Origin of the sequence: Brevundimonas huaxiensis, assembly GCF_014218725.1 — a bacterium.
Lineage (GTDB): Bacteria > Pseudomonadota > Alphaproteobacteria > Caulobacterales > Caulobacteraceae > Brevundimonas > Brevundimonas huaxiensis.
Genome location: NZ_JABBJE010000004.1, coordinates 1 through 223,596 on the forward strand (window position 1 = coordinate 1; position 223,596 = coordinate 223,596).

At 65.7% G+C, this 223,596-nt stretch carries 214 protein-coding genes and 1 pseudogene (1 of these 215 only partly in view); 85 read left to right on the forward strand and 130 right to left on the reverse strand.

The annotated features are described in order from the left end of the window. Positions 1-190: 190 nt before the first annotated feature. The 4 genes from HF680_RS09070 to HF680_RS09085 all read right to left on the reverse strand — a co-directional run bounded on the left by HF680_RS09070 (position 191) and on the right by HF680_RS09085 (position 2,507). The gene (locus HF680_RS09070; protein WP_185224842.1) at positions 191-391 is read right to left on the reverse strand and encodes a hypothetical protein; all 201 of its coding nucleotides are present in this window, start codon (positions 389-391) and stop codon (positions 191-193) included. Positions 392-445: 54 nt separating this feature from the next. Continuing rightward, a complete protein-coding gene (locus HF680_RS09075; protein ID WP_185224843.1) occupies positions 446-736 on the reverse strand; it encodes a DUF167 domain-containing protein in 291 nt (96 codons plus the stop codon). A gap of 75 nt (positions 737-811) precedes the next feature. After that, complete coding sequence (locus HF680_RS09080) at positions 812-1,741, reverse strand: electron transfer flavoprotein subunit alpha/FixB family protein (RefSeq protein ID WP_185224844.1); 930 nt, start codon at positions 1,739-1,741, stop codon at positions 812-814. Between the two features lies 1 nt (position 1,742). Beyond that, positions 1,743-2,507 (reverse strand): electron transfer flavoprotein subunit beta/FixA family protein, encoded by a 765-nt coding sequence (locus HF680_RS09085; protein WP_185224845.1) that lies wholly within the window; start codon positions 2,505-2,507, stop codon positions 1,743-1,745. Between the two features lie 116 nt (positions 2,508-2,623). Here HF680_RS09085 and HF680_RS09090 point away from each other — a divergent pair, with 116 nt between their 5' ends. Next, a complete protein-coding gene (locus HF680_RS09090; RefSeq protein ID WP_017505432.1) occupies positions 2,624-2,968 on the forward strand; it encodes a hypothetical protein in 345 nt (114 codons plus the stop codon). Between the two features lie 10 nt (positions 2,969-2,978). On the opposite strand, the gene HF680_RS09095 is transcribed toward HF680_RS09090, so the two are convergent. Both HF680_RS09095 and HF680_RS09100 read right to left on the reverse strand, forming a co-directional pair. Beyond that, the gene (locus HF680_RS09095) at positions 2,979-3,551 is read right to left on the reverse strand and encodes a cob(I)yrinic acid a,c-diamide adenosyltransferase (RefSeq protein WP_045810927.1); all 573 of its coding nucleotides are present in this window, start codon (positions 3,549-3,551) and stop codon (positions 2,979-2,981) included. A gap of 2 nt (positions 3,552-3,553) precedes the next feature. After that, positions 3,554-3,757 (reverse strand): twin transmembrane helix small protein, encoded by a 204-nt coding sequence (locus HF680_RS09100; RefSeq protein ID WP_137720424.1) that lies wholly within the window; start codon positions 3,755-3,757, stop codon positions 3,554-3,556. A gap of 159 nt (positions 3,758-3,916) precedes the next feature. Between HF680_RS09100 and HF680_RS09105 the strand changes: the two genes are divergently transcribed. Then, positions 3,917-5,071 (forward strand): hypothetical protein, encoded by a 1,155-nt coding sequence (locus tag HF680_RS09105; RefSeq protein ID WP_185224846.1) that lies wholly within the window; start codon positions 3,917-3,919, stop codon positions 5,069-5,071. A gap of 38 nt (positions 5,072-5,109) precedes the next feature. On the opposite strand, the gene HF680_RS09110 is transcribed toward HF680_RS09105, so the two are convergent. The 6 genes from HF680_RS09110 to HF680_RS09135 form a co-directional block, all read right to left on the reverse strand. After that, positions 5,110-6,060 (reverse strand): hypothetical protein, encoded by a 951-nt coding sequence (locus HF680_RS09110; protein WP_185224847.1) that lies wholly within the window; start codon positions 6,058-6,060, stop codon positions 5,110-5,112. A gap of 82 nt (positions 6,061-6,142) precedes the next feature. Continuing rightward, entirely contained in the window at positions 6,143-9,055 is a 2,913-nt protein-coding gene (gene polA / locus HF680_RS09115; RefSeq protein WP_185224848.1) for a DNA polymerase I, read from the reverse strand. A gap of 37 nt (positions 9,056-9,092) precedes the next feature. Further along, entirely contained in the window at positions 9,093-9,710 is a 618-nt protein-coding gene (locus HF680_RS09120) for a DUF6655 family protein (protein WP_017505427.1), read from the reverse strand. After that, positions 9,710-10,150 (reverse strand): VOC family protein, encoded by a 441-nt coding sequence (locus tag HF680_RS09125; protein WP_185224849.1) that lies wholly within the window; start codon positions 10,148-10,150, stop codon positions 9,710-9,712. Before HF680_RS09125 ends, HF680_RS09120 begins: the two co-directional genes overlap by 1 nt. Before the next feature lie 81 nt (positions 10,151-10,231). Further along, complete coding sequence (locus tag HF680_RS09130) at positions 10,232-10,471, reverse strand: zinc-finger domain-containing protein (protein ID WP_017505425.1); 240 nt, start codon at positions 10,469-10,471, stop codon at positions 10,232-10,234. 56 nt (positions 10,472-10,527) lie between these two features. Then, a complete protein-coding gene (locus HF680_RS09135) occupies positions 10,528-10,821 on the reverse strand; it encodes a hypothetical protein (protein ID WP_235968925.1) in 294 nt (97 codons plus the stop codon). A gap of 185 nt (positions 10,822-11,006) precedes the next feature. On the opposite strand from HF680_RS09135, the gene HF680_RS09140 reads away from it, so the two are divergent. After that, positions 11,007-11,981, forward strand: coding sequence for an ABC transporter ATP-binding protein (locus HF680_RS09140; RefSeq protein ID WP_185224850.1), 975 nt, complete (start codon positions 11,007-11,009; stop codon positions 11,979-11,981). Here the strand turns inward: HF680_RS09140 and HF680_RS09145 are convergent. From HF680_RS09145 to HF680_RS09155, 3 genes are all read right to left on the reverse strand, one after another. Further along, entirely contained in the window at positions 11,978-12,859 is an 882-nt protein-coding gene (locus HF680_RS09145; RefSeq protein ID WP_045810933.1) for an alpha/beta fold hydrolase, read from the reverse strand. The two genes, HF680_RS09140 and HF680_RS09145, sit on opposite strands and share 4 nt — an antisense overlap. Positions 12,860-12,921: 62 nt before the next feature. Continuing rightward, a complete protein-coding gene (locus HF680_RS09150; protein WP_045810934.1) occupies positions 12,922-13,431 on the reverse strand; it encodes a D-glycero-alpha-D-manno-heptose-1,7-bisphosphate 7-phosphatase in 510 nt (169 codons plus the stop codon). Next, positions 13,428-14,504: an AGE family epimerase/isomerase gene (locus HF680_RS09155; protein ID WP_045810935.1), complete on the reverse strand. Its 1,077-nt coding sequence runs from the start codon at positions 14,502-14,504 to the stop codon at positions 13,428-13,430. The genes HF680_RS09150 and HF680_RS09155 overlap by 4 nt, the downstream gene beginning before the upstream one ends. 175 nt (positions 14,505-14,679) lie before the next feature. Between HF680_RS09155 and HF680_RS09160 the strand changes: the two genes are divergently transcribed. The 4 genes from HF680_RS09160 to HF680_RS09175 all read left to right on the forward strand — a co-directional run bounded on the left by HF680_RS09160 (position 14,680) and on the right by HF680_RS09175 (position 18,346). Continuing rightward, positions 14,680-15,843 (forward strand): DegT/DnrJ/EryC1/StrS family aminotransferase, encoded by a 1,164-nt coding sequence (locus HF680_RS09160; protein WP_045810936.1) that lies wholly within the window; start codon positions 14,680-14,682, stop codon positions 15,841-15,843. 4 nt (positions 15,844-15,847) lie between these two features. Next, positions 15,848-16,780 (forward strand): Gfo/Idh/MocA family protein, encoded by a 933-nt coding sequence (locus tag HF680_RS09165; protein WP_045810937.1) that lies wholly within the window; start codon positions 15,848-15,850, stop codon positions 16,778-16,780. A 47-nt stretch (positions 16,781-16,827) separates the two neighbouring features. Next, positions 16,828-17,331 carry a hypothetical protein gene (locus HF680_RS09170; RefSeq protein WP_045810938.1) on the forward strand — a complete coding sequence of 168 codons (504 nt, stop codon included), beginning with the start codon at positions 16,828-16,830 and terminating at the stop codon, positions 17,329-17,331. Positions 17,332-17,548: 217 nt separating this feature from the next. Then, positions 17,549-18,346 carry an exodeoxyribonuclease III gene (locus HF680_RS09175; protein ID WP_185224851.1) on the forward strand — a complete coding sequence of 266 codons (798 nt, stop codon included), beginning with the start codon at positions 17,549-17,551 and terminating at the stop codon, positions 18,344-18,346. A 3-nt stretch (positions 18,347-18,349) separates the two neighbouring features. On the opposite strand, the gene yczR is transcribed toward HF680_RS09175, so the two are convergent. After that, positions 18,350-19,798, reverse strand: a complete 1,449-nt coding sequence (gene yczR, locus HF680_RS09180) for a MocR-like transcription factor YczR (protein WP_045810940.1) — start codon at positions 19,796-19,798, stop codon at positions 18,350-18,352. Positions 19,799-19,860: 62 nt separating this feature from the next. Between yczR and yczE the strand changes: the two genes are divergently transcribed. Then, complete coding sequence (gene yczE, locus HF680_RS09185; RefSeq protein ID WP_045810941.1) at positions 19,861-20,448, forward strand: membrane protein YczE; 588 nt, start codon at positions 19,861-19,863, stop codon at positions 20,446-20,448. A gap of 48 nt (positions 20,449-20,496) precedes the next feature. On the opposite strand, the gene HF680_RS09190 is transcribed toward yczE, so the two are convergent. From HF680_RS09190 to HF680_RS09200, 3 genes are all read right to left on the reverse strand, one after another. Next, complete coding sequence (locus tag HF680_RS09190) at positions 20,497-21,801, reverse strand: S41 family peptidase (protein WP_185224852.1); 1,305 nt, start codon at positions 21,799-21,801, stop codon at positions 20,497-20,499. Between the two features lie 41 nt (positions 21,802-21,842). Beyond that, positions 21,843-22,529: a response regulator transcription factor gene (locus tag HF680_RS09195; protein WP_039246636.1), complete on the reverse strand. Its 687-nt coding sequence runs from the start codon at positions 22,527-22,529 to the stop codon at positions 21,843-21,845. A 65-nt stretch (positions 22,530-22,594) separates the two neighbouring features. Beyond that, entirely contained in the window at positions 22,595-23,311 is a 717-nt protein-coding gene (locus HF680_RS09200) for a YggS family pyridoxal phosphate-dependent enzyme (RefSeq protein ID WP_185224853.1), read from the reverse strand. On the opposite strand from HF680_RS09200, the gene HF680_RS09205 reads away from it, so the two are divergent. After that, complete coding sequence (locus HF680_RS09205; RefSeq protein WP_205196192.1) at positions 23,310-23,954, forward strand: thiamine phosphate synthase; 645 nt, start codon at positions 23,310-23,312, stop codon at positions 23,952-23,954. The two genes, HF680_RS09200 and HF680_RS09205, sit on opposite strands and share 2 nt — an antisense overlap. A gap of 10 nt (positions 23,955-23,964) precedes the next feature. Here HF680_RS09205 and HF680_RS09210 read toward each other — a convergent pair whose 3' ends face one another. Beyond that, positions 23,965-24,345, reverse strand: a complete 381-nt coding sequence (locus tag HF680_RS09210; RefSeq protein WP_185225043.1) for an NtrZ family periplasmic regulatory protein — start codon at positions 24,343-24,345, stop codon at positions 23,965-23,967. Between the two features lie 363 nt (positions 24,346-24,708). Here HF680_RS09210 and HF680_RS09215 point away from each other — a divergent pair, with 363 nt between their 5' ends. From HF680_RS09215 to holA, 4 genes are all read left to right on the forward strand, one after another. Then, a complete protein-coding gene (locus HF680_RS09215; protein ID WP_017505409.1) occupies positions 24,709-25,173 on the forward strand; it encodes a DUF3576 domain-containing protein in 465 nt (154 codons plus the stop codon). Positions 25,174-25,347: 174 nt separating this feature from the next. Further along, positions 25,348-27,927: a leucine--tRNA ligase gene (leuS, locus tag HF680_RS09220; protein WP_185224855.1), complete on the forward strand. Its 2,580-nt coding sequence runs from the start codon at positions 25,348-25,350 to the stop codon at positions 27,925-27,927. Next, positions 27,927-28,406, forward strand: coding sequence for an LPS assembly lipoprotein LptE (gene lptE / locus HF680_RS09225; protein WP_185224856.1), 480 nt, complete (start codon positions 27,927-27,929; stop codon positions 28,404-28,406). Before leuS ends, lptE begins: the two co-directional genes overlap by 1 nt. Further along, positions 28,403-29,455, forward strand: a complete 1,053-nt coding sequence (gene holA / locus HF680_RS09230) for a DNA polymerase III subunit delta (protein ID WP_185224857.1) — start codon at positions 28,403-28,405, stop codon at positions 29,453-29,455. Before lptE ends, holA begins: the two co-directional genes overlap by 4 nt. 2 nt (positions 29,456-29,457) lie before the next feature. Here the strand turns inward: holA and HF680_RS09235 are convergent, their stop codons facing one another. From HF680_RS09235 to hemE, 11 genes are all read right to left on the reverse strand, one after another. Next, the gene (locus HF680_RS09235) at positions 29,458-29,640 is read right to left on the reverse strand and encodes a hypothetical protein (protein ID WP_185224858.1); all 183 of its coding nucleotides are present in this window, start codon (positions 29,638-29,640) and stop codon (positions 29,458-29,460) included. Between the two features lie 26 nt (positions 29,641-29,666). Further along, positions 29,667-30,557, reverse strand: coding sequence for a ParB/RepB/Spo0J family partition protein (locus HF680_RS09240; RefSeq protein ID WP_185224859.1), 891 nt, complete (start codon positions 30,555-30,557; stop codon positions 29,667-29,669). A gap of 25 nt (positions 30,558-30,582) precedes the next feature. Next, on the reverse strand, positions 30,583-31,401 hold the full coding sequence (locus HF680_RS09245) for a ParA family protein (RefSeq protein WP_039246649.1): 819 nt from the start codon (positions 31,399-31,401) through the stop codon (positions 30,583-30,585). Further along, positions 31,382-32,014 carry a 16S rRNA (guanine(527)-N(7))-methyltransferase RsmG gene (gene rsmG / locus HF680_RS09250; RefSeq protein ID WP_185225044.1) on the reverse strand — a complete coding sequence of 211 codons (633 nt, stop codon included), beginning with the start codon at positions 32,012-32,014 and terminating at the stop codon, positions 31,382-31,384. The genes HF680_RS09245 and rsmG overlap by 20 nt, the downstream gene beginning before the upstream one ends. Next, positions 32,014-33,894 carry a tRNA uridine-5-carboxymethylaminomethyl(34) synthesis enzyme MnmG gene (gene mnmG / locus HF680_RS09255; protein ID WP_185224860.1) on the reverse strand — a complete coding sequence of 627 codons (1,881 nt, stop codon included), beginning with the start codon at positions 33,892-33,894 and terminating at the stop codon, positions 32,014-32,016. Before mnmG ends, rsmG begins: the two co-directional genes overlap by 1 nt. A 102-nt stretch (positions 33,895-33,996) precedes the next feature. Continuing rightward, positions 33,997-35,304, reverse strand: a complete 1,308-nt coding sequence (gene mnmE, locus HF680_RS09260; RefSeq protein ID WP_045810953.1) for a tRNA uridine-5-carboxymethylaminomethyl(34) synthesis GTPase MnmE — start codon at positions 35,302-35,304, stop codon at positions 33,997-33,999. A 36-nt stretch (positions 35,305-35,340) separates the two neighbouring features. Then, a complete protein-coding gene (locus HF680_RS09265) occupies positions 35,341-35,565 on the reverse strand; it encodes a DUF6489 family protein (RefSeq protein WP_045810954.1) in 225 nt (74 codons plus the stop codon). Positions 35,566-35,648: 83 nt separating this feature from the next. Further along, positions 35,649-37,082 (reverse strand): transcription termination factor Rho, encoded by a 1,434-nt coding sequence (gene rho / locus HF680_RS09270; protein ID WP_185224861.1) that lies wholly within the window; start codon positions 37,080-37,082, stop codon positions 35,649-35,651. Between the two features lie 207 nt (positions 37,083-37,289). Beyond that, a complete protein-coding gene (locus tag HF680_RS09275) occupies positions 37,290-37,757 on the reverse strand; it encodes a CopD family protein (protein WP_185224862.1) in 468 nt (155 codons plus the stop codon). Next, positions 37,754-38,815, reverse strand: coding sequence for a ferrochelatase (gene hemH, locus HF680_RS09280; RefSeq protein ID WP_185224863.1), 1,062 nt, complete (start codon positions 38,813-38,815; stop codon positions 37,754-37,756). Before hemH ends, HF680_RS09275 begins: the two co-directional genes overlap by 4 nt. Then, the gene (hemE, locus tag HF680_RS09285) at positions 38,812-39,870 is read right to left on the reverse strand and encodes a uroporphyrinogen decarboxylase (RefSeq protein ID WP_185224864.1); all 1,059 of its coding nucleotides are present in this window, start codon (positions 39,868-39,870) and stop codon (positions 38,812-38,814) included. Before hemE ends, hemH begins: the two co-directional genes overlap by 4 nt. A 450-nt stretch (positions 39,871-40,320) precedes the next feature. On the opposite strand from hemE, the gene HF680_RS09290 reads away from it, so the two are divergent. Genes HF680_RS09290 through dnaQ form a run of 5 tightly spaced genes read left to right on the forward strand, consistent with a single transcriptional unit; the run spans position 40,321 to position 44,025 of the window. Beyond that, a complete protein-coding gene (locus HF680_RS09290; RefSeq protein ID WP_045810959.1) occupies positions 40,321-41,190 on the forward strand; it encodes a pyruvate, water dikinase regulatory protein in 870 nt (289 codons plus the stop codon). Continuing rightward, complete coding sequence (locus tag HF680_RS09295) at positions 41,187-41,822, forward strand: Maf family protein (RefSeq protein ID WP_317134036.1); 636 nt, start codon at positions 41,187-41,189, stop codon at positions 41,820-41,822. The genes HF680_RS09290 and HF680_RS09295 overlap by 4 nt, the downstream gene beginning before the upstream one ends. Further along, on the forward strand, positions 41,819-42,649 hold the full coding sequence (locus HF680_RS09300) for a shikimate dehydrogenase family protein (RefSeq protein WP_185224865.1): 831 nt from the start codon (positions 41,819-41,821) through the stop codon (positions 42,647-42,649). The genes HF680_RS09295 and HF680_RS09300 overlap by 4 nt, the downstream gene beginning before the upstream one ends. Further along, positions 42,646-43,278 (forward strand): dephospho-CoA kinase, encoded by a 633-nt coding sequence (gene coaE, locus HF680_RS09305; protein ID WP_045810961.1) that lies wholly within the window; start codon positions 42,646-42,648, stop codon positions 43,276-43,278. The genes HF680_RS09300 and coaE overlap by 4 nt, the downstream gene beginning before the upstream one ends. Before the next feature lie 24 nt (positions 43,279-43,302). Then, entirely contained in the window at positions 43,303-44,025 is a 723-nt protein-coding gene (gene dnaQ / locus HF680_RS09310) for a DNA polymerase III subunit epsilon (protein WP_045810962.1), read from the forward strand. A gap of 67 nt (positions 44,026-44,092) precedes the next feature. On the opposite strand, the gene dapB is transcribed toward dnaQ, so the two are convergent. The 3 genes from dapB to dnaK all read right to left on the reverse strand — a co-directional run bounded on the left by dapB (position 44,093) and on the right by dnaK (position 48,157). Beyond that, on the reverse strand, positions 44,093-44,842 hold the full coding sequence (gene dapB, locus HF680_RS09315; protein WP_045810963.1) for a 4-hydroxy-tetrahydrodipicolinate reductase: 750 nt from the start codon (positions 44,840-44,842) through the stop codon (positions 44,093-44,095). Beyond that, entirely contained in the window at positions 44,839-46,041 is a 1,203-nt protein-coding gene (dnaJ, locus tag HF680_RS09320; RefSeq protein WP_045810964.1) for a molecular chaperone DnaJ, read from the reverse strand. Before dnaJ ends, dapB begins: the two co-directional genes overlap by 4 nt. 175 nt (positions 46,042-46,216) lie before the next feature. Next, a complete protein-coding gene (gene dnaK / locus HF680_RS09325; protein ID WP_255353582.1) occupies positions 46,217-48,157 on the reverse strand; it encodes a molecular chaperone DnaK in 1,941 nt (646 codons plus the stop codon). 257 nt (positions 48,158-48,414) lie between these two features. Here dnaK and HF680_RS09330 point away from each other — a divergent pair, with 257 nt between their 5' ends. The 3 genes from HF680_RS09330 to HF680_RS09340 are packed head-to-tail and all read left to right on the forward strand — an operon-like array spanning position 48,415 to position 50,186. Beyond that, positions 48,415-48,783 (forward strand): hypothetical protein, encoded by a 369-nt coding sequence (locus tag HF680_RS09330; protein WP_045810965.1) that lies wholly within the window; start codon positions 48,415-48,417, stop codon positions 48,781-48,783. After that, positions 48,746-49,384, forward strand: a complete 639-nt coding sequence (locus HF680_RS09335; RefSeq protein ID WP_045810966.1) for an alpha-ketoglutarate-dependent dioxygenase AlkB — start codon at positions 48,746-48,748, stop codon at positions 49,382-49,384. Before HF680_RS09330 ends, HF680_RS09335 begins: the two co-directional genes overlap by 38 nt. A 43-nt stretch (positions 49,385-49,427) precedes the next feature. After that, positions 49,428-50,186, forward strand: coding sequence for a dienelactone hydrolase family protein (locus HF680_RS09340; protein ID WP_235968926.1), 759 nt, complete (start codon positions 49,428-49,430; stop codon positions 50,184-50,186). A gap of 5 nt (positions 50,187-50,191) precedes the next feature. On the opposite strand, the gene HF680_RS09345 is transcribed toward HF680_RS09340, so the two are convergent. The 5 genes from HF680_RS09345 to typA all read right to left on the reverse strand — a co-directional run bounded on the left by HF680_RS09345 (position 50,192) and on the right by typA (position 58,046). After that, a complete protein-coding gene (locus HF680_RS09345; protein ID WP_045810967.1) occupies positions 50,192-50,656 on the reverse strand; it encodes an OsmC family protein in 465 nt (154 codons plus the stop codon). Then, complete coding sequence (gene trpS, locus HF680_RS09350) at positions 50,656-51,699, reverse strand: tryptophan--tRNA ligase (protein ID WP_045810968.1); 1,044 nt, start codon at positions 51,697-51,699, stop codon at positions 50,656-50,658. Before trpS ends, HF680_RS09345 begins: the two co-directional genes overlap by 1 nt. Before the next feature lie 125 nt (positions 51,700-51,824). Next, positions 51,825-53,420, reverse strand: coding sequence for a murein biosynthesis integral membrane protein MurJ (gene murJ, locus HF680_RS09355; protein WP_045810969.1), 1,596 nt, complete (start codon positions 53,418-53,420; stop codon positions 51,825-51,827). A 36-nt stretch (positions 53,421-53,456) separates the two neighbouring features. Further along, positions 53,457-56,162, reverse strand: a complete 2,706-nt coding sequence (glnD, locus tag HF680_RS09360) for a [protein-PII] uridylyltransferase (protein WP_185224867.1) — start codon at positions 56,160-56,162, stop codon at positions 53,457-53,459. 51 nt (positions 56,163-56,213) lie between these two features. After that, positions 56,214-58,046: a translational GTPase TypA gene (gene typA, locus HF680_RS09365; RefSeq protein WP_039246805.1), complete on the reverse strand. Its 1,833-nt coding sequence runs from the start codon at positions 58,044-58,046 to the stop codon at positions 56,214-56,216. 233 nt (positions 58,047-58,279) lie between these two features. Here typA and HF680_RS09370 point away from each other — a divergent pair, with 233 nt between their 5' ends. Further along, positions 58,280-58,585, forward strand: a complete 306-nt coding sequence (locus HF680_RS09370; RefSeq protein WP_185224868.1) for a UrcA family protein — start codon at positions 58,280-58,282, stop codon at positions 58,583-58,585. On the opposite strand, the gene HF680_RS09375 is transcribed toward HF680_RS09370, so the two are convergent. The 5 genes from HF680_RS09375 to HF680_RS09395 all read right to left on the reverse strand — a co-directional run bounded on the left by HF680_RS09375 (position 58,582) and on the right by HF680_RS09395 (position 61,479). Next, on the reverse strand, positions 58,582-59,079 hold the full coding sequence (locus HF680_RS09375; RefSeq protein WP_045810972.1) for a GNAT family N-acetyltransferase: 498 nt from the start codon (positions 59,077-59,079) through the stop codon (positions 58,582-58,584). The two genes, HF680_RS09370 and HF680_RS09375, sit on opposite strands and share 4 nt — an antisense overlap. Next, entirely contained in the window at positions 59,079-59,513 is a 435-nt protein-coding gene (locus tag HF680_RS09380; RefSeq protein WP_185224869.1) for a DUF1178 family protein, read from the reverse strand. Before HF680_RS09380 ends, HF680_RS09375 begins: the two co-directional genes overlap by 1 nt. Before the next feature lie 6 nt (positions 59,514-59,519). Further along, on the reverse strand, positions 59,520-60,359 hold the full coding sequence (locus HF680_RS09385; protein ID WP_185224870.1) for a carbon-nitrogen hydrolase family protein: 840 nt from the start codon (positions 60,357-60,359) through the stop codon (positions 59,520-59,522). Between the two features lie 3 nt (positions 60,360-60,362). Then, entirely contained in the window at positions 60,363-60,620 is a 258-nt protein-coding gene (grxC, locus tag HF680_RS09390; protein ID WP_039246689.1) for a glutaredoxin 3, read from the reverse strand. Between the two features lie 64 nt (positions 60,621-60,684). Beyond that, the gene (locus tag HF680_RS09395) at positions 60,685-61,479 is read right to left on the reverse strand and encodes a ComF family protein (protein WP_185224871.1); all 795 of its coding nucleotides are present in this window, start codon (positions 61,477-61,479) and stop codon (positions 60,685-60,687) included. On the opposite strand from HF680_RS09395, the gene HF680_RS09400 reads away from it, so the two are divergent. After that, on the forward strand, positions 61,478-62,380 hold the full coding sequence (locus HF680_RS09400) for a class I SAM-dependent methyltransferase (RefSeq protein ID WP_185224872.1): 903 nt from the start codon (positions 61,478-61,480) through the stop codon (positions 62,378-62,380). The genes HF680_RS09395 and HF680_RS09400 overlap by 2 nt on opposite strands. Here the strand turns inward: HF680_RS09400 and HF680_RS09405 are convergent. From HF680_RS09405 to HF680_RS09420, 4 genes are read right to left on the reverse strand one after another with little or no spacing between them, the layout of a single operon-like run. After that, complete coding sequence (locus tag HF680_RS09405) at positions 62,377-62,565, reverse strand: Flp family type IVb pilin (protein WP_039246696.1); 189 nt, start codon at positions 62,563-62,565, stop codon at positions 62,377-62,379. The two genes, HF680_RS09400 and HF680_RS09405, sit on opposite strands and share 4 nt — an antisense overlap. A 25-nt stretch (positions 62,566-62,590) precedes the next feature. Beyond that, on the reverse strand, positions 62,591-63,004 hold the full coding sequence (locus HF680_RS09410; RefSeq protein WP_091751939.1) for a (deoxy)nucleoside triphosphate pyrophosphohydrolase: 414 nt from the start codon (positions 63,002-63,004) through the stop codon (positions 62,591-62,593). Continuing rightward, complete coding sequence (argJ, locus tag HF680_RS09415) at positions 63,001-64,392, reverse strand: bifunctional glutamate N-acetyltransferase/amino-acid acetyltransferase ArgJ (RefSeq protein WP_185224873.1); 1,392 nt, start codon at positions 64,390-64,392, stop codon at positions 63,001-63,003. Before argJ ends, HF680_RS09410 begins: the two co-directional genes overlap by 4 nt. 1 nt (position 64,393) lies before the next feature. Beyond that, on the reverse strand, positions 64,394-65,290 hold the full coding sequence (locus HF680_RS09420; protein ID WP_394353528.1) for a peptidylprolyl isomerase: 897 nt from the start codon (positions 65,288-65,290) through the stop codon (positions 64,394-64,396). A 244-nt stretch (positions 65,291-65,534) separates the two neighbouring features. On the opposite strand from HF680_RS09420, the gene secA reads away from it, so the two are divergent. Genes secA through HF680_RS09440 form a run of 4 tightly spaced genes read left to right on the forward strand, consistent with a single transcriptional unit; the run spans position 65,535 to position 70,185 of the window. Further along, positions 65,535-68,384: a preprotein translocase subunit SecA gene (gene secA, locus HF680_RS09425; RefSeq protein WP_185224874.1), complete on the forward strand. Its 2,850-nt coding sequence runs from the start codon at positions 65,535-65,537 to the stop codon at positions 68,382-68,384. 57 nt (positions 68,385-68,441) lie between these two features. Beyond that, complete coding sequence (locus HF680_RS09430) at positions 68,442-68,723, forward strand: ribbon-helix-helix domain-containing protein (protein WP_039246711.1); 282 nt, start codon at positions 68,442-68,444, stop codon at positions 68,721-68,723. After that, on the forward strand, positions 68,720-69,019 hold the full coding sequence (locus HF680_RS09435) for a type II toxin-antitoxin system RelE/ParE family toxin (RefSeq protein WP_185224875.1): 300 nt from the start codon (positions 68,720-68,722) through the stop codon (positions 69,017-69,019). Before HF680_RS09430 ends, HF680_RS09435 begins: the two co-directional genes overlap by 4 nt. Continuing rightward, positions 69,016-70,185, forward strand: a complete 1,170-nt coding sequence (locus HF680_RS09440) for an aminotransferase class V-fold PLP-dependent enzyme (protein WP_185224876.1) — start codon at positions 69,016-69,018, stop codon at positions 70,183-70,185. Before HF680_RS09435 ends, HF680_RS09440 begins: the two co-directional genes overlap by 4 nt. A 17-nt stretch (positions 70,186-70,202) precedes the next feature. Here the strand turns inward: HF680_RS09440 and HF680_RS09445 are convergent, their stop codons facing one another. Then, positions 70,203-71,099, reverse strand: a complete 897-nt coding sequence (locus HF680_RS09445; protein ID WP_185224877.1) for a hypothetical protein — start codon at positions 71,097-71,099, stop codon at positions 70,203-70,205. Positions 71,100-71,547: 448 nt separating this feature from the next. On the opposite strand from HF680_RS09445, the gene HF680_RS09450 reads away from it, so the two are divergent. Then, positions 71,548-76,404 (forward strand): NAD-glutamate dehydrogenase, encoded by a 4,857-nt coding sequence (locus HF680_RS09450; protein WP_185224878.1) that lies wholly within the window; start codon positions 71,548-71,550, stop codon positions 76,402-76,404. A 99-nt stretch (positions 76,405-76,503) separates the two neighbouring features. After that, positions 76,504-76,971: a universal stress protein gene (locus HF680_RS09455; RefSeq protein WP_055809688.1), complete on the forward strand. Its 468-nt coding sequence runs from the start codon at positions 76,504-76,506 to the stop codon at positions 76,969-76,971. 12 nt (positions 76,972-76,983) lie between these two features. On the opposite strand, the gene HF680_RS09460 is transcribed toward HF680_RS09455, so the two are convergent. Both HF680_RS09460 and timA read right to left on the reverse strand, forming a co-directional pair. Continuing rightward, complete coding sequence (locus tag HF680_RS09460) at positions 76,984-78,099, reverse strand: MltA domain-containing protein (RefSeq protein ID WP_185224879.1); 1,116 nt, start codon at positions 78,097-78,099, stop codon at positions 76,984-76,986. Next, complete coding sequence (gene timA / locus HF680_RS09465) at positions 78,099-78,737, reverse strand: TIM44-related membrane protein TimA (protein ID WP_137722523.1); 639 nt, start codon at positions 78,735-78,737, stop codon at positions 78,099-78,101. The genes HF680_RS09460 and timA overlap by 1 nt, the downstream gene beginning before the upstream one ends. Before the next feature lie 198 nt (positions 78,738-78,935). On the opposite strand from timA, the gene secB reads away from it, so the two are divergent. From secB to HF680_RS15790, 3 genes are read left to right on the forward strand one after another with little or no spacing between them, the layout of a single operon-like run. Further along, positions 78,936-79,448: a protein-export chaperone SecB gene (gene secB, locus HF680_RS09470; protein WP_017505358.1), complete on the forward strand. Its 513-nt coding sequence runs from the start codon at positions 78,936-78,938 to the stop codon at positions 79,446-79,448. Positions 79,449-79,457: 9 nt separating this feature from the next. Beyond that, positions 79,458-79,907 carry a DMT family transporter gene (locus HF680_RS15785; protein ID WP_205196194.1) on the forward strand — a complete coding sequence of 150 codons (450 nt, stop codon included), beginning with the start codon at positions 79,458-79,460 and terminating at the stop codon, positions 79,905-79,907. Then, positions 79,904-80,404: a DMT family transporter gene (locus HF680_RS15790; RefSeq protein ID WP_205196195.1), complete on the forward strand. Its 501-nt coding sequence runs from the start codon at positions 79,904-79,906 to the stop codon at positions 80,402-80,404. The genes HF680_RS15785 and HF680_RS15790 overlap by 4 nt, the downstream gene beginning before the upstream one ends. 4 nt (positions 80,405-80,408) lie before the next feature. On the opposite strand, the gene dut is transcribed toward HF680_RS15790, so the two are convergent. Continuing rightward, a complete protein-coding gene (gene dut, locus HF680_RS09480) occupies positions 80,409-80,864 on the reverse strand; it encodes a dUTP diphosphatase (RefSeq protein ID WP_185224880.1) in 456 nt (151 codons plus the stop codon). Continuing rightward, positions 80,861-82,090 carry a bifunctional phosphopantothenoylcysteine decarboxylase/phosphopantothenate--cysteine ligase CoaBC gene (gene coaBC / locus HF680_RS09485; protein ID WP_185224881.1) on the reverse strand — a complete coding sequence of 410 codons (1,230 nt, stop codon included), beginning with the start codon at positions 82,088-82,090 and terminating at the stop codon, positions 80,861-80,863. The genes dut and coaBC overlap by 4 nt, the downstream gene beginning before the upstream one ends. Positions 82,091-82,192: 102 nt before the next feature. On the opposite strand from coaBC, the gene HF680_RS09490 reads away from it, so the two are divergent. Beyond that, a complete protein-coding gene (locus tag HF680_RS09490; protein WP_185224882.1) occupies positions 82,193-82,705 on the forward strand; it encodes an S-type pyocin family protein in 513 nt (170 codons plus the stop codon). Between the two features lie 35 nt (positions 82,706-82,740). After that, positions 82,741-83,610 carry an HAD family hydrolase gene (locus HF680_RS09495; RefSeq protein WP_185224883.1) on the forward strand — a complete coding sequence of 290 codons (870 nt, stop codon included), beginning with the start codon at positions 82,741-82,743 and terminating at the stop codon, positions 83,608-83,610. A 9-nt stretch (positions 83,611-83,619) separates the two neighbouring features. On the opposite strand, the gene HF680_RS09500 is transcribed toward HF680_RS09495, so the two are convergent. The 8 genes from HF680_RS09500 to sdhC form a co-directional block, all read right to left on the reverse strand. After that, positions 83,620-83,982: a PilZ domain-containing protein gene (locus HF680_RS09500; RefSeq protein ID WP_317134039.1), complete on the reverse strand. Its 363-nt coding sequence runs from the start codon at positions 83,980-83,982 to the stop codon at positions 83,620-83,622. A gap of 9 nt (positions 83,983-83,991) precedes the next feature. After that, positions 83,992-84,420 (reverse strand): hypothetical protein, encoded by a 429-nt coding sequence (locus tag HF680_RS16030; protein ID WP_235968927.1) that lies wholly within the window; start codon positions 84,418-84,420, stop codon positions 83,992-83,994. Positions 84,421-84,482: 62 nt separating this feature from the next. Further along, positions 84,483-84,806, reverse strand: a complete 324-nt coding sequence (locus tag HF680_RS16035) for a hypothetical protein (protein WP_235968928.1) — start codon at positions 84,804-84,806, stop codon at positions 84,483-84,485. Position 84,807: 1 nt separating this feature from the next. Beyond that, on the reverse strand, positions 84,808-85,128 hold the full coding sequence (locus HF680_RS09510; RefSeq protein ID WP_066627263.1) for a 2Fe-2S iron-sulfur cluster-binding protein: 321 nt from the start codon (positions 85,126-85,128) through the stop codon (positions 84,808-84,810). 53 nt (positions 85,129-85,181) lie between these two features. Continuing rightward, entirely contained in the window at positions 85,182-85,976 is a 795-nt protein-coding gene (locus HF680_RS09515) for a succinate dehydrogenase iron-sulfur subunit (protein WP_045810997.1), read from the reverse strand. A gap of 1 nt (position 85,977) precedes the next feature. After that, a complete protein-coding gene (gene sdhA, locus HF680_RS09520; protein WP_039246736.1) occupies positions 85,978-87,762 on the reverse strand; it encodes a succinate dehydrogenase flavoprotein subunit in 1,785 nt (594 codons plus the stop codon). A gap of 7 nt (positions 87,763-87,769) precedes the next feature. Beyond that, positions 87,770-88,174, reverse strand: coding sequence for a succinate dehydrogenase, hydrophobic membrane anchor protein (sdhD, locus tag HF680_RS09525; protein ID WP_045810999.1), 405 nt, complete (start codon positions 88,172-88,174; stop codon positions 87,770-87,772). Continuing rightward, positions 88,171-88,635, reverse strand: coding sequence for a succinate dehydrogenase, cytochrome b556 subunit (sdhC, locus tag HF680_RS09530; protein WP_185224885.1), 465 nt, complete (start codon positions 88,633-88,635; stop codon positions 88,171-88,173). Before sdhC ends, sdhD begins: the two co-directional genes overlap by 4 nt. A 206-nt stretch (positions 88,636-88,841) precedes the next feature. Between sdhC and HF680_RS09535 the strand changes: the two genes are divergently transcribed. The 3 genes from HF680_RS09535 (at position 88,842) to alaS (ending at position 93,274) form a co-directional block, all read left to right on the forward strand. After that, on the forward strand, positions 88,842-89,435 hold the full coding sequence (locus HF680_RS09535; protein ID WP_185224886.1) for a hypothetical protein: 594 nt from the start codon (positions 88,842-88,844) through the stop codon (positions 89,433-89,435). 52 nt (positions 89,436-89,487) lie between these two features. After that, positions 89,488-90,348 carry a pirin family protein gene (locus HF680_RS09540; RefSeq protein WP_185224887.1) on the forward strand — a complete coding sequence of 287 codons (861 nt, stop codon included), beginning with the start codon at positions 89,488-89,490 and terminating at the stop codon, positions 90,346-90,348. Between the two features lie 265 nt (positions 90,349-90,613). Continuing rightward, positions 90,614-93,274 (forward strand): alanine--tRNA ligase, encoded by a 2,661-nt coding sequence (gene alaS / locus HF680_RS09545; RefSeq protein WP_185224888.1) that lies wholly within the window; start codon positions 90,614-90,616, stop codon positions 93,272-93,274. 422 nt (positions 93,275-93,696) lie between these two features. Here the strand turns inward: alaS and HF680_RS09550 are convergent, their stop codons facing one another. The 3 genes from HF680_RS09550 to HF680_RS09560 form a co-directional block, all read right to left on the reverse strand. Then, a complete protein-coding gene (locus HF680_RS09550; protein ID WP_185224889.1) occupies positions 93,697-94,251 on the reverse strand; it encodes a DUF2939 domain-containing protein in 555 nt (184 codons plus the stop codon). Positions 94,252-94,301: 50 nt separating this feature from the next. Continuing rightward, the gene (locus HF680_RS09555; protein WP_317134040.1) at positions 94,302-94,874 is read right to left on the reverse strand and encodes a DUF2939 domain-containing protein; all 573 of its coding nucleotides are present in this window, start codon (positions 94,872-94,874) and stop codon (positions 94,302-94,304) included. A gap of 208 nt (positions 94,875-95,082) precedes the next feature. Further along, positions 95,083-96,303: an NADP-dependent isocitrate dehydrogenase gene (locus HF680_RS09560; RefSeq protein ID WP_088582598.1), complete on the reverse strand. Its 1,221-nt coding sequence runs from the start codon at positions 96,301-96,303 to the stop codon at positions 95,083-95,085. A 177-nt stretch (positions 96,304-96,480) separates the two neighbouring features. Between HF680_RS09560 and HF680_RS09565 the strand changes: the two genes are divergently transcribed. From HF680_RS09565 to HF680_RS09580, 4 genes are read left to right on the forward strand one after another with little or no spacing between them, the layout of a single operon-like run. Beyond that, positions 96,481-96,648 carry a hypothetical protein gene (locus HF680_RS09565; protein ID WP_185224891.1) on the forward strand — a complete coding sequence of 56 codons (168 nt, stop codon included), beginning with the start codon at positions 96,481-96,483 and terminating at the stop codon, positions 96,646-96,648. After that, entirely contained in the window at positions 96,612-96,824 is a 213-nt protein-coding gene (locus HF680_RS09570) for a hypervirulence associated TUDOR domain-containing protein (protein ID WP_017506660.1), read from the forward strand. Before HF680_RS09565 ends, HF680_RS09570 begins: the two co-directional genes overlap by 37 nt. Continuing rightward, positions 96,821-97,969: a DUF1176 domain-containing protein gene (locus HF680_RS09575; protein ID WP_185224892.1), complete on the forward strand. Its 1,149-nt coding sequence runs from the start codon at positions 96,821-96,823 to the stop codon at positions 97,967-97,969. The genes HF680_RS09570 and HF680_RS09575 overlap by 4 nt, the downstream gene beginning before the upstream one ends. Further along, a complete protein-coding gene (locus tag HF680_RS09580) occupies positions 97,966-98,874 on the forward strand; it encodes an NAD(P)/FAD-dependent oxidoreductase (RefSeq protein WP_317134043.1) in 909 nt (302 codons plus the stop codon). The genes HF680_RS09575 and HF680_RS09580 overlap by 4 nt, the downstream gene beginning before the upstream one ends. Here HF680_RS09580 and HF680_RS09585 read toward each other — a convergent pair. The 11 genes and pseudogenes from HF680_RS09585 to HF680_RS09630 all read right to left on the reverse strand — a co-directional run bounded on the left by HF680_RS09585 (position 98,871) and on the right by HF680_RS09630 (position 111,748). Next, a complete protein-coding gene (locus HF680_RS09585) occupies positions 98,871-100,691 on the reverse strand; it encodes a DUF885 domain-containing protein (RefSeq protein WP_185224894.1) in 1,821 nt (606 codons plus the stop codon). The two genes, HF680_RS09580 and HF680_RS09585, sit on opposite strands and share 4 nt — an antisense overlap. Positions 100,692-100,768: 77 nt before the next feature. Then, positions 100,769-102,601 (reverse strand): DUF885 domain-containing protein, encoded by a 1,833-nt coding sequence (locus HF680_RS09590; protein WP_185224895.1) that lies wholly within the window; start codon positions 102,599-102,601, stop codon positions 100,769-100,771. Between the two features lie 148 nt (positions 102,602-102,749). Beyond that, complete coding sequence (gene pnp / locus HF680_RS09595; protein WP_185224896.1) at positions 102,750-104,981, reverse strand: polyribonucleotide nucleotidyltransferase; 2,232 nt, start codon at positions 104,979-104,981, stop codon at positions 102,750-102,752. A 243-nt stretch (positions 104,982-105,224) separates the two neighbouring features. After that, positions 105,225-105,494 (reverse strand): 30S ribosomal protein S15, encoded by a 270-nt coding sequence (gene rpsO / locus HF680_RS09600; protein WP_017506665.1) that lies wholly within the window; start codon positions 105,492-105,494, stop codon positions 105,225-105,227. A 73-nt stretch (positions 105,495-105,567) separates the two neighbouring features. After that, positions 105,568-106,500: a tRNA pseudouridine(55) synthase TruB gene (gene truB, locus HF680_RS09605; RefSeq protein WP_039246759.1), complete on the reverse strand. Its 933-nt coding sequence runs from the start codon at positions 106,498-106,500 to the stop codon at positions 105,568-105,570. 145 nt (positions 106,501-106,645) lie between these two features. Beyond that, positions 106,646-107,098: a 30S ribosome-binding factor RbfA gene (rbfA, locus tag HF680_RS09610; RefSeq protein ID WP_185224897.1), complete on the reverse strand. Its 453-nt coding sequence runs from the start codon at positions 107,096-107,098 to the stop codon at positions 106,646-106,648. 65 nt (positions 107,099-107,163) lie between these two features. Beyond that, positions 107,164-107,601 (reverse strand): annotated as a pseudogene (locus tag HF680_RS16040) (DUF2459 domain-containing protein); the annotation flags it as partial. A gap of 12 nt (positions 107,602-107,613) precedes the next feature. Beyond that, positions 107,614-107,847: a DUF2459 domain-containing protein gene (locus tag HF680_RS16045; protein ID WP_235968930.1), complete on the reverse strand. Its 234-nt coding sequence runs from the start codon at positions 107,845-107,847 to the stop codon at positions 107,614-107,616. Further along, a complete protein-coding gene (locus HF680_RS09620) occupies positions 107,844-108,395 on the reverse strand; it encodes a hypothetical protein (RefSeq protein ID WP_185224898.1) in 552 nt (183 codons plus the stop codon). Before HF680_RS09620 ends, HF680_RS16045 begins: the two co-directional genes overlap by 4 nt. Positions 108,396-108,465: 70 nt before the next feature. Continuing rightward, entirely contained in the window at positions 108,466-109,149 is a 684-nt protein-coding gene (locus tag HF680_RS09625) for a LolA family protein (protein ID WP_185224899.1), read from the reverse strand. 187 nt (positions 109,150-109,336) lie between these two features. Further along, a complete protein-coding gene (locus HF680_RS09630; protein WP_185224900.1) occupies positions 109,337-111,748 on the reverse strand; it encodes an FtsK/SpoIIIE family DNA translocase in 2,412 nt (803 codons plus the stop codon). A 139-nt stretch (positions 111,749-111,887) separates the two neighbouring features. Here HF680_RS09630 and HF680_RS09635 point away from each other — a divergent pair, with 139 nt between their 5' ends. Continuing rightward, a complete protein-coding gene (locus tag HF680_RS09635) occupies positions 111,888-113,144 on the forward strand; it encodes a UbiH/UbiF/VisC/COQ6 family ubiquinone biosynthesis hydroxylase (protein ID WP_185224901.1) in 1,257 nt (418 codons plus the stop codon). On the opposite strand, the gene HF680_RS09640 is transcribed toward HF680_RS09635, so the two are convergent. The 5 genes from HF680_RS09640 to dapF all read right to left on the reverse strand — a co-directional run bounded on the left by HF680_RS09640 (position 113,141) and on the right by dapF (position 118,539). Beyond that, a complete protein-coding gene (locus HF680_RS09640) occupies positions 113,141-113,956 on the reverse strand; it encodes a SirB1 family protein (protein WP_039246771.1) in 816 nt (271 codons plus the stop codon). The two genes, HF680_RS09635 and HF680_RS09640, sit on opposite strands and share 4 nt — an antisense overlap. A gap of 12 nt (positions 113,957-113,968) precedes the next feature. Then, positions 113,969-114,370 (reverse strand): YraN family protein, encoded by a 402-nt coding sequence (locus HF680_RS09645; protein ID WP_205196211.1) that lies wholly within the window; start codon positions 114,368-114,370, stop codon positions 113,969-113,971. A gap of 5 nt (positions 114,371-114,375) precedes the next feature. Then, positions 114,376-115,248 carry a 16S rRNA (cytidine(1402)-2'-O)-methyltransferase gene (rsmI, locus tag HF680_RS09650; protein WP_185224903.1) on the reverse strand — a complete coding sequence of 291 codons (873 nt, stop codon included), beginning with the start codon at positions 115,246-115,248 and terminating at the stop codon, positions 114,376-114,378. Beyond that, complete coding sequence (locus HF680_RS09655; RefSeq protein ID WP_137720507.1) at positions 115,245-117,575, reverse strand: NADP-dependent malic enzyme; 2,331 nt, start codon at positions 117,573-117,575, stop codon at positions 115,245-115,247. The genes rsmI and HF680_RS09655 overlap by 4 nt, the downstream gene beginning before the upstream one ends. Before the next feature lie 133 nt (positions 117,576-117,708). Then, entirely contained in the window at positions 117,709-118,539 is an 831-nt protein-coding gene (gene dapF / locus HF680_RS09660) for a diaminopimelate epimerase (protein WP_039246815.1), read from the reverse strand. 40 nt (positions 118,540-118,579) lie between these two features. On the opposite strand from dapF, the gene HF680_RS09665 reads away from it, so the two are divergent. The 4 genes from HF680_RS09665 to HF680_RS09680 all read left to right on the forward strand — a co-directional run bounded on the left by HF680_RS09665 (position 118,580) and on the right by HF680_RS09680 (position 124,882). Beyond that, positions 118,580-119,374, forward strand: coding sequence for a potassium channel family protein (locus HF680_RS09665; protein WP_185224904.1), 795 nt, complete (start codon positions 118,580-118,582; stop codon positions 119,372-119,374). A gap of 100 nt (positions 119,375-119,474) precedes the next feature. Next, positions 119,475-121,649 carry a prolyl oligopeptidase family serine peptidase gene (locus tag HF680_RS09670; protein WP_185224905.1) on the forward strand — a complete coding sequence of 725 codons (2,175 nt, stop codon included), beginning with the start codon at positions 119,475-119,477 and terminating at the stop codon, positions 121,647-121,649. Between the two features lie 164 nt (positions 121,650-121,813). Continuing rightward, positions 121,814-124,024, forward strand: coding sequence for a prolyl oligopeptidase family serine peptidase (locus HF680_RS09675; RefSeq protein WP_185224906.1), 2,211 nt, complete (start codon positions 121,814-121,816; stop codon positions 124,022-124,024). A 102-nt stretch (positions 124,025-124,126) separates the two neighbouring features. Further along, on the forward strand, positions 124,127-124,882 hold the full coding sequence (locus HF680_RS09680; RefSeq protein ID WP_185224907.1) for a DUF1223 domain-containing protein: 756 nt from the start codon (positions 124,127-124,129) through the stop codon (positions 124,880-124,882). Here HF680_RS09680 and HF680_RS09685 read toward each other — a convergent pair. Together HF680_RS09685 and glpK are read right to left on the reverse strand one after the other, a co-directional pair. Further along, positions 124,879-125,955 (reverse strand): phosphotransferase family protein, encoded by a 1,077-nt coding sequence (locus HF680_RS09685; protein WP_185224908.1) that lies wholly within the window; start codon positions 125,953-125,955, stop codon positions 124,879-124,881. The genes HF680_RS09680 and HF680_RS09685 overlap by 4 nt on opposite strands. A gap of 37 nt (positions 125,956-125,992) precedes the next feature. Then, positions 125,993-127,522 (reverse strand): glycerol kinase GlpK, encoded by a 1,530-nt coding sequence (gene glpK / locus HF680_RS09690; RefSeq protein ID WP_185224909.1) that lies wholly within the window; start codon positions 127,520-127,522, stop codon positions 125,993-125,995. 38 nt (positions 127,523-127,560) lie between these two features. On the opposite strand from glpK, the gene HF680_RS09695 reads away from it, so the two are divergent. The 3 genes from HF680_RS09695 (at position 127,561) to HF680_RS09705 (ending at position 130,468) form a co-directional block, all read left to right on the forward strand. Further along, complete coding sequence (locus tag HF680_RS09695) at positions 127,561-128,541, forward strand: threonine ammonia-lyase (RefSeq protein WP_185224910.1); 981 nt, start codon at positions 127,561-127,563, stop codon at positions 128,539-128,541. A 62-nt stretch (positions 128,542-128,603) separates the two neighbouring features. Next, positions 128,604-129,071, forward strand: a complete 468-nt coding sequence (locus tag HF680_RS09700) for a MaoC family dehydratase (RefSeq protein ID WP_185224911.1) — start codon at positions 128,604-128,606, stop codon at positions 129,069-129,071. Between the two features lie 239 nt (positions 129,072-129,310). Beyond that, positions 129,311-130,468, forward strand: a complete 1,158-nt coding sequence (locus HF680_RS09705; protein ID WP_185225047.1) for an OmpA family protein — start codon at positions 129,311-129,313, stop codon at positions 130,466-130,468. Positions 130,469-130,659: 191 nt separating this feature from the next. On the opposite strand, the gene HF680_RS09710 is transcribed toward HF680_RS09705, so the two are convergent. Then, complete coding sequence (locus HF680_RS09710; RefSeq protein ID WP_045811096.1) at positions 130,660-131,334, reverse strand: OmpA family protein; 675 nt, start codon at positions 131,332-131,334, stop codon at positions 130,660-130,662. A gap of 226 nt (positions 131,335-131,560) precedes the next feature. Between HF680_RS09710 and HF680_RS09715 the strand changes: the two genes are divergently transcribed. Next, a complete protein-coding gene (locus HF680_RS09715) occupies positions 131,561-132,472 on the forward strand; it encodes an isopenicillin N synthase family dioxygenase (RefSeq protein WP_185225048.1) in 912 nt (303 codons plus the stop codon). A gap of 4 nt (positions 132,473-132,476) precedes the next feature. Here HF680_RS09715 and HF680_RS09720 read toward each other — a convergent pair whose 3' ends face one another. The 6 genes from HF680_RS09720 to HF680_RS09745 form a co-directional block, all read right to left on the reverse strand. After that, positions 132,477-134,387 carry a TadE/TadG family type IV pilus assembly protein gene (locus tag HF680_RS09720; RefSeq protein WP_185224912.1) on the reverse strand — a complete coding sequence of 637 codons (1,911 nt, stop codon included), beginning with the start codon at positions 134,385-134,387 and terminating at the stop codon, positions 132,477-132,479. A gap of 96 nt (positions 134,388-134,483) precedes the next feature. After that, positions 134,484-136,379, reverse strand: coding sequence for a M2 family metallopeptidase (locus HF680_RS09725; protein ID WP_185224913.1), 1,896 nt, complete (start codon positions 136,377-136,379; stop codon positions 134,484-134,486). Positions 136,380-136,443: 64 nt separating this feature from the next. Further along, complete coding sequence (gene mtgA, locus HF680_RS09730) at positions 136,444-137,136, reverse strand: monofunctional biosynthetic peptidoglycan transglycosylase (RefSeq protein ID WP_185224914.1); 693 nt, start codon at positions 137,134-137,136, stop codon at positions 136,444-136,446. Continuing rightward, positions 137,136-138,101, reverse strand: coding sequence for a WD40 repeat domain-containing protein (locus tag HF680_RS09735; protein WP_184280026.1), 966 nt, complete (start codon positions 138,099-138,101; stop codon positions 137,136-137,138). Before HF680_RS09735 ends, mtgA begins: the two co-directional genes overlap by 1 nt. A gap of 49 nt (positions 138,102-138,150) precedes the next feature. After that, positions 138,151-139,089, reverse strand: coding sequence for a pirin family protein (locus HF680_RS09740; protein ID WP_185224915.1), 939 nt, complete (start codon positions 139,087-139,089; stop codon positions 138,151-138,153). A gap of 39 nt (positions 139,090-139,128) precedes the next feature. Next, a complete protein-coding gene (locus tag HF680_RS09745; protein WP_055754211.1) occupies positions 139,129-139,617 on the reverse strand; it encodes an Lrp/AsnC family transcriptional regulator in 489 nt (162 codons plus the stop codon). A gap of 161 nt (positions 139,618-139,778) precedes the next feature. Here HF680_RS09745 and HF680_RS09750 point away from each other — a divergent pair, with 161 nt between their 5' ends. The 5 genes from HF680_RS09750 (at position 139,779) to lpdA (ending at position 145,781) form a co-directional block, all read left to right on the forward strand. Continuing rightward, the gene (locus HF680_RS09750) at positions 139,779-141,014 is read left to right on the forward strand and encodes a thiamine pyrophosphate-dependent enzyme (RefSeq protein ID WP_205196197.1); all 1,236 of its coding nucleotides are present in this window, start codon (positions 139,779-139,781) and stop codon (positions 141,012-141,014) included. Positions 141,015-141,016: 2 nt separating this feature from the next. After that, complete coding sequence (locus HF680_RS09755) at positions 141,017-142,141, forward strand: alpha-ketoacid dehydrogenase subunit beta (RefSeq protein WP_185224917.1); 1,125 nt, start codon at positions 141,017-141,019, stop codon at positions 142,139-142,141. 1 nt (position 142,142) lies between these two features. Then, positions 142,143-143,798 carry a 2-oxo acid dehydrogenase subunit E2 gene (locus HF680_RS09760; protein WP_185224918.1) on the forward strand — a complete coding sequence of 552 codons (1,656 nt, stop codon included), beginning with the start codon at positions 142,143-142,145 and terminating at the stop codon, positions 143,796-143,798. A 67-nt stretch (positions 143,799-143,865) separates the two neighbouring features. Next, entirely contained in the window at positions 143,866-144,387 is a 522-nt protein-coding gene (locus HF680_RS09765; protein ID WP_185224919.1) for a hypothetical protein, read from the forward strand. Further along, positions 144,384-145,781, forward strand: a complete 1,398-nt coding sequence (lpdA, locus tag HF680_RS09770; RefSeq protein ID WP_185224920.1) for a dihydrolipoyl dehydrogenase — start codon at positions 144,384-144,386, stop codon at positions 145,779-145,781. Before HF680_RS09765 ends, lpdA begins: the two co-directional genes overlap by 4 nt. On the opposite strand, the gene HF680_RS09775 is transcribed toward lpdA, so the two are convergent. Then, a complete protein-coding gene (locus HF680_RS09775; RefSeq protein ID WP_185224921.1) occupies positions 145,782-146,579 on the reverse strand; it encodes an SDR family NAD(P)-dependent oxidoreductase in 798 nt (265 codons plus the stop codon). Between the two features lie 7 nt (positions 146,580-146,586). Further along, on the reverse strand, positions 146,587-147,057 hold the full coding sequence (locus tag HF680_RS09780) for an Rrf2 family transcriptional regulator (RefSeq protein ID WP_185224922.1): 471 nt from the start codon (positions 147,055-147,057) through the stop codon (positions 146,587-146,589). Positions 147,058-147,225: 168 nt separating this feature from the next. On the opposite strand from HF680_RS09780, the gene HF680_RS09785 reads away from it, so the two are divergent. The 7 genes from HF680_RS09785 (at position 147,226) to HF680_RS09815 (ending at position 158,286) form a co-directional block, all read left to right on the forward strand. After that, the gene (locus tag HF680_RS09785) at positions 147,226-149,202 is read left to right on the forward strand and encodes a potassium transporter Kup (protein WP_161639767.1); all 1,977 of its coding nucleotides are present in this window, start codon (positions 147,226-147,228) and stop codon (positions 149,200-149,202) included. After that, positions 149,199-150,587 carry an RsmB/NOP family class I SAM-dependent RNA methyltransferase gene (locus tag HF680_RS09790; RefSeq protein WP_394353529.1) on the forward strand — a complete coding sequence of 463 codons (1,389 nt, stop codon included), beginning with the start codon at positions 149,199-149,201 and terminating at the stop codon, positions 150,585-150,587. Before HF680_RS09785 ends, HF680_RS09790 begins: the two co-directional genes overlap by 4 nt. A gap of 47 nt (positions 150,588-150,634) precedes the next feature. Continuing rightward, positions 150,635-151,300 (forward strand): ribulose-phosphate 3-epimerase, encoded by a 666-nt coding sequence (gene rpe, locus HF680_RS09795; protein ID WP_185224923.1) that lies wholly within the window; start codon positions 150,635-150,637, stop codon positions 151,298-151,300. Continuing rightward, entirely contained in the window at positions 151,297-153,144 is a 1,848-nt protein-coding gene (locus tag HF680_RS09800; RefSeq protein ID WP_185224924.1) for a heparinase II/III family protein, read from the forward strand. The genes rpe and HF680_RS09800 overlap by 4 nt, the downstream gene beginning before the upstream one ends. A gap of 145 nt (positions 153,145-153,289) precedes the next feature. After that, the gene (gene purH / locus HF680_RS09805) at positions 153,290-154,894 is read left to right on the forward strand and encodes a bifunctional phosphoribosylaminoimidazolecarboxamide formyltransferase/IMP cyclohydrolase (protein WP_185224925.1); all 1,605 of its coding nucleotides are present in this window, start codon (positions 153,290-153,292) and stop codon (positions 154,892-154,894) included. 146 nt (positions 154,895-155,040) lie between these two features. Then, a complete protein-coding gene (locus HF680_RS09810; protein WP_185224926.1) occupies positions 155,041-155,940 on the forward strand; it encodes a dienelactone hydrolase family protein in 900 nt (299 codons plus the stop codon). 288 nt (positions 155,941-156,228) lie between these two features. Further along, a complete protein-coding gene (locus tag HF680_RS09815; protein ID WP_235968931.1) occupies positions 156,229-158,286 on the forward strand; it encodes a S8 family peptidase in 2,058 nt (685 codons plus the stop codon). Positions 158,287-158,296: 10 nt separating this feature from the next. Here HF680_RS09815 and grpE read toward each other — a convergent pair whose 3' ends face one another. After that, positions 158,297-158,884: a nucleotide exchange factor GrpE gene (grpE, locus tag HF680_RS09820; RefSeq protein WP_235968941.1), complete on the reverse strand. Its 588-nt coding sequence runs from the start codon at positions 158,882-158,884 to the stop codon at positions 158,297-158,299. A 44-nt stretch (positions 158,885-158,928) separates the two neighbouring features. After that, on the reverse strand, positions 158,929-159,987 hold the full coding sequence (gene hrcA / locus HF680_RS09825) for a heat-inducible transcriptional repressor HrcA (RefSeq protein ID WP_185225050.1): 1,059 nt from the start codon (positions 159,985-159,987) through the stop codon (positions 158,929-158,931). 114 nt (positions 159,988-160,101) lie between these two features. On the opposite strand from hrcA, the gene rph reads away from it, so the two are divergent. Both rph and HF680_RS09835 read left to right on the forward strand, forming a co-directional pair. Next, complete coding sequence (gene rph, locus HF680_RS09830; RefSeq protein ID WP_185224928.1) at positions 160,102-160,827, forward strand: ribonuclease PH; 726 nt, start codon at positions 160,102-160,104, stop codon at positions 160,825-160,827. Between the two features lie 64 nt (positions 160,828-160,891). Continuing rightward, a complete protein-coding gene (locus HF680_RS09835) occupies positions 160,892-161,353 on the forward strand; it encodes a hypothetical protein (protein WP_185224929.1) in 462 nt (153 codons plus the stop codon). Here HF680_RS09835 and glmM read toward each other — a convergent pair. Next, positions 161,350-162,696: a phosphoglucosamine mutase gene (gene glmM, locus HF680_RS09840; protein WP_185224930.1), complete on the reverse strand. Its 1,347-nt coding sequence runs from the start codon at positions 162,694-162,696 to the stop codon at positions 161,350-161,352. The two genes, HF680_RS09835 and glmM, sit on opposite strands and share 4 nt — an antisense overlap. Positions 162,697-162,857: 161 nt before the next feature. Between glmM and glmS the strand changes: the two genes are divergently transcribed. Next, the gene (glmS, locus tag HF680_RS09845; RefSeq protein WP_185224931.1) at positions 162,858-164,672 is read left to right on the forward strand and encodes a glutamine--fructose-6-phosphate transaminase (isomerizing); all 1,815 of its coding nucleotides are present in this window, start codon (positions 162,858-162,860) and stop codon (positions 164,670-164,672) included. Here the strand turns inward: glmS and HF680_RS09850 are convergent. The 11 genes from HF680_RS09850 to HF680_RS09900 form a co-directional block, all read right to left on the reverse strand. Then, a complete protein-coding gene (locus tag HF680_RS09850) occupies positions 164,633-165,301 on the reverse strand; it encodes a Crp/Fnr family transcriptional regulator (protein WP_185224932.1) in 669 nt (222 codons plus the stop codon). The two genes, glmS and HF680_RS09850, sit on opposite strands and share 40 nt — an antisense overlap. Before the next feature lie 52 nt (positions 165,302-165,353). Then, complete coding sequence (locus HF680_RS09855) at positions 165,354-166,097, reverse strand: Crp/Fnr family transcriptional regulator (RefSeq protein ID WP_185224933.1); 744 nt, start codon at positions 166,095-166,097, stop codon at positions 165,354-165,356. Then, a complete protein-coding gene (locus tag HF680_RS09860; RefSeq protein ID WP_161639777.1) occupies positions 166,097-166,357 on the reverse strand; it encodes a DUF6894 family protein in 261 nt (86 codons plus the stop codon). The genes HF680_RS09855 and HF680_RS09860 overlap by 1 nt, the downstream gene beginning before the upstream one ends. 85 nt (positions 166,358-166,442) lie before the next feature. After that, positions 166,443-167,336 (reverse strand): glucose-1-phosphate thymidylyltransferase RfbA, encoded by an 894-nt coding sequence (rfbA, locus tag HF680_RS09865; RefSeq protein WP_185224934.1) that lies wholly within the window; start codon positions 167,334-167,336, stop codon positions 166,443-166,445. Then, entirely contained in the window at positions 167,333-168,235 is a 903-nt protein-coding gene (rfbD, locus tag HF680_RS09870) for a dTDP-4-dehydrorhamnose reductase (RefSeq protein ID WP_185224935.1), read from the reverse strand. The genes rfbA and rfbD overlap by 4 nt, the downstream gene beginning before the upstream one ends. After that, a complete protein-coding gene (gene rfbB, locus HF680_RS09875) occupies positions 168,228-169,283 on the reverse strand; it encodes a dTDP-glucose 4,6-dehydratase (protein WP_185224936.1) in 1,056 nt (351 codons plus the stop codon). The genes rfbD and rfbB overlap by 8 nt, the downstream gene beginning before the upstream one ends. A gap of 25 nt (positions 169,284-169,308) precedes the next feature. Beyond that, positions 169,309-169,878 carry a dTDP-4-dehydrorhamnose 3,5-epimerase gene (rfbC, locus tag HF680_RS09880; protein WP_185224937.1) on the reverse strand — a complete coding sequence of 190 codons (570 nt, stop codon included), beginning with the start codon at positions 169,876-169,878 and terminating at the stop codon, positions 169,309-169,311. Between the two features lie 64 nt (positions 169,879-169,942). Further along, complete coding sequence (locus HF680_RS09885) at positions 169,943-171,442, reverse strand: phosphomannomutase/phosphoglucomutase (RefSeq protein ID WP_185224938.1); 1,500 nt, start codon at positions 171,440-171,442, stop codon at positions 169,943-169,945. Positions 171,443-171,477: 35 nt separating this feature from the next. Continuing rightward, positions 171,478-172,563, reverse strand: coding sequence for a glycosyltransferase family 4 protein (locus HF680_RS09890; RefSeq protein WP_185224939.1), 1,086 nt, complete (start codon positions 172,561-172,563; stop codon positions 171,478-171,480). A gap of 120 nt (positions 172,564-172,683) precedes the next feature. Continuing rightward, complete coding sequence (locus HF680_RS09895) at positions 172,684-174,903, reverse strand: AGE family epimerase/isomerase (protein WP_235968932.1); 2,220 nt, start codon at positions 174,901-174,903, stop codon at positions 172,684-172,686. Between the two features lie 134 nt (positions 174,904-175,037). Then, complete coding sequence (locus HF680_RS09900) at positions 175,038-175,499, reverse strand: Lrp/AsnC ligand binding domain-containing protein (RefSeq protein ID WP_153924433.1); 462 nt, start codon at positions 175,497-175,499, stop codon at positions 175,038-175,040. A gap of 109 nt (positions 175,500-175,608) precedes the next feature. On the opposite strand from HF680_RS09900, the gene putA reads away from it, so the two are divergent. From putA to HF680_RS09930, 6 genes are all read left to right on the forward strand, one after another. Next, the gene (gene putA, locus HF680_RS09905) at positions 175,609-178,740 is read left to right on the forward strand and encodes a bifunctional proline dehydrogenase/L-glutamate gamma-semialdehyde dehydrogenase PutA (protein ID WP_185224940.1); all 3,132 of its coding nucleotides are present in this window, start codon (positions 175,609-175,611) and stop codon (positions 178,738-178,740) included. Positions 178,741-178,801: 61 nt separating this feature from the next. Next, positions 178,802-180,115, forward strand: coding sequence for a glycosyltransferase family 4 protein (locus HF680_RS09910; protein WP_185224941.1), 1,314 nt, complete (start codon positions 178,802-178,804; stop codon positions 180,113-180,115). Between the two features lie 96 nt (positions 180,116-180,211). Continuing rightward, on the forward strand, positions 180,212-180,988 hold the full coding sequence (locus HF680_RS09915) for an ABC transporter permease (protein ID WP_185224942.1): 777 nt from the start codon (positions 180,212-180,214) through the stop codon (positions 180,986-180,988). 18 nt (positions 180,989-181,006) lie between these two features. After that, positions 181,007-182,173: a chain-length determining protein gene (locus tag HF680_RS09920; RefSeq protein ID WP_185224943.1), complete on the forward strand. Its 1,167-nt coding sequence runs from the start codon at positions 181,007-181,009 to the stop codon at positions 182,171-182,173. Continuing rightward, entirely contained in the window at positions 182,170-182,847 is a 678-nt protein-coding gene (locus tag HF680_RS09925) for an ABC transporter ATP-binding protein (RefSeq protein ID WP_185224944.1), read from the forward strand. Before HF680_RS09920 ends, HF680_RS09925 begins: the two co-directional genes overlap by 4 nt. A gap of 234 nt (positions 182,848-183,081) precedes the next feature. Continuing rightward, the gene (locus tag HF680_RS09930) at positions 183,082-183,501 is read left to right on the forward strand and encodes a hypothetical protein (protein ID WP_185224945.1); all 420 of its coding nucleotides are present in this window, start codon (positions 183,082-183,084) and stop codon (positions 183,499-183,501) included. A gap of 2 nt (positions 183,502-183,503) precedes the next feature. On the opposite strand, the gene HF680_RS09935 is transcribed toward HF680_RS09930, so the two are convergent. After that, a complete protein-coding gene (locus HF680_RS09935; RefSeq protein WP_185224946.1) occupies positions 183,504-184,463 on the reverse strand; it encodes a cell wall hydrolase in 960 nt (319 codons plus the stop codon). A gap of 105 nt (positions 184,464-184,568) precedes the next feature. Between HF680_RS09935 and HF680_RS09940 the strand changes: the two genes are divergently transcribed. From HF680_RS09940 to HF680_RS09950, 3 genes are read left to right on the forward strand one after another with little or no spacing between them, the layout of a single operon-like run. Beyond that, on the forward strand, positions 184,569-185,192 hold the full coding sequence (locus HF680_RS09940) for a prepilin-type N-terminal cleavage/methylation domain-containing protein (RefSeq protein ID WP_185224947.1): 624 nt from the start codon (positions 184,569-184,571) through the stop codon (positions 185,190-185,192). Then, positions 185,179-186,207, forward strand: coding sequence for a type II secretion system minor pseudopilin (locus tag HF680_RS09945; RefSeq protein ID WP_185224948.1), 1,029 nt, complete (start codon positions 185,179-185,181; stop codon positions 186,205-186,207). Before HF680_RS09940 ends, HF680_RS09945 begins: the two co-directional genes overlap by 14 nt. After that, on the forward strand, positions 186,176-187,252 hold the full coding sequence (locus HF680_RS09950; RefSeq protein WP_185224949.1) for a hypothetical protein: 1,077 nt from the start codon (positions 186,176-186,178) through the stop codon (positions 187,250-187,252). The genes HF680_RS09945 and HF680_RS09950 overlap by 32 nt, the downstream gene beginning before the upstream one ends. Here HF680_RS09950 and HF680_RS09955 read toward each other — a convergent pair. After that, the gene (locus tag HF680_RS09955; RefSeq protein WP_185224950.1) at positions 187,200-187,706 is read right to left on the reverse strand and encodes a pilus assembly FimT family protein; all 507 of its coding nucleotides are present in this window, start codon (positions 187,704-187,706) and stop codon (positions 187,200-187,202) included. The genes HF680_RS09950 and HF680_RS09955 overlap by 53 nt on opposite strands. Beyond that, positions 187,678-188,181, reverse strand: a complete 504-nt coding sequence (gene gspG, locus HF680_RS09960; RefSeq protein WP_235968933.1) for a type II secretion system major pseudopilin GspG — start codon at positions 188,179-188,181, stop codon at positions 187,678-187,680. The genes HF680_RS09955 and gspG overlap by 29 nt, the downstream gene beginning before the upstream one ends. 115 nt (positions 188,182-188,296) lie before the next feature. On the opposite strand from gspG, the gene HF680_RS09965 reads away from it, so the two are divergent. Both HF680_RS09965 and HF680_RS09970 read left to right on the forward strand, forming a co-directional pair. Beyond that, positions 188,297-188,983 (forward strand): hypothetical protein, encoded by a 687-nt coding sequence (locus HF680_RS09965; RefSeq protein WP_185224951.1) that lies wholly within the window; start codon positions 188,297-188,299, stop codon positions 188,981-188,983. 500 nt (positions 188,984-189,483) lie between these two features. Continuing rightward, entirely contained in the window at positions 189,484-191,841 is a 2,358-nt protein-coding gene (locus tag HF680_RS09970) for a secretin N-terminal domain-containing protein (protein ID WP_185224952.1), read from the forward strand. Here HF680_RS09970 and HF680_RS09975 read toward each other — a convergent pair. From HF680_RS09975 to HF680_RS10000, 6 genes are all read right to left on the reverse strand, one after another. Next, positions 191,838-192,260 (reverse strand): type IV pilus modification PilV family protein, encoded by a 423-nt coding sequence (locus tag HF680_RS09975; RefSeq protein ID WP_185224953.1) that lies wholly within the window; start codon positions 192,258-192,260, stop codon positions 191,838-191,840. The two genes, HF680_RS09970 and HF680_RS09975, sit on opposite strands and share 4 nt — an antisense overlap. Then, positions 192,257-193,462, reverse strand: a complete 1,206-nt coding sequence (locus tag HF680_RS09980) for a type II secretion system F family protein (RefSeq protein WP_185224954.1) — start codon at positions 193,460-193,462, stop codon at positions 192,257-192,259. Before HF680_RS09980 ends, HF680_RS09975 begins: the two co-directional genes overlap by 4 nt. A 2-nt stretch (positions 193,463-193,464) precedes the next feature. After that, the gene (locus HF680_RS09985; RefSeq protein WP_185224955.1) at positions 193,465-195,219 is read right to left on the reverse strand and encodes a GspE/PulE family protein; all 1,755 of its coding nucleotides are present in this window, start codon (positions 195,217-195,219) and stop codon (positions 193,465-193,467) included. 70 nt (positions 195,220-195,289) lie between these two features. After that, positions 195,290-196,204: a glycosyltransferase family 2 protein gene (locus HF680_RS09990; protein WP_185224956.1), complete on the reverse strand. Its 915-nt coding sequence runs from the start codon at positions 196,202-196,204 to the stop codon at positions 195,290-195,292. Then, positions 196,201-196,893: a sulfotransferase family protein gene (locus HF680_RS09995; RefSeq protein WP_185224957.1), complete on the reverse strand. Its 693-nt coding sequence runs from the start codon at positions 196,891-196,893 to the stop codon at positions 196,201-196,203. Before HF680_RS09995 ends, HF680_RS09990 begins: the two co-directional genes overlap by 4 nt. Before the next feature lie 98 nt (positions 196,894-196,991). Then, positions 196,992-198,482: a hypothetical protein gene (locus tag HF680_RS10000; RefSeq protein WP_185224958.1), complete on the reverse strand. Its 1,491-nt coding sequence runs from the start codon at positions 198,480-198,482 to the stop codon at positions 196,992-196,994. 413 nt (positions 198,483-198,895) lie between these two features. Between HF680_RS10000 and HF680_RS10005 the strand changes: the two genes are divergently transcribed. Further along, positions 198,896-199,552, forward strand: coding sequence for a class I SAM-dependent methyltransferase (locus HF680_RS10005; protein WP_185224959.1), 657 nt, complete (start codon positions 198,896-198,898; stop codon positions 199,550-199,552). Between the two features lie 2 nt (positions 199,553-199,554). Here HF680_RS10005 and HF680_RS10010 read toward each other — a convergent pair whose 3' ends face one another. The 5 genes from HF680_RS10010 to HF680_RS10030 form a co-directional block, all read right to left on the reverse strand. Beyond that, positions 199,555-200,520: a hypothetical protein gene (locus tag HF680_RS10010; protein WP_185224960.1), complete on the reverse strand. Its 966-nt coding sequence runs from the start codon at positions 200,518-200,520 to the stop codon at positions 199,555-199,557. 296 nt (positions 200,521-200,816) lie between these two features. After that, a complete protein-coding gene (locus HF680_RS10015) occupies positions 200,817-201,638 on the reverse strand; it encodes a tetratricopeptide repeat protein (RefSeq protein WP_185224961.1) in 822 nt (273 codons plus the stop codon). Beyond that, entirely contained in the window at positions 201,635-202,552 is a 918-nt protein-coding gene (locus HF680_RS10020; protein WP_185224962.1) for a hypothetical protein, read from the reverse strand. Before HF680_RS10020 ends, HF680_RS10015 begins: the two co-directional genes overlap by 4 nt. Further along, positions 202,552-204,756 carry a glycosyltransferase family 4 protein gene (locus tag HF680_RS10025; RefSeq protein ID WP_185224963.1) on the reverse strand — a complete coding sequence of 735 codons (2,205 nt, stop codon included), beginning with the start codon at positions 204,754-204,756 and terminating at the stop codon, positions 202,552-202,554. Before HF680_RS10025 ends, HF680_RS10020 begins: the two co-directional genes overlap by 1 nt. Further along, the gene (locus tag HF680_RS10030) at positions 204,753-207,302 is read right to left on the reverse strand and encodes a glycosyltransferase family 2 protein (RefSeq protein ID WP_205196200.1); all 2,550 of its coding nucleotides are present in this window, start codon (positions 207,300-207,302) and stop codon (positions 204,753-204,755) included. The genes HF680_RS10025 and HF680_RS10030 overlap by 4 nt, the downstream gene beginning before the upstream one ends. A 145-nt stretch (positions 207,303-207,447) precedes the next feature. Here HF680_RS10030 and HF680_RS10035 point away from each other — a divergent pair, with 145 nt between their 5' ends. From HF680_RS10035 to dapD, 5 genes are all read left to right on the forward strand, one after another. Further along, a complete protein-coding gene (locus HF680_RS10035) occupies positions 207,448-208,188 on the forward strand; it encodes a sulfotransferase family protein (RefSeq protein ID WP_185224965.1) in 741 nt (246 codons plus the stop codon). Between the two features lie 138 nt (positions 208,189-208,326). Next, positions 208,327-210,051 (forward strand): glycosyltransferase, encoded by a 1,725-nt coding sequence (locus tag HF680_RS10040; protein WP_185224966.1) that lies wholly within the window; start codon positions 208,327-208,329, stop codon positions 210,049-210,051. A 63-nt stretch (positions 210,052-210,114) separates the two neighbouring features. Beyond that, positions 210,115-211,044 (forward strand): acetylglutamate kinase, encoded by a 930-nt coding sequence (argB, locus tag HF680_RS10045; RefSeq protein WP_185224967.1) that lies wholly within the window; start codon positions 210,115-210,117, stop codon positions 211,042-211,044. A gap of 29 nt (positions 211,045-211,073) precedes the next feature. Continuing rightward, positions 211,074-211,715, forward strand: a complete 642-nt coding sequence (locus HF680_RS10050) for a pyrimidine 5'-nucleotidase (RefSeq protein WP_317134051.1) — start codon at positions 211,074-211,076, stop codon at positions 211,713-211,715. Beyond that, positions 211,712-212,581: a 2,3,4,5-tetrahydropyridine-2,6-dicarboxylate N-succinyltransferase gene (dapD, locus tag HF680_RS10055; RefSeq protein ID WP_185224968.1), complete on the forward strand. Its 870-nt coding sequence runs from the start codon at positions 211,712-211,714 to the stop codon at positions 212,579-212,581. The genes HF680_RS10050 and dapD overlap by 4 nt, the downstream gene beginning before the upstream one ends. Here the strand turns inward: dapD and HF680_RS10060 are convergent, their stop codons facing one another. Continuing rightward, complete coding sequence (locus tag HF680_RS10060; RefSeq protein WP_185224969.1) at positions 212,582-213,268, reverse strand: sensor histidine kinase; 687 nt, start codon at positions 213,266-213,268, stop codon at positions 212,582-212,584. Between HF680_RS10060 and HF680_RS10065 the strand changes: the two genes are divergently transcribed. Beyond that, positions 213,267-213,761 carry a hypothetical protein gene (locus HF680_RS10065; protein ID WP_185224970.1) on the forward strand — a complete coding sequence of 165 codons (495 nt, stop codon included), beginning with the start codon at positions 213,267-213,269 and terminating at the stop codon, positions 213,759-213,761. The two genes, HF680_RS10060 and HF680_RS10065, sit on opposite strands and share 2 nt — an antisense overlap. Before the next feature lie 246 nt (positions 213,762-214,007). On the opposite strand, the gene HF680_RS10070 is transcribed toward HF680_RS10065, so the two are convergent. From HF680_RS10070 to HF680_RS10095, 6 genes are all read right to left on the reverse strand, one after another. Then, positions 214,008-215,198 (reverse strand): tetratricopeptide repeat protein, encoded by a 1,191-nt coding sequence (locus tag HF680_RS10070; protein WP_185224971.1) that lies wholly within the window; start codon positions 215,196-215,198, stop codon positions 214,008-214,010. 43 nt (positions 215,199-215,241) lie between these two features. Continuing rightward, positions 215,242-217,170, reverse strand: a complete 1,929-nt coding sequence (gene thrS / locus HF680_RS10075) for a threonine--tRNA ligase (RefSeq protein WP_185224972.1) — start codon at positions 217,168-217,170, stop codon at positions 215,242-215,244. Positions 217,171-217,173: 3 nt separating this feature from the next. Beyond that, positions 217,174-217,404 carry a membrane protein insertion efficiency factor YidD gene (gene yidD, locus HF680_RS10080; protein WP_185225054.1) on the reverse strand — a complete coding sequence of 77 codons (231 nt, stop codon included), beginning with the start codon at positions 217,402-217,404 and terminating at the stop codon, positions 217,174-217,176. Between the two features lie 78 nt (positions 217,405-217,482). Further along, on the reverse strand, positions 217,483-217,938 hold the full coding sequence (locus HF680_RS10085; RefSeq protein WP_185224973.1) for an iron-sulfur cluster assembly scaffold protein: 456 nt from the start codon (positions 217,936-217,938) through the stop codon (positions 217,483-217,485). A gap of 56 nt (positions 217,939-217,994) precedes the next feature. Next, positions 217,995-218,669: an HAD-IA family hydrolase gene (locus HF680_RS10090; protein ID WP_185224974.1), complete on the reverse strand. Its 675-nt coding sequence runs from the start codon at positions 218,667-218,669 to the stop codon at positions 217,995-217,997. Positions 218,670-218,696: 27 nt separating this feature from the next. Beyond that, complete coding sequence (locus tag HF680_RS10095; protein ID WP_185224975.1) at positions 218,697-219,533, reverse strand: tetratricopeptide repeat protein; 837 nt, start codon at positions 219,531-219,533, stop codon at positions 218,697-218,699. An 86-nt stretch (positions 219,534-219,619) separates the two neighbouring features. Here HF680_RS10095 and HF680_RS10100 point away from each other — a divergent pair, with 86 nt between their 5' ends. Further along, positions 219,620-221,005 carry a leucyl aminopeptidase family protein gene (locus tag HF680_RS10100; protein ID WP_185224976.1) on the forward strand — a complete coding sequence of 462 codons (1,386 nt, stop codon included), beginning with the start codon at positions 219,620-219,622 and terminating at the stop codon, positions 221,003-221,005. Here HF680_RS10100 and HF680_RS10105 read toward each other — a convergent pair whose 3' ends face one another. Beyond that, a complete protein-coding gene (locus HF680_RS10105; RefSeq protein WP_185224977.1) occupies positions 221,006-221,479 on the reverse strand; it encodes a hypothetical protein in 474 nt (157 codons plus the stop codon). Between the two features lie 179 nt (positions 221,480-221,658). Here HF680_RS10105 and HF680_RS10110 point away from each other — a divergent pair, with 179 nt between their 5' ends. After that, entirely contained in the window at positions 221,659-222,441 is a 783-nt protein-coding gene (locus HF680_RS10110) for a C40 family peptidase (protein WP_185224978.1), read from the forward strand. On the opposite strand, the gene mmcB is transcribed toward HF680_RS10110, so the two are convergent. The 3 genes in view from mmcB to HF680_RS10125 are tightly spaced (at most 45 nt apart) and all read right to left on the reverse strand, a layout consistent with a single transcriptional unit that may run on beyond the window. Beyond that, a complete protein-coding gene (mmcB, locus tag HF680_RS10115) occupies positions 222,438-222,881 on the reverse strand; it encodes a DNA repair putative endonuclease MmcB (protein WP_185224979.1) in 444 nt (147 codons plus the stop codon). The two genes, HF680_RS10110 and mmcB, sit on opposite strands and share 4 nt — an antisense overlap. A gap of 45 nt (positions 222,882-222,926) precedes the next feature. Continuing rightward, a complete protein-coding gene (locus tag HF680_RS10120; RefSeq protein ID WP_235968934.1) occupies positions 222,927-223,538 on the reverse strand; it encodes a lipocalin family protein in 612 nt (203 codons plus the stop codon). Next, positions 223,505-223,596: the 3' portion of a GNAT family N-acetyltransferase gene (locus HF680_RS10125; RefSeq protein ID WP_185224980.1), read on the reverse strand. The gene runs 493 nt beyond the window's last position; the window shows 92 of its 585 coding nt (coding positions 494-585); its start codon lies off the right edge, out of view — the gene reads right to left on this strand; its stop codon occupies positions 223,505-223,507. The genes HF680_RS10120 and HF680_RS10125 overlap by 34 nt, the downstream gene beginning before the upstream one ends.

A 223,596-nucleotide genomic window follows, 5' to 3' on the forward strand; every position in this document is an offset into this window, starting at 1 on the left:
GACCTTCACCCCCCCGCGGCCCCGCCGGCCAGCCCGTTTCCGAGCGAGGCGGCTCTATACGGAGAGGCTGATTTGTCAGCAAGCGGATTCTGACAGGAGAAGGGAAGTTTCTCGCAGACTCATGATCGTCGATCAGGAATCGTAATCCTCGAGCTTATCCGAAGCCCGTAGATACAGGCGTTTCGCCTGCTCAGGCCCCGCCGAGACGCGACATCAGTTCTGGATCCTGCTCTGAGGCTGCGACCTCATGATCGAAGGCGCGTTGGGCGTCCGCCTCTTCCGCATAGGTCGCCGGCTCGGACAGCCGCAGGCTTGAGACCGCGTAGATATCGCCCTTCTGCTCGAGCGTGACGCCGCTGCGGGCGTGGAGGATGCGGGCGTCCATCGTCATTGGGCTGGGCTCCTGTTCCGATGCAGAACGCACCAATCGGCCGGATGGCTCTCCTCAATCGCCAGAAAGACCGTCGACGAGGCGCAAGCGCAGCTCTTCGTCATCCAGGCCCTGCACGACGATCATCTTAGAGCGCGACTGTCCGCCGCGTCCCAGGCTGACCGCCGACTTGGGGACGCCAAGGCTTTTGGCCAGGAGCCGGATCAGGGCGTCGTTGGCCTCTCCCTTGATCGGGCGGGCGCGGACGCGCACCTTGAGCAAGGGGCGACCTTCGGCGTCGCTCGTCCACCCGTCGATGCGTTCGGCCGCAGCGCCGGGCTGCAGCCTTACAGGCAAGTTCGCCATGTGGTCCTCTGCGGGCAAGAAAAAGGCGCGGCTCCGATCGGCGCCGCGCCCTCTTCAAATCGATTCGACCTGGGCCTAGCCCAGGGCGGCCATCAGTTCCGGCACGACCGTCTTGTAGTCGCCGACCAGACCATAGTCCGCGACCTGGAAGATCGGGGCGTCCGCGTCCTTGTTGATGGCGACTATGGTCTTGGAGTCCTTCATCCCGGCCAGGTGCTGAATCGCGCCCGAGATGCCGATGGCGATGTAGAGCGCCGGGGCGACCACCTTGCCGGTCTGACCGACCTGATAGTCGTTGGGCGCATAGCCGGCGTCGACCGCTGCGCGCGAGGCGCCGATGGCGGCGCCCAGCTTGTCGGCGAGCGGCTCCATCACGGCATGGAATTCGTCCGCCGAGCCCAGGGCGCGACCGCCCGAGACGATGATCTTGGCGGCGCCCAGTTCGGGCCGGTCCGACTTGACCATCTCCTCGGACACGAAGGCCGTCTTGGGTGCATCGGCGCCGGCGACGCTCTCGACCGGGGCCGAACCGCCCTCAGCCGCGGCGGCGAAGGCGGTCGGTCGCACCGTGATCACCTTCTTGGCGTCCGACGACTGGATCGTCTCCAGCGCATTGCCAGCATAGATGGGGCGCACGAAGGTATCGGCCGACACCACCTCGATGATGTCCGAGATCGGCGCGACATCCAGCTTGGCGGCCAGACGCGGGGCGAAGTTCTTTCCGTCCGTGGTCGCCGACGTCAGGATGGCGTCGTAGCCCCCGGCCAGCGGCAGGACGGTCGCCTCGACCGCTTCGGCGAGCATCTTGCCCAGACCGGCGCTCTCGGCCAGCAGCACCTTGCGGACGCCCGCGATCTTGGCGGCGCTGTCGGCGGCGGCCTGCGCTCCCTGCCCGAGGACCAGGACGTCCACATCGGACGACAGGCCCAGCGCGGCGGTCACGGTTTTATGCGTGGTATCGCGAACGGTCGAACCGTCGTGATCGGCGATGACGAGGACAGCCATTTTACAGCGCTCCCGCAGACTTGAGCTTGGAAACCAGTTCGGCCGCATCAGCCACCTTGACGCCGGCCGACCGCTTGGGCGGCTCGGTGACCTTGATGACCTTCAGACGGTCGGCGACATCGACGCCGTAGTCGGCGACCGCCTTCATGGCGATCTCCTTCTTCTTGGCCTTCATGATGTTCGGCAAGGAGGCGTAGCGCGGCGTGTTCAGCCGCAGGTCCACCGTCACCACCGCCGGCAGTTCGGCGGCGATGGTCTGCAGGCCGCCGTCGACCTCGCGCGTCACAGCGGCCTTGCCGGCGTCGATCACCAGCTTGCCGGCGAAGGTCGCCTGGGGCCAGTCCAGTAGGGCGGCCAGCATCTGGCCCACCGCATTGTTGTCGCCGTCGATCGACTGTTTGCCCATCAGGACCAGGTCGGGCTTTTCTTCCTCGACCACCGCCTTGAGCAGCTTGGCGACCGCCAGCGGCTCAAGATCCGTATCCGATTGGATCAGCAGCCCCCGATCCGCGCCCATGGCCAGCGCCGTGCGGATGGTTTCCTGCGCCTGGGTGACGCCGATGGAGACCACGACGATTTCCGTCGCGGTGCCGGCGGCATGATGTTCCTTGCCTTCCTTCAGACGAACCGCCTCTTCGACGGCGATCTCGTCGAAGGGGTTCATGCTCATCTTGACGTTGGCCAGATCGACGCCCGACTGATCCGCCTTGACGCGGGCCTTGACGTTATAGTCGATCACCCGTTTGACGGGGACGAGTACCTTCATGGGTCTATCCGTGAAATCGCCTGAATGTGTGGGCAGGACATGGAGTGGTCGCGAAGGCCTGTCAACGTAACGCGGGGTCAAGCTGTGGCTTCGATCCCTATCCAACGGACCACGAGATGAAGCGTTTCCTGACCTTTCCCCGCCTGGCGATGATCTTCTTCGGCCTGTTCGGCATCACGGTCGTCGGGATTTTCGCCCTGCAGGACTACTGGGTCGCGCCCGGCAAACGGTGCGAGGCGGCAGGCAAATGGTACGATATGGAAAGCCGCATCTGCGCCCAGCCCATCTCCATCGCCCAGATCACCGGCCGCCCAAACGGCGTGTCGCGCGCCGAGGCTTCGGCCGAGAAGAATCGCGAGCTGGTTCGCATCGAACAGGACCTCGCCGCCCAGGGCCGCGCCCGCGCCGCAGAGGCCGAGCGTCAGAAAGCCGCACTGGCGGCGGCGCGTCCCGCCGCCTGACCGGCTTCGCCTAGCGGGTCGCGCCGGGCTTCCATTTGATGTCGCTGGCGCCGTTGGCGTTGGCGCGTCGCGCGGCGACGAAAAGATGGTCGGACAGGCGGTTCAGATATTTGACCGCCTCGACATTCACGGCCTCGCCGTTTTCGATCAGACGCACCGCCTCCCGTTCGGCCCGTCGGCAGACGGTGCGCGCGACGTGCAGATGGGCCGACAAGGGCGCGCCGCCCGGCAGGATGAAGCTGTCGAGCGCCTTCAGGCTCTCGTTCATCCAGTCGATTTCCTGCTCCAGCCGCGCAACCTGACCCTCGACGATGCGCAGGGCCTCCCACGCAGGCGGAGGGTCCAGGGGCGTAGCCAGATCGGCGCCCAGGTCGAACAGCTCATTCTGGATCCGGCCCAGCATGGCGTCGATCCGGTCGTTCTGGCCGCTGTTCAGCCGGGCGACCCCGATCACCGCGTTCAGCTCATCCACCGCGCCATAGGCCTCGACCCGGGCATCGCTCTTGGACACCGGCGCGCCGGACGCCAGCCGCGTGCGACCGTCATCGCCCGTGCGGGTGTAGATCTTGTTCAGCGTCACCATGATCAGGCCCCCTGCGTCGCCTTCCACAACATGCCGACGACCAGCAGGATGACGGCGACCGCCTGAAGCCCGACGCGCAGCCGCATCAGCTTGTTGGAATGGCTGCGCGCATACTCTCCGCCCCGGAACAGCGAATAGAGGCCGAAGCCCAGGGTGATGGTCACGGCCAGGATCGCGAGGATGATCAGAATGTCGAAAATCTGCATGCCGCCCTTCTAGACCCGGATCGCTGTCACGCGCCAGCGCGGCGCGTCAGAGCCTGGAAGCAGGTTGCAGGCGCCGACTGAGTCAAATTCGGCGACCAAGGATATTTTCAACGGCGAAGCTAAGCCATTGGTGACAATTGTTGGCGTAGCGTCATCGCCATGACTGATCGCGCCGTCCGCAACCTGGAGCACCTCAAGAGCTCGGCTTCCACCGCCCGTGTGCTGAATCTGCTGCGCGTGTGGGAGGAGAACGGCGACAGCGCACCCGACGGCGCCGTGCGCAATCCCGACTGGGCGGCGCGTCCGATCTTCCGTACGGCGGCGCTGAACCGCGCCCTGATCATCAAGCATCGTCTGCGACGCAACGAGACCGATCTGTTCACCGGCCGGCGTCAGGTCGCGACCAAGGTGGTCATCCCCATCGACGATGCCGACCTGAAGACCGGCGGCCGATACGTCTTCGTCAATCAGATCGGCTTCGAGCGGATGATGATGGAGGCGTTCGGCGTGGCGCCCAACCATCCCGACATCGAAACCCTGCGCCTGATCGACAGACTGCCGTCGCTGGATCCCTTCCTGCTGCGTGAACAGCTGCGTCGCGGCGGCCTGGACCCCTCGCCCTGCTACTTCTCGATCAGCGACAGCGACCTTCAGCGCATGCTGGCCTTCGTCCGCAGCGAGATCGAGCCGCTGGTGACGCTGAGCCTGGGCGCGGATACCGTGGCCGTGAATTCGGATTCCGCCGGGCGGATGGCGTCCAAGATTCTGTCGAACACGCCCGGTGATCAGTTGGACGCCTTGCGACTGACCCTGCGCCTGGCGCCTGAGCAGTACCAGGAGGGTGTCTTCTGCTGGAAAGGCTTCCTCTATTACAAATGGACGCTCGCCGCCCTGCTGGGCGAGGTCGCCGGCGTCGCCGAGGCGGTGCGCACGATCAAGCCCGTCGGCAAGGTCGATCGTGCCGCCAAGGAATATCTGGCGCGCAGCCGCGATGTCCTGCGCGGTCGCATCATCAAGACCTGCGACGAGGTCAGCAGAACCTTGCGGGTCTATGACGACGCCTATGCCAAACTGACCCAGGAAGGCCGTCCCATCGCCTTCCGCGACTTCCTGCTCGACGCCCCCTCGATGTTCGCCAAGCTGGGCGACCAGCTGGGCGCCGTTCAGCACATCGTCAGCTACTGGCGCTTCCGCTTCGGCTCCTCCGCCTCTCCGGTGAACGTCGAGGAGCTGATGGACATCTTCATGGACTTCGAAACCGGCCTGCTCGGCCGCGGCGAACTCCCCGACGACATCGGCATGATCGCGGCGTAGCTTACGTTACAACGAAGGGCTACCGCGAGTTCATACCTTTAGTCGTCTATGGCCGCTCTATCAGAAGCAGCTTTCATAGCTCGTGCGGAAGACGCCAATGCCGACGCTTGGTTACCGATTTGGATGCGGGTCAGGTCGGATTGGTAAAGTCCGTCCAGATAAGCCCTGTCCCAACTCGTCAAACCCGATGGCGCACCTTCGGGATTTGAAAACAGATTGAGGATTGTTGCAAAACCTCGGGTTTGTCCTGCCGGGTCGATTTGAGCAAAAGCCACCATAGACAGATAGTCGCTCAGTTGACCGACGGAGGCGCTTTGCACCTGATCAACATCTAGAATAATGAGTATGTGGTAAAGAAAATCAGATATTGATGAACGTAGGCGCGTGGGGCTTGTTATGCGAACACTTGGTGCATAGGCCAAAACGTCATTACCATCCAATCCCATTGCAAGTGTGTTATAGTATCCAGGCAACCTAACGGCGAGTTCGCCTGTTTCAGCATTACCTGGATAACTGACCTGCCACCAACGCACAGGACGGTCAGTGTTGATAAAAGCATCAAGCCTTGCCCGGCCTTGATCAGTGCCGCTGCCGCCTGTGTGGAACGCCCTGAACGACTGCGACACGAGCGCTCCAGCCAGTGTCGATGGCTGATCTGATGCTATAATCTTGATATTTGGACGACAGCCCGGCGCCCCAACCTGAAGGCCCAAGCCGCGAGCCGTGTCGCCCAGACGATCGGCAATTTCCTGAGCCACATCGGCGCGCAGATTGATGACCCCAATACAGACGCCATCCCGCCAACGCGCCAAACCTCGTGCGCCAGCAGGGTCGGCTACGGCGCCAACGTATTGTTCGGCTGCATCCTCGAATCTCTTGGCGTTGACGATGACGTCTTCAACTTGAACCGAGCCACTCGCATTCGAAGGCTGTGTCGCCTGACCTCCGCCAGCCAGTAAAACCGTTGCGAATAAAAGCCCAACAGACATTTCTCAGCTCCGCAGACCACGAACCTAAGATTGCTCTTAATTTAACCTGAAGGCGTTTGCAATTTCACTGGTCATGTAACCATCAGTGCGCCGCGTCCCAGTTGGACGCCGCGCGGGCGTCCACCACCAGCGGAACTGTCAGGGCCACGGCCGGGTCTGCAGCCTTCTCCATCACGCGTTTGATGACGGCAATCGCGCGCTCGGCCTCGGCTTCCGGCGCCTCGAACACCAGTTCGTCGTGGACCTGAAGCAGCATGCGCGTGCTGAGGCCGGCTTCGGTCAGGGCGGCGGGCATGCGGATCATGGCGCGGCGAATGATGTCGGCGGCCGCGCCCTGGATCGGGGCATTGATGGCGGCTCGCTCGCCGAACTGGCGCTCGGCGCCGGACTTGGAATGGATGGCCGGGATGTGGATTCGGCGGCCGAAGACGGTCGAGACGAAGCCGGTCTGGCGTACCTCGGCCTTGATCTTGTCCATATAGGTGCGGATGCCGGGGAACCGTTCGAAATAGGTCTTGATATAGGCCCCCGCCTCGCCCTGATCGATGCCCAGCTGGTTGGCGAGGCCGAAGGCCGAAATGCCGTAGACGATGCCGAAGTTGATCGCCTTGGCGCGCCGGCGGGTCTCGGACGGCATGCCCTCGACCGGGACGCCGAACATCTCGGACGCCGTCGCGGCGTGAATATCCAGTCCCGCCTTGAAGGCGCGCTTCAGCTCGGGGATGTCGCCGATATGGGCCAAGAGGCGCAGCTCGATCTGGCTGTAGTCGGCGCTGATCAGGACATTGCCGGGCGCGGCGATGAAGGCCTGGCGGATCTCGCGACCCGTCTCGGTGCGGATCGGGATGTTCTGCAGGTTGGGATCGCTGGACGCCAGACGGCCCGTGGTGGCGGCGGCCAGCTGATAGCTGGTGTGCACCCGGTCGGTCTTGGGATCGGCGGCCGCGGTCAGGGCGTCGGTATAGGTGCCCTTCAGCTTGGACAGCTGGCGCCAGTCCAGGATCGCACGCGGCAGATCGTGGCTGAGCGCCAACTCCTCCAGCACGCTGGCGTCGGTGCCCCACTGGCCCGAGGCGGTCTTCTTGCCGCCCGGCAGGTTCAGTTCGCCGAACAGGATCTCGCCGATCTGGCGCGGCGAGCCGATGTTGAAGGGGCGCCCGGCGATCTCATGAGCCTGGGCCTCCAGCTCGGCCATGCGCAGGCCGAACTCGCTGGACAGCCGCTTCAGCCGGTCGGGGTCGATGCGAACCCCGTTCAGCTCCATGTCCGCCAGCACCGTCGGCATGCCGCGCTCGAGCGTCTCATAAACGGTGGACAGGCCCTTACGCGCCAGCCGGGGTTTCAGGATCCGCCATAGCCGCAGGGTCACATCCGCATCCTCGGCGGCATATTCCGAGGCCGGCTTCAGCGCGACGTGCTTGAAGGATTTCTGGCTCTTGCCGGTCCCCGCCACGCTCTTGAACGGAATCGGCTCGTGGCCCAGGTGCAGGCGCGCCAGCTCGTCCATGCCGTGCCCGTGCAGCCCGCCCTCCAGCACATAGGAGATCAGCATCGTGTCGTCATAGGGCGCAACGCGGATGCCCCGGCGCGCCATGACGGCGATGTCGTATTTGGCGTTCTGAAGCACCTTCAGGACCGACGGGTCTTCCAGCAACGTCTTCAGCTTGGCCAGGGTCGTGGGCTTGTCCAGCTGATGGATCGGCTCAGGCGCCTCGCCCGCTTCGCCGAAGAGACCGCCCTCGCCGGCCTGCGGTTCGTGCTCGTGCGTCAGGGGGATGTAGCAGGCCTCATTCGGCCCCACCGCCAGCGACACGCCGCACAGGCCCGCATGGGTCGCCGACAGCGTATCGGTCTCGGTATCGAAGCCGACAACGCCGACCTCCGTCGCGCGCGCGATCCAGCGATCCAGCGCCTCTTCGGTCTGGACGCATTCGTAAGCCGCGTGATCGAAGGTCTGGACCTCGGCGGGGCCTTCGACGACCTGGCCGTAGCGAGGGGTCGCGACCGGCGCGTTCAGGTTCGGCGCACGCTTGGGCGCAAAGGCGGAAACGTCGCTGGGCCCGGCCTTGCCGTCGCCGACGCGGCGCTGCAGCGAGCGGAACTCCATCGTCTCCAAAAAGGCCGACAGGATCGCCGGATCGGGATCGCGCACGGCGAAATCCTCGATCGCCTCGGGCGCCGGCGCATCGCAGGTCAGGCGCACCAGCTCGCGCGACAGACGGATCTGGTCGGCGAAGTCGATCAGCGTCTGGCGACGCTTGGGCTGTTTGATCTCGCCGGCGTTGGCCAGCAGGGTGTCCAGATCGCCGTACTCGTCCAGCAGCTGCGCCGCCGTCTTCGGTCCGATGCCTGGCGCGCCGGGGACGTTGTCGACGCTGTCGCCGATCAGGGCCTGCAGATCGACCATCTTCTCGGGGCCGACGCCAAACTTTTCGAAAACCTCAGGCTCGGCCAGACGCCGGTCCTTCATCGGATCCCACATCACGACGCCGCCGCCGATCAGTTGCATTAAGTCCTTGTCCGACGAGACGATCACCGCCTCCCCGCCCGCATCGCGCGCCTTGCAAGCGTAGGTGGCGATCAGGTCGTCGGCCTCATAGCCGGGCAGTTCAACGCAATGCACGCCGAACGCCGCCGTCGCCTCGCGCACCAGCGGAAACTGCGGGACCAGGTCCTCGGGCGGCGGCGGGCGATGGGCCTTGTACTGATCATACAGGGTGTTGCGGAACGTCTTTTCCGAATGGTCGAAGATGGCCACCAGGTGCGTTGGGCCATCGGCTCCCTTCATGTCCTTCAGCAGCTTCCACAACATGTTGCAGTAGCCCTGGACCGCGCCGACCGGCAAGCCGTCAGACTTGCGCGTCAGGGGCGGCAGGGCGTGATAGGCGCGAAAGATGTAGGCCGAGGCGTCGATCATCCAAAGCCGCAGCGCAGGGCCGTCCTGCGTCATCGGGCGTTCGGTCTCTGGATTTTCGGGCGCAGTCGTCTCGGTCATGGCGGGAACATAGGGCTCCTACGCCCCCGCGTCAGCGTCAGAATTCGGTCCAGCTCGATCCCGGATCACGTTGACCCGGCTGGGCCTGCTGCTGGCCCCAGGACACGACCATGAAGGCCTTGTGGCTGCGGATACGATACGTGCCGATCATCGGCACGACGGCGCCCAGCGGCGCACCGGTCTTGGCTTCGTAGAGGAAGCCGGAAAACTCGGCGACCCCGACCCGGTCGCGGTGGCTGTAGACCGACAGTTCCGGCAGGGAGACGACGTTGAAGGTCTCGTTGATCGGGATCCGCATCTCGGGAATACCGAAGACGCGCCGCATCTGCTCCAGCGACAGAGCGCCGGCGCGGATTTCGAACACGGCGTTCGCCTCGTCCTTGTTGCGGGCCAGACTGAAACCGGCGTCCGAGATCGCGCCGCGGATCGCGCTGACGGCGTAGCGGGTGCCCTCGCCCTGGAAATAGGCGTCGTCGATGAAGACCGAAGCGCCCGTCGGCAGCGGCAGGACCAACCCCTCGACCGCCCGGTCCGAGGCGCGCGCCAAGAGCAGCTGCTCCGTCGCCGTACGGCCGGTGTTGCTCTCGGTGGTCGAGGCGCAGGCCGACAGCACGACCGCCGCAACCGTCAGCAGAGCCGCCGTCCGCGCCGTCATCACCAGGCGCCGACGTTCGGCATGGAGGCCCAGGGCTCGGCCGGCGCCAGCGGCGCGCCTTCCTGAAGCAGTTCGATGGAGATGCCGTCGGGCGAGCGGACGAAGGCCATGTTGCCGTCGCGCGGCGGACGGCTGATCGTCACCCCGCCGTCCATCAACTTCTGGCAGGCGGCGTAGATGTCATCGACCTTATAGGCCAAGTGACCGAAGTTGCGGCCGCCCTGATACTCTTCCGGATCCCAGTTGAACGTCAGCTCGACCTCGGGGCAGCGTTCCGCCGCCGACTGTTCCAGATTCTTGGGCGCGGCGAGAAACACAAGCGTGAACCGGCCCGCCTCGTTCTCGGTGCGGCGCACCTCCTGCAGACCCAGAAGGTCGCAATAGAAGTGCAGCGAGGCGTCGATGTCCTTTACCCGGACCATGGTGTGCAGATAGCGCAAGGCTCGTCTCCGTCCGAACAGCGTGTCAGCCGTCTATAGACCCAACCGCCGCGACACCGCGACTGAACTGAGGTTACGGCCTCAGTGGGCCTCGGGCGCGCGGGCCGCCGGGCTCAAATATTCGTTTTCGTCGTGGGCCTGGGCTGACAGAACGAAACGCCGGTCGCAATAGCCGCACTCGATGAAGTCGTCCTCGCCCATGTCCATATAGACCAGCGGATGACCCAGGGCTCCGCCGCCGCCGTCGCAGGCCACGCGTTTGGTCGAGACGACGATCTCTTCGGGCGGCGGGATGATGGCGTCGGAATGGCGGGGAGGCATGGTCCGGTCCGGGTCTGAAAGGCTTGCGGGCTTCCTAGGCGGACCGGCCCCGAAGGTCAAACCTCGCTGGGCGCCGCCGGGCGACGGCCCAGAAGACGGTTCAGCATCGCCTTGCGCTTCTTGAACAGGGTCAGGCCCAGACAGGCCGCGCCGACCCACAGACCGATCTCGCCGATCAGCAGCAGGGCGGCGCCGGCGATGGCGGCATGCGTCATCTCGATCTGATCGGTCTTGCCCGCCAGCAGCGCCAGTCCTCCACCGATGTAGCCAATGGCGCAGACCGCCATGGCGACGAAGCCTAGCAGGCGGGTGCGGGTCAGAGGCGTCTTGGCTTTTTGAACGGGGGTCATGGCGGTCTCCATCAAGTTCAGTTGTCTTTATGACAAGCAGGCTAGACACGCAAAACGTGCAAGTCAAGCACCATTGACACATGGACAGGCCTGCTTGTCTAATACTGTCGGTTAGACAGGTTGGCGAATGCGGTCCCTCGCCCTACCTATGCCGCTCGCCGTCCCGCCCGAGTGAATAGCTGACCATGTCTGAGACCCCCGCCCTGCCCGACAACGCCATCGAGGTGCGGGGACTGAAGAAGACCTATGCCGGGTCCAAGAAGGCTGCGCCCAAGACGGCCCTGCGCGGCGTCGACCTGGTCATTTCGCGCGGCTCGGTCTTCGGCCTGCTGGGCCCGAACGGCGCCGGCAAGTCGACCCTGATCAACATCCTGGCCGGGGTGGTGAAGAAGTCCGAAGGCTCTGTGACCATCTGGGGCCGGGACATCGACAAGGAGCCGCGCGACGCCGCCGCCGCCCTGGGCGTCGTGCCGCAGGAGATCGTCGCCGACGTCTTCTTCACCCCGCGCGAATCGCTGGAGGTGCAGGCGGGCTTTTACGGCGTGCCCAAGGATGAGCGCCGGTCCGACGAACTGCTGGCCGCGCTGGGCCTGTCGGACAAGGCTAACGCCTATGTCCGCGCCCTGTCCGGCGGCATGAAGCGCCGCCTGATGGTGGCCAAGGCCCTGGTCCACAATCCGCCCATCCTGATCCTGGACGAGCCGACGGCCGGCGTGGATGTCGAACTGCGTCGCCAGCTGTGGGCCTATGTCCGCCGCATCAACGAAGAGGGGGTGACCATCGTCCTGACCACCCACTATCTCGAAGAGGCGCAGGAGCTTTGCGACACCATCGCCATCGTCAACCGGGGCGAGGTTGTGGCCTGCGAACCGACGCCGCAGCTATTGCGCCGTCTGGACAGTCGCAATGTGGTCGTGACCCCGGAAACGCCCCAGGCGACGCCGCCGGTGCTGGCTGGCTTCGAGGTCACGCCCCGTCCGGGCGGCGCCTTCGCGGTCGCCTACAAGAAGGGGCAGTCGTCGGTCGAACAGGTCATCAACGCCGTGCGCGCCGCCGGCGTCACCATCGCTGACATCACCACCGAAGATCCGGACCTGGAGGACGTCTTCCTGGCCCTGACCTACGGCGATACGTCACGGGTCGATCCGACCAGGGACTAATCGACCTCGGCCAGGAATTCGAAGATCGCCGCCTTGGCCTCGGCCTCGTCCAACATGGGCGCGTGGCCGATGCCGGGAACCTCGACATAGGCCATGGTCGGGGCCGCCTTCTTCATGCGCGCGGCGATGTCGGCGCTCAGCAAGTCGGAGTTGGCTCCCCGCACCAGCAGCGTCGGCCTCTTCTTCGCCAGCCGCCCGAACATGGGCCACAGATTGGGGACCAACGCCTTGGCCCCCGCCGCGCGGATCGGCACGGCGATGTCGGGATCGTAGTCCAGCGCGATCTCGCCGTCGGGCTGCTGGCGGAAAATGCGTCGCGCGAAGGCGTCCCAGTCCGCATCCGTATAGAGCGGGAAGGCCACCGAATTGATCCGCTTCGTATAGGCCGCTGCATCGGCCCAGGAGCCGATCTCGACCGGCTGACCGCTGTAGGCAGCGATCCGCGCCAGACCTTCCGGCGCCACCTCCGGCCCGATGTCGTTCAGGATCGCCGCGACCACCGCCTTGGGCCGGATCGCCGTCAGCGCCATGGTGATGAGCCCGCCCATGGAGGTGCCGACGAAGACCGCTCGATCGATTCCAGCCTGCTCCATCAGGGCCAGAACGTCGCGCGCATAGACGTCGGGCATGTAGGTCATGGGGTCGGGCGCACGGTCCGACAGGCCGCGCCCGCGCACATCCACCGCCAGCACCCGCCGCCCGCTTTGGGCCAGAAGCGGCGCTATGGCTTCGAAATCGGCGCTGTTGCGGGTCAGGCCGTGAATGGCGATCACCGGCGGCCGCGCCACGCCGGGACCGGGCGCATAATCCCGCGCAAAGAGAGAGAGGCCGTCCGGCGAAGTCCAACGGCGTTCAGCGAATGGATAGGGCGCGCTCATTGGCGATCTCCTCCGATTTGGCTCAGAGTAATTCACCAGCCAAGGAAATGCGACGTCCGGTCCTAGAGACCGACCACATCGCGCACGAAAGCGTCCAGATCGCCGCCTTCAAAAAGATAGCCCGCCACCCCGGCCCGCTCACCGGCCTGCAGATCGCGCTTCTGATCGCCGATGATGAAGGACTGCGTCGGGTCCAGATCGTGCTCTTCGATGGCGCGCAGCAACATGCCCGGATTGGGTTTGCGATCAGGGTGGTCGGGATGGCGATAGCGCGCCTCGATCGCCTCGGGATGGAAGGGCGCGGAATAGACGGCGTCGATAATCGCCCCCTCTTCGGCCAGTCGCGCGACCAGCAGATCGTTGAAGGCGTTCATCGTCTCTTCGCTGAACAGGCCCCGCGCCACGCCCGACTGGTTCGTCACGATCACGGTGCGATAACCGGCCTGGTTCATCCGCCGCACCGCCGCCGCCGCACCGGGGATCAGCTTCAGATGCTCAGGCCGATGCGGATAACCGCTGTCCTCGATCAGCACCCCGTCCCGATCCAGAAAGGCGGCGGGCCGGCCGGTCATACGTCGCTCCGAAGCAGTTCCGAAAAGGCGGTCATCAGGTGGTAGAGGCTGGAGGCGGGCGCCGCCGCATCGTGTGAGCGGCCTTCGGCGTCGTAGCTGTCCACCCATAGGCCCGGCACAGCGGTGGCCAGATGCGTGTCGAACACGGCGGCGATCAACCGTGGAAGGCCCGCGTCGCCAAAACTCAACCCCGTGCGAATGGCCTCGGTCTGGGCCCACAGGCGCCGTCCGCCATCCAGCACCTCTCCCGCCGGGCCGATCTCGCGGATCGCGAATCCGTCGCGATAACCCTGCGCCGCCGCCCGACGATGTAGCGCCGCGGCAAGATCTGAGTCGTCCCCGTCCTGTTTCAGCAGCCAGGCCCATTCTTCAAGGTGGCCCGGCTCGATCACATGACCCGTCGCCGGCTCGGCGGACCAGTTCTCAGTGAAATATTCGCGGATCGCGCCGTTGATCAGGAAGCGGTGTTTGCACAGGTCCAGCGACGCCCGCGCCGCCGCCTCGAACGCCGGATCGGGCGCGATCGCCTGCCAGGCCAGCATGGCCTCCAGCATATGCATGTGGGGATTTTGACGACGCGGCAGGCGTGGCGGCAGAGCCTCCTCCCATCCTCCCCGCGAAGACGCCATCAACCGATCGATCGCAGCCAGCGTCTCAAGCGCCAGAGGCCGCGCTCGCGCATCATCCAGGACGCGGTGCGCCGCCGCGAGCGCGAACAGAACGAAGGCCAGGTCGTAAAGATCAGGCGTCTCATCGACGACCACGCCGTCGTCATCGGTCGCCGCGACCCAAAGGCCGTCGTCACGTCGGCGGTCGGCTATCAGTTGATCCAGCCCGGCCTTGGCCACCGCACGGCCCTGCGCCCATCCCAAGGCCGCCGCTTCGCAGAAAACATAGATCTGACGCGCCTGAACACGTGTGCGGCGACGAAGACCGATCACCGGCCGGCCGTCGAAATCCAGCTGCTCGAAGAAACGCCCCTGCGCGTCCACGCCCCGCTCGGCCCACAGCGGCAGGGCATGGTCGAACAGCCAGTTCGAGACCCTGGTCCGGGCGGCGGAAAGCGTCGTCATGGCGCTGGCTTAGGACGCCAGCCGACGGGCGCCAAGGCCTGTGTGCGGTAGCAAAGGGCAACGCGATGTGACGCCGCGCGATTTGGCCCGCGCGCCCGATCTTGCTAGGACGACCCGACATTCGCGGCCCGCCTGTCCGGCCGCCGCACCCGATCCCCCGTGGAGAGCGTCCCCCATGATCCCCTTCATCGACCTTCAGGCCCAGCGCCAGCGCCTCGGCGGCAAGATCGAGGCCGCCGTTCAGGAAGCCGTCGTCGGCGGCGCCTGGGTCATGGGTCCGCAGGTCCGTCAGTTCGAGGCAGACCTCGCCGCCTTCGGCCAGGCCAAATACGCCTTGGGTTGCGGCAACGGCACCGACGCCCTGATCCTGCCGTTAATCGCTTGGGGCGTCCGCACCGGCGACGCCGTCTTCTGCCCCAGCTTCACCTTCACGGCCACGGCCGAGGTCGTGCCGTGGCTGGGCGCCTCGCCCGTGTTCGTGGACGTCGACGACCACACCTACAATATGGACCCGGCCAGGCTCGAGGCGGCCATTGAAGCGGTCAAGGCCGAGGGTCGCCTGACGCCCAAGGTGGTCATCGCCGTCGATCTGTTCGGCCAGCCCGCCGACTATCCCGCCATCCGCGCCGTCTGCGACCGCCACGGGCTGAAGCTGATCTCGGATTCGGCGCAAGGTTTCGGCTGCACCCTGAACGGCAATCATCCGCTGAAGTGGGCCGACGTCACCACGACCAGCTTCTTCCCGGCCAAGCCCCTGGGCTGCTACGGCGACGGCGGTGCGGTGCTGACCGACGACGACGATCTGGCGCAGGAAATGGATTCCCTTCGCGTGCACGGCAAGGTCGTCGCCAAGGACCTGGAGGCCGGCGCCGCCGCCTTCGCCCACGACCCCAAATATCTGGCCATGCGCATCGGCATGAACAGCCGGCTGGACACCATCCAGGCCGCCATCCTGATCGAGAAGCTGAAAGTCTTCGGTCAGGAGATCGAATGGCGCAACCGGATCGCCGCCCGCTACAACGAACGCCTCGCGCCCCATGTCTCGGCCGTGCCTCACGTCATCGACGGCGGCGTCTCTATCTGGGCGCAATACACGATCGAACATGAGGATCGCGACGGTCTGGCCGCGCACCTGAAGGATCAGGGCGTGCCCACCGCCGTCTATTATCCGGTGCCGATGCACATCCAGCCGGCCTATCAGCGCTTCCCGCAGGGTGCGGGCGGCTTGCCGATCACCGAACGGCTGAGGGACCGGGTCCTCAGCCTGCCGATGCACGCCGATCTGGACGAGGCGACCCAGGACAAGATCGTCGCCGCCGTCGCCAGCTACAAGGGCTAAGCCGATGCCGAACACCCCCGCCCTCAAGATCGGCGTCGCCGGCGTCGGCGTCATGGGCCGCAACCATGCACGCGTCGCCTCCGAAATGCGCGAGTTCGACCTGACCACCGTCTTCGATCCCGATGCGGTGACGGCCGAGGGCGTCGCCGCCGCCTATGGCGCATCGCCCGTCACGACGGCCCAGGCCTTCGTCGACGCCGGTCTGGACGCCGCCATCGTCGCCACCCCCAACCGATTCCACGCCGAGATCGGCGTCGCCCTGCTGGAAAAGGGCGTCCATGTCCTGGTGGAAAAGCCGATCGCCGCCAGCGTCGCCGACGCCCAGCGCATGATCGATGCGGCCAAGGCCAATGACCGGGTCCTGATGGTCGGTCAGGTCGAGCGCTTCAATCCGGCGGTCGAAACCGTCAAGCGCGCCGTCGCCGATGACGACATCATCTCGATCCAGATCACGCGGGTCGGTCCCTTCCCGCCCCGCATGGGCGAGGTCGGCGTGGTCATCGACCTGGCCGTGCACGACATCGACATCATCCGCCACCTGACGGGCTCCGAGATCGTCGAGGTCCAGCCGCAACTGGCCCGCACGCGCGCGGACCGCGAGGACACGGCCCTGCTCCAGTTCCGCCTGGACAGCGGGGTGATCGCCCACATCACCACAAACTGGGTCACCCCCTACAAGACCCGCACGCTGCAGGTCGCGACCAAGACCAAATTCATCGTCGCCGATCTGATCACGCGCCAGGTCACAGAATACTTCGGCCAGCAGCCGGACGGCTCCTACTCGACCCGGATGCTGAACAGCTGGCCGGCCGAACCGCTGAAAAAGGAGCTGGAGGCCTTCGCTCGCGCCATCACGACCGGCGAAACACCGGCCGTCACCGGCGAAGATGGCCTGCGCAATCTCGAGGTCGCGCTGCGCTGCCTCGGCGAGCACTGATCGAATCAGGCCCCGTTCTCGCCGCAAAACCTGAGGAAGAGAGACGTATGCGCCGTATCACCGCCACCGCTCTCGCCTTGATCGCCGTTGGTTCGGCGGCGGCGCCCGCCCATGCGGACACCCGCTACCTGGCCTATAATGCGTCGGACAGGATCACCCAGGCGCTGACCAAGGGCGTCACCTTGCAGGTGCGGCGCGGTCTGTTCGGCGCGGTGCAGGTGGAACGTCTGTTCTCCACCACCGCGCGCGGCACGGCCGGTTTCACGCGCGGCGGACCGGACGCCGCGCGACGCGTCCTGCCGCAGGGCGCAGAGGAAAACGACATCTACGCCATCGATCAGGACGGCGACGGCCGTGGCCTGTCGCGCGCCCTATGTCCCGGCGCCGACGAGGTGTGGCTGATCATGGGTCGCGTCCGTGCGCCGCGGCCTCTGACTATGCAGGCCGTGGGCCGGTGGTCGGACGGCGCCTATCGGCACTGCGTGACGCTCAGCTACGACTGGCGCGGTGAGTGGGCGACGGCCCCGCAGGCGCAAACGCCGCGAGACTGATCCGCGTCCTGACTGTTTCATAATCAGCACGCGCAAGCTGACAATTGTGACGATTTGACTTTTATAATCGTCAGTGACATTTTGCGCACATGAGCGGCGGCGGCCGTTCTACCGCCCTGGAATATCCCCCTCCCCGGCGGCGAGAGAGACGAACCTCCCAGAGCCCGGCCCGTCGCGGCCGGGCTTTTTTTACGCCGTGCGCCTGCTAGACGGGGGCATGACCCTTCGCCTCGCCACCTGGAACATCAACTCCGTCCGCCTGCGCATCGACCAGGTCGCCCGCTTCGTCGCCGAACGCGCGCCCGATGTCCTGATGCTGCAGGAGATCAAATGCACGACAGACCAGTTTCCGCGCGGCGCCTTCGAGGACATGGGCCTGTCCCACCTTCGCGTGGCGGGCCAGAAGGGCTGGCACGGCGTCGCCATCGCAAGCCGTCTGCAGCTTGAGGACAGCGATACCTTCCAGGTCTGCAAACTGGGTCATGCGCGCTGCGTCTCGGCCCGCGTGTCCGGCATCGACGTGCAGAACTTCTACATCCCGGCCGGCGGTGACGTTCCCGACCGGACGCTGAACCCCAAGTTCGATCACAAGATGGACTTCTATGAACAGCTGACCGCCATCGTGGCCAAGCAGGACAAGTCTCGTCCCCTGGTCATGGCCGGCGATTTCAATATCGCCCCCGGCGAAGGCGATGTCTGGAACCACCGCTATATGTCCAAGATCGTCAGCCACACGCCGATCGAGGTCGAGACCCTGAACCGCCTTCAGGAGACCGGTGGTTTCGCAGACGTGTTGCGCGACCGTTTCCCCGAGCCCCAGAAACTGGCCAGCTGGTGGAGCTACCGCGCCGCCGACTTCCGCAAATCGAATCGCGGCCTGCGCCTGGACCACATCTGGACGTCGCCCGGCTTGACTCCCGCCGTGGTCAAGGACACCGCCCGCATCCACGACGACGTCCGCGAGTGGGATCGTCCCAGCGACCACGCGCCGGTCACGGTTGATCTGGATATCTGATCCTTAATAAACGGCGACCGGCTTGACCGACGCCGGCGCCTTTCGCCCCCGGCCGACCTTCCTGGCGGCGCGCCCCAGCCGAACCACCGCCTCGTCCAGCTGATCTTCCGGCAAGGTGTAGGGCAGGCGCAGCCGGCGTTCGAAGGCGCCGTCGACGCCGAATCGCGGACCGGCGGCGAGGCGCAGGCCTTCGGCCTCGGCCGCGATCGTCAAAGCGGAACTGATCGGCCCCGGCAGCCGCGCCCACAGGGACAATCCCCCAGCCGGGCGCGGACAGACCCACTCAGGCAGTTTTTCGGCGAGCCGCGCGCGCAGATGATCCCGCCGGGCGCGCAAGAGGGGCCGACGCGCCGCCAGGGCCTTTCCGCCGTCGTTCAGCAGTTCGACCGCCGCCAGCTGCTCCAGAATCGGAACGCCCAGATCGAAGCTGGCGCGGCTCTGGGCCAGACGCTGGATCACCGCCCGGTCGGCGCGGATCCAGCCGATCCTCAGCCCGCCCCAAACGCTCTTGGACATCGATCCCAATCTGACGATCCGCGGCGCATCGACGGCCGAGGCGCTGAGCGCTGGCGGTCCGCTCAAGGTCAGCTCGACCAGGGTCTCGTCCAGCACGAGCAGAGTCTCCGATCCCTTCAGGCCTGCCAGCAAGCGCGTCCGGTCCGACGCTCGCATCATCCGGCCGGTCGGGTTGTTATGGTCCAGCACTAAATAGGCCATGGCCGCGTTGCTGCTTCGGCAGGCCGCAATCAGACCCTCGACATCCCAACCCTCCTCGCCCTCGCCGTCCGGCAAGGCGACGGGCACGGCGCGACCGCCCGCCGCCAGGATGGCGTCGATCGCCTGCGGATAGGTGGGATGGTCGAACACCACCGGGGCGCCGGGGCGCGTCGTCAGGCGCAGAAGATGCACCAGTCCGTTGTGCGCGCCGTGCGTGATCAGAATCTGCCCCGACGAGGTCGCCAGGCCGCGCCGCCGATAGCCGGCCGCCACCGCTTCACGCAGCGCCTCCAGCCCCACCGTCTCGTACCCGTGACCCGGCAGGTTCGCCGGCAACCGCTCCAGCGCCCGCACATAGGCCGCGTGCACATTGGGATCGGCCGGCAGAACGGCGGCGGTCAGGTCGATCAGGCCGGCCTTGTCCGTTGGCGTCGCCTCATGACGCGGCGCCGGTCCGGTCGGCAGGCTGGTGCGCGCGGCGGCGCCCTGCCCGCCCGTCAGGAACCCGTCGTCCCGCAAGCGCCCGTAGGCGGCCGAGACGGTCGTGCGGCTCAAGCCCAGCGCCTGAGCCAGTTCCCGTTCGCCGGGCAACCGCGCCGCCAAGGGCAGTCGGCCATCCAGAATCAGCAGTCGTACCGCCCCCGCCAGCTGCCGGTAGGCTGCGCCAGCACCCGGCGACCGCCAGGCGCCGAGATGGCGTGTCAGGGAAACAAGACCGATCGACCGCGACGACATGAGGCCAGAATGGCATAACTGGCTCTGTTTTCGATAGCCAGTTTGGCGCATCTGGTGGGTTTATGACCCGTCGCCTGATCCAACTGTTTATCGGCCTCGTCCTCTACGGCCTCTCCATCGCCCTGATCGTTCGTGCCGATCTCGGTCTGGATCCGTGGGACGTGCTGAACCAAGGGGTGTTCGAGCGGTTCGCGAAACCCAGCAGAGTCAGCTTCGGTCTGGTGGTCAATCTGATCGGTATGGCTGTGCTGCTGCTATGGATTCCCCTTCGCCAGAAGCCGGGGATCGGGACCGTGGCCAATGTGCTGGTCATCGGCACCGTCGCCAACTTGGGCCTGGACTGGATTCCGTCCGACCTGGGCCTACCGCTCCGGGCCGGCCTGCTGATCGCCGGCATCGTCCTGAACGGCGTGGCCAGCGGGGCCTATATCGGCGCGGGCCTTAGCCCCGGTCCCCGCGACGGCCTGATGACGGGCATCGTCGCGCGCACCAGCTGGCCGGTGAAATGGGTGCGGACGGCCATCGAAATGACCGTTATCGCCGTCGGCTGGCTATTGGGCGGCTCGGTCGGCTTGGGCACGGTGCTCTACGCCCTGACCATCGGCCCGTTGGTCCACGTCTTCCTGCCGCTGTTCACGATCCGTCGGTAGACTCCGTCAGTCTTGCTGCCGTCCGCCGGTTGATCGAGGCGAAGCGGCCTAATGCGAAAGTCGTCGCATCAAGGCCTTCACGGCCTTGGCGTGACCATGGTCCAGATCGCCCTCGGGATAGAGATCGATGCGGACCTGCGGCGTCAGCCCGCGTCCTTCAAGCGGATGGCCTTGCGGATCGACGTAAAGCTCCATCGGCATGGCGAAGCGCCAACCATTGGCGAGAACGACAGGGCTCTGATCGGAAAACGCGCCTCTCGTCCGGGTCCCGGCGTGCGTGATATTGGGCAATACCGTCATCATCTGGCTGAATGTCTCGCCGGCGCTGACGGTGATGTCGCTGGTCAGAAGCCAGACCGGGCCGTGATAGCCCGTTCGATTCGAAGGTCGCACCTCCACGACCTGCGGAGCGACGCCCGATCCCCAGCCCCTCTTGGTGTAGGCGACGCGCGGCTGGTCGGCGAAACGCGACGCGATCAACCGGCTGACAGAGTCATAACCGCCGCGATTGTTCGAGACATCCACGATGACCGCTCGCGCCCCGTGGAAAGCGATCATCGCCTCGTCGAGGGCGGCTTCCAGCAGCTCTGTGGAAGCGGCGTCCTCGGCGTCGAACCCTCCCATGGTCACGATCGGCAGATAGCCTACGCCGTCGTTCACCCCCCAGAAGACCCGGTTATTGGCGACGGCGTGACCTTCACCGTCAAGGATGGTCTGAAGGACGCCTTCGCGCCACGCGCCCAGCCACGCCCTCTCGGCCCTTGGCTCGGAGCGTGCGTTGACCGCGTCCAGGGTTCGTCCGCTCGACACCTGAAGGTCTTGCGCGCGGCCTTCGATTTCTGCGCTCAATTCGATATGTGCGTCATCCAGTCCTGATAGAAGGTCGGCGGCGGCGGCGAACGCCTGGCTGGGGGATGGTGTCTGTGAAAGACGCCCAAGCACCTCGCTGCGACGGGCTTGGAAATCGATCTTTCGAGCCTCGAAACCAGGATAGTAGGCCTGCATCAAATCCGAGATGGCCAGGACGGCGGCACGGTCGCTCGTATCTGGATGTTCGCAGGCCGGGGGCAGAGCCGGCAGCCCGTCGAACACATAGATGCTCGCCTGATCGTCGTGCGCTTCGGTCAAGCCTATGCCGTCAGCCACGGGGACGGCGGCGGCGAAGCTGTCTTTCAGATCTTCCCCATCGGGATCCGGCCAGCAGGCCCCGCCGGCCTCGTGATAGACCCGGATGTCTTGCCCGGCGCGGACGATCACCAGACCATAGCCGCGCGATCGGAACACGCCGTCCGGCGCCACGGACGGCATCGGTGATTGCTGGAGCAGGGCGGCGAGGGCGAAGGCGGCGATCATGCCGTTTCATCGCCTGCGCGAACGCTGTCGTCCAGACGGTTCTAGGGTTGAAGCCGATATCCGCCCGCATCGGTCAGCAGAAGACGCGCATGGCCCGGCTCGGGCTCGATCTTCTGACGCAGACGATAAATGTGGGTTTCCAGCGTATGGGTCGTGACCCCGGCGTTGTAGCCCCAGACCTCGGTCAGCAACTCTTCGCGCGACACCGGTTTGGCCCCGGCGCGATAGAGGTATTTCAGGATGTTGGTTTCCTTCTCGGTCAACCGCACCTTCTTGCCCTTTGAGTCCATCAGCACCTTGGCGGCGGGCCGGAACTCGTAGGGGCCGATGGTGAAGACGGCGTCTTCCGACTGTTCATGGCTGCGCAGATGGGCGCGGATGCGCGCCAGCAGTACGGCGAACCGGAAGGGCTTGGTAACATAGTCGTTGGCCCCGGCGTCCAGACCCAGGATGGCGTCGGCGTCCGCCGATTGCGCCGTCAGCATGATGACCGGGGTTGACACCCCGTCCTTGCGTAACAGGCGACAGGCCTCGCGACCGTCCATATCGGGCAGATCGACGTCCAGCAGGATCAGGTCGGCGCGGATCTCGCGCCCCATCCGCACCCCGTCCGTGGCGGTCGACGCCTGCTGGGTCCGAAACTCCTCATGCAGGTTCAGCTGCTCGGCCAGAGCCTCGCGCAGGTCGTCGTCGTCGTCGATGATCAGAATGGTCTTGGGCGTAGGCATGGGACAGACAATGGCGAGGCTTGGCCCCCGCGCCAAGGCTTGGGGGTGCGAATATTCACATCGGGTTACGAGCTAGAGGGCGCTTCGGGTCGATTTCGTTCCCCGAACAAGGCCGTTCCGACCCTGACGTGCGTCGCACCGCACCGGATAGCGGTTTCATAATCGCCGCTCATGCCCATCGACACGACCGACAAACCGTGGCGTTCGGCCATGGCCCGCAACATCTGAAAATGCGGCTCTGCGTCCTGATCCGCCGGGGGAATGCACATCAATCCCTCGACCGTCAGCCCATAGGTGTCGCGGGCCGCTGCGATCAGGGTGTCGGCGGCGTCGGGCAGGACCCCGGCCTTCTGGGGCTCCGCGCCCGTGTTCACCTGAACCAGGACGCGCGGCGATCGGCCGCGCTTTTCACCCGCCTGCGCCAAGGCTCGTGCAAGCTTTTCGCGGTCCAGGGTTTCGATCACGTCGAACAGGGCGACCGCATCCTCAGCCTTGTTGGTCTGCAAGGGGCCGATCAGCCGCAGCTCCAGGCCCGGCACGACCCCGCGACGGTCGGCCCAACGACCTTGCGCCTCTTGCACCCGGTTCTCGCCGAAGATCCGCTGACCCGTCGCCAGGATGGCGTCGATGGCCTCGGGGGCTTGCGTCTTGGAAACGGCGGTCAGGGTCACGTCCGCTGGATCCCGATCGGCCGCATGGCAGGCGGCGTCGATGCGCGCCCGCACCTCGGCGACCCTTTCGGCGATGGACGGGGCGGGAAAAGCGGAGGAAGAAGAGGTCATGATCCTGCCGGCCGGTTACAGCGACGATGCGCGCGCGCTCTGGAACGCCGCGACCGCTCTAAACCGCGCCGCCGCCGCTGTCAGCCCGGCCGCCGCAGCCTTGCCGGCGATGCTGTTCTTCACCGACCCCGATCGCACGCCCCGACCGTGGAAGACGGCGGCGCGCCTGCCTGCCGGTTCGGCCGTGGTCTATCGCGCCTTCGGCGCCTCCGATGCCGTCGAGACGGGACATCGACTTCGGGAAGCGACGGCCGGTCGGGACGTGAAATTGCTGGTCGGACTGGACCCCGATCTGGCCGAGGCGATCGACGCCGACGGGCTGCACCTGCCCGAACGTGCGGCGGACCAAGCGGCGCGCATTCGATCGGACCGACCCGGCTGGATTTTGACGGCGGCCTGGCATGGCCTATCCCCGCCGCCTAAAAACCTGGACGCCCTGATCCTGTCGCCGGTGTTTCGGGCGGGCGGCGTGTCCGCCGGCAAATCCGCATTGGGCGTCACTGCATTCGAACAGCATGTGAAATCTGTACGCCTACCGGTCTATGCGCTGGGCGGCGTCACGCCAGAGAACTCCGCAACGCTCGCACGCACAGGCGCATGCGGCCTGGCGGCGGTGAATGCGATCCAGTCAGCGTTTCGCTGACCGGTCGAAATCAGAACTTGAAGATGGTTTCCAGACGGACGCGGGGCTGGGCCCGGCCGTTGGTTTCGGGCGCGCGGGCCGGATCGGCTTCCGGCGTGCTGACGGCGGCGGCGGCGCCGACGCGCAGACGGTCGTTCAGGCGGTAGTAGGCGCCGGCCTCGACATCACCCCAGTCGGTCTCGCGACCCACGGGCTGGTTCAGGTTGAAATCCAGACCCCAGCGCCCACGGTCGTTCAGGCGAAGGCCGCGACGTTGCGGCGCCGGCGCATTGCGCTGCGTCGCCTGGGCTTCCGAGAGGGAAACGGCGGACGTGCTTTGGGCGAGCGCCGACGTCGACGCGGCCATCGCCGTCGTCGCCATCATCACAGCCAGGAAACCACCAAACCGCATACCAAATCCTTCGAACCCCGCCATGAGGCGACGTTTCAACCCTGAACCGACCTTATATGGTCGTGAGCCCCGCGATTAGACACCGGGTGTCTGCGCGGTCAACGCAATGAGCCGGCGATAACAAGGTTCCCGCGCATTGTTGTCGGCGTATGTGTCTCAAGCGTCACGGGATTCAGGCGGATTCCGGCGGAATCTCGCATGCCCTTCACAAAACACCGCGACGCGCGATGCGACGGGAACCGACTTCGCCTTGTCATCGCCCCTTTTCGCCGTGTTATAGAGCCTGGCAGTCGGCATTCCTCATGCCGTGCGCGCGTGCGGGCGAGGGCTCTCACGTCCCTGAGTTTACGGAGACTTCTCTTGATGAGCCTCAACAAGGCCCTGGTTCGGAACGTCGCGGTCGTGCTGGTCTCGGGCGTGGCCCTGGGCGCGTCCCTGTCGGCCTGCTCGAGCATTCCCTTCGTCGGCGGCAAGAAGTCTGCGCCCAAGACGAACGTGCAACAGGGCATCGGCGTCAACGCCTTCCTGTGGCGCGCCTCGCTGGACACCCTCAGCTTCATGCCGCTGCTGACCGCCGATCCGTGGGGCGGCGTCATCAACTATGACTGGTACATCAACCCCCAGACGCCGAACGAGCGCTTCAAGGCGACCGTCTTCATCCTGGACACCCGTCTGCGCGCCGACGCGCTGAACGTCACGGTGACCAAGGAAGTGAAGGGCGCCGATGGTCAGTGGACCGCCGCCCCGGTCGCCGCCCAGACCGAGGCCGATCTGGAAAACGCCATCCTGACCAAGGCTCGCCAGCTGAACCTGTCGAACGCCGGCTAAAGCCGGAGCTCGCATTATTTTGGCGCTACCGCCTTTCGGCTGCTTGAGCGCCGACTGGTTTAGTTTCGTCGGACCTGCTGGGAACGCCGAAACGGATTACTTCTTGGGCGCTGTCGTCCTTCAGGCTAGTTGAGCCGGGAGGGCGTCAGCGCCCTTTCGACTTTCAGGACGACCGTGGCCCGTTACGAACCCAAGACCGCCGAACCCCGCCAGCAGGCCCGATGGGCCGAGGCTTCCGCCTTCGTCACCAAGGACACCGGTCGGCCGAAGTATTACGTGCTGGAGATGTTCCCCTATCCGTCGGGCAACATCCACATGGGTCACGCCCGCAACTATGTGATGGGCGACGTGGTGGCGCGGTCCAAGCGCGCGCAAGGGTATGACGTTCTGCACCCGATGGGCTGGGACGCTTTCGGCATGCCGGCCGAAAACGCGGCCATGGAGCGCGGCATCCACCCGAAAGGCTGGACCTATTCCAACATCGCCAATATGCGCGAACAGCTGAAGCTGCTGGGCCTGTCGCTGGACTGGTCGCGTGAGTTCGCCACCTGCGACCCGGAATACTATGGCAAGCAGCAGGCGTGGTTCCTGGAGCTGTATCGGCGTGGTCTGGTCTATCGCAAGGATGCGGTGGTCAACTGGGATCCGGTCGACAACACCGTCCTGGCCAACGAACAGGTGATCGACGGACGCGGCTGGCGCTCGGGCGCCCTGGTCGAGAAGCGCAAGCTGAACCAGTGGTTCCTGCGCATCACCGACTATGCCGACGACCTGATCGACGGTCTGAAGACCCTTGACCGCTGGCCCGAAAAGGTCCGGCTGATGCAGGAGAACTGGATCGGCAAGTCCAAGGGCGCGACCCTGTGGTGGGACATTGCCGAGGCGCCGGCCTTCCTGCCCGCCTCCCCCGAGGGCGAACCCAACCACGCCCGCGATCCGATCGAGGTCTACACCACCCGCCCCGACACCCTGTTCGGCGCCAGCTTCCTGGCCCTGGCGCCCGACCATCCCCTGACCAAGGCCATCGCCGAACATCGGCCGGACGTGGCGGACTTCATCAAGGCCTGTGCTCAGACCGGCACCAGCGAAGCCGAGATCGAAAAGGCCGAGAAGCTGGGCGTGGATCTGGGTGTTCGCGTCCGCCACCCCTTCGATCCGGACAAGACGCTGCCGGTCTGGGCCGCCAACTTCGTGCTGTCGACCTATGGTTCGGGCGCCATCTTCGGCTGCCCGGCCCACGACCAGCGGGACCTGGACTTCGCCCGCAAATACGATCTGCCGGTGACGCCGGTGGTCAAACCCGACGACGCCGAGACGGTAGAGATCGGAACCGAGGCCTATGTCGGCCCCGGCCGCGTCTTCAACTCCGACTTCCTGAACGGCATGGACGTCGAGGCCGCCAAGGCCGCCGCGATCGCCAAGGTCGAGGCCGCCGGCCAGGGCCGCGCCGAGACCATCTATCGCCTGCGCGACTGGGGCGTTTCGCGCCAGCGCTATTGGGGTTGCCCGATCCCGATCATCCACTGCCCGTCCTGCGGCGTGGTCGAGGTGCCCACCGACCAGTTGCCCGTCGTCCTGCCTGACGATGTGACCTTTGACGTGCCCGGCAACCCGTTGGCGCGTCATGCGACCTGGAAGCACGTCAAATGCCCGTCGTGCGGCGCGGATGCGACGCGCGAGACCGACACGCTCGACACCTTCGTCGATTCTAGCTGGTATTTCGCCCGCTTCACCGATCCGACGGCCGAGGCGCCGATCGACAAGGCCGCCGCCGACCGCTGGCTGGCCGTCGATCAATACATCGGCGGGGTCGAGCACGCGGTCCTGCACCTGCTGTACGCCCGCTTCATCACCCGCGCCCTGTCTGACGCCGGCATGCTGTCGGTGAAGGAGCCGTTCGCCGGACTGTTCACCCAAGGCATGGTCGTCCACGAGACCTATCGCCGCGCCGACGGCGCCTGGGTCGAGCCGACCGACGTGGAGCTCAAGAACGACAACGGCGCCCGCTCCGCCCGCCAGCTGTCGACCGGCGAGACCCTGGTCATCGGCGACATCGAGAAGATGTCCAAGTCCAAGAAGAACGTCGTGGCCCCGGCCGAAATCCTGGAAAGCCATGGCGTGGACGCCGGTCGCCTGTTCGTCCTGTCCGATAGCCCGCCTGAACGTGACGTGCAATGGACCCCCGGCGGCGTCGAAGGCGCCAGCCGCTTCGTCCAGCGCGCCTGGACCCTGTTCGACACCTACGACGCCGGTTTTGCGGGCGAGGACAAGGCCAACGCCGAGCTGCTGCGCGAGACGCACAAGGCCATCAAGGCCGTCTCCGAAGGGGTCGAAGGCTTCCGCTTCAACTCGGCCATCGCCAAGCTCTACGCCTTCGTCGCCACCATCCGCGACAATGCCCAGGCCGGCGGCGACGCCAAGCGTCAGGCCCTGTCGGCGCTGGCCCGCCTGATCGCCCCCTTCACCCCGCACCTGGCCGAAGAAGCCTGGACGCGGCTCGGGGAAGACGGGATGATTCTGGACGCGCCGTGGCCCGTGTGGGACGCTGCGCTCGCGGCCGACGACGAGGTGGTCCTGCCCATCCAGATCAACGGCAAGCGTCGCGCGGAAATCCGCGTGCCGCGCGGCATGGAGCCGTCCGAGGTCGAAGCGCTGGTCCTGGCCGACGAAACGGTCAAGGCGCGGCTGGAGGGTCTGAGCGTGAAGAAGATCGTCGTGGTCAAGGACCGCATCGTAAATCTGGTGGCCGGCTGATGCGTGTCGCGGCGGCTCTCGCGGTTCTCGCGTCTCTGGCGGTGTCCGCCTGCGGCTTCACGCCCATGTACGCCGAGCCGGCCGTGGGGTCGTCCCTGCGCCGGATCGCCGTCACGACCCAGGACGACCGCCTGGGCTATCGCCTGCGCGAGCAGCTGGAAGACGTCCTGGCCTGGGATCGCGGCGCGACGCCGCTGTATCGCCTGACGACCGAGGTCCAGCAGAACCGCCGCTCGCTGGGTCGCCGTATCGACGACACCGCCACCCGCTATGAACTCACGGTCAAGGCGACCTGGACCCTGACCCCGGCTGCCGGCGGAATGCCTGTCAGCGGCACGGAAACGGTCACCACGACCTACGCTGCCGCCGACCAGCCCTATGCCGCCATCGCCGCCCAGCAGGATGGCGAGGAGCGCGCCGCCGCCGAACTGGCTCGCCTGATCCGACTGGATCTGATGCAGGCGCTGTCGAACCCGTGATCCTGGCCAAACGCCCCGAGATCGATCGCTTTCTGAAGGCGCCCGATCCAGCGATCCGGGCAGCGGTGATCCACGGCAAGGACCGATCGGGCGTCGCCGAGCGGGCCGAGGTGCTGTGCAAAACGGTCACGCCCGATCTGAATGACCCCTTCAACGTCACCGTCCTGACCGACAGCGACATCGATGCCGATGAAACGAAGCTGGAAGAGGCCCTGACGGCCATGTCCCTGATGGGCGGCCGTCGTCTGGTGCGCATCCGTCTGTCGGCGCTGAAGCCCGGCGTGGACAAGGCGGTCGCCGCCGCGCTAAAGATCCACGCCGAGGGCGGCTACAATCCCGACGCCATGATGGTGGTCGAGGCCGACCAGCTGGGTCGCGAATCGGCGCTCAGAAAGGCGGCCGAGAAGGAAAACGGCGCGGTCGGCATCGTCTGTTACGAGGACGAGACCGGCGATGTCGCCCGAATGGTCCGCGAAGCCCTGGCCGCCGACAAGGTCGGCCTGACCTCCGACGCCCTGGACCGCTTCGTCGCACGCCTGCCGCGCGAGCGCGGCCTGATGCGACAAGAGATCGAGCGCCTGGCCCTCTTCATCGGCCCCGGCTCCGGCAAGACGCTGGATATGGATGCGCTGGAGCATCATCTCGGCGTCGAGCCGGACGCCTCCCTGTCGGATGCGGCGCTTCAGGCCTTCGGCGCGCGGCCGGGTCCAGCGCAGGCTGGGCTCAGGCGCGCCTTCGCCGAAGGCGAATCGTCCGTACTCGCCGTTCGTTCTGCGGCGATCCATCTCGGAAAGCTACGCCGGATCAATATCCTGCAGGCCAACGGCACAAACGCCAAGGAGGCCGCAAAGGCCGCCGGCGTCTTCTGGAAGCAGGAGGCCGAAATGCTGCGTCAGGCGCGATCTTGGCGGCTCGAAGCCCTGGACGAGGTCTTGGACAGCATCAACACGGCCGATGTCGCGACCAAGACGACCGGAATGCCGGACCAACTGATCGCCGAACGCCTGCTGCTGGAAATCGCAGGTCGCGCCAGACGGTTGGGGCTGTAGCCCTAACCGCGCTTGGAGGCCTTACGGAAGGCGGGCTGGGCCATGGCGACGTTTCGCGCCGACACAGCCTTCTCTTCGGCCTTGGCGCTGTGTTGCGCGTTGAACCCATGACTCGCCTTGGCCTTCTTGGCGGCAAGCGCCTGTTTCAGCTTGTCGGCTGCGGTGGGTGTCGTGTCTTCAGTCATATCGACACCCTAGCACAGTCCGCCGCTCAGCCGCGCATCAAACGGCGGCACAGGTCGTCCAGCTGCTCTAGCGAGCCGTAGCCGATCGTCAGCTCGCCCTTTCCGCCCTTGTCCGACAACTGCACCTTCAGGCCCAGTGCATCGGCCAGATCCTGCTGCAGGGCGGCGACATCGGCCGCCCCCTCCCCGCCTGCGGCCGCCGACGCTGGCTTGACCTTCGTCGGCTTCGGCCCCTCCACCGCACGGCGCGCCAGGGCCTCGGTCTCACGGACGCTCAGACCATCCACGAAGGCGATGTCCGCCAACTGGCCCGGATCGGGCGTATTGATCAGCGCCCGGGCGTGACCCGCCGACAGCTTGCCTTCGCGCACATAGAACAGCACCCGCTCGGGCAGTTGCAGCAGGCGCATGGTGTTGGCCACATGGCTGCGGCTCTTGCCGACCACGCCCGCAACGGCATCCTGCGTCCGCCCGAAGCGCTCCATCAAAACGCGATAGGCCTCGGCTTCTTCCAGCGGATTCAGGTCGGCGCGCTGGACGTTTTCGACGATGGCGACTTCGAACACCTCGACGTCGTCCATCTCGTGGATGACGATCGGCACCTCGGTCAGGCGCGCCGCCTGCGACGCGCGCCAGCGGCGTTCGCCGGCGATGATCTGCCAGACGCCGTCCTCGCCCGGTTGGGTCCGCACCAAGATCGGCTGCAGCACGCCCTTGTCGCGGATCGAGGCGGTCAGTTCCTCCAAATCCTCCTGGCGGAAGGTCTTGCGCGGCTGGTCCGGATTGGGCTTCAGGCTTTCGATCGGCACGCGTTGCACACCGGCGGGCACGGGCGCATCAGATGCGACCGGCGCTTCGGCGTCCTGTCCCATCAGCGCCGACAGGCCGCGGCCCAGACCTCTTTGTCGTTCAGCCAAGATACTGTTCCGTTTCTAAATAAACTCAGGCGGCCAGCTTCAGGCGCTGGCGTTCGCGCTTCACCACTTCCTTGGCCAGTCGCAAATAGGCCTGGCTGCCGGCGCACTTCAGATCATAGATCAGTGCGGGCTTGCCGAAAGACGGCGCCTCGGCGACGCGGACGTTACGTGGGATGACGCTCTCATAGACCTTGTCGCCAAAGTGAGCGCGCACGTCGTTGGCCACCTGGCCCGACAGGGCGCTGCGACGGTCGAACATTGTCAGGACCAGGCCCTGGATTTCCAGCGATGGGTTGAGGCTGTGCTTGACCATGTCGATGGTGCGCATCAGCTGACTCAGGCCTTCCAGGGCAAAGAACTCGCATTGCAGCGGCACCAGCACCGCGTCCGCCGCCGCCATAGCATTCAGCGTCAAAAGGTTCAGCGACGGGGGGCAGTCGATCAGCACATAGTCATACGCGGTAGGTCCGTCGTCGTGGGCGCGCAGGGCATCGCGCAGCCGATAGGACCGCCGGTCCGCCTGGCTCAGTTCGATCTCGACGCCCGACATGTCGGCGTCGGCGGGCACGATCCACAGACCCGGCACCGTCGTCTGCACTGAGGCATCGGCGATGGAGCGCTGATCCACGACAACATCGTAGATGGTGACGCGCCGTGTTTCACGTGGAACACCCAACCCCGTCGAGGCATTGCCCTGCGGGTCCATATCCACGATCAGCACCCGCTCGCCGATGGCGGCCAGCGCAGTGCCGAGGTTGATCGCCGTCGTCGTCTTGCCCACCCCGCCCTTCTGGTTGGACACGGCGAGGACGCGGGCGGGCTTTCTAGCGCGTTGAGCGGGCACGTCGGAGGCTCCGGATTGTCACGATGCGGCCGCGCACGTCGCTTTGCGACGGGGCCAGTTCAGCCTCGAAATGCCAGGATTTACGCGCTTCGATCAACTCGGATTCGGCACGTTCCCCCTTCAGGAACAGACCTTGTGCACCTCTTTGGAAGTAGGGCTGTGCATAACCCAACAGTTTGTCCATCGGGGCCACGGCGCGGGCGGTGACGATGTCACACGTCACGGACTGCGCTTCAGCCCGACCGACGATGACCGTTGCCGGCAAGGACAGCGCATCCACCACTTCCTGAAGAAATCGACAGCGCTTCGCCAAGCTATCGATCAGCCAGACATGCGCCCCTTCCCGCCCCTTCAGCATGATGGAAAGGACCAGTCCGGGAAAGCCGGCCCCTGCCCCCATATCCGCCCAAGTCTTCGCGTCCGGCGCTAGATCCAGCAGTTGCGCACTATCCCAGACATGGCGGTTCCAGAAGTCCGGCAGACTGTCCGGGCCGACCAGATTCATCACCGCATTGGCCTCGACCAACCGCAGTCGAAAGGCCTCGAGGTCGGCGATCTGTTCCGCAGATGCATTGGCGCGTACGCGGAACGCCTCTTGTTCTGCCTCCAACATCAAGCGGCGACCGACGCCTTGGGCGCGCGCTTCACATAGGCCAAGAGCGCCGTCAAAGCGCCAGGCGTCATGCCCTCGATCCGGCCAGCCTGGCCCAAGGTGCGCGGTTGGACGCGCGCCAGCTTTTCCTTCACCTCATTCGACAAGCCGCCAACGGCGCCATAGTCGAGATCGGTCGGAAGCGTCAGTCCCTCCTCCGCCTTCAGCGCATCCGCATCCTGCGACTGTCGATCCAGATAGTTGGCGTAGCCAGCGTCGATTTGAATCTGCTCGCGAACATCATCGGTCCAGTCGCCGATGACGGGCACGGCCGAAACGAACTGATCCAAAGTCACATCGGGGAAGGCGAGCAGTTCGCGCATCGACCGTCGCCGACCGTCAGCATTGACCGAAATGCCGAGCGCGCCAGCCTCGTTGGGCGTGAACAGTGTTTCACGTGAAACAGCACTCGCTGCCGCAAGCGCCGAGGCCTTGGCGTCAAACCGAATGCGCCGCTCATTGCCGACGATGCCCAGCTCGATCGCAAAGGGTGTGAGCCGAAGGTCGGCATTGTCCGCTCGCAGGGTCAGCCGGTATTCCGCTCGGCTTGTGAACATCCGATACGGTTCGGTGACGCCGCGCGTCACCAGATCGTCGATCATGACGCCGATATAGGCCTGATCACGCCCCAGGATCACCGGCTCCTGCCCGGCCGCTGACCGCGCGGCGTTCAGCCCCGCCATCAGACCCTGAGCCGCCGCTTCCTCATAGCCGGTCGTGCCGTTGATCTGTCCGGCAAGATACAGCCCGGGACGCTTCTTGACCTCCAGCGCCGCTGTCAGCTCGCGCGGATCGACGTAGTCGTATTCGATGGCGTAGCCGTATCGGAAAACCTCAACCGCTTCCAGGCCGGGAATGGTGCGTAGGAAGGCGAGTTGCGTCGGCTCCGATACCGAGGTCGAAATTCCATTCGGATACACCGTCGGATCGTCCAAGCCTTCCGGCTCTAGGAAAATCTGATGGCTGGTCTTGTCGGCGAACCGAACAACCTTGTCCTCGATCGACGGACAATACCGCGGCCCCCGTCCCGACAGCTTGCCGCCATAGACAGCGCTCTCGCCCAGATTCTCCGCGATGATCCGGTGAGTCTCTTCGGTCGTGTGGGTCACGCCGCAGGCGATCTGGGGCACGTCGATCCGGTCGGTCAGGAAGGAAAAGGCTGACGGCGTATTGTCCGCTTCCTGCATTTCCAGCCGGTCCCAGGCGATCGTCCGACCGTCCAGGCGTGCGGGCGTGCCTGTCTTCAGACGTCCCATCATCAGGTCGGCGGCATGAAGATCGGCGGCCAGACCCGTCGAGGGCTCCTCACCATGCCGCCCCGCCGGCGTTCGCTCGTCGCCGCGATGGATGACCCCGTTCAGGAAGGTGCCGGTCGTCAGGACGACTGCCGCAGCCCGAACCGTCTCTCCGTCGCCGGTCACGACGCCGACGACCCGATTACCTTCAAGAATAAGCCGCTCGGCCGTCCCCGCCATCAGAGTCAGGTTGGGCGTGCCCTTCAGTTCGGCCTGCATGGCCTCGCGGTAGAGGCGGCGGTCGATCTGGCTGCGCGGGCCCCGAACGGCGGCGCCTTTGGATCGGTTAAGCAGGCGGAATTGGATGCCGGACACATCGGCCAGCCGTCCCATGACGCCGTCCATGGCGTCGATCTCGCGAACCAGATGGCCCTTCCCCAGCCCTCCGATGGCCGGGTTGCACGACATCTCGCCAATCGTCTCCAGCTTCTGGGTCAACAGAACCGTGTTGGCGTCGGCGCGCGCAGAAGCCGCCGCCGCTTCACAGCCGGCATGGCCGCCGCCGATAACGACGACGTCGAACACGAGATCAGAGGAAGAATTCATGGCCGCCACATAAGCCAAAACGCGTATGATCGCCAGAGGTGGGCTAATCAGATCGGCTCGCGACCCGCCTCTGTTTCACGTGAAACGCTGGTATGGCTGGACCTACTTTCCGATACAAAAGGTCGAGAAGACTTCGCCCAGAATGTCCTCGACGCCGATCGCACCGGTGACGCGGGCCAGAGCGTCGGCAGCCCGTCTCAGATCATCGCCAGCCATTTCCGGCGCGACATTGATCGCAACGCGCGCGGCGTCGACGCTTTCCAGCGCCTCAAGCAAACGCAGCCGATGCCGTTCCTGGGTCACAGCTGGGAAGTCAGCGCCTGACAGATCTTGCGCAAGACGGGCAGCAATCCAGTCCCGAAGCTCGGCCAAGCCATCGCCAGTGGTGGTGCTGACCGCCAGAGTCTCATGGACGCCGCGTGCTAAACTGAGGCCAAGGTCGGACTTGGTCGCCACGATCAGATCGTCATCCTTGACGTAACCTGCAGCCACCCCTTCAGGGTCGCCAGGCGCACGGATCCAAAGACGCAAGTCGGCTTGTTCGGCGCGCATCCGGGCGCGGCGCACACCCTCTGCCTCGACCGGGTCATCGCTGTCTCTCAAGCCAGCCGTATCCGACAAGGTCACGGCATAGCCGCCGATCACCAGATCGGCGTCCAGCACATCACGCGTGGTGCCGGCGATCGGCGTCACGATGGCCGCTTCACGCGCAACCAGCGCATTGAACAGCGACGACTTGCCGGCGTTCGTCTCTCCGATCAGGACGATGCGATAGCCTTCCCTCACCCGTTCGCCACGCCGCCCCGTATCGACCGCGCGTCGCAGGTCGGCGCCGAGTCGGTCCAGCACTGGCCCCGCCGTACGGGCCAGATTGTCCGGCACCTCTTCATCGGGAAAATCGATCTCCGCCTCGACCAAGGCCAAGGCTTGAAGAAGGTCACGACGGAAACCGGCATAGGTCTCGCTCAGTTTTCCGTCCAACTGCCCCAAGGCTTGTTTGGCCTGGGCGCTGGTTTCTGCATCGATCAGATCGGCGACCGCCTCGGCCTGCGCCAGATCCATGCGGCCGTTCTGGAAGGCGCGGCGCGTAAACTCGCCGGGGTCGGCCGGGCGCAAGCCCAGCGCGATCAAGGCGCGGCTGGCGGACTCGACAATCGCCCGACCGCCGTGAAGATGCAGCTCGGCGGCATCCTCACCCGTATAGCTGTTGGGCGCGACGAAACGCAGCACCAGCGCTTGGTCGATGTGATCGCCGGCATGGCTGAGATCGCGCACGGACGCCATGCGCGGTTTCACGCGGGTTGCGCCCAGCGCCGTCAACGCGGTCTCGACGCCGGGGCCCGACAGACGGATCACCGCAATGGCCCCTTGGCCGGACGGCGTCGCCAAGGCGAAGATGGTGTTGATCATCAACTCAGACCGAGCGGCTCCGAAGCGAGCGCGTGCTCACTTCACCGCCGCTTCCATCAGCCGACGGAACTGGTCATGGGCCTGGAGGCCGAAGCTGGTCCAGGTTTTCATCAGTTCGTCAGGCTGCATAGCGGCGACATTGGCCTCCATCCGCTTCTGCATCTCCGCGACCATGGCGTCGTTCAGCGGCGTCACGTCCGGCAGACCGAGGAATGCGCGCGCCTCCGCCGGTGTGCACTCGACTTCCACATTGACCTTCATTGCGCGATTTCCTGTTTCACGTGAAACGCTTCTTCCATCCTGACGCCGCACGCGCGGCACGCGGCTACCTCAGGAAAAACGGATCAGGTGTTCATCGACTGGAAGAAGTCCGAGTTGTTCTTCGACTGACGAAGCTTGTCGAGTAGGAACTCGATCGCGTCCTGCGGACCCATGGGGTTCAGGATGCGGCGCAGGACATAGGTCTTGGCCAGCTGATCCTTCGGCGTGATCAGGTCCTCCTTGCGGGTGCCGGACTTCAACACGTCGATGGCGGGGAAGATGCGCTTGTCGGCGACCTTGCGATCCAGCACGATTTCCGAGTTGCCGGTGCCCTTGAACTCTTCGAAGATCACTTCGTCCATGCGGCTGCCGGTGTCGATCAGGGCCGTGGCGATGATGGTCAGCGAACCGCCCTGCTCCACATTGCGGGCCGCGCCGAAGAAGCGCTTGGGCCGTTGTAGGGCGTTGGCGTCCACACCGCCCGTCAGCACCTTGCCCGACGAGGGGACGGTGGCGTTGTAGGCCCGGCCCAGACGCGTGATGGAGTCGAGCAGGATCACCACGTCCTTCTTGTGCTCGACCAGACGCTTGGCCTTTTCGATCACCATTTCGGCGACCGCGACGTGGCGGGTGGCCGGCTCGTCGAAGGTGGAGGCGACAACCTCGCCCTTCACCGTGCGCTGCATGTCCGTCACTTCTTCGGGACGTTCGTCGATCAGCAGGACGATCAGCAAGACTTCCGGGTGGTTCCGCTCGATCGACTTGGCGATGTTCTGCAACATCACCGTCTTACCCACGCGCGGCGGCGCCACGATCAGGCAGCGTTGGCCCTTGCCCAGAGGCGCGACGATATCGATGACCCGGCCGGAGCGATCCTTCAGCGTCGGATCCTGGATTTCCATGTGCAGCCGCTCTTCGGGATAGAGGGGCGTCAGGTTGTCAAACAGGACTTTGGTCTTGACCGCTTCGGGGTCTTCCAGATTGATCGTGTCGACCTTGAGCAAGGCGAAGTAGCGTTCGCCTTCGCGCGGCGCGCGGACGGCCCCGTGGACGGTGTCGCCCGAACGCAGGCCGAAGCGGCGGATCTGCGACGGCGAGACATAGACGTCGTCCGGCCCCGGCAGATAGTTGGCGTCCGAGCTGCGCAGAAAGCCGAAGCCGTCCGGCAGGATTTCCAGCACGCCGTCGGCGATGATCTCGACTTCTTCGTCGGCCAGGGCCTTCAGTATGGCGAACAGCAGATCCTGTTTGCGCAGGTTCGAGGCGTTCTCGACCTCCAGCTGTTCAGCGAAGGCGACCAGGTCAGCCGGCGTCTTCTCGTTCAGTTCGGCCAGCGTAATGCGGCCGTTGGCGACGACGGGCTCGCCGTCCTCTTCGTCGTCCGCCGTCGTGTCCACGCCGGAATCGGCGCCCGCCGCCTCGCCGGCTTCGTGCGCGGCCCCGTGATGGGTGGGGGTTTCAACCTCCACGCCTTCGGTCTCGGGAGTGTCGGGATTAGCGTCGCGGACGTCGGTCATGATGCAGGCTCGCGGGCGCACGCGGCCAGACGGCTGCGGCGCGGGTCTCTGAAAATGTCTGGCCGGAAGGCCGAAGGGAGGTGCGACGGGCTCCCGCTGGCTACAAGGCCTGCAGGCGTCACGAAAGAGAGGGACCGCCTGCGCAGGACGCCGAACGGTTCGCCGCCAGCGGAACCACAGGCGGCGGGTAAGGTCAAGCGGAGCCGCTTAACGGAACGTCCACTCCGTCGTCACTGACAGCACCATTAGGATGGCCAGAACAAACGGAACCTCGTTGGTCATGCGCCAGAACTTGCCTGAATATTTCGACGTGCCGGCCGCGATCTTCTTCCTTTGCGCCGCCAGGAAGCCATGCCAGCCGCTGAGCAGGAAGACGCCCGCCAGCTTGGCGACCATCCACGGCTCGGCCAGGAAGGCGGCGCCGCGCGCCGAGACGTCGATGTGGATCAGCCACAGGCCGAAGACCCACGCCAGGATCATCGCCGGGTTCAGGATGATGCGCAGCAGCCGCGTCTGCCACAGGCGCAACAGCGTCTGCATCTCGCTTTTCAGCGGTTCGGGTTTGGCGTTCTGCTCGGCGTCATAGGCGTAGAGCCGAGGCAGGAACAGCAAACCCGCCATCCAGGCGATCACCGCCAGAATGTGCAGCCCGCGTGCGAGATCATAGGTGTTCATGCCGCCTGCCTTGCCTTGCGATGCGGACAGGCCTTCCAGTCCGCCTTGCACCCCTGGCCGAACGGCGCGACGCCTCTGTGGGACAGTGCGCCCACCGCCGCATCGGCCAAGGCGTCGATGAACAGCGGCGCGATCCCCACCGCCGGCGCCCGCAAATAGGGACTGGCCCCTTTTTCGTGGGCCAGTTCGCCGTATTCGATATCCAGCTCGACCAGGGTCTCGATATGCTCTGAGACGAAGGCGATGGGCGTGACGACCACGCCGACGCCGTCTTTGGCCGCGGTTTCAATGGCTTCGGGCGTTGACGGGCCCAGCCATTTCATCGGCCCGACCCGGCTTTGGTAGCATATGGCGTGGTCGATCGGCCCGCGCTGCGCCTCGATGGCGGCGACGACGGCGGCGACCGTCGTCTCGATCTGCTCCTGGTAGGGATCGCCCTTGCCGGTCACCAGCTTCTCGGGGATGCCGTGGGCTGAGAACAGCACCCGCACCGGCTGGCCCACCGCCTCGTCCAGCTTCTCGCCGATCGCCTGGGCCTGGGCCTCGACCCAGCCTGTGGCGGCCGGATAGCAGCAGACGGCGCGGCTGACGCCCGGCCCGGCATAGGCGGCGTTCCAGGCCTTCAACGAGGATTCCGTCGTCGTGGTCGAAAACTGCGGATAGAGCGGCAGCAGGACGACCTCGTCGGGTCCGAACGCGGCGACCTCGGCGGCCGTCTCCTCGGTCAGCGGATGCCAGTAGCGCATGGCGATGAAGACCTTGACCTCATCGCCGCCCAGCCGCGCGCCAAGCACCGCCTGCAAAGCCTCGGCCTGACGACGGGTTTCGGGCAGCAGCGGAGATCCTCCGCCCATCAGGGCGTAGTTGGCCTGGGCGCTGGTTTCGCGCCGGCTGGAGATCAACCTAGCCAGAGGCGTGCGCAAGATCCCCGGAAGGCCGATGATGGCCGGATCGTTGAACAGGTTGAACAGGAACGGCTTGATTGAAGCCTGATCGTCCGGCCCGCCGAGATTGAACAGCACCACCGCAATGCGGCGGCCGGGGGTCGCTTCGCTCATTGGGCGCCGATCCGTCTCAGAACCTGCTCGACATGGTCGATCGGCACGTCCGGCAGGATGCCGTGGCCCAGGTTGAACAGCCAGGGCCCCTGCCCCCAGGCCTCCATCAGCTGGTCAACGCGTCGATCTAGCAGATCGCCGCCGGCGCGCAGCAACAGCGGGTCGAGCGCCCCCTGGATCGGCTTGATCCGCTGCACGCGTTTACCGACCTCGAGCGGGCAGGCGGTGTCCAGGGCGACGGCGTCGACCTCAACCGCCTCGGCATACCGCTCTGCGAGCGCCGCAGAGCCCCGTGGGAAGCCGATGAGGGGTACGGTGACCCCCAGCTCCCGCGTGCGCTTCACCAGCGCCTGGTGGGGCTTCAGGACCAGTCTTTCGAACAGGTCGTCCGGCAAGCCCTCGGCCCAGCTCTCGAAGATCTTCAGAACCTGGGCGCCGGCGTCGGCCTGCATCTTCAGATATCGGGCCGTGGCCTCGACCAGAACCTCCAGCGTCTCGTCGACACGCTCGGGATCGGCATAGGCGTAGGTGCGGGCCTGGGCGCGCTCGCCCTTGCCGATGGTGCGCGCCTGGCCGTCCAGCATATAGGTCGCCACGGTCCAGGGGGCGCCGGCGAAGCCGATCAGAGCCCGTTCCGGCTCCAGGGCCGCGCGCACGATGGACAGGGTCTCGCCCACCGCCGACAGATGCTCGCCCGCCGCCGGGGCCAGTTCGGCCATCCGACCCGGGATCGGCATTTCTCCCAAGCGCGGCCCCTCCCCCGTCTCGAACCAGACGTCCTGGCCCAGGGCGCGCGGGATCAGCAGGATGTCGGCGAAGACGATCGCCGCATCGAAGCCGAACCGGCGCATCGGTTGAAGCGTCGCCTCGGCGGCCATTTCGGGGTTCAGACAGAAGGCGATGAAGTCGGGCGCCTCGGCCCTCAGCTTGCGATACTCCGGCAGATACCGACCGGCCTGGCGCATGAACCACACCGGCGGACGCTCCAACGTCTCCCCGCGGAGAGTCCGAAGCACCAGGGGTGTCGGATCGGCAGTCTGGGTCTGATCGGTCATGCCGGAGGATTAAGGTCACAGCCCCCCGCTCTCAATCCCTAATCAGATTAAGAATTAAAAGATTCGAAGTGGCAGGTAGGGCGGTGGAATGGCGGGGATGACTCGATCGGCGGCGGCGGAACAAAAGCGGATATCCACGCCTGGCGTATCGTTAACGGGGATGTCGAAACGACTGATCCCGCCGGTGGACAATCCCTAACGAAACCTTAACGGGCAAGGGTTTGCGGGGGCTTGCGGCTGTGAACGCGGTTAAGCGTCGTTAACCTTTCATTAGGATTTTCCACAGCGGTTGGAAATTCGGTTTTCCGCCTTGGGATGATCCAGCGGCGGACGACCAATGCGATCCACCATCATCCCCGCTCGCGGGCGGATCGATCAGCGGCTAAGAAAAACGGCGCCCCGACGGTCCAACGCCGTCCCCCAACTTTCAACAGGGAGACAGACAGTCTCATGAGCCCTGCGAGACCCTCGGGACCAGCCCGTCTGGCCACCTATTTCCACGTTCACCTGGTGTCGGACTCCACCGGCGAGACCTTGAACGCCATGGCCAAGGCGGTGACCGCGCGTTTCGACGGCGTCATTCCGATCGAGCACATCTATTCTCTGGTGCGATCGTCAAAGCAGATGGAGCGGGTGCTGCAGGAAGTGGAGTCCGCGCCAGGCGTCGTTCTCCACACCCTGGTCGACCGCGATCTGCGCGAACAGCTGGAAGAGGGCTGCCGTCGCCTGGACATGCCCCAGATCGGCGCGCTGGATCCCTTGGTCGGCGCCATGTCGCGCTATCTCGGCGCGGCCCTGTCCACCCGCGTCGGCGCCCAGCACGCGCTGGACCACGACTATTTCAACCGTATCGCGGCGCTGGACTTCGCCATGGCCTACGATGACGGCCAGGGCTCGCTGGATCAGCTGGAGGGCGCCGACGTCGTTCTGTGCGGGGTCAGCCGGACGTCCAAGACCCCGACCTGCATCTATCTGGCCCACCGGGGCATTCGGGCGGCCAACGTGCCCCTGGTGCCGGGTCAGGAGGACGGCGAGCGGCTGACCAAGCTGAAGAATCCCCTGGTGATCGGCTTGACCGTGTCGCCGGATCGGCTGGTTCAGATCCGCCGCAACCGCATTGACAATCTGAACGCCAGCCAGTCGTCGAACTATACCGATCAGGACGCCGTGCGCGACGAGACGATCAAGGCCCGGCGGGCCTTCGAGCGGCGCGGCTGGCCCACGATCGACGTGACCCGCCGCTCGGTGGAGGAGACGGCGGCGGCGATCACCAATCTGCTGAGCGAGCATCGCAACCACAAGATCGGGACGACCTGGTGAAAAGCATTCCTGCTGCGCTATCGCCCTCCGGGCTGCTTGAGCGCGGAACTCTCATCCTGGCGTCCAAGAGCGCGGCTCGCCGCGCCATGCTGGAAAACGCCGGCGTCGCCTTCGAGGTGCGCGTCGCCGATGTGGACGAGGATGCCATCAAGGCCGTCTCGACCGATCTGGACGCCGCCGCCCTCGCCGTTCGTCTCGCGGAAGCCAAGGCCCTGGCCGTTTCGCGCGACGACGAGACCGCCTGGGTGCTGGGCTCGGATCAGACCCTGGCCTTTGACGGCGGCCTGGTCTCCAAGGCCAAGTCTCTGGACGCGGCCCGCGAGCGGCTGAAGGCCATGCGCGGCAAGTCTCACCAACTGCATTCCGGCGCAGCGCTGGCGATGAAGGGCCAGATCGTCTGGTCCGGCGTCGATACGGTTCAGATGCGGATGCGCGATTTCTCGGACGCCTTCCTCGACGCCTATCTGGCGGCCGAGGGCGAGGCCCTGCTGTCCTGCGTCGGCTCCTACCGGCTCGAGGGGCTGGGCTCGCAGCTGTTCGAAGCGGTGGACGGCGACTATTTCACAGTGCTGGGCCTGCCGCTCTGGCCGGTGTTGAAAGAGCTGCGTCGCGCGGGGGTGATCGCGGCATGAGCACGCACCGCATAACCGGGGCCGCCATGGTCGCCGGGATCGCCGGAAATCCGGTCGCCCATTCGCTCAGCCCGGTCATCCACAACGCCTGGCTGACGGCCGGCGGGATCGACGGCGCCTATGTCCCCTTCGCCCCTGCCGATGCGGCCGGGTTCGAGGCGCTGGTCGCGGCGGGACGCGCCGGTCTGATCATGGGACTGAACGTCACCGCCCCGTTCAAGGAACAGGCCTTCGCCTTGGCGGATCAGGCGACGGCGGCGGCGCGGCTGACGTCCTCGGCCAACATCCTGCAGTTCGAAAACGGCCGGGTGCTGGCCGACAGTTCCGACGGGATCGGCCTGATGCGCGGCCTGAGGGAACAGGCGCCGGACCTGGGCGTGGCCGGGCGGCCGGTGGTGGTGCTGGGCGCCGGTGGCGCGGCCCGAGCAGGGTCAGGCGCCCTGGTCGAGGCCGGCGCCGAGGTGCGCATCGTCAACCGTTCGCCCGAACGCGCCGAGGCTTTGGCCGTCGATCTTGGACCATCGGTTCGGGTCATGGCGGCCGATGACGCTTTTGACGGCGCAGCCTTGGTCATCAATGCGCTCAGCGTTGCGCCCAGCATCGACTTCGACCGGATCGCGCCCGGCACGGTGGTGATGGACATGACCTACAAGCCGCTGGCCACGCCGTTTCTGACGGCGGCGCGCGAACGCGGCCTGCCTACGGTGGATGGATTGGCCATGTTGATCGGCCAGGCGGCGCCGTCGTTTGAAGCCCTGTTCCGTCGCCCGCCGCCGCCTCTCGATCTTCGCGCCCTGTTGATGACCCATCTGGGCGAGACGGCATGATCCTGCTCGGCCTCACCGGCTCCATCGGCATGGGCAAGTCGACGACGACGGCCATGTTCGCCGACCTGGGCGCGGTCGTCTGGAACGCCGACGATGCAGTTCACCGCCTCTATGCGCCAGGCGGTGCGGCGGTCGGTCCGGTAGGCGAAGCCTTTCCCGGGGTCGTCGTGGACGGCGCGGTCGATCGCACGCGTCTGGCCGAGGCGCTTGGGAAAGACGAGACCGCCTTTCGACATCTGGAAACCATCGTCCACCCCCTGGTCGCCCAGGGGCGCGCGGCCGATCTGGAGGCGGCGCGCACGGCCGGTGTGAAACTGGCGGTTCTGGACATCCCCCTGCTGTTCGAGACGGGTGGGGACAGGGCTGTCGACGCCGTGGTTGTGGTCACCGCCGATCCGGCGATCCAGGCGGAGCGTGTTCTGGCCCGTCCCGGCATGACCCGCGAACGGTTCGACGCCATCCTGGCGCGCCAGATGCCGGACGCCGAAAAGCGCGCCCGCGCCGATTTCGTCATCAACACCGGCCGGGGTTTGGAGGCTGCTCGGGCCGAGGTCGAGGCGATCGTCGCCGCCGTTCTCGACCCGTCGTGGATATCTCCCCGGCGCGGCGCGGCGAGCCTTTCGCGCTGAGGCGAATGCCGCCATTAAGGGTGAATGGCGCGCGAGATCGTTCTGGATACCGAAACCACCGGCTTCGACCCCAAGACGGGCGACCGGCTGATCGAGGTCGGCTGTATCGAGATTCAGGATCTGCTGCCGACGGGGCGGACCTTCCATCGGTTCGTCAATCCCGAGAGGCTGATCCCGCCCGACGCCATCCGGGTTCACGGCATCACCGACGAAAAGGTCAAGGATGCGCCCAAGTTCGCCGAGATTGCCGACGAGCTGATCGAATTTATCGGCGATGCGCAGATGATCGCCCACAACGCCGCCTTCGACCGCAACTTCATCGACTTCGAATATGCGCGGTGCGGCCGGCCGATCACCGGCGAGGCGCGCTGGATCGATACGCTGAAACTGGCCCAGACGCGGTTTCCGGGCATGCCCAACTCGCTGGACGCCCTGTGCAAACGCTACAAGGTGTCGCTGGTCGAGCGGACGCTGCACGGCGCCCTGATCGACGCCCGTCTGCTGGCCGAGGTCTATCTGGAGCTTCGCGGCGGCAAGGAGCGGGTGCTGGACCTGTCGTCCGCGCCGGTCGGTCGTGGTCCCGGCGGCGCCATCGAAACCGCCGCCTACGGCCAGCGTCCCCGCCCTCTGGCGCCACGCTCCACGCCCGAGGAACAGGCCGCCCACGTCGCCTTCCTCGCCAAGGCGCTGAAGGATCGCTCGCTGTGGGAAGCCTACGGCCTGCCTGTTCAGGAAGACGCGGCTTAATCTCTTTTAGCGCTCAAGTCGTGAGCGACCGCGTCGCGACCATAGCGCGGCGCGCAGCGCCCCAGGCTTAAGCCTGCCGAAAGCCAAGCACGTCCTGCATGTCATAGAGACCGGGGCCGCGCGTCCGCACCCAGGCGGCGGCGGCGACCGCGCCCTTGGCGAACAGCGACCGATCGATCGCCGAATGGCTCAGGGTCAGCACCTCGTCTTCCGATGCGAACAGCACCGTATGCTCACCGATGATGCCGCCGGCGCGGATGGAGGAGAAGCCGATCTTGCCGCTCTCACGCTCGCCCTGGACCCCGTCGTAGGGTTTGGAGCGCAGGTCATCCAGATCCGCGAACCGCCCCTCGGCGGCGGCTTCGCCCAACATCAGGGCCGTGCCCGAGGGTGAATCGACCTTGCGGCGGTGGTGGGCCTCGGTGATCTCGATGTCCCAGTCCTGGGCGTCCAGACGCTGGGCCGCGTGCTGGACCAGGCCGATCAGGATGTTCACGCCCAGAGAGAAGTTGCCGCTCTTGACGATGGCGACCTTCTCGGCGGCCTTCATCAGGTCGGCCTCCTGCTCGTCCGTGAAGCCGGTCGAACCGATCACCAGGGCCGGGCCGCCCCGCTCGGCTGCGCCCTGGGCCAAGGCCACCGAGGCGGCCGGGGTCGAGAAGTCGATGATTACGTCGCACAGCGACAGGTCGGCGGTTTCGCCCCAATCGAAGCGGGCGGCGACCACCACGTCCTCGCGGGCGTCCAGAACCTGAGAGACCGCACGCCCCATCCGGCCGCGATAGCCGGAAATGCCGGCGTGGAAGATTGCGCTCAAACCGCGTTCTCTTTCGACCCGTCCGCGTCCTGATTGCCCAGGATGTCGGCCCAGAAACGCTTCGCCTTTCCGGCAAAGCTGGAATTCCTGGGGTTCTGCCCCTCCCCGAACGACAGGGCAAGCTCTTCCAGCAACTCACGCTGGCGCGCGGTCAGATCGGTGGGCGTCTCGACGAACAGCTCGACAACCAGATCGCCGCGGTTGCGGCCGTTCAGATGAGGCATGCCCTTGCCCTTGATGCGCACGGTCTTGCCGGTCTGGGCGCCGGCCGGCACGGCGACCGAGGCCTTGCACTTGCCGTCGCAGGCCGTGGAGACCAGGCAGGGCGCGTCGATTTCGCCGCCCAGGGCCGCCACCGTCATCGGCACGGGCACGGTGACCAGCAGGTCCAGGTTGTCGCGCTCGAACAGGTCGTGCGGCGTGACCGAGATGAAGACGTACAGATCGCCGCGCGGTCCGCCGCGCTGGCCCGCATCCCCCTCGCCCGACAGACGGATGCGCGAACCGTCGTCCACGCCGGCCGGGATTTTCAGGTTCAGGGTGCGGGTTTTGCGAACCTGGCCATGCCCGTGGCAGGTGGTGCAGGGATCGGCGATCATCTGGCCCTGGCCGTGGCAGCGGGGGCAGGTGCGTTCGACCTGGAAGAAGCCGTTGGCCTGGCGCACGCGACCGGCGCCCTGGCAGGTGGTGCAGGTGACGGGCTTGGTGCCCGGCTTGGCGCCCGACCCCTCGCAGGTGTCGCAGGTCATGGTCGAGGGGATGTCGATCTCGACGTCTTCGCCCTTGTAGGCCTGCTCCAGGGTGATCTCCAGATCGTAGCGCAGGTCCGAGCCCCGGCGCGGTCCGCCCTGCTGGCCCCGGCCCTGGCGTCCGCCGAAGGCGTCGCCGAACGCATCGCCGAAGACCTGGGAGAAGATGTCGTTGATGTCCGAAAAGCCCTGGCCGCCCTGGCCGAAGGGATTGCCGCCCCCGCCGCCGTTCACGCCCGCATGGCCGTAACGATCATAGGCCGCGCGCTTGTTGTCGTCCGACAGCACCGTATAGGCCTCGGACAGTTCCTTGAACTTGGCCATCGATTCTTCCGAGCCGCCGTTGCGGTCGGGGTGGTGAACCATGGCCAGCTTGCGGTAGGCGGCTTTCAGGCCGGGGGCGTCGATCGTGCGTTCGACACCCAGAACTTCGTAATAATCACGCGCCATCGGGCGTTCGTCCTCATACTTCCCCGTTCGCTTTCGCCTCGCCTCTTATCGAGCGTTGGTCGAAATCGATGTCCCGGCTGACATGGGGTCCGGGACCAATGATGCAAGTTTCATGAAAAGGCCCCGCCTATCGCAAGACAAGCGGGGCCGTATCATTTCAGCGACCTGTGACGGATCAGGCGCTCTTCTTGTCGTCGCCGTCCGTGTCCGACACTTCCTCGAACTCGGCGTCGACCACGCCGTCGTCGGCCGGCTGGCCTTCGGCGGCGGCGTCGCCCTGCTGCTGGGCGTACATGGCTTCACCCAGCTTCATCGAGGCCTGGACCAGGGTGTTGGTCTTGGCGCGGATGTCTTCCGGGTCGGTGCCTTCGCGCGCAGTCTTCAGCTCGGCCAGGCCGGTCTCGATGGCCGTCTTCTCGTCCGCGCCCACCTTGTCGCCGTGCTCGGCCAGGGCCTTTTCGGTCGAATGGATCAGGCTGTCGGCGGCGTTCTGCGCCTCGACCAGATCCTTCTTGGCCTTGTCGGTGGCGGCGTTGGCCTCGGCTTCCTTGACCATCTTGTCGATGTCGGCGTCCGACAGGCCGCCGTTCGCCTGGATGCGGATCGACTGCTCCTTGTTGGTCGCCTTGTCCTTGGCCGAGACGTTGACGATGCCGTTGGCGTCGATGTCGAAGGCGACCTCGATCTGCGGCATGCCGCGCGGCGCCGGCGGAATGCCCATCAGGTCGAACTGACCCAGCATCTTGTTGTCCGACGCCATCGGACGCTCGCCCTGGAAGACCCGGATCGTCACGGCCGACTGGTTGTCGTCGGCGGTCGAGAAGGTCTGGCTCTTCTTGGTCGGGATCGTCGTGTTGCGCTCGATCAGAGGCGTGAACACGCCGCCCAGGGTTTCGATGCCCAGGGTCAGCGGCGTCACGTCCAACAGCAGCACGTCCTTGACGTCGCCTTGCAGAACGCCGGCCTGAACGGCGGCGCCCAGGGCCACGACTTCGTCAGGGTTCACGCCCTTGTGCGGCTCCTTGCCGAAGAAGGCCTTCACGGCTTCCACGACCTTGGGCATGCGGGTCATGCCGCCGACCAGCACCACTTCGTCGATGTCCGAGGCCTTCAGGCCGGCGTCGGCCAGGGCCTTCTTGCACGGCTCGATCGTGCGCTGGACCAGATCCTCGACCAGGCTTTCCAGCTTGGCGCGCGTCAGCTTGATGTTCAGGTGCAGCGGACCCGAGGCGTTCATGGTGATGAACGGCAGATTGACCTCGTACTGGGTCGTGGTCGACAGCTCCTTCTTGGCCTTTTCGGCCTCTTCCTTCAGGCGCTGCAGGGCCAGCTTGTCCTGCCGCAGGTCGACCGACTGCTCCTTCTTGAACTCGTCGGCCAGGTAGTCGACCAGACGCAGGTCGAAGTCTTCGCCGCCCAGGAAGGTGTCGCCGTTGGTCGACTTCACCTCGAACACGCCGTCGCCGATCTCCAGGATCGAGACGTCGAAGGTGCCGCCGCCCAGGTCGTAGACGGCGATCTTCTGGCCGTCGTTCTTTTCCAGACCATAGGCCAGGGCCGCCGCGGTCGGCTCGTTGATGATGCGCAGCACTTCCAGGCCGGCGATTTTGCCGGCGTCCTTGGTCGCCTGACGCTGGCTGTCGTTGAAGTAGGCCGGCACGGTGATCACGGCCTGGGTGACCTTGTCGCCCAGATAGGCCTCGGCCGCTTCCTTCATCTTGGTCAGGGTGAAGGCCGAAATCTGCTGCGGAGAATAGTCCTTGCCGAAGGCGCGCACCCAGGCGTCGCCGTTCGGGCCCTTGACGATCTCATAGGGCACCATGCCCTTGTCCTTGGCGACGACGGGATCATCGAAATTGCGGCCGATCAGGCGCTTGATCGCGAAGAAGGTGTTGGACGGGTTGGTGACGGCCTGGCGCTTGGCGGGTTGGCCCACCAGCACTTCCGCGCCGTCCTGGATCGCCACGACCGACGGGGTCGTGCGGTTGCCCTCGGCGTTTTCGATCACCTTCGGCGTCTTGCCGTCCATGACGGCGACGCACGAGTTGGTGGTGCCCAGGTCGATGCCGATAATCTTGGCCATGTGTTCTTCAGTCTCTCTGGTTCGGCGGGCGATGCGGCGGCCTTCGACGAAGCGCCGCGCGTGACCGCCCCCGGTTGGGTTGGCGTGGATCAGGCTGGATAGCCCCAAGTTTCGCGGGGTTTCTCCGAAGCTGGCCCCGATATGGGAAAATCCCCCCCGCACGCAAGGGCGTTATGCGATTCAACGCTTTCGAAGAACGGTGAAATTCGAAGATGCGCAGATTGCGATCATCAGGCATAAGATTTGCCATCGCGCTCTGGGGACCGCGATGAAGGAAGGGAGAGGAAACAATGATCAAGACCATGCTCAAGGCGGCCGTCGCCGCGGCCGTTCTGATCGGCTCTGCGGCCGCCGCCGCGCCGCCTGCTGGGGCGCCGGTCATCCAGTCGCGTGACGGCTATGATCGGCACGTCACCATCAAGAACCGCACCGGCTGGACCATGCTGCGCTTCTACGCGTCGGATTCACGCAGCGACGACTGGGAAGAGGACATCCTGGGCTCGGACGTTCTGGAAAGCGGGCAGGATGTGCGCATCAACATCGATGACGGCTCGGGCGCCTGCATCTATGACTTCAAGGCCGAGTTCACCAACGGTCAGGAGCTGACGCGGTCGCGCATCAATGTCTGTGAGGTCAGCGAATACACCTACACCCGTTGAGGTGAAGACCGCCGTCGAGGGCTTCCGGCTCTGGCCGGGGGCGCTCGATGCCGCGGCGCAGGCTGATCTGGTCGCCGAGGTGTTCGCCCGGCTTGATGACGCGCCGCTGTATCGGCCGACCACGCCGGGCGGGCGGCCTTTTTCGGTTCAGATGACCAACTTCGGTCCGCTGGGCTGGGTCTCCGACCGGGGCGGCTATCGCTATCAGTCGACCCATCCCGAGACCGGGCGACCCTGGCCGGCGATCCCGACTGTGCTGCTCGATCTGTGGCACGCCACGGTCGGCTGGCCCACGCCGCCGGACGCCTGTCTGGTCAATCTGTATCGCGATGCGGCGAAGATGGGCCTGCACCAGGACAAGGATGAGGCCGATCTCGGCGCGCCCGTCCTGTCGGTGTCGCTAGGGGACACGGCGACGTTCCGCATCGGCGCGGCGGAGGGCGGACGCACCACGACGTTGAGGCTGGACAGCGGCGACGTCTGCGCCCTGACCGGACCCGCCCGCCTTGCCCGTCATGGCGTCGACCGCGTTCTGGCCGGATCGTCGCGCCTGATCCCCGGCGGCGGCCGGCTGAACCTGACGCTGCGCTGCGCCGGTTGAGCACCGGATTTTTGGACTGGCTTTCGCCGGCAAGCTGCGGCGTATGTCGAAGATGGATGATCTGAAGCGCCGTTGGGCCCGGCTTGAGCCCCATGTCACCGTCGTGGGCTCGGACGACGATCGGCCCCGTCCTGCCGTGCTGATGTTCCATGGCTGCGGGGGTCTGCGTGATCATCTGCCCCGCTATGCCGAGGTCGCCAAGGCGGCGGGCTGGCGCGCCTTCATCGTCGATTCCTATGGCCCTCGCGGATGGGGCCGGGTCTTCACCTTGGCGGCGGTCTGCACGGGTCTGTCGTTCCGGGGCTATGAGCGGGTGGGCGACGTGCTGGCGGCGATCCAGGGCGTTTCGGCCCGCCCCGATGTCGATGCGACGAAGCTGGCCCTGGCCGGCTGGAGCCACGGCGGCTGGTCGATCATGGAGATGATGAGCGGCGCGCCGACGCCCGGCGCCTTTGGCGTGACCGATCCCGCCGAGGCCGATCTGTCCGGTGTCAAGGCGGTGTGGCTGGCCTATCCCTACATCGGACCGTTCGCCTTCAACCGGCTGAAGCCCTGGCGGCATTGCCCGCGCGTCCTGGCCGTCACCTGCAAGCGCGACCACCTGACGACCGTTCGCAACGCCGAGCAGGTCAACGCCATGATCCGCAACTGCGGCTCCCAGGTCGAAAGCTGGATCGCCGGGGGAACCCACGCCTTCGACGAACCGACCAACAACGGCCCCATGCGCCACGATCCGGAACTGACGACCGAAGCCCTGCGCCGTTTCGGCGCCTTCCTGACCGACGCCGTCCCACACGGCTGAGCCGCCTAGCCGACCGTCGCCTCGACCGTGATCGTCGCGCGGACCGAATGGGCCATTTCGCAATGGTCGTGCGCCTGGTGATGCAGGGCGTCGATCTCGGCCTGATCGGGCTCGCGGCCGGTGAAGCTGGTGAAGGGGCGCAGCGTTACCTCGGCGAGGTAACGTTTGCCGTTTGGGTCCTTGTCCATCTTCCCTGAGGCCTCGTCGACATAGGTGTCAACCACCAGACCGGCGTTGGCGGCGAAGGCCAGGAACCACAGCATGTGACAGCTGGACAGGGAGGCGATCATCGCCTCCTCCGGATCGACGCCGGCCGGATCGGACATCGGCATAGGCACGCTGGAGGGCGCCGAAGACCCCGGCACCACCGCCCCGCCATCGAAGCTCCAGGAATGGGCGCGGCTGTAGCCTTTGTCCAAAAAGGGCTGGTCGCCGCGGGTCCAGACGACCTTGGCCTCGTAGACGCCCATTACACCCTCCAGAAGCCGACGATCTTCTTGACCTCGTCCACCACAGGATCGGCGACCTCGGCGGCGCGCTCGGCCCCGCCCTTCAGCACGCGGTCGATTTCGGCCGGGTCGTCCATCAGGCGGCGCATCTCGGCCGTCACGGGCGCCAGGGACGACACCGCCAGGTCCGCCAGCGCCGGCTTGAAGGCGCCGAAACCCTGACCGCCGAACTGCGCGATCACCTGTTCGCGGGTCAGGCCCGCCAGCGCCGCATAGATGGCGACCAGATTCTTGGCCTCGGGCCGTTCGTTCAGGCCGTCCAGGGTTTCCGGCAAAGGCTCGGGGTCGGTCTTGGCCTTCTTGATCTTGGAGGCGATCGTGTCGGCGTCGTCGGTCAGATTGATGCGGCTGTTGTCGGACGGGTCCGACTTGGACATCTTGGCCGCTCCGTCCCGCAGGGACATGACGCGGGTCGCCGGCCCCTGGATGATCGGCTCGGGCACGGGGAAGAAGCCGGAAACGCCGAAGTCGTTGTTGAACTTCGCGGCGATGTCGCGGGTCAGCTCCAGATGCTGCTTCTGGTCCTCGCCCACCGGCACTTCGGTGGCCTTGTACAGCAGGATGTCGGCCGCCTGGAGCACGGGATAGGTGTAGAGACCGACCGAGGAGCGTTCCTTGTGCTTGCCCGACTTCTCCTTGAACTGGGTCATCCGGTCGAGCCAGCCGAGGCGGGCGACGCAGTTGAAAATCCAGGCCAGTTCCGCATGGGCGCGCACGGCCGACTGCGGGAAGATGATCGCCTTTTCCGGATCCAGGCCCGAGGCCAGATAGGCGGCGGCGATCTCGCGCGTCTGGGCCGTCAGTTTGGCCGGATCCTGCCACACGGTGATGGCGTGCATGTCGGCGACGAAGACATAGACCGGCGCGCCCTGGTCCTGCAGCTCCACGAACCGCTTCAGGGCGCCGAGGTAGTTGCCCAGGTGCAGCGCGCCTGAGGCCTGGATGCCGGACAGGATGCGGCGCGGGCCGTCATAAGTCGCAACGGCGGGGGTCTGGTCGGTCATGGGATCGGGTCTCGGAAGGTCGAAAGGCAGGCGTGGCGGGGCAGGCGGCGGTTCAGCCGCGCCATCGCAGGTCATGGATCAGGCCCGAGGTCGTCATGGTCTCGCGCTTATCGGTTCGCCGCCTGTCAGTCCAGACCAGAGACCGCGCCGCCGCCGGGCTCGCGCTTCAGCGTGGCCTTCAGTTCCGAGAGCGTGACGGCCCGGAACGCCAGCAGGCAGAAGCCGTAAAGCCCGGCCCCGGCGCCGCTGACCACCAGGACAGCGATTTCCTTGGCCAAAAACAGTCGGCTAAGCTGCGGATAGAAGACGTCGGCGGCGAACAGCAGGGCGGCCATCATGGCGCTGGCGGCGATCACGCGGGCGATGCGCGACAGGAAGGCCGGCGACGGCCGCCAGCTGTTCTCGCGGATCAGGACGCCGCCCAACAGAGCCACATTGACCCAGGCCGAGGTGCTGGTGGCGATGGCCAGGCCCAGCACCCCGTCCCAGCCCTGACGGCGGAACCAAAAGAACAGGGCCGAGCCCAGGATGACGGTGATGACCACGCTGGTGACGGCGAAGATCATCGGACGGCGCGTGTCCTGGCGCGCGAAAAAGGGCGGGGTCAGAACCTTGGCCAGGACGAAGGCCGGCACGCCCCAGGCGAACTGACGCAAAACGTCGGCGGTGCGGGCGGCGTCGGCCGAGGTGAAGGCGCCGCGCGTCACGGTCGCGTCGATGATGAAGAAGGGAATGACGAACAGGGCAACCGCCGCCGGCAGGGTGAAGGCCATAGCCAGGTTGATGCCGTCGTCGAGCGTCTTCTGCCCGCCCTCGTGATCGCCATCGACGAAGGCCTTGGTCAGGCGCGGCACCAGGGCCAGGCCGATGGCGACCCCCACCAGGCCCAGCGGCAGTTGATAAAGGCGATCGGCGTTATACAGCACCGAACGCGCGCCCTCGTCCGACCCGGTCAGGAACTGCGACACCAGCGAGTTGATCTGCAGCGCCCCGCCCGCCAGGGCGCCGGGCACGGCGAGCGCCAGGGTGTGACGCACGTTCGGCGTGATGCGCGGCAGGCCGATCTTCAGCCGAACGCCCAGACGCCGCACGCCCCACCACAAGAGACCGGCCTGGATCAGGCCCGACATCGTCACCGCCGCCGTCACCATCAGCAGCACCGTCTCCTGCGGGATCGGAAGGATCAGCGGCGGCATCAGGGCGGCCAGGGTGCACAGGTTCAGAAACACCGGAACCGCCGCCGACAGGGCGAACCGACCACCCGTGTTAAGCACGCCCGACAGCAGCGAGGCCACGGTCATACAGGCCAGATAGGGCATGGCCAGCTGGGTCGCGATCACGGCCGCGCGCAGCACCATCGGCTGGTCGCGATAGGCCGACAGCAGCCAAGGCATGATCCAGGGCATCACGACCTGCAGCAGGATGCAGAAGCCGGCGACGACCGCGAGCATGAAGCTGAGCGCCTCGGACGCCGTGACGGCGGCGGCTTCCTCGCCCTCGCGCGCCCGAACTCCGCCATAGACCGGCACGAAGGCCTGGGCGAAGGCGCCCTCGGCGAACAGGCGGCGGAACATGTTGGGCAGCATCAACGCCGTGGTGAAGGCGTCCATCATCGGTCCCTGGCCGAAGCGCGCCGCCAGCGCCATGTCGCGCACGAAGCCGAGAATTCGACTGCCCAGCGTCAGGGTCGACTGCACCAGGGTGTTTCGGGCGAGGCTCATGCGGACATTCGACAGGGCGCGGAGGAAGGTTGTCGCTTAGCGCGCTTGTTCGCCGGGCGATACGGGCTTTGCGCGCGGGCTGCGGCGGCCCAGGTCGGAGACGTCGCGCGCACTGGCGCGAGCCGAGGCGACCTTGCGTCCGGCGGGCGCGGGCGCGCGACTGTCCAGCACGGCCTCGAGCGCAGTGCGCAGTTCGGTGATCCGCTGTTCCGAGGTGATCTTTCGTCCCTTGCGATCCACGACGTAGAAACTGTCCACTGCCCGCTCGCCATAGCTGGCGACGTGGGCGGAGCGGATGCTCAGGCCTTCGTCGTTGAACACACGCGACAGGTCCGCCAGCAGCCCCGGTCGGTCGGCGCAGGACACCTCGACCACGGTGGCGACCTCGCTGGCGTGATGATCGACCATGACCACGGGCCGGACCTCGAAGGCCGCCTTGCGCGCATTGCCGGCCGGATCGGGCGCCTGGCCGATGCGGCCCTCGCCCCGCGCAGCCTTTTCCAGCGCTTCGACCAGGGCCTTCAGTCGGCGCGGTTCGGCCTGGCCGTAGGGCAGGCCCGCACCGTCCTGAACGCGAAACACGTCCAGGACGACGCCGTCCTCGGTCGCTACCCGCGCGTCGGTCACGTCGGCCCCTAGCGCGGCCATCGTCTGGGCTAGGTCGGCGAACAGACCCGGTCGGTCGGCGGCGGCGATGGAGATTTCGGTGGTCTGGACCGTCAGCCCCTGCACCGGCGCGGTGGGAGCGCTCTCGGCGGCCGCGCCTGTTTCGCGCGCCCGCTGGACCAGGGCCGGATGCGCCGCCAGCGGATCCTCGCGCGCCACGTCCTCGCCGCGGAACAGGGCGGCGACCTGGTTGTAGAGGGTGCGCATCAGCTGACCCTTCCAGCCGTTCCACACCCCCGGCCCCACGGCCCGGATATCGGCGACGGTCAGGACCAGCAGCATCCGCAGCCGCTCGGGATCGCCGACCAGTTCGGCGAAGGCGCGGATCGTCGCCGGGTCCGACAAGTCGCGCTTCTGGGCATAGTCCGACAGCGCCAGATGGCTGCGCACCAGCCAGACGACCAGTTCGATCCGGCGCGGATCGACGCCCAGCCGCTCGCAGGCCCGACGCGCGGCGATGGCCCCGTCCTCCAGCTGCCCCCGCTCGCCGCCCTTGCCCACGTCATGCAACAGCATGCCCAGCATCAGGGCTTCCATGTCCGAGATCAGATGCACGATCTCGCTGGCCATCGGGTGGTCGGTCTTCAGCTTGCCACGCGCGATGTCGTTGATGATCCCGATGGCCTGAAGCGTGTGCTCGTCGACCGTATAGGCGTGGTACATGTTGAACTGGGTCTGGCCGACGATGCGCCCCCATTCGGGCAGGAACCGGCCCAGCAGGCCCGTCTCGTTCATGATGGTCAGGACGCGATAGGGCCGCTGCCCATGCGCCAGAATGTCCAGAAACGCCCGCGTCGCCGCCGGATCGCGCCTCAGCCGGGGCGTCACCAGCGACAGCGACCGCGTCACCGCCGAAAAGGCGTCCGGGTGCAGGTCCAGGTCATGTTTGTCGGCGCAGACGAACAGGGTCAGCAGCTTGACCGGATCGGCGGCGAACACCTCCGGCCCCTCGACCGACAGACGGCCCTGATCGATCCAGAACCCCTCGACCTCCAGCTTGCGGCGGGGGGCGGGCCGAAACGGCGCCATCAGACGCGACAGGCCGTGCGCCGTCTTCTGGTGCCGCGCCTCCAGCTTGGCCGACATGGCGCGGGTCAGGGCGCCGACGTCGCGGGCCACCAGAAAGTATCGCCGCATGAACCGCTCGACCGCCGGTTCGTCGCCACGCCCGCGCCAGCCCATGCGCCGGGCCACCTCGGGCTGCATGTCGAACGTCAGCTTCTCTTCGGCCCGGCCCGCGATCAGATGCAGATGGATGCGGACCCGCCACAGGAAGTCGAACGCCTCGTCCGACGTCCGTCGCTCGCGCGGGGTGAACAGTTCGTCCATCACCGTGGCGCCCAGCCGGCTTTCGGGCGCCAGGGATCGGGCGATCCAGTACAGGGTGTTCAGGTCGCGCAAGCCCCCCTTGCCGTCCTTGACGTTGGGTTCGACCTTGTAGCGGGTCGAGCCGGCCTTCTCGTGCCGCGCGGCCCGCTCCTCCAGCTTGGCGGCGATGAAGGGGCGCGGATCGGATTTCGACACCATGTCGCGAAACCGGCCGATCATCAGCTGGGCCAGCGCCTCGTCCCCCGCCAGCGGACGCGCCTCCAGCAGGGTCGTCCGCACCGTCATGTCGGTGCGCGACAGGCTCAGACACTCCTCGACCGAGCGCACCGCCGATCCGACCTTGGCCCCCAGGTCCCACAGCACATAGAGGACGAACTGGATCACCTGCTCGCCGCGCGGCGTCGCCTTGGACGATCTCAAAAACAGCAGGTCCAGATCGGAATGGGGCGCCAGCACGCCCCGGCCGTACCCCCCGACCGCGACCAGGGCCAGCCGTTCGGCCTCGACCGGCGATGTCGGCCACAGCGTCTGGGTCGCCACCCGCCACAGGCCGGCCAGCATCTCGTCGGCGGCGGCGGCGTACAGACGCGCCACGTCGCGGCCCTTCATGCCGCCATCCAGCTTGCGCTCGGCCCGCGCGCGGGCGGCGTCATAGGTCTCGCGCAAAACGACAGAGACCGCCGCGCGCGGGTCTTCCGCGCGGGCGGCCTCGTCAAGGCGATCATCCAGACTGGGCGAGGCGTTCATGTCAGCCGTCTATAGGCCCCATCCCACCCCGCGTCAGTCAGGGATTGCGGACTACTCCGGGCGAACGCGCTTCTTGCGGAACGACGGGTTCAGCACCTGCTTGCGCAGGCGGATGGACTTGGGCGTCACCTCGACCAGCTCGTCGTCGTCGATATAGGCGATGGCCTGTTCCAGCGACATTTGGCGCGGCGGGGTCAGGCGCACGGCCTCATCTTTGCCGGCGGCGCGGACGTTGGTCAGCTGCTTGCCCTTGATCGGGTTGACGTCCAGGTCGTCCCAGCGCGCGTTCTCGCCGATGATCATGCCCTGATAGGTCTTTTCGCCCGCGCCGACGAACATGACGCCGCGGTCTTCCAGGTTCCACAGGGCGAAGGCGGCGGTTTCACCGTCGGAATTCGAGATCAGAACGCCCTTCAGACGACCGGCGATGGCGCCCTTGTGCGGCTCATAGTGGCTGAACACGCGGTTCAGCACGCCCGAACCGCGCGTGTCGGTCAGGAACTCGCCCTGATAGCCGATCAGGGCGCGCGACGGCGCCTTCAGGCTGATGCGGGTCTTGCCGGCGCCCGACGGGCCCATGTCGGCCAGCTCGGCCTTGCGGGCCGACAGCTTTTCGATGACCACGCCGGTGAACTCGTCGTCCACGTCGATCATGACGTCTTCGATCGGCTCCAGCTTCTCGCCGTTCTCGCCTTCCTTGAACACGACGCGCGGACGCGAGATCGAAACCTCGAAGCCTTCGCGACGCATGTTCTCGATCAGAACGCCCAGCTGCAGTTCGCCGCGGCCGGCGACCTCATAGGCGTCGCCGCCTTCGGTCGTCGTCACGCGGATGGCGACGTTGGCCTCGGCTTCCTTCAGCAGGCGGTCGCGGATGACACGCGACTGGACCTTGTCGCCTTCACGGCCGGCCAGGGGGCTGTCGTTGACCGAGACGGTCATGGAGATGGTCGGCGGATCGATCGGCTGGGCGTCCAGCGGCTCGGTCACTTCCATGGCGCACAGGGTGTCGGCCACGGTCGCCTTGGACATGCCGGCGATGGCGACGATGTCGCCCGCTTCCGAACCCTCGTCCAGCGGCTGGCGCTTCAGGCCGCGGAAGGCCAGCACCTTGGTGATGCGGCCGCGTTCGATTTCCTTGCCTTCACGGTCCAGGGCGTGGATCGCCATGCCGGGCACGGCCTTGCCGCTCTCGATCCGGCCGGTCAGCAGGCGGCCCAGGAAGGGATCGCTTTCGATCAGCACGTCCAGCATGCGGAACGGCTTGTCCTTGTTGGCCTGAACAGCGGGCGGCGGGACGTGATCGACGATCAGGTCGAACAGCGGGGCCAGATTATCGTTGGGCTGGTTCAGGTCCAGCGTCGCCCAGCCGTTGCGGCCCGAGGCGTAGATGTGCGGGAAGTCCAGCTGCTCGTCCGTCGCGCCGATGGCGGCGAACAGGTCGAAGGTCTCGTTGTGGACGCGGTCCGGATCGGCGTGGGCGCGGTCGACCTTGTTGATGCACAGGATCGGGCGCAGGCCCATCTTCAGCGCCTTGGTCAGCACGAACTTGGTCTGGGGCATGACGCCCTCTTCGGCGTCGACCAGGATGACGCAGCCGTCCACCATGCCCAGGATGCGCTCGACCTCGCCGCCGAAGTCGGCGTGGCCGGGGGTGTCGATGATGTTGATGCGGGTTTCGCCCGCCTTGCCGTTCCAGAGCACGGACGTGCACTTGGCCAGGATGGTGATGCCGCGCTCTTTTTCCTGGTCGTTGGAGTCCATGGCGCGCTCGGTCGTCGCCTCATTGGCTCGGAACACGCCGGATTGGGCGAGCAGTTGGTCAACCAGGGTCGTTTTGCCGTGGTCAACGTGGGCGATGATGGCGACGTTGCGCAGGTTCATTTGAGTATCGCGAAAAGGCGCGGCCGGCATACGGGCGGCCGCTGGTCATGAAAAGGCATGCGGGAGGCGCGCGCCTCTTACAGGCATGTGGACAGAAAGACCAGAGCGGGCGTTCGTCGCGCCGATCGCCGCCTTACCGATATTTCATCCCCGACGCCGCATCCGACGCCGCCGACGGACGCCTCTTTCCCACGACGGGCCTGGCGCAGGCCCATTCCGAAGGGTAGATGAATATGGGTTTGATGATCGCAGCCGCGCTTGCCGCCGCCCTTGCCGCGGGCCAAGCGCCGGACATGCATGTGAACGCCGAGGGGTTGAACATGGCCCGACCCGGCGAGGCGATGATCCTGGCCGGCCGCATTCGCGCCGCCAGCCATGACTGGTGCGCCGTCCATCGCGCGGTCCTGACGCCTGACAGTCTTGGCGACCCCAGCGTCTGCGAGCGTGAAATGCGACGCCGGGCCTATGTCGCCCTGCCGCGTCCTCAACGCATCCATTTCGTGCGCGCGGGCGGCCAGACCGCGCTCAATCGCCGCTAGAGCAGCCGCAGCATATAGCGGGCGTCGGCGCCGTAGCTGGCCAGCTTGGCCGCCATGGTCTCGGCGGGCTGCTCGACGAAACCGTGTCGCGACCAGAAGCCGACGGCGTCATTGACGGCGACCAGGGCGATGGCGGGCCAACCGTCCTCCGTCGCCTGTTCGGCCAGTCGCTCGACGATGACGCCGGTCACGCCCCCGCCTCGCGCCTCGGGGTGCAGGGCCAGATCGTGCAGATAGATCAGGTCCGGCTGGGCCGGCAGGCCCTCGATCACCGTGTTCAGGGGCGGCGCGCTCTCGGTCTTCCACGGATAGGCGATCAAATAGCCCCGCGCGGCGCCCTCGTCCTCCGCCAGCACGAAACAGCCGCGTGGATAAAGCGCCAGCCGGTTCTGGAAACAGGCCCGATCCTCGAAATGGTCGGGAAACGACAGCCGCGCCACCTCCACCACCGCATCGATGTCCGTCGGCCGCATGGGTCGCCATTGCCGGGTCATCAGTTCACCTTTGTCGGATCGACGGGCGCAGCCGGCAGGGCCGAGACCGGCACCCCGTCGTCCTTCAGTTTCCGGACCTCGGCGGGCGTGGCCTCGCCATAGATTTCGCGCTTCTCGGACCGGCCCTCGTGGATGTCGCGCGCCTCGCGGGCGAAGGCGTCGCCGACATAGTCGAAGTTGGCCTCGACATGGGCGCGGACCTCGCGGGCGGCGGCCATCATCATCGTCTGCATCTTGGCGGCGACGTCAGAGGCCGGATCGGCCTTGCGGGCGCCGCTGACCGCCGGGGCCATGATCGCCTTTTCGACCGCGTGCGAACCACAGAACGGGCATTCCACCAGCCCCCGCGCCGCCTGATCGTCATAGTCGGTCGAGGAGCCGAACCAGGCTTCGAAGGCGTGGGCCTGGTCGCATTTCAGGGCGTAGCGGATCATGGGGCGTCAGGTGGCGGGCAGGAAATCGCGATCGTGGGTCAGGCTGGGCACGGCGGCGCGCGCCCTGGCCACGGCTTCCATGTCCAGTTTCGCACGCACGATGCAAGGTTCGTCATGATCCGCCTTGGCGATGATCTCGCCCCAAGGGCCGACGACGGTGGATCGCCCCCAGGTGCGACGGCCGTCCTCGTGCAATCCGCCCTGCGCCGGGGCCAGGACGAAGGCGCCCGTCTCGATAGCGCGGGCGCGTAGCAGGGTTTCCCAATGCGCCTCTCCGGTCGGGGCGGTGAAGGCGGCCGGCACGGTGATCATCGACGCCCCGGCCTTGGCCAGCTGGCGATGCAGGTGGGGAAAGCGGATGTCGTAGCAGATGGTCAGGCCCAGGCGACCCCAAGGCGTATCCGCCACCACCGCCCCGTCGCCGGGCCTCACCGTCGCGCTTTCGCGATAGGTCTCGCCATTGGGCAGGCTCACGTCGAAGACATGCAGCTTGTCGTATCGGGCCACGATCCCGCCCGACGCATCGATCAGCAGCGACCGATTGGCGGCGCGGCCGTCTCCCACCCGGCCAGACCGGACGATGGCCGAACCGAGCAGCAGCCAGACGCCCAGCTCCGCCGCCAGACGACACAGGCCCAGCACGGCGACATCCTCGTCCTCGGTCGAGATCGCCGCCTCACGCCGGTCGCGGCGTTGCTCCAGGACATTGGTCCCCTCGGGCGTCAGGACGAACTTCGCCCCGCCCGACGCCGCCTCGCGGATCAGGGGCTCGACATGGGCCAGCGCCGCTCGCACCGTCGCCGGCGTGCGCGTCTGGATCAGGGCGATGTCGAGCCCGCTGCTCATGGATCAGGCGGCCAGAAGTCCGTCCAGCTTGCCGTCGCGATCCAGCGCGTGGATGTCGTCGGAACCGCCGACGTGCTGGCCGCCGATGAAGATCTGCGGGAAGGTCATCCGGCCGCCCGACTTCTCGACCATCTCGGCCTTCTTGTCGGGATCGTTGGAGGCGACGATCTCCGTATAGTCCACGCCCTTCTTCTTCAGCAGCGACATGGCGCTGAAGCAGTAGGGGCAGCCAGGCTTGGTATAGATGACGACGTCGGCCAAAATCAGATCTCCAGAAGTGAGGGCGCCCTAAAGCAGCGAACCGCCGCGCGGCGAGCGCTAGGGCCTACATAATAAGTTCACGGGCGTTTCGCACCCGCGCGATGACGGCGAGATCCACGGCGCGCGCTCCGGCGTCGATCAGGGCGCGCGCGCAGGCCTCTCCCGTCGCGCCCGTGGTCAACACATCGTCGATCAGAAGGATGCGTCGTCCCCGGATCCGACGCCGCCCCGCCTCGGTCACGGCGAAGGCCTTCTTGACGTTCAGCCGCCGCCCCCGCCGGCTCTTGCCCCCCTGGCTGGTCGTGTGGCTCGTGCGGACCAGCGCGTCGGGCAAATAGTCGCGGCCGGCGTGCCGGGCCAGCGGCCGGGCGATTTCGGCCGCCTGATTGAACCGCCGCGACAACAGGCGAAACCGATGCAGCGGCACGGGCACAATCACGTCCGCGTCTTCGACCAGATCGGCCGCAGCGCGCCCGATCCAGCGCGCGAACAGGGGCGCGAACTGTTGCTGGTCCCCGTGCTTGAACCTCAGGATCAGGCCACGCGACGCCTCATCATACAGGCAGGCCGCCCGCGCCCTCTCGAAGGCGTAGGGCTTGGCGATACAGGCGGCGCAGCGATCCTCGGCGAAGGCGCCGCCGTCAAAGTCGAAGGCCGCTCCGCAACCGTCGCAGACCGGCGCTTCCAGGAATCTGATCCGGCTCCAGGCGTCGGGCGTCAGGCCGGCCGCAGCCGTCGCCTCTCGGCTGTCATGCGCCATCGGCGGCAGGATCAGGTCGGCCAGTCCCCGCCCCGCTCCGCGCAAGTGACGCCCCGCCCCTTCCCAGGCGCGTCGCCAGCCCCCATCCTGTGCGTCCATGACCGCCCCCCAATCCCCTTCCGACGGCCCCCCGTGCATCTTCGACGCCGTGCGACGTCAGGCGCGGCTGGCGCGGTCCGCCGCCCGGTTCCCCCAGGCCGACTTCCTGCATGCCCGCGCTGCCGCCAACGCCACCGAGAGCCTGGAAGCCATATTGCGCGATTTTCCCGTTGCGGTCGATCTGTCCGCCCATCCAGGCGTGTTCGATGCGGCGGTCCGGTCCAGCGACGCTGCGGAACGGGTCGGTCCCGTCCAGACGCCCGTCTCCCTGGCCCAGCGCGCAGCGCCGGGGGCGGACGCGCTGCCGCTGGCCGACGCCTCGACCGATCTGATCGTCTCTCTTTTGACCCTTCACTGGGCCAACGACCTGCCCGGCGCCCTGGCCCAGATCCGGCGCGCGTTGAAACCGGACGGCCTGTTCATCGGCACGCTGTTCGGCGCGGGCACGCTGAAAGAGCTTCGCGCCGTCCTGACCGAGGTCGAGCTAGAGGAGCGCGGCGGCGCCCAGGCGCGGGTTTCGCCCTTCGCTGACGGCTATGACGGAGCGGCCCTGCTGCAGCGCGCCGGGTTCGCCCTGCCGGTATCGGACGTGGACCGCTTCACTGTCCGCTACGCCGACCTGTTCGCCCTGATCCGCGACCTGCGCGCCATGGGGGAGACCAATGTGCTGCACGGACCCGTTCGGCCGTTGAGCCGCCGCATCGTGGCGCGCGCCGCCGCCCTCTATGCCGAGCGCTACGGTCTCGACGACGGCCGCATCCCGGCGACGTTCGAGATCATCCATCTGGCCGGATGGAAACCCCACGACAGCCAGCAGAAGCCCCTGCCGCGCGGCTCGGCCAAGACGCGGCTGGCCGATGCCCTGGGCGTCAAGGAAATGACGGGCGAAGAGCCGGACTAGCTGATCGCAGCCTGTATGGCGGCGCTCAACTTGTTCACCGTGGCGGCCAGGCCGCCGTTCTGGCTGTTCGCCAAGGCGCTGATCGAGGTCACGATCGCCAGGAAGATCAGGGCGCAGAGCAGGCCGTATTCAATGGCTGTGGCCCCGCTCTCATTGCGCAGGAACCGGCCGATAAGACGTCGCATGGCCGGCCTCCCTGGTCGGCGGTGGTCAGAGCAGGTCGCGCAACCAGGCGACCAGAGGTTCGTCCGCCGGCGGCATGGGATAGTCCGAAAGCTTGCTCGGCTTAACCCAGGCCAGGCCGTCGTGTTCACGCGCCGTGACCACGCCGTCCCACCGTCGGCATAGATACAATGGCATCAACAGGTGAAACGAATCGTAAGCGTGACTGGCGAAAACGAACGGCGACAGACAGTTTTCGCTGACGTCGATGCCCAGCTCTTCCTTCAGCTCGCGGATCAGGGCCTGTTCCGGCCGCTCTCCGGGCTCCACCTTGCCGCCCGGAAACTCCCACAGGCCGGCCAGCTTCTTGCCCTCGGGACGTTTGGCGATCAGGACCCGCCCATCCACATCGATCAGGGCGACGGCGACGACCAGGACGGTAGGAAGCGACGCAGCGGTCACGAGCGATAATCGCCGTTGATCTCGATGTAGCCCTTGGTCAGATCGCAGGTCCACACGGTCGCCGACGCCCGGCCCGAACCGACATCGACGGTGATGTCGATCTCGGGGTTCTTCATATAGGCGGTCATCTTGGCCTCGTCGTAGGTCGGGGACGGGGCGCCGTCGACGGCGGCCTGGTGCGGCCCGAACTTGATGGCCAGGCGGTCGCGGTCGACCGGTTCCTCGGTCTTGCCCACCGCCATGACGACCCGGCCCCAGTTGGCGTCCTGACCGGCGATGGCGGTCTTGACCAGGGGGCTGTCGGCGATGGACTTGGCCAGCTTGCGGGCCGAGGCGGGGCTGGCGGCGCCGTCCACCGTCACCTTGACGAACTTGGTCGCGCCCTCGCCATCGCGCACCAGCTGGTGCGCCAGGTCCAGCATCACCTTGTCCAGCGCGGCCGAGAAGCTCTTCAGCCGGCGATCGCCGACCCGCCCGATGCGCGGCGCGCCCGAGGTTCCGGTGGCGAACAGCAGGGCCGTGTCGTTGGTCGAGGTGTCGCCGTCCACCGTCACGCTGTTGAAGGTGGTGCGCACATGCAGACCCAGCAGCGCCTGCAGCACGTTCGGATGGATGTCCGCATCGGTGACGATGAAGGCCAGCATGGTCGCCATGTCCGGCGCGATCATGCCCGATCCTTTGGCGATGCCGGCGATCCGAACCTTGTAGCCCTCGATCTCGGCCTCGGCGTAAGAGCCCTTGGGGAAGGTGTCGGTGGTCATGATGCCGCGACCGGCTCGGGCCCAGGCGTCCGCCTCCAGCCCGGTCTCGATCTCGGGCAGTTTGGCGACGATCTTCTTGTCGTCCAGCACCACCCCGATCACCCCGGTCGAGGCCAGCATCACGTCGCGCTGACGACAGCCGAACCGTTTGGCGACCTCCGAGGCCGTGCGCCGCGCGGCGTCCGCGCCGGCCTTGCCGGTGAAGGCGTTGGCGCAGCCGGCGTTGATCACCAGGGCGCGCACATCCTTGCCGCCCTCTGCCCCGGCCAGATGCTTCTTGCACCAATCGACGGGCGCCGAGCCGATCTTGTGGCGGGTGAAGACCCCGGCGCAGCTGGTTCCCCGCGCGAACCGGAACACCACCAGGTCGTCGCGCTCATGCTTGTAGAAGCCGGCGCGCGCGGTCGCGATCTCGACCCCGCCGATCGGCGGAATGGTCGGGAACGGCACGGCCAGCGGCGAGATGGCCAGGCCCGGCTTGCCGGCGGCGGCGGGCGCAGGCGCGGCTGGCGCCGCATCCGATCCCGGCGTGCGGGTGGCGCGCTTCAGCGCCGTAGCGAACGGGTCCAGCGCCTTTTCGAACGCGTGCTCGATCTTCTGGCCGGTCGTGGAGGGAGGCTTGGTCATGTCAGGCGCCCGGAGGAATGGAAGGGGCGGGCGATGCGGGCGGCGTCTGAGCGGGCAGGCGGACATCGACCTTGGCCTTGCCGCGCAGCTTTTCCAGCAACTGTCGCACGCCCTCATAGGTCAGATAGCGCACGATCTGCGGTCGGACCTGCTCCAGCGTCGGCGGGTTTTCCTTGCGCCGGTCCTCGACCCTCAGAACGGCCCAGCCGCCCTCGGTCTGGAACGGCCCGACGGTCGCACCGGCCGGCTTGTCGCGCAGGGCGTCGGCATAGGCCTGGGGCATCACGTCCAGCGTCGAATAGCCCAGGTCCCCGCCGGAAAACCGCGTCGCCTCGTCGATCGACCGTTCCGCCGCCACCGCTTCGAAGCCGGCGCCCTGACCCAGAATGCCGATCACGGCGTCCGCCTCGGGCTTGGTGCGCGACAGGATCAGCCGCACGCGGATCTCTTCCGAGGTCTTCGCCAGCCGCAGCTGCTCATTATACAGGGTCTGCACCGCCTGGTCCGAGACGGCCTTGTTGACCACGCTCTCGACCAGCATGTCGCCCAGGATGCGTTCGCGCGTCGCTTCCAGCCGCCGCTGCGCCAGGGGCGAGGAATCCAGCCTCCGCCGCTGTGCCTCTCCGGCCAGCAGCTTTTGATCGATCACCTCGTCCAGCACCCGGCGGAAGAGATCCGACGTCGTATCCAGCGCCTCGTCCTCGCCGATCAGGCCCTGCGCCACCGCCTCGCGCTTCACGTCCGAGGCCCAGATGGTCTCATCCTGCACCGTGGCCACGGCCTGGTCCCCCTGTTCGGGCGGCCGGTTGTCGCCGCTGCGCGAACAGGCGGCGGTCGAAAGCGTCGCCGTCAGCAAGACCGCTGTCAGGATGCGTGAAGATCGCCGGAATGGGGTCAAGGGGGCGCTCCGTCGAAGGCGGCCGAAAGCCCCTCGCGTTGACAGGGGTTAGGCCGGTGCTTAAGTCCCGCCTGCGCCCAAGTCGAGGGGTTTTGATCGTCTGCGCGGCCCTTCGCGCGCGCCTGATGCGGCGCTCCGGGGCTGCGGTCGGTCAGGGCCTCTCTCACGGCGTCCGTATCGCCGCCCCTCACGGGATTTCAGAGCCGCTCAGCTCGCAGACGCTCGACCGCTTACCGGATCCAACATGCTCGGCTTCGCCAAGAAACTTTTCGGCTCTTCCAACGACCGCAAGGTCAAGGCCTTCCAGGACCACGCCCAGCGCATCAATGCGCTGGAGCCCAAGTTCGCCGCCCTGTCCGACGACGAACTGCGGATGATGACCGACGCCTTCCGCGATCGGCTGGCGAACGGCGAAACCCTGGACAAGATCCTGCCCGAAGCCTTCGCCGTCGTGCGCGAAGCTTCCAAGCGCGTGTTGGGCCAGCGTCAGTACGACGTTCAGCTGGCCGGCGGCATGATCCTGCACGAAGGCGGCATCGCCGAGATGCGGACCGGCGAAGGCAAGACCCTGGTCGCCGTGGCGCCGGTCTATCTGAACGCCCTGCCCGGCAAGGGCGTGCACGTCATCACCGTCAACGACTACCTGGCCCGCCGTGACGCCGAGACGATGGGCAAGGTCTATCGCTTCCTGGGTCTTGAGGTCGGCGTCATCGTCAACGGCCTCAGCCAGGGCCAGCGCCAGCAGGCCTACAACGCCGACGTCACCTACGGCACCAACAACGAGTTCGGCTTCGACTATCTGCGCGACAACCTGGTCTATGACCGGCGCGAGATGGTGCAGCGTCCGCACAACTTCGCCATCGTCGACGAGGTCGACTCCATCCTGATCGACGAGGCGCGCACGCCCCTGATCATCTCGGGCCCGACCGAGGACCGTTCGGATCTCTACAAGATCCTCGACGGCCTGATCAAAGACCTGATCAAGGACAAGGACACCTTCGAGCTCGACGAGAAGCAGAAGCAGGTCCTGCTGACCGAGCTGGGCTCCGAGCGTCTGGAACAGGCTTTGGAACAGGGCGGCCATTTCGCTGAGGACACCACCGGCCTGTACGACGCCGCCAACATCAGCCTGGTGCACCACTCGAACCAGGCCCTGCGCGCCAACACCCTGTATCAGCGCGACAAGGACTATATCATCAAGGGCGGCGAGATCGTCCTGATCGACGAATTCACCGGCCGCATGATGACCGGCCGCCGCCTGTCCGAAGGTCTGCACCAGGCCATCGAGGCCAAGGAGGACGTCAAGATCCAGCCCGAGAACCAGACCCTGGCCTCGGTGACGATCCAGAACTACTTCCGCCTGTACGAAAAGCTGTCGGGCATGACCGGCACCGCCGCGACCGAGGCCCAGGAATTCGGCGACATCTACAAGATGGACGTGCTGGAGGTGCCGACCAACCGGCCGATCCAGCGCAAGGACTACGACGACGAGGTCTATCGGACCCACGCCGAGAAGAACCAGGCCATCGCGCGCCAGATCGCCGAATGCCACCTGGCCGGTCAGCCGATCCTGGTCGGCACCGTCTCGATCGAGCGTTCGGAACAGCTGTCGGACCTGCTGAACCGCTTCGAGTACAAGGTCGAGACCTCACGCACGCTGAAGCCGGAATATGCAGGCAAGACCAAGGAAGCCGAGAAGATCGGCGACGCCGCCTATAACATCACCTACGAGACCAAGCTGCGCGGCATTCCGCACAGCGTCTTGAACGCGCGTCAGCACGAACAGGAGGCCTATATCGTCGCCGACGCCGGCCTGCCGGGCGCGGTGACCATCGCCACCAATATGGCCGGCCGCGGCACCGACATTCAACTCGGGGGCAACCTCGAGATGAAGATGCAGAAGTGGCTGCTGGAACAGCGCAATATGGCCGTCGAGGTCACGCCGGAAATGGAAGCGGCCAAGGAGGCCGAGTTCAAGGCCGAGATCGCCGTCCAGAAAGAGAAGGCTCTGGCCGCCGGCGGCCTGTTCGTTCTGGGCACCGAGCGCCACGAAAGCCGCCGCATCGACAACCAGCTGCGCGGCCGCACCGGCCGTCAGGGCGACCCTGGCACCTCGAAATTCTATCTGTCCTGCGAGGACGACCTGCTGCGCATCTTCGCCGGCGACCGCCTCGACTCGATCATGAAGACCTTCGGCGTAGCGGAGGGCGAGGCGATCACCCACCCCTGGCTGAACCGCGCCATCGAGACCGCCCAGAAGCGCGTCGAGACCCGCAACTACGACATCCGCAAGAATCTGCTGAAATACGACGACGTCGTGAACGACCAGCGCAAGGCCGTGTTCGAGCAGCGCCAGGAGTTCATGGACTCCGAGGATCTTTCGGAACTGGTCGGCGACTTCCGCCGCGACGTCGTGTCCGACCTGGTCGAACGCTACATGCCGCCCAAGGCCTATGCCGAGCAGTGGGACATCGACGGCCTGGACGAAAAGGTCCGCTCGACCCTGGGTCTTGAGCTGCCGCTGCACGACTGGGCCGCCGAGGAAGGCGTGTCGAACGAGGAGATCGAGGAGCGGCTGCTGGCCGCCGCCGATGCGCGCGCCGCCGAGCGTCTGGAGATGATCGGGGCCGAACAGACGCGCGGTCTGGAAAAGCAGTTCATGCTGCAGATGATCGACATGCAGTGGCGCGAGCACCTGGTCCACCTGGACCACCTGCGCGGCGTCATCGGCCTGCGCGGCTATGGCCAGCGCGACCCGCTGAACGAATACAAGACCGAAGCCTTCTCGCTGTTCGAGAACCTGCTCTACGACCTGCGCCATAACGTGACCCGCTGGCTGATGACGGTCGAGTTCCGCTTCCAGGCGCCGCCCGAACTGCCCGAGTTCCAGGAAATCCACCTGAACCCCGGCACCGGCGAGAACGAGATGGCTAATCCGTCGGCCCAGAATCCCGAAGGCACGCTGATCGGCGACGACCGCTCCAAACTGCCCGTCGAGGCTCTGCCGCCCGGCTGGGAAATGACCGGCCGCAACTCCCCCTGCCCCTGCGGCTCGGGCCGCAAGTTCAAACACTGCCACGGCGCGCTGGTTTAAACCGCGCCGCTTGCCTCAAGGCGGTCTCTGGACGATCCTGATCGAAAGGAGACCGCGATGGGCAGGCACGAACGGATATCGACAGATCTGCCAGCCTATATGGTCGGCGAACTGCGCGCGGCGGTGGACGCTGGAGAGTTCGCTTCGACCGACGAGGTGGTGCGAGAGGCCTTGATGCACTGGCTCATCGGCCGTTCCACAACGCCGATGGCCATGGATGAACTTCGCCATCGGCTGCAGACTGAGCGGGACGGTCCCGGAAACGACGCCGACGCGGTGTTCGACCGTCTCGAAGCCAAATACAGCGCCCTTGTCGCGGCGGATCAACTCAAGGGATGAGGGTCGTCTTCTCGCGCGGCTGCGAGACCGATCTCGAACAGATCGCCGATCACATCGCAAAGGACAGCCCGCGCCGCGCCCTGAGTTTCGTCCGCGAACTTCGCGTCGCCGCCCGCGCCTTGGCGCCCGAGCCCGAAAGCCGTCCCAAGGCGACCTTCGATCCGCGTATCCGCCGCTCCGTCTATGGAGCCTATAACCTCTACTACGCCGTTCTTCCGGGCGAACTTCGCTTCCTTGCCATCATCCATGGCTCGCGCGCGGACGACGCCGTTCTGTTCGATCTGGTCAAGCGATGAGCTACAAGCCCCTCTTCTCCCGCGCCCTGTCGGCGGCGCCCGGTCGGCTGCATTTCGCCGCGCATAGCCATCACCTGTGGCCCGACGCCAGTTTCGAGGCGCAGCAGCAGACCTGGCTCGACGCCAATCTTCATGCCGACCACAAGTGGGACCTCGTCTTCGGCCAGGTGATCCCCGAGGCCCAGGCCCATGTCGCGGCGGAGCTGAGACTGCCCTCGCCCGACAGCATCGTGTTTTCGTCCAACACCCACGACTTCCTGCTGCGCCTGTTTTCGGGCGTGGAGACCAGGCCGGTCCGCATTCTGGCGACCGACGGCGAATTCCACTCCTTCCGTCGTCAGGCCGAACGGTGGGAAGAGGTCGGGGCGGCGGTGGTCACACGCGTTCCGCTGGCGCCCTTCGACACCTTCTCCGACCGCTTCGTCGCCGAGGCGTCCAGGGGCGGTTACGACTGGATCGTGGTCAGCCAGGTCTTCTTCCGCACCGGGGGCCTGTTCGACCGGATCGAGGAGCTCGCCGCCCTGGCGAGACCCGAAGGGCCCTGGGTGCTGATCGACGGCTATCACGGCTTCATGGCGACCCCGACCGACCTGTCGGCGGTGGCCGACCGGGTCTTCTATGTCTCCGGCGGCTACAAATACGCCATGTCGGGCGAGGGCGTCTGCTTCCTGCACGCCCCGCCCGGCTTCTGCCCGCGTCCTGTCGTCACCGGCTGGTTCGCGGAGTTCGGCGACCTGTCGGGTCCGCCCGGCGGCGTTCAGTATCGCAGCGACGGCGGTCGCTTCTGGGGCGCCACCTTCGACTGTGCGCCGCTGTATCGTTTCAACGCCGTGCGCCGAATGCTGGATCAGCAGGGGCTCGACACCGCCGCCATCGCCGCCCATGCGCGCGATCTGGCGACCAGGTTACAGCAGGCCGTTCAGGCCGTTCAGGCCGGACAGGCCGGAGTGCTGTCGCAGGCCGAAATCCTCAATCCCGTCGAGGGCCATGCGCCGCGCGCCCGTTTCCTTGCGCTGCGTCATCCCGACGCCCAGGCCTGGTGCGCGGGTCTGCGCGCGGCCAACATCGTCACTGACGTGCGCGAAGACGTGATCCGTTTCGGCTTCGGCCTTTACCAAGACGCCGAGGACGTCGATCGCCTGATCGCGGCCTGCCGATCCCTCTGAACAGAAGGGCTCTCTGATCAGTAGAAGGTCGTGTCGTCCTGCTTGCTGGGCGCCGGGGCCGTGCGCGGCGACGGCGCCGGTCGGTTCGTTGCGGGCGGGGTCGCCGGGCGGGCTTGAGGCGAGGACGGTGTCGGCATGGTTCCGCCCGCCGGCGCATTGACCGGAGGGATCGCCGGCAGGTCCGGATAGGGCATGGCCGAAGGGCGGGCGTCCTGCGTGGGCGCCGCTTCTTCGGGCGGGATCGGTCCCGCGTCGGGCTGGCCCAATCGGTCGGGCGCGCCGACATCGTCCCGGATGAAGGCCCAGGCCTGACGGTCCGAGCAGCCGCAGGCCTTCAGGAAGCCCTGCTTGTCGCGCCACAGGATCAGCGGATAGCTGATGTCGACGCCGGATTCCTTGAGCAACTGGCTCAGCCGCTCGTTGAAGCGACGGCCGGCTTCCACCACGGCGGTGCGCGCCAGATTGCCGTCCGCCTGCGGCACGCCGGCGGCGGTCCAGCTGTTCGCCGGCGTCGCCATCCAGCGTTGATAGAGCGGCCAGTCGCGCGTCAGCCACAGCTCCGCGACCGTCGCCCGCTCCGCCGCCGTCGATTGCGCCGCACCCTCCAGATCGGGTCGGGCGAACAGGATGTAGCGCGTCTCGATCCCCGCCGCCTTCAGCTTGGGCGCTTCGTCGCGCGCGTAACGCAGGGCTGAAGCGCTGTCGCGATAGGTGACGATGTACAGGGCCTGTCCCCCGCTGCCGTCCGACACCCAGGACGCCTCGTCCAGCAGTTGTTGCACCTCGGCCTGATTGCGGCTGATGGTGAACGGCTGGAACCGCGAGTAGAAGTTCCAATAGGCCCAGTATCCGGCGCCGGCGAGCAGCAGGCCGACCACGGCCGCCACGATCGAACCCATCAAAAAGCGACGCATGTAATCGGGTGCTCCAGCTTCACCGTTGACCCTTCCTAACGCATAGCATCGGAATCCGTTGTCGCCCGCATTCGCCGACGTCTTCATCGTTGCTCGAGGCGCCAAAATGTCGCGAAAGATTCCGCCCGATGCGCTCTTGAACGCCGCAGGCGGCTTCCCATTTCCGATTTCGACGCTGCGGGACACTCCCCCTCCGAACCGCAGCGAAGCGAAGCCGGCGCCCTCCCCTCCCCTCCAGGCGCCGCTCGCGCAGGCCGCCGGACTCCCCCAGTCCGGCGGCTTTCTGCTTTGTGGCGCTGCACAATAATTTCAACCTGATCACTGATCATTACAATGAACGGTCGCCGGGGGCTTCCCGAGCGACCGGACCTGGCCTAGTCAGCGGGGGTGGCGCCCCGTCGCGCCGCATCCCTTGCGGCCCTGCCGCGTCGTTCGAGACTGCTCGTCCATGACCGCCCACGATCTGCGCCAACCCGTTCAGCCGATCACCAAGGCCGCGCTGGAGGCGGCCTTCGCCAAGATCGTGGGGACCGGGCCCGGCGCAGTCGAACAGACCTATCTGACTCAGGCGCACGAAGACTATTCCGCCGATGAGACGCCCGAGCTGAGCGGCGAGGATCTGGCCGCCCTGCTCGCCGCCTCCTGGACCGCCGCCAAGGCCTATCCTACCGACGCGGCCGCTCCCGCCATCACCGTCGGCCCGCTGCACGGCGCGTCGGAAAGGGTTCTGGATTACGATCTGGTGCGTATCGTCCAGTCCGACGCGCCCTTCCTGGTCGACAGCGTCATGGGCGCCCTGGCCGAGGCCGCCGTGTCCGTGCGCGCCCTGTTCCACCCGGTGGTCGAGCTGGACGGCCGGCGTCTGTCGATCATCATGCTGGTCATCGACAGCGTGCCGCAGGAGCGTCGCGACGCCCTGGGCGAAGGCCTGGCCCAGAGCCTGTCGGACGTCCACGCCGCCGTCGCCGATCACGACGCCATGACGTCCCTGATGCGCCAGGCCGTGCAGCGTCTGGAAGAGACCCCGCCCCCGGTCGATCCCGCCGTCCTGGCCGAGAACATCGCCTTCCTGAAATGGCTGAAGAGCGACCATTTCGTCTTCCTGGGCGCGCGCGACTACGACTATCCGCTGAACGCCGACGGCGACTATGAGGCCGAGGCGCCGCTGGGCCTGTCCACTGACGGCCTAGGCATCCTGGCCGACCCCGAGCGCACCGTGCTGCGCCGCGCGTCGGAACCCGCCGTCCTGACGCGCCAGATGCGCCGCCAGTTGGACCTCAGCGAACCGGTGACGGTGGCCAAGGCCAACGCCCGCTCGCGCGTCCATCGCCGCGCCTACATGGACTATGTCGGGGTCAAGCGTTACGGCCCGGACGGCAAGGCGACCGGCGAGACCCGTTTTGTCGGCCTGTTCACGTCGGAAGCCTACGACCAGCTGACGACCGAGGTGCCGTTGCTGCGTCGCAAGGTGGCCAACGCCCTGGCCCGCGCCGACAAGGCGCCCGGCAGCCACAACGAAAAACGCCTCAAGAACATCCTTGAGAATTATCCGCGCGACGAGCTGTTCCAGGTCAGCGAGGACGAGCTGCTGTCCATCGCCCTGGGCATCCTTCACCTCTATGACCGGCCGCGCATCCGTCTGTTCTCGCGCCAGGATCCGTTCGACCGCTTCGTTTCGGTCCTATGCTTCATCCCGCGCGAGAAGTTCGATTCCGCCGTGCGCGAACGCATCGGCCAGATCATCGCCCGCGCCTGGGGCGGCCGCATCTCGGCCTGGTATCCGGAGCTGTCCGACGCGCCCCTGGTGCGCATCCACTACATCATCGGCGTCGAGCCCGGCGCCCACCCGATCCCGGACGCCGCCCAGCTGGAAGCCGACGTCGCCGAGGCCGGTCGCGGCTGGGTCGATCGTTTCGAAGCCGCCCTGCGTCGCTCGGGCGTCGAGGAAGTCGCCGTCGGTCCGCTGAGCGCCCAGTGGGCCCGCGCCTTCGGCGCCGCCTATCGCGATCGCTATGACGCCGACGAGGCCGCGACCGACCTGCAATACGTAAACCGGCTGAATGAGACGGGTCTGCCCGGCGAGGGTAAGGCCGTCGCCGTGCGCGCCTTCCGCACGCCGGACGACAGCCGACTGCAGTTCCGCTTCAAACTCTATCGTCGCGGCCCGGCCGTGCCCCTGTCCGACGTCCTGCCGATCCTGGCCGATATGGGTCTGAAGACGTTGGAGGAATACGGCTATCCGATCCGTCCGATGGGCGAGGAGGAGATCCACGTCCACGAGTTCCTGATGGAGGATCCCCGCGGCGAAGCGCTGGTCTTCGATGATGTAAAGGGCCCGTTCGAGGACGCCTTCGCCGCCGTCTGGACTGGCCGCAACGAAAGCGACGGCTTCAACCGCCTGGTGATCGAACTGGGCGTGGAATGGCGCGACGCCGCCCTGATCCGCACCCTGGCCCACTATCGCCAGCAGACGGGTCTCGACCCCTCCCAGACGGTGCAGGAAGAGGCCCTGCGCGAATATCCCGACGTGGCGCGCGCCCTGCTGTCGCTGTTCAAGGCCAAGTTCGCGCCGGAAGGGGGCTCCGCCGACGACCGCGCGCCGGCCGTCGCCGAGCTGGACGCCAAGATCGTCACCTTGCTGCAGGACGTGAAGAGCCTGGATCACGACCGGGCCCTGCGCCGCATCGCCGCCCTGATCGGCGCGATCAAGCGCACCAACTATTTCCAGCTGGACGCCGACGGTCAGCCCAAGCCGCACATCTCGATCAAGATCGCCTCGCGCGAGCTGGACGACCTGCCGCTGCCCAAACCCTATCGCGAGGTCTTCGTCTGGGCGCCCCACGTCGAGGGCGTGCACCTGCGCTTTGGTCCCGTCGCGCGCGGCGGTCTGCGCTGGTCGGACCGTCGCGACGACTTCCGCACCGAGGTCCTGGGCCTGGTCAAGGCGCAGCAGGTCAAGAACGCGGTCATCGTGCCGGTCGGCTCCAAGGGCGGCTTCTATCCCAAACAACTGCCCCGCACGACGGACCGCGAGGCTATTCAGGGCGAGGCCATCCGCGCCTATCGCACCTTCCTGTCCGGCCTTCTGGACATCACCGACAACATCGCCGCCGACGGTTCGGTGACCCATCCAGCCAATGTCATCGCCTGGGAAGGCGACGACCCCTATCTGGTCGTGGCCGCCGACAAGGGCACGGCGACCTTCTCCGACATCGCCAACGGCGTCTCGGCGTCCTACGGCTTCTGGCTGGGCGACGCCTTCGCCTCAGGCGGCTCCATCGGCTATGACCACAAGGCCATGGGCATCACCGCGCGTGGCGCGTGGGAGGCGGTCAAGCGCCACTTCCGCGAGATGGGCAAGGACATCCAGACTCAGCCCTTCACCATGGTCGGCGTCGGCGACATGTCCGGCGACGTCTTCGGCAACGGCGTCCTTCTGTCCAAGGCGACGCGCCTGGTCGCCGCCTTCGATCACCGCGACATCTTCATTGATCCGAACCCGGATCATGTGACCAGTTGGACCGAACGCAAGCGTTTGTTCGACCTGCCGCGCTCGTCCTGGCAGGACTATGACAAGGCTCTGATCTCGGAGGGCGGCGGCGTCTTCTCGCGCTCGGCCAAGTCGATCCAGCTGACGCCGCAGATCAAGGCGGCCCTGGACATCGCCGAGGACGAGTTGGACCCGGTCAGCCTGATCCGCGCCATCCTGAAGGCGCCGGTCGAACTGCTCTATCTGGGCGGCATCGGCACCTATGTGAAATCGGCGGCCGAAACCGACGCTCAGGTCGGGGACAAGGGCACCGAAGCCCTGCGCATCAACGCCGACGAACTGCGGGTCAAGGTGGTGGGCGAGGGCGCAAACCTGGGCTTCACCCAGGCCGGGCGCATCGCCTTCGGTCAGGCCGGCGGTCGCATCAACACCGACGCCATCGACAACTCCGCCGGGGTCGATACCTCCGACCACGAGGTCAACATCAAGATCCTGGTCGGCTCGGCCGTGACCAACGGCGTCCTGCCGGCCGAGGAGCGCACACCGCTTCTGGCCTCCATGACCGACGAGGTCGGCCTGAAGGTGCTGGCCCACAACTACGACCAGACCCTAGCCCTGACCCTGCAACAGGCTGAGGGCGTCGGCGCCCTGGACGCCCAGCAGCGGTTCATGCAGAGCCTGTCGGCGCGCGGAAAGCTGGACCGCAAGGTCGAGGGCCTGCCCAACGACGCCCGCGTCAAGGAGCTGATGACGGCGGGCATCCCGCTGGCCCGGCCCGAGCTGGCCGTCCTGATGGCCTACGCCAAGCTGGAGCTGTCGGACGACATCGTCGCCTCGCAGGCGCCCGAGGATCCCTTCTTCGAACAGATCCTGGTCCGCTACTTCCCCGAGGCCCTGGCCCGGTTCGAGCCGGAGATGAAGAGCCACCGTCTGCGGCGCGAGATCATCGCCACCGTCATGGCCAACGAAGTCGTCAACATGTGCGGCCCGACCTTCCCCGACCGCCTGCGCGGCTCGGCGGAATGCGACACCACCGCCCTGATCATCGCCTTCGAGGCCGCGCGCCGCGTCTTCCGTCTGGACGAGGCCTGGGACGCCGTCTCGGCCCTGGACCTGAAGATCTCGGCCGAGGCGCAGACGGCTCTGTATCAGGAGATCGCCGTCGTCCTGCGCCGCCAGACCTTCTGGCTGGCCCGCCGCGCCAAGGGCGGCCTGTCGGTCCAGGCCCTGATCGACCGCTACCGCCCGATCGCCGACGCCTTGCAGGCCGAGGGCGCGCCGGTCCTGTCGCGCTTCGAACAGGGGCGTCTGGATGCGCGCGTCAAACGCTTCGCCGACCACGGCGCGCCCGAGGATCTGACCCGCAGCATCGCCATCATGCGCCCCCTCGTCGCCGCCGCCGACATCGGGGACCTGGCGCAGGAGGCGAACTGGCCGGTCGCGGCCATGGCGCGCCTGTATCACCAGGTCGGCGCCGCCTTCGACTTCGACCGTCTGCGCGCCGCCGCCGGCTCCATTCCGTCTGCGGATCATTTCGATCGTCTCGCCGTTCGTCGTCTGATCGAGGATCTGATGAACGAGCAGGCGGCCCTGACCCGCGCCGTCGCCCGCGCCTCCGATCCGTCGGTCGGCGTCAGCGAGGACGCGGCCGAGGCCGCCGTGGACGCCTGGATCGGCTCCAAACAGGCGACGGTCGAGGGCGTGCGCGCCTCGGTGGACGAGATCGAACAGTCCGGCTCGGGCTGGACCTTCGCCAAACTGACCATCGCCAACGCCACGATCCGCGATCTGGCGACGGCGGCGGTCAATTCCTGAGGTGTGCTATCGGCCGTCGGCCTGCTTGAGCATGTGATCGCTTGACGAAGCCGTCGTCTCACGGCCTCTTCAGCCGCTGATCAGGCTGGGGAGGCCGCAATGCCGAGAAAGTTCCTCGTCGTCGTCGACGACAGTCCGGAGTTCGAGGCCGCCCTGCGGTTCGCCTCGCGCCGGGCGAAATCGACGGGCGGGCGCGTGGTCATGCTGCGCGTCCTGCCGACCGACAGCGACGCCCACTGGTCGGGCGTGCGCGAGGAAATCGAACGCCAGCAGCGCCAGGAGGCGGAAATCCTGCTCAACCGCCTGGGCGAGGAGGCGCAAACCCGTTCCGGCGCCGCGCCGGTCTTCCTGATCGAAAAGGGCGACGCCCAGGCCGCGATCAAGAAGGTGGTCGCCGCCGATCCTGAGATCAAGATCCTGGTCCTGGCCGCCGGAACCAGCTCGCGCGGCCCCGGCCCGCTGGTCTCGGCCATCATCAAACAGGGCGCGCAGATCGGCGGCCGCAAACTGCCCGTCACCATCGTCCCCGGCGAACTGACCGAAGACGAGATCGAAGACCTGGCCTAGCCGGGCAGGGGTCTAGCCCTTCGGGACCAGCCGCCACATTCGCAAGGGATGGCGCACGGTCCCGGCCTCGGCCCCCGCGCGGTCGCCGCGCCCCATATAGAGGTCCGCGCGCACCGGTCCGCGAATGGCCGATCCGGTGTCCAGCGCCATGGCCAGACCGCGATAGCTGGCCGTCGCGCCGCGCAGATTGCCCCCGTCGGCCTCCAGCCAGACCAGTTCGCCATAGCGCCAGTGCGCCGGATCGACCGCGATGGCCCGCCGCTCGGTCAGGGGCACGCCCGCCGCCCCCGCCGGGTGGCCGTCATCGTCCGGGTCCAGCCGGAAGAAGATGTAGCGTGGGTTCAGCGCCATGACCGCCTGCGCCTCATAGCCCCGGTGGCTGGCCAGCCAGTCCCGGATCGCGTCGCCGGAGGTGCCGTTCTGCGGCAACAGCCCCTGCTGCGCCATCGGTCGGGCGATGCCCACGAACGGCTTGCCGTTGTCGGCGGCGTAGGCGGCGCGGCCCCGCGTGCCGTCCTCGAACGTCAGATACCCCGACCCCTGGATCTGAAGAAAGAACAGGTCCTCGGCCCGCATCCAGGCCAAGGCCTGCTCGGGTCGTGCGGCGGATTCGATATAGGCCCGGTCGCCGGCCGCGCGGGGATTGGCGGGCTTGGGCAGGACGGGAGCCGAGAACTCGGCGTCCGGCCGTCGCCGCGCCGGATACTCGGGCGCGAAATAGGAGGTCAGCAGCCCCGGTCGCCCGTCCGGCGTCTGGGCCGGGATCGCGCTGAAGCTGGCCTCGAAGAAGGCGCGCGCCTGCGACGGCGTGATCGTCATCGTCGTCGCCATGGCCTTGGCGCGTCCGCAGACCCGACTTGCAACCGCCTCACGCGCCGCGCCGCACCCGTCCACATAGGCCCGGAAGGCGGCCAGGTGATCCTCCTGGCTCCAGCCCGGCAACACGGCGGGGCTCAGGGCGTCCGACGGCGCGGGAGGCGGGGTCGGATTGGGCGAGGGCGTATAGGGAACCGGCCCCGTCTGCGGCCCCGTCGCGCCCGTCGGCGTCATCGGCCCGGTCGAACAGGCGGCGACCGCCAGGGCGGCCGTCAGCGTCGCCAGTCCTCCCGACCGGCCGCGAACCGCCATCAGGCGTTGGCCGGCTCGACGCGCGCCAGGACCCAGTTCGGGTCCGTCGCGCCCAGGGTGCGTTCGAAAGTCCAGTGTTCGGCCGTGCGGCGTTCCTCCACCAGCGGCTCGCCCGTCGTCGCGTCCGACGTTTCGCCCGAAGCCTTGGTCACCCGGCTGCGCAGTTCGGCCAGGAAACGGACCTTGGCCACGGCCTTGTCGCCCTCGGCGACCGCGCCTTCCAGATCGGCCCGGGGCGGATACAGGAACTCGACGGTCTCGGTCTCGCCGCGCGTCTCCCGCGCCGCGATGCCGGTCTCGAATGAGGCGAAGACGTTCGGCGTCAGCAGCGGCTTCAGTGCGGCCCGGTCGCCGGCGGCGTAGCCGCGCACGATGGTCTCATAGGCCTGACGCGCCCCGTCAAGGAAACGGGCCGGGTCGAACGCCGGATCGCGCGCCTTCAGGCTGGCGATGGAGGCCAGGGTCGCCGGGTCGATCGCCGCGACCTTGGGCGTCTCGGCCTGGGCCGGGCCGGGCGGCGCGATCTTGGCGTCTTCCTGCGGCTGACGGCCCACCCGCTTGCCCAGCACATTGTAGAGCTGGAACAGCACGAAGGCTGCGATGAAGGCGAAGACGACGACCTGGAACTGAACCGGCATGTTCAAGAGGAGATTCCTGTAGCGAACGACGAGTGCGCCAAACCCTTAGTCTGGCGTGATTACGGGCTCATATAGGGTGAGGCAAGGCGAAGCGCGCCCCCAATCGCGCGCGCGACGTTGCGGCCAAGCGTCCCGGCATGGTAGTCGCGGCGCCTCATTCCGGCCTCATCGGCCCCAAACTGCGCCAAAGACCGTTTCATGACCGACGCCGCTCCTCCCGCCGAACAGCCCCAACAAGGCGACGCCCAGCAGGGCCAGCCCGCCGGTCCCGGCTTCCGCATCCTGGCGCAATACGTCCGCGACTTCTCGTTCGAGAACCCGCGCGCCCCGGAATCCCTGCGCATCGACGGCAAGCCCGCGATCGACCTCGGCGTCGAAATGGCCGCCCAGGGCCGCCCCGACGGCCTGTTCGAACTGGACCTCAAGCTGTCGATCAAGGCGACGCACGAGAACCAGCCCGTCTTCCACGTCGAACTGGTCTATGGCGGCCTGTTCCAGCTGGCCAACGTTCAGGAGCAGGACATCGAGCCCCTGCTGCTGATCGAATGCCCGCGCTATCTGTTCCCGTTCGCGCGCGAGATCATCTCGGGCGCCACGGCCGACGGCGGCTTCTATCCCCCGTTCCAGCTGGACCCAATCGACTTCGCCGCCATCTACATCGCGCGCCAGCAGCAGATCGCCCAGCAGCCGGTCGAAACCGGCCAGGCCTAAGCGCGCGACATGGCCGCCGCGCGGCCTTCGCCTGATCCATCGAAAGCCGCGGGCGAGGACGTCGTCCGCGGCATTCTTCTGCGCATCGCCGCGGCCGGCTGTTTCTCCATCATGACGGCGACGTTGAAGCTGGCGTCGCAGGACGGCGTGGCGGCGCCGGAAATGCTGTTCTACCGCGCCTTCTTCGGCCTTCCGGTCGTTGTGGCCTGGGTGCTGACCCAGCCGGGCGGGCTGTCGGCCCTGTCGACGCGCCGGCCCCTGGCCCATCTGGGACGCAGCGTCCTGGGCGTCGCGGCCATTCTGTGCCTGTTCCAAACGCTGACGCTGCTGCCGCTCGCCGACGCGACGACCCTCAGCTTCACCGCCCCGATCTTCGCCACCATCCTGTCCTTCTTCGTGCTGAAGGAGGCGGTCGGCCCGCGCCCTGGGCTGCCGTCGCGGTCGGCTTCATCGGCGTGATCGTCGTCATGCGGCCGGGCGTCGGCCATTCGGTCCTGCCGCTGGCCGGCGTGGCCTTCGCCCTGATCGGGGCGGTGCTGACGGCCGGCGTGACCATCACCCTGCGTCAGCTGCGCGACACAGAGCACGTCGCCGCCATCGTCTTCTGGTTCTTCGTCGCCTGCTCGGTCGTGGGGGCGATCCTGTTGCCCTTCGTCGGCCATTGGCACGCGCTCGGCACCTTCGGCCTGCTGATCGGATCGGGCGTCGCCGGCGGCCTGGCCCAGCTGTTCATGACCGCCTCGCTGCAAAAGGCCCCGGTCGCCGTGGTGGCGCCCTTCGACTATCTCCAGATCGTCGGCGCCATCGTCTTCGGCTGGTGGCTGATGGCCGCGACGCCCACCCTCACCACCCTGGCCGGCGCCGCCCTGATCGCGAGCAGCGGTCTCTACACCGCCTGGCGCGAACACATCCGCCGCAAGGCCAGCCTGATCCAGCCGACCGCGCCGCTGGTTTAGGGCGTCAGCGGCCCGTCGAACCAAATCCGTTCGTCCCGCGTGCGGTTTCGTCCAGCGTTTCGACCTCGATCCAGTCCGCCCGCTCATGCCGGGCGATCACCAGCTGGGCGATGCGTTCGCCGCGGCGGATGACGAAGGGCTCGGCGCCGATGTTGGCCAGGACCACGCCGCACTCGCCGCGATAGTCGCTGTCGATCGTGCCCGGCGCATTGGGGCAAATGATGCCGTGTTTGAGCGCCAATCCCGAGCGCGCCCGCACCTGGGCCTCATACCCCAGCGGCAGGGCGATCTTCAGCCCCGTGGGGACCAGGGCCCGTTGACCCGGCGCCAGGGTCATAGGCTGGTCCTCGGGCACGGCGGCGCGCAGGTCCATGCCTGCCGATCCGGCCGTCTCATAGGCGGGCAGGGGCAGACCTTCGGAATGCGGCAGGCGCAGGATCTGGATCGGGGTCTGGGTCATTCGGCAGCCTTGAAATGATCGGCGATGCGGGCGGCGACGGCCCGGGCGATGGCGGTCTTGGACTGGCGCGGCCAGGTCTCGGTCCGATCGGCGGTGACCAGCAGCACGGCGTTGCCGTCAGAGCCGAACACGTCGTCGGATACGTCATTGCCCAGGATCCAGTCGCAGCCCTTTCGAGACAGCTTGGCGCGCGCATTGGCCTCCAGGTCCGTCGTCTCGGCGGCGAAGCCGATGACCAGGTCCGGGCGGTTCGGACCGGGCGCGGCGACGCCGGCCAGAATGTCGGGGTTCTCGATCAGGGCCAGGGTCGGCGGGCCGCCGGGTCCCTTCTTGATCTTGCCGCCGGCGATGGTGTCGATGCGCCAGTCGGCGACGGCGGCCGAAAGCACGGCGATGTCGGCGGGAAGGGCGCCCTGCGTCGCCGCCTGCATCTCCAGCGCGCTCTCCACATCGATCCGCGTCACGCCGGTCGGGGCAGCCAGCGCCGTCGGCCCCGACACCAGCGTCACCTCGGCGCCCAGCTCGGCCAGGGCGGCGGCGATGGCGTAGCCCTGTTTGCCGCTGGAGCGATTGGTCAGGCCGCGCACCGGATCGATCGGTTCGAATGTCGGCCCGGCGGTGACTACAGCCTTACGCCCGGCCAGTGGTCGTCCGGCCGCACCCGCCAGCAGCCCTTCGATAGCCTCCAGGATCGCGGCGGGTTCCGCCATACGCCCCGGCCCGTATTCGCCGCAGGCCATCTCGCCGTCATCCGGCCCCACCACCGCCACGCCATGGAAGCCGGGAAAGGTCTTCAATCGCTCCATATTGGCCTGGACCGCCGGATGCTCCCACATCCGCACATTCATCGCCGGCGCCAACAGCACCCGCTTGTCCGTGGCGATCAGGGTGGTCGAGGCCAAGTCGTCGGCCAAACCATTCGCCGCCTTGGCGATCAGCCCCGCCGTCGCCGGCGCCACCACCACCAGATCGGCCCAGCGGGACAGCTCGATATGGCCCATGCTGGTCTCGTCGTCCGGGTGGAACAGGCCCGACCGCACCGGATGGCCGCTCAGCGCCGCCAGCGACAGGGGCGTCACGAACTCGGCCCCGGATTCCGTCAGGATGACCCGCGTCCGCCCGCCCGCCTTGGCGATCAGCCGCACCAGCTCCAGCGCCTTATAGGCCGCGATGCCGCCGCCCACGATCAGCAGGATCTTGCGGTTCGAAAGGAGGCGATTGTCCATGCCCACGGTCTAGCCGCCGCGCGTGACGCCGTCGAGACGAGAACATTGCACGAACAATAAAGTTGTGCTTTCGTCGCGTCCAGCGGGTATCTGGAGGGAAGAATGAGAACGCTGACGAGGGGAGGGGCCGCGCTGGTTCTGTGCGGTCTGCTGGCGCTTGCTGGCTGCGACAACAGCTCGGCGGTCGAGACGCGAGAAAGAACCACGACCACGCCCATCACTTCGGCTGGTCCGGTGGACGTCTCGGTCTCCACAACGACGACCGAGGAGGTCAAACCCGTCCTGACCGCCAATCGGCGCGAAACCGTCGACGCCAAGATCGCCCGTCTCTATGACCGCAACGGCGCAGACTTCGGCGCACGCTCGGCCGAGGATTATCTGACCAAAGTCACGGCTTTCACGACAAAGCCTCCACACGACGCCGAGACCGTCAAACGGCCCAACGGCGACACCCTGATCTATCAGGCCTCGACCAACACCTTCGCCGTCGTGGCCCGCAACGGGTCGCCCCGCACCATGTTCAAGCCGACGACGGGCGCCGACTACTGGGCTGAGCAGAAGGCGGCGGCGCCCACCTTCGGCCAGCGGCGCCAATCGACGGGCGCGGCGGGCTGATATAGAGGGCGGGTTCCACCAAGGATCTCGCCCCCATGTCCGATACGGCCGAACCCAAGACCCCCTTGCTGAAGACCGCCCTGATCTATGATTTCGACGGCACCCTGGCGCGCGGCAATATGCAGGAGGTGTCCTTCATCCCCTCCGTCGGCATGGACATCGGCGCCTTCTGGGAAGAGGCCGAGCGCCTGACCAAGGACGCCGACGGCGACGGCATCCTGATGTACATGCAGCTGATGCTGCATCATGCGCGGCAGAACGGCGCCCCGGTGACGCGCGAGACCCTGCGCCAGCACGGCGAGGCCGTGGCCCTGTTCGAGGGGCTGAAGGACCTCAGCTGGTTCGACCGGATGAACGCCTTCGGGGCCAAATACGGGCTGGAGATCGAGCATTACATCATCTCCGCCGGACTGGAGGAGATGATCGACGGCACGCCGATCCGCCCCGCCCTGACCCACGTCTTCGCCTCCCACTACGTCTATGACGACAAGGGCGAGGCCGCCTGGCCGGCGGTCGGCGTCAACTACACGACCAAGACGCAGTATCTGTTCCGCATCAACAAGGGCGTGAAGAACCACTGGGAGCACGAGCGCATCAACCACTTCATCCCCGACGACGAGCGCGCCGTGCCCTTCGACCGGATGATCTTCATCGGCGACGGCGACACCGACGTGCCGACCATGAAGATGATGCACACCAAGGGCGGCTTCTCGATCGCCGTCTATGACCCGCGCTCGAACGAGCGGGATCAGAAGAAGGTCTATTCCCTAATCTCGGAGGATCGGGTGAACTTCGTCGCCGCCGCCGACTATCGCGAGGGCTCGGCCCTGGACCTGATCGTCAAGGGGCTGGTGGGCCGCATCGCCATCAACGCCGGCTCCATGCCCGCCGACACGGCGGACTAGGCCGGTCGATCAGCGCCCGCCGGCCCTCAGCCAGGCGTCGCGCGCGGGGATCAGCCTCGCCGGCGCCAAGCCTCTCAGCGACTTGGCCCCGGTCTGCTTCAGCCCGGCCTCCTGCCCGCGCTGCCACACCACGGTGGCGGGATAGGCGACGCCTGCGGCCACATCGACCACCACCACCTCGCGCGGCAAGGCCCCGGCCCGGTCCAGCCGCAGTTTCATCCCCGCGTCCGACAGATCGACGATCAGACACGCCGTCTCCAGGCCGGGCGCGGAGATGACGCCGCGTACATTGGCGGGCCGGCGCGCGCCCATGCGGCGGTCGGGCTCGACGGCGGGCTTGGATCCAAACAGGCTCATGGTCCGATAACGCACAGATGCGGCTCAGGCGCCAAGCCCGCCTTCAAGGCTGCGAACCCCGCGGTCCCGGTCCAGGGCGACGATCAGGTCCGCCTCCACGCCGCCCGTCATCATATGCCGGCTCAGGCGCTCATAATGCTGGATGAAGACCGCCAGGGCCGCGCGTCGCTCGGGTGATACGGCGTCCTGCCCCATCAATCCCGCCTCCTGCTCGCAGCGCCAGTCCAGCACCACATCGAACCCCGGCGCTTTCAGAAAGATCAGGGCGTCCAGCCGCGCGCGCAGGCGGGCGTAGGGCTGGCCCAGCGGCGCATTGACCGCCTTGCGCCATTCGGCCCCGACGTCCTGCCGGCCTTCCAGGGCGTTGATCGGCGCAATCAGGTCCGCCTCGGCCTGAGGCGTCGCGCCGAGGCACCATCCCTCCAGCACGATGACCCGCGGCCGACCCTTCACGACAGGCCAGTCCGCCTCGGCCGCGCGGTCGTCGGCCAGCTTGTCGAAACGCGGCAGAGGCGTCAGATCGTCGGCCCCGCTGCCTGTAACCGATCCAGCAGACGGTTCAGAAGGCCCAGGTCATGCGTCCCCGGCGGCCCGCGCGTGGCGAACAGCGGATGCGCCCGCGCCGCCATGGCCGCCCGCTCCGCCTTCGTCAGATAGACGTCGTCCAGCGACAGGCTCTCCCCGCCGAACCGCTCGGCGACGGCCTTGGCCAGTGTGGATTTTCCCGATCCCTGCAAGCCCGCGATCCCCAGGATCGGCGGCGGACCGTCCCGGCCTATCGCCTCGGCGCGCTGCTCGATCCATCGGCCGATCCTGTCGATCAGCCGCGCGTCGATCATTTCAGTGCTGGTTTTCCGGCAACCGCACGATCAGGCCGTTCAGGGCGTCCGACACCCGGATCTGGCACGACAGGCGGCTGTTCGGCTCGACCTCTTCGGCGAAGTCCAGCATCGACTCTTCCATCGCCGACGGCTTGCCCGTCGCCTCGCGCCAGGCCTCATCGACATAGACATGGCAGGTGGCGCAGGCGCAGGCCCCGCCGCAGTCCGCGTCGATGCCCGGCACATTGTTGCGGATCGCGCCTTCCATGACGCTCAGCCCCGACTTCACGTCGACGACGTGCTCGGTTCCGTCATGCTCGATATAGGTGATGCTGGCCATGCGCCGCTCTTAAACGAGGGGGCGCCGGAGGCAAGGCCCCCGGCGCCGGATACTCAGGCCGCCTTCTTGCGGCTGGGCGCGACCATCAGCTTCTTGGTCTCGGCGATGGCCTTGGCCGGGTTCAGACCCTTGGGGCAGACCTGGGCGCAGTTCATGATCGTGTGGCAACGATACAGTTTGAACGGGTCTTCCAGGTCGTCCAGACGCTTCTGGGTCGCGTCGTCGCGGCTGTCAGAAATCCAGCGATAGGATTGCAGCAGGGCCGCCGGGCCAAGGTACTCTTCCTGGTTCCACCAGTAGCTGGGGCACGAGGTCGAGCAGCAGGCGCACAGGATGCACTCGTACAGGCCGTCCAGCTTCTCGCGCTCGGCCGGGGTCTGCAGACGTTCCTTCTCGGGGTCCGGCTCGTCCGATTGCAGATACGGCTGGATCGAGTCGTACTGGGCGTAGAACAGGCTCAGATCCGTCACCAGGTCCTTGACCACCGGCTGGTGGGGCAGGGGGGAGATGGTGATGGTGTTGGACGCGCACTCGTCCCAGCCCTTGGTGCAGGCCAGGGCGTTGCGCCCGTCAATATTCATCGAGCACGAGCCGCAGATGCCCTCGCGGCACGAGCGCCGGAACGACAGGGTCGGATCGATGGTGTTCTTGATGTGGATCAGGGCGTCCAGCAACATCGGGCCGTGGTCGCCGGTCGGCACCTCATAGGTGTCCCAGCGCGGATCGGCGTCGGTTTCCGGATCGTAGCGATAGACCTTGTAGGTCTTCACGTCCTTGGATCCCGGCGCGGCCTTGTGGACCTTGCCGGTCGTCGGCTTGGAGCCTCGGGGGAGAGTCAGCTGGACCATCTTAGTAAACCCGCGCCTTCGGTTCGATATACGCGATGTCGTCGGACATGGTGTAGTTGTGGACCGGACGATAATCGATCTGGACCTGCTCGCCCGGACGCTTCCACGCCAGGGTGTGCTTCATCCAGTTGACGTCGTCGCGATCGGGATAGTCTTCGCGGGCATGGGCGCCGCGCGATTCCGTGCGGTTCAGACCGCCCTCGATCGTCACCAGCGCCTGGGCGATCAGGTTGTCGTACTCCAGCGTCTCGACCAGGTCCGTATTCCAGATCAGGCCGCGATCGGTGGTCTTGATGTCGGCGCCGGCCGCCTCGATGGCGCGCAGCTTGTCGGTGCCCTGTTGCAGGGTCTCGCCGGTGCGGAACACCGCGGCATCGGCCTGCATCGCGCGCTGCATCGACAGACGCAGTTCGGCGGTCGGGGTCGAGCCGTCGGCGTAGCGGAAGCGATCCAGGCGGGCCAGGTGCTGGTCGGTCTGGCTCTTGGAGGCCGACGGCACGGCCGAGGCCTTGTCGACGACTTCACCGCAGCGCAGGCCGACGGCGCGGCCGAACACCACCAGGTCGGTCAGGGAGTTGGAGCCCAGGCGGTTGGCGCCGTGCACCGAAACGCACGCCGCCTCGCCCACGGCCATCAGGCCCGGAACCACGCTGTCGGGGTTGCCGTCGCGCAGCGTCAGGACTTCGCCGTGATAGTTCGTGGGGATGCCGCCCATGTTGTAGTGGACGGTCGGCAGGACCGGGATCGGCTCCTTGGTCACATCCACGCCGGCGAAGATCTTGGCGCTTTCAGAAATGCCCGGCAGGCGCTGGTGCAGGATCTTCGGATCCAGGTGATCCAGGTGCAGGAAGATGTGGTCCTTGTTCGGGCCCACGCCGCGACCCTCGCGGATTTCGATGGTCATGGAGCGCGAGACCATGTCGCGCGGCGCCAGGTCCTTCACGGTCGGCGCATAGCGCTCCATGAAGCGCTCGCCTTCCGAGTTGGTCAGATAGCCGCCCTCGCCGCGTGCGCCCTCGGTGATCAGGCAGCCGGCGCCATAGATGCCGGTCGGGTGGAACTGCACGAACTCCATGTCCTGCAACGGCAGGCCGGCGCGCAGCACCATCGCATTGCCGTCGCCGGTGCAGGTGTGGGCCGAGGTGGCGCTGAAGTAGGCGCGGCCGTATCCGCCGGTCGCCAGAACCACCATCTTGGCGCGGAACTGGTGAAGCTGACCGTTGTCGAGTTGCAGGGCCGTCACGCCGGTGCAGGCGCCGTCCTGCATGATCAGGTCCAGCGCGAAATATTCGACGAAGAACTTCACCTCGCGGCGCACCGACTGGCCGTACAGGGTGTGCAGGATGGCGTGGCCGGTGCGGTCGGCGGCGGCGCAGGTGCGCTGCACCGGGCCTTCGCCGAAGTTGCGGGTCATGCCGCCGAAGGCGCGCTGATAGATCTTGCCTTCTTCGGTGCGGCTGAAGGGCACGCCCCAGTGTTCCAGCTCATAGACGGCCTTGGGCGCGTTACGGACCAGATATTCGATCGAGTCCTGGTCGCCCAGCCAGTCCGACCCCTTGACGGTGTCGTACATGTGCCACTGCCAGCTGTCCTCGCCCATGTTGCCGAGCGAGGCGGAGATGCCGCCCTGGGCCGCGACGGTGTGCGAGCGCGTGGGGAAGACCTTGGTCACGCAGGCGACCTTCAGCCCCTGCTGGGCGGCACCGAGTGCGGCGCGAAGGCCCGAGCCCCCGGCGCCGACGACGACGACGTCGTATTCGTGATCGATCAGTTCGTAAGCGGCCATCAGTTGATCAGGCTCCGAAACCAGCGGGCAGCGGCGCCGAGCCCAGCGCCAGCCGCACGATGAAGAAGACGCTGGCGGCGGCCAGCACCAGGAAGACGACGTTCAGCAGCAGGACCAGAAGACCGCGCGTTCCGACGTTGGGCACGTAGTCTTCCAGAACGACTTTCCAAGCCAGGCTGACATAGCCGAAGAAGATCACCGCGGTGATCGCCATCAGGGCGGCGTTCAGCGGATTGGCGAACCAGGCCATCGCCGCGTCATAGCCGGCGCCCGCCAGGGTAAAGCCGGTCGAGGCGACCCACAGGCCCAGCGGCAACAGGGCCACCAGCAGGATGCGCTCGATCAGCCATTCGCCGGCGCCGTGGCGCTCGGAAACCTTGACGTTGTTCTTGAACTTTGCGGCGCCGCTCACAGCGAAACCCTCCCCGTGGCGAACAGCACGACCCAGAACAGCACGGCCAGCGGGATCGGCCCCCAGACGGCGATGTTCGACAGCGCAGTCGCCGACTTCACCGTCAGCCCGTTGCCGGTGTCGTTATAGGTGTGGCGCGCGCCGTTCAGGATGAAGGAGAACAGCACCACCGTCAGACCGAAGAAGACCAGCAGGCCCAGCGGCGATCCGGCCAGATCGAGCGCGCTCTGGAACGCCTCGGGCCCGAACGCCAGGGCGCCCAGCCAGGCCAGGACGAACAGCACGCCGACCGTGGCGGCGATGATGGTCGCGCGGAACAGGATCGAGGCCGCCATTGTGACGTGCCAGCGCCACACGCCCATGTGGGGCGACAGCGGCGCGATATGTCCGTTCGGTTGAGTGACGAAGCGACCCGTCCGGTCGCTTGAGGCGCCACCCGGCGTCGGGTTGGGCTGGTTCATGCGAATGGTTCTCAAAAGCGAATGAATTCAATCGCCGTGTGCGGTTGCGAAGGCTTTTGTGACCCTGTGGGGCCGGTGTCAACGCACAGACCCCCAGATCGACGGATTGTGCGGATTACGTCGGTTCCATCACGACGGATCACGATTGCGTTCCGCGCCCGTTCGACGGCTAGGCGACGCGCCGGACGATTTGGCAGGGTGGGCTCATGTTGCTGCTCGCCCTGATGTCCGCCGTCGCCCTGGAGCCCGCCATCCAGACGACAGGGCTTCTGGACGCGACGCCTGAAACCTATCGCGCGCCGGCCGTCCGTCCCTATCAGCCGCCGTCCCGTTTCGGACGCGAAACGGCCGAGGGGGACGGCGAAATCGACCTGCATCGTCGCCCTCTGACGGCTCCGGTCGCGGTCGACGACTACGCCGGCGACTATGAGTTCAGCCCCTCCGACAGCCAGACGACCTATGATCAGGGCGTCGCCCAAGCCGCGATCGACGCCGAAGCCGCGATGGGCCCGCTGGACGGCCGTTGGCGCATCACCCAGCCGGACGGAACACCCTTGCTGTCGCTGTCCCTGACCGACCGGGGCGAGGGCCGTCGGGTCGAGGGCGCCTGGCGAAGTCTGGACGCGCCGCCCGGGATCGACCGAATGGGCTTCGCCGGCCCGGTCTCGACCCAGGGCGAGGTCGTTGTCATTCCCCTGTCGGAGGGCGAACTGCATCTGCATCCGGCGTTGAATGGCTGGGCCGGCGAATGGATCCGGGACGGCCGCGCCCGTCCCGTCACGGCGACCCGTTCAGGCTGATCTCGGCGCCCGTGATCTCGCCACCGCCGATCCGCCACCCTATATGTAGCGAATGACCCAGACCCGTTCCGTCCTTCGCCTGCATCCCGCCCATCGCGACGACATCGGCGACCTGACCACCCGCCGTCCGGTGCCGGGCCCCGGCGTGGACCAGATCGATCCCTTCCTGTTCCTGAACCACCATGGGCCCCAGACCTATGCGCCGGGCAACGCCGGCCTGCCGTTCGGTCCGCATCCGCACCGGGGCTTAGAGACCGTCACCTTCATTCTGGATGGCGAGCTGGCCCACAACGATTCCGGCGGCGGCGAGAGCATCATCAAGGCGGGCGGCATCCAGTGGATGACCGCCGGCTCGGGCCTGATCCACGCCGAATTGTCGCCGGCCGCCTTCAAGCGCGACGGCGGGCCGATGGAAATCCTGCAGCTGTGGGTCAACCTGCCCTCGCGGCTGAAGATGACCAGGCCGGATTATGTGGGCCTGCAGAAATCCGACATCCCGACCTTCACGACCGAGGCTGGCGTCACGGTCGAGCCGGTCTCCGGCGACTGGCTGGGCGTCAAGGCGCCCATCCAGTCTTTGATCGACATCCATCTGGCCGTCGTGCGCCTGCCTGCCGGCGCGACGTTCGAGACGTCCGTCGCGCCCGGCCGCAACGTCTTCCTGTATGGCGTCAAGGGCGAGATCGCCGTCGCCGGAACGCCGGTGCCGCAATGGAACCTCGCCGCCCTGTCCGACGGCGATGCGGTCCGGATCACGGCGACCACCGACGCCGTCGTCCTGCTGGGCCACGCCGATCCCATCGGCGAGCCGGTCTTTAGCCATGGCCCCTTCGTCATGAACACGCGCGACGAGATCATCCAGGCGATCCAGGACTACCAGTCCGGCAAGTTCGGCCCGCCGCCGAGGGTGTAAGGCGATCCTCCCCCGCCCAGCGGGGGAGGGGGACCGCGAAGCGGTGGAGGGGGCGACCGCATCATCGATGTTGAAAGTCTCATTCAGGCACCGTGGGATTTTCGCCCCCTCCACCACGCTACGCGCGGTCCCCCTCCCCCTTTCCGCTGCGCTCCTAGGGGGAGGATCTTATGCGCACGCCTCTCCCCGCGCAGATGATGCGCTCCCCGCCAAAACCCTATATGACGCCGGTTCCTAGCGACCGCCCCAGCCGAAGACACGCCGAATGCCCAGCCTGAACGAGATCCGCGCCACCTACCTCGACTATTTCGCGGCGGACGGCCACGCCAAGGTCCATTCGGCCCCGCTGGTGCCGCAGAACGATCCGTCGCTGCTCTTCGTCAATGCGGGCATGGTGCCGTTCAAGGACTATTTCACCGGCGCCGCCAAGCCGCCCTATCCGCGCGCGACCAGCTCGCAGAAATGCGTGCGCGCCGGGGGCAAGCACAACGACCTGGACAACGTCGGCTACACCGCCCGCCACCTGACCTTCTTCGAGATGCTGGGCAACTTCTCCTTCGGCGACTACTTCAAGGAACACGCCATCGAGAAGGCGTGGAACCTGGTCACCCAGGATTTCGACCTGGACCCCAAACGTCTCCTGGTCACCGTCTATATCGATGACGACGAGGCCGCCGCGATCTGGAAGAAGGTCACCGGCTTCTCCGACGACAAGATCATCCGCATCGCCGGCTCGGACAACTTCTGGGCCATGGGCGACTCGGGCCCCTGCGGTCCCTGCACCGAAATCTTCTGGGATCACGGCGACAAGATCGCCGGCGGCCCTCCCGGTTCGCCGGACGAGGACGGCGACCGCTACGTCGAAATCTGGAACAACGTCTTCATGCAGTATGAGAAGGAGAACGATCAGATCGTTCGCAACCTTCCCAAACCCAGCGTGGACACCGGCATGGGTCTGGAACGGATGACCACCGTGCTCCAGGGCGTGCATTCGGTCTTCGAAACCGACCTGTTCAAGACCCTGATCGCCGCGTCCGAAGACGCCACCTCGACCAAGGCGGACGGCGATCAGGCCGCCAGCCACCGCGTCATCGCCGACCACCTGCGCTCGTCGTCCTTCCTGATCGCCGACGGCGTCACCCCGTCCAACGAAGGCCGGGGCTATGTGCTGCGCCGCATCATGCGCCGCGCCATGCGTCACGCCCACCTGCTGGGCGCCGCCGACCCCTTGATGCACCGTCTGGTCCCGACCCTGGTCGCCCAGATGGGCGACGCCTATCCCGAACTGGCTCGCGCCCAGCCCTTCATCGAGGACACGCTGAAGCAGGAAGAGGTCCGCTTCCGCACCACGCTCGGTCGCGGCATGGCCCTGTTCGACACGGCGGTTCAGGGCTTCCGTCCCGGCGACATGCTGGACGGCCAGACCGCCTTCACCCTGTCCGACACCTACGGCTTCCCGCTGGACCTGACCCAGGACGAGGCCCGTCGTCGCGGCTTCTCGGTCAATGTCGACGGCTTTGAGGCCGCCATGGCCGAGCAGCGCCAGCGGTCGCGCGAAAACTGGAAGGGCTCGGGCCAGACCGCCAACACCAACGAATGGCTGGCGATCCGCGACCGGATGGGGCCGACCGTCTTCACCGGCTATGACAATATCGAAGGCTCGGGCGAGGTCCTGGCCCTGATGAACGCCGGCGCGCCGGTCGAGACGGCCGAGGCCGGCGACATCGTCGAAGTGTTGTTCGACACCACCCCCTTCTATGCCGAAAGCGGCGGCCAGGCCGGCGATCACGGGACACTGGAGTGGCCGGGCGGGGAAGCCGAGGTCATCGACGTGCGCAAACACGCCGGCGATCTGCACGTCCTGGTGGCCCAGGTCACGGCCGGCAAGCTGGAGATCGGAACCCGCGCCGCCCAGTTGGTGGACGCCGAGAAGCGCCGCACCAGCCGCGCGAACCACTCCGCCGCCCACCTGCTGCATACGGCCCTGAAGAATGTGCTCGGCCCCGCAGTCGCCCAGAAGGGTCAACTGGTCGACGCCGAGCGCGCCCGTTTCGACTTCAGCCACGGCGCCCCGCTCACCGAGGCCGAACTGTCGGCCATCGAGACCGAGGTCAACGCCGTCATCCGCCAGAACGTCCCGGCGGAGACGAAACTGATGGCCCCGCAGGAGGCGATCGAGGCCGGCGCCATCGCCCTCTTCGGCGAGAAATATGGCGACGAGGTCCGCGTCCTGACGCTAGGCCGCTCGCTGGTCAGCGACAACGCCCCCTATTCGGTTGAACTGTGCGGCGGCACCCACGTCGCCCGCACCGGCGACATCGCCCTGTTCAAGATCGTTCAGGAAACCGGCGTCGCCGCCGGCGTGCGCCGCATCGAGGCCCTGACCGGCGAGGCCGCGCGTCAGTATCTGCTGGCCCAGGCCGGCGTCGCCCGTTCGCTGGCCCAGAGCTTCAAGGTCCAGACCGCCGACGTCCCGGCCCGCGTCGACAGCCTGACCGCCTCGGTCAAATCACTGGAGAAACAGGTCGCCGAGCTGAAGAAGCAACTGGCCCTGGGCGGCGGCTCGGGCGCGGCGTCCACGCCTGAGGAGATCAACGGCGTCAAACTGATGGCCCGCGTGCTGGACGGCGTGGACGGCAAGGGTCTGCGCGGGGTCGCCGAAGACTTCAGGAAACAGGTCGGCACCGGCGTCGTCGCCCTGATCGGCGTCACCGAGGGCAAGGCTGCCGTCACCGTCGCCGTGACCTCGGACCTTGCCGGGACTGGGGCCGACCGCGTCAACGCCGCCGACCTGGCCCGCGCCGCCGTCATCGCCATGGGCGGCCAGGGCGCCGGCGGCAAACCCGACTTCGCCCAAGGCGGCGCCCCCGACGGCTCCAAGGCCGAAGACGGCTTGGCGGCGGTTCGGAACGCGTTGGCAGGCTAATCACCGCGCTGTCGTCATCCTCCGGTCCGCGCAGCGGAACCGGGGGACCCAGCGGCGCGCGGGAGCGCGACACTGTCGCGGCATGGTTGGCTGACCGTCAGCGCCCCGGAAAGATCGCCTTCGGCGCCGCTGGGTCCCCCGGTCTGCGCCGCAAGCGGCTTGCCGGAGGATGACGAAAGATCCTGGCGACGAGGCTCGTCCCGTCACAATCTTCATTGGCATGCCAAGCGATATCAAACGCTTATCCGGTCGCAGCGTCCGCTTCCTGAGCATGCCGTAGGGACGGCCTATACTCCGCGCTCACCACAGAGGAGGCCGCACCCAAGGCAAAGTGCACCAATTGCACTCACTTTCTGATCGGCCCCCCGCCGTCCAATCAGACGAATTAGACACTTTAGACGGTGTTTTTGTGCCCGACCGTCTCAACCCATCGGGTCGGGCGTCAGGTCCACCCCGGCCAGCTTCCAGGTAAACGGCGTCCGGCGTTCCATGATCAGCACCAGCGCATCGTCCGGCCGGTCGTCACGCGTCAGGGTGACGGCGAAGGTGTTGAGCCCGCGATAGGCCCAGGACTGGCGGATCTTGTCCTTGTCTGCGGCTGGCGTGTCGTCTGCGGGCACGGGCCGTTCCGGCTCGGGCGTCTCGCCGGAGCGGACCATGGCGGCGATGCCTTGCGGCGTGACGAAGTTGTCGACTGCGCCCTCGACCAGCGATGGGGCCAGCAGCATGCCCAGCGCCGCCAGGCCCGTGTCGCCCTTGGTCCGGTTGCGGATTTCCAGGGCGGCGCGCGCGTTCAGCTCGCTCTTCAGGCTGGTGCGGAACGCCGGGAAGTCCACCTGCCGCTCCAGTCCGGCCGCATCCCCGGTCCGCGCGGCCCGCACCAGCGCCTGGGCGGCGATGAAGGGCGAGACGAACAGGGCGACGACCACGCCGATGACGATGGCGATCAGGGCTCCGGTGATGATCTTGCGGCTCATGTCGTCTCCTTGGAACGCCAACGCAGGCTGGGCGGCGTCGGTTGCCGGGTTTATCGCGGGGTGACGGTGACGGCCGGGGCCGTCCCGTCGGGCAGGCCGATGTGAACCAGCTTCCACTCGAACGGCCCGCGCCGCTCGAAGGTGAACAGGGTGCGCGACCCGCCCTGATCCGTCACCGCCATGCGCGCCCGGTTGACGCTCCAGTAGGCGGGGTTGGGCCAGGGCTTGCGGCTGCGCTCCGAGGCCGGCGCTATCCCCGCTGAGGTGCGCTGGCTGGCGTATCGGCCCTCGCCCTTCAGCAAGGCGCCGAGGGCGGCGGGCGTCAGATAGGCGTCGACGTCCGGCTGGCGCAGGATCGGGTTCTGCTCGATCTGACGCCGGAAGGCGCCGATGGGGTCTTCCAGGAAGGACGGCGCCGGCGCCATCGCCTCGGGCCGTCCCGCCAGCTGCGGCCGCAACGACTGGCGCACCGCGTTGAAGTCGATCAGCCGCGCCAGCCCCGCCACGTCGTTCGCCTCGGCCGCCGACCGAATGGCGAAGAAGGCCACCGCGGGCGCCGCGAAGAAGGACAGCACCGCCACGACCACCGCCGCCAGCACCAGGTTTCCGAACAGCCGCTTCACGAACGCATCCTCATTACCGCCGATCATGCACGCCCCGGCCCTTCGCACAACGAAAAGCCCCGCCGGAGCGATCCGACGGGGCCATTCTTGTTTGTCCTATCGCGCTTCGCGCTGCTTGAGGACATTCCTCCCCAGCGAAGCGGGGGAGGGGGACCACGCGCAGCGTGGTGGAGGGGGCGGACGCCGCACGGACGTCCGCCGCCTAGCCTCAGCCCACGTCCGGCAGAGCGGTCTTCAGGTTCTCGGCGACCTTGTCGAGGAAGCCCTCGGTGGTCAGCCAGCCCTGCTGATCGCCGACCAGCAGCGCCAGGTCCTTGGTCATGAAGCCGGCTTCGACGGTGTCCACGACCACCTTCTCCAGGGTGTCGGCGAACTGGTCCAGGGCGGCGTTGCCGTCCAGCTTGGCGCGGTGCTTGAAGCCGCGCGTCCAGGCGAAGATCGAGGCGATCGAGTTGGTCGAGGTGGCCTCGCCCTTCTGATGTTGGCGATAGTGGCGGGTCACGGTGCCGTGGGCGGCTTCTGTCTCCAGCACCTTGCCGTCCGGCGTCATCAGGACCGAGGTCATCAGGCCCAGCGAGCCGAAGCCCTGGGCCACGACGTCCGACTGCACGTCGCCGTCGTAGTTCTTGCACGCCCAGACGAAGCCGCCGGACCACTTCATCGCAGCGGCGACCATGTCGTCGATCAGGCGGTGCTCATAGGTCAGGCCGCGCGCCTTGAACTCGGCGGCGTAGTGTTCGTCGAACACTTCCTGGAACAGGTCCTTGAAGCGGCCGTCATAGGCTTTCAGGATCGTGTTCTTGGTCGACAGATAGACCGGGTAGTTGCGCTGCAGGCCATAGGCGAAGCTGGCGTGGGCGAACTCGCGGATCGAGGCGTCCTGGTTGTACATGGCCATGGCCACGCCGGCGCCCGGGGCCTTGTAGACCTCGTGCTCGATCACTTCGCCGTCCTCGCCGACGAACTTGATCGTCAGGGTGCCGGGGCCAGGCATCAGGAAGTCGGTGGCCTTGTACTGGTCGCCGAAGGCGTGACGGCCGACGACGATCGGCTGGGTCCAGCCCGGAACCAGGCGCGGCACGTTCGAGCAGATGATCGGCTCGCGGAAGACCACGCCGCCCAGGATGTTGCGGATGGTGCCGTTCGGCGACTTCCACATCTTCTTCAGGCCGAACTCCTTCACCCGCGCCTCGTCCGGGGTGATGGTGGCGCACTTCACGCCGACGCCGTGCTTCTGGATCGCGTGGGCCGCGTCGATCGTCACCTGATCGTCGGTGGCGTCGCGGTGCTCCATGCCCAGGTCGTAGTAGTCCAGCTCCAGATCTAGGAACGGGAAGACCAGCTTGTCCTTGATCATCTGCCAGATGATGCGGGTCATTTCGTCGCCGTCGATGTCGACGATGGGGTTTTCGACCTTGATCTTGGCCATGCGTGCGGTCCGCCTGTGACTGTGGGGAAGGGAATGTCGTGGCGGCGGTATAGCGAGGCCGCGCGCCCGCGCAAACCCCGCCGCCCGTCGTCACCGCCAGGAATAACGCAGATCGTTCCTGAACCCTTTGCCGCCCCCGGACTTCTCTTGAACCCAGCAACAGAGACGGACGGCAGGATGACGGAGGAAGAGCGCCAGCTGGTGGATCGCTGGATCGTCACCTTCTGCGAGGCGCCGCCCGTGATCGATGCGGAACTGATGCGCAGGCTGATCGCTGAACAGGAAGCGAAACAGCAGGAAGCACAGTCATGTCAGAAAAGACGTTCAAGGCCGGCGACAAGGTGAAGTGGGACCACAGCCAGGGCACAACGACCGGCAAGGTGGTCAAGAAGGTCACCTCGGAGACCAAGATCAAGGGCCACAAGGTTGCGGCCTCCAAGGATAATCCGGAGTATATCGTCGAGAGCGCCAAGACCGGCGCACGCGCGGCGCACAAGCCGTCGGAGTTGAAGAAGGCATGACCCTGAACGGCCTGTCGCGCGGCGTCGCCCTTTCGGCCCTTGTCCTGTCTGCGCTGTCCATCGCTGGATGCGGTGACAAGGATGTGGGCAAGACGCCTGCCGCGACCAAGGCCGCCAACCCATCTGCACCGGCCGCTGCTGCGCCGGTGCTGCAGATCCGCCCTGAAACCAAGACCTTCCGCGACTGGAGCGCCACCTGCGGCAATGATGGGACCTGCTGGGCCTTCGGCTTTGCGCCAGAGTTCGCCGCCGGCTGGGTTCGTATCACCCTGGCGCCGGGCCCTGACGCCCAGCCCCAAATCCTCTTCGGCTATTGGCCCGACGGCGAGGCCAAGGGCGCCGGCCCCCTCAGCCTGACCATCGACGGCCGCGCCTATCCGGCCGTCTTGGGCGCAACGAGTGACGCCGAGGCGCCCGTCGGTGAAATCCGCAACGGCGCCCGTACCGCCCTCGACGCCTTGGCCCAGGGCAAGGTCATGATCATTCGCGGCGCCTCGACCCAGGAGGTGTCGCTGCACGGCGCCGCCGCCGCCCTGTTGTGGATCGACGAGAAGCAGGGACGTCTGGATACGCCAACTGCCCTGATCCGACGCGGCGACCGTCCGGCCGCCCTTGTGCCGGTCGCGCCGTCGCTGCCGACCGTCACCCCCGCCCCGGCCGTCGATCAGGCCGGGTTCGGCGATCAGAACCAGCGCCTGCCCGCCGCGCTGCGCGCCCGCACCGAGGTCGGCGATTGCCTAAAGGAATCCGCCACGCCCGACATCAGCGACATGGTCATGTCCGCTCGCTTGGACGCCCGCACCGAGCTGTGGGCCGTGCCCTGCGGCGCCGGCGCCTATAACCTGACTCATAACTGGTATCTGACGGGGCCGGGCGGTCGTGACCCGCGACCTGCGGTCCTCGCCGGATCGGAAGGGTCGGGATCCGATCCGGTCATGCCCGACAATTCGACCATCAACGGCGCCTATGATCCCAAGACCCGCACCCTGTCGGCCTTCGCCAAGGCGCGCGGCCTCGGCGATTGCGGCGCGGCGCAGACCTGGGCTTGGACAGGCCAAGGCTTCACCCTGACGCAGGAAAGCGTGATGGGCGAATGCGCCGGCGTGCCGTCCGACCTGTGGCCTGTCAGTTGGCGCACGCGGTGACCGATCCGGAGGTTCTGATCATCGGCGCCGGCCCGGCCGGCCTGACGGCGGCGACGTATCTGGGTCGCTTTCGTCGGCGGACCCTGGTGGTGGATGGCGGCGCGCCGCGCGCCTGCTGGATTCCGCTCAGCCACAATATGCCGGGCTTTCCCGCCGGCGTCACCGGCGCGGACATCCTCAAGCGGATGCGCGAACAGGCCGAGGAGTATGGCGCGGTCGTCGAACCGGGTCGCGTCCAGCGGCTGACCCAGGACGGAGACGTCTTCGTCGCCGATATGGATGGCCGCGCCGTTCGCGCTCGCGTCGTCCTGCTGGCGACCGGCGTCGTCGATCATCATCCCGACTTGCCGGGCGTCGAGGACGCGGTGCGCAAGGCGTTGGTCCGCATCTGTCCGATCTGCGACGGCTATGAGGCGACCGACAAGGCCGTCGCCATCATCGGCCAGAGCGACAAGGGGGCGCGAGAGGCCGCCTTCATGCGCACCTATTCCGACCGTGTGACCCTGATCCATATTGGCGCGCCCGACGCGCTCAGCCGGCGTGACGAACTGGAACGGCTCGGCGTCGAACTGATTCTGGCGCCGCTGGACGCGATCGACATCGAGAACGACCGGGTGACGGCGCTGAGCTACGCCGGCCAGAGTCGCGCATTTGATTTGGTCTATTCGGCGCTGGGCACATCGCCGAACGCCGAACTGGCCCGGGGGCTGGGCGCGCGTCTGGCCGACGACGGCCGGTTGGAGGTCGATCTGCATCAGGCCACCAGCGTGCTGGGCCTGTATGCCGCCGGCGACGTCGTGCGCGGCCTCAACCAGATCGCCGTTGCGACCGCCGAAGCCGCCGTCGCCGCCACCGACATCCACAACCGCCTGCGCCAGGCCGACGGCCTGACCGTCGCCGACTAGGCCTGTCCTCGGACCACGCGTTCGAGGACGGCCAAGGGCAAGGATCCGTTCTCCAGCACCTTGTCGTGGAAGGCCCGCAGGTCGAAGCCGGGCCGGCCTTCGGCCTCCTTGCGCAGGCGCGCGATGACGGTGTGGCCGACCTTGTACGCGCAGGCCTGGCCGGGCCAGACGCAGTATCGGTTGATCTCGCTGTTGGACGCGTCCAACGGCTTGACGCCCGAGGCCGCCATATAGTCGACCGCCTGTTCACGGCTCCAGCGCTCGGAATGCAGGCCCGTGTCCACCACCAATCGCACGGCCCGGAACAGATAGGACATCAGGAAGCCGACCCGGCCCAATGGATTGCCAGCATAGACATCCAGATCGTCAGCCGCCACCGCTTCGGCATACAGAGCCCAGCCTTCGTTATAGGCCGAGAAGCCGCCCGCCCGTCGCCACTGGGGCAGTTCGCCGGACTCGCGCTGCAGCGCCACCTGAAGGTGATGCCCCGGCGACGCCTCGTGATAGGTCAAGGTCGGCAAGGCGAAGCGCGGCCAATTTCCGCTGTCGCGCAGGTTGATGTAATAGGCCCCCGGCCGCGATCCATCCAGCGGCGGTCCCTGATAGTAGCCGCCCGGCGCGCCCGACTGGATCGAGACCGGCACGCGCCGGATCTCGACGTGGGACCTGGGCAGACGGCCGAACACCTGGGGCAGTTTCGGCTCCAGATCGGCGACCAGCATGTTCAGCCAGGCCAGCAGTTCGGCCTTGCCTGCATCGGTATTGGCGAACAGCTGGGCCGGTTCTTTATTCAGAGCCTGGATGCGTTCGCCGACCGTGCCCTGCGTATAGCCCTGCGCCTTCAGGATGGCGTCGATCTCGGCGCTGATCTCGGCGACCTGTTCGCGGCCCAGAGCGTGGATTTCCTTGGCCGTCAAAGTGGTGGTCGTGTTGGCCTTCAGCCCGGCGGCGTAGAAGGCCTCGCCGTCCGGCAGGCGCCAGACCCCGGCGTCGTGAGTGGCGCGCGGGCGCAGAGCCTCCAGCGCTTCGATCTGGGCGGCTAGGGCCGGCTTGACCTTCTGATCGACAATAGCGGCGGCGCGGGCGTCATAACCGGTCAGGTTCAGTCCGGCGTTCTTGCGCGCCAAAGACTTCAGCATGGCCAGATCGGCGGCGGGCGTGTCGTGCAGGGTGCGAATCTGCGGCAGCATCCGGTCGATGATGAAGTCCGGCGGAATGACGCCCAGACCCGCGTCCTCCTGAATCTTGGCCGTCTCGCCCTCCAGCACGCTGGAGAAGGACTCGAGCCGCGACAGGAAGGCGTCGGCGCCCGCCGAGTCTTCGATCCGGTGCTGGTTATCGAGGAAGTCGGGCGTGCTGAAATAGGCGCCCGACAGCTGGGTCACGATATAGGGCGACGGCCGTCCCGGTCCCGATCCGTAGTCGAAGCGCGCCGTCTGGGCCGCCGTTTCGGCCCCGAAAGCGGCGATGGCGTAGTTCAGCGCCCCGGCCGGCGACAAGCCGCTCTGATCGAAGGCGTCCAACTGCGCCCAGCGGCTCACAGCCTTCTGACGATCCTTGCGGATGGCGGCCGGTCCGGCTTCGCTGAGTTTCGCCGAAAGCCCCGCCCGCGCGCCGCGGTCCAGGCCAAGGTTGGTCGCACCCTCCGGATTTTCGTCGATGTCCGCTTCGAACCAGCCGTCCAGCAGGCTGTTCAGGCGCGCATCTGCATCGGCGGCGGTCGTCTGGGTCTGGGTCTGGGCTTGGGCCTGCGCTGCGGCGGGGGCGACCGCAGCCGTGGCGGCGGCGGTCAGCAGAAGTCGGCGACGATCGAGCATGCGGCAACTCTCAAAGGGCGGACGCGTCGCGCCGACGCATCCCGATCCTCTTTGTCGGCCCGGCGCGGCCGCGGGGCTCAGGCCTGGGTCGCGACCCAGCCGTCGACGATCCGTTCCAGCACCGACAGGGGCACGCCGCCGGCGGCGAGGGCGGTGTCATGGAAGCCCTTGATATCAAACTTGAACCCCAGGCTGGTCTTGGCCTTTTCGCGCAGGCGGACCCATTCGTTGTGACCGACCTTGTAGGCGCAGGCCTGGCCCGGCCAGCCGCAATAGCGTTCGACCTCGGACGTCGCCGCGCCCTCCTGATCGCCATAGGCCTCCATCATGTAGCGGATGCCCTCTTCGCGGCTCCAGCCCTTGGAATGGATGCCGGTGTCGACGACCAGGCGCGCGGCACGGAACATCAGCGATTGCAGGTAGCCGATCTGACCGACCGGGTCGTTCTCATAGGCGCCCAGTTCGTCGGCCAGCTGTTCGGCGTATAGCCCCCAGCCCTCGACGTAGGACGAGAAGCCCAGCAGGTTCATCAGCAGCGGCGCCGACTCGCTCTCCTGCTGCAGGCTGATCTGCAAGTGGTGGCCCGGCGTCGCCTCGTGATAGGTCAGGGTCGGCAGGGTCCAGGACGGCCATTCCGCCGTGTCCTTCAGATTGATCCAGTAGATGCCGGGCCGCGTGCCATCCAGGCTGGGCGAGTTGTAATAGCCCATCGGCGCGCCGGCCTCGATCTCGGGCGGGACGCGCTTGATCTCGACCTTGGCCTTGGGCAGGCGGCCGAAGGCGTTGGGCAGACGGGCCTGCATGTCGGCCATCTGGGCGTTCAGCTTGGCGATCAGCTCGGCCTTGCCGGCGTCTGTGTTGGCGTAGACGTATTTGGGATCGTCCCCCAGGGCCTTGATCCGCTCGGCGACGGAACCCTGTGTCAGGCCTTGCGCCTTCAGCAGGACATCGGCGCGCGCCGTCAGATCCGCCATCTGTTCCACGCCGACGCGGTGGATCTCGTCGGCGGTCAACCGGGTCGTGGTGATGTAGCGCAGGCTGTTGGCGTAATACTGCTCGCCCTGCGGCAGGCGGCGCACCGAGGCCTCGTGCACGGCGTTAGGTTGGGCGGCCTTGAGCACGGCGTTCTGGGCGGCCAGGGCCGGATAGACCCGCTCGGTCACAAGCCGTTCGACCTGGGCGCCCCAGTCGCCGGTCAGGCCCTTGGCGCGGGCGCGGTCGACAACCGACTGGGTCAGGGGCGAGGTCGCCGCCGGCGTCGCCAGGACGCCGTCCTGCTGGCGGATGGCCTTAGCCAGGATGAAGTCGGGCGGGATGACGCCCAGCGCATAGTCTTCCTTCAGTCGATCCGTCTCGGCCAGCAGAACGTCGGCGAAGGCGTTGACGCGGGCGACATAGGCGTCGGCGTCGGCGGCCGTCTCGATGGTGTGCTGGTTGGCCAGGAAGTCGGGCGTGGACTGATAGGCTCCGCCCTGCTGGCTGACGCGGTACGGATTGGGCCAGCCGCCCTGGCCGTAAGGGATGTCGTAAGTGGCGATCACCCCGTCCAGATTCTGGGTCAGGCTGTCGTAGTAGTTGGCGTTGCGTGCATCGAGTTTGGAGCGGTCGATGCGGGCCAGTTCGGCGCGTTGGCGACGGGTGAAGGCGCGCTGGTCGTCTTCTTCGGCGCGGGTCGGAACAGTCAGCTTGGACTTGGCGGCGGCGCGGTCGCCCTTGTCCAGGCCGAACATGGTGACGACCTCGGGGCTCTTGTCCAGCGTCTGCTCGAACGTGGCGTCCATGAAGGTCTTCAACTGGGCGGCGGCGTCGCCCTGAGACGCCCCGGCCTGACGCGCGAAGGTAGGTCCGCCCACGGCGACGAGACCGGCGCCCAGGGCGGCGGACTGAAGAAGACGACGACGATCGAACATGGAACGGCCCCTCGAAACTGGATGCGGCAATGGAAACCGCATGGGCCGAAGCGGCAAGTGAAATCGCGGACAGTCTGTGCGCCGGTCCAAAGAAAAAGGCCCGGCGGATCGCTCCGCCGGGCCTCATCAGTCTTGGATGCGAAGTCGCTTAGTCGCGACGACGACGTCCGCGATCGCCGCCGCGATCACCGTCGCGCTTGGGACGACCGCCGGTGTCTTCCGACAGCGGGGCTTCGCCGCGCTCGGCGCGCTCGGCGTTGATCTTGTCCGTCAGATCTTCGCCGGTTTCCTGATCGACGACCTTCATCGACAGCTTGGTCTTGCCGCGATCGTCGAAGCCCAGGAACTTGACCTTGACCTCTTGACCTTCCGACAGGACGTCGGCCGGGTTGGCGACGCGTTCCAGAGCGATCTGGGACACGTGGACCAGGCCGTCCTTGGCGCCGAAGAAGTTCACGAAGGCGCCGAAATCGACGACCTTCACGACCTTGCCGGAGTAGATGGTTCCGACTTCCGGCTCCGAGGCGATGGACTGGATCCAGGCCTTGGCGGCGTCGATCTTCTCCTGGTCGTTGGCGGCGACCTTGATGGTGCCGTCATCGCCGATGTCGATCTTGGCGCCGGTCTTCTCGACGATTTCGCGAATGACCTTGCCGCCCGAACCGATGACTTCACGGATCTTGTCGACCGGGATCTTGACCGTTTCGATCTTCGGTGCGTGTTCGCCCAGTTCGGCGCGCGGCGCATCCATGGCCTTGGACATCTCGTCCAGGATGTGCAGGCGACCGGCCGAAGCCTGCGTCAGGGCCTGCTGCATGATCTCCTTGGTGATGCCGGCGACCTTGATGTCCATCTGCAGGCTGGTGATGCCTTCCGACGTGCCGGCGACCTTGAAGTCCATGTCGCCCAGGTGATCTTCGTCACCCAGAATGTCCGACAGGATGGCGAACTCGCCCGACGGCTCCAGGATCAGACCCATGGCGATGCCCGAGACCGGACGGACCAGCGGCACGCCGGCGTCCATCAGGGCCAGCGACGAACCGCAGACCGTGGCCATCGAGGACGAGCCGTTCGACTCGGTGATCTCGGAGACCAGACGGATGGTGTAGGGGAAATCTTCCTTGGTCGGCAGCATCGGACGGATCGCGCGCCAGGCCAGCTTGCCGTGACCGATTTCGCGACGGCCGGGCGAACCCATGCGGCCCGCTTCACCCACCGAATAGGGGGGGAAGTTGTAGTGCAGCAGGAAGTTCTCTTTGTAGGTGCCCTGCAGGCTGTCGATGTACTGCTCGTCCTCGCCGGTGCCCAGGGTGGCGACGACCAGGGCCTGGGTTTCCCCACGCGTGAACAGGGCCGAACCGTGGGTGCGCGGCAGGACGCCGACTTCCGACACGATGGCGCGGACCTTGTCGAGGGCGCGGCCGTCGACGCGGTGCGCGTTCTCGATGATGTCGCGACGCAGGACTTCGGCTTCGCACTCCTTGAAGGCGGCCGAGAACTTGGAACCGTCGACGCCGTCGGGGTTCTCGTCGGTCTTCACCAGCTTGGCGGCAGCGGCCTTCTTGGCGGCGTCGACGCCCGAACGGCGCTCGTATTTGCCGGCGTGGGTGTAGGCGCTCTTGATGTCTTCGCCGACCAGCGACTTGATCGAGGCGACGACGTCGGAGTGATCTTCGGCCTGGAAGTCGAAGGGCTCCTTGGCGGCGTGTTCAGCCAGTTCGATGATGGCGTCGATCACCGGCTGCATGCCCGCATGCGCGAACATCAGGGCCTCGAGCATCTTCTCTTCCGACAGCTCCTTGGCTTCGGATTCGACCATCATCAGGGCGTCTTGCGTGCCGGCGACCACCAGGTCGAGGTCCGAAGACGGCATCTGGTCGATGGCCGGGTTCAGCACCAGCTCGCCGTCGATCAGGCCGACGCGCGCGGCGCCGATGGGGCCCATGAAGGGCACGCCCGAAATGGTCAGGGCGGCCGAAGCGGCGACCATGCCCAGAACGTCGGGATCGTTTTCCATGTCGTGCTGCAGCACGGTCACGACGACCTGGGTCTCGTTCTTGAAGCCCTTGACGAACAGCGGGCGGATCGGACGGTCGATCAGGCGGGAAACCAGGGTTTCCTTCTCGGACGGACGGCCTTCACGCTTGAAGTAGCCGCCCGGAATCTTGCCGGCGGCGAAGGTCTTTTCCTGATAGTTGACCGTCAGGGGGAAGAAATCCAGGCCGGGCTTAGGCGCGCGGCCATAGACGACGGTGGCCAGAACCACGGTCTCGCCGTAGGTCGCCAGCACGGCGCCGTCGGCCTGGCGGGCGATGCGGCCCGTTTCCAGGGTCAGCGGGCGGCCGGCCCAGTCGATCGTCTTGCGTTTGATGTCGAACATATTTCGTCTTTCGTATCCCGGACGGCGTATTCCGTGCGGGGTCCCATCATGGGGCGGATGCGTCGGCGTTCAGTCCTTCGATCCAGAGGCCGCCGCGCCATCGCGACGACCGGAAGAGGACCGTCATGGCCCTCGCAGCTGCGCCGGTAAGTCCTGCGGCGCACAGGTCGTCTCTAGTCGCACAACGAGGCGCGGACGTGACCGCCCGCGCCTCGAAAGCGTATTCTACACTGATCCGACGCCTTAGCGGCGCAGGCCCAGTTTGGAGATGAGCGCCTGGTAGCGACCGGCGTCGACCTTGTTCAGGTGGTCGAGCAGGCGGCGACGTTGCGACACCATCTTCAGAAGGCCACGACGCGAGTGGTTGTCCTTCTTGTGGGTCTTGAAGTGTTCGGTGAGGTTGGCGATGCGTTCCGACAGGATCGCGACCTGAACCTCGGCCGAGCCGGTGTCGCCGGCGGAGCGGGCGTTATCGGCAATGATCTCGTGCTTGCGTTCAGCAGTAACCGACATCGTAGTTCTCCCTTGGTGGCCTACCGCGCTTTCGCGCTACTTGAGGCCGGGTTGGAGTCTCCTGATCAGGCGATCAGGAAAGATTGAAAACGCGGTCGGGTTCTAGCCGGCCGGCCCGCAACTGACACAGCGCGACGAGGGTCTGGCCCTGAAAGGCTGAAACCGTGCGCGAACCGCCCGTGAGGCGATCCTTTAGGGTTTCCACCTGACGGGGGAGCAGAACGATCGGGCGTCCCTGCCGAAGCGAGAAGGCGTCCTGTTCGTTCACGGCCAGTTCCGGGATGTCGTCCAGAGCGGTCGCGACGGCAAGCAAGCCTTCCGAGGCGGCGCCCCTATGCACCATTTCCTCCAGAGAATCCAGAGTGACGGCGTTTTGCGTGCTGAACGGCCCCACGCGCTCGCGTCTCAGGGCGCTGACATGACCCTCGGCGCCGAGGGCGGCGGCCAGGTCGCGGGCCAGCGAGCGGACATAGACGCCCTTGCCGGTGCGGATGGTCAGCTCCACGTGGTCGGCGTCGGGCGCATCCGTCACCTCGGCCGAATGGATCGTCACCCGGCGGGCCTGAAGCTCGAACTCCACCCCGTCGCGGGCCAGGTCATAGGCGCGGGCTCCGTCCACCTTGATCGCGGAAAAGCGCGGCGGCGTCTGATCGATCTCGCCGATGAAGGCGGGCAGGGCGGCCTTTACCTGATCGACCGTGGGGCGCACGTCGGAGCGGCCGATGATCTCGCCCTCGCGGTCCACGCTGTCGGTCGAGACGCCCCAGTTGATGGTGAAGCGATAGACCTTCTGCGCCTCCATCATCATCGGCACGGTCTTTGTCGCCTCGCCTAGCGCGATGGGCAGGATGCCGCTGGCCAGCGGGTCCAGCGTTCCGGCGTGACCGGCCTTCTGGGCGTTGAACAGGCGACGGATGCGGCTGACGGCCTCGGTCGATCCCATCTCGAACGGCTTGTCCAGGCAGACCCAGCCGTCGACGATGTCGCCCTTCTTCTTGCGGGCCATCCTCAGATCCTCCCCTGCGAAGCGGGGGAGGGGGACCACGAAGTGGTGGAGGGGGCGGACGCAAGGCCGGTGTCTGGAGTCGCCCCCTCCACCACGCTGCGCGCGGTCCCCCTCCCCCGTGAAGGACGGGAGAGGATCGCCAGCATCAGTCTTCGTCCTCGTCGTCGCGGCGCTCCAGGTCGGCGCGGACGCGGGGGTCGTCGAACAGGCGGTCGATGTGGCTGGCGGCGTCGAAGCTTTCGTCGTGGCGGAAGCGCAGATCGGGGGTGAACTTCATGTCCAGACGACGGCCCAGCTGGCCGCGCAGGAACTTGGCGTGGGCGTTCAGCGCCTTGATGATCTCGCTCTCGTGCCCAGCCGTCGGCGCGGTCTCGACGCCGGCGCCCAGCGGCTCGACGAAACAGGTGGCGTGCTTCAGGTCGGGCGACAGCCGCACCTCGGTCACGGTCACGGATACGCCGACCAGGGCCGGGTCGTGGATATCCTCTTCGCGCAGGATGTCGACCAGGGCGTGCCGGATCAGCTCGCCTGCGCGCAGCTGGCGCTGGCTCGGTCCAGCAGGACCGGAGGCGTTGCGGGTGTGTTGCTTGTGGGCCATCGGCCTCTCCTTCTTGTTCGCCCGCTGGGGATCGGACCCGGCCGGATAGGCGAAAGTCGGGCGGTCTAGTCCCGCAGCGGGGGTCTGTCCAGTTTTCGCGCCCGTTCGGCGGCCCGAACCGAGCGCATCACCTCGCCTGAGGTGATCGCCGGAACCGGACGGATCGCCACGCCGCCGGCGTTCAGCACGCCGGCCGTCCAGTGATTGCACAGATGCAGGATGGAGAAGGTCTCGCGACTGGCGAAGAAGCGCGCGTCGTCGCCGGGCCGCAGGGCTGCGATGCGCGGCCGGCCGTTCGACAGATCGAGCGAGGCCTCGACCCGCGCGGCCAGACGCTCGAACCGGGCGCGGCTCAGGGTCAGGGCGGCGCTGTCTTCGCCATAGGCCAGCCGCGGATCCTCTCGACGAGGGGCCAGCATCAGCACCGATCGATTGCCGGGATGCAGAAAGGCGCGCGCCCCGTCCGGCAACCGATCCGAAATCGGGCGCTGATCGACGTAGAATTTCGCATCGCCTCAGCCGATCAGGATCCAATCGCCTGGCGCCAAGGATTGGACCGCAAGCGCCAGAGAGCCGCCGAGGCGTTCCAGCGCGGCGCGCGGGACGGCGATATCGGTGTGAAAGCCGTTGTCGAGCACAAGAATGGCGACAGTATCCGTCGCTTCACGATCCTCCGCGCCCGGCCGGGTCCAGGTCAGAAGCGCGGCGACCAGTCCGATCAGCGCCGCCAGCACCAGAGCTCGCATCATCGGCTGAGGTCCAGGACGGCGCACAGGCGGTCGTCGGCCAACAGGGCGCCCGGCGGCGGCCCCTGTCGCACCGGCATCAGAACGAAACCGTCGCGCCGCACGGCCAGGGCCAGCCATCCGACGGCATGTCCGGCGCACAGTCGCGTGTCTTCGTCAGACGTAACGCGCCGCACCTCGATCTGGACCATCGGCGGCACGGCCATGGCGTCGGTGAAACTTCTGGAGACGCTGGCCGGTTGATCCGCCTGCACCAGCCGATGCGGCGCCGAGTTCAGGCGGCCGCCCGTGGTCGTGCTCAGCGCGCCGCCGTCCACGTCCAGCGCCATATCGGAATTGGTCGCGGCGTAGCGCCCGGACAGCACGACTTCCCCGACCTCGAGCTGTCCGGACACGCGAGGTCTAACCGGGGCGTCGATCGGTGCGATCAGGCGGTTCAGGGCCGGTTCGACTACCAGGGCGCCCAGCATGAACAGGGCAAAGGCGCCCGCGCCGACCGCCGCGATCCATTTCAGCGATGGGACGCCGGATGGCGGGGCGGTCGCGCTCATGCGGCCAGTCTAGGGGAACAGGGGTTGAGGAATGGTCACCCGCCCCCATAACACCCTAGACTGAAAGCCCTTAGTTGCGGCCGGGACGACGGGTCGGATCGCTGAGCTGGAACAGGCGCGCCGACAGGCCGGACGCTGGTTGCAGCGAGGTCAGTTGGGTCCGGGTGCGGGCGCCCTGCGGATCGGTGATGGTCCATTCCTGAAGACGCATCGGATTGCCGGCGAAGGCCAGCACGACCTGGCCGTCGTTCGGGCGGTTGGAATCCCGCGCCGTGATGGCGAAGGCGCCCGAGGCCATCCGGGTGACGCGCTCGATGCGCACGCCCTGATCCAGTCGCACATTGCGCGCCAGGAAGGTGGACAGCGGCGTGCGACCCAGCGGCACCTGCTGGAAGCTGTTCAGACGCGGGTCGTAGCGTTTGACGTTATAGCCGTCCGACACCACCAGCAGCCCGGCCGGGTTGGTGTATTCGAACCGCATCTTGCCCGGACGCTGCAAATAGAAGCGGCCCTGGCGCGTCTGGCCGTTCGGACCCGTTTCGGTGAAGGTCCCTTGCGCCGAGGTCAGGGCCTGCAAATACCGCTGCGCCTGTTGCACCACGGCGCGATCCTCGGCCGACAGGTTGGACTGGGCGTGGGCGGCGTCGAAAGCGCCCAGCGCGATCAGGCCGGTCGTCAGGCCGGCGCCCAGCAGCAGGCTGCGGCGTTGCAGGTCGGGGGTGACCAATGCCACGGTCTTGGCGCGCGAGGTCATGAAGTTCGTCTCCCGTTCGGGATGGTTGTCGATCCTGCCGTCTTGCCCGGTCGGCTTGGCGTCGGAATGACGCGAGCCTGACCATATTCCGGCGCTGCGATGAAGCCCTGTTCATCGAAATGCTGAAGCTTGGACGCGATAGCGGGTCAGACAACGGCTCCGAGCCGCAGCCGTTCCTCGATTTTCGTCACACCATCGGCGGCGGGCCGGCCAGGACATCGCGCTTGCCGGCGTGGTTGGCGGGGCTGACCACGCCTTCCTGCTCCATTCGCTCGATCAGGGAGGCGGCGCGGTTATAGCCGATCTGGAGACGGCGCTGGACATAGCTGGTCGAGGCCTTGCGGTCGCGGGTGACCACGGCGACGGCGCGGTCGTACAGGTCGTCGCCGGATCCGCCGCCGCCGCCTTCGTCGAAACCGTTGTCTCCGTCGCCGTCCGGCTCGTCGGTGATCAGATCCAGATAGTCGGGCTCGGCCTGGGCCTTCAGGTGTTTGCAGACGTCCTCGACTTCCTTGTCGTCGACGAACGGGCCGTGCAGGCGCGTGATCCGCCCGCCGCCGGCCATGTAGAGCATGTCGCCCTGGCCCAGCAGCTGTTCGCCGCCCTGTTCGCCCAGGATGGTCCGACTGTCGATCTTGGACGTGACCTGGAAGGAGATGCGGGTCGGGAAGTTGGCCTTGATGGTGCCGGTGATGACGTCCACCGACGGGCGCTGGGTGGCCATGATCAGGTGGATGCCGGCGGCGCGGGCCATCTGGGCCAGACGCTGAACCGCGCCCTCGACGTCCTTGCCGGCGACCAGCATCAGGTCGGCCATTTCGTCCATGACCACGACCAGGAAGGGCAGGGGCTCGGGCCGGATCTTCTCGGACTCATAGACCGGGCGGCCCTGGTCGTCGAAGCCGGTCTGGACCGTGCGTTCGAAATGCTCGCCCTTGGCCTGGGCTTCGCGAGCGCGCTCGTTGTAGCTGGCGATGTTGCGCACCCCCAGTTTGGACATGCGGCGATAGCGATCCTCCATCTCGCGCACCGTCCATTTCAGGGCGACGACGGCCTTCTTTGGATCGGTCACGACCGGCGCCAGCAGGTGCGGGATGCCGTCATAGACCGACAGCTCCAGCATCTTGGGGTCGATCATGATGAAGCGGCATTCGGCCGGGCTGTGGCGATACAGGATCGACAGGATCATGGCGTTGACCCCGACCGACTTGCCCGAGCCCGTGGTGCCCGCGATCAAGAGGTGCGGCATCCGCGCCAGGTCGGCGACATAGGGTTCGCCGCCGATGGTCTCGCCCAGGGCCAGGGGCAGCAGATGGCCCTTCTTGTCGTATTCGGCGCTGGCCAGAAGGTCGCGCAGATAGACGGTCTCGCGCTTGGCGTTGGGCAGTTCGATGCCGATGGCGTTGCGGCCCTGGACCACGGAAATCCGACAGGCGCGGGCGGACATCGACCGGGCGATATCGTCGGCCAGAGCGACCACACGGCCGTGCTTCACGCCTGGCGCGGGCACCAGTTCATAGAGCGTCACGACAGGGCCGGGGCGGATCTGGTCGATCACGCCGCGCACGCCGAACTCCTGCAGCACGCCTTCCAGCATCTTGGCGTTCTGCTTCAGAGACTCCTCGTCGACCGAGGCGGTGCGCTGACCGGGTTTGCTCAATATGCCCAGCGGCGGCAGGTCGAAATCACCCTCGGGCCGAGTGAAGTCGAAGGCCTGCTGGTCCACGTCGTCCTTCCTGGCCTTGGGCGCCTTGACCGCGGCGACGCGCGGCTCGACCGGGCGGGCGGCCGAGGGGCGGGGCGCGGGCTGGACGGCGTCGTCCTCCCACGGCGGCAGGTCGTCATAGGCGGTCTGAGGCGGCTCTTCGGCATAGGTCGGGGCCAGCGGCGTCTCTTCCGGTGGCGCGGCGCGGGGCGCTCTAGCCTTGGCGGGCGCCTTTTCGCGGGCGGCCTGGGGCTTCGGCTGAGCCGCCGCGGGTGCGCGCAACGACTTGCCCCAGTTCAGGGCGTCCAGGAAATCCATGGCCCGCAGGCCGATGGCGAAACCGACCAGCCACAACCCGGCGATCAGGAAGACGAGGCCCGCGATTATGCGGCCGCCGGGGATATGCAGGGCGCCGAGACCGCGCGCCGCTAAGCCTGTCACCGCATCGCCCCACAGACCGCCCAGACCGGCGGCGAGCGGCCAGGCGGCGGGCGCGGCCAGGGCGGCCAGCGCGCTGGACAGCAGCAGCACCCCGCCGGTCGCGGCCAGGGCCTTCAACGGCGTAGGCTTGAGCCTTTGCTGGATCGCATCGCCGACCGCGCGCGCCAGGCCGAAGGCGACCAGCAGCAGGGCGGCGGGCCAGGCCGCAAGGCCCAGAGACTGCATGAACAGGTCGGCGAACAGGGCGCCGTTCGCCCCAAGCCAGTTGGTCGTCGGTAGGCTGGAGGCCGCATTAAGGCTGGCGTCCGCCGGGTTCCACGACATCAAGGCGATCAGCAGCAGGGTCGCCAGCAGGGCCTGCAAGACGCCCCTGAACCGCACCACGAAGGGCGCGTCCCACAGGATGCGGGCGCTGATCCAGGCCTGACGGCCGATGACGAGGGCGGTGGACATGAAGGATCGAACCTTCCGGCGGCTGACGTTCGACGCCTTTGTCGCACCCACAGGGTTAAGGGGCTATTTACCAGCTTGGCCTTGGCGATGGACAAACCGTCCTCTGGACCTTTGGCCGCGACGGCGCGACAAGCCTTCCATGGCTGACACCGAACGCTACGACATCGTCATCGCCGGCGCGGGGCTGACCGGGGCGGCCTTCGCCCTGGCGGCGGCGCAAGCGCAGTTGAAGGTCGTGATGGTCGATCCGCAGCCGTTCAGCGCCCAGTTGGCGCCGACCTTCGACGGACGATCGACCGCCGTCGCCTTTTCGACGTTCCGCATGCTGGACGCGCTGGGCCTGGGCGAAACCCTGCGTCCCCACGCCTGCCGGATGGACCATATTCTGGTGACGGACGGGCGTCGGCCGGGCGCGGCCAGCCGGTCCGCCTCGCGCACCTTCCTGCGCTTCGACGCCGACGAAATCGGCGGGCGTACCGGGGGCGAACCGCTGGGCTACATGGTCGAGAACCGCCGCATCCGTGCGGCCCTGGCCGAGGCCGTCACGCGGGCGGGTGTCGCGGTGCGGGCGCCAGCGTCCGTGACGAAAGTCGAGACGGATGCGGGCAAGGCGACCGTGACCCTGGCCGATGGATCGACCCTGATCGCGCCCCTGGCCGTCGGCGCCGAGGGGCGAGGCTCGGCCGTGCGTCGTGCGGCAGGGATCGAGACTGTCGGCTGGGGCTATGGCCAGAGCGGCGTCGTGGCCACGGTGCGGCTGGGTCGCGACCACGGCAATGTCGCCCACGAATATTTTCTGCCCAGCGGCCCCTTCGCCATCCTGCCTCTGACGGCCCAGCGCGCCAGCCTGGTCTGGACCGAGACGACGCGGCGGGGCGAGGCCCTGCGCGACGCGTCGGACGAGGCTTTCCACGCCCATCTGATGCGGCGGTTCGGGGAGTTTCTTGATGGAGCGACCGTCGAGGGTCCGCGCTTCGTCTATCCGCTGTCGCTGAGCCTGGCGGAAAAACTGATCGCGCCGCGCATCGCTTTGATCGGGGATGCGGCGCACGGCGTTCACCCCGTCGCCGGCCAGGGTCTGAACATGGGGCTGAAGGACGCGGCGGCTCTGGCCGAGGTTTTGGCCGAGGCCGCGCGTCTGGGTGAGGATATCGGGTCGGAAACCGTTCTGGGGCGTTACGCCCGCTGGCGCCGGTTCGATACGGCGGCCCTGGCGGCGGGTTTCGACGCCTTTGTACGCCTGTTCTCCAACGACATCGCGCCGGTGCGTCTGGCGCGCGACCTGGGCATGGCCGCGGTCAATCGCATCGGACCTCTACGCCGCGCCTTCATGCAGGAGGCGGGCGGGGCGACAGGCGACTTGCCCCGGCTTTTGCGCGGCGAGGCCGTCGTCTAGTTCAACTGCATCCGCACGCGCTCGAAGGTCGTGAACCGCCGCGCCTCCTCGACGCCGTCCAGACCCTGGGCGCGCGCCAGGGCTTGCAACGAGCCGGCGAGCGCCCCCTGTTTCTCGCGCGCCGAGGCGACATCGAGCCACGGCCGGTGGTCCTCGGGGTCCAGCAGGGCGCGACGCAGCGCCGACCGCTCGGCGCCCTCATAGTCCCGACCGCGAATGGCGCGGCTGAACAGCACATTCTGCAGCCGGATCAGCGACTGACGATCCGTCACCGGCGCCATCAGAAGATCCAGCCGATCCGCGACGTGCGGCATCAGACCGGCACGAAGCGCGCGCCGGGTCAGTTCGCTGGGCAGGATCAGCCGCCCCTGGCTGAACGGGTCCAGGGCGACGGGTCCTTCCGGCGTTTCGACGCGAACCATGAAATGGCCGGGAAAATCGACGCCGGCCGCCGTGATCCCGGCCGCGCGCGCCGCGTGCAGATAGAAGACCGCCAGCACGGCGGACAGGCCGCGCCGCCGCTCGGCGACCGCGATGATGTCGGTGTTGTCGGGATGGTCGTAATGGATCAGGTCGCCGTTCAGCCGCAGGTCGGCGCACAGGGTTTCGGCCAGGGCCTCGTCGGGACCTTCGCCGCCGATCCGCTCCTTCAGCCGCTCGCAGGCGTTGCGGGCCAGGGCGCGCACAGGCTCGGGATCGCGCAACGGATGGTCATGAATGGCGCAGGCGATCGCCGCCTCCAGCAAGGGAAAGGCGTCGTCTTCGGCCTGACCGGCGGCGGTCAGGACGGCCTCGGCCTCCTCGCGCGTCATGCGATCCCCTCGTCAGCGCCTCTCGACGCCGCGAAGATGACGTGGAACGCGCCAGGGAGCCAGCGCCACCATATCAATTCTCAATTCTAGACGTTGCAGGCCCGGCCGATTGCGCCGGATCGCCTCGCCCGCTGCGACCAGTCGATCGTACTGGGCCGGCTTCAGCGCCAGCAGGGCCGCCTCCATCGTCGCGCGGCGCTTGACCTCGACGACCGCCAGCACCGGACCGCGACAGACCAGCAGGTCGATCTCGCCGGCCCGGCTCTTCAGACGGAACCCCAGCACGCGATAGCCGCGCAGGATCAGCCAGAAGGCCGCGATCCATTCGGCGGCATGACCGGACTTGAACGCCGTCCCGCCCTTCGCCTGACGCCACGCCGCCTTGGGGCGACGGACCGGCGCGGGACGAGACAGGCGTTTCACTTGCCCTTTAGCTCCAGCGCCCGGCGATACAGGGTCTTTCGGTTCAGACCCAAGGCCTTGGCCACCTCGGAGGCGGCGTCGCCGGTCGATAAGGTCCGAAGAGCGTCGATCAGGGCGGCTTCCGCGTCGGCCTCGGTCGCCTGGACCTCTTCGCCGGGGCCGACGACCACGACGATCTCGCCCTTGGGGCTGTCCAGACGCGGATCGACGGCCAAGTCGTCCAGCGGCCCGCGCACGCACTCTTCATAGAGTTTGGTCAGCTCGCGGGCTACGGCGGCAGGGCGCGGCCCCAGCACGGCGGCCATGTCGGTCAAACTGTCCTTCAGACGCGGCCCGCTTTCGAAGAAGACCAGCGTCTGGCGATGGCTCTTCAAAGCTTCCAGTGCGGCGGTGCGGCCGGCCGTCTTGGGCGGCAGGAAGCCGGCGAACAGCACCCGGTCGGCGGGCAGGCCGGCAATGCACAGGGCAGCCAACAAACTCGAGGCGCCGGGGATCGGATGGACGGGCAGGCCCTCGGCGATCACCGCGCGGGCGACGACGAAGCCGGGGTCGCTGACCAACGGCGTGCCCGCATCCGACACCAGGGCCACGACTTGCCCTTCGCGCAGCCGTTCGATCGCCTGTTCGGCGGCGCGACCGGACGCGTGGTCGTCGCAGCGTTCCAGCCTGGCCTTCAGACCATAGGCGCTCAGCAGTTTGGCGGTGACGCGGGTGTCCTCTGCCAGCACCAGGTCGGCGGCGGCCAGCACGTCCAGCGCCCTCAGCGTCATGTCGCGCAGGTTCCCGATCGGGGTGGCGACCAGATAGAGGCCCGGCTCCACCCGCCGGGGCGGCGGGGCGGCGGGGGGAAAGGGCGAGGGTTCGCTCAACGCTCGACCACGGCCGCAGGGGGACGCGGCGCCGAGGTCAGGCCCGAGCCCTGGAAGGCGGGACCGGCGTCATAGGCGGCGAACGTGGCGGCGGTGATGATCTCGCTGACCGAGGCGCCCAGCGATACGATCTGCACCGGCTTCTCCAGACCGACCAGCAGCGGACCAATCACGGTCGCGCCGCCCAGGGCCTGAACCAGCTTGGTCGAGATGGCGGCCGAATGGATGGCGGGCATGACCAGAACGTTGGCCGGCTTGGTCAGGCGGTTGAAGGCGTAGGCGGCGTGACCCTTGGGATCCAGCGCGACTTCCGGCGGCATTTCGCCTTCGTATTCGAAATCGACGCCCTTCTTGTCCAGGATGCGGATCGCCTCGCGCACCTTCTCGGCGCGGTCGCCGGGCGGGTTGCCGAAGGTGGAATAGGACAGGAAGGCCACGCGCGGATTGCGACCCAGCTTCCTGACCGTATCGGCCGCCTTGATGGCGATGTCGGCCAACTCCTCGGCGTTCGGCAGCTCGTGGATGGTGGTGTCGGCCACGAACAGGGTGCGACCCTTGGCCAGCAGGATCGACAGGCCGATCAGGGTGTCGTCCACGTCCAGCACGCGCTGGACCTCCTTTAGCGCCATGTTGAAGTTGCGGGTCACGCCCGCGACCATGGCGTCGGCCCGGCCCTTGGCGACCAGGGTAGCGGCGAAATAGTTGCGGTCCTGATTGATCATCCGCTGCACGTCGCGGCGCAGATAGCCCCGGCGCTGAAGCTTTTCGTACAGCCAGTCGGTGTCCTCGACATTGTGGTCGGAAACGCGGGCGTTGGTGATCTCGATGCCCAGTTCGTCGAAGTTCAGACCGGCCTCGGCGGCGTTCTGACGGATCAGATCCTCGCGGCCGACCAAAATCGGCGTGCCCAGGTCGGCCTGTTTGAAGCCCCAGGCGGCGCGGATGACTGCGGGCTCCTCGCCCTCGGCGAAGACGACGCGCTTGTTCGGCCCGCCGCGCACGGCCGAGCTGATCTTCTGCATCAGGGCGGCCGACGGATCGACGCGCGACCGTAGCGCGTGACGATAGGCGTCCATATCCTCGATCTGAACGCGGGCCACGCCGGTGTCCATCGCCGCCTGGGCGATGAAGGGCGGGATGTACCAGATCAGGCGCGGGTCGAAGGGCGTCGGGATGATGTAGTCCGGACCGAACTTCAGCTTGCGTCCGCGATAGGCGGCGGCGACCTCGTCCGGCACGTCCTCGCGCGCCAGTGCGGCCAGGGCCTGGGCGCAGGCGATCTTCATCTCGTGGTTCACGCGGCGCGCCCGCACGTCCAGCGCGCCTCGGAACAGATAGGGGAAGGCCAGGACGTTGTTGACCTGGTTCACATAGTCCGAGCGGCCAGTGGCGATGATGGCGTCGGATCGCACCGACTTGACGTCCTCGGGCGTGATCTCGGGGTCGGGGTTGGCCATGGCGAAGATGATCGGATTGGGCGCCATGGAGGCCACCATCTCCTTGGTGATCGCGCCCTTGGCGGACAGGCCCAGCACCACGTCGGCACCGACCATGGCCTCGGCCAGGGTGCGCAGGGGCGTGTCGGTCGCGTGGGCGGCCTTCCACTGGTCCATGCCGTGGTCGCGACCCTTGTAGACGACGCCGTCGCGGTCGCAGATCACGGTGTTCTCGGCCTTGACGCCTGCGGCCTTCATCAGGGCGATGGAGGAAAGGCCCGCCGCGCCGGCGCCGGCCAGCACGACCTTGATCTCGTCCAGCTTCTTGCCGGCGATATGGACCGCATTGATCAGGCCGGCGGTCGAGATGATGGCGGTGCCGTGCTGGTCGTCATGGAAGACGGGGATGTCCAGCAGGTCCTGAAGCTCGCTTTCGATGACGAAGCATTCGGGGGACTTGATGTCCTCCAGATTGATGCCGCCCCAGGTGTCGCCGATGTTCTTGACGACGGTGATGAACTCGTCCGGGTCGGTGGTCTTAACCTCGACGTCGAAGCTGTCGACGTCCGCGAACCGTTTGAACAGGACCGACTTGCCCTCCATCACCGGCTTGGAGGCCATGTGACCCAGGTTGCCCAAGCCCAGGATGGCCGTGCCGTTCGAAATCACGGCGACCAGATTGCCCTTGGAGGTGTAGTCGTAGGCCTTGTCCGCATCGGCGGCGATGGCCAGGACCGGCACGGCCACGCCCGGCGAATAGGCCAGCGACAGGTCGCGCTGGGTCGCCATCGGCTTGGTCGGCGCCATCGAAATCTTGCCCGGCGTCGGGATGCGGTGGAAGTCCAGCGCTTCGTCGTCGGAGAAGGTTTGCTTTTCGGTCTGATCGGGCATCGGTCGTCCAGGGCGTCGGCGTGGCTGTAACCGTTCGTGTCCTAGAGGCTGGGACGGGCCGCGCCAACCCTTGACGCGGAGGAAGCCTGAGCAATCGGTCCCGAGCTTGACCTGCGCGTCAGCGTCAACGCCGTCAGATCGACAGCACGCCCGTCCGTTCGATCTCGACCGGCCCGGTCATCAGGACGTGATCGGTCGCGGCGTCCCAGTCGATGACCAGTTCGCCGCCATCGACGACGACTGTCGCCTTGCGGTCGGTCAGGCCGCGCCGCGCGGTGGCGACCAGGGCGGCGCAGGCGCCGGTGCCGCAGGCCTTGGTCAGGCCGGCGCCCCGCTCCCACACCCGCAGGCGGATGTGATCGCGGTCCAGCACATTGGCGAAGCCGACATTGACCCCTTGCGGAAACAAGGGGTGATGCTCGACCAGCGAGCCGGATCCCGTGACGAAGCCGTCGTCCTGGCGGTCGGTGAAGAAGACCACGTGCGGATTGCCCATGGAGACGGCGCCGGGCGTGTGCAGGATCGGCGCGTCGATCGGCCCGACCTGAAGCTCGATCCCGCGGGTATCCATTTCTTCGGCCAGCGGCACCTGGGTCCAGTCCAGGCGAGGCTGGCCCATGTCCACGGTCACGCGGTGGTCGCCGGCGCGGGTGGCGGTGGTCGGGCCGCCCGCCGTGTCGATGACGACGCGGTCCGAGCCGTTCGCCTGCATCAACAGCCAGCCGACGCAGCGCAGGGCGTTGCCGCAGGTCTCGACCATCGATCCATCGGCGTTCCACACCCGCATGAAGGCGTCGGCCGTGTCCGACGGTTCGATGGCGATCAGCTGATCGAAGCCTTCGCCCGTGTGCCGGTCGCCCAGCGCACGAATCTGGTCCTCGCTGGGAGCGAACGGCTGTTCCAGCGCATTGACAACGACGAAGTCATTGCCGGCGCCGTTCATCTTGACGAAAGGACGGGTCATGCAGGCCATATAGGCCCAACCCAGCGTCGCGGAAACCAGCGTGTCCCAGACCGAAACCGACCTCAAGGACAACGGCCTGCGACTGCGCGCCCGACTGCGATACCTGTATCACGGCAGCCAGCCGGCGGCGGTGAAGTTCCGCTTGACCGTCATCGTCATCGACCTGGCGATCATCGGCTTTTTCCTGGCGGCGCCCATCCTGAAGAACATGGGCTGGGCCTTCTATGCACTGGACTATTTCATCGCCGCCATCCTGGCCCTGGACCTGGCCGCGCGGGCCTATGCCTATGCGAACATCAAGGACTGGCTGAAGCGGCCGATCGTCTGGGTCGACCTGTTCGTGCTGGCGACCCTGCTGTTCCCGGCCTGGCTGTTCAATCTCGGCTTCCTGCGGATGCTGCGGCTGTGGACCCTGCTGAACTCGGACTTCTTCTGGCGCACCGTGGGGGCGCGGTTCGACGATACGCGGGTGGAGGGGATCGCGCGGGCCCTGGCCAATCTGATCACCTTCGTCTTTGTGGCGACCGGCTTCGTCTATGCGACCTTCAGGGGGCATGACGGCATCGCCGGCTATGTGGATGCGCTGTATTTCACAGTGGCCACCCTGACGACGACGGGGTTCGGCGACGTCACCCTGCCGGGGCCATGGGGGCGGTTGCTGTCCATCGCGGTCATGCTGGTCGGCATCACCCTGTTCCTGCGCCTGGCCCAGGCCCTGATCCGACCGCACAAGGTGCATTTCCCCTGCGACCGCTGCGGCCTCCAGAACCACGACCCCGACGCCGTCCACTGCAAGGCGTGCGGCAAGCTGCTCTGCATTCCCGACGAGGGTTGAGGCGGCGCGTCCCACCGGTGTGACAAAACGGTAAGGTCGCACGGCTTGCCGCACGGGAAGGCGTCGTTAAGGTGCCGGCTTCGTTTTCGGGGACCTGTCCATGATCCGTGCTTCTGCCGTCGCGCTTGCGACGCTTCTCGCCTCCACCAGCCTGACCTCGGTATCCATGGCCCAGACCCCCGCCTCCTCTCCCGCTCCAGCCTCCGGCGGCTTCGCGACCAGTGACGCGACCGATCCCTATCTGTGGCTTGAAGAGGTCGAGGGCGAGCGGGCGATGGAGTGGGTCAAGGCCCACAACGAACGCACCTTCGCCGTCCTGCAGGGCGATCCCCGTTACGAAACCCTGCATCAGCAGGCGCTGGAGATCGTCCAGGCCCAGGACCGCATCCCGTCGCCCGGCTTCACCCATGACGGCCATATCGACAACTTCTGGCAGGACGCCCAGCATGTGCGCGGGCTGTGGCGCCGCACGACGCTGGACAGCTATCGCTCCGCCACGCCCGAGTGGCAGACCATCCTCGACATCGACGCCCTGGCGGCGGCCGAGGGCCAGAACTGGGTCTACAAGGGCTCGACCTGCCTTCAGCCCGAAGAGCGCTACTGCCTGATCAGCCTGTCGAACGGCGGCAAGGACGCGGTGACCCTGCGCGAGTTCGACACGGTCGAGCGCAAGTTTGTCGACGGCGGCATCACCCTGCCGGAATCCAAGGGCGGCGCATCCTGGATCGACAAGGACACCCTGCTGATCTCGCGCGATTTCGGTCCCGGCACCCTGACCAACTCGGGCTATCCGATGGTGGTCAAGCGGATGAAGCGCGGCCAGACACCCGACGAGGCCGAGACCCTGTTCACCGGCCAACCGACCGACGTCTCGGTGTCAGGCTATACGCTGCGCGACGCCGACGGGGTGGTGAAGGCGACCCTGATCAACCGTTCGGTGGACTTCTATTCGTCCGAGACCTGGCGGCTGGGCGACGACGGCGCCCTGACCCAGCTTCAACTGCCGGCCAAGTCCGACATCACCGGCCTGGTCCAGGGCCAGCTTCTGGTGTCGCTGAAACAGGACTGGACCGCGCCGTCGGGTCAGGATTTCAAGACCGGCGACCTGATCGCCTGGCCGCTGGAGGCCTGGCTGGCCGATCAGGCGACCCCGGCCCAGCTGGTGCTGCGTCCGACCGAGCGTCAGGCCATCGAGGGCGTCAACGTCACGCGCAACCGTCTGGTCGTCGCCCTATATGACAATGTGCGCGGGTCAGTGCGGATCTATACCCCTGGTCAGGACGAATGGGCGCACACGACGCTGGATCTGCCGCAAAATGTCTCGGTCGGCGTCGGCTCGGCCTCGGAGAAGGACGACAAGGTCTTTGTCAGCGTCACCGGCTATCTGAACCCGTCCAGCCTGTGGCTGGCCGATGCGGCGACGGGCGCGGTCGATCAGGTCAAGTCGATGCCGGCCAAGTTCGACGCCGCCGGCATGACGGTCGATCAGCACGAGGCCCGCTCGGCCGATGGGACGATGATCCCCTATTTCGTGGTGCATAAGGCGGACATGCCGCTGGACGGCTCCAACCCCACGCTTCTGTACGGCTATGGCGGGTTCGAAAGCTCGCTGCTGCCCGGCTATTCGGCGACGGTCGGCAAGCTGTGGCTGGAGCGGGGCGGCGTCTATGTCATCGCCAATACGCGCGGCGGCGGCGAATTCGGACCCCGCTGGCACGAGGCGGCCCTGCAACAGAACCGCCAGCGCGCGCATGAGGATTTCCAGGCCGTGGCCCTGGACCTGATCGCCCGCGACATCACCAGCCAGCCCAAGCTGGGCATCATGGGCGGTTCGCAAGGCGGGCTGTTCATGGGCGCGATGCTGACCCAGCGGCCGGACCTGATCAACGCCGCCGTCATCCAGGTGCCGCTGTTCGACATGCTGCGCTTCCACAAGCTGCTGGCCGGCGCCTCGTGGATCGGCGAATACGGCAACCCCGACATCCCCGAGCAGCGCGCTTGGATCGAGCAGTATTCGCCGTATCAGAATCTGCGTGCGGGCCAGCCCTATCCCGAAGTCTTCATCCATACCTCGACCAAGGACGACCGCGTCCATCCGGGCCATGCCCGCAAGGCGGCGGCGCGGCTGGAGGAGCTGGGCTATCCGGTGCTGTTCTACGAGAATGTCGACGGCGGCCACGCGGCCGGGGCGAACCTGCGCGAGACCGCACGTCGCCTGGCGCTGGAATACACCTATCTGTCGCGCCGCCTGATGGACACGCCGGCGCAGGAATAGCACTCAATCCTCCCCCGTGAGCGCTTGCGAACGGGGGAGGGGGACCACGAAGTGGTGGAGGGGGCGACCCCGCGCACCGTGTCTGGTTCCGCCCCCTCCACCGCCTGACGGCGGTCCCCCTCCCCCGCGACGCGGGGGAGGATCAGATTTGCGGAGTTCAAGCCATGCGTCACCTGATCCTGTCCGCCGCCATTCCGGCACTTCTGCTGGGCGCCTGCGCGAGCACGCCGGTCGCGACCGGCGGCGACGAAATCGTCATGACGACCAACGACAGCCCTCCGCCCCACTTCCCCCGCGATCTGACCCCGGCGGGCGTCGCGGCCGCGGACGATAATCTGGCGCTGGAGCAGGTGGACGGGGCCGAGGCGATGGCCTTCGTCGCCGAAGAGAACCGAAAGTCCCTCGCCGCCCTGACCGGCGATCCGCGCTATGAGACCTTCCGCGCCGAGGCCCAGGCGATCCTGACCGCCACCGACCGCATCCCCAGCCCATCCTTCCTGGGCGACGGGATCGGCAACTTCTGGCAGGACGCGACCAATCCCAAGGGCGTCTGGCGCCGCACGACGCTGGCCAGCTACCGGACCGCGACGCCGCAGTGGGAGACGCTGCTGGACATCGACGCCTTGTCCAAGGCGGAGGGCAAGGACTGGGTGTTCAAGGGCGCCGATTGCCTGGCGCCGGACGACACGCGCTGCCTGATCAATCTGTCCGACGGCGGCAAGGACGCGGTGGTCGTGCGCGAGTTCGACCTGACCACCAAACGTTTCGTGGATGGTGGTTTCAACCTGCCCGAAGGCAAGCACCGCATCGAATGGCTGGACCGCGACACGCTTCTGGTCGCCACCGACTTCGGCGCCGGAACCATGACGGAGTCCGGCTATCCCTTCATCGTCAAGACGCTGAAGCGTGGCCAGACCCTGAACCAGGCGACCGAGGTCTATCGCGGCGACCAGGGCGACGGCGGCTATGGCGTCAGCCCAGCCGTCTATCGCGACAAGGACGGCAAGGTGACGGCGGTGATCATCACCCGCCCGCTGGACACCTTCCGCTCGGAGACGTGGCAGTTGGCGCATGACGGCAAGACGACGCAGCTTCGCCTGCCCGCCCGCGTGTCCGTCTATGGCGTCCTGAACGACGCCCTGATCTTCTCGCCGGAAGAGAACTGGAGTCCGCCCGGCGGAGGGGCGTTCAAGGGTGGCGACCTGCTGTCGATAGCGCTCGAGGTGCTGCAAGCGCAGGAAGATCAGGTCATCATCAGCAACGCTGCGCCGCTGATTTTTTCGCCCAATGCGCGCCAAGCGGTGGGCGATGTCCGCGTTCTGTCGGACCGTGTAGTCGTTTCTTACACAGACAACGTTCGCGGCCGCGCGGCCGTCTTCCTGGATCGTGGCGAATGGGGCTGGCCACGGACGGACATCTCCGTCCCCGACAACCTCGCGGTCGGTCTGGGCGACTCGTCCAAATCACGCGGCGAGGTCTTCGTCTCAACCCAGGGCTTCCTCGTTCCACCGACTCTCAGCCTGGCCGATGCGGACGCCGCGACCCTGACCACGCTGAAATCCGCGCCGGCCAAGTTCGACGCGTCGCGTGACGTGACCGAACAGTTCGAGGCGACCTCGATCGACGGGACCAAGATTCCCTATTTCGTCACCCGTCCGCGCGACATGAAGCTGGACGGGTCGAACCCGACCGTCATGCTGGGCTACGGCGGTTTCCAAGTCAGCCTGAACCCGGCCTACAAGCCCGAGATGGGCAAGCTGTGGCTGGAGCGGGGCGCGGTCTTCGTGCAGGCCAATATCCGCGGCGGGGGCGAGTTCGGGCCCGACTGGCACCAGGCTGCGCTGGACGGTAATCGCCAGAAGGCCTTTGACGACTTCGCCGCCGTGGCGCGCGATCTGGAACAACGCGGGATCACCAGCCCGCGTCGGCTGGGCATCTATGGTCGGTCGAACGGCGGGGTCCTGACCTCGGTGTCGATCACCCAGCACCCGGAGCTGTTCAATGCGGCGGTGATCGAGAGCCCGCTGGTGGACATGCTGCGCTATCACGAACTGCCGGCCGGGGCGTCGTGGATCGGCGAATACGGCGACCCGCGCATCCCGGAAGAAGCCGCGTGGATCTCGAAATATTCCGCCTATCAGCAGCTCCGTCCGGGCCAGTCCTATCCGCGCGTCTATCTGACCACCAATACGCGTGACGACCGGGTCCACCCCGGCCATGCGCGCAAGTTCGCCGCGCGCCTGGGCGATATGGGCTATGACCACCTCTATTATGAGGACACGGCCGGCGGTCACTCCAACGACGCCGACCCAGTCGCCAACGCCCGTCGCTGGGCCCGCCACTATGTCTATCTGTCGCAACAGCTGATGGATTGAGGCTTGTTCCTGGGGGCTATCGCGCTTTGCGCTGCTTGAGCCCCGATTGGCTCACGCGATTATGAGGCGCGACAAGAAAGGCCGAGGGTTAAAGACGACGGCATGAACACCAAGGGCTGGATCATCGCGGGCACGATCATGGCGGGCGCCCTCATGTCCGTCGCCTCGGCGGCCCAGCCGGCGGCGGGGCGTCCGCCGCTTGGGCCGCGTCATGCGACGGCGAGCGGCCCGCCGGTGGTCGTCGAACTGTTTACCGCTCAGGGCTGCGGCGGCTGCATCGAAGCCAATGCGGCGGTGGAGAAGGCGGCGGCCCAGCCGGGCGTGATCGCCCTGACCTATGGCGTCGACTACTGGGATTACCTCGGCTGGACCGACACCTTCGCCCGGCCCGAGTTCGTTCAGCGCCAGCGCGCCTATCGCGCCGCCTTGCGCCAGCGCGGCGTCTCGACGCCCCAGGTCGTGATCGACGGCCGACGTCAGGTGTCGGGGGCCCGCAGCGTCGAGCTTGAAACCGCCATCGGTCAGGAGGCGGTGCGTCAGGCCTGGCCGCCCGAGATCGAATTCCGCGAGAACGGAGCCGGCGTCGGCGTCGGTTCCGGCCGCGCGCCAGTGGGCGGCGCTGAGGTGGTGGCTGTGACCTATACGCCAGGCCCTCAGGTGGTCGAGGTCCGCCAGGGCGAGAACCGGGGTCAGGCCGTGCGTCACATGAACGTCGTGCGCGGCGTGACGCGCCTTGGCGAATGGCGCGGCCGACCGATGCTTTACGCTCTGCCTTCCGCCCGGCCCGGCGAGGCCGTGGCGGTGCTGGTGCAAGGCAAGGCCGACAAGCGCATCCTGGGCGCCGCAGTCCGGGACTAGGCGCCGGCCTTTTTCGCAAATCCCCACGCCGCGTCGCTGAGCGGACCGACCTGGGCGGCCATGGTCTTGGCGTGGGCGCTGGCGGCGGTGCCGTCGCGAACCCGGCCGGCGATGCCCTGACAGATGGCGGCCAGGCGGAACAGGTTGTAGGCGTAGAGCCAGTCGAGGTTGGCGGGCCGCATTCCCGTCGCGGCGGCGTAACGTTCGACGGTCTCCTCGACGGACGGGATGCCCAGGGCCTCCAGATCGGCGCCGGCGAGGCCGTTGCGCAGCGAAGCCGGAATGGCCCAGGCGATCAGCAGATAGGAGAAGTCGGCCATAGGATCGCCGAGGGTCGACAGCTCCCAATCCAGCACGGCGCGAACCTCTGCTCGATCCGGCGCAAGGATCATGTTGTCGAGACGAAAGTCGCCGTGGACGATGCGGCTGGGTCCCTCGGCCGGGAGGCTTTCGGGCAGGAAGGCGATCAGCCGGTCCATCGCCGGAACTGGCTCGGTCTCAGACGCCCGATACTGTTTGGTCCAGCGGCCGACCTGACGCGCAAAATAGTTGCCGGCCTTGCCGTAGTCGCCCAGGCCGATGGCGGCCGGATCGAAGGCGTGCAGCCGAGCCAGCGTGTCCGTCTGGGCCTCATAGACGGCGCGACGCTCCGCGGGCGTCAGGCCGGGCAGTTTCAAATCCCAGAAAATCCGACCCTCGACCTTGTCCATCACATAGAAGATCGAGCCGATGACGCTTTCATCCAGGCATAGGGCATGCGGCTTGGCGACGGGGAAGCCTTGCGCGGCCAGGGCCGAGATGACCCGAAACTCGCGGTCGACGGCATGGGCGCTGGGCAGCAGGACGCCGGGCGGTTTCCGCCGCAGCACATAGGCGGCCGAGGGCGTGACCAGTTCATAGGTCGGGTTCGACTGGCCGCCCTTGAACTGGCGCACCGTCAGCGGGCCGGCGTAGCCCGAAACATGGGCGCGCATCCAGGCGTCCAGCGCCGCCTCGTCCAGGCGATAGCGTGGATCGACCTCGCGCGTGCCGGAAAAGGCGCTCTGGGCGTCCAGCGGGGCGGCGTCGGTCATGCGGCGGTCCTTGTCGTTTCCTTGAGCCGTCCGGATCTCACGCCCGGTCCGGCGCGGCGATGATGGCGGCCTTCACCGCGCGACGCCAGCCGGAAAGCAGACGCTCGCGCTCATCCGCCTTCATGCGCGGTTTCCAGCAGGCGGGCGCCTCGGCCGGGCGAGCCTCCAAGTCCGGCAAAAGGCCGACGCCCAGGGCCGCCAGGCGCGCAGCGCCCAGGGCCGTCATTTCCTGGAAGGCGGGACGTTCGACCTCAACCTCGCAGATGTCGGCGACGAACTGCATGGCGAAACTGTTGGCGGTGACGCCCCCGTCCACCTTCAGCGTCTTCAGAGGCGGGGCGCCGTCCGCGGCCAGGGCGTCGAGCAGGTCGCGCGTCTGATAGGCCAGGGCCTCCAAGGCGGCGCGGACGAAATGGGCCGGACCGGAATCCCGTGTCAGCCCGACGATGGTCCCCCTCGCTTCCGGCTCCCACCATGGCGCACCCAGACCGGTGAAGCCCGGAACCATATAGACCCCGCCGTTATCCCCGAGGGTCTGCGCCATCGCCTCCGACTGGCGCGACTCCGAGATCAGCCCGACTCCGTCCCTCAGCCACTGGATCGCCGAGCCGGCCGAGAAGATCGACCCCTCCAGCGCATAGGCGGTCTGGCCGCCGGCCTGATAGCCGAGCGTGCCCAACAGACGTCGTGTCGAGGCCACCGGCTCTATGCCGACATTGGCGACCAGAAAGGCGCCGGTGCCATAGGTGATCTTGGCGTCCCCGGCCTTGAGCGCCCCATGCCCGACAAGAGCCGCCTGCTGGTCCCCCGCCGATCCGGCGATGGGCAGAGGCCGGCCGAACAGCGCCGGATCGCTCTCGCCGATCACACCCGCGCAAGGGACGATGCCGGGCAGGGCCTCGCGCGGGATGTCGAACAAACCGCACAGATCGTCACGCCATTCGACCGTCTTCAGATCCATCAAGGACGTGCGTGAAGCGTTGGTCGCATCGGTGGCGTGGACTTGGCCGCCGGTCAGTTTCCAGATCAGCCAGGCGTCGATCGTACCCAGCTTGACCTCGCCGTTCGCCGCCCGCTCGCGCGATCCGGGCACAGTATCCATCAGCCAAGCGAACTTGGTCGCTGAGAAATAGGGATCGAGGATCAGGCCGGTCGCGGTCTGCACCCTCGGCTCGTGGCCCTGGGCGGTCAGGCGGGCGGTGACGTCGGCAGTGCGGCGATCCTGCCAGACGATGGCGCGATGCAGAGGCTCGCCGGTCGCCGCGTCCCAGATCACGGCCGTTTCGCGCTGATTGGTGATGCCGATGGCGGCGAAGCGGGCGACGCCGCCAACCTTGCGCACCACCTCGCGACACGTCTGCAGCGTCGCGGCCCAGATTTCGGCGGCGTCATGTTCGACCCAGCCGGATTTGGGAAAATGCTGGGCCAGTTCGATCTGGCTGACCGCGACGGGCCTCAGGTCTCCTTTTTCTTCGCCGACCGCGCTTGGCGCGGCTTGAGGCGCGACCTCGAAGGCGATGGCGCGGGTCGAGGTCGTGCCCTGGTCGATGGCGAGGATCAGGCTCATGGTTCTCTCCCGGCTGCGTCTTGGGCTAAGGGGAGCATATGACGACGCACCTGCCCAGCTATGAAGGCGTCCTCGACGCCGCCCGCCAGATCGACGGGGTCGCCGTCCGTACGCCTCTGCTCGAAAGCCCGGCTCTGAACGCGGTGGTCGGCGGGCGGGTTCTGATGAAGGCGGAAAGCCTTCAGCGCGCCGGAGCCTTCAAATTTCGCGGCGCCTACAACCGCATCAGCCGACTGACAGACGAGGAGAAGGCGCGCGGCGTCGTCGCCTTCTCATCCGGAAACCATGCGCAGGGCGTCGCCGCGGCCGCCGCCATGGTCGGGACGCCGGCGATCATCGTCATGCCGTCGGATTCGCCGGGGGTGAAGGTCGAAGGCGTGTTCGGCTTCGGCGGCGAGGTGCGCTTCTACGACCGCTGGACTGAAAGCCGCGAGGCGATCGGCGCGGCCATCGCCGCCGAGCGTGGCTCGATCCTGGTTCCGCCGTTCGATGATCCCTTCATCATCGAGGGCCAGGGGACGACGGCGCTGGAAATGCTGGATCAGGCGGATGCGCCTTTCGACCAGCTGCTGTGCGGGGCGTCCGGCGGCGGGTTGATGGCCGGGATCAATCTGGTCATGGCCGAACGCAGTCCCGCGACGCAGGTGTTCGTGGTCGAGCCCGAAGCCTTCGACGACACCGCGCGATCGCTGGCGGCCGGGGAGCGGGTCAGGCATCCACAGGGCGCGCCGTCGATCTGCGACGCCCTGATGTCGCCGATGCCGGGCGTGCTGACCTGGCCGATCAATCGACGACTGGCTGGGGCGATCACTGTCTCGGACGCGGAGGTCGCGGAAGCGATGCGGTTCGCGTTCCGCCATCTCAAGATCGTCCTCGAGCCGGGCGGCGCCGTCTCGCTCGCGGCCCTGCTTGCCGGAAAGATCGGGACGACAGGACGGACGACGGCCATCGTGCTGTCTGGCGGCAACGTCGATCCGACGCTGTACGCCCAGATCATCGAGGGGCGCTTCGGCGGCTGAAGGGCTTTCCTTCCCCGTGACGGTCGGCCAACCTCTCCTCACACGCACTGAGGAAACGCACGATGACCAAAGCCAGTGAACTACAGGCATTGATCGGACAGGAGGTCGGGGTGTCGAAATGGTTCGATGTCACTCAGGCCCGGATCGACGCCTTCGCCGATTGCACCGAAGATCATCAGTTCATCCATGTCGATCCGGAAGCGGCCAAAGCCACGCCGTTCGGCGGAACTATCGCGCATGGCTTCCTGACCCTGAGCCTGGCTTCGGCCATGAGTTATGACGCCGTGGCCCCGCTAGAGGGCGTCCTCATGGGCGTCAACTACGGCTTCGACAAACTGCGGTTCCTCGCGCCGGTGCCGGCAGGTTCACGTGTTCGCGGCCGCTTCAGGCTGTTGTCGGCAGAAGACAAGGGCGGCGGACGCTGGTTGCTGAAGCACGAACTGACGGTCGAGATCGACGGGGCCGACAAGCCGGCGCTGATTGCCGAGTGGCTCGGGATGCAGATGGTCGATCCAAAAATCGAGCCGTGACGCTCGCATAGGTTATAGTGTCGCGCCGTCGTGGATTGTGACGCGCCGAAGGCTGGACGTTAACTACTCTGTGCCTTGACGCCAAATTTATCTGTATCATCAAGGCCACGGTCTCGCCTTTGCTGATCGGTGCCGTCACGTTTCCGCCTCGACCTTATACAGCAAGGCTGGTAAGACCCGCGTAGGCGGTAGACCCGCCCCCTACTATAACAGAGGCGGAGGGATACCCCCCTATGCGTATGAAGACTTTCGTGCTGGCCTCCAGCGCAGCGGCCGCCCTGGCCCTGTCGGCTGGCGCTGCGTCGGCGGAACCCAATGGCTGGTACGGCGCCATCGACGCCGGCTACCACATGATCGACGATATCAACGCTGAATCGTCCACGACCGGCGCCAACTGGAACTGGGAAGTGAACGACGGCTGGGCGGCGTTTGCTCGCCTTGGCTACCGCTTCAACCCGAACTGGCGCGTTGAACTGGAAGGCGGCTATCGCTCGGGCGACATCGGCCGCGTTCGCGCCGTCACCGGCACGCAAGGCCTGTGCAACCTGACCCCGGCGACGGGCGGCTGCTTCTCGCCCGAAGGCGACATCGAGTCCGCCACACTGATGGCCAACGTCATCTATGACTTCGGCTTCGAATATTGGGGCGTTCGTCCGTTCGTCGGCCTCGGCGCCGGTGTGAACCGCGTCGACACCAACACGATCGGCGCCCTGCGCGCCAACCGTCTGGCCACCTTCGCCGCCGACGACACCTCCACCAAGTTCGCCGCTCAGGCGATCGCCGGTCTGGCCTGGGCCATCGGCGACCGCGCCAACATCGACCTGACCTACCGCTATCTGACGGGCGACGCCAACTTCGCCTCGACGACGGCCGGCACGGGCGTGGGCGCCACGCAGTTCGGCGAATGGGACGGCGACTACGATCAGTCGCACACCGTGACCCTGGGTCTGCGCTACAGCTTCGGTGCGGAAGACGTCCCGCCGCCGCCGCCGCCTCCGCCGCCCCCGCCCCCGCCGCCTCCTCCGCCCCCGCCGCCCCCGCCGCCGGTCGCTCAGAAGCCGGTCGCTCGCCAGTTCGTCGTCTACTTCGACTGGGATCGCTCGGACCTGACCGCGGAAGCCCGCTCGGTGGTGACGCAGGCCGCCAACTACGCCAAGTCGGGCGCACCGACGCGCGTCCTGATCGTCGGCTACACCGACACCTCGGGTTCGGCCGCCTATAACCTGGGTCTGTCCAACCGTCGTTCGCGCACCGTCGCGGACGCCCTGGTTGCTCAAGGCGTCAACGGCGGCGTGATCGCCCTCGACGGCAAGGGCGAAACCAACCTGGCCAAGCCGACCGCCGACGGTGTGCGCGAACCGCTCAACCGCCGCGCGACCATCGACATCAACTTCTAAGACTTTCAGGAGCCGATCTGGTTCGTCCGGATCGGCTTCAACCTTCGAAGTTGTCGAAAGACAGAACGCCGCTTCCGACAGGAGGCGGCGTTTTTCTTTGCGCCGTCTCACCTACTGCGTGACGCGTCTACGCAGAGAAAAAGGGCGACGCCTCGCGACGCCGCCCTCAAGCATTCTGATTTTGACGCCGATCAGCCGGTGAACGGCCGGATCAGGATTTCGACGCGGCGGTTCTGCGCCTTGCCTTCGGCGGTGGCGTTCGAGGCCACCGGGTTACGAGAGCTGTTACCGGCGACGTAGAGGCGTTGGGCCAGAACGCCACGGCGCACCAGTTCAGAGGCGACGCTGCTGGCGCGGCGCTCCGACAGGGGCTGGTTGATCGCGTCGCCGCCTGAAGAGTCGGTATGGCCGATCACGTCCACGGTCGATTGGTCATACTGTTGCAGAACACGGGCGACATCGTCCAGCACGGGCAGGAAGCGCGGATCGATGGAGGACTGGTTCGTGGCGAAGGTCACGTCCGACGGCATCCGCAGCACAAGCAGGTCGCCCTGACGCGCCACGCCGACACCGGAACCGGACAGTTCGGCTTCCATCGCGCGTTGCTGACGATCCATATATTGACCGACCGCCGCGCCGCCCAGCGCGCCGATGCCGGCGCCAATCAGGGCGTTCTTGCGGCCCTGTTCGCCGTTCGAGGTGTTGGTCAGATAGCCGAGAACCGCGCCGCCCAACGCACCCGCGATGGCGCCGGTCCCGGTGTTGTTGCGAACCGGACCCGAACGATAGGGGTCGGTGGTGGTGCAGGCGGCGGCCCCCAACAGGGCGGCGATGGAAACGCTGGCGACGATGAACTTGGCGCGCATGGAATGGTCCCTTTCTTTTGAGCGATCTGGCGCGGAAACGTGCGCTTACTGTGAAGGTTCCAATCTGTACGGCGCATGAATGCCTGCCACGTCCGCACGCGCCATGGCCCTGACAAGGCCGCCGATTAGGCGTATGGGAACCGCCGCACATCCCCAGATCGAGGACGACGCCGTGAGCGTGACCCAGACGGACCACACGACCGACCGCGCCATTCAGCCGGTTTCGATGACGCAGTACGACGCCGATTTTCAGGCGTTCAGCGACGCATTGGGCGCGTCCTTCTCACGCTATGGCTTCGCTGTGGTCGCCGACCATGGGCTGGACGAGGCGCGCATCACTGCGGCCATCGACGACGCTAAGGCCTTCTTCGCCCTGCCGGAAGAGGTGAAGCGCCAATACCATCAGCCCGGTACGGGCGGCGCGCGGGGCCTGACACCGTTCGGCGTCGAGGCGGCCAAGGACGCCAAGACGGTCGATTTGAAGGAGTTCTGGCACGTCGGCCGGGAACTGCCCGAAGGCCATCCTTATCGCCGCTATATGCGCGACAACGTCTGGCCGACCGAGGTCCAGGGCTTCCAAGAGCATCTCTATGGCATGTTCGAGGACCTGGATGCGCTCGGCGCCAAGATCCTGCGCGCCATCGCCCGCTATCTGAAGCTGGGCGACGACTTCTTCGCCGACAAGGTGGACATGGGCAACAGCGTCCTGCGCATGCTGCACTATCCGCCGGTTCCGGCCGATGCGCCTGGCGTGCGCGCCGGGGCGCATGAAGACATCAATGTCATCACCCTCCTGCTCGGCGCCGAAGAGGCTGGTCTTCAGCTGAAGGACAAGGACGGCAGCTGGCTCGACATCGCCCCGCCGCCCGGCGCCCTGGTCGTCAATATCGGCGACATGCTTCAGCGGCTGACCAACCACGTCCTGCCGTCGACGACCCACCGCGTGGTCAATCCGGCGCCTGAACGTCGCGGCTTCGCCCGCTATTCGACGCCCTTCTTCCTGCACTTCAACCCGGACTTCCCGATCGAGACCCTGCCCAGCGCCATCACGCCGGACAATCCCGATCGCTATGCGGGCAAGACCATCCTGGCCGAGGATTATCTGACCGAACGCCTGCGCGAAATCCGCCTGCTCTAGGCCGTCAGCGGGAAATCCGTAGTCGGGTGATGTCGCGTCCGATGGCCTGGAAGTCGTTGGACAGGTCCGCGCCCGACTGTGGCAGGAAGGCCTTATCCTTGTCGGTAGCGCAGGTGCTGAGGATGTTGGCCGCGTCGCTGCCGGGCGTGATCGAGAATCCCACGGTGTAGACGATCACGCCCTTGGCCTTCATGCCGGTACACAGTTTTGCGGCCTGATCGAACGGGTCGCCGTTCGTCGCGTCGCAGGCGATCTTGTCGTAGAGATTGCCGGACCCCGAGCCGGCGTCGCGAGCAATCACGCCGCCGCAATAGGGGGTGTTGAACTCACCATCCGTCATCAGAATGACGGCCTTCAACACCTTGGTCGGCGCATAGGCGGCGGCCGGATTTGACGACCACAAACCATTGAACTGGTTGGATACCGTGTACCAGCCCCAGGCCAGGCCGATCTGACCCGCCGTCGAGCCTGTGACAGACAGCCCGTTCACCAGGCTGGTCAGGGTGTCGATATTGGACGTCAGCGGTTGAACGGTCGCTGCTGGGCAGGGATTGCGTGGAGACGCGTAGTTTCGGCCGACGTAGGTAGAACTGGGGGCCGCGTCGGTATAGGCGGACGATCCTGCGCGTTCGCTGACGCAGGTCGTATTGTCGAATACCGTCAAGCGATTGTATTGCGGATCGCGGAAGACACGTTTGGCGCATCCGTCGCGGCCGCATTGAACGGCGCCGCCGTTGGAATAGTCGGCGTAGGTTGTGCCCCCGACCGGCACGACGAAGGCGTCCTTTGATGTGCGCTCGTGAACTTCAAAGAGCCCGCTGCTGTTGTTCAGAGCCGTCATGCCGTTCACGCCAGTGATCTGCACACCCTCGTCCTCAGACAAGCCGTGATTGGTGGACGTGATGGTGACGAAGCAGTCGGAGCGCATGCATTTGCGGATCTGACCGCCCGAGCTGTAGCTGCTGTATCCGCTGCTCGTGTTCAGCGCATACCAGTTCTGGCCCGATTGATATTGCAGGGACACCCGATTGGCGTCGATCCGCACGACCTTATAGGCGCGATTGTTGATCTGGGTCATGCCGTTGACGCCGCTGATCCAGACGTAGTCGTCGGTCGATAGCCCATGGCCGTTGGCGGTCACGACGCCCGGCGAAGCGCGCGTGATGCCGGAGATCGACTTGGCCGCCGCCGCCGCCCATGCGGCGCCGCTGATGCTGGTCGATCCGATTGAGGCGCCGCGTGCGGCGTCGGCGCGAGCACCCAGATTGACGCCGATCGAATAGGGTACGATGGCCATCCGGGAATAGTAGGGCGTCTGTTTCGCCGCCGGCTGAACGACCAGTTTGATCAACTGGTTTGCGGCGTTCTTCAGATCGCCGATCCGATTGTTGCTGCCCATCGAGCCGGTGATGTCGAGCACCAGCGAAACCTCGATATCCTTGGACGATCGGTTCACCTCGGAGTGGACGCTTACGGGCAGGGTGTCGTCCAGAATCTTCCCATAGGGGGGCAGGACGACATTGGCGATCAGCGTCTTCACCTGGACCTGGATGTCGGCGATGACGATCTGGTCTTTCGTCAACTCGATCTTGACGGCGTCATCGGCGAACGGTTCCACCGACGCGTTGCGTAGATTGGCTCTCAGCGCCACCAGCGCGACAGTCTTCAGGTCTTTCGGATCAGTATAGGACGAGCGCGCCGCGGCCAGGGCGGCGGCGTCCAGCGCGTCTTGAACGCGGGCCTTCGCCGTCGTCACGCGGTTGATGTCGATGCCGCCCAGGGTCAGCATGATCAGCGCCGGCATCACCAGGGCGAAGATCATCACAACATTGCCGCCGCGGTCCGACGAGAGGCGCGACGTAAACATGCGCAGAGCCTTCACCGCCCTGCCGATCCGATTGGAAACCTTCACCATGCCCATCCCAAAGGACGCGGACCGCCCGATTAGCGCTCAGATTGCCATCGGGCGGTTAAGGGAATTGTGAAGGGGACGGTTAACGCCGCTGCGGGCTCAGGCGGCGCTCCATCCGCACTGGTGACCCCGGTTCTGTTCCTGGAGCCAGACGTTCAGCGGGGCGAAATAGTCGGCGATGGCCGAGGCGTCGTTGCCGTCGTCGCCGGTGAAGGCCTTCATCGCCTCCTGCCAAGGCCGCGACTGACCCATCTGCAGCATGGCGTTGAAGCGGGCGCCGACCTCCTTGTTGCCATAGACGGAGCAGCGATGCAGCGGCCCGGTCCAGCCGGCCTGTTTGCAGGCCGCGCGCTGGAACTGGAACTGATAGATGGCCGCCAGGAAGTAGCGGGTATAGGGCGTGTTGCCGGGCACATGGTATTTCGCGCCCGGATCGAAGGCGTTGGCCGGACGCGGACCCGGCGGAACCAGGCCCTGGTACTGCAGCATGTCGGCGGTCCAGGCGGTGTTGTAGGCAGCCGGCGCCGTCTCGCCCGAGAAGACGTCCCAGCGCCAGCGGTCGACCATCAGGCCGAACGGCAGGAAGGCGATCTTGTCCAAGGCCATCTTGAGCAGGAAGGGAATATCTTCCTCCGCGCCCGGCGTGGTCTTCAACAGGCCGATCTGATTCAGATAGGTGGGGGTCAGGGCCGACAGGCCGACGAAGTCGCCGATGGCTTCGTGGAACCCGTCGTTCGCGCCGTTGCGGAACAGCATCGGCTGGTTCTTGTAGGCGCGCTGGTAGTAGTTGTGACCCAGCTCGTGGTGCACGGTGTAGAAGTCGTCGCCGTTGACGTTGGTGCACATCTTGATGCGGATGTCGTCGGCGTTGTCCAGGTCCCAGGCCGAGGCGTGACAGACGACTTCGCGGTCGCGCGGGCGGGTGATCTGACTGCGTTCCCAGAAGGTCTGGGGCAGCGGATCAAGGCCCAGCGAGACGTAAAAGCCCTCGCCCGTCTTGACCATCTTGGTCGCGTCGTAGTCGGCGGCCTTCAGCAGTTCGGTGAGGTCGTAGCTCGAGGCGCCGCCGCTGGGCGGGGCGACGACGTCGTAGATGTTGCCCCACTGCTGGGACCACATATTGCCCAGCAGATCGGCGCGGATCGGGCCGTGGTCGGGCTGGACCGCATCGCCGTATTTGGCGTTCAGCCGCGCGCGCACATAGCAGTGCAGGTTCTCGTAGAAGGGCTTCACCTGGGCCCACAGCCGGTCGGTCTCGGCTGCGAAATCGTCGGCGGGCATGTCGTAGCCTGACCGCCAAAGGGCGCCGGTGTCGGCGAAGCCCAGTTCGCGCGAGCCTTCGTTGGCGATCTCGACCATACGGGCGTAGTCGTCGCGCATGACCGGCGAGATGGTGCGCCAGCCTTCATACAGCGCCTTGGTCTCGGCGGGGTCTCGGCTGTCGGCCAGGATCAGCGACGCCTCGTCCAGCGTGATCGGCTTGCCCTTGAAATCGAACTTACCGGTCGAATAGGTCGAATCCAGCCGCGTGGTGATCTGGGCCAATTCCTCGGCCGCGCCGGGACGATTGGGGGCGGGCAGGACCAGGCTGAGCCGCAGCAGGTTCAGCTTGCGGCGCACGACCGGATCGACCTGGACGTCGTTGAACTTGGCCGCCTGATTGGCGAGCTGGACCTGAAGCTCGGTCGCCTCGGCGTTGGCCTTGGACTCCAGCCACATGGTGTCGAAGGTGATGTTGGTGGCGCGCGCCCACTGGATGCGGGCCACATACTCGCTGACCTCGGCCCATTTGGTTTCGGCGTCGGCGATGAAGGCGGTCGCGCCCTCGGCGGTGATCGGATAGTCGGCGCGCATGCCGCTGACGGCCGGCGCGGGCGTCGTCGAGGCCGTCTGTTCGACGCCCGGGGCTGCGGCGGCGGGTTCGCTGGTGCTGGCGCAGCCGGCGGCGAAGGCGAGGGCGCAGACCGCGACGGCGGTCATCATCTGACGCTTCATGATGGATCTCCTGAACAGCGCGGGCAGGAGAGGTCAGGCCCGGTCGCCCGTCAAGCGTGACGGTTCAGCGGCCGACGACGCAGCTGTTCAGACCCTCATTGCGCACCGTGCCCATGGCCGCCTGAACGCGCGCGGCGCGCCGACGCACATAGGGGCCGGGCGCGGCGGCTTCGTACCGGCGCGGGGCCGGCAGGATGGCGGCCAGACGCGCCGCCTCACGCGGGCTCAGGTCGCGGGCGTCCTTGCCGAACCAGTGTCGCGAGGCGGCCTGGGCGCCATAGACGCCGGGCGCCCATTCCACCACGTTCAGATAGACCTCCATGATCCGGCGCTTGGACCACACGGCCTCGATCAGGACGGTGTAGCCCGCCTCCAGACCTTTTCGGATCCAGTCGCGGCCGGGCCACAGGAAGACATTCTTGGCCGTCTGCTGGCTGATGGTCGAGCCGCCACGCAGGCGCCCGCCCTCGGCGTTGTGGTACAGGGCCTTCTGGATCGCCTCCATATCGAAGCCATGGTGGCTGCAGAACCGGGCGTCCTCGGCGGCGATGGCGGCGTTCACCAGGTTGGGCGAAATCTGGTTCAGACCGCGCCACTGATAGTCCATGCCGTCGCCCCTCGCGAGTTGGCGCAGCATCAGTATGGTGGGCGGCGGCGGAACGATAGCGACGATCAGCACGCCCGCGACCGGGATCAGGGCCAGGATCAGAAGCGCGGTCAGCACCACGCGACGCCAGCTCTTGCGGCCCGTCGCCATCAAAGGATCAAAACTCCGGCGGCGCCGTCTTCGTCGGCCCACGCCACCTTGTCGACGGCGGGGCTGAGCGACAGGGCGACGATGGCAGGTCCCTTCTCAGCCTTGACGAAGTTCAGACCCTGGGCGGCCGGATGCGCGACCCAGACCCGACCGTCGGTCAGGCCGGCGGCCAGCAGGCCCTGATCGGCGCGGGCCGAGACCAGATTGACCAGGGTCGTGTCGTCATAGCCGATCTCGGTCGCCTCGCGCCCCATCGGCCCGTTCGATCCAATGAAGGGCCACAGCACCGCGCCCTGCGCGCCCGAGGTCGCCATCAGCTGGCCATTGGCCAGGAAGGCCATCGACCGCACCTTGCCCGGATAGCCGCCCATGCGCAGGTTCTTGGCGTCCTTGATGCGCCAGCCGTGCATCTGATTGTCCTGCATGGTCGTGACGACGAAGGCGCCGTCGGGCGAGAAGGCGACGCCGGTGTGGGATCCGGCCCAGGCCAGTTTCACGGGCTGCTGTTTCTCGATCCGCGCATACCACAACGCCGCCCCGCCATAGGTCGAGGTGGCGATGCGCCGGCCCTTGGGCTCGAAGGCGACGCCGGAAACGGTGCGCTCGTGCTGGAAGTCGCGCCGGAAGCCGACCTCCTTGGGGTCGATCACCGACAAGGTGCGGCCGAAGGAAAAGGCGATCAGGCCCGAGGCCGGCGAGGCGTCGATGGCGTCGATCCACTGGTTCTTGGCCGTGGCCAGAACGACCGGGTCCTCGTCGCGACGGGTCCAGACGACCTTGCCGTCATCGCCGCCTGTGACGATCCCGTCGCCGGACGGATGAACGCAGGCGCACAGCACGGCGCCGTCGTGCGCCTCAACCCGCGTTCGGTCCTCGAACCGGACCGAGCCGTCGCCGAGGGCGAAGACAGCGCCGGTGTTGTCGAACAGGGCGGCGGTGACCTGGGCGTCGAAATCGAAGTTCATAGGCCGCATGTAGCGATCCGACCTCGTCGCGTCACCTTCTGCCTGCCCGCTAGACCGGATCGGTCGGCTTGGGCGCCACCGGCGCCGGCTCCGCTTGGGCCTTTGCGGGTTCGTCCGGCAGGGGGATGAACTCCAGATCGTCGGCGTCCGGCAGCGTCATCCGGCCCGCCTTCCAATCGGCCTTGGCCTGATCGATGCGGGCCTGGCTAGAGGCGACGAAGTTCCACCAGATCAGCCGTTCCCCCACCGGCTCGCCGCCCAGGATCATGACGGTCGACTGGGTCAGGGCCTTGACCGTCGGCTCGGCCGTCGGCTCCAGCACGATCATCTGGCCCTCATGGAAGGTGCGGTCGCCGACCTCGATGGAGCCCTTGGCCACATAGAGCGCACGCTCGCTCATGCCCCCGGCCCCCTTGCCTGACGGCGGGGCGGTGCGCACGCCGGGCTGAAGCTCCCAGTGGATATAGAACAGCGGCGACGACACCGGCACGGCCGCTTTGGCGCCGTAGGCCTCGCCCGCGACCAGACGCGCGAACAGGCCGCCGTTCTCGTAGGCCGGCTGGGCGTCCTCGCCCAGGTGATGGAAGGCCGGGTCCATCTCTTCGGCCTCATCGGGCAGGGCGACCCAGGCCTGCATGCCGTGCATCGGCCCGCCCTTGCTCTTCTTCAGCGGATCGGTGCGCTCGGAATGGACGATGCCCTTGCCGGCGGTCATCCAATTGACCTCGCCCGGTCGGATCGCCTGATCATAGCCGAGATTGTCGTGGTGCATGATCTCGCCCTCGAACAGATAGGTCAGGGTCGACAGGCCGATGTGCGGATGCGGTCGCACGTCGATGGCTGTGGCGCCCGGCGCGAACTCGGCCGGTCCCATCTGGTCCAGGAAGATGAAGGGCCCGACCATCCGGCGCGAATGGAAGGGCAGGACGCGCCCGACTTCGAACCCGCCCAGGTCCTTGCGGCGTGCGTCGATCACCAGTTCGATCATGTGTCGGCTCCCAAAGCGGCCCGCGCCGCCTGAGCGACGTTATCCGACGTGAGGCGTGATGATGCCAAGAGGCAGGGCGGTCACATTCTTCACGCCGCGCGTGACGATGTGGCTTTCGCAGTCCGAGACAATGCCCAGGGCCAGCAGCTTCTCGCGCAGGAACAGGTCGAAGGCGTGCATGTCCGAGGTGATGATGCGCAGCACATAGTCCTCGCGCCCCGTGATGGTGGCGCACTGGACCACTTCCGGCCACTTGGCCACGGCGGCCTCGAAAACATTGAGATTGTCCGCCGAGGGCAGCATCAGTTTGACGATGGCGTAGACCTCGAAGTCCAGGCCCAGCAGCTGCGCGTTCAGCAGGGTGACGCGCTTGGTGATCAGGCCGGAGTCTTCCAGCCGCTTGATCCGCCGCCAGCAGGGCGAAGCCGACAGCCCGACGCGATCGGCGACCTCTGCGACCGACAGCCCGGCGTCTTGTTGCAGGATATCCAGAATGCGGGCGTCGATGGGGTCGAGTTCGTCGGCCAATGCGTTTCTCCGATTATGATTATCGCGAAATAAAATACCCGATATCGGGATTGCGCAAGGTCAAATTGAGCGAGCACCTGCTTAAGCGGCGTGTTATCACACGTCCAGAGGAAACACGGACGGACCCCAGAACGGATATGGACGCCCGCATGAACGATAAGATGAACAAAAAGAACAGCCAGCCCCTGTCCTTGCGCGTGCCGGAGCCGTCGGGCCGTCCCGGCGATACGCCGGACTTCAGCCATCTGCAGATGGACCCCGCCGGCGTGGTCGAGCGGCCCGAGGTCGGATCGACCCCCTATCAGATGCGTGATCTCGCCTTCCGCCTGATTCGGGTGCTGGACGATGAGGGCGCCGCGGTCGGTCCGTGGAACCCGCGCCTGGATCCCGAGACGATGCGCCGGGGTCTGAAGGCCATGATCCTGACGCGCGCCTTCGACGACCGGATGCACCGCGCCCACCGCCAGGGCAAAACCAGCTTCTATATGAAGTGCACCGGCGAAGAGGCCATCGCGGTCGCCCAGGGCATGATCCTGAGCCGCGAGGACATGGGTTTCCCCACCTATCGCCAGCAGGGGCTTCTGATCACGCGCGGCTATCCGCTGGTCGCGATGATGAACCAGATCTATTCGAACGCCGAAGATCCGATCAAAGGCCGACAGTTGCCGATCATGTATTCGGCCAAGGACTATGGCTTCTTCACCATCAGCGGCAATCTGGGCACCCAGGTTCCGCAGGCCGTCGGCTGGGCCATGGCCAGCGCCTACAAGGGCGACGACAAGATCGCCATCAGCTGGATCGGCGACGGCGCCACGGCCGAAGGCGACTTCCACAACGCCCTGACCTTCGCCTCCGTCTATCGCGCCCCGGTCATCCTGAACGTCGTCAACAACCAGTGGGCCATCAGCTCCTTCCAGGGCATCGCCGGCGGGCTTGAGACCACCTTCGCCTCCAAGGCCATCGGCTATGGCCTGCCGGCCCTGCGGGTGGACGGCAACGACTTCCTGGCGGTCTGGGCGGCGACCCAGTGGGCCGAGGAACGGGCGCGGTCGAACCAGGGCGCGACGGTGATCGAGCTGTTCACCTATCGCGGCGCCCCGCACTCGACCTCCGACGACCCCAGCCGCTATCGCCCCGGCGACGAGCATGAGAAATGGCCGCTGGGCGATCCGATCGAACGTCTGCGCCAGCATCTGACCGTCATCGGCGAATGGGACGACGAGCGTCACGCCGCCGCGCTGAAGGACGCCGTCGAACAGGTCCGCGCCGCCGGCAAGGAGTCCGAAGCCATCGGCACCCTGGGCCAGTCGCGCCCCAGCGTGAAGACGATGTTTGAAGAGGTCTATGCGACCGAAGACTGGCGCCTGATCGAACAGCGCCGCGAGGTGGGGGTCTGACCATGGCTGAGCAAACCACTTTCACCGACGCCGATCGCAACGACGGCGTCGAGCCCGACATGATCGACCAGAACGCCGCCCCCGCCTCGGAAGCGACGGGCGCGGGCGTGATCCCCATGAACATGATCCAGGCGCTGAACTCGGCCATCGACGTCAAAATGGCCGAAGACGCCAACGTCCTGTCGTTCGGCGAGGACGCCGGCTACTTCGGCGGTGTCTTCCGCGTCACCGACAAGCTGCAGCAGAAGCACGGACTGACCCGCAGCTTCGACGCCCCGATTTCGGAATGCGGCATCGTCGCCGCCGCGATCGGCATGGGCGCCTATGGCCTGCGTCCGGTCGTCGAGATCCAGTTCGCCGACTACATCTATCCGGCCTACGACCAGATCGTTTCGGAAGCGGCCAAGATGCGATACCGCTCGGGCGGTCAGTTCACGTCGCCGATCACGGTGCGCAGCCCCTATGGCGGCGGCATCTTCGGCGGCCAGACCCACAGCCAGTCGCCCGAAAGCCTGTTCACGCATATCGCGGGCCTGAAGGTCGTCATTCCGTCCAACCCCTATGACGCCAAGGGCCTGCTGACCGCCGCCATCGAGGATGACGATCCGGTCGTCTTCTTCGAGCCGAAACGCCTCTACAACGGCCCATTCGACGGCTGGCACGAGAAGCCGGTCAGCCCGTGGAAGGCTCAGGATCTGGCCCAGGTCCCGACCGGAAAATATGTCGAGCCGATCGGCAAGGCGCGCGTGATGCGCGAAGGAAACGACGTCACCATCCTGGCCTATGGCACCATGGTTTGGGTCGCCCTGGCCGGCGCGGAACACGCGGGCGTGGACGCCGAGGTCATCGACCTGCGCTCGCTCGTGCCGCTGGACATCGAAGCCATCGAGGCCTCGGTGAAGAAGACCGGCCGCTGCGTCATCGTGCATGAGGCGCCCAAGACCTCGGGCTTCGGCGGCGAGCTGTCGGCCCTGGTGCAGGAGCGCTGCTTCTATTCGCTGGAAGCGCCGATCGCGCGCGTCACCGGCTGGGACACCCCCTATCCGCACGCTTTCGAATGGGAATATTTCCCCGGGCCGCAACGGGTCGCAGACGCCTTGAAGAGCGTCATGACGGGAGGTCGATAAGATGGGTCGTTTCGTCTTCAAACTGCCCGACGTGGGCGAAGGCACCGCCGAGGCCGAACTGGTCGGATGGCACGTCAAGGTCGGCGATGTCGTCGCCGAGGACCAGATCGTCGCCGACGTCATGACCGACAAGGCCACCGTCGAGATCACCGCCCCGGTCAGCGGCAAGGTCGTCGCCCTGCACGGCGAACCCGGCGCCATGGTGCCGGTGCGCGGCCCCCTGGTGGAGTTCGAGGTCGAGGGGGCGGGCAATGCCGAAGACGCCCCGACGTCTGCCGCCCCTGCCGTCGCCCAACCGGACCCGGCTCCCGTGGTCGCCGAGGCGCCGAAGGTCGAAACGCCGACAGCCGCCGCTGTCGAGGCGCCGACATCGGGCAACTATGTCTTCAAGCTGCCCGACGTGGGCGAAGGCACGGCCGAGGCCGAGCTGGTCGGCTGGCACGTCAAGGTCGGGGATGCGGTCGAGGAAGACCAGATCCTGGCCGATGTCATGACCGACAAGGCCACAGTTGAGATCACCTCGCCGGTCGCCGGAACGGTCGTCGCCCTGTACGGCGAGGCGGGCAAGTCCGTGCCCGTCGGCGGGCCGCTGGTCGCGTTCGATGTCGAGGGTCGGGGCAATGTCTCGACGCCCGTCGCGGCGGCGAAACCGGCCCCCAAACCGACCGAGAATGCGACGGCGGCTTCCGCCGCGGTTTTGACGTCTCCAAGCGCGACTTCAGCGACTGCGCCGTCCAAGCCTGTGCCCGCCCTGACAGGCCGCGCGCCCGGCGAACGTCCGTCGGCCTCGCCGGCCGTGCGCAATCGCGCGCGGGATCTGGGCGTCGATCTGACCTTCGTGCCCGGTTCCGGCCCGGCGGGTCGGATCACGCACGAGGATCTGGACGGCTTCATCGCGCGTGGCGGTTCGCAACCTGCGTCGGCGCCGTCCGGCGGCGGCTCGACCTATGCGAAGGCGCAAGGGACGACCGAGGTCAAGATCATCGGCCTGCGCCGCAAGATTGCGGAGAAGATGGCCGAGAGCGTGCGCCGCATTCCCCACATCACCTATGTCGAGGAAATCGACATGACGGCGGTGGAGGAGTTGCGCGCCCATCTGAACGCGACGAAGTCCAAGGATCAGCCCAAGCTGAACGTCCTGCCCTTCATCGCCCGCGCCATCGTCGTCGCCCTGCGCGACCAGCCCCAGATCAACGCCACCTATGACGATGATGCCGGCGTCCTGACCAAACACGCCCCGGTCCATCTGGGCATCGCCGCCCAGACGCCGAACGGCTTGATGGTGCCGGTGGTCCGCCATGCCGAGGCGCGCGACCCCTACGACACGGCTCTGGAAATCGCCCGCGTCTCGGGCGCGGCCAAGGACGGTTCGGCCAAGCGTGAAGAGTTGTCGGGTTCGACCATCACCATCACCTCGCTGGGCACGCTGGGCGGGGTGGTCCACACGCCGATCATCAACCACCCCGAGGTCGCCATCGTTGGTCCGAACAAGATCGCCGAACGGGTCGTGGTCAAGGACGGCCAGATGGTCGTGCGCAAGATGATGAACCTGTCGTCCAGCTTCGATCACCGCATCGTCGATGGACACGACGCGGCGGTGTTCGTGCAGCGGATCAAGGGGCTTTTGGAGAACCCGGCGACGCTGTGGATGGGTTGATGCCCATTTTCTAAGCGGGAAAGCGAGGTCCGCCCGCGCCTATGGCTATCACCTCGAAATTGGCGCCATGGCTCTTGATGATCCTTTCTCCTCGCCGAGAGAGGATCATCGGGATTGGAAGGGTAATGTGATGCGGCAATTCAAAGTCAAAGCGCTGACCTTCGGCGCCAGCCTGCTAGCAGCCGTTGGCGTCGTCGCCTCGTCCGCGACCGCCTGCATACCTGAGCCGCCGCCGGCTTGGTCGTCTTTGCTACGGACCGATGGTCCTGCGCTGTTTATCGGGCGCGTGACGACGGTGGAGCGTTTGGCTGAACCGAGCCGGACGCCGACCATCGAGGTCATTCAATCCAAGGCGACCATCGCCAGACTGGAAACGCTTCAAGGCGCCCCGCAAGAGACATACACCCTGACCGCTGCGGAAACCGCCCGTCCGCTGGGCGGCTATCAAGGCATGATTTGCGTCGATTTCCAGCGCGTCAAACCCGGCGACATCGTCCTGGCCATGGAGACCGGAACCGGCGCGGTTCGCGTCTTCGAGCCCCAGCAAGTTCCTCCACAATTCAGCTCCCGCCTTGAGGCCTATCGTTGACCCAGACCCTGAAAACCAAAGTCCTGATCATCGGCGCGGGCACGGGCGGCTATGTCGCCGGCATCCGGTGCGGCCAGCTGGGGCTGGATACCGTGTTGGTGGACGGCGGCGATGGGCTGGGCGGCACCTGCCTGAACGTCGGCTGCATTCCGTCCAAGGCCATCATCCATGCGGCGGGCAAGTTCGAGACAGTGGCCAAGGCGGCGGGCGGCGGGACGCTGGGCATCACGGCGGCGGCGCCGGCCATCGACCTCTCGCAGACGGTCGAATGGAAGGACGGCATCGTCCGTAAGCTGAACGCCGGCGTCGCGGCCCTGCTGAAGAAGGCCAAGGTCAAGGTCATCAAGGGCTGGGCCGAGTTCGCCGACGCCAAGACCTGCGTGATCAAGACCGACGAAGGCGATATCCGCATCACCGCCGAACACGTCATCCTGGCGACGGGATCCGAGCCGGTCGAACTGCCCTTCCTGCCGTTCGGCGGCGACGTCATCTCCTCGACCGAGGCGCTGAGCCTGTCGGAGGTTCCCAAGAAGATGGTCGTCGTGGGCGGCGGCTATATCGGGCTGGAACTGGGCATCGCCTATCGCAAGCTGGGCGCCGAAGTAGCCATCGTCGAAATGGCCGAGCGTATCCTGCCGCTCTACGACAAGGCTCTGACCGATCCGGTCGCCAAGTGGCTGGAGAAGCATGGCGTCGAGCTGCATCTGGGCGCACGCGCCGGGGGCTTCGGCGACGGGAAGCTGTCGATCACGACGAAGGACGGCGAGCCGCTGCAACTGGACGCCGACAAGGTGCTGGTCACGGTCGGCCGGCGTCCGCGTACGCAAGGCTGGGGTCTGGAAAACATGGGCGTGGCCATGGCCGGTCCGTTCGTGAAGATCGACCAGCGCTGCGCCACCTCGATGAAGAACGTCTGGGCGGTCGGCGACCTGACCGGCGAACCCATGCTGGCCCACAAGGGTTCGGCCCAGGGCGAAGTGGTCGCCGAAATCATCGCCGGCCATGACCGGGTGTTCGATCCCGTCACTATCGCCGCCGTCTGTTTCACCGAGCCGGAGATCGTCTCGGCCGGTCTGGGCCCGAACGAGGTGGCGGGCCGCGACGATGTGATCCAGTCGGTCTTCCCCTTCGCCGCGATCGGCCGGGCGCTGGCCATCGAGGCGGGCGAGGACGGCGGCTCCGTACGGGTGATCGCGAACAAGGGCGATCATCGCATCCTGGGTATCCAGGCGGTGGGCCAGCATGTGTCGGAACTGTCCAACAGCTTCGCCCAGATGCTGGAGATGGGCGCGGTGCTGGAAGACGTCGCCGGGACGATCCACGTCCACCCGACGCTGGGCGAAGCCTTCCACGAGGCCAGCCTGCGCGCCCTCGGGCACGCCATCCACATCTGATCAGATCCGGTCCAGCCGCTTCGCATGGTTCGCCACCATGCGGAGCGCCAGGCCATCGGGCAGGAAGCGGGCCAGTCCGGCCATGACGTTGTTCATGACGCCGGGGGTGACGCTGGCACGGTTGGCCTCGCAGGCGTCATAGCCGATGCGCGCCACGCGCGCGGCGTCCATCCACATCCAGGCCGGATAGGCGCTGGAAACCTGCTCGCGCGAACCGTTGACGTCATGGAACTCGGTCAGGGTGTAGCCGGGGTTCAGCACCGTCACGTGAACGCCGGTCCCCTGCGTCTCCAGATCCAAGCCCTGCGATGCCTTGATCAGAAAACTTTTGATCGGCCCATACAGGGTGTCGCCGCCCGTCGCGGGCATCTGGCCGGCCAGGGAGGCGACGTTCAGTACTCGGCCGAAGCCGCGCTGGATCATGCCGGGCAGCAACAGGCGCGACAGCTCGACCGGCGCGGTCAGCATGACCTGGATCATCGCGCGGTGGGCGCTCAGGTCGGTATCCAGAAAGCCGGTGACCCGGCTGAATCCCGCATTGTTGACCAGACCGTCGACGGTAAGGCCGCGGGCTGCGATGGTCGCGACCAGCCGCTCGGGCGCTGCGGGATCGGACAGGTCTTCGGGGATCACGGTCGCGGTCACGCCGTGGGCGGCGGTCAGTTCGTCGGCCAGGGCCTGCAGCGGAGCTTGGCGACGCGCCGTCAGGATCAGATTCCAGCCCTCGGCCGCGTAGGTCCGGGCCAGGGCCGCGCCGATGCCGGCAGACGCGCCGGTGATCAGGACGGTCCGGTTCACGGCGCGATCAGGCCGCGACGGGGCAGGACTTGTGCGGCTCAAAGGCCGCCAGCGCGATCGGGTTTTCGGCCAGAAGGTCGGCGATGGTGATCTTGGACAAAGCCTCGGTCGCGGCCTCGTCGGCGGCGGTCAGGGCCTTGGCCACCTGGCGCGGGATGTGTTCGCTGATCGGGCAGCCCTTGGCGCCGGCGGGTGGCGAGCCGATGTGGGCGCAGCCGTTTACCGCCTTGAGCACCTGATCCAGCCGAATGTCCTCGGGCTGCCGCAACAGCCAGGAGCCGCCGGTCGCGCCCGGACGGGTGGCGATCAGCCCGGCCTTGGCCAAAAGCGCGGTCACGCGGCGCACCACGACGGGATTGGTCGGGATCGAGGACGCCAGTACGCCGCTGGGCATCGCCTGCGCAGGCCCAAAGGCGCCCTTGTGGGCCATATAGGCCAGGGCGTGGGCGGCGACGGGGAAGCGTTGGCTGTCTGACATGGTTCTGTTCCTGATGCGAAAATAGGCGTTCAGGGGCCGAATCACAAATCGCGCCGCAGAACGCCGAAACCGAATCCGCTGCGGCGCGATTGAAGACCGCGTGGAATGGGCCTAAAGGCTCGCCGCTTTGAAGGGACCGACGCCGCGTCGGAGACCCGGAGGATACGCATGGCCGGGGACACTCCCCACGACGCGAGCGCTCCCTCGCCCGCGTCGAACACGCCGGACAAGCCCACCCACGCCACGGGTCCGGAATCCCACATCCCGGGCGGCCAGGCCGCCAAGCACGGCGGCTTCTGGGCCCTGACCATCGGCGCGATCGGCGTGGTGTTTGGCGACATCGGCACCAGCCCGCTTTACGCCCTGCGCGAGGCGATCGACCACGCACGCTCCGGCGTCGGCGGCGATCTGGCCGTGATCGGCGTCGTGTCTCTGGCCTTCTGGGCGCTGATGGTGGTGGTGACGTTCAAATACGTCTTCTTCCTGATGCGCGCCGACAACAAGGGCGAGGGCGGCACCCTGTCGCTGATGGCCCTGGCCCAGTTCGCGGTCGGTCGGCGCAGCGCCTGGATCTTCATCCTCGGCGTCTGCGGCGCGGCCCTGTTCTATGGCGACGGCATCATCACGCCCGCCATTTCGGTCCTGTCCGCCGTCGAGGGCCTGCAGGACGCGCCGGGTCTGGCCGGGCGGCTGGACTCCTTCATCGTGCCGATCTCGGCCGGCATCCTGATCGCCTTGTTCCTGGTCCAGTCGCGCGGCACGGCCAGCCTGGCCAAGTATTTCGGCCCGATCACCGCCGTCTGGTTCCTGAGCCTGGGGGCGCTGGGCCTGTATCATATCTTCGACGACATCAGCGTGCTGCGGGCCTTGTCGCCCCACTATGGCGTCATGCTTCTGCTCAACGACGGCTTCCTGGGCTTCGTGATCCTGGGCAGCGTCTTCCTGGCCGTCACGGGGGCTGAGGCCCTGTATGCCGACATGGGCCATTTCGGTAAGGCGCCGATCCGCATGGGCTGGCTGGCCTTCGTCCTGCCATGCCTGACGCTGAACTATCTGGGCCAGGGCGCCCTGATCCTGGACAATCCGGCCGCGTCGGAGAACCCGTTCTGGAACATGGTGCCGCAGTTCGCCTATTGGCCGATGCTGATCCTGGCGACCGCCGCGACCGTCATCGCCTCCCAGGCGGTGATCACCGGCGCCTTCTCGGTGACGCAGCAGGCGGTGCAGCTGGGCCTTCTGCCGCGCATCGACATCAAGAACACCTCCGAGACCCAAGCCGGCCAGATCTTCGTGCCGGCGGTGAACACCTTCCTCATGGTCGGGGTGCTGGTGCTGCTGGTCGTGTTCCAGAGCTCGCATAACCTGACCGCCGCCTATGGCGTGGCGGTGACGGGCACCATGCTGGTCAATACGCTGATGGCCTATTCGGTCATCCGCAAGGGCTGGAAGTGGCCGATGTGGGCGGTGGTCGGAACCTTGCTTCCGTTCGCCTTTATCGACAGCGTCTTCCTGACGTCCAACCTGCTGAAGATTCCGGACGGGGCGTGGATGCCGCTGGTTCTGGGCGCCCTGCTGGTCGTCGTGATGTGGACCTGGGTGCGCGGGACGCAGATCCTGACGGCCAAGACGCGCAAGGACAGCCTGCCGCTGAACGATCTGATCGAGATGCTTCAGGCCCGTCCCCCGCACCGTGCGCCGGGCATGGCCATCTTCCTGACCTCGGATCCCGACGTCGCGCCGGTCGCCCTGATGCACAATCTCAAGCACAACAAGGTGCTTCACGAGAAGAACGTCATCCTGACCGTGCGCACCTCTGAGCGCCCGCGTGTCAAGGAGGCCGACCGGGTGCGGATGGAGCCGATCAACGACGATTTCAAGAAGGTCACGGTGACCTACGGCTTCATGGAGACGCCGAACGTGCCGCGCGCCCTGGGCCTTTGCCGCAAACAGGGGCTGAAGTTCGACATCATGTCGACCAGCTTCTTCCTGGGTCGACGCTCGCTGATCCCGTCGGCGCGTCAGGGCATGCCGCTGTGGCAGGACAAGCTGTTCATCTTCCTGATGCGCAACGCCGCCAATCCAACCGACTTCTTCCACATCCCGCCCGGCCGCGTGGTCGAACTGGGCGCGCAGGTGGCGGTATGAGCACCGAGGGACGGGGCGGCCAGAGCTCGCAGGCGCGCGGGCGTCGCATGGCCACCAAGGGCCGCTCGCGCCCGGTCCCGGCCGAGGCTGCTCAAGGCCCTTCGCAGGACGATATCGGCGTGGAGGCCCGCGTCGTCGCCGGCATCCTGCTGAACGCCGCGCTGGAGAAGCGCAACGGACTGGACGAAGCCCTGTCTCAGCCCGCCGCCCGCGCGCTGGAGCCGGTGGATCGCGCCTTCGCCCGCGCCGTGGCCATGGCAGCCCTGCGTCGTCTGGGCGAGATCGACCAGATTCTGGATCGCCGCCTGAAGAAGTCGCCGCCCGAGGCCGTCCGAACCCTGATGCGCATCGCCTTGGCCCAGACTCTGGTGCTGGAAACGCCCGCCTTCGCCGCCGTCTCGACGGCGGTGAAACTGGCTGAGCGCGATCCCAAGACCCGGCCCTACAAGAACCTGGTCAATGCCGTGCTGCGCGGGGTTGGACGCGAAGGCCCCGGCCTGACCACGGCCGAAAGCAATCTGCCGGACTGGATCGCAGCGCGCTGGAAGGCGACCTATGGCGAGGCCGCCCTGGCGGGTCTGGCCTTGGCCGCGCGCGAAGAACCCGCGACCGATCTCAGCCTGAAGCCAGGCGTCGATCCCTCCGCCGTGGCTGCCGCTGTCGAGGGCGAAGCCTTGCCTGGGGGCACGGTTCGCACCGGCCGTCGCGGCGATGTGGCCGGCTGGCCCGGTTTCGAGGACGGCGACTGGTGGGTCCAGGACGCAGCCGCCGCCGTGCCCGGCCGGCTGCTGGACGTGAAATCGGGTGAGACGGCGCTCGACATGTGCGCCGCGCCTGGAGGCAAGACGCTGCAACTGGCGGCCGCCGGCGCCGCCGTCGTCGCGCTCGACCGTTCGGCCCCGCGCCTGAAACGCCTGACGCAGAATCTTGAGCGGACCGGCCTGACCGCCGAAGTCGTCGCCGTCCCGGCCGAGGACTGGGAGGATGTCCGCACCTTCGACGCCGTCCTGCTGGATGCCCCCTGCACTGCGACGGGCACCTTCCGCCGCAATCCGGAGGTCCTGCGCGCCACCAAACCGGCAGAGGTCGCCAAGCTGGCCGACGTCCAGCACCGCCTGCTGGACGCCGCCGCCGAGCGCGTGAAGCCGGGCGGCCGTCTGGTCTATTGCACCTGCTCGCTGGAGCGTGAGGAGGGCGAGACCCAGATCATCGCCTTCCTGCGTCGCAACCCTGCCTTCCGCACCGTCGCCGCCGATCCGACCGCCGTCGGCGCTCCGCCCGAGGCGCTGACGCCCGAAGGCTGGCTGCGCATCCTGCCCTCCATGTGGGCCGAACACGGCGGACTGGACGGCTTCTTCGCGGCAAGGCTGGAACGGGTGTCCTGAGCGGGAGCGCCTTGCTCCTGCCCGCAACCCGCCTTATCCGGAAGGCCATGGCCGTTACCCCTCTGATCTGCCCGTCGATCCTCGCCAGCGATTTCGCGCGGCTGGGTGAAGAAGTCCGCGCGCTGGAGGCGGCGGGCGCCGACTGGATTCACGTCGATGTGATGGACGGCCATTTCGTGCCGAACATCACGCTCGGCCCCGACATCGTGAAGGCGATCCGGCCGCACACGACCCTGCCGTTCGACGTGCACCTGATGGTCGCGCCGGTCGATCCTTGGCTGGAGGCGTTCCGCGAGGCGGGCGCCGACGTCCTGACCGTTCACCCGGAAAGCGGGCCGCACCTGCACCGCACCCTGGGTCGCATTCGCCAGCTGGGCGCCAAGGCCGGCGTCGTGTTCAATCCGGCGACGCCGCTGTCGATCCTGGAAGAGGTGGTCGATCTGGTCGATCTGGTGCTGATCATGTCGGTCAACCCGGGCTTCGGCGGGCAGAAATTCATCGACAGTTCGCTGAAGAAGATCGCGGGCGCACGGGCCATTCTCGACCGCGCCGGTTCGTCGGCTCACCTCCAGGTGGACGGCGGCGTGACCTCCGCCAACGCCGCAGCCTGCGTCGCCGCCGGCGCCGACGCGCTGGTCGCCGGCTCGTTCGTGTTCAAGGGCGATTACGCGACCAACATCGCCGCCCTAAAGGCCGCGCCGGCCTCCGCATGAGCCCGCTCGGCCCCTTCGCCCCGCGAGGCCAGGAAACGACGCTGGACGTCGCCTCGGGTCAGATTCCCGGCCTGCCTGGCGCGCCGGTGCGCACGCCGGTTCGATCGGGCGACACGACTGCCGGACCCGGCCTGTGGCCCGCCATCGCCGGACGGTTGGCGACGCGGCAGCTGTGGATCGAGCTTTACGGCCTGCCCGGTTACGGCCTGACGCTGGGGTCGCCGCTGGGCGGAGGCAAGGTGACCGCTTTCGCCGCCACCCCGCGCGATTTCCGCCCGCACGATCCGGCGCCGGGGCGCAATGTCCTGGCCGGGCGTTTCATGCTGGCCGGCGCCTCGATGGAGGTCGAGCCCCCGTCCGATCCGTGGAACCGGCCCAGCCCCTCGCGGCCTTTTGCGGTCGAACTTCACGCCTTCGCCTGGCTGCCTGGGCTGATGGCCCAAGGCGACCGAGGCGCGCGCGAGGCGCTGCGTCTGACCCTGGCCTGGGCCGACGCCTTCGCACGATGGTCGCCCTTCGCCTGGGGACCAGAAATCCTGGCGCGGCGGGTCGTCAATCTGGCGTGCGGCGCCCGGCGGATGGGCGCCGTTGCGACCGAGCCCGAGCGGCTGAAACTGGCCGACAGTCTGGCGCGCCAGACCCGGCAACTGCTGCGTCCGCCCGGCGGTCTGGCCAGCCGGGCCGAGCGGTTGACGGCGGCGGCCATCGGCGGCTGCGTGCTGGCGGGTTCGCCAGGGCAGGCCTTGCGTCGTCGCGCACTGTCGCGACTGGACGGCGCCCTGAAGACGACGGTGCAGGCCGACGGCGGCCACGCCTCGCGCAGTCCCGAGGCGGGCCTCGAGCTGCTGCTCGACCTGCTGACGCTGGACGATGCCCTGTCGCAACTGTCCGAACCGACGCCCGAGAGCGTCTCGGCCGCCATCGCCCGGCTGACGCAGGGCCTGCGCCTGCTGACCTTGCCCGACGGTCGTCTGGCCAGCTTCCAGGGCGGCGGCCCCTCCACCTTCGAACGCGTCGCGGCCGCCCGCGCCCACGACGACGAAGCGACGGCCAGAAGCGAAGATGCGCCTGCAGCGACCGGTGCGGTCGCCGGCCTGACGCGCATCGCCAGCCCCCTGCTGACCATCATCGCCGACACCGCCCCGCCGGCGCGCGACGCGTGGGGGGCCGCCGCCTGCGCCCAGCCGCTGGCGCTAGAGATCGCCTGCGGCAAGGATCGTCTGGTGACCGGATCGGGCTGGACGCCGGCCTCCACCGACCGCCAGGCCCTGCGCCTGACGCCCGCCCACTCGACCCTGACCCTGGGCGAGCGGTCGCTGAACGAACCGCTGGGCGGCTGGAAGGGCGATCTGTTGGGCCCACGCTTGGTCGGACCGCCGATCCATGTGACCACCGACCTGCGCGACGGCGACGGCGCCGTCTGGCTGGAGATCGAACACGACGGCTGGAATGAGTTGTTCGGCCTTAACCATCAGCGCCGACTGTATCTGGACCAGCGGCTGGACGAGCTGCGGGCCGAGGAAAAGCTGTTCCCCACGCCCGGCCGCAAGGAGATGGTGCGCCAGATCGCGGCCCCCTACGCCATCCGTTTCCATCTGGAACCGGGGGTTCAGGCCTCTCTGGCGCGTGACCGGCGCTCGATCCTGCTGCGCGGCGCCTCGGGCCGGGGCTGGTGGTTCAGGACCGACGGTCCGGACGTGGCCATTGAGCCCAGCGTCCATATCGACGCTGGCCTGACCCGCCGTTCGCTGCAGATCGTGGTGCGCGGCTCGGCTCGCACCGACAGCGAGACAAAGATCCGCTGGAAGCTGAGCCCGGCCGGCGCCAGCGGCGAACCGACGTGACGCAAGAGCCTGATTCACGGCATCGACAAATCGCGTAGCGATTTGACCTCTGCCGATCAGGCCCTGAAACCGTCCGTGGGGTGACGGCGAAGCGGTTTGGGTCTAGACGGCGCGCCATCCTCCCCTGCCATCACGGACGCCGCCCATGCCCGCCGCTCCCGACTTTCCGCCCGCTCCCGACCGGGTCAAGCCGCAACGCGCCCTGATCTCCCTGTCCGACAAGGCCGGGTTGGAGGATGCGGCGCGCGTCCTGCACGATCTGGGCGTCGAACTGGTCTCGACCGGCGGCACGCGCGCGGCGATCGAGAAGCTGGGTCTTCCGGTCAAGGATGTCGCTGATCTGACCGGCTTCCCCGAGATGATGGACGGCCGGGTCAAGACCTTGCACCCCATCGTTCACGGCGGCCTCTTGGGCGTGCGTGACGCGGCCGACCACGCCCAGGCCATGACCGACCACGGCATCGGCGCCATCGATATCGTCTGGATCGACCTCTATCCGTTCGAAAGCACCGTCGCGGCCGGCGGCGCGTTCGAGGCGGCGGTCGAGAACATCGACATCGGCGGCCCGGCCATGATCCGCTCGGGCTCCAAGAACCACGGCTACGTCGCCGTCGCCGTCGACGGCGAGAGCATCGGCCTGATCCTCGAGGCGCTGAAGGCAGAAGGCTCGACCAATCTGGCCCTGCGCAAGCGCCTCGCCGCCCGCGCTTTCGCCCGTACCGCCGCCTATGACGCCGCCGTCTCCGGCTGGTTCGCCGGTCAGATCGAGGATGCCGCGCCGGCCCGCAAGTCGATCGCGGGCGCCCTGGCCCAGACGCTGCGCTATGGCGAGAACCCGCACCAGACGGGCGCCTTCTACCGCACCGGCGAGCGCCGTCCGGGCGTGGCCTATGCCGAACAGATCCAGGGCAAGGAACTGGGCTACAACAATATCGCGGACGCCGACGCCGCCTATGAGCTGGTCGCCGAGTTCGAACAGCCCGCCGTGGTCATCGTCAAACACGCCAACCCCTGCGGCGTGGCGGTCGGCAAGGATCTTTCCGAAGCCTATGCCCGCGCGCTGGAATGCGACGCCGTCTCGGCCTTCGGCGGCGTCATCGCGGTCAACCGCCCGCTGAACGGCGACGACGCCCGCGCCATCACCGGCATCTTCACCGAAGTCGTCATTGCGCCCGGCGCCGACGATGAGGCCAAGGCCGTCTTCGCGGCCAAGAAGAACCTGCGCCTTTTGATCACCGACGGCCTGCCTGACCCGCACGGCGCGGGCGAGGTGTTCCGCTCGGTCGCCGGCGGCTTCCTGGTCCAGAGCCGCGACCGGTCGCTGATCAAGCCTTCGGACCTGAAAATCGTGACGAAGCGCCAGCCGACCCCGACCGAGATCCAGGACATGCTGTTCGCCTTCACCGTGGCCAAACACGTCAAGTCCAACGCCATCGTCTACGCCAAGGACGGCCAGACCGCCGGCATCGGCGCCGGCCAGATGAATCGCCGCGACAGCGCCCGCATCGCCGCCATCCGCGCCAAGGAGGCCGGCGAGGCGAAAGGCCTGACTCAGTCCCTGGCCGAGGGGTCGGCCTGCGCCTCCGAAGCCTTCTTCCCCTTCGCCGACGGCCTCTTGGAAGCCGTCGCGGCCGGGGCCACGGCGGTGATCCAGCCCGGCGGCTCGATCCGCGACGACGAGGTCATCGCCGCCGCCGACGAGAAGGGGATCGCCATGGCCTTCACCGGCGTACGGGTCTTCAGGCATTGATGAAGGGAAGAAGGGCGCTAACGCGCGCGACGCGGTCGCTCGCTGCTTGAGCCCCCTTCTTCCCGTTTTAAAGCGCGCCTTATCGTGACTGGACGACTGCCGTCAGCCGTGATGCTCTGACGCCTTTTCCCGCGTTGGAGCGTCCGATGACCGTGCTTATCCGCCCCGAAGGCCAGACCGCCGACGACCTGAAACTGAGCCGTCGAACCTTGGGCGCCTTGGGGGGCTTGCTGTTTTCCGGCTATGCGGTCGCAGCCCTGGCCCAGGAAGCCAAGCCCATCACGACCGACGCCGAGGGCCTGTCCACAGAGACCGTGACCTATGCCGCGCCGGACGGGTTCCAGCTTCCGGCCTATGTCGCCCGGCCGGCGGGCGACGGCCCATTCCCGGTCGTGGTGGTGGTCTCCGAGATCTTCGGCGTCCACGAATATATCCGCGACATCTGCCGCCGTCTGGCCAAGCAGGGATACGCCGCCATTGCGCCGGCCTTCTTCGTCCGGGTCGAGGATCCCGCGCCGCTGTCGGACATGCAGCGGATCATGCAGATCGTCGGGGCGGCCAACTATGAGCAGGTGATGGGCGATCTGTCGGCGACGCTGGAATGGACCAGTCAGCGGTCGTGGTCCAAGGACGGCAAGGTCGGCATCACCGGCTACTGCTGGGGCGGCAAGGTGGTGTGGCAGGCGGCGGCGCGGTTCGCCGCCATCGGCGCCGGCGTGGCTTGGTACGGCCGCTTGGCCCCCGCCGCCGACGCCACGCCGGTTCAGATCTCATCAGGCCAACCCTGGCCGGTCGACATCGCCGACGATCTGAAGGCGCCCGTGCTCGGCCTGTATGGCGGGAAGGATCAGGGCATCCCATTGGCCAGCGTCGAACGGATGCGCGAAGCCCTAGCCCGCGCCGGCCAGACCGGCAGCCAGATCGTCGTCTATCCCGACGCCCAGCACGGCTTCCACGCCGACTACCGCGCAAGCTACTCGGAAGCAGACGCTAAGGACGGCTGGTCCAAGCTGCTGGCGACGTTCGATAAAGCGTTAAAGAATTAGGGCGTTACTGGCGCTAAGGCTGCGGGGAGCAGCCCGAGTATGGGAGGGTAGGGCGTGAACGGATTGCGGCTTCGCGGGGCGATCGTCCTGGGTATCGGCCTGCTGTTTCTGCCTCTCGCAGGGTGCGGAGGCGGTGGTGGAGGCGGTGGCGGCGGCGGCACGATCACGCCCCCCGTTCCTCCGCCCCCGCCACCCCCGCCGCCTCCCCCGCCGCCTCCTCCCCCACCACCGCCTCCGCCTCCCTCGGTCACGTCGAGCGAGTATCTGCGGAACTACGGCCTGGCCAATATGAAGGTCCAATCCGCTTGGCAGGCCGGGGCGACTGGAGCGGGCGTCACTGTCGCCGTCGTCGACTCCGGCATCGCCAATACCTTACCGGAGTTGGAGGGGCGTATCTCCAGCGCCTCGACCGACGTCGTCGTGGGGCGCAATACGCCCTATGTGGCGTCAAGCAGCCACGGCACGCGCGTGTCGGGCGTGATCGCCTCGAACTTCAACGGGTTCGGCACGATTGGGGTGGCGTACAACTCGACCATCCTGTCGATCCGCACCGATATTTCGGACTGCACGGACAAGAATACCGAGGTCTGTTTCAGCAGTTCGGATCTGGTGCGCGCGCTTGGCTACGCCGTCGCCAATGGCGTCAAGATCATCAATATGTCGCTGGGCGGCGATGGGCGGCTGGGCTCGGCGTTCGAGGCGGCGCTGCTGCGAGCCGTGAACTCGGGCGCCGTGATCGTGGCCTCGTCGGGCAATGACGGAAACGCCAATCCGGGCTGGCCCGCGCGGTACGCCATTGACCCCCGGTTCGCCGGCAGCGTCATCGCGGTCGGATCGCATGGCGCGACCGATGTGATGTCCAGCTTCTCGAACCGGGCAGGGGATACGGCGGCCGGCTATATTTCAGCGCCGGGCGAGGATGTGATCACAGGGTGTGAGGGCACGTCGTGCTGGCGCGTCAACGGCACATCCTTCTCAGCGCCGCATGTCTCCGGCGCGCTCGCCTTGCTGATGCAGGCTTTCCCCAATCTGACGGCGCGTGCGGCTCTGGATATCTTGCTGACAACCGCACGCGATGCGGGCGATCCGGGCACGGACATCGTTTATGGGCGCGGCCTGCTGGACATGGCCCGCGCCTTCCGGCCGGCAGGGACTACCTCGACGCCGATGGCCGATGGAAGCTCCATCGTCAGCATGAGCGAACCCGGCAGTTTCGTCGGTGCGGCCTTCGGGGACGCCTTCGGTCGGCAGACGGCGCTGAATACGGTGCTCTACGACGCTTACGATCGCATGTTCGCCGTCCAACTTGGCGGCGCCTATCCGACTGCGCCGAGCCGGTCCTATCAGGCGGCGCCGTTCGAGCAGAACACCACGGCGACGACCACCCTGGCCCTGCCGGGCGGCGGTCGATTAAACCTGATCGCGGCGCAACCCAGCGCCCGACCCGAGCCGATCGCGCCTCGTCACGATCTGTATGATGCGCCTTGGATGGGGGACGAACCCCGTCAGGAGGCGATGCTTGACGTCGCCACGGGCCGGATGAACTTCTCGGTCTGGCAAGGAAAGGGCGGGGCGACCTCGCCGTTCAACGGTGCGGCGGGCGACGGTTTCGCCGCCCTGGCCCAGGCCGATCACGCCGTACGCGGCGCGATACGGTTCGGCCCGGTGACGGTGTCGGGCGAGAGTGGCGGCGGCGATCGCCGGATGCCGCTGCGTCGCGTCGAGCAGGACGCCTCGACCTATAGTCGCGCGGCGATCGGATGGCGCGGATCGGACGGCGGTCTGTCGTTCAGCGTGGGCGCCTTGGATGAACGGCTCGGGCCCTTGGGCGCCTTCCTGCCGGGCGGGTCCGACTTCGCCCTGCCCTCACGGACCAGCTTCTATGCGCTCGGCGGCGACTGGACGCTGCGGCCGGGCCTGCGCCTGATCGGCGAGGCGGGCATTGGGGTCGACCCGGATCGAGGGCCGGTTCCTGTCGATGGATCAGGCGGCGATCAGTTCGAACTGGCGGCTGGGCCTGCTTACGGGCTGTTTGATGATCTGCGACCAGATCAGCTTCACCCTGGCTCAGCCGCTCAGGATCGAGCGCGGAACCTTCTCGGCCATGCTGGCGGATATTCCGGTCGAATATTTCGATCCGCTGACCTATTCGCGCCGCAGCTTCTCGGCGACGCCCAGCGGCCGTCAGATCGACTTCATCCTCGGTGGCGAACGCCGGCTGTGGGACGGGTCCAGCATGACGCTTCAAGCGGTCGCCAGCCGCGAGCCGCGCCATGTCGCAGACGCGCCGCCGGAGTTCGCCTTGATCGGAGCCTGGCGGCGTCAGTTCTGACCGACGCCGCCTGACGACTGCGGATCAGGCCTTGCCGTCGAAGGCCTGACCGTCGGCGGCGGGGGCGGCGCCATAGGGGTTGGGAGCCTGGGCGCCGGATCCCTTGGCGGCGACGACCACCATGGCAGGGCGGACGGTGCGACCGAACAGTTCGAAGCCGGACTGCATGGTCTGGAGCACCGCTCCGCCGGGCACCGTGTCCGAAGGCTGCTCCATCATCGCCTGGTGCAGGTGCGGGTTGAAGGCCTCGCCGGCCTGTGGCGCGACGCGCTTCAGGCCGTTGGCGTCGAAGGCTTGCAGCAGGGCCTTTTGCGTCAATTCCAGCCCGGTCACCAGACCGGCGGTCGCGCCCTCGGCGTCCTTGGGCGCAGCCATCAAGGCGCGTTCCAGATTGTCGGCCACCCCCAGCAGGTCCTTGGCGAAGCGCTGGATGGCGAAGGCGCGCGCGTCGTTCTGCTGCGTCTCCGAGCGGCGCTTCAGATTCTCCATCTCGGCGGCGACGCGCAGGGCGCGATCTTTCCATTCGTCACGCTCGGCGATCACGGCGTCCAGCGGCGCCAGATCGTCTGACGGCTGGGCGTCCAGGCCGTGTTCGGCGTTGGTTTCGGCCATGTCGGCGTCCACGGCGTTCATTTCGTCGTTAAGGGGCTTGTCGCTCACTTGTCGTTCCCGTCCAGCATCCGGCCCAGCACCCGGGCGGTATAGTCCACCAACGGAATGACACGGGCGTAGTTCAGTCTTGCGGGGCCTATCACGCCGATGGCGCCCAGAACCCGCTGTCGGCCGCTCATATAGGGCGCCGCGATCACGGCGGAACCCGAAAGTGAAAACAACCGTGTCTCCGCGCCGATGAAAATGCGCACGCCCTGGGCCGCATCGACGCCGTCCAGCAGGCCGATCAGCTGTTCCTTCTGCTCCAGATCGTCGAACAGGACGCGGACCCGCTCCAGATCCGCCAGGCCTTCGCGGTCCTGAAGCAGGTTGGCGCGACCTCGCACGATCAGGGCGCGCTCGCGGTCGGCGCCGCCGGACCAGGCGGCGAATCCGTCCTCGACCAAGCGGGCGGCGGTCTGGTCCAGTTCTCGCCGGGCGATTTCCAGCTCTTGCGTCATCTCGCGCCGGGCGTCGGCGAAGGGTCGGCCGCGCAGGCGGGCGTTCAGAAAGTTGGAGGCCTCAACCAGCGTCGAGGGCGTGACCCCGGCCGACAGGGTCATGATTCGGTTCTCGACCGTGCCGTCGTCAGCGACGATGACCGCCAGGGCCTGGTCCCCGCCCAGGGCGACGAACTCGACGTGCTTGACGCCGGAATCGCGCACGGGGCTGGACACGACGCCTGCGCCGCCGGCCAGGCCCGACAAGAGGTTCGACGCCTCATCCAGCGCCGCCTCGAAGTTCCGACCGCGCCCCGCCAGCCGCCCGTCGATCTCGAGACGCTCTTCCTTGGTGAGGTCGCCGACTTCCAAGAGGCCGTCCACGAACAGGCGCAGGCCCGCGTGGGTCGGGATCCGCCCGGCCGAGGTGTGTGGCGCGGCCAAGAGGCCCGCGAGGGTCAGATCCTGCATGGTGTTGCGGATCGAGGCGGGCGACAGGGCGATCCCGCCCAGCGACAGGGTCCGCGACCCGACCGGCTCGCCGGTCTCCAGATAGCTTTCCACGATGCGACGGAAGATGTCGCGCGCCCGCGCATCCAGCCCCGCCAGACCCGCGAGGGCCAGATTCGGGGATGGGCCGGCGTCGAACGGCGGGTTTTTCGGGGCATACAGGCTCACGGTTTCAGGATAAGCACCGCCGCCACAGCTTCCAAGGTCAGACTTCCAAGGACCCTTCCCATGCGCCATTCGCAACGCACCGACGATCAACTGCGTCCCGTCACCATCGAGACCGGCGTCAACCGCTATGCCGAGGGTTCGTGCCTAATCAGCTTCGGCAACACCAAGGTGCTGGTGACCGCCTCGATCGAGGACAAGGTGCCGGGCTGGATGCGCAACTCGGGCCAGGGATGGGTAACCGCCGAATATGGCATGCTGCCCCGCGCCACCCACACACGCGGGCGCCGTGAAGCCGCCGCCGGCAAACAGTCGGGCCGCACGCAAGAGATCCAGCGATTGATCGGCCGCTCCCTGCGCGCCGTGGTGGACCTGAAGGCGCTCGGCGAACGTCAGGTGCTGATCGACTGCGACGTCATCCAGGCCGACGGCGGCACCCGCACGGCGTCAATCACCGGCGCCTGGGTCGCCATGAGCGTGGCCCTGAATTATCTGCGCGACGAGGGCGTGCTGAAGGCCGACCCGATCACGGATCAGGTGGCGGCCGTGTCGTGCGGCGTCTGCGACGGCGTGCCGGTGCTGGACCTGGATTACGAAGAGGATTCCGAGGCCGAGGCGGATTCGAACTTCGTCCTGACTGGCTCGGGCCAGATCGTCGAGGTCCAGGCCACGGGCGAGAAGCGCGGCTTCTCGCGCGCCGAGTTTGACCGGCTCTTCTCGCTGGCCGAGACCGGCTGCACCGAACTGTTCGCCCTGCAGAAGGCGGCCCTGGCGGCGGTGAAGCGATAGGGGGTTTCACCTCGGGGCGGGGACGGGCATCCTCGCCCGGTCAGTCTTGACCGGAGACAAGTCGATGCGTCGATCCCCCTGGCTTTCGATGGCCGCCTGCGTTGTGTTGATGGCCGGATGTCAGCGCGCTGATCCAGCCGATCAGCCTGCGTCCGGAGACACTGCGGCACGCAGCGACGTCATCGACGCGGTTCCATTGGCGCCCGACGCCCCGCCGCCTGCCGCGCCCGCCAAGCCGGCTGCTGCGGAGAAGGAAGCGACCAAACCGGCCGAGGACGTCGAGGCCAGCATTCCCGAAGGACCGGACATGCCCGCCCAGCCGGTTCCGGTCAGCGAGGTCCCCTGCCGCGACGCCATCGGCGCCGCCGCCTCGGCCCGGTTGGTCGAGCGCTGCATCCAGGTCAGCCCGGCGACCCGACCGCCCTGCAACGCCGCCAATCCTTGCGACCTGATCCAAGGGGAGATCGACCGATCCTGCAAACTGTGGGAACGCGACGGCGACCCGCCGGCGGCATGCAAGCCCTAGGCTGAGCGCACCGCGCCCGCGACATCGGCCACCACCCGCTTGACCAGCGCCTCGTCGTCGCCCTCGGCCATGACGCGGATCAGCTTTTCCGTGCCCGAGGGACGCACCAGCAGCCGTCCCTGACCGCTCAGGGCCGCTTCGGCCTCGGCGATGGCGGCCTTGACCGTGTCGGTCTCCAGCGGCTTGTCGGCGGTGAAGCGGACGTTCTCCAGCTTCTGCGGCACGGGATCGAACTGACGGGCCAGTTCGCTCATCGGCTTGCCGGATTCGACCAGGACGGCCAGCACCTGCAGCGCCGCCATCAGGCCGTCGCCGGTGGTGGCGTGGTCGTGCAGGATGATGTGGCCCGACTGCTCGCCGCCGATGTTGAAGCCGCCTTCGCGCATCCGTTCCATGACATAGCGGTCGCCGACCTTGGTCCGCTCCAGCGTCAGGCCTTCGGACTTGAGTTTGCGCTCCAGCCCCAGGTTGGACATGACGGTGGCCACCACGCCCCCGCCGGTTAGGAGGCCGCGCCTCGCCCAGTCCAGCCCGACCAAGGCCATGATCTGATCGCCGTCCACGACCCGACCCGTCTCGTCGCAGATGATCAGTCGGTCGGCGTCGCCGTCCAGGGCGATGCCGATGTCGGCGCGATAGCGTTTGACCGCATCGGCCAGGGTCGCCGGATGGGTCGAGCCGCACTCGGCGTTGATGTTGGTGCCGTTTGGGGTCACGCCCACGGGGAAGACTTCGGCGCCCAGTTCGAACAGGGTGGTCGGCGCGACCTTGTAGCCGGCGCCGTTAGCGCAATCGACGGCGATGCGCAGGCCTTGCAACGTCAGCCGCTTGGGGAAGGCCTGTTTGGCGATCTCGATATAGCGAGCCTGGGCGTCGTCGATGCGTTTGACCCGGCCTAGCTTGTTTGATGGCGCCAAGTCCTTATCCAGGCCCTCGTCCATCATGGCCTCGATCTTCATTTCGATCTCGTCCGACAGCTTGTAGCCGTCCGGTCCGAACAGCTTGATGCCGTTATCGGCATAGTCGTTGTGCGAGGCCGAAATCATCACGCCCAGATCGGCCCGCATCGACCGGGTCAGCATGGCCACGCCCGGGGTCGGCACGGGCCCGAAGGTGCGCACGTCCATTCCGACCGAAGCAAACCCGGCGACAAGGGCCGGCTCGATCGTATAGCCGGACAGACGCGTATCCTTGCCGATCACCACCAGATGGCGACGATCGTCGTCGGTGCGGAACAGTTTCCCGGCCGCCAGACCCACACGCAGCGCGACCTCGGCCGTCATCGGATAGGTGTTGGCGCGGCCACGAATGCCGTCGGTGCCGAAGTATTTTCTGTCGCCCAAGGCCTGGTCCTTTGTTTCGGGTAACGTTCCGAAACCCCTTTTTTGATGCGGCCCGCCTTAAGATTGCATAGACGGCCGATGGGGCTTGATGTGTGGCTTAGCCCCGGATCGCCGCCAGTGCAAAGCGGCGCCCTTTTCCTGACTTCTCGGAGCCTTCGCTCATGTGCGGCATCATCGGCGTCACCGGCAACGGACCTGTCGTTCCCCGGCTGATCGACAGCCTGAAACGACTGGAGTACCGCGGCTATGATTCCGCTGGCGTCGCTGCAGTCGTGGACGGCTCGGTCGAGCGCCGCCGCGCCAAGGGCAAGATCCGCAATCTGGAAGCCGTCCTGGCCGAGGATCCGATGACGGCGACGGTCGGTATCGGCCATACGCGCTGGGCGACCCACGGCGCCCCCACGACCGAGAACGCCCACCCACACAAGGCTGGGCGCGTCACTTTGGTCCACAACGGCATCATCGAGAACTTCGCCGAACTGAAGGCCGAACTGGCCGCCGAGGGCCATGTCTTCGAAAGCCAGACCGATACCGAGGTCATCGCCCACCTGCTGGACGCCGAACTGAATACGGGTCGTGCGCCGCTGGAGGCGTTCAAGGCGACGCTCGACCGGCTGACCGGCGCCTATGCCCTGGCGGTGCTGATCGACGGGACGGACGACCTGATCCTGGGCGCGCGACGCGGCAGCCCCCTGGTGGTCGGCTGGGGCGAGGACGAGATGTATCTGGGCTCGGATGCGCTCGCGGTCGGTCCGTTCACGCAGAAGATTTCCTATCTGGAAGAGGGCGATTACGTCGCCGTGACCAAGGCCGGCGCCCAGATGTTCGACGTGGCGGGCAATCCCGTCGAGCGTGCGATCGTTCAGGTCTCGGCCTCCTCGGCCATGGTCGAGAAGGGCGAATATCGCCACTTCATGGAAAAGGAGATCCATGAACAGCCCGACAGCGTCCAGCACACCCTGTCGGAATATCTCGACCTGGTGACGGGCAAGGCCAAGACTAATCCCGTCGATTTCGCCGCCATCGACCGCATCCAGATCGTCGCCTGCGGCACCGCCTTCTACGCCGGCCAGATCGGCCGCTACGCGTTCGAGAAGCTCGCCGGCCTGCCCTGCGACGTCGAAATCGCGTCCGAGTTTCGCTATCGCTCGCCTGCCGTGTCGCCCAAGACGCTGGCGGTCGCCGTCAGCCAGTCGGGGGAGACAGCCGACACCCTGGCCAGCCTGACCTGGTGCAAGGCGCAGGGGTTGAACACCGCCGCCGTCGTCAATGTTCACTCGTCCTCGATGGCGCGCGAAGCCGCCGTCCTGTGGCCCACCCATGCCGGGCCCGAGATCGGCGTCGCCTCGACCAAGGCGTTCACCGCCCAGGTCGCGGCCCTGCTGGCCCTGGCCGTGGCGGCCGGCGTGGCGCGCGGCCGGATCGATGCTGCGACCGAGGCAGAACTGGTCAAGGCTCTGTTCGAAAGCCCGCGCCTGATCGCCGAGGCCTTGACGATGGGCGACAGCATCCGCGCCGTGACCCACGATCTGTCAAAGGCGGACGACGTCCTGTTCCTGGGGCGCGGGGCCATGTTCCCGCTGGCGATGGAAGGCGCGCTGAAGCTGAAGGAGATCAGCTATATCCACGCCGAGGGCTATGCCGCCGGAGAGTTGAAACACGGCCCCATCGCCCTGATCGATGAAGAGACCCCGACCATCGCCCTGGCTCCGCTGGACGACGTGTTCGAAAAGACCGCGTCCAACCTGCAGGAGGTCGCCGCGCGCGGCGGTCCGGTCATCATGATCTCGCCGGAAAAGGCCCCCGATCCGCACGGCGCCGGCATTCGCCGCATCCACGCCCCCGACTGCCACCCGCTGATCGCGCCCCTGGTCTATGCCGTGCCGGTGCAGCTGCTGGCCTATTACACCGCCGTCCAGAAGGGCACCGACGTCGATCAGCCCCGCAACCTGGCCAAATCCGTCACGGTCGAATAGGCCGCGTCGGTCATCCGCCGCAGTTCGTCTGCATCGGTGATCTCAATGCTGCCGCGCCGCAGCCGCACGGCGCCGGCGGCGCAAAGTTCGGTGCAGGCGGTCGATATGCTGGCGCGTCGCACGGCCATCAGATGCGACAGCTCGGTTTGACGAAGGGCCAGGACGTCGCCTCCCTTTCGGTCGTGAACGTCGAGCAAGAGGGCGGCCAGGCGCTGGCTGACTTTTAATGTGGCGTGGCGCGACAGCTCAGCCTGAAGGGCGATGTTGCGACGGCGTAGATCAGTCAACGTCATCTCGACCAGACTGTCGCGATCGATCTTTTGCCCCAGTTTGCGAGCAGAGACGGTCAGGTATCGTCCGGCCGTCAACCAGACGGCCGACTCCGGCTCACACCCGCCCAATACAGCGTCGAAGTTGATCACATCGTCGCTGGACGCCAGCCCCTGCGACAGGGCGCCGTCGGGCCCGATCCGCGCCAGGACGCCGGACAAAATCAGCGTGACGACAGCCTCGCCATTCTGCGTCGTTGAGGTTCGCGCACCAGCCTCGGCGAAGAAGGCGTCGCCTTCGTCGAGGCCCTGCACCGCTAGGGCGGACAACAGGGCGTGGGCGAGGTTGGACTGGGACATGCCCCGTCTAGACGGCCGATCGCCGTTCGGTGCGATAACATGCGTTAAGCGCTCAGACGGGCTCGCATTGCAAACGCAGATAGGTGGGATCGAACTCGGCAATCTCCGCCAGACGACGCCAGTCGAGGATATCGATCCGCCCCCCCGACCAGGCGACGACGCCTTCGCTGCGGAGCTCGGAAATCAGGCGGCTGACATGGACGGTTGAAAGGCCGAGCGCGTCACCCAAGGTCGTTTGCGTCAGCGGGAGGTCAAAGGTCAGATCGCCCGTCTGGCCGACGGCCTGAAGGCGCAGGTAGAGCTCGCAAACCAGATGCGCCAGATGGCCCAGGCCGCTGCGCCGGCCCATGGCCACCAACCATTGTCGATGGATGGCGGCGTCGATGATGGTGTCCAGCCAAAGCAGTCGGCCCAAGTGTGGATGTCTTTCGGTGATGTCGATCAACCCGCTGTGCGGCGCTTCTGCGATCACGCAATCGGTCAGGGCGACGACGCCGTGATCCATCTGTTTCATCAACAGGCTGTGCAGGTCGATGAAGTCGCCCGACACATTGATTTCCGTGATCTGACGCGACCCGTCCTCCAGCGTGGAATACCGCGCGGAAAAGCCGGAGATCAGAAGGGTGCTGTGCAGCGGGCGGGTGTGCTCGCGCACGATATCGGATCCGGCGGAGACGGTTTTAGGTGCATCGAGCACAGCGCTCAACGCATCGATTTCTTCGGGATTGAGCCTGTCCCGAAGAGACAACTTGTCGACCAAGGTGGTGATTTTTGAGACGCTGCCAGCCTTGGTCATCACGCGTCCCCCGCCAATGTCCAGCCCTCGGGCGCCTGATCGGACGCGGATGCCGTGACGCTGACCACCGTTTGCCCCTCGTCATCCGTGACGATGACGCTGAAGGCGCGGGTCGTCCAGAACGATGCGCCCCGATACCGCAGGATTTCGCCCAGTACGGCGACGGCTTCCTCGCGGGCCGCGTCAACGCTCCTCAGTTCCTCGCCCTGATCGTCACGGATGCAATCTCCGTTCTGGGTATGGAAAAAGTAGCGCGGCAATCTTCCCTCCTGGCCTCAGCCGAGAGGGAAGCGGTCACGAAGCGCTTTGGTTCAGTCCACGTGGCTAATCGTCTGCCAGAGATCCTTATTGCGCTGCGCCACTACGCGCTTTGAATAGGTCCAACGCCATGTCCAGGTACTGCCCATATCGGCTGCCTCCGAATTTGGCGGTCAGCGCTGCAAATTCGTCGATGGATATGAAGCCTTTTTCAAGTGCGATCTCTTCCAAGCAGGCAATTTTAAAGCCCTGCCGTTTCTCGAGAATCCTGATGAACTCGGCCGCCTCCATCAGGCTGTCGGGCGTCCCGGTGTCTAGCCAGGCATAGCCGCGGTCCATGATCTCAACCGACAACCTGCCCAGTTCAAGATATGTCCGGTTTATGTCCGTGATTTCGAGCTCTCCGCGGGCAGACGGCCGCAGTTGTCTCGCGATATCCACAACATCGGCGTCGTAGAAGTAGAGCCCTGTCACGGCCCAATTTGATCTCGGTTGAGCCGGCTTCTCCTCGATGGACAAGGCCCTCATGTTTTCGTCGAACTCGACAACCCCATACCGTTGAGGATCATTGACCTGATAAGCGAAGACGGTGCCTCCCGCAGGCTGCATCATCGCCGACGAGAAGAGCTCGGTGATGCCGTGACCGTAGAAAATGTTGTCGCCGAGGATCAGGGCTGATGGGCTGTCCCCCACGAACTCGGCTCCTATGATATAGGCTTGGGCGAGGCCGTCCGGGCTTGGCTGGACAGCATACTGGATTTCAATGCCCCATTGCGATCCGTCGCCGAGCAGGGCCTGAAAGCTGGGCACGTCGCGCGGACTGGAGATGATCAACACCTCGCGTATGCCGGCAAGCATCAGTGTCGACAGCGGATAGTAGATCATCGGCTTGTCGTAGACAGGCATCAGTTGCTTCGATGTGACCAGGGTCATTGGATGCAAACGGGTGCCTGATCCCCCAGCCAAGATAATGCCTTTCATGGCATTTTTCCTTCGACTTTCAGTTCCTGGATGATCTCCTGTACGGCCGTCTGCCACGATCGCGGCTTGATGCCATAGTCGCGGGCCAGCTTATGCGTTGATAGACGCGAATTAGACGGGCGTCGGGCCGGGGTCGGATATTCATACGAGGCTATCGGCTGAACCTCAGCAAACGGGCCCCCGACGGCGGCGCTCAAGGCGAAAATCTCGTCGGCCAAACCGGCCCAGGTTGTCTCTCCGGCATTAACGAAATGATAGAGGCCGGTTGGGGCATCGGCATCCGCGATCATCTTCAAGGTAATGGCTTTCAAAGCCGCAGCGATGTCGCGCGCTGAGGTAGGGCTGCCGTGCTGGTCGCTCACCACTCGCAGGAATGGCTGATCGGCAGCGAGCCGCAGCATGGTCTTGAGGAAGTTGGCGCGATGAACGCTCAGAACCCACGCGGTGCGCAGAACGACGGAGCGCGGATTGCCCGCCAGAACCGCGAGTTCCCCGGCAAGTTTGGAAGCGCCATAGACGCTCAGGGGCCGACTTGAATCAGTCTCGACATAGGCGCCGTTCTTGGAGCCGTCGAACACATAATCAGTCGATACCTGGATCAGCGGGATACCAAAATTGCGTGTGGTCTCAGCCAGGATCGCCGGCCCCATGGCGTTCGCGGCGAAGGCTGTGGCGACTGCGGTCTCGGCCATGTCCACGGCTGTGTAGGCCCCGGCGTTGATCACCGCCGAGAATGGCGTGGCGGCGAAAGCAATCTGCACCGAGTTTGGGTCAGCAAGATCCAGCTCCGTCCGTGCCGGGGCGTGCAGGATGACATGCTCAGGCCAGTCTGCAGATTGAAGTTCAAGACCGACCTGACCGGCGCCGCCGATGATCAGGATGTGGAGCGGGTCAGCCATTCAGCGCACACGACTGCTGTTCTGAATGACGGGCGACCAAAATGTCTCGCCACCAGGACTCGTTCTCCAGATACCAACTCACCGTTCGTTCGATGCCCTCCTCAAAGGTGACAGACGGCGTCCAGTTCAGATCTCGGCGAATCTTGGAGGCGTCGATTGCGTAACGACGATCATGGCCCGGGCGGTCGGTGACATAGGTGATCTGGTCGGAGTAAAGTCCCTTGGTCTTGGGCCGTAATCTATCCAAGGTGGCGCAAATCGCCGTCACGACCTCGATGTTCTGACGCTCGGCGTTACCCCCAATGTTGTAGGTTTCACCCGGCGAGCCCTCTTCGAACACGATCTGCAGGGCGCGGACATGATCGTCGACATAGAGCCAGTCGCGCACATTCGATCCGTCGCCATAGACCGGCAGCGGCTCTCCGCTCAGTGCGCGGATGACGATCAGGGGAATCAGCTTCTCGGGAAAATGATAGGGCCCATAGTTGTTGGAGCAGTTGGTCACCAAAACCGGCAGGCCATAGGTATGCCCCCAGGCCCGAACCAGATGATCCGACCCCGCCTTCGACGCCGAGTAGGGCGATCGGGGATCGTAGGGCGTTGTCTCGGTGAACAGGCCATTTTGTTCCAAGGAACCGAACACTTCGTCCGTCGAGATATGGTGAAAGCGGAAGGCTTGCTTTGCCGTATCGTCCAGCCCCTGCCAGTAGTTAAGTGCCTGGCTCAGCATGACGTAGGTTCCAACCAAGTTGGTCTGGATGAACGCGCCGGGATCGGCGATCGATCGATCGACATGGCTCTCAGCGGCCAGATGAGCGACCACGTCCGGCTTAAACTTTTGAAGGGATTTGGTCACCGCGTCGGGGTCACAGACATCGGCCCGAACGAAGGCGTAACGACTGCTGTTGGCCGCAGGCTCGAGTGAGCTCAGATGGCCAGCATAGGTCAGATTATCAAATACGAGAACATGATGTTGCGAATGCTCTATAAGACGACGCACGAGCGCCGACCCAATGAATCCCGCGCCGCCGGTCACAAGTATGCGCATATTTGGCGGTCCGTCAGTGTTGGATTCAAGTCAACGAGAGATCTTTGAGCGGATATCCATCGTACTCGAAAGGGCTTTCCATATCGCGAAGTTGTGGGAGGTTTTTGTCTTTCTCCGAGATTACCATATCGCGTTCTGAGACGCCCCAATCGATCCCGATTTCGGGGTCATTCCACACAATCCCGCCCTCACAATCGGGCGCATATATTTCAGAAACCTTATAGGCGATCTCAACGTCACATTCGAGCGTGATGAACCCGTGCGCGAACCCGACGGGCACGAAAAGTTGTTCGCCGCCTGTCGCCGTCAGCTTGGCCGAAACATATCTGCCGTAAGTCGGAGATCCGCGTCGAATATCGACCGCATAATCCATGACGGATCCCCGCACACAACGAACCAGTTTGGCTTGAGCGTGTGGATGGCGCTGGTAATGCAGTCCGCGGATCGTGTTTCGATTGCGCGAAAAAGACTGATTCTCTTGCACAAAATCGACAGCAATCCCTGCGGCTAATGCGACGGATCGCGAATAGGTTTGCATGAACCAACCTCGCGAATCCGAGAGCCGATCTGGTCTCAAAATAACGGGAACGGTCATGGCGATCGCTTTCGGTAAACTATCAGACTGACGTCATCAGGCCGACAGCGCGGCCTCATGACGGTCAGATTTCCTGATTGAAGGCGCCGATTTCGGGATAGGCGGCGAGGCGCGGCTTGATCTCCTTGCGGAAGAGGTCGCGCATGTCGTCTTCGGAACGCATGCTCTCGACCACCACGACCAGTTCCGGCTTGTTGGACGAGGCGCGGACCAAGACCCATGAGCCGTCGTCCAAGTGCACGCGAACGCCGTTGACGGTGATGGCCTCGACGATCTTGCGGCCGAGGACTTCGCCGCCTGCTGCGGCCAGATCGGAATATTCCTTCACGATCCGCTCCAGCACGCCGTATTTCAGCTCGTCGTCGCAGTGGGGCGACATGGTCAGGCTGGTCCAGGCGTCCGGCAGGGCAGTCTTCAGTTCACTGAGTTTCTTGTCCGGATTGCGATCCAGCATGGCCAGAACGGCGCCGGCCGCGACCAGGCCGTCGTCGTAGCCGTGGCCCAGATCGCCGGCCATGAAGAAGTGGCCCGACTTCTCGAACCCGGCCAAGGCGCCCAGTTCGGCGGTCTTGCGCTTGATGTAGGAGTGGCCGGTCTTCCAATAGACGACCTCGGCGCCGTTCGCCTTCAGGATTTCGTCGGTCTTGTAGAGGCCGGTCGATTTCACATCGACCACAAAGGTGCTGTCCGGATAGACCTTGGACAGGTCGCGAGCCAGCATCAGGCCGATCTTGTCGGCGAAAATCTCTTCGCCCGTGTCGTCCACCACCCCGCAGCGGTCTCCGTCGCCGTCGAAGCCAAGGGCCAGATCGGCGCCCGTTTCACGCACCCGCTGCGCCATCTGCACCAGCATGGCGTGATCTTCCGGGTTTGGATTGTATTTCGGGAAGGTGTAGTCGAGGTCGGTGTCCATTTCGATCACCTCGACGCCCATGCGGCGCAAGGCGTCGGGAGCGAAGGCGCCGGCCGTGCCGTTGCCGCAGGCGCAGACGACCTTCAGCGGTCGCTTGATCTGCACCTTTGAGGCTACGTCGGCGACATAGGTTTCGCGGAAGTCTTCGACGCGCACCAGCTTGCCGCCGGGGCGGGCCACGCCCTCGCCGTTGAGCACGATTTCTTTCAGGCGGCCCATCTCGTCGGGGCCGAAGGTCAGGGGCTTGTTCGCTCCCATTTTCACCCCGGTCCAGCCATTCTCGTTGTGGCTGGCGGTGACCATGGCGACACAGGGCGCATTTAGTTCGAATTGACCGAAATAGGCCATCGGCGACAGGGCCAGGCCCACGTCCAGAACCTCCATCCCGCCTTCCAGCAGCCCCAGGATCAGGGCCTGTTTGACGCTGAGGCTGTAGCCGCGAAAGTCATGGCCGGTGACGATCTTGGGCGCGATGCCGATTTCATGGACATAGGTGGCCAGGCCAAGGCCCAGCGCTTGAATGCCGAGAAGGTTGATCTCTTTTTCCAGGATCCAGCGCGCGTCGTATTCGCGGAAACCGGTCGGCTTGACCAAGGCGTGGGTTTCATAAGCAGCCGTGTTCGGCTTCAGGTCCTGACGGGGTTTCATCATGGCTTGTCCTTGGGGCGGCTCGACGGGTCGATCGATCAGGCGGCGGCGCGTTTGCGAATGCGGGCGATGCGCCGCAGGCGACGCCAAAAGCGACCGCGCTCGGGTTCGGGATAAGGTTGCAGGTTCTCGACGAACTGCTCGGCCGAGGCGCGCCAGCTGAACTTCTCCGCATAGGCGCGCACAGCCTTGCGATCGAGATCGAGGCACTGCAGGCAGGCGGTCTTGAGGTCCTTGTCGATTGCGCCGGCGTTCGATCCCGGAATGATGTCGATCGGGCCGTGGGCCGGATAGGCCGCGACCGGCGTGCCGGCGGCCATGGCTTCCAGAATCACCAGACCGAAGGTGTCGGTCCAGCTGGGGAAGACGAAGACGTCGGCGTCGCGGAAACAGCGGGCCAGGTCGTCGCCGAACTTGGCGCCGAGGAATTTGGCGTCCGGATATTTCTCTTCGAGTTCGGCGCGGGCCGGGCCATCGCCGACGACGATCTTGGTGCCGGGCAGGTCCAGTTGCAGGAAGGCCTCGATGTTCTTCTCGACCGCCACACGGCCGACGTTCAGGAAGAAGGGCCGCGGCCAGTCCTTGCCGCCAAGCTGGTCGTAGATGCGCTCCAGGTCGGGATTGAATACATCCGTGTCCACGCCCCGCGACCAGGGCGAGACGTTCTTGAATCCATGCTCGACCAGTTCGTCGCGCAGGGTCGGCGTCGCCACCATCAGCCGTCCCGACGGCTTGTGGAACCACTTCATATAGGCATAGCCGACCTGAACCGGGATCGGGAAACGGGCCGAGATGTATTCCGGGAACTTGGTGTGATAGCTGGTCGTAAACGGCAGCTTCCACTCCACGCAGATGCGCCTGGTGGCGATGCCGATGGGACCTTCGGTGGCGATATGGACGGCCTCGGGTTCGAAGGCGCGCAGCATCTCGCGAATTTCTTCTTCCGCTCCCAGCGCCAGCCGGATCTCCGGATAGGTAGGGCAAGGGATGGTCTTGAACAGACTGGGTTCGATGACTTCGACCTCATGGCCCATGCCGCGGCATTCCGCGACCGTGCGCGTCAGGGTGCGGACGACGCCGTTGACCTGAGGTTCCCAGGCGTCGGTGGCCAGAACGATGCGCATTGAGGCGGGCGGACCCTGAGCCGTTGAGTAAGGGGCGAACTTCTAGACGCTTAGAATGACGAAGGCGAGACGGACTTGCGATAGCCCGTCAGGCCGTGAAGGAGATCGCCGATCGTCTCGTCAAAACAGATTGAAGGAAGCGGTCTTCTGAGGGGCGATCGTCCCGAAGGTCTCCTTCACCTGAGTGTGGGCGGCCATGATATGGTAGAACGAACTTGCCGGCGCCGGTTCGTCGATGAAACTGCCGTTCTCCAACATCTTGTCATGCCACAGGCCTTGCGGCGTCAGATAGCGCCATACCGCCCGCTGTGCGCGTGAGGCCTGGTCAAGGCATTGTGCACGCCTGACGTCGTCATTGAGCGTCGCCAAAATCAACGACGCCTTCAGCCACTCCGTCTGAGGCCACAGACGAGAGCGCGGACTGCGCACGCTGCCGTCGATGTTCAAGGCATCAATCGCAACGCCTCGTTTGGCGTCCACGCCCTTCAGTCCCGACTCGTACAGGCGCCACGCGTCGGCAAGTACCCCCGCGTCGTTCCGGCTGCGGCCATAGCGCGCCAAGAGCCAGGCCCACTCGAACTGATGGCCGGGTTCGACCAAACGCCCGTCTTCGCCAGCGGCCGGCGACCACTGCGCGTCAAAGAACTCACGCAGACTGCCGATCTCTGCGTCGATGAACCGCTTGCGGGCCAGATGCACAATCTGATCGGCAAGCGCACTCCATTCGCGGCCTCCGCCGTTCTCCTCCCAAGCGAGGGCGGCCTCGAGTAGATGCATGTGGGCGTTGGACTGATAGGGGTGGCTGCCAGATTCTCGCAGGCCGCCGTGGGCGTCTACCTGGCGCAGCAACAGATCGCGAACCGCCGATGCCTCGACCTCAAGCGCGGGCTGCGCCGTCGCGTTGGAAATGCTGGCCAAGGCGAAGATCAAAAAGGCCTGATCATAGATCATCACCGTTTCGTCCAGCGGCGATCCGTCAGCCGCCAACAGTGTCCGCATCTGCCCATCAAGGCGCAGATAGGCGGTTCGCAGCTGATCTAGTCCGGTCTCGACGACCGCCTTCCAAGGGCCTCGCCAGCCTTGGCGGCCGGCTTCCGCGTAGACCTGCAACTGGCGCGCCTGAACGCGCGCCCGTCGCGAAGCCGAGATGTGTCGACCGTCCAGCCCCAGAACCTCTTCAAAGGCTCCGTTCTCGGCTTGGCCCAGCGTGGACCAGATCGGCAAGGCTGATTGCCTTAGCCACGCTGCAAAACGCGTCGCGCCGGCCTCCAGCGACTCGAGGGGCTCGGGCGCTGGGAAGTCGAGATGTTGCGGTGACAGCTTGCGCAGTCTTTCCACCACCTTTTTGACGTCCTGACTCTTTTTCAGATCCGTCACCAGAACCGCATCACGTTCTACGATGATTCCGACATCGCGCAGGCCGATCGCAGCCACCATCACGCCGTCGCATGCTCGAACCAGGCAGCCCTCGGAGTCCTCAAGAATGTGAAGCCCCACATCGCCTTCGCCGGATGCATGGACCGAATCCCAGGCGCCCAAGTCGGACCACTCGAAGCGGACCGGCAGAACGGAAGCGCGCGTCGTCTTCTCCATGACGGCGTAGTCGATGGAGATTTTGGGTGCTGCTTTGAACCCGGCGCCTAAGGTCAAGCATGGACCGTCGATTTTGGCCTCAGCTACCGCGAGGCGCACGGCTTCGCTAACCGCAGGCGCCCGTTCGGCGATTTCCTGACACAGCACGTCGGCGCGGACGATGAAGTTGCCGCTGTTCCAGAGGTAGCCCTCCGAAATATAGCGACTCGCGGTCGCCTGATCGGGCTTTTCAACGAACGCGGACACGGCAGAGAGGTCGGGCCCTGATGGCGCGATGTATCCGTAGGCGGATGAGGGTTCGGTCGGGACGACACCCAGAGTGACGATCCGGCCCTGAGCGGCCGCAGATGCGGCTTTGCCGACGGACTGTCGGAACGCTTCGGCGTCTGGAATGTGATGGTCTGAGGCCACAAAGAGATTGATGGCCTCGGGCGCGCGCTGCGCCGTCCATTCGGCAGCGGCGGCCATGGCCGCCGAAGAATCTCTTCCTTCGGGCTCCAGCAGAATGACGGCGCTAACGCCGATTTCCTCTAGCTGATCCAGAATGGCGCGCTTGTGGCTCAAACCCCCGACCACAACCAATTCGCCGCCGTTCTGACAAAGCCCAGCCACGCGAGCCACGGTTTCCTGGAACAAGGATCGATTGCCGGCCAGCGGGATGAACTGCTTTGGGAGCGAGGGCCTCGAGGCGGGCCACAGCCGCGTTCCGGAACCGCCGCACATGATGACGGGATAGATAGTGGCCATTGTCTACGCTGTGATCTGTTAGGTGTAATCAGCCTCTTAGGTCAGGCGCCGTCACACGTCACCTGATTTCGCCGACCGGAAGTTGTGACCAAGCGTAGACGCTGTTGCTTATCGACACCTTGCCAGATGTATGGTCACAAAGGCAGCACCGTCGTCGATTTGACCTCTTCCAGCACCGCATAGGTTCGGGTTTCGCGCACCCCCGGCATGCGCACCAGCACGTCGCCCAGGAAGGCGCGGTAGGCGTCCATGTCGCCGACGCGGGCCTTGATCAGATAGTCGAAGCCGCCAGCGACCATGTGGCATTCCAGCACCTCCGGCTGACTGCGAACGGCGGACGCGAAGGCTTCGAAGACGTCGCCGGTGGTGCGGTCCAGCAGGACCTCGACGAAGATCAGCAGATCCCGACCGACCTGGGCCGGGTCGATCATGGCGGCGTAGCCGGTGATGATCTTCTTTTCGCGCAGCCGTTTGACCCGTTCGAAACAGGCGGCGGGCGACAGATTGCACCGTCGCGCCAGTTCGGCGTTGGAGATGCGGGCGTCGGTCTGAAGCACCCTGAGGATGCGGCGGTCGACGGCGTCAATATCGATCATCGGAAATCACGGCCTCACACCGAATGATCTTCGGTCCGGCTGTGTATCATACGAAGCACCTTCAATGAACTCCGGCATATACGGCTGAAATCCACAGGATTTGTCGCCCATGACCACGCCCGCCTTCATGCCTTCGAGCCTGGCCGCCTGGGACGATCTGGATACGCACAAGTTCCGCGACGAGCGTGAGGCCGTCGCCGCCAATCTTGCGCGCATGCCTCTGAATGACAGCGAACGCGCCGATGTGGTCGCCGAGGCGACAGCCCTGGTTGAACACGCTCGCCGCAGCCAGAAGAAGCAGGGGGTCGTCGAAAGCTTCCTGCAGCAGTTCTCGCTGGGCACCCGCGAAGGTCTGGCCCTGATGTGTCTGGCCGAGGCTCTGCTGCGTGTGCCGGACGAGGACACCCGTGATCGCCTGATCGCCGAGAAGATCGGCTCGGCCGACTGGGCCGCCCACCTGGGTCAGTCCGACAGCCTGTTCGTCAACGCCTCGACCTGGGGTCTGATGCTGACCGGCAAGCTGGTCGATGTGGATGATGAGGCGCGCAGCGACCTGCCCGGCTTCCTGAAGCGGATCGCCGGCCGACTGGGCGAGCCGGTCATCCGCCAGGCCGTGGCCACCGCCGTCAAGATCATGGGCGAGCAGTTCGTCGTCGGCCGCACAATCCAGGCGGCGCTGAAACGGTCGAACAAGGAAGGCTGGCTGTGCAGCTTCGACATGCTGGGCGAGGGCGCTCGTACCATGGCCGACGCCGATCGCTACGAGAAGATCTATGCCGACGCCATCGAGGCGGTGGGCAAGACGGCCAAGGGTCACGGGCCTGAACACGGTCACGGCGTGTCGGTGAAACTGTCGGCCCTGTCGCCACGCTATGAGGCGACGCACGAGGATGACGTCTGGGCGACCCTTTATCCCCGCATCCTGCGACTGGCCCAGATCGCTGCAAAATACGACATCAACTATACGATGGACGCGGAGGAAGCGGACCGTCTGGCTCTCTCGCTGAAGCTGCTGGACCGGCTGGCGCACGAGCCGTCGCTGGGCGGCTGGACCGGTCTGGGGCTGGCTGTTCAGGCCTATCAGAAGCGCGGTCTGGAGACGATCGAACGCGTCGCCGACTTGGCCCGTCGCTCAGGCCGTCGTCTGATGGTGCGCCTGGTCAAGGGCGCCTATTGGGACACCGAGATCAAGCGCGCCCAGGTGTTCGGCCGCACCGATTATCCCGTCTATACGACCAAGGCGGCGACCGACCTGAACTATCTGGTCTGCGCCAAGGCCATGATCGAGGCCGCGCCGGCGATCTATTCCCAGTTCGCCAGCCACAACGCCCATACGCTGGCGGCCGTGCGGCGTATGGCGCGTGATCACGGCGTCACGGTCGAGCATCAGCGCCTGCACGGCATGGGCGAGGCGCTATACGACGCCGCGCACGAGGCCTGGGCTGACGAAGTGCTCATCGTGCGCGCCTATGCCCCCGTCGGCGGACACGAGGAGCTGCTGCCTTACCTGGTGCGGCGTCTGTTGGAAAACGGCGCCAACTCCTCCTTCGTCCATGCCTTGCTGGACGAGCGCGTGCCCGCCTCGGCCGTCGCGGCTGATCCCATTTCCCTGGTCGAGCAGTTGCCCGACCGTCACCCCAAGATTCCGGTTCCGAAAGACATGTACGGCGATCGTCAGAACTCCCTCGGCCGCGATTATTCTCAGGCCGCCGACCGCGAAGCCCATGCCAAGGCGCTGGAACTGGTCGACCGCGAGAAGTTGACCAGCGGGCCGATCGTGGGCGGTAAGCTGCGCGCCGGCATCGACGCCCAGCCTGTGACCAACCCATTCGACCGGTCGCAGGTGCTGGGCCATGTGTCCGAGGCCGAACCGGCCGACATTGACGCCGCCGTCCAGGCGGCCGCCGAGGCTCAGGTCAAATGGGACCGTCAGGGCGGCGCCAAGCGCGCCATCGTCCTGCGCGCCATGGCCGATGCGCTGGAGGCCGATCTGGATCGGCTGGTCGCCCTGCTTAGTCGCGAGGCAGGCAAGACCCTGAACGACGGCGTCGCCGAGGTGCGCGAGGCCGCCGACTTCTGCCGCTACTACGCCCTGCTGGCCGAGCGCGACTTCACCGCCCCCGAGACGCTGAAGGGGCCGACCGGCGAGACCAACCAGCTGTTCCTGCATGGACGGGGCGTCTTCGCCTGCATCTCGCCGTGGAACTTCCCCCTGGCCATCTTCACCGGCCAGATCGCCGCCGCGCTTGCCGCCGGCAATGCTGTCCTGGCCAAGCCCGCCGAACAGACGCCGCTGATCGCCGCCGAGGCCGTGCGCCTGTATCACAAGGCCGGCCTGAACCCCGATCTGCTGGCGCTCGTCCCCGGACGCGGCGAGACGGTCGGCGCGGCCCTGGTCACGCATCCGGGCATCGACGGTGTCGCCTTCACCGGCGGCACCGACACGGCCGCCGCCATCAACCGCTCCATCGCCGCCCGGCCCGGCGCCATCATCCCCTTCATCGCCGAGACCGGCGGCCTGAACGGCATGTTCATCGACACGACGGCGTTGAAGGAACAGGTCATCGACGACGTGATCCAGTCGGCCTTCGGCTCGGCCGGCCAGCGCTGCTCGGCCCTTCGCGTCCTCTATGTGCCCAAGGATTCGGCCGACGCCCTGATCGAGGGCCTGAAAGGCGCTCTGGCGGTCCAGACCGTCGCAGACCCCGCCGACCCCAAGACCGACATCGGCCCCGTCATCGACCCTGAATCCCGTCGCGCCCTGGAAGCCCACGTCGAGCGCCTGTCGAAGGAGGCGAAGATCATCGCCCGCGCGGCCCTGCCGATGGGCGCCGAAAAGGGCGACCTGTTCGCCCCCACCATCGCTGAAATCCCGACGCCCGACTTCCTCGAATGCGAGGTTTTCGGCCCCATCCTGCATATCTATCGCTACGCCCCGTCCGACCTGAAGTCGGTCGCCGGCAAACTCGCCGCGCGCGGCTACGGCCTGACCCTGGGCGTCCACAGCCGCATCGAAGCCTTCGCCGCCGAGGTCGTCGACCTGGTCCCCGCCGGCAACGTCTACGTCAACCGCTCGATCACCGGCGCGGTGGTCGGCGTTCAGCCGTTCGGCGGCGAGGGGCTGTCGGGCACCGGCCCCAAGGCCGGCGGTCCCAACAGCCTGATCCGTTACGCGGCGGAGAAGGCGATCAGCGTGAACATCGCCGCGCAGGGTGGAGATCCTGCGCTGTTGAATCTGTAGAAGGGGTTGACGATTAGCGTCTGTCATCGTCCATGACCCTTTTGGCGTTCTCCCGGTAACCATGACATCGATTTGCATCGACGGCTTTAACTTGGCGCTCGCCAAAGGGTCCGGCATCGCCACCTATGGCCGTAACCTTCTGGAGAATGTGCGGGCTATTGGATATGGCACTGAGGTTCTTTACGGCCCGCCTGGTGCTCAGAAATCTCAGAACGTTCTCAATGAAGCGATGCTCGTCGATGCCGAGCGTGCGCCTCAACGGCTAAGTCGAAAACAAAAATATCGGCGATGGAAAAGAACGCTGACCTCACCGATCGGTCGATCACCATTTGCGATCATTCCGTCGGGGGAGGTCATCTGGCCTTCGCGCTCTGGCGGCATGCCAGCGGCAGACAAGTTTTGGGCGGCTCAGGATCTTTACACGCTCGCGAACCGCGCCTTCCAAGCCTATGGTCGCTTTACGCCCATATCGTTCCCTTCGTCTGACGCTACCCCTGCACCTGACATCATGCACTGGACGGCGGCCTTGCCGCTCCAGGCCAAGGGCATGGCGAATATCTACACCATTCACGACCTGATCCCGCTGCGTCTGCCTCACACGACACTGGACGATAAGGCCAGCTTTATGAAGCTGTGTGCTGATATTGTGCGCCGTGCGGATCACATTGCAGTTGTATCCGAGACCACAAAACAAGATGTCATACGCCTTTTGGGGGTGGACGAGCGCCGAGTGACCAATACCTACCAAGCTGTCAGTATTCCATCAGTACTTTCTAAGCGCCCTCAATCCGAGATCGAACTGGAACTCGAGGGCGTTTTTGGTCTGGAGTGGAAGGGGTATTTTCTCCACTTCGGGGCTATTGAGCCAAAGAAAAACCTCGGCCGGATCGTTGAGTCCTATCTCGCGTCGGGCAGCAAGTCTCCGCTGGTGATAATCGGAGGCCGTGCGTGGCTTGATGAGGGCGAAACCGCCCTCTTGGCTCAAGTGAAGCGTGACGGCGGACCAAACGCTGATCGGATACGGCAGTATGAGTATATGCCGTTTTCTATGCTGGTAAGTTTAATCCGTGGTGCAAAGGCAACCCTTTTCCCATCCCTGTATGAAGGGTTCGGGTTGCCTGTGCTGGAATCAATGGCGCTTTCGACAGCGGTGCTCACATCGACTGGCGGCGCTTTGCCTGAAGTGGCGGGCGAGGCGGCGCTGATTGTCGATCCTTATGACACTCGGGCGATCGCAAAGGGAATTCAGGCTCTGGATGATGATGCCGATCTACGCGCCAGTTTCGAGGGGTTGGGTAAAGCGCAAGCCAAGCGTTTCAGCCCTGACGCCTATCAGCAACATCTTCGGAACCTATATGCTACGGTTTCTCGATGATAGGCGAGGCTTGACGCCGTCGGCTAATCGCGCGCAAACGAGGGACGGATCGATCTGCTCAGTCGGGGTCCATGCTCGGTCCAACTCGGCGGCCTTATGATTGCGTCTATTAAAAGACAAGCACGGACCATTCTGTCTCTGGTGATGAGAGAAATCATCACGCGGTTTGGCCGAGAAGGGCTAGGCTTTGCTTGGCTTGTCGCTGAACCGCTTGCCTTTTGTTTCGGCGTTATGGTGCTTTGGAGCTTCACCAAACCTGCGTACGAGCATGGAATAAGGCTCGCTCCGTTCGTTATGACGGCTTACATGTCGCTGATCCTGATCCGACATCTGATTGGTTATCTTGCTGGTGCGTTGCAGGGCAATATGGGCCTGCTCTATCACCGCCAGATTGGTCCTTTGCATATCTTTAGCGCTCGCATTTTGCTGGAATTCGCGGGGGCTACGATAGCGTACGCTATTGTTTACGTGTTTCTGTTGGCGGTCGGGCAAGTGAACTTGCCCAGCAATTATCTTTTGCTGTATTTCGGCTGGTTTCTTTTGGCGTTCATCTCTTCAGGCTTTGCGCTGATACTAACGGGTCTGGCTATGCGCTTCGACGTAATGGAGCGTCTCATTGGTCTGATCGGTTACCTGATCCTCCCCTTATCCGGCGTATTTACGATGGTAGCTTGGCTCCCGGACGGGTTTCGCAAGGTTTTGCTCATACTTCCCTTCGTTCATCCTGTAGAGATGATGAGGTCGGCGGTTTTCGGTGAGTTCGTAAAGACATATTACGACATTCCGTATGCGCTTGCTTTTGGCGCGGTGTTCAACATTGTTGGCCTTTTGCTGATATCCAGCGCTAGGCATCTAATTGAAACTGAATCCTAAATCCGCTGGGCGATCATAATGAGCGAAACTAAGATCAATTATGTGGGGCCTATTCCGCAACTGCTTCCATCTGGTCGTAGGGCGAAAAAATGGTGGGAGCGTTTGCCGATCGGATTCTTGGGTGTCGTCGTCGCGCCAACCTTGATCGTTGCATTTTATTATCTTGTGATCGCTTCACCTCTTTATGTGTCCGAGGCGAAATTTGTCGTAAGGCAGGCGAATCAGCCGCAGACTTCGGCGTTGGGGTTTGTACTGCAAGGCGTCGGACTCTCTGCGTCAGCCTCTGATGCGTTCGCGGTTCATGAATACGTTCTCTCGCCAGACGGAGTTGGAGAACTGCGACAGCGGTTTGACCTTCGCAGAATACTGTCTCCCCGTGGCGGCGATCCCCTGACCGGCTGGCCCCGATTCTGGGAGGGCGACTCCGACGAGGGAATGCGCAAAGCGCTGAAGCGATTTGTCGTTACGGGCTTCGATGCGACGACGGGCATCAGCACCCTGCGCGTCGAGAGCTTTGACGCAAAAACCGCCCAGGCGCTGAATGCAGCGATGCTTGATGGCGGCGAGCGTCTCGTTAACCGCATGAATACGCGTGCAACAGATGATGCAGTTCGTGACGCCAAACGTAGCCAGGACGAGGCGCGCGCTAGGCTGTCAGACGTTCAAGCTCAACTTGCTGCTTTTCGCAACCGTGAGCAATTTATAGACCCGGCACGCACCGCAACGGAAGGGTCTACGCTTGTTGGCAATCTGTTGGCGTCTCTGGCGACCTTGAAGGCGGAGCGCGCTCAGCTTGCCGCAGATGCGCCACGCAGTCCCCAACTGCCGATGCTCGACTCGCGGATTGCGGCTTACGAAAACCAAATCGCTGCCGAGCGCGCGAAGATTGCCGGGTCTTCAAACTCGCTGGCCAGCAAGATCAGCAGCTACGAAGATCTGTCCTTGCGGCGGGAGCTGGCAAACAAGGAGCTAGCCGAAGCTACGGCTGGCGTCGTCACAGCAGAGCAGGAAGCCAGACGTCAGAAGCTCTACCTCGAACGCATCGTCAGCCCGAGCTATCCCGACAAGCCAACCGAACCCCGTCGTCTTATTGCGATCCTAACTGTCCTTTTCTCAACGATGTTGATCTACGGTTTGGGCTGGCTGATTTGGGCCGGCGTGCGTGAGCATCGTCAGTTGGGATGACCGACATCATCCCCGCTGACATCGGCTTGCTCGTACAGGGTTTGAGCAGAACCCATCCCGGCGCGCATAAGCCGCTATTCTCCGATCTCAATCTTTCCTTGCGTCGGGATGGTAGGCTGGCCTTGCTCGGCCGCAACGGGCAAGGGAAGTCATCCTTCATTCGTATGCTTGGCGGGATCGACCGCCCGACCGAGGGCAAGATCACATGGGCTATGACGTCATCGTGGCCGATCGGCTTCGCGGGCGGCTTTCAGGGATCGCTCACGGGCGTTGATAATGTGAGGTTTCTGGCGCGCCTTTATGATCGGGACTTTAAGGATTTGATGGCGCGCGTTGACGACTTTGCAGAGCTGGGAACAGCGATGCGGCGTCCTGTAAAGCAATACTCTTCAGGCATGCGCGCACGGCTTGCCTTTGGTCTTTCTTTGGCTGTCGAGTTTGATTGTTACTTGATCGACGAACTCGTGGCCGTTGGCGACGCACGGTTTCAGCGCAAATGCCAAGAGGAGCTCTTCCAAAACCGCGCAAGTCGAGCGTTCGTAATGGCGTCGCATAACACTGACATGATTGCGAGTTACTGTGACCAAGCTTTGATAATCGAAAGCGGCAAAGCAAAACTATTTACCGACATTGAAGAAGCTGTTGAGGTTTACACGTGGTTGCGTGCAGCGTGACTGGCGACGGTTCTGGCAGTATCTGGTTCCTCGTCCCTCCCTGCCGTGTGCGTTTTGCTCGACGTAAAGCGATTGAGTCAAATACAGACCTAAATGCAGGGCAGATTGCGGGGTGTCATGGTTCACCTAACGTTGTGGACTGCCTCGTGGAAACCGCTTTTTCTCTTGGGTTTTTCGCTGCGGCGTTTTCCCTTCGAGAGGAGGAACGTCTTCAGTTAGGGAAGTTCATTGCTCATGAACCTAGATAAGACAACTTGGTCGCCAGAAATATTTAGCTACGACGTAAAATCTGTTGATCTGGCGCGATCAGGGCAACCCTTCGATATCACGGGGAAGCCACGATTTCTAATCTCTGGGCCCTACCTCACCGTGCCAGCAGGGATTTGGAAGGCGAAGATCACGCTTGGCTTCGATGATGGCGCGAGCCGCTCAAGGTTCAGGATCGATTGGGGCGAGGTTGAGTCGTATCAATCACAAGAAATCTACCCTGGCCGGCCGGGATATTTTGAAATTGTCATGTCCCACCAATGGCTTGATGCCGCACCTGCGGAAGTGCGGTTGGTCCAGCTAGAAGGTGTTTTTGACGGCCACGTGACCTTCGGAGGGGTCGAAATCACCGCAGCCGAAACCCACTCCGTATCGGACGAAGCCTGAAATCAACGACTTTGCGAGTCAGGCACCTTCCCGGTCAGGGCGGCGTAAGCCTGCTCCAGCGCCGTATTGCTGACGAAAACCAAGCCGCGCGGAGCGACGGGCGGGGCTTCCTGCGCCCCCGGTGTCCGGCCATTCTTTGCATTGCCATAGAAGATGTGCGCGCCAATCTGGCGGACCCGCTCAAGACGGCCCGCCCAGGTCGGTCGCACATAGTTGGCGTGATAGTTGACAGAGCCGCGAGGCAGCAAAGTCTTGGCCTCGCCGGCGTAGACGCTGCGCGCAATCCGTTCGGCCCGGGCCCAGGCCGTCATGTTGATGGGCGACCGACCGATCGAACCGTCGCAGGTGAAGGTGAACTGGCAGGTGCGGCTATTGCGCTGATAGACGACTTGGCAGATGTCGCGTGGATAACGTCCGCTGCCGGCTCTGTTCAGCACCACCTCTGCAACTGCGGCCTGGCCCTCTTCGCTTTCGTTGCGGGCTTCATAGTAGATCGCCTGCGTCAGGCAGGCGAGGGGATCGCTGGGGACGTTCGCGGGTGTCGAAAGATCGAGGCGAGGGGCCCTGTAGCCTCTTGCCGCCGAAAGCGGGCGAGCCTTCGATGGATCGTAGGCCGGCGGCGCAATCGTCGCGGCCGATTCTACGGTCGATGTCCTCACTGTATTTTGAGGGCGACGCACAACGGGCGTCGCACGTACGTCTCGCGCTCGAACGGATCGCGATGGCGGCGTCGCATCGGCCAGGCGCCCGCCCTTGCCCTCCGCGATCATGCCGCGAAGTCTGGCGTTCAAATCTGCGCGACGCTGACTGTCGGTTGGCGTTTGTATGGCCGTGGCGACGGGTCGCGGGGCGATGGCCTGAGGTCCGGCTTCAGCCTGGGCGAACAAATCAAGACTGGTCACCCCGCCCCAAAGCGCGAAGGCCAATCCGCCCGCGATCACGACCGAAGTCTGCTTGTTCATCCCCGTCCCCGGCTAATGCGCGGTTGATATCTCATCGCGTCCCAAGCGCCAAGCGTGACGGCGCGCTCCATTGGCGAGCGCGTCGGGAACCGCTAACAGCATGCGATGCGGCGTATTGCTCTCCGTTCTGGCTTTTCTCTGATCGAGGCGCTCGTTGTCTTGGCGATCGGCGGCATGGCGCTGGCCATCATCTTCTCCATCGGCATAAAGGCCGGTGATACCGGATTCAGTCTGGGGCGCCGGGCGATGTCGGCGGCGGATCTCGACGTTTCCGTCAGCGATGTTCGAGTCTTGATCAGAAGTATCGCCCTGCGTCCGGCCGAAACTTTCAATGCTCAAGTTGATCGCGCCATTTCTGGCGCACCCGAGCGGCTAGAGGCCGATGTCGTGATGGAGCGGGCCACACAATGCGCGCCACAAGGATGGGCGGGACGGATGGTTTTGACGGTGACCCGGGACGCTGGTCAGGGTGTGCTGACGTGCGAAGCTGGCTCTGGACCCGTGACATTGATCACCACGAGCGATCCCGCCGCGCGCCTGTCATATTCTGTAGACGGCATGGTCTGGTCCGACGTCTACGTTCTCGCAGGACGTGCGCCTGCCACTGACGAAGGACAGATGCGCGCGACCCGGCTTTTTGTGCGTTTTCAGGGCGGCGCGGTCGATATTCTGGATTCAGCTGGATCCGGACGTCCCGAAAGCTGGATTCGATTTGATGACCCGCTTTAAGTCCCGCCGCCGACGTGCGGGCTTCGCCCTGCCCGCCGTGTTGGCGGTGACAGGGGTCGTCACGCTCATCTTCCTGGTTGCGATGACGGCCTTGAGCAGCTTGCAGGCAGAGGCCGCCTCGGCGCGGGCGCGAGTCCGGTTCATGGCGCGTGCAATGACGGCGGAGGCGTTGATGACCTATATGGTCGCCACCGAGCCGATGGCCCCGACCGGGATCAACACCGGAGGGCCGCGTCTGTTTGATGACGCCATCTACGATCCGTCGGGGGGCGCGGGCGAACTGGTGCGGCTCGACGGTCGTGGTTATCAGATCGACATCGACGGCGGCTTGCTCATCAAGTCCCAGGATCAGGCTGGCTTGATCAACTTGGCGTATCTGCAGGATTCCAGCTATCGGCGGCTAGGGGACGTCCTGGGGCTATCCGATGCTGTGACGCGCCGCTTATCGCCCCTCTATCGCGACTATATCGATCAAGACGACCTGAAGCAGATCAACGGAGCGGAGGCCAGGGACTACAACGATGCTGGGCCCGCCAACCGCGCCATGCGCCGCCCTGAGGAATGGCTTTCCCTTCTGGGCCTTCGTGGTGCTGTGCGCATGAGCAGTTGGCGAAAAATCCAGCCTCATCTCGCGATGGATTCCGCTTCGCCGAACGAAAATGTGAATACGGCCACAGCCGACACGATGCGGATCCTCTACGGCGCCTCAGACTCGCAGATTGAGACGGCTTTCAGGGCGCGAGAACAGCAGCCGTTCCTGTCATTCGCCGATTTTGCATCCGCGACCGGGCTGCCGGACACGAGCGGAGACAGCTTTTACACCTTCCCGTCAGGACGCATCCTCCTCACCGTGGCTGACAGCCGGTCGGCTTGGGTCTATCGGTCACGACTGACGTTGACGTCTTCAGGGGTTGAGCGGCCGGTCTGGATCGACCAGACTGAATTGAAAGAGGCTCCGGGGCGAGCCGTGGCTGATTTGTCCGATGCAGTTCGACTTCCTTACGCCCCGCGTTGAGCGGCTGTTGGCCGATGGCCGCTGGATGCAGGTTCATCCGGGCGGTCCAGGCGGCAGGCTGCGTCCGCCTGTCGTGCTGCTAGCGCGTGATCTGACGGCGTTCAGCCTGTTTGAGGCGGCCAATCTGCCGCGCAGTCGCAGGGGGCAGGCGGCGCGCCTGCATGCACGCACGGGCTCGCCCTATATGGTAAGCAGCTCTACTCTGGTGAAAAGCGGCTCCAATTTCGGCGTCTGGTGGTGGGACGCCGAGACGGTGAATGCCTTGGTGAGCGCACGCTACGGCGCCCGCGCGCCGCTTGTTCGGCCCGAAACCCTGGCCCAACCCCCTGGCGTGGGATGGCGGATCGTCCGGCTCGAGCAGGGTTATGAGGCTCAGTTGTGGCGCGAGCGTCGTCTGATCGCTTCTGCCTGGCGGCGCGAGCGCTTCGATGTCGCCTCGTGGGGCGCTTTCACGCGATTGCAGCGCGGCGCCGAGGACGCGCCGGAAACACCCCCAGCAGCGCAGACGCTTCCCATCGACTTCAGCGCCCCTGCGTTCGCTGTGTCTGCGTCTGACCTCAGCCAGGAACAGCTGATCGGTATCGGCGCCGGCGCCGTTGCATTGACGGCGATCGGCCTGAGCCTCTTCATGATGGGTCAGGGCGCGCGCTTGGCGTCAGAAGCCGACGAAATCGAAAAGGAAACAGCGCAGATTCAGGCTGCCACGCCGCGCGCCGCCCAAATGGGCGGGCTGGAGGCCGACCGTCGCAAGCTGGCCGCCTATGCCGAGATCGAGGCCCGAACAAATCCGCTTAGCGCCGCGGGCGCGGCGATCGGAATTGTGGCCTTCCACGATTTGACCCCGACCGCGCTTGAGGCCCAGAGCGAGACCTTGACCCTGACCCTGCCTTATACAGCGGTCGCCGTGGCCGACACCTTGATCGCCGATTTCGAAGGCTCGGGCTATTTTTACGACGTTCGCCCACGGACGGACGCGCAAAATCAGCGTTTGATTATCGAGATGAAGACCCGCGAGGCGGCTCCACCGCTGACTGCAGGCGAATAAACCGGCAATCGCCACCGGCCGTCCGAAGGGTCATGACGACACGATCGCCATTGATCAGATTGGCCGTGGTGTCCGAACAGCCGCCGCCGGCGGCGATGTCCAGAGCGGGAGCCATCGTGTAACGCCATGGCGACCTGAGGGTCACGGTTCGATCGACCCAATCATCAGACGCTCCTTCTGGCGCGCCGCCCGCTTGCGGGCTACCCCCCCTGGCGGCTTCTGGATCGGCCAGACGAATGGCGACCCCAGTGCGATTGGCCTCTCTGCGATAGTCCGAGACCTGCTTTTGAAACTCGAAGAACACCGCGTGGGACGTCGCCTGATCCAGCATTCGCGATGTGCTGGGCATGATCACCGCAGCACTGAGCGCAAAGATTGCTAGGACCACAAGTATCTCGATCAGCGAGAAACCAGCCCGGCTGCTGTCAGCGTTGATCGGATGTGATGTCGGCATTCGCGCCCTGACCGCCTTCCTGGCCGTCCGCACCGTAGCTGACGACCTTTGCGCGGTTCTCGGGCGCGCCAGGGGTGCCGTCAGCAGCTGCGCTGGGCGGCAGATAGACGTATGGCCGGTTCCACGGGTCCGAGGGTAATGCCTTGTCTAGGTACGGCCCGGACCAGCCGGCGACTTGCTGAGGATCGGCTTGCATAAGGAGCGCCAGACCTTCCTGCTGCGTCGGCAGACGGCCGATATCCAACCGCATTGTTTCCAGCGCCGCTTCAATAGAGCGGATCTGCAGACGGGCCGTCGTCGTTTTCGACCGATCAAGCTGAGCGAAGAGTCGTGGTCCGACCACGGCGGCCAGCATGGCGATAATCGCCAACACGACCAGAATTTCCAGCAAGCTGAACCCTTGCCGGGCGGAGACCCGCTGAACGGATCGACGACCCATCAAACGGCGAAGGTTGCGTGAAATACGAATGGACAAACGCTACGTCCCTATAACCATGAAGCTATTACCACAGCCCGGGGGCTGCTATAGCGGATGGATGCGCGCGCGTCGATTGTGAACGGGTGGGCGCCGAAGATGCGGCGGGGCTGGATTGCAGGACATCATTGCCGGACTCAGGGTGTCCACCCGGACGCAAACGCGTGCACTTCTCGCTCGGCTTCAGCGCACCACGCCGCGTGAGCGAGTTTTGCTGGGTGTGATGGTTCTGGCGGCCCTGATCTACGCACCAATCAGCGCCGCCGACTGGCGTGTGAGGCAGGAAGACCGTTACATCGACGCCTTGTCCACGCGAGCCAGCGCCCGTCTTGCAGCCAGCGCCGCGCGGCGTGTCGAAGCGGCAGCGGCAGACGATACCGCCGTCGAAGATATGAAAACCTGGGGATTTGAAGCCACGAACGTCGCCGTCGCCCAGGTCCGCATTGAACAGCAACTGGCGAAAGCCGCACTCGACGCAGGAATGACCAGCGTCGTGATCACGACTGATGCTGAAGTCGAGACGATTGGCGTGACCGATTGGGTGGGCGCTGAAATCCAGGCGGATTTGCGATGGGCGCCGACCTTTGCCTTTCTGGATCGTGTCGCCGGCTGGCCAGAAGGGTTTCGGGTCGTGAGTTTTGACTATGAAATGACGCCGGCCGCGACATTCCAAGGTCAAATTCAGCAGGTGCAGGGCGCCGCCGCTCAGCTTCCACCTCCGACGGGGAAGGTGCGCATTCGTCTGTCGTTCCCTGTGGTTTTGCCTGCCGGTGCAGCGAAGGCCGAGAAGGTAGGCGGCTGATGCGTTTTGGTCCTCTTTTCGTGGTGCTGTTCCTGGTTGGCGTCTTTTTGCTGGGGTGGCAGAACCCCAATGAGCCGGAGGAGCCGCCGTCTGTGCGCCGTGGCGGTCTTGGACAGGACACCTTGGTGCTCAGGCCCGGAGAAAGTGCAGCCGCGGCAGTCCGGTTTCTGAGAACGCTCCGTTCCGACCCGCCCCCGCCTGCTCCGCCGCCGCCTCCGCCGCCCCCGCCGCCGCCTCCGCCGCCTCCGCCGCCGCCTGATGTGTCGGTGGTCTTCAAACAGGCGCTTCGGGGTGTAGAGCGCAACCCTGCAACCGGATCATTGGCGGCGCTGGTGAGCGATCCTGCCGCGCCGGGGCCGCAAATCCAATCTATCGTCGTCGGTGATCGGTTCGGAGACGGGTGGCGAATCGAAGAGATCACAGAAAGCGCCGTCACATTGCGAAAGGGCCGCGAAACGCGCGTGGTCCGTCTGTACGGCTGAGGCGCGCAGGAGTTGTCTATGTCCAAGTTGTTCACCGCCCCACGTATGAAGGGAACAGCCTCGTCGCTGATGGCGGCGGTTTGCCTGACGCCTCTGCTTCTGGCCGGTTGCGCCGCATTCCCGACGATGACCACCACAACTCGCATGCCCGATCGTGCAGAAGATTCGCGCAGCGGCGGTGATGTTGTGCCGACCGGTTCTGATGCGGCTGTCGCCGGAGCACGCAACCCGTCAGAACGTCTGTCCATACCGACGCGTACTGCGCAGACACCCCAACGACCGCCGGCGACCGAAGCCGAAATCGCGGCGCTGCTGGCTGATGAGCCGGTCGATGCGACCTTGGCGCCGCAGTCTATCCCCCAATTCGCGGCGACCGTATTCGGCGGCGTTCTCAATGTGCCCTATTCTCTCAGCGGAGACGTGGCCACACGATCAGAGATCATTGCCGGCGGCACGGGCGGGACGATCAGCAAACGCGCTCTGTTTCGATTGACGCAACAGGCGCTGAAACAATACGGCATCGACGTCTATATCGACGGCGGGGCGGTCACTGTCGGCGCTAGCCCCAATGGCGCGATCGGCAGCGAGATCGTTCGCAACCGAACAGCGCCCGCATCCTCCGGTCGCGTGGTCCAGTTCTTCAATGTTCAGACTATTGAAGTGAACGTGCTGCAGTCCTTGTTGGGCGATCTCTTCCCAAACCTTGGCGGCGCGCGGGTCACGCCGGATCCCCTGACCAACAGCCTGATCATATCGGGCTCGGCGCGTGATGTGGCGCAGGTCGTTCGTACGCTCCGCGAAATCGATCAACCGCGCTTTGCCGGGGCTGATGTTCTTCGTGTCGAACCCGTCTACTGGGCCGCGGATGCGCTTGCGACATCGCTGGAGCAGACGCTCACCACCGAAGGCTACATCGTCAGCCGCCAGGCGCTGGCCGGTCGCTCAATCGTCATACTGTCCTTCCCGCAAGCCAATCAGATCCTCGTGTTCGCCAAGGATCCAGAGCTGCTGGAGCGCGTGAACTATTGGGTCGGCATGCTGGATCGTCCGGCTGCGCTCGGCGACAAAGCGACCACCTTCGTCTACAACGTCCGCAATACGGACGCTCAGTCGCTGGGCCAACTGGCCATGGGTCAGGCGCCGACGACAAACCAACCTCAGCCGCCCGTCGGTGTTCCCGGCACGCCGGCCGTCACGGTTGGAGACAGCGCCGCGCCTCGGCAAGGCGGCCAGATGTCCAGCACTGGAAGCAGTGCTCAGCAAGGCGCCTCCGGGACATTCCTGGGAGGCCGTCTGCTGACGGACCCCATCGGCAACCGCATCATCTTCACCGGTACGGCCGGAGATTATGCTCAACTGCGCACCCTGCTGTCGACGTTGGACACACCGGCGCCTCAGGTCGTGATCGAGGTCATGATCGCCGAAGTCACGCTGACCGACGGCACGGACATCGGCGTCAATCTCTTCGGCACTGAGACGCGCGGCGACGGCGTTCTGAGCGGATCGACAGAAGGTTTGACGCTGAAAGGCGCAGCGGGCGTGTTCAACTTCATCGGTCCGGATTTTAGGGCTCGGATCGTCGCCAGCGCATCGAACAACCGCGTCAGCATTCTCCAGCGGCCTCAGCTCGTAACGCGCAGCGGGGGAACGGCGCGTTTCCAAGTCGGAACCGACGTGCCGATCATCTCGTCGCAACGCGCGTCGAACAGCAACTCTAACGGCGACACCGACATTCTCCAGAGCGTGCAGTATCGTCAGACGGGCACCATTCTCGAGATTACGCCCGTGGTCTATGGGGACCGGGTGGACATCAGCATCAGCCAGGAACTGTCCTCCGCAGGCGCGCCGCCGGCGGGCACCAGCATCTCCAGTCCGACGATCTTGAACCGAAGCCTGACGACGCAGATCGCCATCAAGGATGGATGGACCGGCGTCCTAGGCGGCCTCATCGGCAACAACTACACGAAGGCGAATACAGGCATACCCTTCCTGAAGGACATTCCGATCATCGGCTCGGCCTTGCAGAGCAATTCGATCAGCGGTGAACGAACCGAGCTTCTGCTCCTGATCACGCCCTACATCGTGCGTGGCGACGATGATATGGCGGACTTCGCCGACCAGTACGCCGGCAATATGAATGCCGCGTTCCGAACCGGTCGCGGCTGGTCCTATACCCTGACTCCGTGGTCGATCAGTCCGAGATTCAGGGGATTGGGCCTGGATCTTCCCAGCCCCCTGCCTGCTTCCGAAACGCCTTCGCTTCTGCCGCCGCGCGGTCGGCCGGTCGCTGCACCGGCAGAGCCGATGGTTGGCGAAGAGTCGGTCGCGCCTGCAAGCACGCAGGAGCCCGTCACGGCGCCGGTGACGACGCCTTAAGCTCCCTCGCCGACCATTCGTCGCCAACCCATACGGTCGAAGACCAAGGCGGCTGGCGAGCGACCATTGCGCCGCTCGATCTCCACCGTGACGGTGAAGAGCTGGACCTGGAAAGTGCCGTCTCCCGTTGGAAAGCCGGCATTGGTCCGGCTTTCCGTCTTGGGGCTTGAGGTCCAGCGTATGACGTCGCCCTCGGGCAGCGTGATCGTTCCGGAGGGTTGGTCCATCGGATTGATGTCGCGGGTCAAGGCCAAGGCGTTTTCCTGGGCGGCGACCTGTTCCATCACATCGGCGGCGCGGCGTTGTCCGCGGATCATCTGCTGCTGAAGCTCGAAGATCGCGGTCAATGTCATCGCGGCGATCGCCAGCGCCACAAGCGCCTCGATCAGGCTGAAGCCTTCGCGACCACGCCTGATCAAACGACACCTTCGTAGACGCTGGACAGCGCCAGCACCAAGGACAGGGCGACGAAGCCGACGATCAGCGAGATCGCGCCGATGGCCGCCGGCTCCAATAGCGACGTCATGCGTTTCATGCTGTCACGCAGGCGGTTTTCGTAGTTGTCCGCCATGAAGCCGAACATGGCTCCGATCGCGCCCGAACGCTGGCCCGCGCGCAGCAGGCTGAGGTCCATCGCTTCCAGTTTGGTGTGAGCCGCCAGAGACGCATCCAGCGTCAGGCCGGCCTTCAGATCGTTTTCGAGCCGGTTCAGGCCTTGCCTGAAGGGCCCGATCGGGACGGCGGCACGCGCCAGGGCGACGGCCGACAGGATCGGCACACCGTTCACCAGGGCGAAGGACGTCAGTCGCGCCCAGGCTGCGATTTCGCGCGCCTGCAGCACGCCGCCCACGACCGGCAGGCCATGCGCCAGCGTATAGGCCCGCGCCTTGATCGCGGGATTGGTGGCGATCACGACGACCAGGGCGATCAGGGCGCCGAGCCCGATGCCGATTACGCCTATGTTGGCGTTGGCGAACTCGCCGGCGGACAACACCCAGCGCGATACGGTCGGCACGCGACTGCGGTCTTCGCCGATCATGGCGCCGAAGCGCGGCACCACCTGGGTGAAGATGAAGGCGACGGCGCCCAATCCGGCCATCAGCAGGAAGGCCGGATAGGTCATCGCATTGCCGAAATCCTTCCGCAGCCGATCCTCATAGGCCATTTGCTCTGCAGCCTGTTTGAGCACTTCGGCGACGCGACCCGAGGCTTCGCCCACACGCGCCATGGCGTACAGATAGTCGGGAAAGCCCGGAACGTGTTCCTCCAAGGCCTTGCCCAGCGAATCGCCGCGTCGCAGGGCGGCGATGGCGGCCAGGAATTGTTCCTTGCCTTTCCGCGACTGCATGCCCTGCGCAACCGTATCCAGCGATTCCAGCAGCGAAACGCCGGCCTCCAGCATCAGGCCCAGCTGCCGCAGGACCAGCACCCGCTCACCCGACTTCAAGGGCCGGTTCTGGCCTTCGCCTTGCGCGGCTGCGGCGGGCGACACCTTCAGGACCGTCAGGCCTTCGGCCGACAGCCGCCGCACCAGCGCGGCTTCATTGGGCGCGGTCAGCACGCCCCGGGACATCGCACCCTGGCGATCGATCGCCTGATACTGGAAAGCCTGCGGCGTCACGATCAGTCGCCGCCGCCGACGATGCGGTGAACCTCGGACAGGGTGGTCAGGCCGCGTCGAGCCTTCAGGAAGGCGTCGTCGCCGAAGCTGAGGAACCCGTCCTGACGCGCGATGTCGGTCAGCTGGTCCTCGTCGGCGGATTTTCGCAGCGCCTGGATCAGCGCCGGCGAGGCGGGCGCGATCTCATAGGCGCCGATCCGGCCGCGATAGCCGGACTGCCCACAGCGGGCGCAGCCCACGGGTTCGCGCCAGGCGGCGATCTCGGCTTCGGCCGTGGCGCGAAGGTGTGCCGGGATCGACTGCTCGTGCTCGGCGGCCTCCTGCGGGGTCGAGGGACGGGCGCAGTCGCACAGGCGGCGCACCAGCCGCTGTCCCGCCACCCCACGCAACACATCGGCCAGCAGATAGTCCTCGATGCCGAGATCCAGCAGACGCGGCACGGCGGCCAGGGCGGTGTTGGTGTGGACGGTGGAAATGACCAGGTGGCCCGTCAAGGCGGCCTGAACCGCGATGCGCGCGGTTTCGGGATCGCGAATTTCGCCGACCATGATGACGTCGGGATCCTGGCGCAGGATCGACCGCAGGCCGGCGGCGAAGGTCAGGCCGATGTCGGCGCGCACGCGCACCTGGATGACGCCCGGCAGATCCAGTTCGACCGGATCCTCAACGGTGATGATCTTGCGCTCGCCGTCGTTCAGGTGCGTCAGCAGGCGATAGATGGTCGTGGTCTTGCCGGATCCGGTCGGCCCGGTGATCAGGAAGACGCCGTTGGGCTGTTCCGACAGTTCGAGCAGGGTCTTTTCCTGATCCTCGCCCACCCCCAGTTCCGACAGCTGCGGCAGACGACTGGTCTTGCCCAGGAGGCGCAGCACGATCGATTCGCCCCAGGAACAGGGCAGGGTGGAGACGCGCAGATCCACTTCCTGGCCCGAGACGCGCACCGATTGGCGGCCGTCCTGCGGCAGGCGACGTTCGCCGATGTCCATGCCGCTGAGCAGTTTGATGCGCGAGGCGACGGCTTCGAAGTTGGCGCGGGGGGCGGCGCGCGCGGTGGTCAAAACGCCGTCGATGCGCATCCGCACCAGAAAGCGATCCTCATAGGGTTCGACGTGAACGTCAGAGGCGCGGCGCGTCAGGGCCTCTGCGAAGACGGCGTTGACGAAATCAATGGTGGGGGCTTCCTGGGCCAGCTCGCGCAGGCGCGCCGCATCGGCGCCGCCGCTCATCAGCCCGTCCATCAGGGGCGCGCCATCGGCGTGCAGGTCCTGGGTCAGGGCCTCAATCAGCGACCGCTGGGCCAGAAGGAAGAGGACGGGGTCCTTGCTGGCCTGGGCGATGCGTTCGCTGAGGGCGGGAGACAGGGGCTGGACGGCGGCGCAGACGATACGGCCGGGCGCATCCTCGCTGGCTTCTTCGCGCCAGGCGACGGCCTCGTTCTCGGCCCACCAGTTCAGCGGAGAACGGATTTCGGCCAGGAAGGCGGCGATTTGGTCGGGGCGGGGGCTTTGCTCGGGCAGAAGGATGGGCAGGTTCAACTGCTCGGACAGCACATCCAGCAACTGCGCCTCGGACACGGCGCCCAGCCGCACCAGGTTCAGGCCCAAAAGGCCGCCGTTCTGTCCCTGCAAGGTCAGGGCGTTGACCAGATCCGCCTCGCGGATCATGCCGCGCGCGATCAGCTCCTCGCCCAAGCGACGACGCGTCGGGGCGGGGGTGAAGGGGATGACCACGGGGGCGGCGTCGGTGTCTGTTGACAAGTCTGAATCTGATTTCGATGCGGGGCGCTGAGTTCGGGTTATAGCGCGGCCCGCCAGCGGTGTCGCGGGCCTAACCCGTTGAAGCGAAGAACAGACGCGGAACCGCAGGGTGTGTGATCCGGCCTCTCAAAAGCGGCATCGTCTGGACGCGGCCGTAAGGACGTCCGACCAAGGCCTCATACTCCTGGGCAAAGAGGTCACCCAATGACCGGCCGGCTTCGGCTTGACGTCGGATGCCACCCGCTTGTGTGGTCGCCCCGTAATGCAACTGGTGGAATGTGCCTTCCCCGACCAGCATGATGAAGCCGTCTCCAGCAGCGTCAACCGCCCGGCGAAAGAAGTCGAAACTGGCGAAGCCGCCGCCCAGCTGCACGAAATCCTCATTGTATCCGCCGATCGCTTCGAACATGGCTTTGCGCATGACGAAGAACGTCGTCTCGGTCGGGGGGGCAAGAACCCCCATGGCGTAGCTTTCACCGAGGGCGCAGATTTCGAAGAGGCGATAGCCGTCGCCGTTCGGCCAGTCGATGTCGGCCAGCAGGCGGTCCTCGACGTCACGGCTGTAGCCTTCTTCGACTGAAATCTGCTGAACCTTGGGGCCGAGATGAAAACCGAGCGTCGCGACGAAGGCGTCGGGGCTTGAGCCGGCCGCGTCCAGAGCGGCGCGGACCATGCCGGGCGACACCATTCGCGCGCCGTCGATCATCAGCGCGATATGGTCTGCACGCGCCAGCGCGACGCCGCGATTGATGGCGCGACAGGGGGATACGCCGCCGTCATCGACGCGCAGGATCTGAATGTCCGCCTCTTGTGAAAACAGGTCGCGGGTCACGGGCTGGGCCGAGCCATTGTCTACGACGATGATTTCGACGTCCTCAATCTCCAGACCGCGCTGATAAGGCGGAAGAAGAGAGGTGACGGTGCGCGGCAACTCGCGCGCCATGTCGAAACCGATGACGATGACCGAAAGGGCCGGCCGCTTCATTGCGCGGCGTCCTGTAGCGCCGCCCAAAGGTCGGCGACAGAGGCTGGCACGGCGGCGTTGATCTTCTGGTGGTTCAACTCATCCGAGCGGAAGGGCATGGGCGCTGCGGCGTTCAAACCCAATCCCGCCGCGACGCGTCGGACGCGGGCTTCGTAGTCGTCCGCATCGTAGTCGATGACGGAGAATGGCGTCAGGTCGCGCCACCGAAGGACGGCACGATTGTATCCGGTCCAGATGGCAAGGGACCGCGCCTGATCGAACCCGTTGCGCGCCGCCAGAGAGCCCGCGACGGCGAGGGGGTGGCGGATGGAGGCGACCAGCTTCAAATCCGGTAGAACTTCAAACCACCCGTCCAGCAAGAGCGTGGCGCGGGGATCCTTGAAGCCCCAAGGCGTCGGCAGGGTATCGTAGTCGGCCAACACCGCTTTCAGATCGGCGATCTCGCTCGCGGTCCAGGCGACGGGCGTGTTGGGCGGCGCATCCCAGGCGGCGCCGACGCGGGCCAGGACAGCGTCGTGGACGGGCCAGAACCGGGGGTTCTCGCGATTGCCCTTCTTGTTGTGCGGTGCGGCGGTATTCACCGCGCCAAGATGCAGGCCCAAATCCTCAAGACACCCCGCCAGGCAGGACGTCCCGGATCGATGCATGCCGATCACGGCGACGGGCGAGGGGCTTGAAGCGGGCGTCATGGACATCTCGATTTCTAAAGGTGGCCTTTGACTCTACCGCGCATCACACAAAAAAAAGGGAGGGCCGAAGCCCTCCCTTTCCGATCAATGTGCGGTTCTTAAGGCACGTTGACTGCGTTTTGGTCGTTTGCAACCGTTCCGCTTTCGAACTCGGTCACAGAACCATTCGCCAGAGTAGCGTAGCGACGAGCGGTGATCGTAGCGCTCGGAGCTTCGACCGAAATCTGGACGTCGCCGCGGCCCCACTCACCCAATGCGCTGGTCAACGCTGCAGTCGTAACCACCAGTTCGCCGTTAGCGGCGATGGACGGCGCGATTTGCACAGGTGCCGCAGCCGGGGTGTAACCCGTAGCGGAGTTAACCGAGTTCAATACTTGCGCAAACACCGGGCCCGTAGCGCCCGAGCTGATGTTGCCCAGACGGATGACGTTATTGGTGCCCGTGCGAGCCTGAACTGCGCTCGAGTTCATCCACGGCATGACAACGTTCGTACCGTCGCGACCGATTGTTTCCAGAGCGCCGGAGACAGGGCCTTCTTGCGTGTAGTAGGTGCTGTCAAGCACGTACGAAACGGTAGCCGAGTAGGAGGAGCTGGCGATCGGACCGCCATCGGCGTTGACGCGGAAAGCCACAGAGCCAGCCGTCAGTGCCGCTTGCTGGTTGTTGATAGCTGCTTGAGTTGCGGCGGCATTGACGGTCGCAGCAACGGCACCCAGCGTGACACCGCCGCCAGGACCGTTGAACGCATTGAAGTTGCCCGTGACGAGAACGTCCGCATCTTGAACGTCCGTAGCAGCGACCGGGGTGTTAGCCAGGTCGCGACGAGCGGTCGTATCGACGGCGATCGTGATCGTGCCGAGTTGAGCCTCGTCTGTCGACTCGGAGGGAGTGGTGTGGCCGCCAGCGCCAACGAAGAAGGTCGTATAGACCGGCGAGGTGGTGAGGGTTGCGAACGTATCGTTCAGGGCGCCGGCGCCAATGGCGCCATCGATGACGACGTTGAACGCGTTGACGCGATCAACGATCTGAAGAGCCTCTTGGTTTGCTGCAAGCGCGCCAAACGGATTGCCTGCCGGTTGCACTTGAGCGGTGTCGGGATCGATGGGGGTGCCGCTTTCGGTGCGGAGAGTGGTTCTCGCCCACACGTCTGCGCCTGCGTTGGGGGTTACAGGCAGGTCGAGATCGACACTACCGCAGCCCGCGCCAGCCGACGAAATCAGGAAGGTTGCCGAGGTCGAGCCAGCAGCGCCGCCCGAAGACAGAACGGTCGTGCAGCCGGCAGCCACTACGTTGGCCGAGGTCACGCCGGTCGCGAACGTACCACCGGCCAGGTCGATAGTGATGAGGTTGTTGCCCGACGGGAACGTCGAGGTGCCCGACAGGTCAGCAAGCAGGGCGAAGGTGCCACCCGCGGTGCTCACAGCTTCTTCCGCCAGGCGGTATCCGGTTGCGCCGACGCCGGTGGTTCCCGCATCAATGTCCGTCGTGGATGCGGTAGCCGCACGGAAGGTCAGGGTGTGCGCGCTAGCCGCACCTGCCGTAGCCATGACGGACATAGCCGCCGCAGCCAAAAGAAGATTCTTTTTCATAGAGAGGGTCCCTCGAGACAACTTAGATTTGTGGACGAGCCAACGTTTGAACGCCTTTCGGCCACAGTTCGGAACTCAAAGAGGTCAGAGGCTGCGCCCACGGCATCGACCTTGTATCCTGTCGCAAACAGAAACGTCAAGGACGTTGACCCGCGCTCGATCAACGACGTGACGGCGGAAAAGAGCTGTCTATGCAACGATTTGATAACAATGGGCCGGCGCTGGTCAAAAGCGCAGGTAAGATAAGTGGCGCTGTGTTCAGAAAGCCACGGGTTGCGAGAAGTTCGAACGATGTTCGGTTTACTGTGGCGCAACCGAGTTCACTTTGCCTTTTTGTCCGCACATCCGTGACAGCTTGGCTATATGCCACTATGTCCGCAGTATCAGTGTGTCGAATGGCCAAGGTTTAGCGCATGCCCATCAATCGCTACGTGGACGAGGACGTTACCCGTCGCCGCATCGAAACAGAGGGACATCGGAGTGTTGTGGGTGGGCTCTGGGACGTTATGGGCGCGCTCCAACGCGACTTTTTGATTTCTCGCGGCCTTCAGCCCGGGCATGATCTGCTGGATATCGGGTGCGGATCGCTTCGCGCCGGCAAGCCTCTGGTGGCCTGGTTAGAGCCGAGCCGCTATTACGGGATCGATATCTCGGCCTCTTTGATCGAGGCGGGCTATACGAACGAGATCGTCGCGGCTGGTTTTGCCGACCGACTGCCGCGGGAAAACCTGTTCGTGACGTCGGATTTTGGAATCCCATTCGACATCTGTTTCGATGCCGCGATTGCGACCTCCGTCTTCACGCACCTGACTCTGGATTATCTGACGCGGTGTCTGGAGCGCCTGCATCCCGCTATGAAGCCTGAGGGCCGGTTTTATGCGACATTTTTTGAAGGCGAAGGCGTCAGCCTTAACCGTCCGGATGGCGTCGTCACCCACCCTGACCGTGATCCCTTCCATTTTTCGCAGGCCCAAATCCGAGCCGCCACGCCCGAGAACTGGGCGTTTGAGTGGATTGGCGATTGGGATCATCCGCGCGATCAGAAAATGGCCTGCTTCATTCGCCGGTAAGGCTAGCTGTCGGCGATCTTAAAGCGATCGACGAATTCAGGGCTGTGATAGTTTCGAACCGCCTTGCCGCGCCAGACATCGACGACGCTGCCGATATCCAGTGCGACCGCGCCTTGCAGTTGAGCGTGGCGGCACAACGCTTTGCCGAGCAATCCGGCAGCCACAAGGGTCAGGACGCCGGGCCCCACTTTCATATTTTCCAGCAAGCGGTCGTATGCGTCTGGAAACCACTTCGCGCCTTCGCCTGGGGTCGACGAGGCTTGGTTCGGAATCGTCAGCGTCCGAACTTTCTGAATACCGAATGCCTGTTGAAGCGCCGAGGACAGATCGTATGGGCCGATCAGGAGTACCTCGTCGGCCTGCGAAGCGATGGACGCGTAGAAGTCCATCAAATAGCGGTGGATGTGGTTGCTGACAATCAGTCGTCGGCGTGGCTGCGACGCCTGAAGCGTCTTATCCACCTGAACGATCGATTCGTACGAGCCCATGTATCCTCGCACATCAGAACGGCCGTCCGGTGATTGACGTAAGGCTTCAAGTCTTCCAACGCGGACCCAGTCTGAAACGCCGAGAATGTCAGCGTTCACCAGAGCCTCAATCATATCGAACCGCATGCGGAGAAGCTCCGCGTTTGAAAAGCCTGACGTGGCGAACATCATGTTCAGAATTTCACGCGTCGAATGATTCCTAGCGTCTCGGAAGTGGGGCTCAAACGCACCAAGAATATTCCCCTCGCCGTCGCCGATCCTGACCAAGGACAATGCAACCCTTCGCTCGAGGGCATCGATCACAAGGTCCTGAGCGAGCGAGGCCCCACTCTCAGCCAGGTCGGCGTGATGTCCGAATGCCTCAACACGCTTTAGAGCGAGAGACAGACGGTCGATCGTCGTTGAAGCCAAGTAATGACCATAGCTGTTCGCCGCCGCCTCCGCCGAAACAACCGGCTGGTCGAATGAATGTATGCGCATGATGAGACAGTTTCTCGTCGTTCAGACTATTTCCATCTTAAAATGAAGCCCGGCTGAATTGGTCAGCCCCAGGCAAGATGCGAACATCGTAGTGACTGTGTCGCCTTTCGAGCGCGCTCTGCGTGCAGCTTTTGTGAAATGCAAAACGTCGCATACGATACCGATCGACTTCATTGTCGCGACGCCGTCGTGCAATCACGGGCGTCCTCATCTCTGGGAGCACGGGATCAGCCACGAAATGACGCTGACGGTTCCGCTGGTCCTGCGCTATCGCGGCCGGCCGGTTTAGGCGCAGCCTATCGCAGTCGTGAGGTGTCCAGCGCTGGATGGACGTGTTGTAGGCAGATCCGGATCTGCTCCAGCACATGATCCTCTGAGCCTGCCCAGCCTTCGGTTTCCATGCGCAGCATCCGGGCCAGCGAGAACTGTTCCGCCGCCTTGCTGAACTGTTGAGCCAGTTGCAGCGCATTGGCGTATTGCAGCCGCGCTTCATAGGCCAGAGGTCCGCCATCCACCGTGACCGCCTGAAGATAGCGGCCATACAGGTCCACGGCCTCGTCGAGACGGCCCTGTTCCTTGACCGCATGGGCCAGCACCAGCAGGTAGTTGGGCCGTCCGGCGTCAACGAGCGCTCTCAGGCCCGTCTCGGCGGCAGCCCATCGGCCTTGCGCCATGGCCGTCATGGCGTCGTCGATGCGACCCTGCCACGGGGCATCGGCCGCGCGCGTTCTGCCGATCCGCAGCGCCTCTGCGATCGCGCGGTCGTTGAGGGCGAGTTCGGCTGCGCGTTCATAATAGGCGAGGGATTCCTCCGCCTGGCCCTTGACCCAGAAGAAGTGACCGATCTGGACATTCAGATCCGCGTCGTCGGGCTTCTGCTTCAGCGCCTGGAAATAGGCGGCCTGTGCGCCCTCAAGGTCGCCGGCCTCCTTCAGCATATGACCCAGCTGCACACGCGGGCCGAAGCCGTCCTGAAGCTGAAGGGCGCGCCGGTAAAGGTCGGCGGCCCCGCGCCAGTCGTGTTGCAGCTTCGCGGCCTTGGCCGCTTGAAGGATCTGTTTTCGCGCGCTCGCCGACCGTGCCTTGCGAATGCGCTTGAACAAAGCGGCGAGCGTCATTCGGCGATCCAGGTCAAGCTGACTTCCTGCGGCTTGACGATCCAGGCCGCGTCATCCGCTTCGCCTTTGCGGATTGCGAAGATCAGCAGTTCGAACACTAGATGTTCCGGCAGGATCGTGAATTCGGACGCGAAACCGGCCTGGCCTGCAAAGGTCATGGAGAACAGCTTCTCCAAACCGCCGTTCACAGTGGCCTCGAAGCAGATCGCAGAGTCGGGATGCTGCTCCCAGTTCACGTTCAGCCTCCAGCGACCGGCGCGCAGCGACTTCTTGGGCCCGGCGAAAACCAGTCCTGGTTCAAGGCCCAGCCCGCCTGCCTGATAGACCGCGTTCTCGGTCAGACCGCCGTCGGCGACCATGAGGCCGCGCTCGCCCAGCGACAGCATGAGCACAAGACGTTCTCTTCGCTCGGCCGAAACGAGCGAGAAGGGCGTATCGCCCATGATCCGCGCAACGGTCGGATTTCGGCCCTCGGCGCGCGCCATGTCGATGATCTCGCGGATCACGTCCGAGCGACTGGAACCCGAGTTCAGACGATTTCTCAGAGCCAACCGCTCATGCATCTGCAGATCACGACCGATCAGGCGATAAGCGGCGTAGTCCACAAAGATCGTATCGTCATCCGGGGCATGACCGATCAGAACTTCTTCCGTGGCGATCTCGTCGTCGGGCCGCACGAGGGCCGTGGGAACCGTTGGCGGCGCAGCCGCAGGAACGCCGATGGCGCGCGCCTGGATCGCCGCCCAGATCTTGGACTTGTTGACGCCCCGCATGATGGACTGGGTCAAGGCATTGGCGTCTCTGGGCGTCACAGAGGTCGCACCTAGGGTTTCGATTGCGGCGCGGACAAAGGACGCCGCGGGAAGGCTCATCAACTCGGCGGGAATGGCTGCGGGATCGCGCGGCGTCGACATCAAGAAATCCTCATCAAATTGGCGGCGCGTTGGCTGACGACATCCCAGCTGTGGGTCTCGGCGTAACGTCGGCGCGCCCGATCATGCAGCGTTCTGACGGCGTCATCCTGCGCCAGTCCCAGCAAGGCCTCAGCCAGCGTCTCGACATCCAGTCTCCGCACCAGATGGCTGAAGGGCCAGAGATCGCGAAACACGCCCGAACTCGACAGCAAGGTCGGACGGTCGAGGGCGATCGCCATGCGCGCGGCGCCCGAGGCGCCTTCGGGCGAGGGACCGTAGGGGAAGGCCAACAAATCGCACGGCGCAAGCAGCTTCACGATCTCTTCGTCCGGCAGGAATTCGAAATTCGTCGACACCGAATCCTGCAGATTCATTGAACGAATGAGCGCCTCCACGCGGGTGCGAGCCACGCGGCTTTGCCGCTCCACCCTTTGAGCGTTCGCCAGCACCAGACAAATGCGAGGATCCGAACGACGGGCCTGAGCCACGGCGCTGACGAGGAGTTCCAGGTTCTTGTGTTCGGTCAGAAATCCAAAACTGCCGACGACGAACTTGTTCGGGTCGGTGCGATGGGGGGTCGCCAGGATCCGGACTCCATGCGGCAGAACTTCGCCGCGATAGCCGGCCCGACCCAACTCTTCGACGTCTTCGGCCGAGTGCGCAACGATGACGTCAAAGCCGCGGAGCCAATCGGCTCCTGACTGCAATGTCTCTTTGACGTTGTGCAGCGTGATTATAAGTCTTTCACGACCTCGACGCAGCGCGGGCGTTACCCTCCGCATGTCGTCAGCCGAGAAATATCCTGGATGGTGTTGAAACCACAGGACGGGCGCCTTGGCGTCATTGCCCACCTTGTCGGCGAAACGCTGCAGCGATACGCCGTCGTAGCCCCATAGCCGTGTGACGCCCTCCTCAATCGCGCCTGGATCAGCCGGCTTGAGAGAGCGCCGGGCCCACACGTGAGCCAGTCCGCTGGACAACCGGGTTTGCCCGAACAACTGCTCCGAGTAGGTCGCCAGACCGCACTCTTCATTCCAGGTTGATACGACTTCGAAGGAAGGCGATGGCGAAGTGACGGCCGACGGCGAACCGGCGAGCGCGGAAACCACGCGGCCGGCGACGGCATCCCAAGTCAAGGACTCAGAGGCCAGCGTCTTGGCGTTCGAAGCCAGGCGGCGGGTCGTCTCCGGGGCATCTATAGCCACCTTTAGCGCGCTCACGAAGCTCTGTCTTTCAGGCTCTTCCCAAAGGCCATAGGCCGACGCGACGTGAGACTGTGATTTTGCAGGATGGCTTTCGACCAGCAGGGCGGTCTGCTCGGTGCAAAAATCAGCCTGACCGCCGACCCTGGCCGCCACCACGGGTATGCCGAGGTGCATCGCCTCGGCCAGTGGAAGTCCGAATCCTTCACCGCGGCTTACCAAAACCACCGCCGTTGCGCTCTTGTAAAGCCGACCGATACCGGCCGCATCGAGCTTGGACTCATCTATGATGATGTGAGGCGGATATTTAAAACCCGCCCTAACATCTTCGACAATGCGACCGATCGCGTTGTGGGGGTTGGGGCTGGTCTTGATATAGAGCTCGACATCGTCACGCCCATCAAAAGCCTCGCAGTATGATGTGACCAAGGCCTCGGGCGCCTTTCGAGGCAGGCACGTCGAAATATGAAGCAGACGCTTGCGTTCGGTAGGAATGACTTGGCTACGAGCGTCGGCCAGAATTTGGTCTGCGCCGTTTCCGACCATTGGGCAGGGGATTGTCACGCCTGATCGGCGGAGCGCCTCGGAAACATACTCGGCCGTCGTGAGAATGAAATCCAGATCCCGATTGAAGCGGGCCGCCATCAGCGCGGGAACTTCGCTTTCTTCCCATGCCCAGCACACAAGCCCGTTTCGTTTGCCGGACATGCCGTGCGTAACCGGTGGCCAGGCGTTACGCAGATGCACGTCTACAGGTTCAGCATGCGACAAGGTCAGGCTTGCCAGACCTGCGCGATGAATTTCCCCATCGCCCTCATGTCGATCTGTGGGCAAAATCCTGACGTCCACCCCACGACGCAACAGAGCCGTGGCCAGGTTTCGGTTGACGATCGAAAGGCTGGCAAAGCCGCAAAACTGCCCTTCTATAAGGACGCGACCAATGGAACAGGTCCGACCATGTTGCGGCCTCGCTAGCCCCTGTCGAGGCTGATCTTGCTTCATGGTCGTTGTCCAATCCGCCCGCTGAACGCTGGCGGCGAAATATCCTCGAAAAAGCCCGCCGCCAGGTCCGGCGGCGGTCTCAGGCGACTAAAGGGCCGTGCGCGGCGGTCAAAATGGGGATTGTAAAAGGGATCAGGCAGCATCTTCTTGGACCACCTACGCCATAGACTCCCCAAGGCGCGCCTTGCCTCAGCGCGCGCGGTTTCGGTCGCCCCACAGCCACGCGTCTTCGACTCCAGATGATAAAGAGTGGCGAAGGGCGTATAGATCACCGAGTAGCCGGCGTCTCGTGCTCTGAAGCAAAAATCCACGTCGTTGCCGTCGACTGGAAATTCCACGGCGTCAAAGCCGCCAAGGGCCAGAAATGTAGATCGGCGAACCGCCAGACATGCGCCGGTCACGGCAATCGTTTCGTGCGCTAAGGCATGGCGGCCCAAGTAACCGCCGTCACTACCCTCTTCCCCAACCCCCTCGTGCACAAGAAACTCGTTGGGGTCTTCCCTCGCCACGAAGCCGGCATGTTGTAGTGTGCCGTCCTCGTAAAGAAGGCGGCACCCCACAGCGCCAACTCCGGGCTGCAGGGCCCTGGAAGCAAGTTCGTCGAGCCAGTCGGGGCTTAAAACGATCGTATCGTTATTCAAGAATATCAGAACGTCAGCGTCACACTGTTCGGCGGCGATATTATTCATAAGCGCCCAGTTGAACTCGCCATCATAGTCTATCGTGTGGATAAGACCGGACGCGTTGGCCTCGTTCAAGAATGAAATTGTTTCTTCGCAAACGCTCTGATGATTGACGACGACAACATCAACATGTGAAAAATTGAAAAGCCGACTATTGACGATACTGTCGATGCAGGGCCGGACTAGATCCATGCGATCTTTCGTCGGTATGATGACTGCAACCTTACAAGGCTCTGGCGGAATTTTGACCCTGATGGCGCCCGTTAGGTTTTCCCCCAGTATATCGGAATGATTGACGATATATGCTTTCACGCTGAGAGTAGATAGATATGACTTTATCGTCGAAATCCATCCATTATCATTGTTTGTCCATTTTATTGGCTTTGAATATAGCAAGGAAGGAATGTGTATTGCTTGTCCGTCTACGATAAGAGCCAGCGCGCTTTGCAGGGTTTGATTATTACAATCCATCGGAATGGCGCGAATGGAATTCCAAAATGATCGTCTGAAAGAAACGGCGTTGCCGATGTAAGGGTTCTGGATTAGGAGTTCTCTGTCAAACGACGGTTTGAAGTACGGCTGAGAATGGACTGTGATGCCGTCTTCATTTTCATAGTAGTGATCTTCATCGCAATATAACATATTCGCGTCTATGTTACTGTCGCCGTAGTAAGCGAATAAGGACAGGGCGTCGGGATGAAGGACCGCACCAGCCGACAGCACATGTACTAAATCAGCAAGCCTATTTATAGATAAGTCCTGTATCCAGTTTTCTTGTGGGCCAACATTCAAAACATCCACCAGAATTCCATTCTGGTTTCTTGCACGATCCGTTATTCCCAAAACCAACGCCGCATTTTCAGACGAGGTCACAACGGTTATGTAAAAGTGAGAATGCCTCTGAGCGATAATGCTACTAAGGGATCGTTCAATGTCATCGGCTGTCGAGCTGAGCCCATTTAGTACGACATGTATGCCTGTTCCGGAAAATTTATCCGGACCAATTTCGGCATCTCGCCTCCATCGATTGTAGTAGGCGTCGTATCCGACATTTGATTTCGAGTTAGATGACAATTCTATTTCGTCGAAACCGCCTCCGATTTCGGAACCAGGCATGATCTCCGTCGACGCAAAGAAGAGCCCGGTTAGGCAGTCCTTTATGTCGACGTTGGAAAATCTGTGTCTGTTAAAATCTTGCGGCAAGGAAAATTCAAAGCCAACGCACGCATCAACTCCCAGTTGGTCCTCAAGATCAGGCCTGCGAACTGTCGCAGCCGTGCTACAGACGAATTTTCCGTTCAGCCAGCATTCTACGCGTAGCTGAGTTAGTCGGCGATCGTGGTGGACGACCCAGCCACGAACAAATTTCGAGTCCGCATAATCTATGCGGCCTTCAAGGTTGGCCGCACTGTCCGCGATCTGACTTATCTTTTTTATCGCCGATACTGTCGGCATCGCGCCGATGTCTGCGAGGTCCCGGCTGGTGAGCACTGTTGCTATGATCTGAAGGTGGGTTCTGGCATTCGACAGGCGAAGGCGCTGCTCATCAGTGAACCTTAGTCGGCCGGCCGCCCAGGCCTTCAGATCGGACGCTGCTGTGGTATGTGCCGCGCGTGGAAGGCGGCCCTGCCGTATCGGCGCAAGTGAGTTGTGTTCGAATTCATCGGAAGATAGAAACTGAACAATAGTAGCGACTATTTCGTTTCCAGAAATCGCCTCAGCTGAAGCCGGTGTTTCGGGTTCGCGCAGCAGAAAAAGTCTGTAAAGATTTGAGGCATCCTCAACGGACACCATGCCAGTCGCTGTGTGATTTTCATCTGGCGATGATTTCATTGAACCGAAGCTGAATTTGATGTGAAGCAATAAGGCAGGGCGTCTGGTATGCCATGGCCGCTGCGAGATTCAAACTGTCAGGAAAGGGAAGGGCGCCGGCTCTTGTTTGCGAGACGCCCATGGCAATGCCGCTCTCGGCATTGCCATACGAGAGAAGGGGCTTCAAACAAGCGCCATGAACGACTTACCGACAAAACGGACAGCATTTGTTGTCCTGGGCATGCATCGGAGCGGCACATCTTCTGTCGCTGGCGTGCTTGCGCTGTTGGGGGCGACGCCGCCCCGGACCCTGATGGGCCCCAAGCCAGAGAATCCGAAAGGATTCTGGGAGAGCGAGGTGCTCATGGCGTTCAACGACGAAATTCTGACCCGGGCCGGATCGGCATGGGACGACCCTGCCCCCCTGGACCAAGGCGTCTTCGATGGCGCTCAGGGCGACGACCTTCGCCGCCGCGCGCGCGAGAAACTGAATGAGGAGTTCGGCGACGCCGACACCATCGTGATCAAGGATCCGCGCATCTGCCGCTTTTACCCCTTCTGGCGGGAAGCTTTATTGGGGCGCGGCTACGAACCGTTCGTCATTCTGCCGCTTCGTGATCCGGCCGAAGTGGCTGCCTCGCTTGCGGCGCGCAATGGCATGTCCATGGCCGACGGGCTTAGGCTGTGGCGCGCATATGTAACTGACGCTGAGCAGGCGACGCGAGGCCATCAGCGAAAGGCCATTACGTGGAGACACCTTTTTGAAGATTGGCAGTCGATAGTATCGACAATCAGCGCAATGTCCGGTGTTGTCTTTGCAGGCAAGGAGGAAGAAGTGGATAGATTTTTGAGCCCTCATCTCTCAACATTTTTGTCTGCTGATATTCTACCGGTAGATGCCGAATATCGATCGATATACGATAATCTCAGAGGATAGGAATCCTGCATAATAGGTAGATTCCGAAGGTCGTGTCGGATCATGTCATTTGAGATAACTGATCCCAAATGACAAGGTCTTGTGGATACATGTGCATCTTTGCCATGTAAAATTATCTTATCGATAGGGCTTCAATAAATGGCACATGAATTGAGAATTTTCTCGGGTGCTTTTCATACGAGTTATCAATATAACCTTGCTACTGCTTTTCCGGAGCACGAGTGGAGCTTTCTTGGTCCTTGGTCGTCCAATCGTCCAATCACCGACAACGTCGTAATCGATCGGTCTGATGATATAGACCAATATGATTTGTACTTAGCCCACTCCCCGCGCGAATTTATTAGACTTGCTGGTCGATTGGACCGATTGGGAATCAGTCGCGCACGTCTAGTTTACATCACTCACTGGGGTTATCAGCCCAAGCAGTGGATTCATGTCTACGACGACGTATCTCTTGAGGTTTTCACAAGAGATGTATCAATGTCGCCCATAGTTTGCGTGTCTCACTATATGCCTAAGCAGTTCGGTTTCTATTCCGACGTAGCCATAGAGGTTATACCGCATTTTATACCGCAAGAATTGTTCGATGAAGCGGTTTGGAAAGATGGCGGCACGAGTTATGTAAATATTGTTAATTCGTTCTATGCGCCAGAACGAGGCGTAGGCGCCGATTTTTGGGACTCCTTGCCGATCTCAAAGTGTTTGTACGGGGGGGGGAACAGGCCATCGGATGGAGGAAATCTGAATTCGGTTTCCGAGTTTAAATCAGCTATTACTCGAGCTCGAGCATATCTGTGGACTGCCGACGCTGCCGCTACATCTTTCGCACCGCTCGAGGCAATGGCTCTGGGGTGCCCCATGATTGCACCTGACAATGCAGATTGGAAAACAGACTTCGAACATGGGCGTGAAATACTGCTTTATAAAGCAGGCGATAAAGAATCCTGCCTTGAACAGATTCACGCGTTTGAATCGAGTTCTGATCTAAGGCGCTCACTATCAGAATGTGGCAGGGCTGCAGTTCTTCAGCGATTTAAGAAGGAACTATTCCGAGGCCGCTGGCAGAGAATTATCAGCGCTGCGATGACAGTACCGAAATTTGACAAGCATCAGATCGATTATTGCGTTCGCCGCGGTGCTGGCGTTATGCGTCGAGACGACGGCTTGTTCGATCTAGCGACGGAAATCACGTTAGACAATGCTGCGATCAAGGTGGTTCATCCCCAGTCTGACGAGACTGATATCCGACGGGAATTGCGAAATAAATCCAATTCAATCGACCTGTTGGAAGGGTTTTCCGCCGCGGCCGCTCGGCTAAGTAGTGACGATTTGTCAATATCGGTGTCCAAGGACTATGGTGCGCTCACACAACTTCTTATTTCGCAGGGGTGCGCTGTCGAAGTGCTGACAGAGCCGGAGTTTATGCGCTTCGAGAAAAGGACGCATGATTTCAATGATGCACTTTATAAAGGCATTTATAATCCGTTACTAAGATTTCCCGATAATGATGACCGCAAATTCGTTTCTAAGTGGGCCGATGTTGATATCGGTTCTTTGGTAGGAAGAAACAATTCACGGATTGTGGTGTTTCTTAATTTTGACGGTCGTGAACCTGGTTTGATCAACGACATGCTCGAATCCGGATTTCGACCAAGACTATTCATCGCGAATTGCATGCCAGACTCATCCTGGGCGAAAGGGTGTCACGTCGAAGTCATCGTTGAAAAATTAAATCAAAATGGATACCATATAGAGTTTCTGTCTATTCCCGGTCTCGAAGATATTAGGGGTGAGATTGCGGAGGGCGATACAATACCAAAGCGGCATAGATACGTACTAAGGGCTAGCCGCCAGGAGCATTAAGCTAACCATGTGATCGCTTATGTGAGTGACTTCTCCGTCGCCCCCCGCTATCTCGCGCGCGTGATGAACGAAACAGAACGCCAGTCGGAAGAACGCAGCTGGGAGACGGCGAAGACGCTCGCCGAGGCCTTGCCGTATATTCAGGTGTATGACCGCGAGACTGTGGTCATCAAATACGGCGGTCACGCCATGGGCGAGAGCGCCGTGGCGCGTCAGTTTGCGGCCGATGTGGTGCTGCTGAAGCTGATGGGCGTGAACCCGGTGGTGGTGCACGGCGGCGGGCCGCAGATCAGCGCCATGCTGGACAAGGCGGGGGTGAAGTCCAGCTTCGTCGACGGGCTGCGGGTCACCGATCCGGCGACGATGGAAGTCGCCGAGATGGTGCTGTCGGGCGCCGTGAACAAGGAGATCGCGCACTGGATCACCATGGCCGGCAAGGAGGCGGACGTGCGCGGCGTCGGCCTATCGGGCAAGGACGCCGGTCTGCTGACGGTCGAGAAAACGCGTCGCACCAAGCGCGATCCCGACAGCATGATCGAGCACGAGGTCGATCTGGGCTATGTCGGCGAACCGACCAAGGTCGATCCCAAGCTGATCGCCGGCCTGATCGCGTCCGAGACCGAAGACTGGGTGCCGGTCATCGCCCCGATCGGCGTGGCCGAAGACGGCCAGACCTACAACGTCAACGCCGACACAGTGGCCGGCGCCGTGGCGGGTTCGCTGGACGCCAAGCGGATGTTGTTGCTGACGGACGTGCCGGGGGTGAAGGGCGCGGACGGCGACATCATCCGCCAGATGACGCTGGACGAGGCGCAAAACCTGATCGACACAGGCGTCGCCACCGGCGGCATGATCCCCAAGCTGGAGACGGCCATGGCCGCCGTTCGCGCGGGCGTCGAGGCGGTGGTCATTCTGGACGGGCGTCGGCCGCACGCCATGCTGGTCGAGTTGTTCACCGAGTTCGGCGCCGGCACCCTGGTGAAGGCGTCTTGAGCGACCCCCATTCCACATCCCTTGGGCATGTGCGCGCTTGGGTGTTCGACATGGACGACACCCTGTATCCGCGCGAGCAGGGTCTGATGCGGCTGGTCCAGGCGCGCATCAACGCCTTCGTGGTTGAGGCCGTCGGGCTAGAGCCCGAGGCTGCGGCCGCGATGCAGCGCCAGTTCCTGGACGAACACGGCACGACCCTGGCCGGACTGATGGCCAACTATGCCGTCGATACCGAACGGTTCCTGCGCGAGGTGCACGACGTGCCGCTGGACGGGGTCGAGCCCAACCCGCGTTTGGCCGAGCGACTTAAAGCTCTGCCCGGTCGTTGCTATGTCTTCACCAATGGCGCGCGCGACTACGCGCATCGTGTGCTGGACCGGATCGGGGTCGCCGACTGTTTCGAAGGCGTCTTCGCCATCGAGGATGGGGATCTGACGCCCAAGCCCAATCCCGCGACCTTCCGCCGGATGCTGGAGCAATTCGACATTGATCCGCACCGATCCGCGTTCTTCGAGGACACGCCCAAGAACCTGGAGCCGGCCAAGGCGCTGGGCATGGCGACGGTCCTGATCGGCGACGGCCATGGCAAGCCGATCGAGTCGCACATCGACCATGTGGCCCCGGACCTTCTCGACTTCCTCTCCCACCTGACCTTCAAGGACGCCGCATGACCGATCTGTCGCATCTCGAATCCGTCGTCGAGGCCGCCTGGGAACAGCGCGCCGAGGTGTCCGCCACAACGCATGGCGAGGTGCGCGATGCCGTCGAGACCGCCCTGGCCCTGCTGGATTCCGGCCAGGCGCGCGTCGCCTCGCGGGGTGCGGATGGCGTCTGGACCACCCATCAGTGGCTGAAGAAGGCGGTGCTGCTGTCCTTCCGTCTGAACGACAACCAGATCATGCGGGCGGGCGCGCCGTCCGTCATGCCGCTGTCGGTGGACCATCCCGTCGCCGTCGGTCCCTTCTGGGACAAGGTGCCCAACAAGTTCGGCGACTGGACCGCATCGGATTATCAGTCGGCCGGCTTCCGTTCGGTGCCCGGCGCCATCGTCCGTCACGGCGCGCATATCGCCAGGAACGTCGTGCTGATGCCGTCATTCGTGAACATCGGCGCCTTCGTCGACGAGGGCTCGATGGTCGATGCCTGGGCCACGGTCGGCTCCTGCGCCCAGATCGGCAAGAATGTGCACCTGTCGGGCGGCGCGGGCATCGGCGGCGTGCTGGAGCCGCTACAGGCCAATCCGACCATCATCGAGGACGGCTGCTTCATCGGCGCCCGCGCCGAGGTGGCCGAGGGCGTGATCGTGCGCGAGGGCGCGGTCCTGGCCATGGGCGTCTATCTGTCGGGCTCGACCAAGATCGTGGACCGGGCGACCGGCGAAGTGTTCCGGGGCGAGGTGCCGGCCTATTCGGTGGTCGTGCCGGGTTCGCTGCCGGATCCCAATGGCGGGCCGTCGCTGTACTGCGCCGTCATCGTCAAACGGGTGGACGCGCAGACGCGGGCCAAGACCGGCGTCAACGAACTGCTGCGCGACTGATCAGGCGGCGACGCGGACCGATTCGATCCGGGGCGCGTCGAACGTCGCGTGAAGGGTGAAGGTTGATCCCTGACCGGGAGTCGACGTCACGGTGATCTCGCCGTCCATCAGGGCGGCCAGACGCTGACAGATGCTGAGGCCCAGGCCGGTGCCGCCGAACTTGCGGGTGGACGACCCGTCCACCTGAGAGAAGGGCTGGAACAGTCGGGTCAGATCGTCGGCGGCGATGCCGATGCCGGAATCGGCCACCCCAAGCCGCAAGGTCGTGCGATCCTCGCCTGCCGGCTCGCTCTCTATAATCAGGCGAACCTCGCCCTGCGGCGTGAACTTGATGGCGTTGGCCAGCAGATTATGCGTCACCTGGGCCAGACGCAGCGGGTCCATTCTGAGAAGCGGCGGTAACGGGCCGCGGATGTCGGTCGCGAAGGTCAGTCCGCGCGCCTCGGCCTGGGCCTTGAACGGACCCGTCAACCGGGCGGCGAGGGTCTCGGCTTCGACATCGACGAAGTCCAACTCCATCTTGCCGGATTCGATCTTGGTAATGTCGAGGATGTCGTTCAGCAGCACCATAAGCCCTTCGCCGGAATCGCGGATCACGCCGACGAACTCCTTCTGGCGGTCGCTGAGCTCGGACATCTGCAACAGTTGCGCGGCCCCCAGAACCCCGTTCATCGGCGTGCGAAGCATGAGAGATGACGCCCAGGAAGTTGGATTTGGCGGCGCTGGCGGCGTTGGCGCTATCGCGCGCGGTTTCGAGTTCGGCGATCAGTTCGGCCTGGCGACGGTTGACGGCTTCCAGATCGCTGTCCTTCATCTGGGTGATGGCCACCTTGATCAGCAAGGCCAGCGCCAGAACCGGGATCATGCTGACGACCACCCAAAAGCCGGGCGTGCCCCACAGTTGTGCGAACAGCAGCACCACGACCACCGAATAGGGCGCCGACGCGATCAAGGCCTCGCGGGGCGCGGCGCGCATCTGGGTGAAAACCAGCACATAACCGGCCATGAGAAGCGCCACGCCCAGCGGCACGCCATAGGTCCCGCCGTAAAGGAAGGCGAGCAGCGGCGCCGCCGACCAGGCGATGCAGGAAATGGTGGCGGCCGTCAGCTTGATCCGGCCGTGCAGTTGCTCATCTCGGATCACCAAGACCCGTTCGGCGAACGTGCGCAGCAGGCCTGACGCGGTCGCCGCTGCAAACCACAACACTGCGGTCGCCCAATCGGTGACGGTGAACAGGGCAACCGCCCAACTGGCGATGATCAGATACCGCATGTGACCGTCCGCAATCAGATGCTGGAGCAGGGAACGGCCGGGGTGGGTCTTGAACGTCGTCATCTTCGGATCTCGTCGAGCGATGGTCCAAAGTGGCGCGTCCTCACCTAAGATACGATGAACGCTGGGTATTGTGCCCAAAATGTCCGGGCGTCAGCGGTTAAAGCGCGGTCTGAATTTCATTAGATTGCCTCGAAGGCGTCCGATAAGTGAACGATTGAGGCGATAGTTGCTTAGAAGCTTCCGATATTTTTTCTCCGTAGGATGGAGAAGAACGGCGCGCTCAACAGCCTTTATCGCTTCAGCCTGAGCGCCGGCTCGCTGCGCAATAAAGCCATGCCAGGCGTGGATGTGAGCCATCACTGATGTTTCGGGTCGCGCAGTGATTTCTCGCGCTAAGGTCAGCGCAGATTGGTGCTGGCCGAGCTCCGATAACAGATCGGCATAAGGCACGGCGATTACGACGTTACGGTTAGATTGGTCTAAAGCCTCTTCATAAGTCGACAGGGCTTCTTCGTTACGGCCGTGCAGATAAAAGGCTCTGGCTAGACACTGAAGAGCGCCGATGTGCGTGGGCTGAATAGCGATAGCACGCTCCGCGAGCTGCAAAGCGATATCACGCCGTTTCGAAGCTAGGCTCTCGGATAACGTTATGAGATAGGTGACGCTATCTTTTCGTCTGGCCTTCGCCTCACGCCTGTACTCGATCGGATCTAGCGTCCCATTTAAGACGTCATTCAATAGCGGTGACAGCATCTGCTGCTCAGCCAGCATTGATGCCGATGGGTGTCCTGAATACCTGACTGGAATTTTTACGAGGTCCGTCTCGCTTGCGATGAGGTCGACATGTACCTTGTCGATAGAAGCCGGGTCGTAGACGGCTATGGCTCGCGCCCGCGCCGGCAGGGAGGGTTCACCCTCAGGAAGCCAGACTATTCGCTCCGCATCCTGCAGCCAGCGCTTTTCGAAAGGCACGACTGCTGGATTGATTGAATATTGCGGGGACAAGGCCAAAGCCGCATCAACATTTAGTGCATCTGCAAAACGTAATGCCGCATAGCCTCCCATTGACGAGCCATAGGTTATGCTTCGCGATGCGCCGGAGATCGCTTCCCGCACAGCAGTCAAGACATCTGACATTTCGGGATACTGATACCAGTCCTCCCGCCGGCCCATGATGTGGATGGCCGAAATACCCTGCGATCTGAGATAGGCTTCGCCAAAGCCTTCTCGATCAAAGCCGTGGCCGATGCTGTAATTGTCAAACGTGACGACCCAACGCGATATATCCTCGCAAGCCACTTCACGAGCGACCAGGTTATCGCTTCTAAACAACTCCCTCATTGATCGTATTGTTCGCTTCCTGATCTGACTAGGCCAGCGGAAATTATCGTTCGCGCTTCAGATCCGGCGGGGTCGCCTCGTCGGTCAGGATGCGGATGGCTTCCTCGACCGAAACCAGGGTTTGGGCCTGGGAGCCCAGGCGGCGGATGGCGACCATGCCGTCTTCGGCTTCCTTGCGGCCGACGACGGCGATGACCGGGACCTTGCCGACCGAGTGTTCGCGGACCTTGTAGCCGACCTTTTCGTTGCGCAGGTCGATCTCGGTGCGCAGGCCGGCGGCCTTGAACCTGGCCATCACGTCGCGGGCGTAATCGTCGGCGTCCGAGGTGATGGTGGCCACCACAGCCTGGGTCGGGGCCAGCCACAGCGGGAAGGCGCCGGCGTAGTTTTCGATCATGATGCCGATGAACCGCTCGAACGAGCCTAGGATCGCGCGGTGCAGCATGACCGGGCGGTGCTTCTGGCCGTCCTCGGCGATGTAGGTGGCGTTCAGACGTTCGGGCAGGACGTAGTCCAGCTGGATCGTGCCGCAGGTCCATTCGCGGCCGATGGCGTCCTTGACGATGAAGTCCAGCTTGGGCGCATAGAAGGCGCCGTCGCCCTCGGTGACGACCGGCTCGGTGCCGGCGGCGCGGGCGGCCTCGGCCATCAGGGTCTCGGCCTTGTCCCAGAACTCGTCCGTGCCGGCGCGGTTCTCGGGCCGGGTGCCCAGGCTGATGTAGGCCGTTTCCATGCCCAGGTCGGCGTGGACGCTGCGGGCCAGTTTGATGAACTCAGCCGTCTCCTCGACGATCTGGTCCTCGCGGCAGAAGATGTGGGCGTCGTCCTGGGTGAAGCCGCGCACCCGCATCAGGCCGTGCAGCGAGCCCGACGGCTCATAGCGGTGGCAGGCCCCGAACTCGGCCATGCGCAGCGGCAGTTCGCGATAGGACCGCTGGCCCTGGTCAAAAATCTGCACGTGGCCGGGACAGTTCATCGGCTTGAGGCTCAGTTCCTCGCCCTCGACCGTCTCGCAGACGAACATGTTCGGACGATACTTGTCCCAGTGGCCGCTCTGTTCCCAGAATTTGCGGTCCAGCACCTGGGGCGTCTTGACCTCGACATAGCCGGCGGCGTCCAGGCGACGGCGCATATAGGCCTCCAGCACGCGCCACAGGACCCAGCCCTTCGGGTGCCAGAAGACCATGCCCCGGCCCTCTTCCTGCATATGGAAGAGCTCCATCGCCTTGCCGACCTTGCGGTGGTCGCGCTTCTCGGCCTCTTCCAGACGCTGCAGATGGGCGTCCAGGTCTTCCTTGGTGGCCCAGGCGGTGCCGTAGATGCGTTGCAGCTGCTCGCGCTTGGAATCGCCCCGCCAATAGGCGCCGGCCAGCTTAGTCAGTTTGAACGCCTTGCCGACGTGGCGCGTCGAGGGGAAGTGCGGGCCCCGGCACAGGTCGATCCAGTCGCCCTGTTTGTACAGGGTGATGGTCTCGGTCCCCGGCAGGTCGCGGATCAGCTCGGCCTTGAACTTCTCGCCGCGCGCCTCGAAGAATTGGATCGCCGCGTCCCGCTCCCATACCTCGCGCTCGAACTTGGCGTCGCGGTCCACGATCCGGCCCATCTCCTTTTCGATGGCGGCGAAGTCGTCGGTCGAGAACGGCTCTTCGCGGTAGAAGTCGTAGTAGAAGCCGTCCTCGATCGCCGGGCCGATCGTGACCTGGGTGCCGGGGAACAGGGTCTGGACCGCCTCGGCCAGGACGTGGGCGGTATCATGGCGGATCGTATAGAGGGCGGCGGGGTCGTCGCGCATGATCAGGCGGAAGTCGCCGCCCGTCTCCAGCACCCGGTCCATGTCGCGTTGCTCGCCGTTCAGTTCGGCCAGCACGGCCTTCTTCGCCAGCGACGGCGAGATCGAGGTCGCGACGTCGCGCGCCGTCGAACCGGCCGGGTATTGGCGCACCGCGCCGTCGGGGAATTTCAGGTCGATCATGTGTCAGTCTTTAACTGGCGGGACCGGGTCGTATCCCGATCCCCCAAAGGGATGGCATTTACAGAGGCGGCGCACGGTGAGCCACCCCCCCTTTACCGGGCCGTGCTGGATCAGGGCGTCGCGCCCGTAATCCGAACAGGTCGGCAGGAATCGGCACTGCTGGCCGATCAGAGGAGACAGCGTCAGCTTGTAGCCCCGATGGGCCGCGCGCACGCTGCGTTCATAGAGAGACATATGTCCCTTCGCCGGGGGCTTGAGAGGTTCGCCGCGCTTATCCCCTGTCATCGCAGGGGGATCAACCGGTCGTGCCCGTCAGGCCGCGCCGGCGAGGCGAGTTCGGGCGGCCAAGGCATTGTTCACCGCCTCCAGCGTCGCTTCGATGGAAACGAGGGTCGAGGCGTGGCGGGCGGGGTAGTCGGCGACCTGTTTCAGCAGACGCAGATCCTCGAACCGACCCACGGGGCCGTCGCCGCCGGATTTCAGCATGGAGATCATGGCGTCGCGGGCGTCCTTGAGATCATCGACCGACGCGCCGATCACGGATTGACCCAGCACTCCGGCAGCCGCCTGGCCGAGGGCGCAGGCTTTGACGTCCTGGGCGAAGTCGGCGATGCGGCCGTCGTCGTCCAGCGTCACATCGACCGTCGCGCGCGACCCGCACAGTTTGGCCACCCGCTCGCCTGTGCCCTGCGGAGACGGCAAACGCCCCGCATGCGGCAGGTTCGCCGCCAGCGACAGGATGCGCGCGCTGTAGAGGTCGTCGATCATGGGGCGAAGATAGGCGCTCAATCCTCCCCCGTGAAGCGCAGCGCAGTGGAGGAGGATTAAAGCGTCAGAACGAGACGCCCATCGGATCGGACCTCCAAAGTCGCATCCGCATAGTCCGCCAGAGTGGGATGATCCGTCTCCAGCCGATGGGTCCAGGCGGCGGTGACGACCAGCACGTCGGCGCCGGCCGCTTCGCCCGCCTTGATGCCGGCCTCGGCGTCCTCGAACACCAGGCAGTCGGCGATGTCGAAGCCCAGGGTCGCTGCGGCCTTCAGATAGCCGGCAGGGTCGGGCTTGCCGCGTTCGACATCCTCGGCGGTGACCATGACGGCGGGCGGCGTTACGCCTGCGGCCTTCAGCCGGGCGCGCGCCAGGGGGACGGAGGCGGAGGTGACCACGGCCCAGCGGTCGGGCGGCAGGCGTTTGACGAAGTCGATGGCGTCGGGGATGGGGGCGACGCCGTCCACGTCCTCGATCTCGCCGCGTTCGACCCAGGCGACCTCGGCGTCCAGGTCGATGTCGGGCAGGTTCTGGCGACGAATGGTGTCGATCGCGCGCACGCCGTGGATGGTGGGAACGAAGGCGGCGACATCCAGCCCGTGGCGCTCGGCCCAACGGGTCCAGACGCGCTCGGCGGCCAGGGTCGATGTGATCAGGGTGCCGTCCATGTCGAACAGGAAGGCCCGATAGGCGCGGGACGCGGGGAGGGCGGTCGTGGCCTCATCCACCATGCGGGCGGTCAGACCGCAACGGGCGGATCAGCCGCCTTGCAGCGAATTCCAGGTGCGGGCGGTGTCGGTCGCGGGCGACGGACTTGCCGCGCCGCCGCCGGACGTCGTCGCGCCGCCCGTGCTGCGCGAACGCAGCCATTGCAGGTTCTGCTCGGCCTGTTCGGGCGGCAGTTCGCGGCGCAGGATCTGTTCGGCCTCGCCCATCTTGCCCTGAAGGCCCAGCACCATGGCCAGGTTCTGGCGCACCTTGGCCGAGGCGGTCGGCTGGGCCGCGGCGCGACGCAGCAGGGTCTCGGCGCCCGGCGCATCGCCATGCGTCAGGGCGGCGGTGGCCGCATTGGTCAGGACGTCGGGATTGTCGGGCGACAGGGCCAGGGCCTGGTTCCAGGCGGCGCGGGCGTCGTCGGTGCGACGCACCTGCTCATAGGCCACGCCCAGCAGGGAGTAGGGGCGCCAATCGCGCGGCGCCAGGTCGCGCGCCTGCTCCAGCGGCGCGACGCCATAAAAGGCCTGGCCGCGCGCGATGTGGGCGCGGCCAAGCTCCAGAAGTGCGTCGAGATTGTTCGGCTGGAGCGTCAGGGTCGCCTGGGCGGCCTCGGCTGCCTGATCGTATCGACCCAGCTCACGCAGGGCCTGGGCCAGTTTCACGGCCGCCACGGCGTCGGTCGGATCGGCCTGCTGCTCCGTGGCCCAGAAGACCGAGCGCGACAGGGCGTCCATCCGGTCATAGGTGGCCCGCACCGCAGCGGACGACGGCGCGCGAGCCTGGGCCGCGGTCGCCGCCGTCGGATCGGCCGCCAGCGTCGGTGTGCCGGACAGAGCGATCAGGGCGACGGTTGCGAGAAGGGCGGGCATGCGCGACATGGGTCAGGTCCAGACGGTCCTAGAGGTCTCGCCCCTAGAATCGCCGGTTCGCGTCAACCGATGGTTAACTTCGTTTCGAGGGCCTCATGTCCGTCTCGCATCCCTTGCTGGTTCCCGCCCAAGACGTCGACGGCGCCGTTCCGATCCGCTTCGTTCAGGCGGGCGGCGTGCTGGACGGTGCGGCCCGCCGCTGGGGCGATCGGCACGGGTTCGAAGGCAAGCCGGGCCAGTTGTTGGTCGTGCCGGACGCAAACGGCGAGATCGGCCAGGTGGTCGTCGGCGCGGGCGCGACCTTCGATCCGATGAGCGTGCGGGGACTGTCGGCGCGGCTGCCGGGCGGCCTGTATCGGCTTGAGGTCGCCGCGCAGGACGCGGAACTGGCGACCCTGGCCTTCCTGCTGGGGGCCTATGTCTTCGACCGCTATAAGGTCCGGCCGGACCGGGCGCCCGTGCGGCTGGTCGCGCCGGACGGCGTGGACGTCGCTGAAATCTCGCGCATCGCCGCCGCCTGCGCCCTGGCGCGCGAAATGGTCGATACGCCCGCCGTCGACATGGGGCCGTTGCAGATCGAGACCATCGCCCGCGAGATCGCAGAGAGCGCCGGCGCTGAGATCACCGTCACCACCGGCGACGCCCTGCTGGCAGACAACTATCCCGCCGTCCACGCCGTGGGGCGCGCCGCCGCCCCGCACCGGGCGCCGCGCCTGATCGAGATCGGCTGGAAGCTGGACCGGACCGACCTGCCGCTGGTCGCCCTGGTCGGCAAGGGGGTGGTGTTCGACACCGGCGGTCTGGACCTGAAGCCCGCCGCCGGCATGCGCAACATGAAGAAGGACATGGGCGGCTCGGCCCATGCCCTGGCCCTGGGGCGTCTGGTGATGCAGGCCGACCTGCCGGTGCGGCTGGTGGTCATCGTCGCGGCGGTCGAGAACGCCGTGTCGGCCGACGCCTTCCGGCCCGGCGACATCCTGAACAGCCGCAAGGGTCTGACCATCGAGATCGGCAATACGGACGCCGAAGGCCGGCTGATCCTGGCCGACGCCCTAACACGGGCCGGCGAGCATGGGCCCGACCTGACGCTGGACTTTGCGACGCTGACCGGCGCCGCGCGGATCGCCTTGGGGCCCGAGCTGCCGCCGCTTTATACGGACGACGAAGCCCTGGCCGCCGGGCTGCTGGCGGCGGCGGGTCAGGTGCGCGATCCCCTGTGGCGAATGCCGCTGTGGGCTGGCTATCGCGGCGCGCTGGACGCCGAGATCGCGGACCTGCGGAACGACCCGGCCGGCTGGGCCCAGGCCGGCTCGGTGACGGCCGCACTGTTCCTGCAAAAGTTCGCTCCGGCCACGGGGGCCTGGGCGCACATGGATATCTTCGCCTGGAACCCCCGCGCCCGCCCCGGCTATCCGGAAGGCGGCGAGGCCCAGGCGCTGAGAGCCTGCTACGCCATGCTGAAGGCGCGCTACGCGACGTAATTAAGCGAAGGCGTAGGGGGAATTGGGTTCGGGATCGTCCGACGGAGATTGCGGCGGTCGAGGCTTACTGACGCGTCGGGCCCGCGACCGCATGCCTCTGATCCGGCCGACCAGTCTCCGAGCGAGGCCCTGCATCAGTTCGCGGCGCCGGATCAGCCCTCGCCAACCGGCGACCGCGCGTAAACTAACCGCCAGAACGACGAGGTCGAAGATGACGGTCACGTCGAACATCAGAACCCAGGCCACCATGTCCGGCGCGGCCATCGAGAACAGGCGGACGCCTTCCGTCTCGAACAGCATGACGGCCGCGAGGCCCACCAGAGCGATGAGGCCCAACCCCAGCGCTCGACCGCGTGACAGGCCCGCCAGGAATCGCGCAGGCGTCTGGACCAGCCATTTTCTGAGGGCCGTGCCGACGACGCCTTCGTCAGCGAGGGTCAGGCCAAGAATGATCAGAACGCTCAGCAGCAGCATAGGGACGTCCCGGCGCGACGCCGCCTCAAACCGAAATGGGCGCCCAAGGTGACGCTTCAAGACAGCGTCGCGCCAACAAGAACGCGGTTCTGTTGATTTTCTTTCGCAAAAGCGTCTCGCGTTAACGGCCCCTAAGCCATCGGGGGATAAGGCTGTGGGTTCAGCAATGCGAGTTCACGTTGACCGACGTCCTCGACCTTCTTCCGCACGGCGACCGCCTCGTTCGCCCCGACCTCGCCGAACAGGCGCTGGAAGGGCTGGTGCGCGCAGACGCCTATCGGGCGACGGAGGCCATGCATTGTCGGGTCGCCGTGGCGGACATCCTATCCGACGCCGACGGTCGGATCGACCAGCTGCTGCATGGCGAGATCTTCGACGTTCTGGATCGGTCTAACGGCCGCGCCTGGGGTCGGGCGCGGCGCGACGGCGTCGTCGGCTGGGTCATCTTGGACAGTCTGTCGGCCGGCGCGCCGTTGGCGACGCACTGGATCGCTGGCGTGGATGCCGCCCTGCCGCTGAACGCTCTGGTGGTCGAGGCGACGGAAGCGTCTGAGGCTGATCTGAAGCCGATCGGCGCGTTCGAGACGGATCTGGTCGCGGTGGCCGAGCGATTGCTCGGGCGGCCGCATGAACTTGGCGCCCGGTCCTCGATCTCCACCGACTGTTCCGGCCTGGTGCAGCAGGCCCTGCTGGCATGCGGCCTGCCCGGTCCCCGTCGGTCGGACGCGCAGGCCCGGTTGGGGCGAGCGGCGTCCTCATCGGACCTCCAGCGCGGCGACATCGTCGTCTGGCTGGCGCCGAACGACGATCACGACTGGACGGGTCATTCGGCGCTGATGCTGGATGGCGAACGCATCATCCATTCGACAGGCGGCAAGGGCGTCGTGATCGAGAGCCTGGCCGAGGTCGAGGCGCGTCTGGTTGTCGAAGGTTTTGCGACCGCCGTCTTCCGCCGGCTCTAGTCTCGCAAGGTCCGCATCGCGCCCAGCCGGGCGAAAGCCAGCGTCAGCGCCTTGCGGCGGGCGGCCGCCAAGCCGATCACCGGCGCGTCTCGCACGACCGCCCCGCCGAAACCGTCTGCGACGATCAGGCCCGGTTCGTCGGGCAGAATGTCCTGCGGAAACTCGGGCGCGACGGCGAAGAAGAAGGCGTCGCAGAAGGGTCCGTACTCGTGCCATTTGCGGTCGACGCGATAGTCCTCGACGCCCGACTTGACCTCGCAGATGACGATGTCGCCCTTGCGCCCGATCGCCATGACATCGGCGCGGCGGCCGTTGGGCAGACAGACTTCCAGAAGCGGCGCATAGCCCATGTCCATCATCAGCCGCGCAGCCCCGCGCGTGACCGAAAGCGTGGTCTCGGGACGGCTGAAGACGAGTTCGAGATGGGCGACGGCGGACATGCCGTCAGCTTATGTTCCGCCTACGTTCCTATCGCAAGCGGGGCCTTAGAGGCCGGTGTGGACCAGGCGGCTGGTGCTGAAGCCCAGGGCGCGGACGCGGCTCAGAATGCGGTCACGCTCAGCCTGCGTCGCATTCTGATTGCGGTGCCAGATCCACCAGTTCGATTTGTCCGGCAGACCCATGATGGCCCAGCTGTAGTCCTGGGCATGGTCATAGACCCAGTAGTTCTGGCCCGCCAGACCGCCGAAGCTGAGCAGGCCGGTCAGGCTAAACCGGAACTTCGCATTGGTCGTGGTGTCGGTGACGCGGGCGTTGGCGCGCAGCGTCTCGATCTTACCGTCGGCGCGCCGGACGCAGGTGACGGTGATGGCGTAGCGGTCGGCCGCGCCCTGCGGCGTAAAGTCGATCTGCGCCCGGCTGCAGTCCTTCTGGACGTTATTGTGATTGCGCTCGATCTCGAACCACCGGCCGTCGAAGCGGTTCAGATCAACGTTCGACGCCTGGGCGAAGGCCATTGACGGCAAGGCGGCAAGGGCGGCGGCGGCGATCAGGCTGGCGCGAAACATGGGCGCATCCTCGTTGGTTTGGAAGCGATACGACGCGCCGACGCGTTCGGTTGTGATCAGCCCTTCAGGCGCGCCCGATTGATCGCCCATTCGTCGCGCGTTTGGCCCCACAGATCGATGGCGATGTCCTCGAGGGGTTCGGGCAGGA

What these genes read in the sequence shown, in the direction of transcription:
- HF680_RS09100 (WP_137720424.1), bottom strand. Translation starts at nt 3,757, where the DNA reads ATGCAGATTTTCGACATTCTGATCATCCTCGCGATCCTGGCCGTGACC.
- HF680_RS09570 (WP_017506660.1), top strand. Translation starts at nt 96,612, where the DNA reads ATGTCAGAAAAGACGTTCAAGGCCGGCGACAAGGTGAAGTGGGACCAC.
- HF680_RS09175 (WP_185224851.1), top strand. Translation starts at nt 17,549, where the DNA reads ATGACCCTTCGCCTCGCCACCTGGAACATCAACTCCGTCCGCCTGCGC.
- rsmG (WP_185225044.1), bottom strand. Translation starts at nt 32,014, where the DNA reads ATGTTGGAGGCAGAACAAGAGGCGTTCCGCGTACGCGCCAATGCATCT.
- HF680_RS09920 (WP_185224943.1), top strand. Translation starts at nt 181,007, where the DNA reads ATGAGCGAAACTAAGATCAATTATGTGGGGCCTATTCCGCAACTGCTT.
- lptE (WP_185224856.1), top strand. Translation starts at nt 27,927, where the DNA reads ATGCGTGTCGCGGCGGCTCTCGCGGTTCTCGCGTCTCTGGCGGTGTCC.
- HF680_RS09620 (WP_185224898.1), bottom strand. Translation starts at nt 108,395, where the DNA reads ATGAGCGCGACCGCCCCGCCATCCGGCGTCCCATCGCTGAAATGGATC.
- HF680_RS09370 (WP_185224868.1), top strand. Translation starts at nt 58,280, where the DNA reads ATGGGTTTGATGATCGCAGCCGCGCTTGCCGCCGCCCTTGCCGCGGGC.
- HF680_RS09740 (WP_185224915.1), bottom strand. Translation starts at nt 139,089, where the DNA reads ATGATCGAACTGGTGATCGACGCACGCCGCAAGGACCTGGGCGGGTTC.
- HF680_RS10120 (WP_235968934.1), bottom strand. Translation starts at nt 223,538, where the DNA reads ATGGGCGATCAATCGGGCGCGCCTGAAGGGCTGATCACAACCGAACGC.
- HF680_RS09155 (WP_045810935.1), bottom strand. Translation starts at nt 14,504, where the DNA reads ATGACGACGCTTTCCGCCGCCCGGACCAGGGTCTCGAACTGGCTGTTC.
- murJ (WP_045810969.1), bottom strand. Translation starts at nt 53,420, where the DNA reads ATGAGCCTCGCCCGAAACACCCTGGTGCAGTCGACCCTGACGCTGGGC.
- HF680_RS15785 (WP_205196194.1), top strand. Translation starts at nt 79,458, where the DNA reads ATGGCCGCCGCGCGGCCTTCGCCTGATCCATCGAAAGCCGCGGGCGAG.
- HF680_RS09445 (WP_185224877.1), bottom strand. Translation starts at nt 71,099, where the DNA reads ATGCGTCGCTTTTTGATGGGTTCGATCGTGGCGGCCGTGGTCGGCCTG.
- HF680_RS09450 (WP_185224878.1), top strand. Translation starts at nt 71,548, where the DNA reads ATGACCGCCCACGATCTGCGCCAACCCGTTCAGCCGATCACCAAGGCC.
- rho (WP_185224861.1), bottom strand. Translation starts at nt 37,082, where the DNA reads ATGACCGACGTCCGCGACGCTAATCCCGACACTCCCGAGACCGAAGGC.
- HF680_RS09515 (WP_045810997.1), bottom strand. Translation starts at nt 85,976, where the DNA reads ATGGTCCAGCTGACTCTCCCCCGAGGCTCCAAGCCGACGACCGGCAAG.
- HF680_RS10085 (WP_185224973.1), bottom strand. Translation starts at nt 217,938, where the DNA reads ATGATCGACGACCTCTACAGCGCGCGCATCCTGTCGCTGGCGGCGAAC.
- glnD (WP_185224867.1), bottom strand. Translation starts at nt 56,162, where the DNA reads ATGAACGCCTCGCCCAGTCTGGATGATCGCCTTGACGAGGCCGCCCGC.
- HF680_RS09290 (WP_045810959.1), top strand. Translation starts at nt 40,321, where the DNA reads ATGAGCCCTGCGAGACCCTCGGGACCAGCCCGTCTGGCCACCTATTTC.
- HF680_RS09685 (WP_185224908.1), bottom strand. Translation starts at nt 125,955, where the DNA reads ATGACCGACGCCGCCCCGCTGGACGCCCAGAGCGCCTTTTCCGGCACG.
- dut (WP_185224880.1), bottom strand. Translation starts at nt 80,864, where the DNA reads ATGACCCAGACCCCGATCCAGATCCTGCGCCTGCCGCATTCCGAAGGT.
- HF680_RS09210 (WP_185225043.1), bottom strand. Translation starts at nt 24,345, where the DNA reads ATGCGGTTTGGTGGTTTCCTGGCTGTGATGATGGCGACGACGGCGATG.
- argJ (WP_185224873.1), bottom strand. Translation starts at nt 64,392, where the DNA reads ATGACCAAGCCTCCCTCCACGACCGGCCAGAAGATCGAGCACGCGTTC.
- HF680_RS09090 (WP_017505432.1), top strand. Translation starts at nt 2,624, where the DNA reads ATGAAGCGTTTCCTGACCTTTCCCCGCCTGGCGATGATCTTCTTCGGC.
- dnaJ (WP_045810964.1), bottom strand. Translation starts at nt 46,041, where the DNA reads ATGGCGCGTGATTATTACGAAGTTCTGGGTGTCGAACGCACGATCGAC.
- HF680_RS09165 (WP_045810937.1), top strand. Translation starts at nt 15,848, where the DNA reads ATGCCGAACACCCCCGCCCTCAAGATCGGCGTCGCCGGCGTCGGCGTC.
- HF680_RS09750 (WP_205196197.1), top strand. Translation starts at nt 139,779, where the DNA reads ATGAACAAAAAGAACAGCCAGCCCCTGTCCTTGCGCGTGCCGGAGCCG.
- HF680_RS09275 (WP_185224862.1), bottom strand. Translation starts at nt 37,757, where the DNA reads ATGAACACCTATGATCTCGCACGCGGGCTGCACATTCTGGCGGTGATC.
- alaS (WP_185224888.1), top strand. Translation starts at nt 90,614, where the DNA reads ATGCCCAGCCTGAACGAGATCCGCGCCACCTACCTCGACTATTTCGCG.
- HF680_RS09725 (WP_185224913.1), bottom strand. Translation starts at nt 136,379, where the DNA reads ATGAAGCGTCAGATGATGACCGCCGTCGCGGTCTGCGCCCTCGCCTTC.
- HF680_RS09345 (WP_045810967.1), bottom strand. Translation starts at nt 50,656, where the DNA reads ATGGGCGTCTACGAGGCCAAGGTCGTCTGGACCCGCGGCGACCAGCCC.
- HF680_RS09900 (WP_153924433.1), bottom strand. Translation starts at nt 175,499, where the DNA reads ATGATCGATATTGACGCCGTCGACCGCCGCATCCTCAGGGTGCTTCAG.
- hemE (WP_185224864.1), bottom strand. Translation starts at nt 39,870, where the DNA reads ATGACCGATCAGACCCAGACTGCCGATCCGACACCCCTGGTGCTTCGG.
- HF680_RS09935 (WP_185224946.1), bottom strand. Translation starts at nt 184,463, where the DNA reads ATGAACAAGCAGACTTCGGTCGTGATCGCGGGCGGATTGGCCTTCGCG.
- HF680_RS09590 (WP_185224895.1), bottom strand. Translation starts at nt 102,601, where the DNA reads ATGTTCGATCGTCGTCGTCTTCTTCAGTCCGCCGCCCTGGGCGCCGGT.
- HF680_RS09705 (WP_185225047.1), top strand. Translation starts at nt 129,311, where the DNA reads ATGAAGACTTTCGTGCTGGCCTCCAGCGCAGCGGCCGCCCTGGCCCTG.
- HF680_RS09810 (WP_185224926.1), top strand. Translation starts at nt 155,041, where the DNA reads ATGACCGTGCTTATCCGCCCCGAAGGCCAGACCGCCGACGACCTGAAA.
- secB (WP_017505358.1), top strand. Translation starts at nt 78,936, where the DNA reads ATGACCGACGCCGCTCCTCCCGCCGAACAGCCCCAACAAGGCGACGCC.
- HF680_RS09700 (WP_185224911.1), top strand. Translation starts at nt 128,604, where the DNA reads ATGACCAAAGCCAGTGAACTACAGGCATTGATCGGACAGGAGGTCGGG.
- HF680_RS09110 (WP_185224847.1), bottom strand. Translation starts at nt 6,060, where the DNA reads ATGTCTGTTGGGCTTTTATTCGCAACGGTTTTACTGGCTGGCGGAGGT.
- rph (WP_185224928.1), top strand. Translation starts at nt 160,102, where the DNA reads ATGCGCCATTCGCAACGCACCGACGATCAACTGCGTCCCGTCACCATC.
- HF680_RS09405 (WP_039246696.1), bottom strand. Translation starts at nt 62,565, where the DNA reads ATGCGACGTCTTATCGGCCGGTTCCTGCGCAATGAGAGCGGGGCCACA.
- pnp (WP_185224896.1), bottom strand. Translation starts at nt 104,981, where the DNA reads ATGTTCGACATCAAACGCAAGACGATCGACTGGGCCGGCCGCCCGCTG.
- HF680_RS10105 (WP_185224977.1), bottom strand. Translation starts at nt 221,479, where the DNA reads ATGCTGCTGCTGAGCGTTCTGATCATTCTTGGCCTGACCCTCGCTGAC.
- rfbA (WP_185224934.1), bottom strand. Translation starts at nt 167,336, where the DNA reads ATGAAAGGCATTATCTTGGCTGGGGGATCAGGCACCCGTTTGCATCCA.
- HF680_RS09890 (WP_185224939.1), bottom strand. Translation starts at nt 172,563, where the DNA reads ATGCGCATCGTTCTGGCCACCGACGCCTGGGAACCTCAGGTCAACGGC.
- yidD (WP_185225054.1), bottom strand. Translation starts at nt 217,404, where the DNA reads ATGTCTCTCTATGAACGCAGCGTGCGCGCGGCCCATCGGGGCTACAAG.
- mtgA (WP_185224914.1), bottom strand. Translation starts at nt 137,136, where the DNA reads ATGGCGACGGGCCGCAAGAGCTGGCGTCGCGTGGTGCTGACCGCGCTT.
- HF680_RS09430 (WP_039246711.1), top strand. Translation starts at nt 68,442, where the DNA reads ATGGGCAGGCACGAACGGATATCGACAGATCTGCCAGCCTATATGGTC.
- HF680_RS09265 (WP_045810954.1), bottom strand. Translation starts at nt 35,565, where the DNA reads ATGAAGGTCAATGTGGAAGTCGAGTGCACACCGGCGGAGGCGCGCGCA.
- HF680_RS09460 (WP_185224879.1), bottom strand. Translation starts at nt 78,099, where the DNA reads ATGGCGGTTCGCGGCCGGTCGGGAGGACTGGCGACGCTGACGGCCGCC.
- HF680_RS09510 (WP_066627263.1), bottom strand. Translation starts at nt 85,128, where the DNA reads ATGGCCAGCATCACCTATATCGAGCATGACGGAACCGAGCACGTCGTC.
- HF680_RS09455 (WP_055809688.1), top strand. Translation starts at nt 76,504, where the DNA reads ATGCCGAGAAAGTTCCTCGTCGTCGTCGACGACAGTCCGGAGTTCGAG.
- HF680_RS09915 (WP_185224942.1), top strand. Translation starts at nt 180,212, where the DNA reads ATGATTGCGTCTATTAAAAGACAAGCACGGACCATTCTGTCTCTGGTG.
- timA (WP_137722523.1), bottom strand. Translation starts at nt 78,737, where the DNA reads ATGCCGGTTCAGTTCCAGGTCGTCGTCTTCGCCTTCATCGCAGCCTTC.
- yczE (WP_045810941.1), top strand. Translation starts at nt 19,861, where the DNA reads ATGACCCGTCGCCTGATCCAACTGTTTATCGGCCTCGTCCTCTACGGC.
- HF680_RS09300 (WP_185224865.1), top strand. Translation starts at nt 41,819, where the DNA reads ATGAGCACGCACCGCATAACCGGGGCCGCCATGGTCGCCGGGATCGCC.
- HF680_RS09675 (WP_185224906.1), top strand. Translation starts at nt 121,814, where the DNA reads ATGCGTCACCTGATCCTGTCCGCCGCCATTCCGGCACTTCTGCTGGGC.
- HF680_RS09695 (WP_185224910.1), top strand. Translation starts at nt 127,561, where the DNA reads ATGACGACGCACCTGCCCAGCTATGAAGGCGTCCTCGACGCCGCCCGC.
- HF680_RS09885 (WP_185224938.1), bottom strand. Translation starts at nt 171,442, where the DNA reads ATGATGAAACCCCGTCAGGACCTGAAGCCGAACACGGCTGCTTATGAA.
- rfbC (WP_185224937.1), bottom strand. Translation starts at nt 169,878, where the DNA reads ATGACCGTTCCCGTTATTTTGAGACCAGATCGGCTCTCGGATTCGCGA.
- HF680_RS09535 (WP_185224886.1), top strand. Translation starts at nt 88,842, where the DNA reads ATGTTGCTGCTCGCCCTGATGTCCGCCGTCGCCCTGGAGCCCGCCATC.
- HF680_RS09140 (WP_185224850.1), top strand. Translation starts at nt 11,007, where the DNA reads ATGTCTGAGACCCCCGCCCTGCCCGACAACGCCATCGAGGTGCGGGGA.
- HF680_RS09135 (WP_235968925.1), bottom strand. Translation starts at nt 10,821, where the DNA reads ATGACCCCCGTTCAAAAAGCCAAGACGCCTCTGACCCGCACCCGCCTG.
- HF680_RS09655 (WP_137720507.1), bottom strand. Translation starts at nt 117,575, where the DNA reads ATGCCCGATCAGACCGAAAAGCAAACCTTCTCCGACGACGAAGCGCTG.
- HF680_RS10005 (WP_185224959.1), top strand. Translation starts at nt 198,896, where the DNA reads ATGCCCATCAATCGCTACGTGGACGAGGACGTTACCCGTCGCCGCATC.
- rfbB (WP_185224936.1), bottom strand. Translation starts at nt 169,283, where the DNA reads ATGCGCATACTTGTGACCGGCGGCGCGGGATTCATTGGGTCGGCGCTC.
- HF680_RS09565 (WP_185224891.1), top strand. Translation starts at nt 96,481, where the DNA reads ATGACGGAGGAAGAGCGCCAGCTGGTGGATCGCTGGATCGTCACCTTC.
- HF680_RS09950 (WP_185224949.1), top strand. Translation starts at nt 186,176, where the DNA reads ATGCAGTTCGACTTCCTTACGCCCCGCGTTGAGCGGCTGTTGGCCGAT.
- HF680_RS10060 (WP_185224969.1), bottom strand. Translation starts at nt 213,268, where the DNA reads ATGCTTCGCACGCCGATGAACGGGGTTCTGGGGGCCGCGCAACTGTTG.
- rpsO (WP_017506665.1), bottom strand. Translation starts at nt 105,494, where the DNA reads ATGTCGGTTACTGCTGAACGCAAGCACGAGATCATTGCCGATAACGCC.
- dnaQ (WP_045810962.1), top strand. Translation starts at nt 43,303, where the DNA reads ATGGCGCGCGAGATCGTTCTGGATACCGAAACCACCGGCTTCGACCCC.
- HF680_RS09075 (WP_185224843.1), bottom strand. Translation starts at nt 736, where the DNA reads ATGGCGAACTTGCCTGTAAGGCTGCAGCCCGGCGCTGCGGCCGAACGC.
- HF680_RS09910 (WP_185224941.1), top strand. Translation starts at nt 178,802, where the DNA reads ATGACATCGATTTGCATCGACGGCTTTAACTTGGCGCTCGCCAAAGGG.
- HF680_RS10040 (WP_185224966.1), top strand. Translation starts at nt 208,327, where the DNA reads ATGGCACATGAATTGAGAATTTTCTCGGGTGCTTTTCATACGAGTTAT.
- HF680_RS09200 (WP_185224853.1), bottom strand. Translation starts at nt 23,311, where the DNA reads ATGACCTCTTCTTCCTCCGCTTTTCCCGCCCCGTCCATCGCCGAAAGG.
- purH (WP_185224925.1), top strand. Translation starts at nt 153,290, where the DNA reads ATGCCCGCCGCTCCCGACTTTCCGCCCGCTCCCGACCGGGTCAAGCCG.
- HF680_RS09895 (WP_235968932.1), bottom strand. Translation starts at nt 174,903, where the DNA reads ATGGCCACTATCTATCCCGTCATCATGTGCGGCGGTTCCGGAACGCGG.
- HF680_RS09970 (WP_185224952.1), top strand. Translation starts at nt 189,484, where the DNA reads ATGTCCAAGTTGTTCACCGCCCCACGTATGAAGGGAACAGCCTCGTCG.
- HF680_RS09760 (WP_185224918.1), top strand. Translation starts at nt 142,143, where the DNA reads ATGGGTCGTTTCGTCTTCAAACTGCCCGACGTGGGCGAAGGCACCGCC.
- sdhC (WP_185224885.1), bottom strand. Translation starts at nt 88,635, where the DNA reads ATGAACCAGCCCAACCCGACGCCGGGTGGCGCCTCAAGCGACCGGACG.
- rfbD (WP_185224935.1), bottom strand. Translation starts at nt 168,235, where the DNA reads ATGGCTGACCCGCTCCACATCCTGATCATCGGCGGCGCCGGTCAGGTC.
- HF680_RS09145 (WP_045810933.1), bottom strand. Translation starts at nt 12,859, where the DNA reads ATGAGCGCGCCCTATCCATTCGCTGAACGCCGTTGGACTTCGCCGGAC.
- dapF (WP_039246815.1), bottom strand. Translation starts at nt 118,539, where the DNA reads ATGACCCGTCCTTTCGTCAAGATGAACGGCGCCGGCAATGACTTCGTC.
- HF680_RS09925 (WP_185224944.1), top strand. Translation starts at nt 182,170, where the DNA reads ATGACCGACATCATCCCCGCTGACATCGGCTTGCTCGTACAGGGTTTG.
- HF680_RS10095 (WP_185224975.1), bottom strand. Translation starts at nt 219,533, where the DNA reads ATGTCGCGCATGCCCGCCCTTCTCGCAACCGTCGCCCTGATCGCTCTG.
- HF680_RS10015 (WP_185224961.1), bottom strand. Translation starts at nt 201,638, where the DNA reads ATGACGCTCGCCGCTTTGTTCAAGCGCATTCGCAAGGCACGGTCGGCG.
- dapD (WP_185224968.1), top strand. Translation starts at nt 211,712, where the DNA reads ATGACCGATCTGTCGCATCTCGAATCCGTCGTCGAGGCCGCCTGGGAA.
- HF680_RS09095 (WP_045810927.1), bottom strand. Translation starts at nt 3,551, where the DNA reads ATGGTGACGCTGAACAAGATCTACACCCGCACGGGCGATGACGGTCGC.
- HF680_RS09715 (WP_185225048.1), top strand. Translation starts at nt 131,561, where the DNA reads ATGACGCAGTACGACGCCGATTTTCAGGCGTTCAGCGACGCATTGGGC.
- HF680_RS09625 (WP_185224899.1), bottom strand. Translation starts at nt 109,149, where the DNA reads ATGACCTCGCGCGCCAAGACCGTGGCATTGGTCACCCCCGACCTGCAA.
- HF680_RS09540 (WP_185224887.1), top strand. Translation starts at nt 89,488, where the DNA reads ATGACCCAGACCCGTTCCGTCCTTCGCCTGCATCCCGCCCATCGCGAC.
- HF680_RS09940 (WP_185224947.1), top strand. Translation starts at nt 184,569, where the DNA reads ATGCGGCGTATTGCTCTCCGTTCTGGCTTTTCTCTGATCGAGGCGCTC.
- HF680_RS09235 (WP_185224858.1), bottom strand. Translation starts at nt 29,640, where the DNA reads ATGACTGAAGACACGACACCCACCGCAGCCGACAAGCTGAAACAGGCG.
- HF680_RS09585 (WP_185224894.1), bottom strand. Translation starts at nt 100,691, where the DNA reads ATGCTCGATCGTCGCCGACTTCTGCTGACCGCCGCCGCCACGGCTGCG.
- HF680_RS10000 (WP_185224958.1), bottom strand. Translation starts at nt 198,482, where the DNA reads ATGAAAAAGAATCTTCTTTTGGCTGCGGCGGCTATGTCCGTCATGGCT.
- HF680_RS09215 (WP_017505409.1), top strand. Translation starts at nt 24,709, where the DNA reads ATGAGCCTCAACAAGGCCCTGGTTCGGAACGTCGCGGTCGTGCTGGTC.
- HF680_RS09130 (WP_017505425.1), bottom strand. Translation starts at nt 10,471, where the DNA reads ATGCCTCCCCGCCATTCCGACGCCATCATCCCGCCGCCCGAAGAGATC.
- HF680_RS09995 (WP_185224957.1), bottom strand. Translation starts at nt 196,893, where the DNA reads ATGACGCCCGCTTCAAGCCCCTCGCCCGTCGCCGTGATCGGCATGCAT.
- HF680_RS09380 (WP_185224869.1), bottom strand. Translation starts at nt 59,513, where the DNA reads ATGATCCGCTACGCCCTGAAATGCGACCAGGCCCACGCCTTCGAAGCC.
- HF680_RS09375 (WP_045810972.1), bottom strand. Translation starts at nt 59,079, where the DNA reads ATGACCCGGCAATGGCGACCCATGCGGCCGACGGACATCGATGCGGTG.
- trpS (WP_045810968.1), bottom strand. Translation starts at nt 51,699, where the DNA reads ATGACCGACCAGACCCCCGCCGTTGCGACTTATGACGGCCCGCGCCGC.
- grpE (WP_235968941.1), bottom strand. Translation starts at nt 158,884, where the DNA reads ATGGCCGAAACCAACGCCGAACACGGCCTGGACGCCCAGCCGTCAGAC.
- HF680_RS09850 (WP_185224932.1), bottom strand. Translation starts at nt 165,301, where the DNA reads ATGTCCCAGTCCAACCTCGCCCACGCCCTGTTGTCCGCCCTAGCGGTG.
- HF680_RS10035 (WP_185224965.1), top strand. Translation starts at nt 207,448, where the DNA reads ATGAACGACTTACCGACAAAACGGACAGCATTTGTTGTCCTGGGCATG.
- HF680_RS09330 (WP_045810965.1), top strand. Translation starts at nt 48,415, where the DNA reads ATGATCAAGACCATGCTCAAGGCGGCCGTCGCCGCGGCCGTTCTGATC.
- glmS (WP_185224931.1), top strand. Translation starts at nt 162,858, where the DNA reads ATGTGCGGCATCATCGGCGTCACCGGCAACGGACCTGTCGTTCCCCGG.
- HF680_RS09790 (WP_394353529.1), top strand. Translation starts at nt 149,199, where the DNA reads ATGAGCACCGAGGGACGGGGCGGCCAGAGCTCGCAGGCGCGCGGGCGT.
- putA (WP_185224940.1), top strand. Translation starts at nt 175,609, where the DNA reads ATGACCACGCCCGCCTTCATGCCTTCGAGCCTGGCCGCCTGGGACGAT.
- HF680_RS09105 (WP_185224846.1), top strand. Translation starts at nt 3,917, where the DNA reads ATGACTGATCGCGCCGTCCGCAACCTGGAGCACCTCAAGAGCTCGGCT.
- HF680_RS09400 (WP_185224872.1), top strand. Translation starts at nt 61,478, where the DNA reads ATGACCGCCCCCCAATCCCCTTCCGACGGCCCCCCGTGCATCTTCGAC.
- HF680_RS09195 (WP_039246636.1), bottom strand. Translation starts at nt 22,529, where the DNA reads ATGCCTACGCCCAAGACCATTCTGATCATCGACGACGACGACGACCTG.
- HF680_RS09170 (WP_045810938.1), top strand. Translation starts at nt 16,828, where the DNA reads ATGCGCCGTATCACCGCCACCGCTCTCGCCTTGATCGCCGTTGGTTCG.
- HF680_RS09440 (WP_185224876.1), top strand. Translation starts at nt 69,016, where the DNA reads ATGAGCTACAAGCCCCTCTTCTCCCGCGCCCTGTCGGCGGCGCCCGGT.
- sdhA (WP_039246736.1), bottom strand. Translation starts at nt 87,762, where the DNA reads ATGGCCGCTTACGAACTGATCGATCACGAATACGACGTCGTCGTCGTC.
- HF680_RS09085 (WP_185224845.1), bottom strand. Translation starts at nt 2,507, where the DNA reads ATGAAGGTACTCGTCCCCGTCAAACGGGTGATCGACTATAACGTCAAG.
- HF680_RS09990 (WP_185224956.1), bottom strand. Translation starts at nt 196,204, where the DNA reads ATGAAGCGGCCGGCCCTTTCGGTCATCGTCATCGGTTTCGACATGGCG.
- HF680_RS09435 (WP_185224875.1), top strand. Translation starts at nt 68,720, where the DNA reads ATGAGGGTCGTCTTCTCGCGCGGCTGCGAGACCGATCTCGAACAGATC.
- HF680_RS09340 (WP_235968926.1), top strand. Translation starts at nt 49,428, where the DNA reads ATGTCGAAGATGGATGATCTGAAGCGCCGTTGGGCCCGGCTTGAGCCC.
- HF680_RS09855 (WP_185224933.1), bottom strand. Translation starts at nt 166,097, where the DNA reads ATGACCAAGGCTGGCAGCGTCTCAAAAATCACCACCTTGGTCGACAAG.
- HF680_RS09120 (WP_017505427.1), bottom strand. Translation starts at nt 9,710, where the DNA reads ATGACGGCGCGGACGGCGGCTCTGCTGACGGTTGCGGCGGTCGTGCTG.
- thrS (WP_185224972.1), bottom strand. Translation starts at nt 217,170, where the DNA reads ATGATCGACCTGAAATTCCCCGACGGCGCGGTGCGCCAATACCCGGCC.
- HF680_RS09765 (WP_185224919.1), top strand. Translation starts at nt 143,866, where the DNA reads ATGGCTCTTGATGATCCTTTCTCCTCGCCGAGAGAGGATCATCGGGAT.
- HF680_RS09385 (WP_185224870.1), bottom strand. Translation starts at nt 60,359, where the DNA reads ATGAGCAGCGGGCTCGACATCGCCCTGATCCAGACGCGCACGCCGGCG.
- hemH (WP_185224863.1), bottom strand. Translation starts at nt 38,815, where the DNA reads ATGAGCGAAGCGACCCCCGGCCGCCGCATTGCGGTGGTGCTGTTCAAT.
- mnmG (WP_185224860.1), bottom strand. Translation starts at nt 33,894, where the DNA reads ATGAATTCTTCCTCTGATCTCGTGTTCGACGTCGTCGTTATCGGCGGC.
- HF680_RS10020 (WP_185224962.1), bottom strand. Translation starts at nt 202,552, where the DNA reads ATGTCGACGCCGCGCGATCCCGCAGCCATTCCCGCCGAGTTGATGAGC.
- HF680_RS09150 (WP_045810934.1), bottom strand. Translation starts at nt 13,431, where the DNA reads ATGACCGGCCGGCCCGCCGCCTTTCTGGATCGGGACGGGGTGCTGATC.
- HF680_RS09495 (WP_185224883.1), top strand. Translation starts at nt 82,741, where the DNA reads ATGTCCGATACGGCCGAACCCAAGACCCCCTTGCTGAAGACCGCCCTG.
- HF680_RS09560 (WP_088582598.1), bottom strand. Translation starts at nt 96,303, where the DNA reads ATGGCCAAGATCAAGGTCGAAAACCCCATCGTCGACATCGACGGCGAC.
- HF680_RS09190 (WP_185224852.1), bottom strand. Translation starts at nt 21,801, where the DNA reads ATGATCGCCGCCTTCGCCCTCGCCGCCCTGCTCCAGCAATCACCGATG.
- HF680_RS09945 (WP_185224948.1), top strand. Translation starts at nt 185,179, where the DNA reads ATGACCCGCTTTAAGTCCCGCCGCCGACGTGCGGGCTTCGCCCTGCCC.
- HF680_RS09080 (WP_185224844.1), bottom strand. Translation starts at nt 1,741, where the DNA reads ATGGCTGTCCTCGTCATCGCCGATCACGACGGTTCGACCGTTCGCGAT.
- truB (WP_039246759.1), bottom strand. Translation starts at nt 106,500, where the DNA reads ATGGCCCGCAAGAAGAAGGGCGACATCGTCGACGGCTGGGTCTGCCTG.
- rpe (WP_185224923.1), top strand. Translation starts at nt 150,635, where the DNA reads ATGGCCGTTACCCCTCTGATCTGCCCGTCGATCCTCGCCAGCGATTTC.
- HF680_RS09550 (WP_185224889.1), bottom strand. Translation starts at nt 94,251, where the DNA reads ATGAGCCGCAAGATCATCACCGGAGCCCTGATCGCCATCGTCATCGGC.
- HF680_RS09930 (WP_185224945.1), top strand. Translation starts at nt 183,082, where the DNA reads ATGAACCTAGATAAGACAACTTGGTCGCCAGAAATATTTAGCTACGAC.
- HF680_RS09335 (WP_045810966.1), top strand. Translation starts at nt 48,746, where the DNA reads ATGTCTGTGAGGTCAGCGAATACACCTACACCCGTTGAGGTGAAGACC.
- HF680_RS09815 (WP_235968931.1), top strand. Translation starts at nt 156,229, where the DNA reads ATGAAGGTCCAATCCGCTTGGCAGGCCGGGGCGACTGGAGCGGGCGTC.
- HF680_RS16035 (WP_235968928.1), bottom strand. Translation starts at nt 84,806, where the DNA reads ATGATCGACGCGCGGCTGATCGACAGGATCGGCCGATGGATCGAGCAG.
- HF680_RS09395 (WP_185224871.1), bottom strand. Translation starts at nt 61,479, where the DNA reads ATGGACGCACAGGATGGGGGCTGGCGACGCGCCTGGGAAGGGGCGGGG.
- HF680_RS10025 (WP_185224963.1), bottom strand. Translation starts at nt 204,756, where the DNA reads ATGAAGCAAGATCAGCCTCGACAGGGGCTAGCGAGGCCGCAACATGGT.
- HF680_RS10100 (WP_185224976.1), top strand. Translation starts at nt 219,620, where the DNA reads ATGTCCGTCTCGCATCCCTTGCTGGTTCCCGCCCAAGACGTCGACGGC.
- mmcB (WP_185224979.1), bottom strand. Translation starts at nt 222,881, where the DNA reads ATGTCCGCCGTCGCCCATCTCGAACTCGTCTTCAGCCGTCCCGAGACC.
- secA (WP_185224874.1), top strand. Translation starts at nt 65,535, where the DNA reads ATGCTCGGCTTCGCCAAGAAACTTTTCGGCTCTTCCAACGACCGCAAG.
- HF680_RS09755 (WP_185224917.1), top strand. Translation starts at nt 141,017, where the DNA reads ATGGCTGAGCAAACCACTTTCACCGACGCCGATCGCAACGACGGCGTC.
- HF680_RS10070 (WP_185224971.1), bottom strand. Translation starts at nt 215,198, where the DNA reads ATGAGGGAGTTGTTTAGAAGCGATAACCTGGTCGCTCGTGAAGTGGCT.
- HF680_RS09640 (WP_039246771.1), bottom strand. Translation starts at nt 113,956, where the DNA reads ATGACGCGCGAGGAGGCCGAGGCCGTCCTGACCGCCGCCGGTCAGGCC.
- glpK (WP_185224909.1), bottom strand. Translation starts at nt 127,522, where the DNA reads ATGAGCCTGATCCTCGCCATCGACCAGGGCACGACCTCGACCCGCGCC.
- HF680_RS10065 (WP_185224970.1), top strand. Translation starts at nt 213,267, where the DNA reads ATGAGAGATGACGCCCAGGAAGTTGGATTTGGCGGCGCTGGCGGCGTT.
- HF680_RS09490 (WP_185224882.1), top strand. Translation starts at nt 82,193, where the DNA reads ATGAGAACGCTGACGAGGGGAGGGGCCGCGCTGGTTCTGTGCGGTCTG.
- coaBC (WP_185224881.1), bottom strand. Translation starts at nt 82,090, where the DNA reads ATGGACAATCGCCTCCTTTCGAACCGCAAGATCCTGCTGATCGTGGGC.
- HF680_RS09800 (WP_185224924.1), top strand. Translation starts at nt 151,297, where the DNA reads ATGAGCCCGCTCGGCCCCTTCGCCCCGCGAGGCCAGGAAACGACGCTG.
- HF680_RS09720 (WP_185224912.1), bottom strand. Translation starts at nt 134,387, where the DNA reads ATGGTGAAGGTTTCCAATCGGATCGGCAGGGCGGTGAAGGCTCTGCGC.
- HF680_RS09835 (WP_185224929.1), top strand. Translation starts at nt 160,892, where the DNA reads ATGCGTCGATCCCCCTGGCTTTCGATGGCCGCCTGCGTTGTGTTGATG.
- HF680_RS09070 (WP_185224842.1), bottom strand. Translation starts at nt 391, where the DNA reads ATGACGATGGACGCCCGCATCCTCCACGCCCGCAGCGGCGTCACGCTC.
- yczR (WP_045810940.1), bottom strand. Translation starts at nt 19,798, where the DNA reads ATGTCGTCGCGGTCGATCGGTCTTGTTTCCCTGACACGCCATCTCGGC.
- coaE (WP_045810961.1), top strand. Translation starts at nt 42,646, where the DNA reads ATGATCCTGCTCGGCCTCACCGGCTCCATCGGCATGGGCAAGTCGACG.
- polA (WP_185224848.1), bottom strand. Translation starts at nt 9,055, where the DNA reads ATGACCGAGACGACTGCGCCCGAAAATCCAGAGACCGAACGCCCGATG.
- HF680_RS09735 (WP_184280026.1), bottom strand. Translation starts at nt 138,101, where the DNA reads ATGAACTTCGATTTCGACGCCCAGGTCACCGCCGCCCTGTTCGACAAC.
- argB (WP_185224967.1), top strand. Translation starts at nt 210,115, where the DNA reads ATGAACGAAACAGAACGCCAGTCGGAAGAACGCAGCTGGGAGACGGCG.
- HF680_RS09670 (WP_185224905.1), top strand. Translation starts at nt 119,475, where the DNA reads ATGATCCGTGCTTCTGCCGTCGCGCTTGCGACGCTTCTCGCCTCCACC.
- HF680_RS09780 (WP_185224922.1), bottom strand. Translation starts at nt 147,057, where the DNA reads ATGTCAGACAGCCAACGCTTCCCCGTCGCCGCCCACGCCCTGGCCTAT.
- HF680_RS16045 (WP_235968930.1), bottom strand. Translation starts at nt 107,847, where the DNA reads ATGATGCGAGCTCTGGTGCTGGCGGCGCTGATCGGACTGGTCGCCGCG.
- typA (WP_039246805.1), bottom strand. Translation starts at nt 58,046, where the DNA reads ATGAACCTGCGCAACGTCGCCATCATCGCCCACGTTGACCACGGCAAA.
- HF680_RS10010 (WP_185224960.1), bottom strand. Translation starts at nt 200,520, where the DNA reads ATGCGCATACATTCATTCGACCAGCCGGTTGTTTCGGCGGAGGCGGCG.
- HF680_RS10090 (WP_185224974.1), bottom strand. Translation starts at nt 218,669, where the DNA reads ATGGTGGATGAGGCCACGACCGCCCTCCCCGCGTCCCGCGCCTATCGG.
- HF680_RS09160 (WP_045810936.1), top strand. Translation starts at nt 14,680, where the DNA reads ATGATCCCCTTCATCGACCTTCAGGCCCAGCGCCAGCGCCTCGGCGGC.
- mnmE (WP_045810953.1), bottom strand. Translation starts at nt 35,304, where the DNA reads ATGATCAACACCATCTTCGCCTTGGCGACGCCGTCCGGCCAAGGGGCC.
- HF680_RS09955 (WP_185224950.1), bottom strand. Translation starts at nt 187,706, where the DNA reads ATGCCGACATCACATCCGATCAACGCTGACAGCAGCCGGGCTGGTTTC.
- rbfA (WP_185224897.1), bottom strand. Translation starts at nt 107,098, where the DNA reads ATGGCCCACAAGCAACACACCCGCAACGCCTCCGGTCCTGCTGGACCG.
- HF680_RS09680 (WP_185224907.1), top strand. Translation starts at nt 124,127, where the DNA reads ATGAACACCAAGGGCTGGATCATCGCGGGCACGATCATGGCGGGCGCC.
- HF680_RS09635 (WP_185224901.1), top strand. Translation starts at nt 111,888, where the DNA reads ATGGCTGACACCGAACGCTACGACATCGTCATCGCCGGCGCGGGGCTG.
- HF680_RS09575 (WP_185224892.1), top strand. Translation starts at nt 96,821, where the DNA reads ATGACCCTGAACGGCCTGTCGCGCGGCGTCGCCCTTTCGGCCCTTGTC.
- HF680_RS09205 (WP_205196192.1), top strand. Translation starts at nt 23,310, where the DNA reads ATGATCCTGCCGGCCGGTTACAGCGACGATGCGCGCGCGCTCTGGAAC.
- HF680_RS09785 (WP_161639767.1), top strand. Translation starts at nt 147,226, where the DNA reads ATGGCCGGGGACACTCCCCACGACGCGAGCGCTCCCTCGCCCGCGTCG.
- HF680_RS09710 (WP_045811096.1), bottom strand. Translation starts at nt 131,334, where the DNA reads ATGCGCGCCAAGTTCATCGTCGCCAGCGTTTCCATCGCCGCCCTGTTG.
- HF680_RS09630 (WP_185224900.1), bottom strand. Translation starts at nt 111,748, where the DNA reads ATGTCCACCGCCCTCGTCATCGGCCGTCAGGCCTGGATCAGCGCCCGC.